Source organism: Stenotrophomonas sp. GL_111, from assembly GCF_057835245.1.
The window spans coordinates 2,516,987-2,747,672 of record NZ_CM174421.1; the positions used below are offsets into that span (position 1 = coordinate 2,516,987).

General features: G+C 65.2%; 191 protein-coding genes, 1 tRNA gene and 2 pseudogenes (2 of these 194 cut by a window edge). 85 read left to right on the forward strand and 109 right to left on the reverse strand.

All coding sequences use genetic code 11. From position 1 onward, the window contains the following. Positions 1–530: the 5' portion of a posphoenolpyruvate synthetase regulatory kinase/phosphorylase PpsR gene (ppsR, locus tag AC3IPM_RS11270; RefSeq protein ID WP_489299930.1), read on the reverse strand. Its footprint begins 292 nt before the window's first position; only the first 530 of its 822 coding nucleotides appear in the window; its start codon is at positions 528–530; its stop codon lies beyond the left edge, outside the window. A gap of 144 nt (positions 531–674) precedes the next feature. Here ppsR and ppsA point away from each other — a divergent pair, with 144 nt between their 5' ends. Both ppsA and AC3IPM_RS11280 read left to right on the forward strand, forming a co-directional pair. Beyond that, positions 675–3,053: a phosphoenolpyruvate synthase gene (gene ppsA, locus AC3IPM_RS11275; protein ID WP_489299931.1), complete on the forward strand. Its 2,379-nt coding sequence runs from the start codon at positions 675–677 to the stop codon at positions 3,051–3,053. Positions 3,054–3,182: 129 nt separating this feature from the next. Beyond that, a complete protein-coding gene (locus AC3IPM_RS11280; protein ID WP_489299932.1) occupies positions 3,183–4,079 on the forward strand; it encodes a mechanosensitive ion channel family protein in 897 nt (298 codons plus the stop codon). Between the two features lie 2 nt (positions 4,080–4,081). On the opposite strand, the gene AC3IPM_RS11285 is transcribed toward AC3IPM_RS11280, so the two are convergent. Continuing rightward, complete coding sequence (locus AC3IPM_RS11285; protein ID WP_489299933.1) at positions 4,082–5,197, reverse strand: alkene reductase; 1,116 nt, start codon at positions 5,195–5,197, stop codon at positions 4,082–4,084. 3 nt (positions 5,198–5,200) lie between these two features. Beyond that, complete coding sequence (locus AC3IPM_RS11290) at positions 5,201–6,502, reverse strand: SGNH/GDSL hydrolase family protein (protein WP_489299934.1); 1,302 nt, start codon at positions 6,500–6,502, stop codon at positions 5,201–5,203. A gap of 110 nt (positions 6,503–6,612) precedes the next feature. On the opposite strand from AC3IPM_RS11290, the gene AC3IPM_RS11295 reads away from it, so the two are divergent. After that, entirely contained in the window at positions 6,613–7,527 is a 915-nt protein-coding gene (locus AC3IPM_RS11295) for a LysR family transcriptional regulator (protein WP_489299935.1), read from the forward strand. Here the strand turns inward: AC3IPM_RS11295 and AC3IPM_RS11300 are convergent. The 4 genes from AC3IPM_RS11300 to mntR all read right to left on the reverse strand — a co-directional run bounded on the left by AC3IPM_RS11300 (position 7,524) and on the right by mntR (position 10,107). After that, complete coding sequence (locus tag AC3IPM_RS11300; protein ID WP_489299936.1) at positions 7,524–8,390, reverse strand: EcsC family protein; 867 nt, start codon at positions 8,388–8,390, stop codon at positions 7,524–7,526. The two genes, AC3IPM_RS11295 and AC3IPM_RS11300, sit on opposite strands and share 4 nt — an antisense overlap. 58 nt (positions 8,391–8,448) lie before the next feature. After that, positions 8,449–9,018 (reverse strand): oligoribonuclease, encoded by a 570-nt coding sequence (gene orn / locus AC3IPM_RS11305; protein WP_489304111.1) that lies wholly within the window; start codon positions 9,016–9,018, stop codon positions 8,449–8,451. A 113-nt stretch (positions 9,019–9,131) separates the two neighbouring features. Continuing rightward, positions 9,132–9,656, reverse strand: a complete 525-nt coding sequence (tadA, locus tag AC3IPM_RS11310) for a tRNA adenosine(34) deaminase TadA (protein WP_489299937.1) — start codon at positions 9,654–9,656, stop codon at positions 9,132–9,134. Further along, a complete protein-coding gene (gene mntR / locus AC3IPM_RS11315) occupies positions 9,649–10,107 on the reverse strand; it encodes a manganese-binding transcriptional regulator MntR (protein WP_489299938.1) in 459 nt (152 codons plus the stop codon). Before mntR ends, tadA begins: the two co-directional genes overlap by 8 nt. 126 nt (positions 10,108–10,233) lie before the next feature. Here mntR and AC3IPM_RS11320 point away from each other — a divergent pair, with 126 nt between their 5' ends. Then, positions 10,234–10,464, forward strand: coding sequence for a DUF1653 domain-containing protein (locus tag AC3IPM_RS11320; RefSeq protein WP_489299939.1), 231 nt, complete (start codon positions 10,234–10,236; stop codon positions 10,462–10,464). On the opposite strand, the gene AC3IPM_RS11325 is transcribed toward AC3IPM_RS11320, so the two are convergent. From AC3IPM_RS11325 to AC3IPM_RS11435, 23 genes are all read right to left on the reverse strand, one after another. Next, positions 10,465–11,454 (reverse strand): GAF domain-containing protein, encoded by a 990-nt coding sequence (locus AC3IPM_RS11325; RefSeq protein WP_489299940.1) that lies wholly within the window; start codon positions 11,452–11,454, stop codon positions 10,465–10,467. 153 nt (positions 11,455–11,607) lie between these two features. Then, on the reverse strand, positions 11,608–13,359 hold the full coding sequence (locus AC3IPM_RS11330) for a hypothetical protein (RefSeq protein ID WP_489299941.1): 1,752 nt from the start codon (positions 13,357–13,359) through the stop codon (positions 11,608–11,610). A gap of 262 nt (positions 13,360–13,621) precedes the next feature. Next, a complete protein-coding gene (locus AC3IPM_RS11335; RefSeq protein ID WP_489299942.1) occupies positions 13,622–14,149 on the reverse strand; it encodes a DUF4189 domain-containing protein in 528 nt (175 codons plus the stop codon). Positions 14,150–14,215: 66 nt separating this feature from the next. Then, positions 14,216–14,890 (reverse strand): hypothetical protein, encoded by a 675-nt coding sequence (locus tag AC3IPM_RS11340; RefSeq protein WP_489299943.1) that lies wholly within the window; start codon positions 14,888–14,890, stop codon positions 14,216–14,218. Between the two features lie 184 nt (positions 14,891–15,074). Then, positions 15,075–15,686, reverse strand: coding sequence for a DUF4189 domain-containing protein (locus AC3IPM_RS11345; protein ID WP_489299944.1), 612 nt, complete (start codon positions 15,684–15,686; stop codon positions 15,075–15,077). A gap of 40 nt (positions 15,687–15,726) precedes the next feature. Further along, positions 15,727–17,049, reverse strand: a complete 1,323-nt coding sequence (locus AC3IPM_RS11350) for an XVIPCD domain-containing protein (RefSeq protein ID WP_489299945.1) — start codon at positions 17,047–17,049, stop codon at positions 15,727–15,729. Continuing rightward, complete coding sequence (locus AC3IPM_RS11355; protein WP_489299946.1) at positions 17,049–17,702, reverse strand: hypothetical protein; 654 nt, start codon at positions 17,700–17,702, stop codon at positions 17,049–17,051. Before AC3IPM_RS11355 ends, AC3IPM_RS11350 begins: the two co-directional genes overlap by 1 nt. Before the next feature lie 308 nt (positions 17,703–18,010). After that, a complete protein-coding gene (locus tag AC3IPM_RS11360) occupies positions 18,011–18,538 on the reverse strand; it encodes a DUF4189 domain-containing protein (RefSeq protein ID WP_489299947.1) in 528 nt (175 codons plus the stop codon). A gap of 14 nt (positions 18,539–18,552) precedes the next feature. After that, entirely contained in the window at positions 18,553–19,686 is a 1,134-nt protein-coding gene (locus tag AC3IPM_RS11365; protein ID WP_489299948.1) for a TrbL/VirB6 family protein, read from the reverse strand. A gap of 59 nt (positions 19,687–19,745) precedes the next feature. Continuing rightward, positions 19,746–20,594 (reverse strand): hypothetical protein, encoded by an 849-nt coding sequence (locus AC3IPM_RS11370; RefSeq protein WP_489299949.1) that lies wholly within the window; start codon positions 20,592–20,594, stop codon positions 19,746–19,748. After that, positions 20,591–23,038: a VirB4 family type IV secretion/conjugal transfer ATPase gene (locus tag AC3IPM_RS11375; protein ID WP_489299950.1), complete on the reverse strand. Its 2,448-nt coding sequence runs from the start codon at positions 23,036–23,038 to the stop codon at positions 20,591–20,593. The genes AC3IPM_RS11370 and AC3IPM_RS11375 overlap by 4 nt, the downstream gene beginning before the upstream one ends. 81 nt (positions 23,039–23,119) lie before the next feature. After that, positions 23,120–23,428 carry a VirB3 family type IV secretion system protein gene (locus AC3IPM_RS11380; RefSeq protein WP_489299951.1) on the reverse strand — a complete coding sequence of 103 codons (309 nt, stop codon included), beginning with the start codon at positions 23,426–23,428 and terminating at the stop codon, positions 23,120–23,122. Beyond that, the gene (locus tag AC3IPM_RS11385) at positions 23,421–23,828 is read right to left on the reverse strand and encodes a TrbC/VirB2 family protein (RefSeq protein ID WP_489299952.1); all 408 of its coding nucleotides are present in this window, start codon (positions 23,826–23,828) and stop codon (positions 23,421–23,423) included. The genes AC3IPM_RS11380 and AC3IPM_RS11385 overlap by 8 nt, the downstream gene beginning before the upstream one ends. 73 nt (positions 23,829–23,901) lie before the next feature. Then, positions 23,902–24,882 (reverse strand): lytic transglycosylase domain-containing protein, encoded by a 981-nt coding sequence (locus AC3IPM_RS11390; protein ID WP_489299953.1) that lies wholly within the window; start codon positions 24,880–24,882, stop codon positions 23,902–23,904. 59 nt (positions 24,883–24,941) lie between these two features. After that, positions 24,942–25,985 (reverse strand): P-type DNA transfer ATPase VirB11, encoded by a 1,044-nt coding sequence (virB11, locus tag AC3IPM_RS11395; protein ID WP_489299954.1) that lies wholly within the window; start codon positions 25,983–25,985, stop codon positions 24,942–24,944. A 16-nt stretch (positions 25,986–26,001) separates the two neighbouring features. After that, the gene (locus AC3IPM_RS11400; protein ID WP_489299955.1) at positions 26,002–27,255 is read right to left on the reverse strand and encodes a TrbI/VirB10 family protein; all 1,254 of its coding nucleotides are present in this window, start codon (positions 27,253–27,255) and stop codon (positions 26,002–26,004) included. After that, positions 27,252–28,031, reverse strand: a complete 780-nt coding sequence (locus tag AC3IPM_RS11405; protein ID WP_489299956.1) for a TrbG/VirB9 family P-type conjugative transfer protein — start codon at positions 28,029–28,031, stop codon at positions 27,252–27,254. Before AC3IPM_RS11405 ends, AC3IPM_RS11400 begins: the two co-directional genes overlap by 4 nt. Beyond that, entirely contained in the window at positions 28,028–29,107 is a 1,080-nt protein-coding gene (locus AC3IPM_RS11410) for a VirB8 family type IV secretion system protein (RefSeq protein WP_489299957.1), read from the reverse strand. Before AC3IPM_RS11410 ends, AC3IPM_RS11405 begins: the two co-directional genes overlap by 4 nt. A gap of 88 nt (positions 29,108–29,195) precedes the next feature. Next, on the reverse strand, positions 29,196–29,636 hold the full coding sequence (locus AC3IPM_RS11415) for a hypothetical protein (RefSeq protein ID WP_489299958.1): 441 nt from the start codon (positions 29,634–29,636) through the stop codon (positions 29,196–29,198). A gap of 441 nt (positions 29,637–30,077) precedes the next feature. Beyond that, the gene (locus tag AC3IPM_RS11420) at positions 30,078–31,751 is read right to left on the reverse strand and encodes a type IV secretory system conjugative DNA transfer family protein (RefSeq protein ID WP_489299959.1); all 1,674 of its coding nucleotides are present in this window, start codon (positions 31,749–31,751) and stop codon (positions 30,078–30,080) included. A 30-nt stretch (positions 31,752–31,781) separates the two neighbouring features. Continuing rightward, on the reverse strand, positions 31,782–32,045 hold the full coding sequence (locus AC3IPM_RS11425) for a hypothetical protein (RefSeq protein ID WP_489299960.1): 264 nt from the start codon (positions 32,043–32,045) through the stop codon (positions 31,782–31,784). 104 nt (positions 32,046–32,149) lie between these two features. Beyond that, positions 32,150–33,643, reverse strand: coding sequence for a phospholipase effector Tle1 domain-containing protein (locus AC3IPM_RS11430; protein ID WP_489299961.1), 1,494 nt, complete (start codon positions 33,641–33,643; stop codon positions 32,150–32,152). Between the two features lie 16 nt (positions 33,644–33,659). Further along, on the reverse strand, positions 33,660–34,187 hold the full coding sequence (locus tag AC3IPM_RS11435; protein WP_489299962.1) for a hypothetical protein: 528 nt from the start codon (positions 34,185–34,187) through the stop codon (positions 33,660–33,662). A 304-nt stretch (positions 34,188–34,491) separates the two neighbouring features. Between AC3IPM_RS11435 and AC3IPM_RS11440 the strand changes: the two genes are divergently transcribed. From AC3IPM_RS11440 to AC3IPM_RS11450, 3 genes are all read left to right on the forward strand, one after another. Then, positions 34,492–35,706, forward strand: a complete 1,215-nt coding sequence (locus AC3IPM_RS11440; RefSeq protein WP_489299963.1) for an MFS transporter — start codon at positions 34,492–34,494, stop codon at positions 35,704–35,706. Between the two features lie 90 nt (positions 35,707–35,796). Continuing rightward, positions 35,797–38,493 (forward strand): UvrD-helicase domain-containing protein, encoded by a 2,697-nt coding sequence (locus AC3IPM_RS11445; RefSeq protein ID WP_489299964.1) that lies wholly within the window; start codon positions 35,797–35,799, stop codon positions 38,491–38,493. Then, positions 38,490–38,954: a GNAT family N-acetyltransferase gene (locus tag AC3IPM_RS11450; RefSeq protein ID WP_489299965.1), complete on the forward strand. Its 465-nt coding sequence runs from the start codon at positions 38,490–38,492 to the stop codon at positions 38,952–38,954. Before AC3IPM_RS11445 ends, AC3IPM_RS11450 begins: the two co-directional genes overlap by 4 nt. On the opposite strand, the gene AC3IPM_RS11455 is transcribed toward AC3IPM_RS11450, so the two are convergent. From AC3IPM_RS11455 to AC3IPM_RS11475, 5 genes are all read right to left on the reverse strand, one after another. Next, entirely contained in the window at positions 38,928–39,527 is a 600-nt protein-coding gene (locus AC3IPM_RS11455; RefSeq protein ID WP_489299966.1) for a DUF4124 domain-containing protein, read from the reverse strand. The two genes, AC3IPM_RS11450 and AC3IPM_RS11455, sit on opposite strands and share 27 nt — an antisense overlap. 130 nt (positions 39,528–39,657) lie before the next feature. After that, complete coding sequence (locus AC3IPM_RS11460) at positions 39,658–40,422, reverse strand: CHAD domain-containing protein (protein ID WP_489299967.1); 765 nt, start codon at positions 40,420–40,422, stop codon at positions 39,658–39,660. Between the two features lie 113 nt (positions 40,423–40,535). Next, positions 40,536–44,222 (reverse strand): hypothetical protein, encoded by a 3,687-nt coding sequence (locus AC3IPM_RS11465; RefSeq protein ID WP_489299968.1) that lies wholly within the window; start codon positions 44,220–44,222, stop codon positions 40,536–40,538. Beyond that, positions 44,219–50,296 carry a CshA/CshB family fibrillar adhesin-related protein gene (locus AC3IPM_RS11470; protein ID WP_489299969.1) on the reverse strand — a complete coding sequence of 2,026 codons (6,078 nt, stop codon included), beginning with the start codon at positions 50,294–50,296 and terminating at the stop codon, positions 44,219–44,221. The genes AC3IPM_RS11465 and AC3IPM_RS11470 overlap by 4 nt, the downstream gene beginning before the upstream one ends. Positions 50,297–50,537: 241 nt before the next feature. After that, entirely contained in the window at positions 50,538–50,945 is a 408-nt protein-coding gene (locus tag AC3IPM_RS11475; RefSeq protein ID WP_489299970.1) for a hypothetical protein, read from the reverse strand. A 199-nt stretch (positions 50,946–51,144) separates the two neighbouring features. On the opposite strand from AC3IPM_RS11475, the gene AC3IPM_RS11480 reads away from it, so the two are divergent. The 4 genes from AC3IPM_RS11480 to AC3IPM_RS11495 all read left to right on the forward strand — a co-directional run bounded on the left by AC3IPM_RS11480 (position 51,145) and on the right by AC3IPM_RS11495 (position 53,959). After that, on the forward strand, positions 51,145–51,561 hold the full coding sequence (locus AC3IPM_RS11480) for an H-NS family nucleoid-associated regulatory protein (RefSeq protein ID WP_489299971.1): 417 nt from the start codon (positions 51,145–51,147) through the stop codon (positions 51,559–51,561). 11 nt (positions 51,562–51,572) lie between these two features. Then, positions 51,573–51,929: a bleomycin resistance protein gene (locus AC3IPM_RS11485; protein WP_489299972.1), complete on the forward strand. Its 357-nt coding sequence runs from the start codon at positions 51,573–51,575 to the stop codon at positions 51,927–51,929. 50 nt (positions 51,930–51,979) lie between these two features. Then, positions 51,980–52,891, forward strand: a complete 912-nt coding sequence (locus AC3IPM_RS11490; protein WP_489299973.1) for a hypothetical protein — start codon at positions 51,980–51,982, stop codon at positions 52,889–52,891. 96 nt (positions 52,892–52,987) lie between these two features. Further along, positions 52,988–53,959 (forward strand): cation diffusion facilitator family transporter, encoded by a 972-nt coding sequence (locus AC3IPM_RS11495; protein ID WP_489304113.1) that lies wholly within the window; start codon positions 52,988–52,990, stop codon positions 53,957–53,959. Positions 53,960–53,983: 24 nt separating this feature from the next. On the opposite strand, the gene AC3IPM_RS11500 is transcribed toward AC3IPM_RS11495, so the two are convergent. Continuing rightward, positions 53,984–54,343, reverse strand: a complete 360-nt coding sequence (locus tag AC3IPM_RS11500; RefSeq protein WP_489299974.1) for a nuclear transport factor 2 family protein — start codon at positions 54,341–54,343, stop codon at positions 53,984–53,986. Between the two features lie 387 nt (positions 54,344–54,730). Between AC3IPM_RS11500 and traD the strand changes: the two genes are divergently transcribed. From traD to AC3IPM_RS11520, 4 genes are all read left to right on the forward strand, one after another. After that, positions 54,731–55,012 carry a conjugal transfer protein TraD gene (traD, locus tag AC3IPM_RS11505; protein WP_489304115.1) on the forward strand — a complete coding sequence of 94 codons (282 nt, stop codon included), beginning with the start codon at positions 54,731–54,733 and terminating at the stop codon, positions 55,010–55,012. Between the two features lie 1,654 nt (positions 55,013–56,666). Continuing rightward, positions 56,667–58,772: a tellurite resistance TerB family protein gene (locus AC3IPM_RS11510; protein ID WP_489299975.1), complete on the forward strand. Its 2,106-nt coding sequence runs from the start codon at positions 56,667–56,669 to the stop codon at positions 58,770–58,772. Further along, positions 58,769–60,067, forward strand: coding sequence for an ATP-binding protein (locus AC3IPM_RS11515; protein ID WP_489299976.1), 1,299 nt, complete (start codon positions 58,769–58,771; stop codon positions 60,065–60,067). The genes AC3IPM_RS11510 and AC3IPM_RS11515 overlap by 4 nt, the downstream gene beginning before the upstream one ends. Before the next feature lie 4 nt (positions 60,068–60,071). Next, a complete protein-coding gene (locus tag AC3IPM_RS11520; RefSeq protein WP_489299977.1) occupies positions 60,072–62,264 on the forward strand; it encodes a DEAD/DEAH box helicase in 2,193 nt (730 codons plus the stop codon). A 198-nt stretch (positions 62,265–62,462) separates the two neighbouring features. Here AC3IPM_RS11520 and AC3IPM_RS11525 read toward each other — a convergent pair whose 3' ends face one another. After that, positions 62,463–63,791: a hypothetical protein gene (locus AC3IPM_RS11525; RefSeq protein WP_489299978.1), complete on the reverse strand. Its 1,329-nt coding sequence runs from the start codon at positions 63,789–63,791 to the stop codon at positions 62,463–62,465. 317 nt (positions 63,792–64,108) lie between these two features. Here AC3IPM_RS11525 and AC3IPM_RS11530 point away from each other — a divergent pair, with 317 nt between their 5' ends. Together AC3IPM_RS11530 and AC3IPM_RS11535 are read left to right on the forward strand one after the other, a co-directional pair. Next, positions 64,109–64,588 (forward strand): hypothetical protein, encoded by a 480-nt coding sequence (locus tag AC3IPM_RS11530; protein ID WP_489299979.1) that lies wholly within the window; start codon positions 64,109–64,111, stop codon positions 64,586–64,588. A gap of 81 nt (positions 64,589–64,669) precedes the next feature. Further along, entirely contained in the window at positions 64,670–65,566 is an 897-nt protein-coding gene (locus AC3IPM_RS11535) for a hypothetical protein (RefSeq protein ID WP_489299980.1), read from the forward strand. A gap of 132 nt (positions 65,567–65,698) precedes the next feature. Here AC3IPM_RS11535 and AC3IPM_RS11540 read toward each other — a convergent pair whose 3' ends face one another. The 4 genes from AC3IPM_RS11540 to AC3IPM_RS11555 form a co-directional block, all read right to left on the reverse strand. After that, entirely contained in the window at positions 65,699–66,394 is a 696-nt protein-coding gene (locus tag AC3IPM_RS11540; protein ID WP_489299981.1) for a uracil-DNA glycosylase family protein, read from the reverse strand. Positions 66,395–66,438: 44 nt separating this feature from the next. Beyond that, positions 66,439–68,088 (reverse strand): protein kinase family protein, encoded by a 1,650-nt coding sequence (locus AC3IPM_RS11545; protein ID WP_489299982.1) that lies wholly within the window; start codon positions 68,086–68,088, stop codon positions 66,439–66,441. Between the two features lie 13 nt (positions 68,089–68,101). Then, positions 68,102–68,656, reverse strand: coding sequence for a hypothetical protein (locus AC3IPM_RS11550; protein ID WP_489299983.1), 555 nt, complete (start codon positions 68,654–68,656; stop codon positions 68,102–68,104). Positions 68,657–68,826: 170 nt separating this feature from the next. Then, positions 68,827–69,660: a VWA domain-containing protein gene (locus AC3IPM_RS11555; RefSeq protein WP_489299984.1), complete on the reverse strand. Its 834-nt coding sequence runs from the start codon at positions 69,658–69,660 to the stop codon at positions 68,827–68,829. A 326-nt stretch (positions 69,661–69,986) separates the two neighbouring features. On the opposite strand from AC3IPM_RS11555, the gene AC3IPM_RS11560 reads away from it, so the two are divergent. Beyond that, positions 69,987–71,107, forward strand: a protein-coding gene (locus AC3IPM_RS11560; RefSeq protein WP_489299985.1) for an IS3 family transposase whose coding sequence is annotated in 2 segments (ribosomal slippage) — positions 69,987–70,239 and positions 70,239–71,107 — 1,122 coding nt in all. Because the reading frame shifts where the segments join, the coding sequence is not laid out codon by codon here. Between the two features lie 446 nt (positions 71,108–71,553). On the opposite strand, the gene AC3IPM_RS11565 is transcribed toward AC3IPM_RS11560, so the two are convergent. From AC3IPM_RS11565 to AC3IPM_RS11575, 3 genes are all read right to left on the reverse strand, one after another. Next, complete coding sequence (locus AC3IPM_RS11565; RefSeq protein WP_489299986.1) at positions 71,554–72,165, reverse strand: hypothetical protein; 612 nt, start codon at positions 72,163–72,165, stop codon at positions 71,554–71,556. 669 nt (positions 72,166–72,834) lie between these two features. Next, positions 72,835–73,083 carry an immunity protein TriTu family protein gene (locus AC3IPM_RS11570; protein WP_489299987.1) on the reverse strand — a complete coding sequence of 83 codons (249 nt, stop codon included), beginning with the start codon at positions 73,081–73,083 and terminating at the stop codon, positions 72,835–72,837. A gap of 26 nt (positions 73,084–73,109) precedes the next feature. Beyond that, positions 73,110–77,513: an RHS repeat domain-containing protein gene (locus AC3IPM_RS11575; RefSeq protein WP_489299988.1), complete on the reverse strand. Its 4,404-nt coding sequence runs from the start codon at positions 77,511–77,513 to the stop codon at positions 73,110–73,112. 414 nt (positions 77,514–77,927) lie between these two features. Between AC3IPM_RS11575 and AC3IPM_RS11580 the strand changes: the two genes are divergently transcribed. Together AC3IPM_RS11580 and AC3IPM_RS11585 are read left to right on the forward strand one after the other, a co-directional pair. After that, entirely contained in the window at positions 77,928–79,070 is a 1,143-nt protein-coding gene (locus tag AC3IPM_RS11580) for a hypothetical protein (RefSeq protein WP_489299989.1), read from the forward strand. Between the two features lie 220 nt (positions 79,071–79,290). Next, complete coding sequence (locus AC3IPM_RS11585; protein ID WP_489299990.1) at positions 79,291–81,051, forward strand: wall associated protein; 1,761 nt, start codon at positions 79,291–79,293, stop codon at positions 81,049–81,051. Between the two features lie 716 nt (positions 81,052–81,767). Here the strand turns inward: AC3IPM_RS11585 and AC3IPM_RS11590 are convergent. Together AC3IPM_RS11590 and AC3IPM_RS11595 are read right to left on the reverse strand one after the other, a co-directional pair. Then, positions 81,768–81,857: transfer RNA gene (locus AC3IPM_RS11590), tRNA-Ser, on the reverse strand. Positions 81,858–82,012: 155 nt separating this feature from the next. Continuing rightward, positions 82,013–83,005: a LysR substrate-binding domain-containing protein gene (locus AC3IPM_RS11595; protein ID WP_489299991.1), complete on the reverse strand. Its 993-nt coding sequence runs from the start codon at positions 83,003–83,005 to the stop codon at positions 82,013–82,015. Positions 83,006–83,126: 121 nt separating this feature from the next. Between AC3IPM_RS11595 and AC3IPM_RS11600 the strand changes: the two genes are divergently transcribed. After that, entirely contained in the window at positions 83,127–83,708 is a 582-nt protein-coding gene (locus AC3IPM_RS11600; protein ID WP_489299992.1) for an FMN-dependent NADH-azoreductase, read from the forward strand. 194 nt (positions 83,709–83,902) lie between these two features. Here AC3IPM_RS11600 and serS read toward each other — a convergent pair whose 3' ends face one another. Then, positions 83,903–85,183 carry a serine--tRNA ligase gene (gene serS, locus AC3IPM_RS11605; protein ID WP_489299993.1) on the reverse strand — a complete coding sequence of 427 codons (1,281 nt, stop codon included), beginning with the start codon at positions 85,181–85,183 and terminating at the stop codon, positions 83,903–83,905. Positions 85,184–85,296: 113 nt separating this feature from the next. On the opposite strand from serS, the gene AC3IPM_RS11610 reads away from it, so the two are divergent. Next, the gene (locus AC3IPM_RS11610) at positions 85,297–85,932 is read left to right on the forward strand and encodes an energy transducer TonB (protein ID WP_489299994.1); all 636 of its coding nucleotides are present in this window, start codon (positions 85,297–85,299) and stop codon (positions 85,930–85,932) included. 163 nt (positions 85,933–86,095) lie between these two features. Next, positions 86,096–86,677, forward strand: a complete 582-nt coding sequence (locus AC3IPM_RS11615) for an energy transducer TonB (protein ID WP_489299995.1) — start codon at positions 86,096–86,098, stop codon at positions 86,675–86,677. A gap of 151 nt (positions 86,678–86,828) precedes the next feature. On the opposite strand, the gene aroA is transcribed toward AC3IPM_RS11615, so the two are convergent. From aroA to AC3IPM_RS11635, 4 genes are all read right to left on the reverse strand, one after another. After that, on the reverse strand, positions 86,829–88,142 hold the full coding sequence (gene aroA, locus AC3IPM_RS11620) for a 3-phosphoshikimate 1-carboxyvinyltransferase (RefSeq protein WP_489299996.1): 1,314 nt from the start codon (positions 88,140–88,142) through the stop codon (positions 86,829–86,831). 89 nt (positions 88,143–88,231) lie between these two features. Further along, the gene (gene pheA / locus AC3IPM_RS11625; RefSeq protein WP_489299997.1) at positions 88,232–89,434 is read right to left on the reverse strand and encodes a prephenate dehydratase; all 1,203 of its coding nucleotides are present in this window, start codon (positions 89,432–89,434) and stop codon (positions 88,232–88,234) included. A 51-nt stretch (positions 89,435–89,485) separates the two neighbouring features. Continuing rightward, positions 89,486–90,571, reverse strand: coding sequence for a 3-phosphoserine/phosphohydroxythreonine transaminase (serC, locus tag AC3IPM_RS11630; protein ID WP_489299998.1), 1,086 nt, complete (start codon positions 90,569–90,571; stop codon positions 89,486–89,488). An 89-nt stretch (positions 90,572–90,660) separates the two neighbouring features. Continuing rightward, complete coding sequence (locus AC3IPM_RS11635; RefSeq protein WP_489299999.1) at positions 90,661–91,461, reverse strand: FHA domain-containing protein; 801 nt, start codon at positions 91,459–91,461, stop codon at positions 90,661–90,663. Positions 91,462–91,582: 121 nt separating this feature from the next. On the opposite strand from AC3IPM_RS11635, the gene AC3IPM_RS11640 reads away from it, so the two are divergent. From AC3IPM_RS11640 to AC3IPM_RS11650, 3 genes are all read left to right on the forward strand, one after another. Continuing rightward, the gene (locus AC3IPM_RS11640) at positions 91,583–91,858 is read left to right on the forward strand and encodes a polyhydroxyalkanoic acid system family protein (protein ID WP_489300000.1); all 276 of its coding nucleotides are present in this window, start codon (positions 91,583–91,585) and stop codon (positions 91,856–91,858) included. Between the two features lie 89 nt (positions 91,859–91,947). Further along, positions 91,948–92,442: a phasin family protein gene (locus tag AC3IPM_RS11645; protein WP_489300001.1), complete on the forward strand. Its 495-nt coding sequence runs from the start codon at positions 91,948–91,950 to the stop codon at positions 92,440–92,442. Positions 92,443–92,739: 297 nt separating this feature from the next. Further along, a complete protein-coding gene (locus AC3IPM_RS11650; protein WP_489300002.1) occupies positions 92,740–93,774 on the forward strand; it encodes a restriction endonuclease in 1,035 nt (344 codons plus the stop codon). 3 nt (positions 93,775–93,777) lie between these two features. Here AC3IPM_RS11650 and hutC read toward each other — a convergent pair whose 3' ends face one another. Next, positions 93,778–94,503: a histidine utilization transcriptional repressor HutC gene (hutC, locus tag AC3IPM_RS11655; RefSeq protein WP_489300003.1), complete on the reverse strand. Its 726-nt coding sequence runs from the start codon at positions 94,501–94,503 to the stop codon at positions 93,778–93,780. Between the two features lie 30 nt (positions 94,504–94,533). After that, positions 94,534–95,922: a formimidoylglutamate deiminase gene (locus tag AC3IPM_RS11660; RefSeq protein ID WP_489300004.1), complete on the reverse strand. Its 1,389-nt coding sequence runs from the start codon at positions 95,920–95,922 to the stop codon at positions 94,534–94,536. A gap of 63 nt (positions 95,923–95,985) precedes the next feature. Between AC3IPM_RS11660 and hutI the strand changes: the two genes are divergently transcribed. The 6 genes from hutI to AC3IPM_RS11690 all read left to right on the forward strand — a co-directional run bounded on the left by hutI (position 95,986) and on the right by AC3IPM_RS11690 (position 104,198). Further along, a complete protein-coding gene (hutI, locus tag AC3IPM_RS11665; protein ID WP_489300005.1) occupies positions 95,986–97,185 on the forward strand; it encodes an imidazolonepropionase in 1,200 nt (399 codons plus the stop codon). Positions 97,186–97,208: 23 nt separating this feature from the next. Further along, positions 97,209–98,750 (forward strand): histidine ammonia-lyase, encoded by a 1,542-nt coding sequence (hutH, locus tag AC3IPM_RS11670; RefSeq protein ID WP_489300006.1) that lies wholly within the window; start codon positions 97,209–97,211, stop codon positions 98,748–98,750. After that, positions 98,747–99,601 (forward strand): N-formylglutamate deformylase, encoded by an 855-nt coding sequence (gene hutG / locus AC3IPM_RS11675; RefSeq protein ID WP_489300007.1) that lies wholly within the window; start codon positions 98,747–98,749, stop codon positions 99,599–99,601. Before hutH ends, hutG begins: the two co-directional genes overlap by 4 nt. After that, positions 99,598–101,265: a urocanate hydratase gene (gene hutU / locus AC3IPM_RS11680; RefSeq protein WP_489300008.1), complete on the forward strand. Its 1,668-nt coding sequence runs from the start codon at positions 99,598–99,600 to the stop codon at positions 101,263–101,265. Before hutG ends, hutU begins: the two co-directional genes overlap by 4 nt. Before the next feature lie 289 nt (positions 101,266–101,554). Continuing rightward, positions 101,555–103,663: a TonB-dependent receptor family protein gene (locus AC3IPM_RS11685; RefSeq protein ID WP_489300009.1), complete on the forward strand. Its 2,109-nt coding sequence runs from the start codon at positions 101,555–101,557 to the stop codon at positions 103,661–103,663. 118 nt (positions 103,664–103,781) lie between these two features. Then, entirely contained in the window at positions 103,782–104,198 is a 417-nt protein-coding gene (locus AC3IPM_RS11690; RefSeq protein ID WP_489300010.1) for an EF-hand domain-containing protein, read from the forward strand. Between the two features lie 44 nt (positions 104,199–104,242). On the opposite strand, the gene AC3IPM_RS11695 is transcribed toward AC3IPM_RS11690, so the two are convergent. Continuing rightward, entirely contained in the window at positions 104,243–104,680 is a 438-nt protein-coding gene (locus AC3IPM_RS11695; RefSeq protein ID WP_489300011.1) for a hypothetical protein, read from the reverse strand. A 61-nt stretch (positions 104,681–104,741) separates the two neighbouring features. Beyond that, entirely contained in the window at positions 104,742–105,866 is a 1,125-nt protein-coding gene (locus AC3IPM_RS11700) for an agmatine deiminase family protein (protein WP_489300012.1), read from the reverse strand. Positions 105,867–106,014: 148 nt separating this feature from the next. Between AC3IPM_RS11700 and AC3IPM_RS11705 the strand changes: the two genes are divergently transcribed. After that, complete coding sequence (locus AC3IPM_RS11705; protein WP_489300013.1) at positions 106,015–106,884, forward strand: LysR family transcriptional regulator; 870 nt, start codon at positions 106,015–106,017, stop codon at positions 106,882–106,884. A gap of 36 nt (positions 106,885–106,920) precedes the next feature. Here the strand turns inward: AC3IPM_RS11705 and AC3IPM_RS11710 are convergent, their stop codons facing one another. After that, entirely contained in the window at positions 106,921–107,880 is a 960-nt protein-coding gene (locus AC3IPM_RS11710) for a DUF2268 domain-containing putative Zn-dependent protease (RefSeq protein WP_489300014.1), read from the reverse strand. A 66-nt stretch (positions 107,881–107,946) separates the two neighbouring features. Further along, positions 107,947–110,190, reverse strand: a complete 2,244-nt coding sequence (locus tag AC3IPM_RS11715) for a patatin-like phospholipase family protein (protein ID WP_489300015.1) — start codon at positions 110,188–110,190, stop codon at positions 107,947–107,949. Between the two features lie 177 nt (positions 110,191–110,367). On the opposite strand from AC3IPM_RS11715, the gene AC3IPM_RS11720 reads away from it, so the two are divergent. Beyond that, entirely contained in the window at positions 110,368–111,351 is a 984-nt protein-coding gene (locus AC3IPM_RS11720) for a hypothetical protein (protein WP_489300016.1), read from the forward strand. 19 nt (positions 111,352–111,370) lie between these two features. Here AC3IPM_RS11720 and AC3IPM_RS11725 read toward each other — a convergent pair whose 3' ends face one another. The 3 genes from AC3IPM_RS11725 to AC3IPM_RS11735 form a co-directional block, all read right to left on the reverse strand. Next, the gene (locus AC3IPM_RS11725; protein WP_489300017.1) at positions 111,371–112,258 is read right to left on the reverse strand and encodes a restriction endonuclease; all 888 of its coding nucleotides are present in this window, start codon (positions 112,256–112,258) and stop codon (positions 111,371–111,373) included. A gap of 99 nt (positions 112,259–112,357) precedes the next feature. Continuing rightward, a complete protein-coding gene (locus AC3IPM_RS11730; protein ID WP_489300018.1) occupies positions 112,358–113,137 on the reverse strand; it encodes an SGNH/GDSL hydrolase family protein in 780 nt (259 codons plus the stop codon). A 132-nt stretch (positions 113,138–113,269) separates the two neighbouring features. Then, a complete protein-coding gene (locus tag AC3IPM_RS11735; protein WP_489300019.1) occupies positions 113,270–115,744 on the reverse strand; it encodes a S9 family peptidase in 2,475 nt (824 codons plus the stop codon). A 299-nt stretch (positions 115,745–116,043) separates the two neighbouring features. Between AC3IPM_RS11735 and AC3IPM_RS11740 the strand changes: the two genes are divergently transcribed. Beyond that, positions 116,044–116,517, forward strand: coding sequence for a hypothetical protein (locus AC3IPM_RS11740; protein WP_489300020.1), 474 nt, complete (start codon positions 116,044–116,046; stop codon positions 116,515–116,517). Positions 116,518–116,613: 96 nt separating this feature from the next. Here the strand turns inward: AC3IPM_RS11740 and AC3IPM_RS11745 are convergent, their stop codons facing one another. Next, a complete protein-coding gene (locus AC3IPM_RS11745; protein WP_489300021.1) occupies positions 116,614–117,849 on the reverse strand; it encodes a cytochrome P450 in 1,236 nt (411 codons plus the stop codon). Between the two features lie 583 nt (positions 117,850–118,432). On the opposite strand from AC3IPM_RS11745, the gene AC3IPM_RS11750 reads away from it, so the two are divergent. Next, a complete protein-coding gene (locus tag AC3IPM_RS11750; RefSeq protein WP_489300022.1) occupies positions 118,433–119,209 on the forward strand; it encodes a HipA family kinase in 777 nt (258 codons plus the stop codon). Further along, positions 119,187–119,583, forward strand: a pseudogene (locus AC3IPM_RS11755) (DUF3037 domain-containing protein). Before AC3IPM_RS11750 ends, AC3IPM_RS11755 begins: the two are co-directional and overlap by 23 nt. A 6-nt stretch (positions 119,584–119,589) precedes the next feature. Here the strand turns inward: AC3IPM_RS11755 and AC3IPM_RS11760 are convergent. The 8 genes from AC3IPM_RS11760 to ligA all read right to left on the reverse strand — a co-directional run bounded on the left by AC3IPM_RS11760 (position 119,590) and on the right by ligA (position 131,603). Beyond that, on the reverse strand, positions 119,590–119,976 hold the full coding sequence (locus AC3IPM_RS11760; RefSeq protein WP_489300023.1) for an energy transducer TonB: 387 nt from the start codon (positions 119,974–119,976) through the stop codon (positions 119,590–119,592). Positions 119,977–120,136: 160 nt separating this feature from the next. Continuing rightward, positions 120,137–122,632, reverse strand: a complete 2,496-nt coding sequence (locus AC3IPM_RS11765; protein WP_489300024.1) for a membrane-bound PQQ-dependent dehydrogenase, glucose/quinate/shikimate family — start codon at positions 122,630–122,632, stop codon at positions 120,137–120,139. Positions 122,633–122,780: 148 nt separating this feature from the next. Continuing rightward, positions 122,781–125,477 carry a DNA gyrase subunit A gene (gene gyrA, locus AC3IPM_RS11770; protein ID WP_489300025.1) on the reverse strand — a complete coding sequence of 899 codons (2,697 nt, stop codon included), beginning with the start codon at positions 125,475–125,477 and terminating at the stop codon, positions 122,781–122,783. 183 nt (positions 125,478–125,660) lie between these two features. Further along, on the reverse strand, positions 125,661–126,722 hold the full coding sequence (gene mtnA / locus AC3IPM_RS11775; protein ID WP_489300026.1) for an S-methyl-5-thioribose-1-phosphate isomerase: 1,062 nt from the start codon (positions 126,720–126,722) through the stop codon (positions 125,661–125,663). A gap of 43 nt (positions 126,723–126,765) precedes the next feature. Next, positions 126,766–127,416 carry a DUF3011 domain-containing protein gene (locus AC3IPM_RS11780; protein WP_489304116.1) on the reverse strand — a complete coding sequence of 217 codons (651 nt, stop codon included), beginning with the start codon at positions 127,414–127,416 and terminating at the stop codon, positions 126,766–126,768. A gap of 247 nt (positions 127,417–127,663) precedes the next feature. Next, the gene (gene epmA / locus AC3IPM_RS11785; RefSeq protein WP_489300027.1) at positions 127,664–128,608 is read right to left on the reverse strand and encodes an EF-P lysine aminoacylase EpmA; all 945 of its coding nucleotides are present in this window, start codon (positions 128,606–128,608) and stop codon (positions 127,664–127,666) included. Further along, positions 128,605–129,090, reverse strand: coding sequence for a GNAT family N-acetyltransferase (locus AC3IPM_RS11790; RefSeq protein WP_489300028.1), 486 nt, complete (start codon positions 129,088–129,090; stop codon positions 128,605–128,607). The genes epmA and AC3IPM_RS11790 overlap by 4 nt, the downstream gene beginning before the upstream one ends. 50 nt (positions 129,091–129,140) lie before the next feature. Further along, a complete protein-coding gene (ligA, locus tag AC3IPM_RS11795; RefSeq protein ID WP_489300029.1) occupies positions 129,141–131,603 on the reverse strand; it encodes an NAD-dependent DNA ligase LigA in 2,463 nt (820 codons plus the stop codon). Between the two features lie 135 nt (positions 131,604–131,738). On the opposite strand from ligA, the gene AC3IPM_RS11800 reads away from it, so the two are divergent. After that, a complete protein-coding gene (locus tag AC3IPM_RS11800) occupies positions 131,739–132,863 on the forward strand; it encodes a pyridoxal phosphate-dependent aminotransferase (protein WP_489300030.1) in 1,125 nt (374 codons plus the stop codon). Positions 132,864–133,023: 160 nt separating this feature from the next. Here the strand turns inward: AC3IPM_RS11800 and zipA are convergent, their stop codons facing one another. From zipA to AC3IPM_RS11830, 6 genes are all read right to left on the reverse strand, one after another. Next, positions 133,024–133,761 (reverse strand): cell division protein ZipA, encoded by a 738-nt coding sequence (gene zipA / locus AC3IPM_RS11805; protein ID WP_489300032.1) that lies wholly within the window; start codon positions 133,759–133,761, stop codon positions 133,024–133,026. Between the two features lie 45 nt (positions 133,762–133,806). Further along, the gene (gene smc, locus AC3IPM_RS11810) at positions 133,807–137,310 is read right to left on the reverse strand and encodes a chromosome segregation protein SMC (protein WP_489300034.1); all 3,504 of its coding nucleotides are present in this window, start codon (positions 137,308–137,310) and stop codon (positions 133,807–133,809) included. A gap of 607 nt (positions 137,311–137,917) precedes the next feature. Beyond that, positions 137,918–138,367, reverse strand: a complete 450-nt coding sequence (gene rplI, locus AC3IPM_RS11815) for a 50S ribosomal protein L9 (protein WP_489300035.1) — start codon at positions 138,365–138,367, stop codon at positions 137,918–137,920. A gap of 150 nt (positions 138,368–138,517) precedes the next feature. After that, positions 138,518–138,748, reverse strand: a complete 231-nt coding sequence (gene rpsR, locus AC3IPM_RS11820; RefSeq protein ID WP_002804494.1) for a 30S ribosomal protein S18 — start codon at positions 138,746–138,748, stop codon at positions 138,518–138,520. Positions 138,749–138,759: 11 nt separating this feature from the next. After that, positions 138,760–139,200: a 30S ribosomal protein S6 gene (gene rpsF, locus AC3IPM_RS11825; protein ID WP_319213497.1), complete on the reverse strand. Its 441-nt coding sequence runs from the start codon at positions 139,198–139,200 to the stop codon at positions 138,760–138,762. A gap of 166 nt (positions 139,201–139,366) precedes the next feature. After that, positions 139,367–139,705: a HesB/IscA family protein gene (locus tag AC3IPM_RS11830; protein WP_489300036.1), complete on the reverse strand. Its 339-nt coding sequence runs from the start codon at positions 139,703–139,705 to the stop codon at positions 139,367–139,369. A gap of 129 nt (positions 139,706–139,834) precedes the next feature. On the opposite strand from AC3IPM_RS11830, the gene asnS reads away from it, so the two are divergent. The 11 genes from asnS (at position 139,835) to AC3IPM_RS11885 (ending at position 149,281) form a co-directional block, all read left to right on the forward strand. After that, positions 139,835–141,229 (forward strand): asparagine--tRNA ligase, encoded by a 1,395-nt coding sequence (gene asnS, locus AC3IPM_RS11835; RefSeq protein ID WP_489300038.1) that lies wholly within the window; start codon positions 139,835–139,837, stop codon positions 141,227–141,229. Between the two features lie 25 nt (positions 141,230–141,254). Beyond that, a complete protein-coding gene (locus tag AC3IPM_RS11840) occupies positions 141,255–141,560 on the forward strand; it encodes a hypothetical protein (RefSeq protein ID WP_489300039.1) in 306 nt (101 codons plus the stop codon). After that, a complete protein-coding gene (locus AC3IPM_RS11845) occupies positions 141,557–141,871 on the forward strand; it encodes a hypothetical protein (RefSeq protein WP_489300040.1) in 315 nt (104 codons plus the stop codon). Before AC3IPM_RS11840 ends, AC3IPM_RS11845 begins: the two co-directional genes overlap by 4 nt. A 6-nt stretch (positions 141,872–141,877) precedes the next feature. Then, positions 141,878–142,555 carry an FMN-binding negative transcriptional regulator gene (locus AC3IPM_RS11850; RefSeq protein ID WP_489300041.1) on the forward strand — a complete coding sequence of 226 codons (678 nt, stop codon included), beginning with the start codon at positions 141,878–141,880 and terminating at the stop codon, positions 142,553–142,555. Beyond that, positions 142,552–143,214, forward strand: coding sequence for a carbonate dehydratase (gene can / locus AC3IPM_RS11855; RefSeq protein WP_489300042.1), 663 nt, complete (start codon positions 142,552–142,554; stop codon positions 143,212–143,214). The genes AC3IPM_RS11850 and can overlap by 4 nt, the downstream gene beginning before the upstream one ends. A gap of 25 nt (positions 143,215–143,239) precedes the next feature. After that, complete coding sequence (locus AC3IPM_RS11860) at positions 143,240–143,767, forward strand: 3-hydroxyanthranilate 3,4-dioxygenase (RefSeq protein ID WP_489300043.1); 528 nt, start codon at positions 143,240–143,242, stop codon at positions 143,765–143,767. 82 nt (positions 143,768–143,849) lie between these two features. Further along, entirely contained in the window at positions 143,850–145,127 is a 1,278-nt protein-coding gene (kynU, locus tag AC3IPM_RS11865) for a kynureninase (RefSeq protein ID WP_489300044.1), read from the forward strand. A gap of 34 nt (positions 145,128–145,161) precedes the next feature. Beyond that, entirely contained in the window at positions 145,162–146,526 is a 1,365-nt protein-coding gene (locus tag AC3IPM_RS11870) for an FAD-dependent oxidoreductase (protein WP_489304118.1), read from the forward strand. Further along, positions 146,526–147,965 (forward strand): exodeoxyribonuclease I, encoded by a 1,440-nt coding sequence (gene sbcB / locus AC3IPM_RS11875; protein ID WP_489300045.1) that lies wholly within the window; start codon positions 146,526–146,528, stop codon positions 147,963–147,965. Before AC3IPM_RS11870 ends, sbcB begins: the two co-directional genes overlap by 1 nt. After that, complete coding sequence (locus AC3IPM_RS11880) at positions 147,962–148,648, forward strand: DUF2461 domain-containing protein (protein ID WP_489300047.1); 687 nt, start codon at positions 147,962–147,964, stop codon at positions 148,646–148,648. Before sbcB ends, AC3IPM_RS11880 begins: the two co-directional genes overlap by 4 nt. Before the next feature lie 87 nt (positions 148,649–148,735). Further along, positions 148,736–149,281, forward strand: coding sequence for a DUF2939 domain-containing protein (locus AC3IPM_RS11885; RefSeq protein ID WP_489300048.1), 546 nt, complete (start codon positions 148,736–148,738; stop codon positions 149,279–149,281). Between the two features lie 8 nt (positions 149,282–149,289). Here the strand turns inward: AC3IPM_RS11885 and AC3IPM_RS11890 are convergent, their stop codons facing one another. The 3 genes and pseudogenes from AC3IPM_RS11890 to AC3IPM_RS11900 form a co-directional block, all read right to left on the reverse strand. Beyond that, positions 149,290–150,237 (reverse strand): 5'-nucleotidase, encoded by a 948-nt coding sequence (locus AC3IPM_RS11890; protein ID WP_489300049.1) that lies wholly within the window; start codon positions 150,235–150,237, stop codon positions 149,290–149,292. 79 nt (positions 150,238–150,316) lie between these two features. Beyond that, positions 150,317–151,087, reverse strand: coding sequence for an NAD kinase (locus AC3IPM_RS11895; protein ID WP_489300050.1), 771 nt, complete (start codon positions 151,085–151,087; stop codon positions 150,317–150,319). A gap of 119 nt (positions 151,088–151,206) precedes the next feature. Beyond that, positions 151,207–156,102: pseudogene (locus tag AC3IPM_RS11900) on the reverse strand (NAD-glutamate dehydrogenase); the annotation flags it as partial. A gap of 344 nt (positions 156,103–156,446) precedes the next feature. Between AC3IPM_RS11900 and AC3IPM_RS11905 the strand changes: the two are divergent. The 4 genes from AC3IPM_RS11905 (at position 156,447) to AC3IPM_RS11920 (ending at position 162,986) form a co-directional block, all read left to right on the forward strand. Then, on the forward strand, positions 156,447–157,106 hold the full coding sequence (locus AC3IPM_RS11905) for a TetR/AcrR family transcriptional regulator (RefSeq protein ID WP_489300052.1): 660 nt from the start codon (positions 156,447–156,449) through the stop codon (positions 157,104–157,106). Beyond that, positions 157,106–158,374 carry an efflux RND transporter periplasmic adaptor subunit gene (locus AC3IPM_RS11910; RefSeq protein ID WP_489300053.1) on the forward strand — a complete coding sequence of 423 codons (1,269 nt, stop codon included), beginning with the start codon at positions 157,106–157,108 and terminating at the stop codon, positions 158,372–158,374. Before AC3IPM_RS11905 ends, AC3IPM_RS11910 begins: the two co-directional genes overlap by 1 nt. 15 nt (positions 158,375–158,389) lie before the next feature. Next, positions 158,390–161,563, forward strand: coding sequence for a multidrug efflux RND transporter permease subunit (locus tag AC3IPM_RS11915; protein ID WP_489300054.1), 3,174 nt, complete (start codon positions 158,390–158,392; stop codon positions 161,561–161,563). A 682-nt stretch (positions 161,564–162,245) separates the two neighbouring features. Next, entirely contained in the window at positions 162,246–162,986 is a 741-nt protein-coding gene (locus AC3IPM_RS11920) for a hypothetical protein (protein WP_489300055.1), read from the forward strand. 59 nt (positions 162,987–163,045) lie between these two features. On the opposite strand, the gene AC3IPM_RS11925 is transcribed toward AC3IPM_RS11920, so the two are convergent. Next, positions 163,046–164,224, reverse strand: coding sequence for an acyl-CoA dehydrogenase family protein (locus tag AC3IPM_RS11925; RefSeq protein WP_489304120.1), 1,179 nt, complete (start codon positions 164,222–164,224; stop codon positions 163,046–163,048). Between the two features lie 88 nt (positions 164,225–164,312). Here AC3IPM_RS11925 and AC3IPM_RS11930 point away from each other — a divergent pair, with 88 nt between their 5' ends. The 3 genes from AC3IPM_RS11930 to metH are packed head-to-tail and all read left to right on the forward strand — an operon-like array spanning position 164,313 to position 169,050. Further along, positions 164,313–165,242: an ArsR/SmtB family transcription factor gene (locus AC3IPM_RS11930; protein WP_489300056.1), complete on the forward strand. Its 930-nt coding sequence runs from the start codon at positions 164,313–164,315 to the stop codon at positions 165,240–165,242. An 8-nt stretch (positions 165,243–165,250) separates the two neighbouring features. After that, on the forward strand, positions 165,251–166,360 hold the full coding sequence (locus tag AC3IPM_RS11935; RefSeq protein WP_489300057.1) for a homocysteine S-methyltransferase family protein: 1,110 nt from the start codon (positions 165,251–165,253) through the stop codon (positions 166,358–166,360). A 5-nt stretch (positions 166,361–166,365) separates the two neighbouring features. After that, a complete protein-coding gene (metH, locus tag AC3IPM_RS11940) occupies positions 166,366–169,050 on the forward strand; it encodes a methionine synthase (RefSeq protein WP_489304122.1) in 2,685 nt (894 codons plus the stop codon). A 95-nt stretch (positions 169,051–169,145) separates the two neighbouring features. Here metH and AC3IPM_RS11945 read toward each other — a convergent pair whose 3' ends face one another. From AC3IPM_RS11945 to AC3IPM_RS11965, 5 genes are all read right to left on the reverse strand, one after another. Beyond that, the gene (locus tag AC3IPM_RS11945) at positions 169,146–169,862 is read right to left on the reverse strand and encodes a DUF2058 domain-containing protein (protein ID WP_489300058.1); all 717 of its coding nucleotides are present in this window, start codon (positions 169,860–169,862) and stop codon (positions 169,146–169,148) included. A 13-nt stretch (positions 169,863–169,875) separates the two neighbouring features. Continuing rightward, positions 169,876–170,115, reverse strand: coding sequence for a SlyX family protein (locus AC3IPM_RS11950; RefSeq protein ID WP_489300060.1), 240 nt, complete (start codon positions 170,113–170,115; stop codon positions 169,876–169,878). Further along, on the reverse strand, positions 170,108–171,457 hold the full coding sequence (locus tag AC3IPM_RS11955; RefSeq protein WP_489300061.1) for a UDP-glucose dehydrogenase family protein: 1,350 nt from the start codon (positions 171,455–171,457) through the stop codon (positions 170,108–170,110). The genes AC3IPM_RS11950 and AC3IPM_RS11955 overlap by 8 nt, the downstream gene beginning before the upstream one ends. A 23-nt stretch (positions 171,458–171,480) precedes the next feature. Next, positions 171,481–172,461 carry an FKBP-type peptidyl-prolyl cis-trans isomerase gene (locus AC3IPM_RS11960; RefSeq protein WP_489300062.1) on the reverse strand — a complete coding sequence of 327 codons (981 nt, stop codon included), beginning with the start codon at positions 172,459–172,461 and terminating at the stop codon, positions 171,481–171,483. A gap of 84 nt (positions 172,462–172,545) precedes the next feature. Next, positions 172,546–173,139, reverse strand: coding sequence for a glutathione peroxidase (locus AC3IPM_RS11965; RefSeq protein WP_489300063.1), 594 nt, complete (start codon positions 173,137–173,139; stop codon positions 172,546–172,548). Between the two features lie 645 nt (positions 173,140–173,784). Between AC3IPM_RS11965 and AC3IPM_RS11970 the strand changes: the two genes are divergently transcribed. From AC3IPM_RS11970 to AC3IPM_RS11995, 6 genes are all read left to right on the forward strand, one after another. Continuing rightward, positions 173,785–174,147: a GntR family transcriptional regulator gene (locus AC3IPM_RS11970; protein WP_489300064.1), complete on the forward strand. Its 363-nt coding sequence runs from the start codon at positions 173,785–173,787 to the stop codon at positions 174,145–174,147. Then, entirely contained in the window at positions 174,144–175,019 is an 876-nt protein-coding gene (locus tag AC3IPM_RS11975) for an ABC transporter ATP-binding protein (protein WP_489300066.1), read from the forward strand. The genes AC3IPM_RS11970 and AC3IPM_RS11975 overlap by 4 nt, the downstream gene beginning before the upstream one ends. Further along, positions 175,016–176,044, forward strand: a complete 1,029-nt coding sequence (locus AC3IPM_RS11980; RefSeq protein WP_489300067.1) for a hypothetical protein — start codon at positions 175,016–175,018, stop codon at positions 176,042–176,044. The genes AC3IPM_RS11975 and AC3IPM_RS11980 overlap by 4 nt, the downstream gene beginning before the upstream one ends. 30 nt (positions 176,045–176,074) lie before the next feature. Beyond that, positions 176,075–176,962 (forward strand): DUF4097 family beta strand repeat-containing protein, encoded by an 888-nt coding sequence (locus AC3IPM_RS11985; protein WP_489300068.1) that lies wholly within the window; start codon positions 176,075–176,077, stop codon positions 176,960–176,962. 27 nt (positions 176,963–176,989) lie between these two features. Continuing rightward, positions 176,990–177,556, forward strand: a complete 567-nt coding sequence (locus AC3IPM_RS11990) for a DUF2884 family protein (protein ID WP_489300069.1) — start codon at positions 176,990–176,992, stop codon at positions 177,554–177,556. A 95-nt stretch (positions 177,557–177,651) separates the two neighbouring features. Next, positions 177,652–178,077 carry a hypothetical protein gene (locus tag AC3IPM_RS11995; protein WP_489300071.1) on the forward strand — a complete coding sequence of 142 codons (426 nt, stop codon included), beginning with the start codon at positions 177,652–177,654 and terminating at the stop codon, positions 178,075–178,077. 601 nt (positions 178,078–178,678) lie between these two features. On the opposite strand, the gene AC3IPM_RS12000 is transcribed toward AC3IPM_RS11995, so the two are convergent. Further along, the gene (locus AC3IPM_RS12000; protein ID WP_489300072.1) at positions 178,679–180,091 is read right to left on the reverse strand and encodes a class II fumarate hydratase; all 1,413 of its coding nucleotides are present in this window, start codon (positions 180,089–180,091) and stop codon (positions 178,679–178,681) included. Positions 180,092–180,381: 290 nt separating this feature from the next. Here AC3IPM_RS12000 and AC3IPM_RS12005 point away from each other — a divergent pair, with 290 nt between their 5' ends. The 7 genes from AC3IPM_RS12005 to lpdA all read left to right on the forward strand — a co-directional run bounded on the left by AC3IPM_RS12005 (position 180,382) and on the right by lpdA (position 191,479). Then, positions 180,382–181,695 carry a hemolysin family protein gene (locus AC3IPM_RS12005; RefSeq protein ID WP_489300074.1) on the forward strand — a complete coding sequence of 438 codons (1,314 nt, stop codon included), beginning with the start codon at positions 180,382–180,384 and terminating at the stop codon, positions 181,693–181,695. A gap of 37 nt (positions 181,696–181,732) precedes the next feature. After that, positions 181,733–183,100, forward strand: a complete 1,368-nt coding sequence (gene purB / locus AC3IPM_RS12010; protein WP_489300076.1) for an adenylosuccinate lyase — start codon at positions 181,733–181,735, stop codon at positions 183,098–183,100. A gap of 308 nt (positions 183,101–183,408) precedes the next feature. Next, positions 183,409–184,809, forward strand: coding sequence for a ribosomal protein uL16 3-hydroxylase (locus tag AC3IPM_RS12015; RefSeq protein ID WP_489300077.1), 1,401 nt, complete (start codon positions 183,409–183,411; stop codon positions 184,807–184,809). Positions 184,810–184,811: 2 nt separating this feature from the next. Next, on the forward strand, positions 184,812–185,720 hold the full coding sequence (locus tag AC3IPM_RS12020; protein WP_489300079.1) for a GNAT family N-acetyltransferase: 909 nt from the start codon (positions 184,812–184,814) through the stop codon (positions 185,718–185,720). Positions 185,721–185,906: 186 nt separating this feature from the next. Then, positions 185,907–188,738, forward strand: a complete 2,832-nt coding sequence (locus AC3IPM_RS12025; protein WP_489300080.1) for a 2-oxoglutarate dehydrogenase E1 component — start codon at positions 185,907–185,909, stop codon at positions 188,736–188,738. A gap of 41 nt (positions 188,739–188,779) precedes the next feature. Next, positions 188,780–189,979 (forward strand): dihydrolipoyllysine-residue succinyltransferase, encoded by a 1,200-nt coding sequence (gene sucB, locus AC3IPM_RS12030; RefSeq protein ID WP_489300081.1) that lies wholly within the window; start codon positions 188,780–188,782, stop codon positions 189,977–189,979. Positions 189,980–190,042: 63 nt separating this feature from the next. After that, positions 190,043–191,479 (forward strand): dihydrolipoyl dehydrogenase, encoded by a 1,437-nt coding sequence (lpdA, locus tag AC3IPM_RS12035; RefSeq protein ID WP_489300082.1) that lies wholly within the window; start codon positions 190,043–190,045, stop codon positions 191,477–191,479. A 108-nt stretch (positions 191,480–191,587) separates the two neighbouring features. Here lpdA and AC3IPM_RS12040 read toward each other — a convergent pair whose 3' ends face one another. The 9 genes from AC3IPM_RS12040 to AC3IPM_RS12080 form a co-directional block, all read right to left on the reverse strand. Then, positions 191,588–191,803 (reverse strand): hypothetical protein, encoded by a 216-nt coding sequence (locus AC3IPM_RS12040; RefSeq protein WP_489300083.1) that lies wholly within the window; start codon positions 191,801–191,803, stop codon positions 191,588–191,590. 136 nt (positions 191,804–191,939) lie between these two features. Next, positions 191,940–193,529 carry an alkaline phosphatase D family protein gene (locus AC3IPM_RS12045; protein ID WP_489300085.1) on the reverse strand — a complete coding sequence of 530 codons (1,590 nt, stop codon included), beginning with the start codon at positions 193,527–193,529 and terminating at the stop codon, positions 191,940–191,942. Continuing rightward, entirely contained in the window at positions 193,529–195,769 is a 2,241-nt protein-coding gene (locus tag AC3IPM_RS12050; protein ID WP_489300087.1) for a TonB-dependent receptor, read from the reverse strand. Before AC3IPM_RS12050 ends, AC3IPM_RS12045 begins: the two co-directional genes overlap by 1 nt. Positions 195,770–195,997: 228 nt before the next feature. Then, positions 195,998–197,422 (reverse strand): replicative DNA helicase, encoded by a 1,425-nt coding sequence (locus AC3IPM_RS12055; RefSeq protein ID WP_489300088.1) that lies wholly within the window; start codon positions 197,420–197,422, stop codon positions 195,998–196,000. A 213-nt stretch (positions 197,423–197,635) separates the two neighbouring features. Then, on the reverse strand, positions 197,636–198,193 hold the full coding sequence (locus AC3IPM_RS12060; protein ID WP_489300090.1) for an NADPH-dependent FMN reductase: 558 nt from the start codon (positions 198,191–198,193) through the stop codon (positions 197,636–197,638). Between the two features lie 107 nt (positions 198,194–198,300). Further along, positions 198,301–200,244 carry an asparagine synthase (glutamine-hydrolyzing) gene (gene asnB / locus AC3IPM_RS12065; RefSeq protein ID WP_489300091.1) on the reverse strand — a complete coding sequence of 648 codons (1,944 nt, stop codon included), beginning with the start codon at positions 200,242–200,244 and terminating at the stop codon, positions 198,301–198,303. A gap of 3 nt (positions 200,245–200,247) precedes the next feature. Then, entirely contained in the window at positions 200,248–202,527 is a 2,280-nt protein-coding gene (locus tag AC3IPM_RS12070) for a thiamine pyrophosphate-dependent enzyme (RefSeq protein ID WP_489300092.1), read from the reverse strand. Positions 202,528–202,646: 119 nt separating this feature from the next. Next, a complete protein-coding gene (locus AC3IPM_RS12075; protein WP_489300094.1) occupies positions 202,647–203,192 on the reverse strand; it encodes a GNAT family N-acetyltransferase in 546 nt (181 codons plus the stop codon). A 200-nt stretch (positions 203,193–203,392) separates the two neighbouring features. Further along, on the reverse strand, positions 203,393–204,220 hold the full coding sequence (locus AC3IPM_RS12080) for a glycine zipper 2TM domain-containing protein (protein WP_489300095.1): 828 nt from the start codon (positions 204,218–204,220) through the stop codon (positions 203,393–203,395). Positions 204,221–204,380: 160 nt separating this feature from the next. Between AC3IPM_RS12080 and AC3IPM_RS12085 the strand changes: the two genes are divergently transcribed. Beyond that, complete coding sequence (locus AC3IPM_RS12085) at positions 204,381–204,605, forward strand: DUF6116 family protein (RefSeq protein WP_489300096.1); 225 nt, start codon at positions 204,381–204,383, stop codon at positions 204,603–204,605. Continuing rightward, entirely contained in the window at positions 204,602–205,375 is a 774-nt protein-coding gene (locus tag AC3IPM_RS12090) for a TatD family hydrolase (protein WP_489300097.1), read from the forward strand. The genes AC3IPM_RS12085 and AC3IPM_RS12090 overlap by 4 nt, the downstream gene beginning before the upstream one ends. On the opposite strand, the gene AC3IPM_RS12095 is transcribed toward AC3IPM_RS12090, so the two are convergent. Then, positions 205,349–206,752 carry an MFS transporter gene (locus AC3IPM_RS12095; protein WP_489300098.1) on the reverse strand — a complete coding sequence of 468 codons (1,404 nt, stop codon included), beginning with the start codon at positions 206,750–206,752 and terminating at the stop codon, positions 205,349–205,351. The genes AC3IPM_RS12090 and AC3IPM_RS12095 overlap by 27 nt on opposite strands. 97 nt (positions 206,753–206,849) lie before the next feature. Here AC3IPM_RS12095 and AC3IPM_RS12100 point away from each other — a divergent pair, with 97 nt between their 5' ends. Continuing rightward, positions 206,850–207,734, forward strand: a complete 885-nt coding sequence (locus AC3IPM_RS12100) for a LysR family transcriptional regulator (protein ID WP_489300099.1) — start codon at positions 206,850–206,852, stop codon at positions 207,732–207,734. Between the two features lie 36 nt (positions 207,735–207,770). Here AC3IPM_RS12100 and AC3IPM_RS12105 read toward each other — a convergent pair whose 3' ends face one another. After that, positions 207,771–208,580: a tRNA threonylcarbamoyladenosine dehydratase gene (locus tag AC3IPM_RS12105; protein ID WP_489300101.1), complete on the reverse strand. Its 810-nt coding sequence runs from the start codon at positions 208,578–208,580 to the stop codon at positions 207,771–207,773. Between the two features lie 94 nt (positions 208,581–208,674). Here AC3IPM_RS12105 and AC3IPM_RS12110 point away from each other — a divergent pair, with 94 nt between their 5' ends. Both AC3IPM_RS12110 and AC3IPM_RS12115 read left to right on the forward strand, forming a co-directional pair. After that, positions 208,675–209,112 carry a hypothetical protein gene (locus tag AC3IPM_RS12110; RefSeq protein WP_489300102.1) on the forward strand — a complete coding sequence of 146 codons (438 nt, stop codon included), beginning with the start codon at positions 208,675–208,677 and terminating at the stop codon, positions 209,110–209,112. A gap of 119 nt (positions 209,113–209,231) precedes the next feature. Continuing rightward, positions 209,232–209,714 (forward strand): glycine zipper 2TM domain-containing protein, encoded by a 483-nt coding sequence (locus tag AC3IPM_RS12115; RefSeq protein WP_489300104.1) that lies wholly within the window; start codon positions 209,232–209,234, stop codon positions 209,712–209,714. A gap of 89 nt (positions 209,715–209,803) precedes the next feature. On the opposite strand, the gene AC3IPM_RS12120 is transcribed toward AC3IPM_RS12115, so the two are convergent. Beyond that, positions 209,804–210,007, reverse strand: a complete 204-nt coding sequence (locus tag AC3IPM_RS12120; protein WP_019185917.1) for a cold-shock protein — start codon at positions 210,005–210,007, stop codon at positions 209,804–209,806. A 233-nt stretch (positions 210,008–210,240) separates the two neighbouring features. On the opposite strand from AC3IPM_RS12120, the gene AC3IPM_RS12125 reads away from it, so the two are divergent. The 3 genes from AC3IPM_RS12125 (at position 210,241) to arsC (ending at position 212,403) form a co-directional block, all read left to right on the forward strand. Next, positions 210,241–210,726, forward strand: a complete 486-nt coding sequence (locus AC3IPM_RS12125; RefSeq protein WP_489300105.1) for a DUF456 domain-containing protein — start codon at positions 210,241–210,243, stop codon at positions 210,724–210,726. A 154-nt stretch (positions 210,727–210,880) separates the two neighbouring features. After that, entirely contained in the window at positions 210,881–212,047 is a 1,167-nt protein-coding gene (locus AC3IPM_RS12130) for a phospholipase A (RefSeq protein WP_489300106.1), read from the forward strand. After that, a complete protein-coding gene (gene arsC, locus AC3IPM_RS12135; RefSeq protein WP_489300107.1) occupies positions 212,047–212,403 on the forward strand; it encodes an arsenate reductase (glutaredoxin) in 357 nt (118 codons plus the stop codon). The genes AC3IPM_RS12130 and arsC overlap by 1 nt, the downstream gene beginning before the upstream one ends. Positions 212,404–212,444: 41 nt before the next feature. Here the strand turns inward: arsC and AC3IPM_RS12140 are convergent, their stop codons facing one another. Next, positions 212,445–212,789 carry a hypothetical protein gene (locus tag AC3IPM_RS12140; RefSeq protein ID WP_489300108.1) on the reverse strand — a complete coding sequence of 115 codons (345 nt, stop codon included), beginning with the start codon at positions 212,787–212,789 and terminating at the stop codon, positions 212,445–212,447. A 181-nt stretch (positions 212,790–212,970) separates the two neighbouring features. On the opposite strand from AC3IPM_RS12140, the gene AC3IPM_RS12145 reads away from it, so the two are divergent. Continuing rightward, a complete protein-coding gene (locus AC3IPM_RS12145) occupies positions 212,971–214,083 on the forward strand; it encodes a sterol desaturase family protein (protein ID WP_489300109.1) in 1,113 nt (370 codons plus the stop codon). A 12-nt stretch (positions 214,084–214,095) separates the two neighbouring features. Here AC3IPM_RS12145 and AC3IPM_RS12150 read toward each other — a convergent pair whose 3' ends face one another. After that, on the reverse strand, positions 214,096–214,734 hold the full coding sequence (locus tag AC3IPM_RS12150) for a glutathione S-transferase family protein (protein WP_489300111.1): 639 nt from the start codon (positions 214,732–214,734) through the stop codon (positions 214,096–214,098). A gap of 157 nt (positions 214,735–214,891) precedes the next feature. Here AC3IPM_RS12150 and AC3IPM_RS12155 point away from each other — a divergent pair, with 157 nt between their 5' ends. Next, a complete protein-coding gene (locus AC3IPM_RS12155; RefSeq protein ID WP_489300113.1) occupies positions 214,892–215,527 on the forward strand; it encodes a LysE family translocator in 636 nt (211 codons plus the stop codon). A 9-nt stretch (positions 215,528–215,536) separates the two neighbouring features. Here AC3IPM_RS12155 and AC3IPM_RS12160 read toward each other — a convergent pair whose 3' ends face one another. Beyond that, positions 215,537–216,112, reverse strand: coding sequence for a TetR/AcrR family transcriptional regulator (locus AC3IPM_RS12160; protein WP_489300115.1), 576 nt, complete (start codon positions 216,110–216,112; stop codon positions 215,537–215,539). A 119-nt stretch (positions 216,113–216,231) separates the two neighbouring features. Here AC3IPM_RS12160 and AC3IPM_RS12165 point away from each other — a divergent pair, with 119 nt between their 5' ends. Continuing rightward, entirely contained in the window at positions 216,232–216,789 is a 558-nt protein-coding gene (locus AC3IPM_RS12165; RefSeq protein WP_489300116.1) for an acyl-CoA thioesterase, read from the forward strand. Between the two features lie 60 nt (positions 216,790–216,849). Here the strand turns inward: AC3IPM_RS12165 and AC3IPM_RS12170 are convergent, their stop codons facing one another. Next, positions 216,850–218,367, reverse strand: a complete 1,518-nt coding sequence (locus tag AC3IPM_RS12170) for a fumarate hydratase (protein ID WP_489300118.1) — start codon at positions 218,365–218,367, stop codon at positions 216,850–216,852. 106 nt (positions 218,368–218,473) lie between these two features. On the opposite strand from AC3IPM_RS12170, the gene AC3IPM_RS12175 reads away from it, so the two are divergent. The 4 genes from AC3IPM_RS12175 to AC3IPM_RS12190 all read left to right on the forward strand — a co-directional run bounded on the left by AC3IPM_RS12175 (position 218,474) and on the right by AC3IPM_RS12190 (position 222,675). Further along, positions 218,474–219,370: an RNA polymerase sigma-70 factor gene (locus AC3IPM_RS12175; protein WP_489300120.1), complete on the forward strand. Its 897-nt coding sequence runs from the start codon at positions 218,474–218,476 to the stop codon at positions 219,368–219,370. 35 nt (positions 219,371–219,405) lie between these two features. Next, positions 219,406–219,849: a carboxymuconolactone decarboxylase family protein gene (locus AC3IPM_RS12180; RefSeq protein WP_489300122.1), complete on the forward strand. Its 444-nt coding sequence runs from the start codon at positions 219,406–219,408 to the stop codon at positions 219,847–219,849. 80 nt (positions 219,850–219,929) lie between these two features. Next, on the forward strand, positions 219,930–221,801 hold the full coding sequence (locus AC3IPM_RS12185; protein ID WP_489300123.1) for an ABC transporter ATP-binding protein: 1,872 nt from the start codon (positions 219,930–219,932) through the stop codon (positions 221,799–221,801). Positions 221,802–221,895: 94 nt separating this feature from the next. After that, positions 221,896–222,675, forward strand: a complete 780-nt coding sequence (locus tag AC3IPM_RS12190) for a ferredoxin--NADP reductase (RefSeq protein ID WP_489300125.1) — start codon at positions 221,896–221,898, stop codon at positions 222,673–222,675. Between the two features lie 48 nt (positions 222,676–222,723). On the opposite strand, the gene AC3IPM_RS12195 is transcribed toward AC3IPM_RS12190, so the two are convergent. Beyond that, on the reverse strand, positions 222,724–223,206 hold the full coding sequence (locus AC3IPM_RS12195) for a glutathione peroxidase (RefSeq protein ID WP_489300127.1): 483 nt from the start codon (positions 223,204–223,206) through the stop codon (positions 222,724–222,726). A 391-nt stretch (positions 223,207–223,597) separates the two neighbouring features. Here AC3IPM_RS12195 and AC3IPM_RS12200 point away from each other — a divergent pair, with 391 nt between their 5' ends. Next, a complete protein-coding gene (locus AC3IPM_RS12200; protein ID WP_489300128.1) occupies positions 223,598–225,769 on the forward strand; it encodes a M3 family metallopeptidase in 2,172 nt (723 codons plus the stop codon). Positions 225,770–225,827: 58 nt separating this feature from the next. On the opposite strand, the gene AC3IPM_RS12205 is transcribed toward AC3IPM_RS12200, so the two are convergent. The 7 genes from AC3IPM_RS12205 to AC3IPM_RS12235 form a co-directional block, all read right to left on the reverse strand. Further along, positions 225,828–226,316, reverse strand: coding sequence for a hypothetical protein (locus AC3IPM_RS12205; RefSeq protein ID WP_489300130.1), 489 nt, complete (start codon positions 226,314–226,316; stop codon positions 225,828–225,830). Positions 226,317–226,465: 149 nt separating this feature from the next. Next, positions 226,466–226,912 (reverse strand): hypothetical protein, encoded by a 447-nt coding sequence (locus tag AC3IPM_RS12210; protein ID WP_489300131.1) that lies wholly within the window; start codon positions 226,910–226,912, stop codon positions 226,466–226,468. Between the two features lie 135 nt (positions 226,913–227,047). Further along, positions 227,048–227,533, reverse strand: a complete 486-nt coding sequence (locus AC3IPM_RS12215) for a tetratricopeptide repeat protein (RefSeq protein WP_489300132.1) — start codon at positions 227,531–227,533, stop codon at positions 227,048–227,050. Positions 227,534–227,711: 178 nt separating this feature from the next. Continuing rightward, the gene (locus AC3IPM_RS12220) at positions 227,712–228,203 is read right to left on the reverse strand and encodes a hypothetical protein (protein WP_489300133.1); all 492 of its coding nucleotides are present in this window, start codon (positions 228,201–228,203) and stop codon (positions 227,712–227,714) included. 65 nt (positions 228,204–228,268) lie between these two features. Further along, the gene (locus AC3IPM_RS12225; protein WP_489300134.1) at positions 228,269–229,003 is read right to left on the reverse strand and encodes a hypothetical protein; all 735 of its coding nucleotides are present in this window, start codon (positions 229,001–229,003) and stop codon (positions 228,269–228,271) included. A gap of 49 nt (positions 229,004–229,052) precedes the next feature. Beyond that, positions 229,053–230,171 (reverse strand): cyclopropane fatty acyl phospholipid synthase, encoded by a 1,119-nt coding sequence (cfa, locus tag AC3IPM_RS12230; RefSeq protein ID WP_489300135.1) that lies wholly within the window; start codon positions 230,169–230,171, stop codon positions 229,053–229,055. 14 nt (positions 230,172–230,185) lie between these two features. Next, positions 230,186–230,686, reverse strand: partial view of a DUF3298 and DUF4163 domain-containing protein gene (locus tag AC3IPM_RS12235; protein WP_489300136.1) — the 3' portion only. 363 nt of this gene lie beyond the right edge of the window; 501 of the gene's 864 nt are visible here — the last part of the coding sequence; the start codon falls outside the window, past its right edge; it ends in the stop codon at positions 230,186–230,188.

A 230,686-nucleotide genomic window follows, 5' to 3' on the forward strand; every position in this document is an offset into this window, starting at 1 on the left:
TAGTTGGCCGCCCGCACCCCGTAATGCAGGGCCAGGTAGATGCAGGTGGGGGTCTTGCCGGCCCGCGACACCGCTACCAGGATCACGTCGGCATCGTCGTAGTTGATGGCGATGCCGTCGTCATGGGTCAGCGCGAAGTTCATCGCGTTGATGCGCCGGTGGTAGGTCTCGAAGTCGACCATGCCGTGCGCCTGGCCCACCCGGGAATGCCGGTCGACCGCCAGTTCGCGCTCCAGCGGCTCGATGAAGGGGGCGAACACGTCCAGCATCAGCCCGCCGCTTTCGGCCAGGATCACGCTCAGCCCGCTGTCCACGCAGGAGCTGACCACGATCGGCCGGACCTGGTAGCGCTCCCCCGCCGCCCGGATCCTTTCACAGGCCTCGCGCGCCTTTTCGGGGTCATCGACGAAGGACATGCGGTCGGTAATGAAGCTGAACCCGGAGAACTGGGTCAACAGGCTATGCCCAATGGTTTCAGCGGTGATACCGGTTCCATCGGACACGTAGAACACCGGACGGATCGTCGACATGCGCCTTTTAACCCCTCTGAAGCTTAAAAAGGCCGTCGATACAAGCTTGTGCCGACGGCGGTCTGCCCGGCATCATATCGGCTTCTTCCTACGGACGTGGCCATCCAAGCCCGCCTCGGGCGATGGCCAAACGGAGCATCGCGCTTGAACGAGAATATCCTGTGGTTGCACGAACTGCGCCTGGCCGACCTGGCCCGCGTAGGCGGCAAGAATTCGTCGCTGGGCGAAATGATCGGCAACCTCGCCGGTCTTGGCGTCTCTGTCCCCGGCGGTTATGCAACCACCTCTGAAGCCTTCAAGGACTTCATCGCGCATAACGACCTGTCCAAGCGCATCTTCGACAAGCTGGCCACGCTGGACGTGGAAGACGTGGCCGCCCTGACCGTTGCCGGCAAGGAGATCCGCGGCTGGGTCATCGATGCCCCGCTGCACGCGCAGCTGGACCAGGACATCCGTAGCGCCTACGCCAAGCTGAGCAGCGAGAACGGCGGCGGCGACGTGGCCGTGGCCGTGCGCTCCTCGGCCACCGCCGAAGACCTGCCCGATGCCTCCTTCGCCGGCCAGCAGGAAACCTTCCTCAACGTCACCGGTGCCGACGATGTCGTGCACAAGGTCAAGGAAGTGTTCGCCTCGCTGTACAACGACCGCGCCATCGCCTACCGCGTCCACCACGGCTTCAAGCACGAGGACGTGTTCCTGTCGGCCGGCGTGCAGCTGATGGTGCGCTCGGGCGTGGGTTCCTCCGGCGTGCTGTTCACCCTGGACACCGAGTCCGGCTTCCGCGACGTGGTGTTCGTCACCTCTTCGTTCGGCCTGGGCGAGATGGTCGTGCAGGGTGCGGTCAACCCGGACGAGTTCTACGTCTACAAGCCCACCCTGAGCGCCGGCAAGCCGGCGATCCTGCGCCGTTCGCTGGGCAGCAAGGCGATCCGCATGGTGTATTCGGATGTGCCCGGTGAGCGTGTGCGCATCGAAGACACCCCGGCCGACCTGCGCAACACCTTCTCCATCAGCGATGAGGACGTGCAGGAACTGTCCAAGCAGGCGCTGGTGATCGAAAAGCATTACGGCCGCCCGATGGATATCGAGTGGGCCAAGGACGGGGTCAGCGGCAAGCTGTTCATCGTGCAGGCGCGCCCGGAAACGGTGAAGTCGCGTGGCCATGCCACCCAGATCGAACGCTTCGCGCTGAATGAAAAGAACGGCAAGGTGCTGGCCGAAGGCCGCGCCGTAGGTGCCAAGATCGGCGCCGGTACCGCACGCGTGGTGCGCACCCTGGAAGACATGGCCCGCGTGCAGCCCGGCGACGTGCTGATTGCCGACATGACCGATCCCGATTGGGAACCCGTGATGAAGCGCGCCTCGGCGATCGTCACCAACCGCGGTGGCCGTACCTGCCACGCGGCGATCATCGCCCGCGAGCTGGGCGTGCCGGCCGTGGTCGGTTCGGGCAATGCCACCCACCTCATCCAGGACGGCCAGCAGGTCACCGTCAGCTGCGCCGAGGGTGACACCGGCTTCATCTACGACGGCATCCTGGCCTTCGAGCGCACCACCACCGATCTGGGCAACATGCCGCCGGCGCCGTTGAAGATCATGATGAACGTGGCCAACCCGGAACGTGCCTTCGACTTCGGCCAGCTGCCGAACGCCGGCATCGGCCTGGCCCGTCTGGAAATGATCATCGCCAGCCACATCGGCATCCATCCCAACGCGCTGCTGGAATACGACCGCCAGGATGCAGCCACCAAGAAGAAGATCGACGAGAAGATCGCCGGTTACGCCGATCCGGTCAGCTTCTATGTGGGCCGCCTGGCTGAAGGCATCGCCACGCTGACCGCCTCGGTCGCGCCGCACCCGGTGATCGTGCGCCTGTCGGACTTCAAGTCCAACGAGTACGCCAACCTGATCGGCGGCAACAACTACGAGCCGCACGAAGAGAACCCGATGATCGGCTTCCGCGGCGCCAGCCGTTACGTCGACCCGAGCTTCTCGGCCGCCTTCGCGCTGGAATGCCAGGCCGTGCTGCGCGTGCGCAATGAAATGGGCCTGGACAACCTGTGGGTCATGATCCCGTTCGTACGCACCCTGGAAGAAGGCCGCAAGGTCGTCGAGGTGCTCGAACAGAATGGCCTCAAGCAGGGCGAGAACGGCCTGAAGATCATCATGATGTGCGAAGTGCCGTCCAACGCACTGCTCGCCGATGAGTTCCTGGAGATCTTCGACGGCTTCTCGATCGGTTCCAACGACCTGACCCAGCTGACCCTGGGCCTGGACCGCGATTCGTCGATCGTGGCGCACCTGTTCGACGAACGGAACCCGGCGGTGAAGAAGCTGCTGTCGATGGCGATCAAGTCCGCACGCGCCAAGGGCAAGTACGTCGGCATCTGCGGTCAGGGCCCGTCGGATCACCCGGATCTGGCCGAATGGCTGATGCAGGAAGGCATCGAGTCGGTGTCGCTGAACCCGGACACCGTGGTCGACACCTGGCTGCGCCTGGCCAAGCTCAAGGCCAACGGGTGATCGGCGCACGCTGACATCGCGTTCATCGCTGCCGGTCTAGACTGGCAGCGTTCGACAGACCCCGCTCATGCGGGGTTTGTCGTTTCTGGCGTTCGCTGCGCCGCATTCTCCGCTCTACAGGATCACCCCATGTCTGCCACCGCCCCCGCCGCTGCTCCCGCCTCTTCCACCTGGCTGCAGTCACTGGACTGGCAACGCCTGCTGGAAACCTACGGCGTGCCGCTGCTGTCGGCGGTGGTGGTGCTGTTGATCGGCATGTGGGTGGCGCGCCGCCTGTCCAACATCCTGCCGCGCGCCACCGCGCGGGTCGGGGTGGACCCGATGCTGGGCAGCTTCCTGCGCAATGTGGTGTACGCCACCGCGCTGGTGATCGTGGTGGTGCTGGCAATCGCCACCCTCGGCGTGCCGGTCTCGCCGCTGCTGGCGGTCTTGGGCACCGCCGGCCTGGCCGTGGGCCTGGCGCTGAAGGATTCGCTGTCCAACATCGCCTCCGGGGTGATGCTGGTGACCCTGCGCCCGTTCCGGGTTGGTGACGTGGTCACCGTGGCCGGCCAGACCGGCACCGTGCGTGAAGTGCGCATTTTCCAGACCGTGCTGACCGGCGCGGACAACCAGCACACCACCATTCCCAACACCCTGATCACCGCCGCCCCGATCATCAACCTCACCGCCGAGCCCACCCGCCGCGTCGAGCTGGTGATCGGCATCGGCTACGAAGACGACATCCAGCTGGCCCGCGATACTGCACTGGGGTTGATGCAGGCCGAGCCGCGCGTGCTGGCCAGCCCCGCCCCGGACGTGGTGGTGTACGAACTGGGCGCACACTCGATCAACCTAGGCATCCGCTGCCACGTCAAGGCGGCCGACTGGTTCGGCACCAAGGTCACCCTGCTCGAGCAGCTCAAGCTCGGCTATGACAAGGCCGGCATCAACATTCCGTATCCGCAGCAGGACATGCACCTGTACCTGCACAACAAGGACGGCAGCACGCTCGGTGCCGACGCCCTGGTGCGCGACAAGGCCTAGCGTTACGCCTCGGCGGCTTCTTCCAGCACGGGGTAGTCGGTGAACCCGGCCGCATCGCCACCGAAGAAGGTTGCCTTGTCCGGCGCATTCAACGCCGCACCGCTGCGCAGCCGCGCCGGCAGGTCCGGGTTGGCGATGAACGGCCGGCCGAACCCGATCAGGTCGGCCCAGCCTTTGGCCAGCGCCTCCTCGGCACGCTCCACGGTGTACTTGCCGGCGTAGATCAGGGTGCCGCGATAGAGTAGGCGCAGCGCCTCCTTGAACGCCACCGGCATCACCGGCGCATCGTCCCAGTCGGCCTCGGCGATGTGCAGGTAGCCCACGCCGATGCTGTCCAGCAGGTGCGCCGCGGCCAGGTAGGTCGCCTGCGGGGTGTCATCCACCGCGCCCTGCAGCGTGGTCAGCGGTGCCAGCCGCACACCGACACGCTCGGCCCCGATGGCCGCGGCCACCGCCTCGGTCACCTCGCGCAGGAAACGCAGCCGGTTCTGCAGCGCGCCACCGTAGCCATCGGTGCGCACGTTGGCCTGCGAATCGATGAACTGGTTGATCAGGTACCCGTTGGCGCCGTGCAGTTCGACGCCATCGAAACCGGCGGCGATCGCGTTGCGCGCGGCCTGCGCGTAGTCCTCGATGATCGCCGGGATTTCGTCCAGCGTGAGCGCACGCGGCATCGAGTGCTGCAGCATTTCGCCCACACCCGCCTGCGGCCCCCTGCCCTGCGCATCGACGAACACCTTCACGCCGTCGGCCTGCAACGCCGAGGACGACACCGGTGCGGCGCCGCCGGGCTGCAGCGCCACGTGGGACACGCGGCCGACATGCCACAGCTGCGCGAAGATGCGCCCACCGGCGGCATGCACCGCATCGGTGACGCCGCGCCAGCCGGCGATCTGCGCGTCATCGTGGATACCCGGGGTCCAGGCATAGCCCTGGCCCTGCGGGCTGATCTGGGTGCCCTCGGCGACGATCAGGCCGGCCGAGGCGCGCTGGGCGTAGTACTGCGCCATCCGTGGCGTGGCGACGTTGCCATCGGCCGCCCGCGAGCGGGTCATCGGCGGCATCACGATACGGTTGGGCAGGCGCAGGGCGCCGAGGCGATACGGGGAAAACAACATGATTCAGTCCTTGCGGGGGAAACGGGCGTCGATCGAAGACGGGGGCGGCAGCAGCGCGTCGAGGTCGACGCCGCTCGCCAGTGCGTGGTTGCCGGCATCGCCGGGGTGCAGGCGGTCGCCGGAGTCGTAGGCGGCCAGCAGGCGCTGCGGATGCGCCGGATCGCGCAGCAGCGCGTCGGCATCGAGCACTGCATCGAAGGCGCCGCCGTGCCGTATCCACTGGTTGAGCTGCAGGCGCAGCACTTCCTTCTCCGGCTGGTAGTAGTTGTCCAGCGGCGTGCCCGGCAGCGCGCCCTCGAACGGGGTCAGGGTCGCGCCGACCACGCGTACGCCGCTGCGGTGGGCCTGGGCGATCAGCTGCTGGTAGCCGGCGACCATCGCCGCCAGCGTCGGGCGCGGCTGCGCGGGTGCGAAGGCGGTGCCCGGCCAGGCGATATCGTTGATGCCCACCAGCACGATCACGCTGCGCACGCCCGGTTGCCCCAGGACATCGCGCTGCAGCCGCGCCAGCGCGCTGTCGCCCATGCCTGCGCTGAGCAGGCGGCCACCGGAAATGCCGGCGTTGATCACCGCCACCCCGCGCGGTGCCAGCCGCTCGGCCAGCAGGTCCGGCCAGCGCTGGTCGCGGTCGAGGCTGGCGGTGGCGCCATCGCTGATCGAATCGCCGATCACCGCCACGGCCTCGGCCGGACCGGTCGCCGCCACCTCGATGCCGCTCAGCAGCGGACGCGCCGTGGTGGTCAGGCTGCCGGGGGCATCGCGGTCCAGCGCCAGCGCGCCGGTCTGGTCGCCCGCGCTGATCCAGCCGGTCTGCCGGCCATCCCAATGGAAGGTGGTCAGTGCGGTTGCCTCAGGCAGATACAGGCTGACGGTGACCTTGGCCAGGGCCGGCACCGCCAGTACCACCGGATCACTGACCAGGCTGGCACCGGCGCCGATCGCCGCCTGCGGCTGATTGGCGAAGCGCAGCTCGCGCAGGCTGCCGGCCACCAGCGTGTCGCCCTCGCCGGTCACTGCCACGGTGGCCCGGCCGATCTGCACCGGCACGTCGCCATAGGCGTTGCTGAGCACGATCCGCAGCTGCCCACCGCCCACGCTCAGCCGCGCCACCTGGCGCACGCTCTGCCCGTGCAGCTGCGCCGGTACGTTGCTGGGGAACAGGAAGGCCGCGTCCCACACCGGCTGCGGGCTGGCCGTCCAGCTCGCGACCCAGGCAACGGGGGCGGCAGCGGCGGACGCCAGCGGCGCGACCAGCAGGGTGGCAGCGACCAGCGCGGCGGCGACAACGGGGTGGCGGACGGTCATGGGCGGAATTCATCGGCAATCGAGGATTGAATGATGAGTTCAAGGACCATCGTGGACTAGACTGCCCTCCGGAAAAACATTTGTGCCCCGAACTCAACAAAGGAGCCCCCATGGCCCGTCTCGACGTCAACCGCGCCGGCGAACTGGAAGTGTTTGCCCGGGTCATCGAGCTCGGCGGCTTCTCTGCCGCTGCCCGCGCCTGCGGAATGACCCCCTCGGCGGTCAGCAAGCTGGTCGCCCGCCTGGAGCAGCGGCTGGGCACGCGGCTGGTCAACCGCTCCACCCGCCAGTTGCAGCTCACCGCCGAAGGCTGCGCGTTCTACGAGCGCGGCGTGCGCATCCTGGCCGACCTGGACGAGGCAGAGCGCTGTGCCAGCGTGCACGACACCCCGCGCGGGCGGGTCCGGATCAACGCCAACGTGCCCTTCGGCCACCACTTCCTGCTTCCGCTGGCACCGGGCTTCCTGGCCCACTATCCGGACGTCAGCCTGGACATCACCCTCAGCGATGAGGTGATCGACCTGCTGGAACAGCGCACCGATGTTGCCGTTCGCGCCGGTCCGCTGAAGGACTCGCGGCTGGTCGCACGCCGGCTCGGCCAGACCCGGCTGGTGGTGGTGGCCTCACCGGTCTACCTGGAGCAGCATGGCCTGCCGACCCATCCCGATGACCTGGCCCGGCACAACCTGCTCAACACCCAGCACCTGCGGGCGCGGCCGGGCTGGCCGCTGCGGCGTGGCGATGACGAGCGCATTGTCATTCCCAATGGCAACGCGCAGGCCAGCGATGGCGAGGCGTTGCATCGGCTGGCGCTGGCCGGGCTGGGCCTGACCCGGCTGGCCGCCTTCCAGGCGCGCGAGGACATCGCTGCCGGGCGGCTGGTTCCGGTGCTGGAGGACTGGAACCCCGGCGATATCGAAGAGATCCATGCCGTGTTCGTCGGCCAGGGCGGCCATCTGCCCCTGCGGGTGCGCGCCCTGCTCGACTACCTGGCCGAACACGTGCGCATCACCCCCGCGGACTAGCGCTCTTCGGCCAGCAGCGCATAGGCCGCACGTACCGTCTCGAAGCCGTAGGTGCGCTCCAGTCGGCGCACGATGAAGTGGCCGCGCGCCATGTCCTGGTAGTAGTCGGTGAACATCGTATTGAGCGTGGCCCCGGTGACCGCGCCGATCACCGGCACGGCCTGCGCGGCGAACTTTTCGGTGATCACCACGCCGAAGCGCGCGGCCACCTTCTCGGCGATCTTGGCCAGCCACTTGCCGGCTTCCTTGGGCGACAACCCGATCATCATCCCGCCACCGCCCGCCGCCCGCCCGGCCAGCTCGGCCGACAGATGGCGCATCACCTCGGCGGTGAACCCGCGGGTGAGGTAGTAGCCGGTTTCGCTGGCGTCGTCCTTGCTGGAATTGCCACCCAGCGCGAACACCTCCAGGCAGGCATGCCGGGTGCTCATCTCGCGCAGGTCGAACCCCTCGCTGCGGGCCACATCGGCCACCGCGCGCATCATGATCGTGGTCGAGAGCGGCAGTTCCACAAACAGCGCGGTGAACCCGAACGCGCCGCCCACCGCACCGGAGGTGGCTGCGGCCAGTTTGTGCCAGCGCGTGGACGCGGCCTTGCCCGGTGCGTTGTCCATGCTCCACAACGCGGCCTGCGCGGCTTTGAACAAGGCCGCCTCGACCGCCCCATGGATGCGTTTGGAGACCACCTGCGGCAGCTTGTTCACCGCAAACTCCAGCGGCGCGCCCACCATCCCGGCCATCTTGGCGGTCAGCGTCGGCGACTCCAGCAACGCCACCGCGCGTTGCAGGTCCTGCCAGTCCTGGGACGTCGGCAGGATATGGGTTTCCAGCGGCGGTGGCGTGCTGCGGGCGATCTCGTTCATGGCCGCGATCATAGCGCCGCCTGGTTGAACGGAATGTGCGTTTCGCGCCCGGCGTGGGTCAGGCCGGCAGGCCCGACAGCGCGCCCATGAACTGGCGGTAATGGCGCAGCTCGGCGATCGAATCATGCACGTCGCTCAGCGCGGTATGGCTGGCGGTCTTGCCGACCGCGGCGGCCACGGCCGGCGCCCAACGCTTGGCCAGTTCCTTGACCGTGGACACGTCCAGGTTGCGGTAGTGGAAGTACTTCTCCAGGCGCGGCATTTCGCGGTGCAGGAAACGGCGGTCCTGGCAGATCGAGTTGCCGCACATCGGGGAAGCGCCGGCCTTGATCCACTGCGCCAGGAAGTTCACCGTCTGCGCCTCGGCCTGGCCGAGCGTGACCTGGCTGTCGACCACACGCTGCCACAGGCCCGAACGGCGATGCTGGGTACGGTTCCATTCGTCCATCGCTTCCAGGCGTTCCACCGGGTGATGGATGGCGAACTCGGGGCCTTCGGCCAGCACATTCAACTGCGCGTCGGTGACCACGGTGGCGATCTCGATGATCGCATCGTTGTCGGTATCCAGACCGGTCATTTCCAGGTCGATCCAGATCAGTCGTTCGCCTTCTGCGCCGTTGTCGGCCATGTCGTCGCCTTGTGCAGGGGTTGCCGCCGCAGCGCCAACCGGGTGTGGAAAGGTCGCCATGATACCGCCATCACGTCATCGTCCTGTCGCGGAACCGTGCAGGACGCGCGCGGCTATTCGAGCAGCAATGGCGGCTTGCCGCGCTTGGCGCGGAAATAGTTGGTCAGGCGCGTGCTCGCCGCCTTGGCCAGCACCCCGGCGTGCACTTCCACGCGGTGGTTGTGGCGCGGGTCACCGACCAGGTCGAACACGCTGCCGCAGGCGCCGGTCTTGGGATCGCTGGCGGCGTACACCAACCGTGCCACGCGTGCGTGCACCAGCGCCATCGCGCACATCGCGCACGGCTCCAAGGTCACGTACAGCGTGCTGCCGAGCAGCCGATGGTTGCTGATCGCGCGGCCGGCCTGGCGCATCGCCACGATCTCGGCATGCGCGCTGGGGTCGTGGTCGGCAATGTTGAGGTTCCAGCCCTCGCCCAGCACCGTGCCCTCGGCGCTGACCAGCACCGCGCCCACCGGGATTTCGTTGAACTCGCGCTCGGCGCGCGCGGCCAGGGCCAGCGCGTGCTGCATCCAGTGCTCATCGTGGTCGTGCACCGGCACGCCCAGCGGCGGCGGCGGTGGCAGCCGTTCAACCATGGCCGTTGGCCTTGCGCACGAACGCCTCGAACGCGGCCAGGGTGGCCTCGCTGACATGGTGCTCGATACCCTCGGCATCACGACGCGCCGAATCCGCGTCCACCCCCAGCGCGAGCAGGAAGCGTTCCACGGTCTGGTGACGCGCGCGCATCTCCACCGCCAGCTGCTCACCGGCCGGGGTCAGGAACACCCCGCGGTAGGGCCGCTGGATCGCCCAGCCTTCCTTGACCAGGCGCTTGAGCGCCTTGGCCACGGTCGGCTGCGCCACCCCCAGCCGGGTCGCGATATCGACCTGGCGGGCCTCGCGGCCATCGGCGATCAGGTCGGCGATCAGCTCCACGTAATCCTCCACCAGCTCCGAACGGCGCGCCTCGCGCACCTGCACGAACCCTTCGACATGCACCTGGGCGTCGATCAACGGGGCGGCGGGTTTACGGGGCGAAACGGTCATGCGGGCTCCAACAGGCGGCCGCTGGCGAAGGCTGCGGCAGGCCTAGAGTTTACCCCAGCGGCCTGAAATCGCGGTGGCGCGGCCACTGCGCGATAATCGCCGGCCCTGTTCACCCACGAACCGCCCATGTCCGACCTGTCCCCGTTGCCCGAGATCGCCCCTGGCCACTACCGCCACTTCAAGGGCGGCAACTACGAAGTCCTGGGCGTGGTCCGCCACAGCGAATCCCTGGAGCCGATGGTGCTGTACCGCCCGCTCGATGCGGATGTGGGCAGCTGGGTGCGCCCGTATGCGATGTTCATCGCCCAGGTCGAGGTCGACGGCCAGCTGCAGCCGCGCTTCGCACGCATCGACTGACTAGTCCGGCAGCACGCTCAGCGCTTCGATGCGCAATGCGCTGTCGCGCAGCGCCGAGGGTGTCGGCGCACTGGCGGCAATCCGGCGCGCCTGTTCGGCCACGGCCTGCAAGGCGGCACGGAGGGTCAGCGCGGCCTGCGGCGCGGTGGCAGCCGGGGTCTCTTCCAGCTCCAGCTGCGCACCGACCCAGGCGGCCATCAGTTCAACGCAGGCGATGGTCACCGCATCCAGCTGCGAGGGGTTCGGGTCCAGCGCGCACAGCGTGCCGAACAGACTGCCATCACGGCGCCGCAGCGGCACCGACAGGTAGCTTTCGAACCCGTACATCGCCGGCACCGGATGGGTCGAGAACACCGGATGGGTACTGGCCTGATCGAACTGCACCGTCTGCCCGTGCTGGCGGATCTCGTCACAGATCGTTTGTTCCAGCACCAGGTCCTGGCCCGGCATCAGCCCGAAACCGAGCAGGTCGTGGACCGCGCAGGCGGTCCAGCGTTCGGCATTGACCCGCGCCACCGCCACGAACCGCATGCCGATCAGGGTGCTGGTCAGTGCCAGCAGCCCGGGCAGTGCGGGCAAGGCCAGCAGCGCGGCGACGTCGGCCACGCGTGGATCGCGCGAGACCTCGATCGGCGCAGGCAGCGGAGCTGGCCCGAGCGCATCATGATCGGGGTCCTGCAAGGCCAGCAGCCGGCGGTCCAGCGCCTTGGCGGTGACCTGGTCGAACAGCGCCCGCACCGAGGCCGACAACTCGCGCGCATCCTGGATGTCGCCGACGAAGTGGATCCCCTCGCCTACCAGCCGTAGCTGCTCTACCCCATGGTCCAAGCGCAACGATGGCCAGGCGAGGCGGTCGAGCATGCGCATCCAGTCCTCGGCCGGTGCCGCATCGAGCAAGGCACTGACGATCACCCGCGCGGGGGTCGGCCCGTCCTGCAGGCCCGGCAGATCAAACCCGATGACGGTGGGAAACCCAGAACCTGTGTGCATCGCATTCCCTGGCAGCACCCCGGCATCCCGGGCCTGCGACGTCGTGCGCACCCCAGTGGCGGCATCGTGGGGAATTGTCGCATGAAGCGTCGAGACCGGGCCGGCGCTCGGTCCATCACCGGCCCTGTCGGCCGGTGATGAAAAACCGCCCGGTCAGGGCGTCGCACCAACACTCTGCACGGCGGCTGCATCGGCGCGCACGTACGGATCGCGCCCGGCATCGGCGAACGCACCGCAGGCGCGGTCGCCCGGCGCCACCGGATCGCACGGCCACAGGTTGCGCGGCACGCTTTCACGCGTGTCGAAACGCTCGCCGTTCCAGACCAGGAACGCCATGTGCGCGCGCGCGCCATCACCGTAGCCGCGCGGTTCGGCACCCTCAGTGGCCTGCTCGAACTGCACGTACCAGCGCATTGCCGGCCCGAACTGCAGCTTGCTGTGATCCAGCTTCACCCGGCCATTGCGGGCGTCATAGCGCTTCTTCTCGGCCTCGCCCAGCGGCGGACGCATCGGCATCACCTCGGCGGTGATGTCCACCGGCGCAGCGCCGGCACGCACGCGATAGACGCGCTCCTGCACCAGCCCCTCGCGGCAACTGCCCGCCGCCAGACGGACCGGCTCGGTCACTTCGCCTTCGCGCAGACGGCCATCCACACACTCGAACGGCGCCGCAACCAGATACACCGTGCTGGACGGGTCGGCACCTTCAAACGAGCGCACCCAGATATCGCCCTGCAGCGCCAGGAAGTCCGGGCGTGCGCCCTGCCCCGGCACCGCCTTGAACCAGGCGCGTTGCGCCACCTGACGCTCCCGCCACGCCCGCGGCAGATGAATCTGCTGTTCGGGAATGGCCACCAGCACTGCCGCCAGATGCGCCGGCATCGTACCTTGGCAGGCACCGATCAGCAGTTCGCCCTGGGTGGCCAGACGCGCGGCCAGATCGTTCGGGCAACGTGCGCCCAGCTGGCGCTCGATCGCGTTGTTGTCGTTGACCAGCGTGGGGGCGATGGGGGCTGCCGGCGCTGCCATTGGAACCGGCGCTGGCATGGCAGGTGTCGACGTCGGCGCTACTGATGCTGCCACCGGCGCTGGATCGGGTGCTGGCGCAGGGACGGGCGAGGTGGGCGCTGGTGCCGGCGCGACGGTCTGCGCCAGCGGAGATTCTGCTTCTGCGACCCTGGTCTCCGCTACTGTCGGCGCTGCGCCTGCTTCGACAGGCGCGGCCGCCGGCAGCACGGACGACGACGCAGCCATCGGAGCGATCTCATCAGCAATGGGCGTGGATGCCGCGATGGTGGCGGGCGCTGCCATGGAGACCGGCACTGCCACATCCGCCACTGTGGAGGTTGCGGCAGGCGCATCATCCGGCACGGGCTGCTGGATACCTGAGGAAGCAGGCTCGGAGGCCGCGTCGACAGGTGCTGCAACCGGCTCCGCGTCTGCGGCGGGCATCGACTCCGGCACCGCCTCCGCCGAAGGTGCTACTGCGGCCGGCGCAGGAAGCGGCGCTGCCATGGGCGGCACCGCTTCAGCAACACCTTCCGCGGCGGCTTCCACTGCCGCAGAGGCTTCGACCAAGGGTGAATCGGCAGCCGCTTCGGCCGGTGCAGCGGCGCTGTCGCGCGGCGTCTGTGCAGAGGATTCATCCGAACCCGCCGTCTCGTCGATGGACACCGCCGGCCCCGGCTGCTCGTCCTGTGCTACCGGCGGGGCTGTCTGCGCAAGCGCAGCAAATGCCGTCAATGCCAATGGCAGCACCAGCAGCAGCGACATCGGCGTTGCCAGCACCTTGCGGGCGGCACGCTGCCGTGGAAACAGCTGAGCATTTCGCATCATCTCGTCCTTGAATTTGAAAGTGGAGTAACCGTACAGACGGATACAGCAACGACCTTGCGACGAAGGCACCCGCCGCGAGCATCGCCGCTGGTCCCCTACCCCCATCGACCGGCCTACCGCCGGATTCCTGACGGCGTCACCCTACACCAGACGTGAATTCCTCGTCATCGAATGGCGCGGATTATTTGAATTCCATCACAACTTTAGGGGCTGCTGCAAATATCTGGCGTCGCGGTGCAGCATGAATGTGTGCAGGCGAATGGAATCGGCGCGGATGCTGCAGTGCCACGTAGTACCTGTCATTACCCACGGAATCAGGCCGCGCACTAGCTCAGAACTTCCTGAAGTGTGGGGTTGTGCAGTCCGCATAGAACTCCTCGCAGGCACCAGCTTCATCATTTCTGCAGGACTTGAGCGCGGCACCCTTGGCTTCATTGAGCGTAGGGCCCGTCCCCAGCCCGGATTGCCCTTTGCCCGAACGCCCACTCGGAATCACCCAAGATGCGCACTGATTGAAATAGGTAAGGTCAACGACACAATCTCGAGCGCCACGTCCCGCACACTTCCCTATCGCCTCTTGCTCCGCTTCCTGTCTGGACAGCTTCGCGGTGGAGACACCCGCATCCGAGGTTCCCGGCGAGACCGCAATGGCGCCCCACGTCTTGATCCACTCACCCGTGGGCACGGGAGCTGCTGGCGTGGAAGCTCCGGTCCCGGATGAAATCGGGGCACATCCCTGAACCCCCTGCCCGCCAATCGGGTGGTAGCCGGGCGGACAATTCCCTTCCGCCCTTGCATGAAAACCTGAGCCAGAAAGCGCAACTGCCAGGAGTAGAACCCACGCTGCTCTTGAGTGCATTTCAGTTTCCCCTACAGCCGGACATCAGCCACCTCTGGATGGCCGCATGGTCCCGGCTGCCGACCGTCACCTCGCCACCTTACTGGCTGTAAGAGATACCGAGAACAACGCTTCCCTGAGGGTTGGATTGAACTCGCTGGGATCTTCATTGCCGCTCGCGGGGTAGTTCGACATCGTCTCCGCGCGCGGGTAGACCATTTCCGCGTAGTAGCGGGTGAGCGTTTCACCCTGGAGGACCTTCTCGGCCTTCATGAAGAGCAGGAACCGCGTGTCGTCCTCGGCGCCGGTCGCCTTGAGCATCGTACTCGCCCCGGTGAACTCCCAATGGCATACGCCGCGGCCGTAGTAGTCCTCATCATGCATCAGGTCCAGATAGACAGTGCCGCGAAACTCAGCGTCGGACACCTTGCTCAGCACTACCTTTTCCTGGCTGGTAATGCGACTGCCAGTGCCCGTGGCGGGCTCGATATGACCACACTGCTCTTCGTTGGTCACGTCGTACTGCGCGCCGCCTTCGACCACCGCAAAGGGGCCGGGCGCATCGTGGATCTTCAGCGTGACCTCAACCGCCTTGCGAGGGCTGGGGTTGAGCTTGGCCAGGCCGCGACCATCCTTGGCGACATCCTGCTCTGCTGAGGAAAGGGCCTGGCTCACGGCATTTTCCGTCGGACTGCAGGCGGAGACCAGCAACAGGAGGGCACTTAGCTTCAAGATCCGCTGAAGATTCGTTTCTTTTGACATTCGTATCCTCAAGGTCATGCAACGGCAATAGATCATTGCCTGACTACACGAGTTACCGCTTGATTGGTTCAAGCCATTGCCAGAACATAATTTCATCGAAGAACTGCTTGTACTGATCAAGCAGAGCACACTTCAACTGGCCACGATCGCGCCAGAACGGCAACACGCCTGCTATAGACCAGCCTTAGTACCTGTGGAACTCTGGATCAGAGCAGGCAGTGTAGATGGCAGAACAACGCGAACCACCCAGACTTTTGCACCGGGCCATTGCAGTAGCCGTAGCGCCGTCAATGGAAGGTCCACCCGCGTACTGAGTCCCTGTGCCAGAAGAAGGCGACACCACGGCTGCAACACATTGGTTGAAGTATGTGAACTCGATTTTGCAGGTCTTGCCGCTACTTGCTTGGCAATTATCTATCGCTTGCCGAGAAGCATCTCGCTCTGATCGCGCTCCAATCGCAGCTCCGCCCTCAGAACCATTGACGGCACCGGCCAACGCACCCCACGTCTTTATCCATTCACCCGTGGGCCTAGGGGGAGGCGTAGGCAAGTCGACAGAGGATCCATCTGCGCCTCCACCGGGTATGGGCGCGCATCCTTGAACCCCCTGACCACCAATCGGGTAGTACCCAGGCGGGCAGTTCCCTTCCGCGAATGCGGAATTGGTCATCAGGGAAAGGAGCAGGATGATTGCTCTACTGATCCACGAATTCATCGAAACTTCCCTATCTACTCGCCCGCATTCGAATTGCCGCGTTGGACTCTCGATGGAGCGGGGATCAATCCTATGCGCCATTGCTGCACTGCTTGGCGGGAGCAGCCCGCGAGCCAATCGACTAGGCCTGCATGCTCCGCGACGACGATTGCACCTGTTCCTGCTCGTTGGTCTGCTGCAACGCCAAGCGCTGTGCGCTGGCCTGCTCCTGCACCCGCTGGCTACTCTGTTCCAATGGCGCATTCATGGCGGTCATGGTATCCACAGACACACGCAGTTGTGCCGGATCGGCCTCCTTGCCCTGCACCGCGAATGTACGCGCCGCATCATTGCTCATCAGCACCGAATCGATGCGCTTGCCGCCGGCGGCGTGCATCTCTGCAGCAAGGCTGCCGGCCAGTTGATCACTGAGATGGTCCGGTGTGCGGCCCGCCTTGGCATCTTGGGCAAGCACCCCCCGCCGTGCATCTTCGAACAGCGGGTTGCCGACGTGATCTGGGTGATCCAGGCTGCTCGTGCGTCGGTCAGCCTTGCGCTCGGCCTCATGCTTGGCCGGTTCACCGGGCTTGAGCGGCCCGCGGATTCCATCGACCACATCTCGCACGCCACCGGATACGCCGCGCGCGCCGGCAGTGATGCCCCAACGGCGTTCGCCGATGTCGTCGCGATACTCGTCGATCATGCGATGGTTCTTGTCGGCAAGCGTGCGTGCCTGCAGCGACTGCAGGGCCGACTTCGCGCCGAGGAAATTGTCCAGACTGTGTGAGCCCAACGATAGCCCTGCGGCAGCGACGGGATAGTCGGGGATCACGAAGTTCCCCTTGCTGTTGCTGAACCCGCAGCCCGACAGCGTGTTGATTTCCTTCTGGGTGGCGTAGATCCGAACCTGGCCGAAGTGAGGCGACGCCGCGCTGACCGGGTCAGCGGCCATCACGTGGTTGATCATGTTGTTGCCACCTTCGGGGATACGGTAGCCGAGACTGGCTGCGCCGTAGGCATTGAACGTCTCGCCCTTGAGGTTGAAGTGATGTGACGAGATCTGGGCCAGCGTACCGCCCAGCGAGTGGCCGGTAACGGTCACGTCCCAATGCTTGCCATCCCTCAACCCTTCAGCCTTGGCGAGATCGACCGCGCGTCGCGTCAGTTCGATGGCATCACGCCCCTGCAGATTCGCACGCGTCGTGACCATTCCGCCATCTGTCACCACGCCATCCAACCCGATCTGCTCGGTCCCTCTGTGCCCGACTACAATTTCGCGGGTACCAACACGCTGGTACACCGTCCCTTGATAGCCCGTAAGCTTGTTGTTGACGTGCTCAAGTATTTTGTACTCATGCCCGTTCAGGGTTACATGTTCCTCTGCACCAGGCGCGCGTCGACCCACCGCACGATCCTTGTAGGCGTCATTGGAAACCGCTGCGTAGTCCTGGCTACCGATGGCCATCACTTCACCTCGCTGGCACCAAGGGTGATATGGAAGAGCGTGTCCCTGAGCTCAGGACGGTACTCGTTGGGGTCTTCCCTGCCGCTTGAGGGGTAATCCGACATCGTCTCCGCGCGCGGGTAGTCCATCTCAGCGTAATAGCGGGTCAGCGCGCCGCCTTCAAGAAGGCTGTCGCTCTTGATGAACGACAGGAACCGCGTCTCACCCTCGGCACCGGTGGCCTTGAGCATTGCGCTTGCACCGGTGAGCTCCCAGTGGCACACGCCGCGGCCGTAGTAGTCCTCATCCTGCATCAGGTCCAGGTAGACGGTGCCGCGATACTCGTCGTCGGAGACCTTGCGCAGAACCACAGCTTCCTGGCTGGTGATACGACTACCAGTACCCGTGGCGGGCTCGATGTGACCGCACTGGTCTTCGTTGGTCACGTCGTACTGCGCGCCACCTTCGACAACCGCAAAGGGGCCCGGCGCATTGTGGATCTTCAGCGTGACCTCAACCGCCTTGCGTGGACTGGGATTGAGCTTGGCCAATCCGCGGCCACCGTTGGCGACATCGTCTTCTGCAGAGGCAAGGGTCTGGCTCATGGTGTTCTCCGTTCGACTACAGGCGGACATCAACAATAGGAGGGCGCATAGTTTCAGTAGGCGACACATGCTTGGTTTCCTTGGCACTTGGCATACAAAGGCGTCTCTGAGATACACGCTGCGCACAGAGGCTGCAGCTCAACAGTACGATGGAGTGGTTCGTTGTGAGCAGGAGTGCAGCCGATCCAAGACCACCAATGTCACCGGTGCGACGTTCATGTCGTCGCCCGCGTTGCTTGACTAAGAACCAAATGGCGGATCTTCTGCGTCGCCACACCAGAACTACAGTCGCAACCCAACATCGATTGCACCGAACTTCAGTTTATGCGCGCACCTTGAATCCCAATCGCACAATTTCATTGTTGCCATAATGACCTTCAGAATGACCTAAAGTATGGCTCCGCGCATGCTGAATATGCGATCGCGCAATGACCACCCTTCGAATCTTGACAATACTTCACCGCCTCATCATGCGCCGCCTGCTTGGTCGGCCCCCGTGACAACATTGCCAGCCCTTTTCCCGAATCAGGCACCGCATAGGCCATACACTGGTTCATGTATGTAAAAGAGACGCTGCAATCCTTCGCACCTTCTGCAGCGCAGCGTCGAACTGCGAGTTTCTCTGCCTCTTTCCGAGAAAGCTCGCCGTTGGACGCGCCAACAAGATCGGAACCTGAAGACTTTGCCAAAGCCCCCCAGGTCTTAATCCATTCGCCGGTTGGGCGTGGAGCGGGAGCAGGCATGCTCTCGGCCGAACTCGCCGATGCCCCACCAATAGGCGCGCAACCTTGAACCCCTTGGCCACCAATCGGGTAGTAGCCAGGAGGGCAGTTCCCTTCGGCGAATGCGGAATTCGCCAACAGAGCAAGGAGCAGGATGATCCATCTATTGACCCACAGATTCATTGGCATCCCTCCATTTACTCGCTCGAATTGGCGTTACCACGTTGACCTCTCGATTCTGGCATTCGTTCACCTGAGTTGATTCGAGGCATCGCATGCGACTCACTCGCATGGCTCACCGGTGCTTCAGCAGTGGGTCTCGGCGGCGTATATGAGCCCGCCGCACCCGGCGGCTGTCCCTGCGGACCCGGCTGGGCACCGGCGGCGCCCCCGATCTGCGAGTAAGCCATGAAGCTGCCCAGCGTGCCCTGGAAGAACATTGCTGCCATCGGCGGCGAGGTCAGGATCAGCGTGGTCAGAATCAGGCCCATGCCGCCCTGCTGCATGGCAATGCTGGACATGCCTTCAGTAAAGTTCTCTCCCATCAGAGTACCCAGCAGAGTGCTCCCCCAGAACGCACCGGCGACGCGGGCAACCATGTCCATGGCAATGGCGGTCATTGCCGCCAAGACGCCCATCGAGAACATTGTGCCTATCCCGTACATCAGCCACTTCTGGAAGAGTTGCTTTGTCTGTTCAAATAGCAGACACAAGATGAACAACGGGCCAAGGCCGATAAACAGCGCGAGAGCGACCTCATAGAGCAGAAGCATGGAACCGGCGGTAACAGCCGGCCCACCGGTGCCCATACCAATGAACCACATGGCGCGGGTCTTCGCACTGTCCAGGGTGACATCGCCCATCACATCCAGCGCATCCACCGACGACAACGCCAACTGCATGTAGCCCAGGTTCTTGTCGATCAGCTCTTCCGGCGACTCCTTCTTGCCTGTGATGACATGGGTGATCTCGTTCTTGACGTCGGTATTGAGGAAGTCGTGCAAGTCACGGCCAAACATCGCCATGCTGGTTGCAACGGACACGATCAACGCTGCTTTCGCCATGTTGGTGACCAGCACCATCAGTGAGTCGCGGCTACGCCCGGTAACGATGCGGAACCCCTGCACGAGAACCCACAGCGTCATCAGGGTCAAGGCGATCGCGCCGACCCACTTCATCATTCTCCCAAGCAGCTCAACGCCAAAGTCCGCGATTTCCTTATGCAGGTAATCGAGGATCAATCGGAAGAACACGAAGTCGCCAACCGACGATTGCACGTGCAGGTTCTGCAAGAAATGCAGCACCCCCTGCCCGAACATGCCGTCCACCATCCCTAGACTCATAACATCACCTGATAATTAAGGGGGATCCGTCCCGATCGGATACCGTGCTAAAGCGACAACGCTGCCTTGAGCGTTGCTGTCTTCACAATCGTACCCAATGGACTCTGCGCCCCTTTGAGGGCACGCTGGGTCAGCATCTGCTGCTGCTTGGTCAGCGCGCCGATCTGCTTGTCGTACATCTCAATCTGCTTGTCCCACGTGGTGAAGTCCGTCTGCATGTAGGCATTGGAGACAGCGGCATTTGACATGGCCTCGGTCATCCCACCCTCCTTGCTCGTCAACAGACGAATGTTCTTGATCTGATCAAGAACCTTCCGCATATCGGGCATTGTCTTCTGAACAACATCGACAGTTTCATTGTACTTGCGGTTCTCGAGCATCTGAATGGCAGCGCAGATGTTGCGCTGCTGTGCAGCGATGTCACCGCCTGGGCTCATGTTCAACGCAGTCAACAAGCCAGACAGGCTCATGATCGACCCGGCGCCGCATCGCGCAGCCACGTTCCAGTCTGCGTCGACCTTTTTCAACGTAACGCCCGTTGGCATGATCGGCGAAGCAATGATCTGATTGAACTGCGCCAGCTTCTGGGCCCAATTCTGAGTCGTATCGATAAAGCGCTGTGCCTGGGCACCATACTCCAGCAACGCCTCACCTTGCGTAGCCAGAGTATTGACCTCCGTCATCGTTCCATTGAAGAGGTTCATACCGATCTCGACTACCGGCAAGGTGTAGGCCTGCACCGGCGCAGCCAGCAGCACTGCGCATGAAAGCGCGAGGGCGGCGGTGCGGAAACGGGAGATGCTGTTGGGAGTGCCCTTGAAGCGGTTGACGGTATCCATGTTCTTCTCCATCAGATTTAACTGGCGATGTGCCGGCGAGTTCACGATGATCTTCATGCCATGGCCTCCTGATTGTTGGATGCAGATTTACCGGAGCCCTTTCGCTTGCGGTAGAAATCACTCAACCATTGTTCCGGAGTCAGCTCGGATTCGACCACTTTCTCGCGCTGGGCAGCATCAGAGAGCACGCGATGCATGATCTCGATATTGTCGGTGGAGGCCGATATCACCGATAGGATGTCATCCATACCGCGCAGATTAAGTTGGCAGACACTCGATGCGTGGCCCTGCTTGACCAGGAAGCAACGCGAACGCTCGTCCAGTGCGGTCACCACGCGGAACTCGGCCTCGGTCAGCTTCAGGCCATCCATGTAGTCGCTCTTGCTGGCATTCGGGTTGGGCAGCAGGATCAGGGTCGCCGTCTGTTCGATCAACGCGGCCGAGATATCGCTCTTCAGCGCATCCTCCGGGCTCTGCGTGGCGAAGATGCCCATGCCGTTCTGCTTTCGAATGGTCTTCTGCTTGTTCTTGGCGAATTCCTTCAGGCCGCCCTCGCCGTCCAGGATCTTCCAGAACTCGTCCATCACGTAGATCAGCGGGCGCCCGTCGATCAGCGACTCGAGCTTGTGCAGCAGATAGTTGATCACCGGCACACGCACTTCGGGGTTGTCGATGATGTCGGTGTAGTCGAATCCGATGATGTTCGCCTTGCTCAGGTCGATGGTATCGACCGGGTTGTCGAACACCCAGCCCAGCGAGTTGCCGGATGTCCAGCGCCGCATGCGCGCATAGAGCCCGTCATCGCCCATGTTGGGCAGACTCTTCTGGAAATTGGTCATGCTGCGCAGGTGCATCGGCGTATCGAGCATGTTCTCCACCCCGCGGAAGATGTCCTCCTCCTCACGGGAACTGTACTCGCGCTTGCCGGCAAGCACCTTGATCAGGTCAGCCAGGAACTGGACGTTGCCTTCATTACGGTCACACTGGAAAGGATTGAAGCCGGTTGCGGCACCATTCTCCAGCGCCAGATAGTTGCCCCCGCAGGCGCGTACGAAGATCTCCGCGCCGCGGTCCTTGTCGAAGAAGAAGATCGTCGGCGACGGCTCATACTTCTGCACCTGGCTGAGCAGGAAGTTGATCAGGGCGGTCTTACCGGTACCGGACTTGCCGATCACCATGGTGTTGGCGATCGCCTTTTCACCCAGGGAGTTCTCGGAGGGGTGAGTGGCATGGAAGTTGAAATAGTAAGGCTGGCCGTTGGTGGTCTGCAGCGTGGTCACGCAGTCGCCCCACGGGTTGTTGTGCTGCTTTCCCGTGGCGAAGTTGTGCAGCGGCGACAAACCAAGAAAGTTCAGCGAACTCAGGTTGGCCAGGCGCGTCCGGTAGCGCCAGTTGCCAGGAATCTGCGCGTAGAACGACGACGTCACCGCCAGATCTTCCTTGACCGAAATGAACCCGGCATTGGAGAGCTCGGCGCGTGTGGCGGCAACGTTCTGCGACAGCTTGGCCTGGCTGTCGCCGTACACGGCGATGGTGTAATGGTACTCACCCAGCACGAAGTTGCCCGAGGACAGCTGGTCCATCGCCTGATCCAGCTCGATGATCTGGCTGACCGCCTTGTCACCGGAGGAGATCATCATGCCCTTGGTACGGTCCAGCACCTTGAGCGCATCCTGCCGCCCCATGGGGCTGAACGAATGGGTCACGACGTACTCGAAATCCAGGTACTTCATCCCATTGAGGATGCCGGGATAGGTGCCCTCGGCATATTCCTTGATGTTGAGGATGGCACCGAAATGATTGACGCCGTTCGGCGTGGCGATCACGAAATCGCCGGTCTTGGCCGAGAACATGTGCCGGCTGACCGGCAGGTAATCCTTGATGGGCGCCGAGAGCACGGGAACCGGCTCATCGATGCGGTTGATCAGGTAACCAAAGAACTCCAGCGTCTCGGAGAACACGATGCCGTTCTTTGCTTCATACATGCCAAGGCGGTACGGCGCGTAGTCGCGGATGACCGCCTCCACGTTGCCAGCCAGCTCCAGCAGCTTGTCGACGGCCTGGTCCTGCTCGGCCTGTAGCTTGGGCACATTGGCCGACTTCTCGACGAAGCGCTTACCAGACACCACCGGCCGGTAGATCATGGTCAGGTACAGCTCGTTCTGCATGATCCGCTGCGAGGAGAGCATGCCCATGTACTGGTCAGACACGTCCTGGTTGAACTTCTGCCGGAAGGTGCTTCTGCCCTTCAGCGTGCGGCGGCGGCGAATGTCGTGCGTCCAGAAGGCGACGTTGACGAAATCCGGCGCGCGCAGGGTCTGCAGCAGACGATTGAACGTATTGTGCTTGTGCTCCAGCTCCCACTCCTCGCGCCCGACAAAGGGCAAGCCCTCGAGGTGCCAGGTCAACAGGTAATCACCGCCCGTAGTCTTCACGACATTCGCGGAGACGTGCGAGGACAGCGGGATGAACTCTGCGATGGAGGTGTCAGGGCTGAACATGAGACTGCTTCCGTAGAGGGTGCTGCGATTCTTCCAGGACAACCCGGGCGGGCAGCTGCCTGCCCGGGATGATCCGGCGCCTCAATCCTTGGGTGCCGGTTTGGTGCGGTAGTGATTGGGGCTGAATACCCACATGCCATCGTGGTCCTGCACGTTGCGCGCCCTGAACTTGAACTGGAGACGCAGGCCGAGCAGCCGGAAGATCATTTCATCGCGCTTGGCCATGTTCCGCATGATGAAGATCGCCACGGGAATCGACAGCAGATACCAGAAATTCGTGTAGACGCTCAGCAGGAACAGCCCGCCAATCACGAAAAAGAACGGCAGGTAGGGCACGCCCAGAAACATCGCTGGGCGTGTGCAACCCCGGAAAACGACGTTCTTATGCACTGTAGTACAGCAGCACCTGTTCCAGCAGCATGCCGGTACCAGTGCCAGTGCTGGAGCAGTTGCTGGTCGAGCTGTCGCCCAGCAGCATCTTGGCGATCTGACCTGCAGCACCGATCAGCAGGCCACCGATCAGGATCGGAGCGACATCGCCGATGCGCTTGTGCGCGAACGCGATCTGGTAACCCGCGAAGATCACCGCAATGGTGACGACGGCGATCGAGGCAATATTGAGCAGGCCGTTGATGTTGGTGAAGAAGCCGCAGACCTTGGTATCGGTGCCGCCGAAGCCGCCAGCCGCAAAGGCTTCCTGTGCGAACACTGCGCCGGCAAACAGGACAGCCATGAGCATGGACTTGAGCATGCGCTGGGCGTGGACGAGATCGAGAGTGGATCGCTTCATGGGTGGATTTCCTTATTGATAGACGTAAATAACCAAACTGACCAGTCGAGGGCCTGGCCACGCCACGACTTCGCTAGAAAACGAAGGCCGCATCCCCTGCGGGAATCTGTTGAACCGGCTGCCTCTGTGCCTGGCCATTCTGGCCCGGCACGGCAACCGGCGTGTTCCGCTCATTCCATGGCCGCAGCATCACCGGCTGGTTCGGCTGATCGACAGCTGGATTTCCCTGCGCCTGCTGTGCCGATGGCGCACCGGCCTGGGCCTGCATCAGCGCATCCTGCACCTCTTGCGGATACTCCGCATAAGGGGACGCGGCCGCGCCCGGCTGTGCTTGCTGACCTGCCCGATCCACAGCGCCCAGAACCACGCGCGAGAGCGCCTGATCGGCGAGATTGACCAGGGCGCCGCGCGCCATGGCACTGGTGGAGGGATAGACCACATAGGCGCGCGCAGGATCTTCCGGCGGTTGAGGCGAATACAGCGGCCCGTTGGCCTGAGCGACGATGCGCGCCTGCGCCGGCGAGGCCGGCCCGGGATGATGTTCCACCTTGACCGCGCGACGGCTGCCACGGCTCACCACATCGATCGGAGCAACCGCGCCGAGCGCCGCAACCTGCTGACCACGTGAGATCGAATCGTAGATTTTCTGCACATAGCCGTGCCGGAAGCCGGTGACGAAGTTGCCCGAGTAGTAGCAACTGAACGACTTACCCCAATCCTTGCCCGACCGCTTGTAGCACTCGGCAAGAATGCGCGAGCCCGCAACCAGGTTCGGACATTGCTGGAAGGCCTTCTCATACGAATCCAGGCCATATTTGGCCAGGTTGTAGCGATTCACCTGGGCAAGCCCGATGGAGAAGTTGTATCCCTTCTCCTCCAGCATGCGCACAGTCGACAACGCCTCGTCCAGCTGCTTGGGCTGACGGACCAGAGCACCTCCGACCACGCCAATGGCGTAGGGGTTGCGCGAGGATTCGACGTTGATGACGTGCTTCATCACGTCCATGGACACCGCCATTTCCGGGCATGCCATCATTTCGATTCCGGGCAGCATCAGCGGCTCCTTGCCTTGGCGTGGACGCAGGTGCGTCCGGTTGCAGTGATGGCGATCATTCAGCCCTCCTGTCCCTGCGCACGGCCGGGATTGAAATCGATACCGGTGATGTAGCGCGAACCGGCGTGTGCCTTGATGTGGACCACGATATCGATGGTCATCATCAACAGGCGCTTGATCACCGCGAACTCCAGTCCCGACCCTTCGGTAGACGCCTTGACCATCAACGCCAGCTGGTCCCAGGTCTGTTCCGGGCTGCCGGCATGGCAGCTGGTGATCGAACCTGGATGGCCAGAGGCGCAGTTGCGGATGAAGTAGAACGCTTCGTCACCGCGAAGCTCTGCCAGGATGATGCGCTCAGGTTTCATGCGCAGGCAGGCCTCCATGCAGGTCTTGGCAGTCACATTGCTGGTGCTCTGCCCGCCCTTGGAATACAGCAGGTGCACCACGTTGGGCTGGGTGATGAACAGCTCCCGCGCATCTTCGATGGTGACGAGTCGCTCCTCATCCGGAATGTGATTGACCAGTGCCTTCATGAACGTCGTTTTGCCGCTGCCGGTGGCACCGGAAACCACGATGTTCTTGCGGTACTTCACCGCGCGCCGGAAGAACTCGGCGTACTCACGTGAACTGCGCAGTTCCAGCAACTCGCGATCCTGTTCGCTGATGCTGCCGTCCTGCTCCAGGATCTGGTTGAAGAAGCCATCCTCGTGATACTGGTGGAGCGTCTTAGTGTGCTTGGACGGCAGGCGGATGGTGATTGACACCTTGCCCGCATCGCAGGCGGGGGGGATCACGAACTGTGCGCGCTGTCCGGTGGGAAATGTCAGCGATACCACCGGGTCCGCATCGGTGATGCGCTGCCCGGTGTTGCTTTCATTTACCACGGCCGTGCAGAACTGCCTGGCCCGCTCGAACGTCAGGCCAGGCACGTCCACCCGCTGCCACCCCGCCCGGGTTTCCAGGTACAGCTCGCCGGGACGGTTGATACAGATTTCCGTCACGTCCGGCGAGGTCATGTATTCATCGATTCCCAGCACTTGATACTGATAGTGCAGGAAATCGCTGGAAACTAGCGCTAGAGGGGCCACTTCGGCGTCCATGATTCAATTCACTCGATCAACGGCGCTGTCCAAGCACATCGGAGAAGTCGACATCCTTGGCGACATAGACATTCAATACGCTGCCCTGGTTGATCGTGACGGTAGGCGGTGAGCGCTCGCTGAGCGCTTCTCCGGCCAGTCGCTCCATGGTGCGTGCGGTGGCGCTTTCATAGGGGGACTGCACAGCCAGGCCGCTCCCCGTCACGGTGGTGGTTTCTGGACCATTTTCGGCGGCGGCATATTTGAAGGCATCTGCGATCAGACTGATCATCAACGCCGATGCGATACGACTGCCCCAGTGCGCGCTGTACTGCCCGGGGTGGCCGGCACTGCCCAAACCGTCGATACCCGGACTGGACATGGCCACATCCAGACCATTGGGCGTGGTGATGCGATCCCAGATCACTTCAATGCGCTTGCCGGTCGGGCGACCACCGTAACTTCCGTAAATCTTGGAGCCCTTCGGCAACAACAGATTGCGACCGTTGATCGAGTACACCGGCTCGGTCAGCAGGCAGGAGGTGTAGCCGGCATAGTCCGTGATGATTCGGGTTTCCAGCACACAGCGCAGATACGTACCGCGAACCAGAAGCGCATCAGGGCTACGAATGAAGGACGCACTCGATACGTCATCGACATCCGGGCCACGCCGGGTCTTGCCTGCACCAGCGGGCTGCATGCCCGGCATGTTGGAGAGCAATGCCTGCCGCGTTGCTTCGTCAAGTGCACTGCGCTGCGGCCCCGCACGGTTACCCGCTGCCGATGCCGCGTCTTCTGAACCGGCGATGCGACGATCCAGCAGGGTCGGACCGCGCGGCATCATCGGCTCCGGTTGGGCTATTGGCACCAACTGAGTGGACTGGTCCTGCGGCAGCGCCGGCAACATCGGAATTGGATCGGGCTGTGCCTGCACCTGGGGCTGTGCGGCCGGGCCAAAGTTCGGCAGGTCCGGGGTCGCCGAACGCGCGGTTTCACGCACGGCCGCGGGGCCTTCCTCGTCACGCGACTTGTGGAAAACCATATAGCCGACGCCAAGCAGCAACAGCAGAATGCCGCCCATGAAGACCAGCGCCTTACGATTCAAGCGCTGCTCCTCCGCCGACCGCAGGGTCGGGGCGCTGGCATCCAGATCGGGAGCCGGTTCAGCCTGGGCTTGTCCGAAATACGGATTGGAAGGCGAATCGGGCGCACCGTTGCCTGCGCCGTAACGGCCCTGGCTCTCGTCGCGTCCGTCGATCGGATCGTTTCCGGGAGTGTTGTTCTGGCTCATTTCTTGACGTTCCTTCGCAGGCCAACGACGAAATCGCCATGGCGGATGACCAGGTACGGGTAGGTCCCGTGGACGATCAGGCTGTTTCCTTCCACGGTCGTATTGACCACGAAGTCCTCACCGTATTCGGTATCCCTTCCGAAAACCGCGGGGAAGATGCCGGTCTTGAACTCCGGTGAAGTGGGCAGACGCAGATAGGTGAATCGACCGTCATCGTATGCATTGACTGGAATCAGCCACCCCATCTTCTTGGCGCGGCTGGTCGAGTAGGAATAGTCGAAATTGTACTGACGGTCCTTGGAAAGCTCGCTGCTCAACAGCGGCTTGGCCTCTTCCTGCACCGCCTCCTGGGCGACACCGAATTCGGTATCGGCCGGGTAGGTGAACGCAACCTTGTACTGCACGCCCGCCCGACGCGCCTGCTCAAGCTGACGCCAATCGGTGGCCACCACCTTCAGCTCGAAGATGTAGGAATGGGTCTCGGTGCGCACCATCATGTTGGTGTCCACATCGACGTTCTTGGGCTTGATGTAGAACACGTTCTCGCGGCGCGTCAATTCCCAGCCACTGCTGAAGCCGGTGCTGTAATCGAGAATTTTCTCGTCCGGACTCAACTCGATCTGGGTGGTCAAGCCCAGCCCCGTACGCACCGGATAGATGCGGTCCTTCTCATATTCATAGTGATCCACCGCCTGCGCGAACGCGGCGGAAGAGACCACCAAAGACAGCATCGACAGCAACGCCAATGCGCTTCCCCTGACTTTTCGACTACTCATCGGTTGCTTGCTCCATCAGCATTTCCGGTGGAATTGTTCTGCGCCGGCCTCATTGCCGGCTGTCCGGGCATGGCTTGCCCCGGCATTGCCTGACCAGGGAGACCCTGGCCTTGAACGGGTTGCCCCGGGACCTGCTGGCCGGGCACTGGTGCGCCGGGCATCTGCTGGCCCGGGTAAGGCTGCGCCGGGACGCCTTCCGCCGGTACGGCAACTGGCTGTCCCGTCACCGGGTCTATCACCATGCTCGCCGCCGCTGGATTGCTCGGATCGTAAACGCCATGCTGGGCGGCCAGCTGGGCTTGGTCGGCCTGCTGCTGAAGCGCCGCCTGGTCCGGTCCCGGCACGCCCCGTGAGTAGTCATTGTCGACGCGATACTCGAACACCTGGAAGCTCAGCGGATTCAGGATGCGCTCCTGCTCGTTCAGGGCCAGGTTCGGTACATAACGGAAGCGCATGGTCACCAACTGGTTGTCCAGATAGTTGGTGGTAGCTTTCGTCTTGTCATAAATGCTGCGCTGGATACGTACCGAGGCGCCGCGGAAGCCGCCGGTGGCTTGTGCTTCCAGCGGAGTGATGCTGAGGATCTTGACCCGAATCGCCCGTTCCTTGCCGTAGAGGATGAATGGACTCTGCGGGTTGTTGTTGGCGTAACGCGCCTTCAGGGAGCTGCTGACCCGGTCATCGGACATGACAAACACCAGCTGCCAATCCCGCAAACCCATCACCGCGAAATCATAAGACTCGCGGGCCATCACGTACTGCGCCACGTTGCTTCTATTGATGGCATCGCTGGCGGTGACCGACTGACCCTCGAAATTCCCGCTCAGGCGCGCCACGGTGGCGGTACCCGTATACGCATCGGCCATCACCAAGAACGGCACCTTCTCCTTCAACGGCAGCATGTAGTAGTAACCGCCGGCCAGCGCCAATGACATCACCAGCGATGCAGTGGCCACCCACCACGCGCGGCGCTCGCTGCGCCGTGCCATGTCGGCCACGGTCAACTCATAGCTCACCGCTTTCGCGACGGCCTGGTCGACCTTCTGGCTGCTGCCTGTTTCCTTTTTTCGGAACATGGATTCATCCGTACTGCTGGAACGTCAATGGGCGCGGCACCCCGGCGCCGCGCGCGAGGGGTGTCACGTTTACTGATCCCGGCCGATCTCAGCTTCCGCTGGACGCACCGGCACCGGTCGCCGAAACGCTCGGCGACGCACTCTGCACCACGATCTGGTTGCCCACGATGGACACTGAAACGCCCTGGCCCGCATAGGCGCTGGTCACGTCGATCATGGCTTGCTGAGGATTGGTGGTTCCGATCGAAGACACCGCGCCATAGAGCGTGTAGTCCGAGCTGAGGCGGTAGTCCAGGGTCATCCCGGAGTCCTTCGCCCAGCGCTCGAGCATGGTCTTGAGGGTGCCGTCCATGGGCGTCGCCTGGTACACGTAGCTGGTGTACAGCGGGATTTCCATGGTGGTACTGGCGAAGCGGTTGACCGGTTTCCAGCGGCCGCCGATGTCCGGAGCCGGTTTGGTGGCGCAGCCGGCCAACATCAATGTGGCGGCAGCGGTGATCAGTGCTTTTGACAGAAACGCTTGCTTCATACGAACTTCCCTATGGCGTACGGAAAAGCGGCTTTACTCGAATTTTCGGCGGCAATTCATCGTGCCGAGCGGAATAACGCCCGACAGGCAGATGTGGTTTGCAGATGCAGCCGTGCAACACCCTGGAGTGATGCGACCGGGCCCCCGCCCCGCCCCTGCAGCCAATGGCTGCCAGTACTTTCGTGAAGGCGTCCCGGACATGCTGTCCGGCCCCGTCGCCTCACGGTTCCAACTCGAGAAAAGCCATCCATGTCCCTCTTGGCAACTACTGCAGTGCCGTGCATCCAGCACCGTACTCAAACAACAATTTCACACCGCATAGAACGGCCATCACAAATACGATGCCACACCTACACGTCAATTCAGTGTCAAAGGATAAACAAAAAGGTTCTTCACATGTCGTTTTTTTGACGCACATCACACGTTTTCACATGGACTTGTTCAAATTTGCAAATTTGGTACGGAAGTTTTCGGCAACAACCGCGAGGTGAAATAGCGGTCCTTGTAGTACTTGATCTTGTCGCACTTCACCGGATGCGGAATGCCCTCGTAGAGGAACACTTCGTGGTCGTTGCCCATCGCCTTGAGCTCCTGCGGGAGCATCAGCGCGCGACGCTCCTCGGTGAAGCTATGGGTCTTTTCACGGGCATGGGTGACGTTCTTCTTGCGGATGGTCGTGTACCCGAGCATCTCCGAATAGTCGTTGGCATCCTGCTGCTCGCGCGGTGCGTAGAGGATCTGCAGCGCGTGATTGGTGATGATGGTGCGCGAGATGTCCCGGCCATAGGTGGCATCGAGCTGGGCCATGCTCTGGATGATCGGCAGCAGGCGCACGTTGTAGCCGGCCATGTAGGACACCGCCGAGGCGATGATGTCGACCCGGCCGATGGCGGTGAATTCGTCCATCAACAGCAGGCACTGGTACTTCAGGTCCGGATTGGACTTGGGCAGTTCCTTGGTGTTGAGGTTGATGATCTGGCTGAAGAACAGGTTGATGATCAGGCGGCTCTCGGCCAGCTTGTTGGGCTGGATGCCGATGTAGATCGTCATCTTCTTCTTGCGCAGGTCGGTGAGCAGGAAGTCGTTGGCGCTGGTGGCCTTGTCCAGCACCGGGTTGATCCAGGCGTTCAGCGGCTCCTTGAAGGTGCCCATGATCGAGGCGAACGTTTCATCGGCCTGGGACAGCATGTTGGCGAACGCCGAGCATGCGTTGCCGCTCAGGAAACGCTTCTCCGACAGGGTCTTGAAGAACTTCTTGAGGTCGCTGCCATCCCCCGAGGACAGCCGGTACAGGGCGCCCAGGGTCGGCGTGCCCTGCCCGCCCGGGAAGCCCAGCTGGCGCTCGTCGTCCCAGTTCTCGAACAGGTACAGGCCGAAGGCCATGAAGGCATTGCGAGCCTGGCTGACCCAGAATTTCTGGTCGTCCGAACCGTCGGGGTACAGCATCGCGGCGATGCTCATCAACTCCGAGACCCGGAAGGCCTGGTCATCGGAGACGTAGCTGAGCGGGTTCCAGCGATGGGTGCGGCGGTCTTCGGCGAAGGGGTTGAACAGGAACACCTCCTGGCCCTGGCTGGCGCGCCAGCCGCTGGTCAGGTCGAAGTTCTCCTGCTTGATATCCAGCACCACCACCGATTCGCCGTACTCCAGCAGGTTCGGGATGACCACGCCCACGCCCTTGCCCGACCGGGTCGGCGCAGCCAGGATCACGAACTGCTGGCCACTCAGGCGCACCAGCTTGCCGTTGAAGCTGCCGACCACGATGCCGTCGTCACTCTTCTTGAACAGACCGTGCTTGGACAGGTCGGCGGCGCCGGCGAAGCGCGCATCACCATGCAGCGACTTCTTCTTCGGCTTTAACACGAAGAACAGCGCCACCAGCCCCACCAGCAGCGGCAGGCCGAAGCCCAGCACGCCTGCGACCTTGATCTTGCCCACGTACGGCGCAACCGCCGGCTGGTCGATCGCCTGCACGTACTGGAGGTAGGTGTTCCACTTGAACAACGCCGTATCCAGGCCCAGCAGCAGCAGGGTGAGGTACCCGGCCAGGCAATAGCCGACAAGCACGGTCAACAGGACAACAACGGCGGCGACAACAACTTTCTGCGTGGACAAACCCAATCCTCCATGATGCGCCCGAAGACGCTACGACTGGCGCCGACGCCTACGTGGCAGCGGACGCTTCTCATCGACTACCTGTTCCATCCCCTGCACCGCGCCGTCCTGCTCAAGCAGTGACGACAGTTGGCGCTGCGCTGCATCCAGCGTCAGCACCTCGGTGACCCTTGCGCCTTCGGCCGTGAGCACAGCATGGCCGAACACATCGGCCGGACTGTACACCGGCGAATATGTCAGAGCCACCAGCTGATACCGGCCCCTGATCTGCAACGCATGCGGATACTCAAGCATGTGAAGGTCCCCTGATCAAGAACACGTGAAGAATGCTAATCCAGTAAAGAGTCGCTGCCAATCGGAAAATTCCTAAGTCAGGATTGTGAAGGTCGATCCACCCCTCACCGCGTGCATCCAGGTGTGGAGGGCTCTGCCGAGGTCGCCAAGGCAGCGCCGGCATCGAGCGCCCGCGACTGGGCGCGTGACACCGCGATGTCCGGTGCCGCCTCGGACAGGTCCATTACGATGCGACACCCGGGCGGGAAGGTCTGTGAAACGAAGGCCGCGCCCTCGCGCACATGCACCTGCAACTGCGCTAAATCGGTGACGCCGCCCTGCTTGGCCAACACCGTGGCATGCATTACCTGGGCATCGTTGATGCTGCCCGGAAACTGCTGCCGAAGCGCGGCGTACAGCGCATGATCCGGATCGCCCGGCAGCGGTACCGTGCCAGGCACCGCGCCGATCACCACCGGATGCCGCTCGAAGCGAGCCTGCAACGCCGCATCGACCGGCTCGGCATTGAAGGGGTCCTCGACCTGGCCGCGCAGGCGGTCCGGCACCAGCTGTTCGATGTAACCCTCGGGGCTGCTGCGGTCAACCTTGCTGCCCAGCCGATACAGCAGCGACCCCTGCTCGGAGCGATGCACCACGTTGCGTCGCGGGTCATCCGGCTCGGCCACCTTCTCCAGCAGCGGCACATCGGTGAGGCCGTTGAGGTAGTCCAGCATCAGGTTGCCGCTGCGCCGCCCGAGCCCGTCACGGTGATAGCTGCCGCCGATATCCGAGTGTGCGCCACCGACCACCACGCCGAGCAGGCGGCCATCGGCGGACAAGCCAGGATCGATGATATGGCTGGCGCGGAACAGGCCGCGCCGCTCGTCTTCGGCAATGATCTGCAGGCCCGACAGCACCGACGGTGGCAGCCGCCGATCGTGGTCACGGACCGGCTCACCGGTGCCGACCGGGTCGAACAACCCGACTGCCTGCGCCACCTGCCCAGGCGCCACCAGCGGCGGCTTGGTGTAGGTGACGGCCGTGATCTGGCCTTGGTCGTTGCTGGTATAGCGCGCGCCGGAGGGGTCCTGGATGCCACGCGCATGCACCAGCCGCGCGAATCCGGCTGCCTGTTCGGCACCCCGGCTGAAGCCCACCCCGGCAAGCGCGATCGCCGCGTCGGGATCGTCGGCGCGCCATTGCTTGGCCTGTTCGATGAACTGCCGGTACATCTGCTCCAGGCGTTCGTCGTAGGTATGCCCGCGCGCACCGTCCCAGGCCCGGTCCAGCCAGTTGTCCTGGGTGCCCGGGCCCGCCACATAGCCCACGCGCAGCTGCAGGTGACCGGCCTCGTTGAGGGCTTCCACCTGGTCGCGGATGCGGGCCACGTTGGTGGCGTGGTCGGGGTCATTGTCGGCATCGCTGCCGGTGCCATCGAAGGCGGCCACGTACAGGCGCTGATGCGGGTCGGCACTGCGCAACAGCAGCGGCACCTGAAAGGTACTCAGTGCGGCACGTGCATCAGTGTAGGACTGCAGGTCGTGCGCGTCCGCCGGGTAGTACCCCACCCCGTCTTCACGAAGACCATCGCGACCGATGCGGTGTTTGTCGTCTGCCATGTCCCTGGCTCCTGGATCAGTAGGTGTGACGCCACGCTTCGATCAGATCGGCGCGGAAGTCGCTGTCCGGATTGCCCGCCACCTGCAGGCTGCGGGTCGGGATGAACATCTTCATGAACACCCGTACGGTGCGGTCATCTACTTCGATGAAGATGCTGGGCTCAGCGGCGGGACCCACAAAGGCGCCGGCGGGAATGTCAGCCTCGGGCACGCGATGCAGCACCTTCTGGTCGGCGAAGATCGCGCCGATATCCACGCTGGCCTCGTGCGTGCTGCCATCGTGGGCGGTCCAGTGCAGCTGCGCCGGTGCCGGGAAGTTGCGTATGCCGATGGTGGCCGCCGCACCCCAGCGCTGGCGGTGGTCTGCCGCGGGAGGCGGTGAAGGCGCATCGGCCTGGCGCCGGGTGAGGTTCTCACCGTTGTAGACGACGCTGCAGGTGCGGGTGTTGTAACAGTGCGCTTCGATGTTGTGCTGGCGGAACTCCAACGGGAACGTGTTGCCCGCGCGAGGCGGCGACGTTGCGGCATTGGCGGGGGGAGTCATGGTGGCCTGGCATCCTGCAATAAGGAAAACAACCGTTGCGATCAGCAGCGACCGCGGCAAGCGTCCCACGTCGGGCACTACACGCATGCAAAGACCCTGTCGTGGAAAGGGTAGGCAACCCGACGCCATCCGCGCGCCGGGTCGACCCCAGCCTAGCTGCGGTGTCGCGTGAAGATCAAACCCCCTCACAGCCGACCGCCACGCTGGCGGACCACAGCATCCCAGCCTGCGGACCGCCCGCCAACGCCCGATGCTGCGCCGCAGCAGTACAATGCCCGACCGCCTTCCGAACCGCCCAGTCCGCATGAGCCCGTTTTCCGTTCCCCTGGCCGCACGCCTGTCCGCGCGCGAGCGCACTTTGATCCTGCTGGCCCTGTCGCTGGGTGGTTTTGCCATTGGCACCAGCGAGTTCGCCAGCATGGGGCTGATGCTGGAAATCAGCCGCGGGCTGGCGATCAGTGAAACCCAGGTGGGCCATCTGATCAGCGCCTATGCGATCGGTGTGGTGGTGGGCGCGCCGATTCTGGCCTTCGCCGGCGCCGGCTTTGCCCGCCGCAACCTGCTGCTGGCGCTGATGGGCTTCTACGCCGTGGGCAACCTGGCCAGCGCGCTGGCCCCGAACTACGCCACGATGCTGCTGGCGCGCTTCGTCGCCGGCTTGCCGCATGGCGCCTACTTCGGTGTGGCGATGCTGGTGGCCGCCGCGATCAGCCCGCCGGCGCAGCGTGGCGCGGCGGTGTCCAAGGTGCTGCTGGGTTTGTCGGTGGCCATTCTGGTCGGTAATCCGTTGACCACCTGGCTGGGCCAGCAGTGGAGCTGGCGTACGGCGTTCGCACTGGTCAGTGTGCTGGCCATCGCCACCGTGGTGATGATCGCGCGCTTCCTGCAGCCCGACCCCGACGAGGTGCGCACCTCGCCGATGCGTGAGCTGCGCGCGTTCAACCGCCCGCAGGTGTGGCTGGCACTGGCCATCGGCTCGATCGGCTTCGCCGGCATGTTCTGCGTGTTCACCTACCTGGCCCCGACCCTGGTGCAGGTGACCGGCCTGGCCGAATCGTGGATGCCGTTGGCGGTAGGCATCTTCGGCATCGGCGCGATCATCGGCAACGTCGCCGGCGGTTGGCTGGTGGACCGCTTCCAGTTCCGTGCCGCAGCGGTGGTGCTGGTCTGGTCGATCCTGGTGCTGCTGATCTACCCGCTGGCCGCCACGTCGGTGTGGAGCGTGTTCCCGGTGATCATCGCGGTGGGCACCATGGGTGCACTGGCGGCGGTGTTGCAGACGCGCCTGATGGATGTGGCCGGTGAGGCACAGACCCTGGCGGCGGCCTCCAACCACGCCGCCTTCAATACCGCCAATGCGCTGGGCCCGTGGTTCGGCGGCATGGCCATCGGTGCCGGCTTCAGCTCGGCGATGACCGGGTACGTGGGTGCTGCCACGGCACTGGGCGGCCTGCTGTTGTGGGGCGTGGCGGTGCTGGTGGACCGGCAGTCGCGTAGTGCGGCCGTCGCCTGCGATTGAGGCAGGCCTCAGGTTTTCCCTATGATGGGGACCTGACCTTCCCGCCCGCCCGGTGCTGCACCGGGCGCTGGCCGCTCGCTGGATGTACCGATGACGCACGACTGGACCCCTTCGGCCTGGGGCCAACGCTTGACCCGAACGCCGCACTGGCGGCTTGCCCTGATCGAACAACGCGCCGAGCTGCGGCTCGACGGCCACCTGCATCACGCCGACCTGACCGCACCCGATGCGCTGACGTTGCAGCGTGGCCTGCTCTGGACGCGCCTGCACCTCACCTGCAGTGACGGCCAGGTGCGGGTCCTGGAGGGCCTGTCGAACGCTGCCGCGCAGACCCTCGCGCAGGCACTGGAACAGCGCCTGGGTTCGCATCAGGACACGCAGCGGATCATCGCCTTCAACGATGGCCTGGTGCAGGTAGGCGACTGGCTGGCCCAGGCCGACGCCGCGATCGCGGGCGCCGATGCACGGCACCACTGGTTTACCCACGAGCAGCAGCGGGATCTGCTGGCACAGCGCCCGTCCCTGCCCCTCGACGCGTCTGCGATGTGGGCGGTGTTCGACGACGACGCGCTGCGTGCCCGGCTGGATGGCGCGCCGTCGGCCATCGAGGACGCACTGATGCGTTGGGAAGCCGATTGGCCCGCCGCCTGGGAGGCCCGCAATGCGGACCATCTGCAGCACGAGCGCCGCCGCTGCAGCGCCCTGCTGGACGGTATCGAGCGCCAGCCGCTGACCGCCGAGCAGGCGCAGGCGGTGATCTGCTTTGACAACCGCGTGCAGCTGGTGGCCGCCGCCGGCTCGGGCAAGACCTCGACCCTGGTGGCCAAGGCGGCCTATGCCATCACCCGTGGGTTGGTGCCGGCCGAGCGCATCCTGATGCTGGCCTTCAACAAGGACGCCGCCGAGGAGCTGCAGCAGCGCGCCGACACCGCATTCGCACGGGTGGGCTTGGACGGGTCCGAGGTGCAGGCACGCACCTTCCATGCGCTGGGGCGGCAGATCATCGGCAAGGCCACCGGCCGTCTTCCCGACGTGCCCGGCTGGGCGGTGGATGCGACCCAGGGGTTCCACAAACTGGCCGAGTTGATCGACCAGCTCAAGGACCGCTCGCACCGCTTCCGCACCCAATGGGACCTGTTCCGGCTGGTGTTTGGCCGCGACCTGCCGGTGATCGGCGGCACCACGCAGGCCGATGGCTGGGAGGCCGATGGCCAGGGCTATGTACGGACGCTGCAGGGCGAACGCGTGCGCGACCTGGAGGACTGCATCATCGCCGATTGGCTGTTCTACAACGGCGTGGCGTATCGCTATGAGCGCCAGGACGCGTTCGATCCCGCCGACGATGCATACCACCGCTTCAGCCCTGCCTTCCACTATCCGGCGGCCGGGCTGAGCCACCAGCATCGGCGCGTCGATCCCACACCCGCGCGCGGCGGCCATCGCGACCAGATCCAGACCACCCCGCAGCAGTTGCGCAGCGGTGAGCTGTTCACCCTGCTGGGCGAGGCGCTGTCACAGCGTGGCGTCGTGCTCGATCCCAACCCGGACCGCGAACTGCCCGACGGCGGCGCGACACCGATGCCGGACACCGAGCTGATCGGGCTGGTGCGCAGCTTCATCAGCCATGCCAAGAGCAACGGGTTGTCGGTGGATGACATGGCCGAGCGGCTGCGCTGCATGCCCGAGGACCGCTTCAAGCACCGCTACCGCCTGTTCCTGGCGCTGGCCACGCCGGTGCTGGAGGCCTGGGACGATGCGCTTGCCGCCGAGCACGCCATCGATTTCGAGGACATGCTCAACCAGGCCGCCGAGCACCTCGAACAGGGCCGCTACCACGCGCCCTACGAACTGGTGATGGCCGATGAATTCCAGGATGCTTCGCGGGCGCGTGCACGCCTGTGCCGCGCGCTGGTCCAGGCGCCCGGCCGGCACCTGTTCGCCGTGGGTGATGACTGGCAGTCGATCAACCGCTTCGCCGGTGCCGACGTGTCGGTGATGACCGGCTTCGTGGACTGGTTCGGCCCTGGCCAGGTGCTCAAGCTGGAGCAGACCTTCCGCTGCCCGCAGGCGCTGTGCGATGCCTCCAGCCGGTTCATCGCGAAGAATCCGGCGCAGATCGCCAAGCAGGTGCGCTCCCACGCCCCCGCGCAGGGGCCGGTGTTGCAGGCCTTCCAGGTCGCTGCGCGCGACCAGCTCGGCGATGCCATCGGCCAGTACCTGCAGCGCCTGCAGCAGCAGGTGATCGCCGCCGGCAAGCAAGGCAGACTGTCGGTGTTCGTGCTGGGCCGCTACAACAACGACCGCAGCGTCATGGCGGCGGACTGGCCGGCGCGCTTCAGCCAGCACTTGGAGATTTCATTCCTGACCGCGCATCGTGCCAAGGGCGCGGAGGCCGATATCGTGATCCTGCCGGCCATGCTCGAGCGCAGCTTCCCCAGCACCCGCGCCGATGACCCGGTGCTGCGCCTGGCCATGCCACAGGACGACACCTATCCGCTGGGCGAGGAGCGCCGCCTGTTCTACGTCGCGCTGACCCGCGCGCGGCGTTCGGTGGCGATGTTCACCGTGCAGGGCAAGCGGTCGAGCTTCCTCAACGAGCTGGTCGCCGATGGCGCCGTGCAGATCAGCGGCGTGACGGGGCAGCCTATCCACGAGCAGGCCTGCCCGGTCTGCGACGGTGGCGTCATCGTGCAGCGTACCGGCCCCTATGGGCCACTCCAGTCCTGCTCCAGCTACCCGCGCTGCCAGTACAAGCCGCGCCAGATGCCCGGGCAGCGCAGCGCATGAACACCCTTCGCCCGTACCGTGCGCAGGATCGTGATGCCTGCCTGGCGCTGTTCGACAGCAATACCCCGGCGTTCTTCGATCCATGCGAACGCGCCGGGTTCGATGCGTTCCTGCACGACCCTGCACAGACCTCGGCCTTCCAGGTCATCGAGCGCGAGGGGCGTATCGTGGCCTGTGGTGGGCTGGGGCTGGATGCCAGCGGCAGCATCGCCTCGTTCGCCTGGGGCATGGTCGAGCACGGCCTGCATGGGCAGGGACTGGGCCGTCAACTCACCAATGCACGGCTGGCCGCCGCGCGCGCCCTGCCCGGCGTGACCCGGATACGGCTGTGTACCAGCCAGCATACCCAAGGGTTCTACGCTGCCTTCGGCTTCCAGGTGCAGAACGTCGTGCCGGATGGCTACGGCGCGGGCCTGGACGAATGGGAAATGGTGCTACAGCTGGGGCACGTCGCGGGTTGAAGCCGGCGCCGCGGCGGCACGCTTGCGCTGCTGTTCCTCGTCGTACTTCTTCTCGATCGCGGCCTCGCGGTCGCGGCGTTCATCGCCGCAGCGCTGGCGGGCGGCGCCCATGCTGGTTTCGGCGGTCTGCCGCTCGGCACTGATCGACTGCTGCAACCCGGTAATCTGCCCGCGGATGCCCGACTCTGCCGTGGCGCCGGCCAGGTTGTCGCGGGCCCGGGAAACCTGCTGGTTCAGCTCGCCGATCTGGCGCTGGTAACCGGCGATCCGTGCATCCACTGGCGCATAAATGCTCGAGCGTGCCGCGCCCACGCAGTTGCGCTCGGCAATGGACGCATCGGACAGATCGGTGGAGCGGAACACCGCGCTGCGCGTAGCCGCCTCGCTGCTGGACGGCGTGGCCGGCCGGGTCTGGCGGACGCTCACTTCCTGCGCACCCGCACCGCAACGGTTCTGCGAGTAGACCGTCTCGCCGTTGCTGCCCTTGCATTTGTAGACCTGGGCCGAGGCGGTCCCGGCCAGGCTCGCCGCCATTGCCACCGCCACCACTGCCAACCATCGCCTTCCGTGCATGGGAGCTCTCCTGCTGTGTGTCGTTGGGTCGCATTGTTGCGCATCCTGGCGAGCTTGGGCAGTGCGGGAGGACCGCAACATACATTGCGCCGCAGCATGGCGCCCTATTGCTTCGGGGCCTGCACGCCCCTCAGCTTGCGCCTTCCTCCAACGCCGCATCCAACTGCATTAGCAACGCCTTCTTGCCGTCCACCGCACGCATGGCTCTAAGCAGGCTGCGCAGCAGGCGCAGGTCCTGCTGGCGGCCGAGATGGTCGCTGAGACGATGCAGGGCCTTGGTGTGCTTGTCGTCCTGTTTATGCCCGTGTGCTTTGGCCAGCGCGGCGTCGAGCTGCGGCATCGCTTCGAGCTGCATCCGCAGCCGCCGCACTTTCCGGCGCCACCGGTGCAGCACCTCCGGATCGACCGAGGCCCGGGCACGCTTTTCGGCCCTGGCGGCACGCTGTGCGCTGCGGCGCAGGCCATCACGAATCTGCAGTGACCGCACGCATGACCAGTCCTGTGATTCCAACAGGAAGGCAATCCGTTGCAGGCTGCGCTGGCGACGGGCAAATCCCGGGTCGCCATTCAACGCACGTTGCAGCACCGCATCGCGTCGCGCCTGCAGTCGCAGCACCACGCCTGCCCATGCCGGCCCGGCCTGGTGTCGGCCCAATCGCGCCGCCGTCTCCACCGCCACATGCGCATCGCGCAATGCGGACAGGCCATCACCGAGGCGGCGCAGCAAACCATCTGCCCTATCGAGGTCGAGTGCGGTCCGCTCGAGCAAGGCGAGCAGCGCACGCAGGCGCCGGATCGCCTTGCGCGCCACATGCACCGACTCGTGGACTTGAGGTCCCGGGACCAGCGCCTGCGTCACTGCCTGGCACTCGCTCAGCGCCAGGGCGCGGACCAACGGACCTGCGGCGTTGGAGGGCATTGCGGCTCCGGCTCCCAAGGCGAATCGCGAGTATTGTCCGGAGATCCCGTCCAGATGTGTGAATGGGGAAGCAGTTCGCGAACCGCCCCTCAATACCGACCCACCAGGTTCAAGTACCAGCCGCGGTGGTCGTAGTCGAAGTCGGTGAGGTCATCGCTGAACTCGGTGAAGTTGTAGCCCGCCCCCACCCGCAGGCTGCGGCTGATGTCGCGGTCCACGCCCAGCATCCAGCCCTGGCGCTGGCCGCCGTCGCGCACGTCCAGCCAGCGGTACTCGGCCAGGCCATGCCACTGGTAGACCAGCTCGTAGCGCAACTGGGCCGCGGCAAACCGGGTGGCCGAATCGAACCAGACCCCCGTGCCCCGGCCCTGGCGCACTTCGCCCTTGCGCGCGGCCAGTTTGCCGGCCACTTCCCAGCGTTGATCGATGCGATACACGCCCTCCAATGACAGCACCTGCGTGCGCTGGTCGTAGTCCACCCCGTTGACCTGCCCCAGCGTCGAGAGGTCGTACAGATAGGTGTAGCGACCAAACAATGCCCAGCGGTCACTGTTCCAGGGCCGGTAGGCGAAGCCCAGGTTGCCCTCGATGAAACGTGCGCCGGCCAGCGGATTGATCGCATCATCGGTGTCGGCATAGTTGAAGCGCCCGGCAATGCGCCAGCTCTCGTTGATCTTGTGGCTCAGGCGGTTGGTGCTCACCCATTGCGTGCGCCGCTCGGCACCGGTGTCGCGACGCCATTCCAGCTTGCTCTGCCAGTCGGTGTCGGCCGAGGTGCGGCCACCGGACAGGCTCACCGATTTACGGTCGACCTGGCCGCCATCGCGGGTGTCCAACTCACCGTCGCCCAGGGTGAACCCCATGTTCCAGCCCACCGCAGGATAGAAATCCATGCCGAAGGTATGCGCCAGACCGGATTCCTGCGCCCCCTTCAGGAACTGGCTTTCATTGAACACGTTGACCTGGTCGGACAGGCGCCAGCGTTGCCCCAGCGTCCAGCCATCCTGCGCGGTCGGGCTGAACAACGGGTCGTACTCGCTGCGGTCGGTCGACTGGGTGAAGCTGCCGTAGAAGCTGTGCTGTGGCGTCAACCGATACTCGGCATTGAGCTGCGCGGCATCGCCGCGATCGCCGCTGCTGAGATCCGCGCCGACACTGGACAGGTTGGCGAAGGTGTACTGGCCGCCCACGTTCACCGCATCGTTGTCGCGGTACTGGCCGCTGTCGTCGTCCACGGTCAGCTGCCCGCCCCCGTACAGGTCCAGCGCGGTGCCGAAGCGGTGGGTGTAGCGCGCCGCGGCCAGCACACCGGCCACATCGGTGCCGTTGCGTTTTTCCTGCACGCGGCGCAGTTCGCCGGCGAGCCGGTCGTTGTCACCGATGCGCCATTCGAGCGTGGTCTGTGCCTGGATCAGCGATTCCTCGCCGCGTTTGGCTTCGCTGTATCGCGCGTACAGATTCAGGTCGGGGGTGAAGTAACCGAGCACCTCCGCACCGTGTTCCTGCACCCGCTGGCCGGTATCGAAACGCCCCACCGAGTAACCCGCATCCACCTGTCGCCACCACGCGCCCGCACTCCAGTCCTGTTCGGTCCAGCCCAGCTCGCGCAGGTTGATGCGCCCCTCCACCGCCGTCGCCTCGCCCTCGCGCGGACCGACCGGATTGAGCTGGGTGAAACTCAGGCCGCCGTTGTCGGAGAAGAACACCGGCGTGCTGGTGGCCTCGGTGCGGCTGTGCTCGACTTTGAGGTAGGTGCCACGCCCGGCCTGCAGGGTCAGATCGGCGCCCTTGAGGGTGTAGTCCTGCCCGGAACGACGCTCGTCCACGTACGTGCCACCAATGGCCACGTGGTCGCCCAGCCATTGCTTGCCACGCACGCCGGCGGTGATGTCATCGGCATCGAAGCCGGTTGGCACCCATTCGTAGTCCACGATCAGGCGCTGCTCGTAGCCGTCCACCGGCAGATCACGGCTGAGCCGTCGCAGGTTCTCGCGGGTGACCTGCTGCAGCGGCCGGGTCAACAGAATCCGCCCCTGCAAGGCATCGATCTCGTAGTCGGCACCGCGCACCAGGGTGACCCGCTGCTCGACGCGGCCAGTGGTGCGATCCCGGATTTCCAGCACCACCTGGTCCGAGCCGCGCAGGATGCTGGCATGGCGCAGGTAGTACAGGCTGCCGCCGGTGCCGATGAACTCGCTGTGGCCCGGGGCGGTTTCCGCCTGCGAGCCGAACAGGCGCAGTTCGCTGCGTGCATCGCCCCAGGGATTGGCATCCCGCGAGCGCCAGCTCACCGCCGCGCCATACAGCGCACGCACGTACTGCGCGTACTCGGTGCCGGTGAAACCGGTGGTGTAGTTGCCCCACAGCGCCTGGTTGCGGTCCCAGTCCAGGCGCAGGTAGAAGCGCCCCATGGTGTCCACGTCCCGGTAGGTCAGCGAATCGTCGCCGTAGGTGGGGTAGTACAGATCCGGGTCCAGGCTGCGGAACAGGTCGGTAGGATCGGCCTGGGTGAAACCCGTGAACAGCTCCTTCAACGGACGGTTCTGGGTGTCGGCCTGTGCGGTGAGCAGGAAACGGCCGCGTGTTTTCGCCTTCAGGTAGAACGCCAGCCGACCGTCGCTGAGTACATCGTCGGCACGGTCGCCGACGGCCAGGTCACGGCCCGCGCCGCTGGCCTTGCTCTGGTAGACGGTGATGTCGGCCAGGCCCACCCCGAACAGGTACTGGCCACTGACATCCACCGACAAGGTCCGCTGCACCACGGCGGCGTCGGCGCGCTCGACCTGGATGTCGAAGTCGTGCTGGCCGATCGGCATCAGGTACTCGGCGGCGAACTTGCGCTCCTGGTCGAGCGGATAGCTTTCCCCGTTGATCTTCAACGTGGCGCCGGTGGGCAGGTCGCGGCCGCGGATGCGCACGCGCGAGCCGTAGATCGGGATGTTCTGCTGGCGCAGGCCGTTGCCGTCGAACACCTGGTCCAGCAGCGACAGCGCGGTGGCCTGGTTGGCATCCACCGCCACCCCACGCCGTTGCTCGGCAGCATCGCGGAGTTGCTGGTTGCCCCGCTCCACCTCGGCTGCTGTTGCCAACTGCAGGCTCTGCGGTGCGGTTTCATCGACATGGCCGTCGCGGTCGTAGGCGCGCAGCACGTACTGCAGCCGGTCGCCGTTGCGCAGCGCCACCGGGCTGGCAAAGTCGCCCGCCCACGGGCTCTGCCCCACCGCCGCCACCTCAATGGGGATGCGTGCCAGTGGTGTCACCTGATCGGTATCGCTGGCGCGGTAGACGCTGACCTCCAACCGATCGATGAAGGCGGTGTAATTGCCGCGCACGAAGAAGGTCACCGGTGCGGTGATCCGCCCGGCATCGAAGGCCACCAGCGCCGGTGCCGAGATCGACAGTTCCGGCGTACCTATTGCCGGGTCTTCGGTCGCCCAGATGGCGCCGCCATCCGGCAGGCGCAGCAGGAAGCGCCCGAGCGCAGTGGCCTTGCCGGGTGCTTCCAGTGCAACGGTCGCGCGCCGGTCCGGTTGCAATGCCTGGGTCGAAGACTGTGCCGAGGTATCCCGGCTCTGCGGCTCGTCGTAGCTGCGCGAGGCCAGCGTGAACACCAAGGCGCCGTCCACGCTGCAACGATCACCTTCGCAGTCCACCGCCGGCACCGCCTGCTGGGCGTGGACCGTGGCCAAAGGCACCAGCAGCCCGTACAGGCCCAGCCACAGGGCGCGCTGCAGGGGGTTCCGGCGCAGCCGGGCGTGCGTGCGGGGCATGTTCATGGGCGTCCCTCCTTGTGCGCAGGTGCGACCCGGGTTCTGCTGCGGACCTCCGGGCTCAACTGTGTTCGCAGCGCATCGAACACCGCGCTGGCGCGGCGCAGCCCGAGTGCCTGGTTGTAGGCGTGCGTGCCACGCACATCGGTGTGCCCGACGATGCTCACCACCCCACCGCCCAGCGCCTCCAGCCGCGCGGCAACCTGCGCGAGCATCGGCCGGTACTCCGCGCGCACCTGGGCGCTGTCGGTCTCGAACAGCACCGTTCCCAGCAACGCACCGGACGCGGTCACGCCAGCCAGCAGCGAATGGGGATCGGCGACGTCCGTGCGCACCGCCACCACCAGTGCCGGTCGCGCCGATTCACTTACGTGCGCGTTCAAGGCATCGCGTACCGCTACCGCGCGGGCGAACGCCAGCGCCTCGCTCTCGCCGTTGGCGGTGATCACCACCTCGCCGCCCTGGTAGCGGTCCACCACCGCGGCCATGGCCTTGATCGCCGGCTCGAAGGCCGGCCGCAGCGTGCTGCTGCCCGGAGCGAACAGCACCTCGCCCAGCACCAGTTCGGTGCGCGTGGGCGCAGCGGCAGGCGCTTCCGGCAGACGCACACCGAAGCTGAAGCGGGTCGGCACGCCTTGAGTGATCCGCCGCAACAACGGGTTCTCGGTGGTCAGGCCCGCGCCGTCCGGCAAGGTGGCCGGATCCAGCTTGAGGATGAAGTTGCGCCCCAGCCGCGCATCACCGCCGTGCACATCCACCAGGTGGTAGCGGCCAAACTGGTCGGTCTCGATCAGCAGCCCTTCCACCGAGGCCAGACGCACGCCGGGAATGCCCTGCTCGTGGATGCCCGCGTTACCGATCACGTAGGCCACCTCGTAGCCCTCGGCAAGCTGCGACACCTGCCGTTCCACCTGCGGTGTTGCCGCGGTCAGCCCCTTGGCCGCCTCGCCCTTGCTCAGCATCGCGGTGTGGCCTTGTGCGTCCATGCGCAGGCCGGCGCCCTGGTCGCTGTCGAGCACGAAATCATCGGTGAAGGCCAACGTCCGCAGCCGCTGGCGCACGATCACCTGGTGCGCCTCGATCGGATCGGCAACCGAGCCACGGCCCTCCACCGTCCCCACGTCCACACCATGCAGCAGCGGCGCGCTGGCATCGGCAAGCGGCTCGGGGCCGTGGCCACGGTCGATGGTGGTGCTGCCCGGCACATAGGCCGACGCGGCGAAACCACCCTGCACACGCACCCCGGTCAGGCGGGCGCTGTCCTGCCAGCCGTCGCCATCGCGGTCATCGAACACGGTGCCGAACACCAGGCTGTCTTCCAGCAAGGGGTCGCTATCGAGCTGCACCTCGGCGGTCGCGATGTTCGACAACGGCTGCCCGCCCTCGTCCACCGCCACCGCCTGATTGATGTGGGAGCCCGTGCGTACACCCGCGCCCACCCGCAACAGGTAACTGATGGTCGCGCTGCGGCCCACCGCGATATCCAGCGCACCGATGCGCAGCGGGGTCTGTGCGCCGGCCAGCACGAAGCTGCCATCGTCATCGGCCACCTGCATCGAGCCGGCCACGAAACTCAGGCCCGGCGGCGGCGTATCCACCACGATGCCGTCGCGCCAGTTGCTGCTGCCGACGTTCTCCACCACCAGCTGGTAGCGCACCAGATCGCCCACCTTCACCCGTCGTGGGGTGGCGGTCTTGGTGATGCGCAACGCGAAGTCGGACACCACCGGGTGGCTGGTCTCGCAACTGGCGCAGTCCGGCGGCGTGTCGCCGCCGGGGTACTCGCCGCGCAGACGGTTCTTCACCGTGAGCCGCGCACTGGCGTTGACCGTGGCGAGGTACTCGAACGCGTGCCGGCCGGGCAAGGTGCCGCTCGGCAAGGTGCAGGCCAGCTCGCTGCCGCGGCGCTCGCAGCCCTGCGGCAGGCTGTCGATGCTGAGGCCACTGTCGGGGCTGTCCACCAGCAGCAACGGCTGGCGCAGCGCGGCGTTCTCGATCGTGGCCGTCAACGTATAGCGCAGCGTGTCGCCCGGGCGCACCTGCGTGCCATCGGCGGGATCGGCGCGCTTGTCCAGCACCACGCGCGGGTCGGCCAGAGGGTGCTCGGTGCTGCAGGTGGTGCAGGTCGGCGTTATCCGGCCCCCGCCACTACCCACCACCACATTGCCCACCGGGCCATCGGCATCGGCGGCCACGTGTGCCGCATAGGTCACGCTGTAGCTGCCCGGCAAGGTGCCGGTGGGCAGCGTGCAGGCCAGGCTGGCCGAACACACGAAGGCCCCGGCGGCGCTGACCGCATCGAACTGCAGCCCGCGCCCCATCGTGTCGTTGAGCACCACCGGCTGGGTGGTGACCGAGTTGGCGATGGTTACGGTGAGCGTGTAGCTGATGCTGTCGCCGGCATTGACCGTGGTCCCGCTCGCCGGCAATGAGCTCTTGCTGATCGACACCGCCGCCTCGGGAATCTCGTGGTTGGTGCTGCAGCTGCTGCAGCCCGGGTCGGGATCGCCGCCGGGCGGATTGGTCGCGGTGACCTGGTTGCCCACCTGCCCGGTCGCCGTGGCCTCCACCAGCGCCGTATAGACCACCGTGTAGGTGCCTGGCACCGTGCCCGGTGGCAGCACACATTCGAGCTGCCCGCTGCAGGCGAACGCGCCGGCATTGGTCACCGCACCGAAGCGCAGGCCCGTGCCGAGCGTGTCGCGCAGGGTCAGCGGCTGGTTGATTGCCGATTGCCCGATCACCGTGGTGAGCGTGTAGGTGAGGGTATCCCCGGGCAGCACCGCGCTGCCCGGCGCCGGCACCGCGCTCTTGCTGACCTGCACCTGCGGCGGGCGCACCACGTGTTCGACGCTGCAGTCGGCATTGCACACCGGCATGTCACCGCCACTGCCCACCACCGCATTGCGCACGGTCCCGGTGGCCTGCGCGTTGACGCTGGCCCGGTAAGCCAGCGGATAGCTGCCCGGCACGCTGCCCGCCGGCAAGGTGCACACCAGCGGGTTGCTGGCGTTGCAGGTGAACGCACCGGCGTTGGTCACGCCCACCAGGGTCAACCCGCTGCCCAGCGTGTCGGTGAGCGTGACCACATCGAGGGTCTGCGAGTTGCTCACCTCCACCGTCACGGCGTAGTCGATGGTATCGCCCACGCTGAGCGGGCCCACCGTGGCGGAGGTCTTGTGGTACCCCACGGCCGTGGCCTGCACCGGCGTGGTGGTGCCGCAGTTCTGCGTGCAGGTGTTGGTGCCGTTGCCGCCGCCCACCACCGCGTTGCTGACGTTGCCCTTGGCCTGCGCATTGACCGTGGCGGTGTAGATCAGCGGGTAGCTGCCCGGCGGCGTGCCCACCGGCAACGTGCACACCAATGGGTTGGCCGCATTGCAGGTGAACGCACCGGCGCTGGTCACGCTGCCGAAATCCAGGCCCGCACCCAGCGTGTCGGTCAGGGTGAACACCGAAGTAGTGGCGGTGCTGGCCACGGTCGCGGTGAGGGTGTAATTCAGGGTGTCGCCTACCTTCACCGGCCCAACGGCGCTGGTGGTCTTGGCGTAGGTGATCTGCGGCAGGATCACCGGCGTGGTGGTGGTGCAGCTGCCCACGCAGCCGGGATTGTCACCACCGCTGCCAAGCACCACATTGGTCACCTGGCCGACGGCCTGCGCGTTGACCGTGGCCGTGTAGCTGAGCGCGTAGCTGCCCGGCACCGTGCCCGCCGGCAACGAACACACCAGCGGATTGGCTGCATTGCAGGTGTAGGCCCCGGCACTGGTGACACTGCCGAAGTCCAGCCCGGTGCCCAGCGTGTCGGTCAGGGTGACCGCGGCGGTGGTGCGCGAGTTGGCCACCACGGTGGTCAGGGTGTAGGTGATGCTCTGGCCCAGCACGACGGGTCCCGCGGTTGCGGTGGCCTTGCTGTAGCTCACCAATGGCGTGGCAACCGGCGTGGTGGTGGTGCAGTTGGCGCTGCAGGTGGGGGTATCGCCACCGCCGCCGACCACCGTATTGACCACCTGGCCACTCGCCTGCGCATTGAGCGTGGCGGTGTAGACCAGCGGATAGCTGCCCGGCGCCGTGTTGGCCGGCAGCGTGCAGACCAGCGGATTGGCTGCGTTGCAGGTGAACGCACCGGCGCTGCTGACGCTGCCGAAATCCAGGCCGGTGCCCAGCGTGTCCGTCAACGTCAACACGTCGCGGGTATTGCCGCCGGCCACGGTGGCCGTCACCGTATAGGTCACGGTCTGGCCCACCGCCAACGGCCCGCCCGGCGCGGCCGTCTTGGCGTAGGTGATGGTGGGGGTGGGAATCGTCACCGGGCTGCTGGCGCAGTGGGTGGCGTCGGTGCAGGTGGTGCCCGGCTCGGGCGCGACGCCGTTGTTGAACGGATCGTGGCCGCCGCCGACGCTGGCATGGTTGATCTTCGCGCCGACCGCGGTTGCGGTCACCGTCACCGGCAGCACCAGGGTTGAAGACGCCGTCGGCGAGCCGCTCGGTCCCAGGATCTGGCTTGTCACGCAGGTCACCCGCTGCCCCACCGCCGTACAGCTCCAGCCGGCCGTGCTGAGCGCGCCGACCCAGTTCGGCACGATGCCATCGGGCAACTGGTCCAGCACCGTGATCGGACCCGGTGACACCGCTGGCGGGCTGCCCGTTGGCGCGGTGCTGGTGTTGTTCACGGTGAGGCTGTACGTGGTGCCGGTTTCGCCGTAGTTCCAGATGCCATCGCCGCTGTTGTTGGTCTTGCTGATGGCCAACGCGGGGGCCACGATCGTGACCCGGTCGTCTTCCACTTCGCCGTCATCGGCGATCCCGGTGGGCAGCAGGATCTGCGTGGCGTTGGTGGCATAGCGCAGGCGCACGTAGGTGGTGCCCGCCACCACATTGGCCGGCACCGACCAGACCAGGTTGGCGCTGCCGCCCGAGCATGGCGCCTGGGTGCGCTCGCTGGCGTCGAACACGCCGTTGCGGTTGAAGTCCAGCCATGCCGCCACCGTGCCGCCGCCTACGCAGGACACGGGCTGGTTGATCGTGGTACCGGCCTGCATCACCGACAGGCTGAAGTTGGCAGGCCAGGCGTTCTCCTCGTTCGCGTTGCCTGCCGGGAAATTGTCATCACCCTTGGCGTCGCTGCTGTAGCTGCTCTGCTGTTCGGTATCCGGGCCCACGCTGCCGAGGAAATCGGTCAGCGGCGGTGCCAGCCCACCGGGGGTGTAGGCGGCGGTATTGATGTCGGTCAGCGTGTTGTTGATCGGCAGGTTGTCGTTGCGGAACTGCAGGTCTTCCACCACGTGCATGGCATCGCCATACGTCGCCGGCGCATCGCCGAAGTCCGCATACGGCACCAGCAGGCCGATCGCGATCGCGGTGGCGCCACCGCCGTTGATCGCAAAATCCATGCTCACGGCCAGATTCGCGCCCTGGTAGGCCGCATCGTCGAAGCTCAGGAAGGTGACCGCGGCAGTGTTGTTGTCGTTGCCCGGGCCGAAGCGGATCACGTTCTGCGCGCCGCTGGTGCTTTTGCGCACGTTGTACGCACCGGCGCCCAGGTTCTTGCGCATTTCCACCACGTTCCATTCGCCGATGGCGCTGGCCTGTACGTACTCGCCGCTGGAGTTGATTGACTCCGCATCGGCCATCACCACGCCGCGCAGCCGATACGGCGCGCCGCCCACGGTGGATGTGCAGTTGACGGTGAAGGTGGAGGTGCCCGCCGTGCGGGCGATGCCGGAGATCAGCTGATTGCTGGTGCCGGTCCCGCCGATGTTGTACAGGTCATCCAGGCTGTCACCGGAAAAATCACCGGGGCGGTAACTCAGCAACGCACCGTTGACGGCGGACAGGCTGCAGTTCACCTGCAGCTGGATGCCACCGGCCACGGCCATGCTGACGCTGGTGGAGGCATTGTTTCCGAGCGCTTGGCCAGACGTGCCATTTATGCCCCCGCCCCAGGTCAGCCACAGCACCGTATTGCGATAGGGGCTGCTGCCACCCGTGGCATAGGCCGCGGCAGATGCCGTGCTGGGCAGCACGAACACCACCAGCGCCAACAGCCATAGTGCCCATCGTGCGGTAATCGTGCGCATGGAAAACGCCGGGCAATAGCGTGCACCGGCCGCGTTTGCACGCGACGTCATGGACTGCGTCATGAGACTCCCCCTGTTGCGGCCCAACCGCACCGCGCGATCAATCAACGCGTGTCACTTTCGGCAGCCCGGATGCGGCTGTTTTTCCAAAAGCATGCCCGGCGTGCCACGTACTGGCATGCTCAAGCGGGTTGACGATGACGCTGGCCCAGCGCCCGTCGCCACGATTCAGTGATGCGCCTTACGCCGCGTGTGCGATCACGCGAGCAGGATCATCCGTAAATGTGTGATGCAGGACTCTTACCTGCAGACTAGTGCGGGCCACGCGGGGGCGAATACACTTTTCCGGCAGTGCTGTGCGCCATTTCCTGCACTTCGGACATTTAATTTCAATATCCGCATCGCAAGCGCCCTGCCCGACCGCTGCGCAATGACGCGACAATTCGCCGCAGCGGCAACGATGCGCATTGATTCTAGAATCGGGGCCGCACTTCAGCGCTGACCCCATGAACGCCATGAACGCCGCCGTTCCGAAGACCCCGTGCCCGCACTGCCCCTCGCGCGGCAACTGCGCCACCGTATTGATGATGTCGGGCAGAACGGCGTGTTCGTCCAAGCGGATACTGAGGCGCTCGCGGCGGAAGGCCAACGGCGAATCCGCGGCGCCGGGTGCAGGGGCGGCGGACACGACCGTGGCGCCTGGCTGATCCCCCGGAACCACGGCGGGAAGCAGCAAGGGCACCGGGCCGAGGGCCCGCCTAGCCAGCCAGGCTCCCCAGGAACATCGCAGGTTTCACGCGGGCATTTGCTATCGTGCGCGCTGTCAGCCCTTCGTTCCCTGGAATCCCATGCCCCGTACGCCGTCCGCCACTGCCCCCGCCTCCAAGATGAACGCCACGCTGGCCGCTGCGCTCGCGCGGTCGGGATTGGATGAGCAGGCGCTGCTGCGGGTAGCCACCAAGGAGGCCTTTGAGCGCGTCAGCGTGCTGCTCAGCACCTCCTTTGCCGATTTCAGCCCCGAACAGCAGCGCAAAATCCGCGCCGCGGTGGCCGGCGAGGCCACGCCCAGCCCGGTCAAACGCGCCAAGCCGGCCAAGCCCGCCGGGGACGACCTGCCCCCGCGCTTCTGGCTGCCGTACAGCAAGGAAACCTGGTCCGGTCGCGGGCGTCCGCCCAAGGCGTTCCTCGCCTGGGAAGGCACCGTGGCCCATACCGAGTGGAAGAAACACCACCCCGACGAGCGCTTCCCGGCGTATCCGGGCTGATCGGAGCCCCCATGCAGCAGACCGTCATTCCGCAGCTGCGCATGACCAATGCCAGCATCAGCGTGCCGTTCTACCTGCAGATGGGCTTTGCCATCGACTGGGAGCACCGGTTCGAGCCGGGCATGCCGCTGTTCGTGCAGATCAGCCGCGAGGGGCAGCTGCTGTTCCTGAGCGAGCATGCCGGGGACTGTGAGCCCGGCGGTGCGGTGTATTTCCACGTGCCTGACGTGGACGCCCTGCACCGCGCCTTCGTGGCGGCCGGGGTACCGGTGTTCCGCGCGCCGGCCGATGTGCCCTGGGGTGGGCGCGAAATGATGGTGGTGGACCCGGACCACAACCGGCTGCGGTTCGCCACGCAGGGGGATTGAGGCGCGAAGATGACTATCATGGTCGCCTTCGAACGTAGGTGTGGTTGCAGATGAGTCGCGGAATCAAGATGCGCACGGCCGTGGGAACCCACGGCACCCGCCATGTCGTCGCGGACCTGCAGAAGCGGCACGACGCGCAGCAGACCCTGCCCACCCTGCTGTGCGACAGCCCCGGCTGCGGGGTGTCGGTCAAGTTCGTGGCCGAGCACAGCCGCAACCGGCCCGACCGCGCCACGCCCGTGCACGTGCCCGCCTACATCGCTTTGAACAAGGACGCCGAGCACCAGCCCGGTTGCCGATACGACGCACCCGAGCGCCTGCAGTCCATTCTCGCCGCCGGTGCCGACCCGGAATTCATGCCTGCGCTGGACGATGGCAAGCACGAGCTGCGGTTGCTGATGCTGCAGCAGGGTTTGAAACAAAGCACCAACCCCCGCTTTGACAGCCAACTGCATACCGTCGTCGAACTGCTCATCCTGCGGGCGCTGTGCGAGAGCGACACCCTGCTCGCTTCGCAGCTGACCCTGCGCCTGGGCAAGAAGCGGGTCGACTGGAGCAACTTCTTCTACGCACAGGACCGCTACGACGAGGCATGGGAGCGCCTTGGCGCCAGCTCCAGCGAGCTGCCGATGGCGCTGGTGGGCACGGTCAGATCCCACCGCGCACCGCAGCCGGGCGATCCCTACGGCCTCACGTATCTCAACTGCACCTCCAAGTACCAGCTGACCGGCGCCACGGATCGCCGCGACTTCTATGAAGTCAGCATCGGGCACAACGATGCCGCCTGGCTGAAGAACTTCCCGGTGGGGGCGGAGATCGTGATGTTCGGGCTGTGGCGCCAGGGCAGAAGCACCACCACCTACCAGAACCATACCAACGACCCCAGTAGGAAGATCACCAACGTCACCCACAAACTGGCGTTATGGCCGGGGTTCAAACGGCAGCTGGCACTGGTGGAGTAATCCACTGCGGCGCCAACCCGCCGCGCGGCGCAGCTTGCACACCACCGCCACAGCGCCGGGCCGATCATGTGCGCACCCCACCTGATCGCCCACGCCATGGCCACGCCGTCCGGCTCCCGTCTCGTCGTCTATGCCGCGCTCGTCGGCAACCTGTGCATCGCCGTGGCAAAGTTCGTTGCCGCCGGCATTTCCGGCAGCTCGGCCATGCTCAGCGAGGGCGTGCATTCGCTGGTGGATACCATCAACGAGCTGCTGCTCCTGTACGGCCTGCACCGGGCCGGCAAGAAGCCCGACACCCTGCACCCGTTCGGCTACGGGCGCGAGCTGTACTTCTGGAGCTTCATCGTCGCCCTGCTGGTGTTCGCCGCCGGCGCCGGCGTATCGGCCTATGAAGGCATCCAGCACATCCGCCACCCCGAGCCGGCCACCCATCACCTGGTGAGCTACGTAGTGCTCGGTATTTCGCTCCTGTTCGAGGGCGCGTCCTGGTGGATCGCACTGCGCGAGTTCCGCGCCACCAAGGGCAGCCTCGGCTACTTCGAAGCGTTCCGCCGCAGCAAGGACCCGTCCACGTTCACCGTGCTGCTGGAAGACAGCGCCGCGCTGCTGGGCCTGGGCTTTGCCCTGATCGGCCTGCTCGCCGCGCAACTGCTGGACATGCCGGTGCTGGATGGCGTGGCGTCGCTGTGCATCGCCGGCGTGCTGGCCGTCACCGCGTTCCTGCTGGCCCGCGAAACCAAGGGCCTGCTGGTGGGCGAGCCGGCCCATCCCAGCGTGGCGCGACGCATCCTGGCCGTGGCCAACACCGACGCCGACCTGCGCAACGCCAACGGCGTGACCACCATGCAGATGGGCCCGGACCAGGTGGTGGCGATGTTGAGTGCCGAATTCGAGGACGACCGCACCACCCCGCAGATTGAAGCGTGCATCACGCGGATTGAAACGGCGGTGAAGCTCGAGTACCCGGAGTTGGTGGCCTTGTTCATCAAGCCGCAGACGCCGGAAGTGTTCCGTGCACGGCGGGCGGCGTTGGATCATGTAGAGGGTGATGGTGCTGCGCCGGTGTAAACCTGGCCCGATCTGCAGCGGCAATCAGGCAGGCTTGGCGCTGCTCACTACGAAGGCCCTGAGGGCGACCATCTTGCCGTCACGGAAGCGCCAGACATCGCTATAGAAGTTGAGAACCTCGCGACCGGCATTGTCCTGGCTGGTGATGCTGCCCAGGGCAACCACCATATCGTTCTCCGCCACCAGATCGCTCACGGAAAAGCGCGGCGGCTCGGCATAGGCCTGCTTCATCCATTGGCGAAGTGCGGGCTTGCCCTTGATCACCGCCTCGCCGACGGTCTCCCATTCAATGTCTTCTGCGCAGAACTGCAGAAACCCTTCGATGTCGCCTTTCTCGACGGCAGCGTTCGCCGACAGCAGGATGGCTTTGTTGTCGTCAGGCATGTGGGACTACCTCGCGGCACGTGAGTGGTATGCCGACGCTAGCACCGCTCCTGTGCGTGAGCGTCAAGAGCATGTGCACCGCGCGTTGAGGCGTGCTGCGCGGCAGCAGGTTCGATGCGGTGATCGCTGCGTGGGCGATCACCACCAAAGCCCGGCCTATGGTCTCAGCCTGTGCCGAACGGGCAGCAATGCCAACCCTGCTGCCTACGTACCAAAGCGTCCAGATCCTGCTCGTTGCCGATGGATTCGCCAGCTGGCGCGGGCGGCGCATGCAGCAACACGTAGTCGCGCATCAACGCTTGCAACACCTGTGCGGCGGGCTGCTGTTGGCACGCTGCCGCGGCCTGGAAGCCGGCGCGCAGGCCAACCAATCAATACCATGAGCGCATCCAGAGGGCCACGGAGCGGCTCGCCCAGCTTCAGGCGCGCGAGCTGTTGGCATCACAACGCCAAGCGAGCAAAGCCAAGCAAGCCCAGCGTCAGGAAGAAGCGCGCCGCCGCCGCCGTGTCGCAGCGCTGGTCTACTTGGCTGCTGCAGAAACACTGGATGACGCAGAACTCTTGGGCGCGCTTTTGATCCACCAGCAGAGCCGCATCGATGATGAGATCCGAAAGGATGCCCGCGTCGTCGGTAAAGCGAAGCTGCAGGATTCCATCTCTCCACATTGAAGCGTTCGATTTGATCCGAGTGCTGGCTGCCAAAAAACTGGACGGCCAGCCTTTCGATCACTTCTCTCTACGTTTCCTATGGACTGACTGAGTCCGGACCCGGCCAGGGATTTCCTATATGGCCCAAGCTAATACGACCTTCCCGAGGCCCACCGCTGATCCCAATCCCCCGAGCAGGAGAAAAGCTGCGGGCACGCAGCAACCCAAGGCCTTCCCCATTTTTCGCTGGCGTGCCGCTCGCGTCAGCGGCACACCGATCTGTCTGGACAACTTGGATTTTGCGGCTGACAAGCCGCTTGCTCGTTTCCAAGAAAAGCCTGGTATTCCTCTCCGCCTTCCCATTGCATCCTCCTTGAGCAGCACTTCGTCGACTTGTGTCCCAGACTACTTTACCGCAACGTCCACGGAGGTACCGGGACGCCAACCAGCGGAAATCCTACATGTTTTCCGCATGAGCCCAAATCGATGGAGCGCGGGATTCGCAAACTAGGTCGGGGGCTTCCCGAGTCAAATCCGTCCCTATAGAGTTTTCGGTCCGGCTCCGTGAAGCGCCTGAGCGCGCATTCAGCGACCTCCCAAGTATCGCCTCTCGGACCTGAGGCGATGGAGATGAGGCTGCCCAGCCGGCTTTACCCTGCAACGTAAGCCGGGCATCGGCCCTGCCTCTGGCGTTACTATGGGCGTCAAGGAAGCGCCGTAGGCAGGGGGCCACGTGGCGAGAAAAAGGAAGCAATCCGCCGCCGGCTGGATCGTCGGTGTATTGGTCATTATTTGGCTGATTCCAAAAGAGATTTGGATCGGTCTCGGCATCGCCACACTTATAGGTTTTGCCCTATGGGTCTGGCTCAGATGGCGGGCTGAGAGGAGGGTCGCCCCAGCCACAGCACCGGTGTCAGAACCCACGCTTGCAGAGCTCATCCAATCCTCAGCACCCAAGGCGATGCCCAAGGAGCCAGTCAGGCGGCCGACGCCCATCCGCGACGAGGCAGCTATTGCTCCTGTCAGGCCATTGAGAGCTTCTGGCCCGCCGACCTCCCACTCTTCAGGCTCGGGTGGATCACCGTACCAAGTGCCCGGACCGGTTTCGCACGGGTCGGCGACCGGGGGGCCAAGCACAATTGAAATGGCCCTTTCGCCTCCAGACGCGGGGACTCCCCCGGTGGTTCTTACCAGTGCCGCCCTTGCCATGACCGATGGGCACGACCTAGGCCCGGACTTCTCGGTCTCACAGCTAGAGCCAAGCAACCTGAGCCTGGAGACCTCCACTGATTCCGCCCCCCGTAAAGCTGGAAATCTTGCAGAGGCAATGAAGGCCGTAGCCGAGCGCTCTGCTGCAGGAAAGGCTGCCCCGACCTTTACGGAACAGGTGCAGGTCCAAATTCCCACAGCATCAGACGTAGCTCAAAGGCTCGCAGCAGCTTTGACGGCCCATGGGGCCCGGGCGACTGGCGCAAGCCGGCCCGGAAACTTGAAGGAAGTGAAAGCACATATTGCCGAGCACGGAGCTTCCTACAGAGACCCCACCCAAGTTGAAACGGAACTGAGGACCAGCGCTCACGATGATCGCGGACCGTCTCAAGGTCAGCAGGCGCCGCCTGCCATCGCCAGCGCTGTCCCTCCACCATTACCGTCAGCAACGGGGCCCGCTACCGGAATGGAAGAACTGCATCGCGTCGTCATCGCTTCTGACACTCCGTCAAAGGAGTTCACCGTCCCTCGCCCGCCCGAAGGCTGGGCGAAGACCCGATGGCTAGGCGTCGATGAGACGGTCGAGATCGGGGGCGTAGCCATTCGAGGCGGCCTCTTCTACACGGGCGTCAAGCTCGACTCCCCCAATGGCGACACCGAGCCCAGCCTTGTCAACAGCGTCTTGGCCGTCGCTCCATATGGCGATTACAGGGGCTCCACCAACTACTGGCTGGCCTACGCTCAGCTGTCGCCCAGCGAGCGGCGGGCCTACCTGACCTGGTTGGCATCGGACCGAAGCGACAGCAATTGCTCAATCAACTATGTCCGCCTCTACTTCTTCGGCCTGGAGCGCCGCGTCCTGCTCGACTCGGTAACCGACCCAGAGTCGAGAAAGGACTGGCCAGCTATCAAGCAGGCCCTCAGAAAGCTAGGCTCCGCCTATGGAGAGATCTACGGTCCTATCCGTGGATACACCAACAGCTTGCTGGACTGGATGGAGCTGGATTCGGTCGAGGAGAAGCTCTACTCAAAACCAATTCCCCCGTTTGATCGCTCCTACGAGCTCCCCTTCTACGTCCGCTTGGCGCTGGGCCAGTGTTCGCTTGACCGGGCGCCCATCCCTGCTCCCCTGGCTCTGGCCTGGATTCGGCTAAATCCGGAGGTTTCGCTGCGAACCGCGGCAGTCCGGTGCGCCGATGAGTTCGAACGCCTGTTTGTAGAGCGGTATCACGAGCTGTTTGGCAGCGGCATGGTGCTTCCTAAGAACCGCACCAAGCTGAAGTTCGCACGGCAACCAGCTTCGCCCGCCCTGTATGGCGCCTCCCTCAAGCCCAAGACGTTCGGAGACGTTCCTGACGTCACGGCCCTTCGTGCCCCACTGAAGGGCCTGCTCGAGGTTGTTCAGCAGTGTACCGACGAGCTCGGCCCCTACAGCCGATTGGTTGGCAGATCTTCCGGTTCAAAGGATGCGCTGGAAGCGCTGCTTTTGCTGCCGCCCAGCATTTGGCCTGAGAGCCAAAGGAGCACCCTCCGTTCAATTGCAGAGGACGTCCAAGCAGGCAACATGACGATCCAGTTGGAAGAGCTGAGCGCTCGGTTCGGCCCAAGCCTCGGCCCTCTCGGCAGGGAAAGGGTTCGCGATCTAGCCCGGGTATTGGAAAGCATGGATGTCGGGATGGAGCCAAATGTCTTGGAGGGAGCACGTGCACCCTCTGAAGCCGATCCGATCGTGATCTTTGCGCTCCTACCGGGTCAGTCGCACAAAACAGATGCCGCGGCGTATCAAACAGCCATCCTTACCTTGCAGCTCGCCTCGGCGGTTGCCCAGTCAGACGGCTCCTTCAGCGCGCAGGAGCTGGCGCATCTCTCCCTAGAGATCGACGGCTGGTCTCACCTTAGCGTGGCAGATCACGGGCGACTGCGTGCTCATCTGGACTTGCTTGCCGCGTCGCCTATTGCCCTGCCATCACTGCGAAAAAAGCTCGATCCGCTGGACAGTGCCACCAAAGAGGCCATTGCAGCTTCCATGGCCACTCTCGCCCAAGTGGACGGAATGGTCTCGCCGGAGGAGGTGCGCTTTCTGGAGAAGGTCTACAAGGCGTTGGGTGTCGAACCCAAGCGGGTCTTCAGCGACATCCATGCGCCGAGGCCGGGCAAAACCCAGTCCCAGTCCACTCAGTCCGCCTCGTTCCAGCTGGATCCCGAGCGCATCGCCGCGCTGCAGCGCGACACGGCCAAGGTGTCCGCCCTCCTTGCGAACATCTTCACGGAGGACGAGCCCAACTCCAGCCACGAAGATGCTCCTTCTGCATCTCTGGAGGAAACGCCTGAGGTCAGCAACGGCCTACTTGGCCTGGATGAGTCTCACAGCGCATTGCTCCGGCTGATGCTTTCTCGCCCGAGCTGGACGCGTGCCGAGCTCGAGGACGGTGCGGCAGACCTTGAGTTGATGCTTGATGGTGCGCTGGAGCAGATCAATGATGCTTCCTTCGACGCCTACGACATTCCCTTCTCCGACGGGGACGATCCGTTGGAGGTCAATCCCGAGTTCATTGAGAAGATCGAGCAATGAGTAACCCTATTCGAACTAAAGACCGCGACGCGGTCGTCCAGTCTCTTCGCGCTGGCGTTGTCCCCCGCTCAGGACAGCACCTGATTCAAGTTGGCCGCGCCCGCGAGGTCGAGACCCTGGTCGGCGACATCGACCGGCTCGCCGATGGTGGGTCTTCCTTCCGCTTGGTGATCGGAGAGTACGGCTCCGGCAAGACGTTCTTCCTCAACCTGGTTCGCGCCATTGCCATGGAGCGAAAGCTCGTCGTAGCCAGCGCGGACCTGAACCCGGATCGCAGGCTTCACGCATCAGGAGGGCAAGCACGTTCGCTGTATGCGGAACTGATGCGGAACCTGGCGACTCGAACCAAGCCCGAAGGCGGTGCGTTGCCCGCAGTGGTTGAGAAGTTCATTGCCACCGCAAAGTCCGAATCCAAGGCAAAAGACGTCCCTACCGAACAAGTCATCCGCGCCAAGCTGGAACAACTGACGGAGCTGGTCAACGGCTACGATTTTGCGGACGTCATCGCGGCTTACTGGCGCGGGTTCGAGGAAGGCAATGAACAGCTGAAATCCGATGCCATCCGGTGGCTTCGTGGTGAGTTCACGACCCGTACGGATGCCAAGGCCGCGCTCGGCGTGCGCACAATCGTTGACGACGCGTCCGTCTATGACCAGCTCAAGCTCATGGGCAGGTTCATCCACCTCGCAGGCTATAGCGGGCTGCTCGTATGCCTGGATGAGCTGGTCAACCTGTACAAGCTGGCCAACGCTCAGGCACGAAACTCCAACTACGAGCAGCTCCTGCGCATGCTCAACGACTCGCTCCAGGGAACGGCGGTTGGTTTGGGCTTCGTTCTTGGCGGGACACCCGATTTCCTTATGGACACCCGCCGCGGCGTCTACAGCTACCAAGCACTGCAAAGCCGACTCGCACAGAACACCTTTGCAACAAACGGCTTGGTCGACTTCAGCGGACCTGTGGTCCGCCTCTCCAGCCTTACTGCAGAAGACTTCTACGTTCTATTGACCAAGATCCGCCATGTCTACGCCGGCGGCGGCCAGGCCAAGTATCTCCTTCCTGACGAGGCCGTTCATCAGTTCATGGAGCATTGCGCCAACCGCATCGGCGATAGCTTCTTCCGCACCCCTCGGACCACCATCACTGCCTTCATCAATCTGCTTGCGGTGCTTGAGCAAAATCCTGGCACCGACTGGCAGTCCTTGATCGGCGCGGTCGAGGTCAAGCCTGACCTTGGCGGCCAGGGCGACCTTGATGTGGTCGAAGATGACGAACTGACCTCTTTCAAGCTGTGAACACATGAGCACCTCCAGCGCGTTCCATTCGCTTCATCCCGGCATCCAACGCTACCTGTGGGCGGAGCAATGGGAGGCGCTGCGGGAGGTGCAGGAAATGGCCATCCCGGTCATCCTACCGGCAGACCACGATGTCGTCATCGCAGCCAGCACAGCATCAGGAAAGACCGAAGCAGCGTTCCTTCCGGCCCTGACCCTCCTTTTGAACGGCGATACAGATGGGCTGATCGTCTACATCAGTCCCCTCAAAGCACTGATCAATGACCAGTTCGGGCGACTGGATCGCCTATGCGAAGATCTGGATATCCCCGTTTGGCCATGGCACGGAGACATCGGCTCAACTACAAAGCAGCGCTTCTTCAGGAAGCCAACGGGCGTCTTGCTGATCACCCCGGAATCCCTGGAAGCGATGCTGTGCAATCGCGGCACGTCTGTGGCAGGAATCTTCAAGGGAGCAGCCTTCGTTATTGTCGATGAGCTCCATGCATTCATCGGAAGTGAGCGAGGAAAACAACTTCAGTCGCTCATGCATCGCATGGAGGTCGTCCTGGGGCGGAGAGTGCCTCGGATTGGGCTATCGGCAACTCTGGGAGACATGCAAGCCGCGGCGACCTTCCTCCGTTCGGACGGCAGGGCCACAATCGTCGATGCCCCGTCGGGCAACAACGAACTCCAGCTGATACTCAAGGGGTTTGAAGAGCCTCCTGCCCCCCAAGATGCCAAGCACGAAGAAGTGGCGCCGCTAGCCGTTGCCAAGCATCTTCATGAGGTGCTTTGCGGCACGAACAATCTGATTTTTCCCAACAGCAGGCGCGAGGTAGAGCGCTACACCCACCTACTGAACGAGATCAGCGAGCAGGCCAATCGCTTGCGGGAGTTCTGGCCGCACCACGGCAATCTTTCCAAGGAGATTCGCTCAGACACGGAAGCCGCGCTGAAGCAGAAGGAGCGCCCAGCAACCGCGATCTGCACGAATACGCTGGAACTGGGGATCGACATAGGCGCCGTAAAGAACGTGGCTCAGATTGGGACGCCCCCTTCCGTCGCCAGCCTCCGGCAGCGCATGGGCCGATCAGGGCGGCGCAAAGGCGAGCCGGTCATCCTCCGCGGATACGTCATCGAAGATGCGATCGACTCCAACTCCGACCTGAAGACCCGCCTAAGGCTGGACACGGTTCAATCCATCGCTTCTGCATTGCTCCTCATCGACAAGTGGTTCGAACCACCCGTCGCCGGCGGCGCTCATCTGTCGACACTGGTGCAGCAGCTTTTGTCTGCAATCGCCCAGTATGGCGGGCTGCACGCTCCCCAAGCGTATCAGCTGCTGTGTGCGTCCGGCGCACCGTTCCAAGGGCTTTCAAGCGAATCCTTCGTAGAACTCCTGCGCCATCTTGGAAAGCAGGATGTGCTCACCCAGGACAGCTCTGGCTTGCTCCTCCACGGGCCGCTCGGCGACAAGCTCGTCAATCACTACTCCTTCTATGCAGCTTTCATGGCTGATGAAGAATTCCGCATTGTGGCGGCGGGAAAAACTCTGGGAACCTTACCAATCACGCAAATGCTCGCGGCCGGCCAGCGCATCCTCTTTGGTGGACGCACCTGGCTAGTGGAGCAAGTCGATGAGGCACAGAAGACGATCTACGTCCTGGCAGCCAAAGGTGGAAGCCCCCCGATCTTTAACGGAAGCGGAGGGCGTGTGCATACCCGTATACGTCAGATGATGCGTTCGCTCTATCGCGGTGAACTACGTCCAACATTTCTGGACGCTACGGCGAGCCGCTTCTTGGAGGAAGGCAAGAGCGCCTATGAGCACCTAGGGCTCGACGAGAACGTCCTACTGGACCAAGGAAGCCATTTCCTCCTCCTCACATGGGCTGGGGACGCTGCCAACGAAGCCATTGCGTGCCTCCTCGGCGCGAGAGACTTCAACGCTCAGGCCGGCAGGCTCGGTGTCGAGGTCACCAAAGGCTCACAGACCCGCAGCCATCTGCTGAAAGCGATGGCAGTAATTGCTTCACAACCCGCCCCAAGGAGTGAGGAGCTTCTCGTCAAGGCTAAGAACCTGGCCAGCCAAAAATGGGATGGCCTGCTGCCCCCGCGCCTTCTCATGCACTCTTACGCTTCGATGCGCTTGGATGTAGCTGAGGGCTTGGACTGGCTGAGGGCATATCAGACTGTCAGTCAGGCCGAACATTGAGGCGCAACCTCAAAGGCCCGTCCAGCCACCTAAAGTGTGGAGGGCTCAGTAGAAGAATGCCCGAAACGGGATTTGCGGGTGGCGCTTTGGGCGCGTGAAAGAACCTACGGAGTTCCCTCCCAGCTCCTCCGCCCCATCGTGGGGCGGACGAGCTCGCCGGCTGAAAAGTCGATATTTCTGACCCTTCAACTTGTCATATCACTGATCATCATCCGTGCCCCGACTCCCGGTAGGCGGATCCTTTGGCCTAAACCTGCCAGGCCTTTCAGTTCGCCTGACAGCCTTGAGGACTACGTCCTTGAGGTCTTCAGACAGGTTCGGAACCTTCCTTAGGGCGTCGCGAAACATTGGCGACGCAAAGAATTCGGCATAGGGGCTCCCGTGGTCAGTCTCCGCCATGAAACGCAACGGCTCTTGATCAAGGTGGCGAAGCGCAGACCCAAATAGGTCTTTTTCAAAGTCTGGGTCGATACGTGAAGCCTCGCGCCGATAGCCCTCGTAGGCTGTCGCCAAGGATGCTTTAAATGAATAGTCCTCGGCTAGACGGAATCGCTGAGCTATCTGACGGGTCGCCAGCCACGCTACCCACAGCGGCGCAGCAAGGGAAAGCGTCCCAAGGGCGACTTGAACCCAAAGCAATGACATGAACTGCTGGGCCGTCGGGTCCTTCGTCAGTTCGGAGATTGCTTGGACTCTCAGGTAGCCAAGATAGGCACCGGCGCCGAGTGCGCCGATCAAAAGCCCAACCCACCATCTGACCGATACCCGGAGGGCGTTTGCCCGGCTATTGAAAGCCTCAGCGAGCGCATGGCTGGTCGTGGCGCGATACACGGCCTCGATCCCGTCCAGCACCTTTTTGGCCTCGACCTCCAATGCCTCCATCCGAGTGAAAGACGACGCAGCATCATCTGCTGCAACCTTAGACTTCGACGCAGCTTCAACTGCAGACTGATGTGCTGCGGCAACGTCCTTGCGTGCATTTGCAATCATTTCAGCATCGACCGGAAGGTCGCCGATCAGCTGTGCGCCCTGCTTGATTTCGGCCAACTGGGCTTCGAGGGCCTCTCGATCCACAACAATGGCATCCAATGCCTTCCTGGTTAGCTTCAGTTGACGCCGCAACCTACCCGGCAGCGTCTCTGGGTCCGGCTCGGCCCAAGCCCCATTTGGGAACAGAGTGCGCTCCCACTGATTGAACGTCTCAAAATACGCCCAACCTCCCTGACCTATGTTACCGCTCGTTAGATTGCCCAAATTCCCAGTAAGCATGCTGAGCTGGGCCGGAAGGCTGGCGATCAAGTCCGCTTGATCTTGCTCGTCACCATCACTGGAATCGAAGCTAAGATCGGCATCCCTAATCCGCTGAGCCATACGTGCCGGAACAGCGGCAACTTCTTGGGGCGTCAGCGCAGGCGCCATCCAACCAATCTGCTGTTGAAGGGGGTTGGTCACCCCACTAAACGTCCGCTCCACCGCGGATGCAAATTCATCTAACGCACTACACGCCGCTTCGACCTGCTCATCCATAGATAGCCCCCCGTCTTCAGCGCATTGTAGGGGCAGATGCCGCCTCAGGCGCAAGCCGGCGTCATGATGCCAACTCGAAAGGAGATACTGGCCAGAAGCCACTCGGCCAGGTGCCCGTAGCTTGGTTAGGCAGGCGCATTCAGCTTCTATCACTATGACGATTGAACCTGGCTCGAAGAATCAATTGGCTCAAAGTGGCCAACCTCTGCCCAGCACACGGTCCACCCAGGATCAAACCCCCTTGCCACCAAAAGGGCGCCGGCAAACGGCTTGACATCCTCTGATATCGCCATATGGTCTGCCGGCCGGAGATCACTATGCGCGCCCCATCCATTCGATACACCGTCCGCTACTTCACCTATTTGGGCTACACCATCGAGCAAACAGACCCCAAGTTTGGCCTAGGGGATTGGAAGATCAGTGGCGATGGAATGCCACTGGATGGCCGCACCTTCAGAACCAGGCTCCTGCTCTGGGCTGAGTGGATGGATTACGCAGCCGAACGGATCTACGAAGATTTCGTAAGTAAGGAGATTCAGAGCCTTTGGAGGAACTCCAATCACGCAGATAAGGTGGCGCTTGCCGCAGAACTTGGACAATGGGGCCAAGGAGTGCTTTCACCCAGATTGGAGCCCATTGTTAGTAGGGCGCCAGGGTGGAACACTGACAAGCTGCCTCCAGACTGGAAGATACAGATTAGAGAACTGCTCGCCAGCGACCAGAGCTATAGGCCCCTCTGGCTCGTGCTTTGGGAGCTAGACAGACAGGTTGGCGGGAGCCGCTCAGCAGAAGGATAATGGCGGCATCCTTCCTGGGAGACGGCTGTGCCAAATATTCTCCATGCTTCACTTGAGCTAGCCACAGCGCTCATTTCGTCAATGAGCAAGTCCCAGCGCGAGCATGAGGAAACGCTCACCGGCACGCTGCTTGGATCCCTGCTGAGCTCCAACACCCTGCTCAGTCTTGTCTCTGCTCATTTAGACGTCATGCCCACGAAGTGCTGGTGGGGCTCTTACAGCAAGTACCAATCAAAGGAGCAGGATGAAACCGAAGCAGGCAGTGGCGCCGATTTCGCACTTCTGACCCTGCTCGAAAGCGGCGGAGCGCGCCTCGCGATATTTCAGGCTAAGCGTGGCGAACTCAAAGATGGAGGCTGGGTGTTCGACGCAAATCGAGTACCCCAGAAGCGAAAAACGCCTGGCGCCAAGGACCGCCGGTCGCAGATGATCGTTCTGACTGAAACAGCAAAGCGTTTGGCGACTCTTGCCCCACTCACAATAGACGAGGCTTCTCAGCTTTTACCAGCGCCGCCGAGTGGGCCTACTCCGCAACAATTGGCTCAAACAGATCTGAGCGAATTTGACTGGATCCATTACCTCATCTACACATCCGGCGGCGCCGAGTCCATTGCGTTGCGTCACCTCAGCGAAGCCTACCTGAAGGAGATTGGAGACAAGAGGTCACCAACCACAGTGCACCTAGATGGGAGGACCGTTCCGTTTGTGAGGGTTGTTAGTAATGGTTGCGGGATCGATGGAACCCATTGGTTGACTTTTAAGGATGCTGAGACCGCAGTCATGGCACTGCCCGCCCTATTGCCACTTGTCCCTGTGGTGGTAGGAGATTCGACCGGTTCGCATGGTCCCAAGCTAGAGGCGGCGCTTGGCCTAGCCCCGCTTTCCCTCGATCTCAGCGGCGGCGAAGTCGAAGCGCTGATAGCGGCACTGAACGCTACGCCAGGGGAACCCGAGTGGATACCTCGAACGCCAAACTGACCTGACCAGCAGGCACCACCACAGCATTCGAAAGGCCTCGTAATGCCGTCCGCAACCATTGGAGCCATATGCTGCGCTGGCAAGGCTGACCCGAGTCTCAATCGGGGCGAAGAGCTTGCCGACTCTCTCCTCCTACGCCTGGACAGATAATTCGAGCAAGTGCCGCAACGCGCCTGCTCGATCTTCCCAGTGGTCGACGTTCCAGGACGGGTGGTAAACCCAAGTCATCCACGCCGCCCCGCCTTCGTACTTCAATCTCCATACTTCGCGTTCTTCTACGTAGCGGCGCTTGCGAGCGCCTTGATTGACACGCGCGGCATGAAAAACAGGAATACGCTGTGCGACCTCACCATGGCGGAACTGGCGCCATGCAGTCCGGCCGAGCACAAGAATGACGTTAGGACGCAAGATGGGAAGTACCGTCTTCACCAACACGTCTCCACCTACGCGCAACTGCTCGTTGCGAGGCCTGTGACCCGCATGCGACCCGGCGAAGACCTGTGAGAGATTCAAAAAGCTTACGTGTCTCCAGGCATCAGCCGCCATCTCAGCAGGAGGCAACTCCTGGCAAGCGACGATGCGATCCAACTCATCGAAGAACTTTCCGCCGCCTTTCCGCTGACATGTTGCCATGTCATTGAAGGTGTTGCGGGTGAATCCACGAGTGACCGTAGGGTCATCAGTCGAGCCGTCGCAACGGTAGTGCGACTCCCCCAAAAGAAGCACACGGCGTCCTCGAAGACCAGCCATGTAGTGCTTTCCTACGTACGGCAGAAAGGCAACAGATTCAGGCCAGGCCTCTTCTTGCAGCGCGAATGGATCGATCATTTAGCTATCTCCAGCAGTGGCCATGACTCATCGAGGCGGTGTAGCTAGCCCGCGCAAGCCCTGAGTAACAACAGGAAGACCACCGCACAGATGACCAGCGGAACGCAACCTGCCTTGGATGCCGCTGGCTTAGAATGCGTGGTTGGTTTCGGCGGTGAAGATGGTGTCTGGCCAGGCTTGACGCGCGGCGCCGCGCGCTGCATCGACGAAAGCAACTGTTGATTCGCAGTCTTCACTGGTGCTGGGGACGGACGGGCGGGCGGCGCGTTCGTTGTTGCGGCTGGAGCTTTTCCACCCATCCCGACAAGAATGCCGGCGTTGCGAGAGCTGGGCGTTGTAACCGAAGACCCAGCCGGCTTCCCAGAGCCTGCCAAACGGAACTTTGCATCCCCCTCTGGCAACTGCTGGATCTGTCCAGGACCATTGATGGTGATGGAGAGATGTGTGTAGCTCACATTGCCAACCGTATTGCTATACGGCGGGTCCATGAGTCCAACGACGGACAACCACCTCCCCTTCCATGTCTCATCAGGCAGGTTCGTCTTGATCAGATCCATGCAATCTGACCAAATTGATAGCTTGACAGCCCGCCCCCTCCAATCCGAGAAATTGACGAAGATGTGAGGCTTGCGTGTCTTCTTAGACCACCCCTTACGAACCGAATGCACCTGTCCAACCAGCTCCACGCGGCTTCCTACCAGCCTCAGTGCTTGCGCGTAGTCGGATGCATCGCAGACCACGTATGGCCCCTGGTAGGCGACGGTCGCAGGTGATTGGCGAATGGAAATAGCACCCGTTGGCACACCCTTCCCCAGCCTAAAGTCCATAAGCGAAGGGATTGCCGGGAACGGGCCAGCCGCGACCTTGGCCAAGTTCTCAACCTGCGCCTTCAGGCCCGCTATGGCGACCGCCTCCTGAAACACCGATGAGCTCGTCGGATCAAGGAAGTCGTTGCGACGAAACACCACCGCACTGGGCTCTGAGCGCGATGAGCTCCAGATTCCAGGCGAGGCAATCAGTGCCTGAAGCGCTACGTCCAAAGTAAGAAAGGAAAAGCGATCGAGAGAAGGACCGAAGTGATCAGCGGAACGGCTCGGATGCTGAAAGTTCAGCTGACCAAGCTCCGTCGCCTTCCTACCCTTGAGCGCGTCGACATAGAGCCCGTCATAGTCGATAAGCTGAACCGAAGCCCCATCGGCGCTAACCATAACGTTCTCTGGCTGTATGTCGCCGTGTGAGAGGCCACTGCGCTCCAAGAAGTCCGCAAGTGAAGCGAGCGCCGCACGAACCTTCTGTAAAGCTGAAGGATCTCGATGGTGGGCTTCTAGGAACTCAGCCAATGTCCGGCCACTGGCCCACGCCATTTTAACGGTGGGGTAGTCCTTCCGATCGATCCGAATGCCAGCGGGGTTGAATTCGAACGGCAAGAAGTATGAGCTGTTGAGCTGCTTCAGTTGAGCCGAGATCGCCCGATACCTGTACTCCAGCTCTTGGGACTCTTTGTGAAAGCAACGAAGAGCGAACTTTCGCACGCCCACCGTTACTTCGTAAGTGAGAGCAAAGCCCCCACACAGAGCCAAAGGCAGACCAAGACCGGATGCCTTAACGTTGCCCCGCTTCAGCTCGGGATCAAGAAGAACGAACTGAGGGGACTGAAGAGCATTGTTGTACTGCTCAAGGGAGGGATAAGCCATCGTCCTCAATCGCCTAAGACTGGGTCAGCAACGCAATCACGAGCGTGGTATCGTCGCGCCGCATGCGACCTGCGGCCCGCTCGCGCTCCACCAGTGCCGCCAGCTCATCGACCTCGCGGATGCCGGAAATGGCTTCCAAGGCCGAGCCGTCACCTTGCTCCTGGTGTGTTAAAAGCCAAGCCCCGAGCGCGTCCGTCATGAAGAGCAGTAGTCGATAGCCTTGGGACTCGTACCCCCACTCCTCGACACTCCAGCCCCCAGCGTCGGCAGAGTTAAGGGCCAGCCGTGTAGCCAACAACGTAGGCTTGGCCTGGAACTGCTCGGCGCGGGTGTAAGGCGCAGAGCGAACCCATTCTCCGCCATCTACCAACACCGCCAGGCTGTCGCCTACCGCAGTGATGCGTACGGTGTTTCGCTCGGGATCATCCTGGGCAAGCAAAATTGTTGCAAAGCTACCCCGTTCGTAGGCAGCCGCCTTCGACCACGAGAGCTTCGATGGATCGTGCAGGGCCTCATAGTCATACGAGCAGGCCGTAACGGCTTGCAACGAGAGCTCTTCATCGCTCATTCGGGATACCAGCAACCGAGCCCAGTTGCGAGCATCGAATGACTCGGATGCACCGTCGGACACCGCCACCCTCCCCCTCTCGCAGGAAAAGTGGTGAGCGTCCTCATTGTCGTCCGAGGACTCGACGTGCTTGGGTACTGTTCCCTCGAAGAGGAGGCGCAGTGCCATAGTCAGCGCAACTGCGCGGCGCGAGTTCCGATGTCGAAGAAGTCTACAATCTCCGAGATCTCGCCGTTGAAAACGAAACCCTTGGACTCCATAGTCGCCTTGATCCCCTTCTCCTCAGCAACCTTCTGAAGATGCGGCGGCAGGGAACTGGACATCCGGAACAGAAGCTTGGCGTATGAGTCGCCGAGCGCCGCGTCCGATACGGGGAACTTCACCGGGTCGCCACCGCTCGCACTCACATGAAGATTGAAGAAGAGCACATTACCGTCGCTTGTGCTGATCTGCTTGAGCTGGCCAGCCAGAGTTTCCGGATCCCCGTCTGTCGACTCACCATCGGTAACGTGAAGCACCGTCGGTGGATAACTATCCGGATGCGCATCGCACCAAGCCACCAACTGCTCGGCTGCGGCAGTGATAGCAGTACACATCGGCGTTCCGCCCGATGCTTGCGCCTCAAACCACACCGGGAATTTGATCGACTGATCAACCAGTCCGCCCGCGCCGTCATCGATCCGCTTGGTGCGATCTTCGACGCGCAAAGGGTTCGCTTCGATCTGGGAGATCGGATGCAGAACAGCCGATGAGAGCGAGCCGGTCAATCCGTTCCCGGCAGAGTTGCCTGAGTAGCCAAGCACCCCCACCTCGAAGTAGTCCCGGGTTCCTTCAGACTTGGTGCAGCGGGTGATCAATGTTGCCAAGGTACGATTGAGGACATCTGCGACGAACTGCGCCTTCGACTTGCCGTTTTGCATTGGCTCTTGCATCGAACCGGACTGATCGACCAAGAAAAGAAACGCGGTCGGACTGGTACGACTGATTTCGGCGGTGTAACTCATCCTGTGAACCCCTGTTTTAGCAATTTATAGATAAGATACTTGAAGCAGCCGAGCGTTAGATAGCGCCCAGACCGAAGAACACGGACGCTTCACTCTTGGAGAGCGCCAGGTGGCAACCTGAATGGGGCGATGGCCGCATCAACATCGCCGAAGTAGATGGTGAACTTGTCATCATCCAGCCCTTCCATCTCGTTTACCTCCATTCCCACGATCAGCCGCCCCTGCAAATAGGCACTTTCAAACGGTGACCCACCCCCGGGAAACTGGTGCAGCGTAAAGTAGAGACTTCGCCGATATGGGCCCCCGTGGCAACGAGGATTCAAGCGATGAAGAAGTCACGATTTACCGAAGCGCAGATCGCCTACGCGCTCAAGCAAGCCGAGCTGGGGACGGCGGTCGGTGAGATATGCCGGAAGATGGGCATTGCCGAGGCGACGTTCTACGTGTGGCGCAAGAAATATGGCGGGCTGGGCCCGTCAGAGCTGAAGCGTCTGCGGCTGTTGGAGGAAGAAAACCGCAAGCTCAAGCAGCTGGTGGCGGACCTGAGCCTGGACAAGGCGATGCTGCACGAGGTGGTCACAAAAAAGCTCTGAGGCCTGCCCAGCGACGTTCTTGGGTAGGCCAGCTGCGTGAGCGATTTGGTGTCAGCCTTCGCCGCGCATTGCAGATGATGTCAATGTCCCATTCCAGCTACGCGTACAAGCCCAGGGCACGTGACTGCAGTGCGGTACGCATGCGGATGCGGGAGATCGCCTTGAGCCGCGTGCATTACGGGTGCGAGCGGGTGTTTGTTGTCTTGCGACGGGAGGGCTGGTGTGACAACCACAAGCGGATCCATCGCATTTACAAGGAAGAAGGCCTGTCTTTAAGGCATTGCCGGCCCCGCCGCAGGCGTCAGCCGATCAAAGTGGCCACTGCACCCAATGCGCTGTGGGGCATGGACTTCGTGAGCGATGCACTGTTTGACGGTCGTCGCTTCCGCTCCCTGACGGTCGTGGATCACTTTACCCACCAGTGTTTGGACATCGTGGTCGACCGGTTCCTGAAAGGCCAGGACGTGGCCGATGCGATGACGCGGCTGGTGGCCAAGCGTGGCAGGCCAGCGGCGATCAAGGTCGACAACGGCAGCGAGTTTTCCGGCAAGGTCATGGATCGCTGGGCCTACGAGAACGGCGTGGAGCTCGACTTTTCTCGCCGCGGCACACCGACGGATAACGCTCTGGTCGAAAGCTTCAACGGACGCCTGCGGCAAGAATGCCTGAACGAGCATTGGTTCTTGTCACTGGCCGATGCCCGGAGCAAAATCGAGACGTGGCGGCGGTTCTATAACGAGGAGCGACCCCACAGCGCACTGGCATGGAAAACTCCTGAAGAATTCGCCCGAAATCACGGGTCCCAAGCGAATTCGCAGGTGCCGAAGAAGGACGAACTCTCTACTGTCGGATGACCTGGGAATCGGGAGTGGGTCACCAACTTTCACTCATTCCGCCACACACTGATCAACAGCCTGATCAGCAAGGGATACACAACGTCGCAGATCGCAGTGATCACCGGTCACTCAACCACAGGGCGAGTTAAGGAGGAACAAGCCCCCGTTATTAGACAGGCTTACGAGGGCATGCTGCCGGAACAATCTCGCCCGCTGGCCGTGAGGATGCTGGAAGACTTCACGCCTCCCGTCGTTCTACCCAAGTATGTGCGAGGCCAGTTCAAGGGGCGACTGCGGGACAGGAGGGGCTTCTATCCGTAAGTCGACAGAGTGCGCCCATGCGCTGCGAACGGAAAATACCCGCCTTTGCCAACAGATCCTTCAAAGATAAAAGGGGCTCCAAGAGCCTCCTCAAGGATCGGCCACCACCAGAGCGACCATCTCGCAGGAGTGGCCGTCAACGACTACAGCTTGTCAGCAGCATCGCTGGAATAACTCCGCCGCACAAGCGCCGCGAAGCAGCCAGGATCTTCGGTGATACGGACAAACAGGACCTCATCGATCATGCTCAGCGGCAGAGGACCTGGGTAGCCAGCTTCGACATACGGAACAATGTTCTGTGAGAGGTCGCCAGAGCTCGACCACTCCGTCCAAGGCAGCAACTCTTGGTAGCTCTCCGGCTTGAGCATGAGGATCGCGATTCCGGCACCACCAGGCCGAGCAGCTTGAAATGGATAGCAGCGTCCGCGGTACTCAGCGATGTCAGGCACCTCCTGCTTCCTGTAGTCGAACACGCTGACGCAGCCGATCAGCCTAAAGAAGGACTTAGCCGACGAGCCAAAGGTCGTCTCTAACCTTCCATCAGTGTTCGGCAACAGTGCACCCGAGCTGAGAATTGCCTCTATGTTCTCGCGTTTAGTTACATGAAAAACACGCCCCTCGAGCTTCTTTCTCACGTCATCGACGGATTCCGTCTCCGACCTGACGAACTCTTGACCGCGCTTCAACGCCCACCCCATGCCGCTTTTAGCCACCCTTGGCGATCTCGTTGGGTAGCTCGCTGCAGAACTCTGCATCTGCGCGTTGGCCTCGCCATATCCAAGCGCCGATGCAAGCAGGCTGCGCAGCTCACTTAACAGACTTCCGACCAGCCCGTCTCGCTCTTATGTCGAGCTCCGTTGCCACAAGTAGCAGCATCACCGAAACGCAGATCCAGCCAACGAAGCCAACGTCCACCGAGGCATACTCTGCCCTCCGTAGCAGCGGCGGAAACAGGAGAAGCATTGAGCCTACCAACGCAACGAATAGCCGGGATGGATACGCGACCCAGCTGGCAATCATCAAACCAGTGCAGATAATTGATCCCATTCGAAGGAACATGAATTGATCGGCATCTACATACCACATGTATCGCAACTCAAATGCAAACCAAGATACGCCCAGGGCAAGCGCCGCCAATAGAAAGAAGCCACTCCATGGAAGGGTGGAGCGTTTGCTATTCACTATTATCCCTCCGAAACCGCATCGCTAATTTTCCCAATGATCTTTCTCCCCCGCTTCACCCAATGCCGGCACCTCTGCGCGTTCAACTCTGCATCACCCCGTGCCCGCCACTTGGTAAGGCACGCTGACGCCGCCGCCCATCAAAGCGGAAGTACGATGCACACTTAACCGCGTGGACAACAAGTGCGCAGCAGCGTCTGCGCTGACGAAGCACGATCGTCAGGTTGAGCCTGGAGTAAAACCTAGATGATTCCACCCTCAACCAAGACGCGAGTCAGTTCAGCCTCGTGACTACTCGTGAGAGTCTCGATAAGCACTGTTCTTCCACTCTCGGCTGATCCAATTAGAACTTCAAGAGTGCCGTTCGGCCAGTAGCTGACTGTGCCAACAAAATCGCGGCCGTCTAGATCGAGCGTAGCGCGGCCTTGGTCATCTTCCGAGTATCTAAGCGCGTACCCCTTCCCTTCTAGCATCTCTGCGTTATTGGCCATCCAACTTTTGAGAGGTGAACTATTCACTATCGCGGCTCCCTGATGCTTCCATCGAACTTAGGCATTTCGTAATCCTTCGGATCTCTCCCTCGCACACGGGCATCAAAGCTATTGGGGCCAGGAATTCGGCCGGTTCCCTCTGAATGTGGTAGAACCCTATGAGAAGGGACATCAAATTCCACATACATGTCGCCGGCTGGTGCTGCGCGATACGTATCAGCACTGGGCGGATCCGAAACACGCGCCTGACCACCTAGCCCCTCTTGCACACGTCCTGTTCTTCTCATCGAAGCGAGTTCGGCTGGGCTCATCCATCGGCCGACAGTTTTCGTTTGAGCGGGTAGCCTTATTCCTGCCCCGGCCATCCTAGCAGGGGCTGCTATTCCCTCAGAGACGAGCAGAGCGCTACCAAATTTGTATCCGCCCTGACCAACTTGACTGCTAGGAGCACCAAACAACGGCGTCGTGTCCGTCGAGCGATACTGCGACATGTCGACTGTGCCGTAGACAGTCGGACCGGCATTTCTGCCAATACTGAAGACCCCATCGCCTGCAGCTCGAAGAACGCCTCCCCAGAACTGACAGAACGAGGTGTCACATCTTCCGTCCGGGTCAGAGTATGTATAGGGATTGTTAGCGGCGTACCTGTAGCGATTGAACATCCCAACATTGTTCTGGAGGGGGGTAACCGGATCTACAGATAGGAACCGACCAATCTGTGGGTCATAGTAGCGCTGCTGCATGTACACCAACCCAGACGAGGCGTCTGAGACGTGCCCAGTGTAGCCAATGCCGTCTACCGCCTTGCCAATCGCCTGACCGTAGGGCTCGTACTGGGTGCGATCAGCAACCTGCCCAATGGCGTCAGTAGTCGCCACAGGACTCCCCAGCGAGTCCACGTGCTGGTAGCTGATGACACCGCCCTCCTGCTTAGCAAGCAGTCGAGAGGCGAGGTAGATGTACTCAATAGGACCGCTCAGTCGACGCCGCTCGAAGAGCAACCTCCCGCCTTGGCTATAGAATGAGCGCAACCTGTCGCCGCTTGAATCCGAGGTAACGACCCGTCGGCCTGCGCCATCGTATTGATAGCCTTCGAGACCCGGGATGGCGCGCAGACGGTTGCCCATGTCAAATTGGTGGACTCGACCGTTCTTGTTGAGCAGGTTCCCCTGTGAGTCGTAGCTCAACCCCATGACAGTCGCGCCATCTTGAGCGAGGATGTTTGTCAGGCGGTTGCGCGAGTCATACCAGTAGCGATGATCTTTTACCCCACCGAGTGAAGACGACAGAAGATTATCTCGCGCGTCGTATGTGTAGCGATGCCAATGATCACCTCCAAAGCTGGCCGATCCGGCAGCCAGGAGACGGTTACTTGAGTCGTACTGCATGACGCGGTCGTACGGGGCTCCCTGCTGGAGATCCGCGATGCTAGTAACATTTGCGTTGGCATCGTAACCGTAACGATAAGCCATGATGCCTGTGTCGACCTGCTCGGACGGTAGCTGGCGAGCGTTAAGCACAGTGCTATGAGTAATTCCATTGCCGTAGGTGAAGGACTGAACACTGCCGTTAGGGTGGTAGCGCACTCCAGAGGCCAATGACGTACCTGCGGCCGAAACGCTCAATGACCGCCCCTGCGCACTGTTGCTGTAGGTTACCGTCAAGCCACTGGGGTAGATCACCGTTGCCAGCGCACCCATCGGGTCGTAGCCATAGCCTACGGACCAGGTAGGCCGTCCAGAGCTACTCGCGCCTTCACCAATCAGCAAATTGCGCTTGTTGTACTGGAACGTATTGACAGTGGTTTCGCTGCCATCCGCATTCCAAGTGGTTACTTCTCGCAACTGGCCACTGTTGCGGTACAGAAGGTCCTGGTCTCCATTGCGGTCCGGGAAGCGGACGCTGACCACGCGGTTGCGGGCATCGTAGCTGCGATCAACGCGACGACCGGATGCAGCGGCTTCGGCCCTGCTACAAGTGCCAGTATCGTAAAGGTCAAGGCCGGATGCGGTCCAAGCCACGTTACCAGCGATGTCATATTCGACTACGGTCGCCCCGGTTTCCGGTTCAATAGTCTTGCACAACCTCTGGAACTCGTCATAGACATAGCTACGGGTCACACCTGAAGGTGACTGTGCCTGCACTACCGTCACTGTGGCCGTACCGGACGTTGCAGTCGCGCCTCGTCGATCTGTGGCGACAGCATAGAGTTGATAAATGCCTGGTGCCAAGCCGGTAATATTGAACTCGTACGGGGCAGCGGTAATCGTGGCGACCTGTTGGCTATCGCGATAGAAAGCCACCTGAGCCACCGAATCATCAGGATCACTCGCGCTTGCTACTAGGCGCACTTGGCCCGGGCTCTCCAGTTCAACATTACCAGGAGATGTCAGCGAGACGGACGGCCCTGCGTTAACCGGAACTGAAAAGGCGCCTGAATTGGATAGGAGATTGTTGCCCCCACCCACCGGCGAGATGCCGTGAAGATAGATCTTCTTGCCGCCGTGATCGCGAACCATGGCGTCGGTGACTGGGATGCTGAAGCGGTATGCTGTTCCCTGCGTTTTGCACTGACTATTGACTCCAGCTTCGCTGGCAAGATTGGCATCGAACGAACCGTAGGCGGTACCGGTCCCCGCCGCGCCGCCTAGGTACAGATGGACAGCAATAGAGCTTGAAACATAAGTGGAGCATGCCCACCCAAAGATCGCACCGTTGGACAAGCCGATGTCACCGACTACCCGCGAGCCGTAGATCGTCTTGGCCGGAGCATATGTCGTCGCTCCGCTAGTGTCCGTGGCGTAGACCTGCACAGCATGCACGCCCTCGGGGATGGGCCCATAGTTCCGCTGGTATGGCTCCCCACTGCTACCAAGCACATTGCCATCCGCCAGATAGGTCACCGAAGCTACGCCGTAGTCTGGATCTGATGCGTCGGCGCTCAGCAGAGTAGATGTTCCCTCACCAAATACCGAACCAGCCGCTGGAGCGGTAAAGGTGATTGATGGCGGCAAGTTGGCTGGAATGCGGAAGTTACCCGAGCCAGCAATTGTCTTGTTCGGCTGACCAACTGGCGAGATCCCGTGAATATATATTGCCTTGCCGACATTTTGCTGGCGAAGGGGCTTGCTCATTTGGAGTGAGAAACGGTGATTTCCGCCTGCAGCGCATTGGGCATTTACGCCAGGCTCGCTCGCTTCATTTGCGGCTCCGGATAGACCGAATGTCCCGGTGCCGGCCGCGCCCCCGAGGTAGACATGTACATCAATGGATGCGTCGATACGGGTCGAACACGCCCAGCCTCGGATCACCCCGTCGGTAGTCACTTCGTCGATGTTCCCGACCACCTCCGAAGGCGGACCTGTTACCACCACTTGAACGTTGGCAGTGGGTTCACCGAACCACTCAAAGCCCTCTTCCACCATGCGCCACTGGAAGCTATATGTTCCGGGAATTGATGGTGCAACCACGTTGAACTCAAAGAGTGACCCGATTCCGCCCGAAACCATGTCCTTCACTGGCACACGGGTCACTCCCCATGTCGTGTTGTTTGCGGGATTCCAAGATCCAAGGTAGTAGCCACTCGGCGCATACCAGGTCGTGTTCCCGCCGTTGCGGAACCGGAACTTCACCGTGTAGGAACGACCGGCCACCATCGTGGTGGGTACGCTCTGCTCATAGGACGTCGCATGATTGAACTTCCCGGCGACAACGATGGTGTGTTGACCACTGCTGGCACCGAAACGCGCACCGTTGCGGTTCATCTGCCACGAGAGCGTGTAGTCACCAACAGCCATGGGTGCGGTGGCCGAGAAAGAGAACTGCGCAGTCCCACCCGGAGAAACGTCATGCGGCACCACCAGGTCGCCAAAGCCAAAATGGCCAGTGGAGTAGCCCTCCGCCTGGCCCAACCGATAGCCGTCGCCTGCACGCCAAGTGGTGGTGCCCACATTTCTGAAGGTGACGCTGCCGGTGTAAGGCAACCCGCGATCCATGCTCCGAGGGTAGTCCAGGGAGACGTACTCTGCTCCATCGAAAGGAACTGGAGGCGCGTTGACCGTGATGCGTATCACCGGTGAGGTGAGGAAACGCGTGTACTCATCGCCATTGATGTATTTGACCGCCGTCGCAGTCAACACATAGTCGTAAACTCCCGCAGAGATTCCGTTCTCGGTGTAGGTCGCCACCGGCCGGAAGTCCACCGCTGCGTTGTTGCGCTTCAAGCGTATGTCGGAGAGGAACTCGGCCTTGGGCCCTGTGCCAACGACGCCGCTATTGATTTGGAACTGATACGTTCCTGGCGCGTCGTAAGTGGTCTGTGCAGGCCCCTTTAGGTCGATCCAGCCCTGAGCTTTGGCGTCAGGCAATAAGTAGCCCGATAGCAACACGAAGAACAACAAGAGCCGGGTAGTGAGTGTTCTGACAGTCACATTCGTCTTCCTTGAACGTCGAATCAGTTGAAAAGCTATGGATGGATTGTCACTACCGAGACAATTGAAGCAATTCCGCTCCAGGACACCATGCTGTTGCTAGTAATCTTGCTCGTGCCGAATAACAGAGGTGCCGCGCTTCAAAGTCAGCGGATCTATGACCCATTCCCAGCCACGCCGTCCAACGGGCGCCATCCGGCCTACCCCCGCCCTACTGATTCTGGACAAGCCTCTGATCCCCCCTTTCCCGGGCAAGGCTTCCATCGCTGCCGCTCTCGGCGTTGCCCAATGAGTCCCCTTGGACGGCTGTATATCACACAGCACCCGACCAGTGCACCCACCACAGGGGTCCGTTGGTGGGCCTTCCGCACAACCTTTGCCTGTTGTAGGCTTCGGCAAAGTTCGAGGGGACTCTTGTCAGATATCGCCGGTACATATCCCGGCGGCGACCAGAGGCCGGGAGCATTCGAAGCACACGGGGACGAGGAGCGCGGCTACGGCGCGCGGATGCTATTTCACGAGGAAGTGGATATGCGTAAACGATCTATCCGGTGGGTACTCATCGCACTGGCGTCGGCCAGCGCTATCGCGCCCGCAATGGCCCAGCAGTATTCTCGAAGCACGCGGATCACATACTACGATCACGCAGGTCAATGGGTGCTAGGTCAGATCTCTGACCGCACTGTCAATGGCGTCAGCGTGGAGTCTACAACCTTCGACCCTGTCACCGCCCTGCCACTGACTCAATCATCATACGGAAAGCTGCAAAGTACGCTCACCTACAACCCCGACGGCACACTATCCGCCAGTCGCGATGCCGCCGGCAACGTTACCCACTACGGCAACTGGAAGCGCGGCGTACCTCAAACAATCACGAATGCTGACGGCACCACGCAATCAGCAGTGGTCAACGACCGGGGCTGGATTACCCAGGTGACAGACGAGAACGGTAGCGTTATGCAGTACGGCTACGACAGCATGGGCCGCATTAGCAGCATCACCCCACCAACTGGCGATACCGTGAGCTGGACTCCGACTACGCAAGTGTTCGAATCGGTCGGAAATGTGGAGCATGGAATGGCAGCGGGTCACTGGCGACAGACAATCACTACTGGCAATGCGGTAAAGGTGACCTACTTCGATGCTCTCTGGCGACCGTTGATCGTGTGGGAGTACGACGCAGCTCGGGTTTCGGAGACTCAGAGCTTCCTGCGCTTTGCCTATGACAGCGCGGGAAGAGCGGTTTTCGCTTCCTATCCGTCCACATCCTCTAATCCCACATCGGGAATTTGGACTGAATTTGACGCGCTGGGCCGCACGATCGCGAGCAGTCAAGATAGTGAGCAAGGATTGCTGATCACGATGACCACCTACGGTGCGGATGCGACAGGGCCGTACACTGTAGTGACTGAGCCGAGTGGGGCTCAGACCCGTAGTTGGTACCAAGTATTCTCGACGCCGTCCTACGATGTTCCCATCAGGGTTCAACGACCCAACGGGGCAGTGACGACCATCGCACGCGATATTTTCGGGAAGCCGCAGTCAATCATTCGTTAGGCCGGCTGCGTCAATGCCTGGCCTATCGCACAGCCATTGCTTCCATCAATCTTGCTGTTTGAGGTCCGAAGCTGGAGCAATTAGCGAACGCACTTTTCAATCTTCTCGCCCGCCTTGCTACGTGCGCAGCTAGGAGGCAGGTCTGCTGGGCGATCAGCACCAGGGTCGCCACTTGCGTTTCCAGTTTTTTAACTAACGCACAAAGCTAAAGGAGTAGCCCGTGGGACGTGTGAAAGATGCAATAGCAACTGGGAAGTTCATGCTGCTTCTGGGTTGCTGCTTTGACGCCAGCGCTGCCTCGTCCGTCACTGTGGCCGAGGACTACCCGGCTAGGCTTCGTGCAAGTTCCACGGTGCAGGGCTTATCGGCGGAGGACGTGTTCGGCGATAAGGTGGGCTTGTATACCGGCGCGCTGGAGTTCCTTCAAACAGATCTTGTCTTGCCCGGTGTCGGGGACCTCGATATCGTGGTGAGTCGCAAAATGACAGCAGGCGCCCAGGGCGGGACAAGATTGTTCTCCGACTGGGACCTTGCCTTGCCTTCAGTCCATGGCGTCTTTTCCGAGGCCAATGGATGGAACTCTGGACTGGGGGGCAAGAACTTCAATCGTTGCTCAAAGTATGCATGGCCAGCGGACGAAATGGTTGAAGGAGCCCATCCCAGCCCAGTGAAGCCCGTGTACTACGTTCCTTCTGAGGAGTTTTGGCATGGCACTTTTCTCTACCTTCCCGGGGTTGGAGAGGAAGAGCTATTGAAAGTCACTGCGGACGGCCGCGCGCGACCCAACAATGGCCTAGACTACCCTCTCACAACAAAGTCTGGCGCTGCGATTCGATGCATTTCGATGAATGGCGGAGCGGAGGAGGGTTTTGAGGTATTGACGCCTCAAGGGATCACCTACCAGCTTGCATTCATGGTACGCCGCTTTGAGCTGCCGATTATCAATTATGGCCCGGTACCATCGCCAAGCGGCCCTATTCTTACCCCAACGCCTTTCTTGCTCCGCAGGCTAGATCACCGTCTCTATCCCATAAGTGCTAAGGATAGATTTGGGAACACCTTAAGCTACGACTGGGACGCATCGACCGGACATCTAAATCGCATATCCGCCAACGATGGGAGACTCGTTGAGTTCTCCTACAATGGTCATCGCATTTCCCAAGTACGAGCCGCGGGGCAGGTGTGGAATTACGACTATTCAACAGGCGTACTAACAACCGTTACGTTGCCAGACCAGTCCTACTGGTCCTTCACGCCCGGATTGAACCTTTCGTTCGAAGCAGCAGGCAACGTCCCAGCAGTGCGCGCGCGCTGCAAATTCCCTGGAACTCCTACTTTCGAGACGACCGGCTCAATGCGGCATCCAAGTGGCGCAGTAGCCTCATTTACCATTAGTCCAACGCTTCATGGCCGCTCTTACGAGCATTACAGTTGCAGTGCTCAGCCCAACACAGCATGGGTCGATAAGACGGTGGAGACTTTTCCTTCAAGGTTTTACGCATGGTCACTCACCAAAAAAGTTCTGAGCGGACCTGGCTTGAGCGAAGCATACAGTTGGACATACAACTACGGCCCTGATTACGCCTGTTACATTAGCGGCCTCCCTGCCAACGACCCTCTCACCTGCACCGCCTCATCACCCGCCGAGAAGCGCGTAGAAGTTACTGATCCGTCCGGCATAAAGACTTCATATGTGTTCAGCAATAGGGCCGACCACTCGGAGGGTTACCTTCTGCGAACAGAGCGCCCTGGACGCGTGGAGACGAATGTCTACGAGTTCGGCAACCCTAGCCAATTCTCTCTTTATGCTGGAACAAGCATTATGCCCGCTGCTGGCAGAGGCTGGTATCTGTCACGACTGGTGCCATTGCGCGAGCGTTCCATCCTGCAAGATGGCTACAGATTCACTTGGCGGGTCAACGCATATGATGCCATGGCGCGCCCAATCAGCATTACTGAATCCAACGCCCCGGCCCCCTAATTACCGGCGAATGAGGCAGAGCGCAAGTTCGCTTGGAAGTGCGGCAGCCGACAATTGAGGAACACACTTCCCAACATGCATCTTATGGATCTGCAGCGCAGGGCCGCACCCTTTCTGGGTTTTCGCGCGCCATCCGATGGGGCAGAACCCAGCACGCGCGCCGCAGACTTGCTGACGAAGCGATGCGCTTCGTTCCGCCGATCACCTCGCACCACGGGCAGCCCACCACCATCGAATACAGAGAGTCAGCAAGGCCAAAGACAACGCTCGTTACTGACGTGAGCGCGCTGCTCCTGAGCTGTGGCGAGGGAGCAGCGACCCACTTGATGAATGGCCATCCGCCCCCGTCGGGGCTGGTCGCAGGTGCGACAAACCGTCGCAATCACGCTGAAACCGGGCACTTTCGCCACGGGGATTCCACAATATGGCCTAGAACCCCAAACAGGTGTCCTGCGCCGCTGCCAGTAGCCGCGACACCGCGGGGAATGCCACTGGGTTCGAGAACTGGAAGCGAGGAATCCCCCAAAAGATAGTCCACGCCGACAGTACCTCGATCAATGCAGCGGTCAATGACCAAGGCCTGGTCACTCAGGTCACTGACGAGAATGGAAGCACTACGAGCTACGGCTACGACAGCATGGGTCGGGTGAGCAGCATCACTCCCCCTAGCGCAGATACCGTCGCGTGGACGCCCACAAGCCAGGCATTCGAACGATTGGCGGAGAGAGTGGGATTCGAACCCACGGAAGGTTTGACCCTTCGCCGGTTTTCAAGACCGGTGCCTTAAACCGCTCGGCCATCTCTCCGTATCGGTGACGCTTCCGCGCCCCGCGTGCCCAGGTCATTGCAACCCGGGCATCCGGTCGGGGCATCGCCCCGTCCGGCATGGCTCCCCAGCACTTGGCCGGGGGTCGCATTCTCGCATTTCAGCGGGGCTTTGCCCACCCGGCAGCCGTTGGGCTCAGCCCGCGTCCACCGCCAACGCGCCCAGCGCGCTGGCCTTGATCTTCTCCTTGGCGCGCTCGCACGCACCACCGCAATCCAGGCGCGAGGCCTCCAGCTGCGGCGGCAGGTGCTCGGCCAGGAAGTCGATGAACACGCGCACGGCCGGCAGCAGGCCGCGGCGGGAGGCGAACACGGCGTGGCAGATGCCCTGCGGCAGCGACCAGTCCGGCAGCACCACTTCCAGCTCGCCACTGCGCACGGCATCGGCGCAGACGGTTTCGGGCAGCATGGTGATGCCGAAACCATCCTTGACCATGCTCTGCAGCAGCGGGAAATCGAAGCCGGCCACGCGCGGCTGCAGGTCCACGCGGCGTACCGCGCCTTCCGGGCCGTGCAGTTCCCAGCGCTGGCGCGCTTCGTCTTCGCTGATGCTCAGGGTGACGTGGCTGGTGAGCTCGTCGGGGTCTTTCGGGCGGCCGGCGCGGTCGAGGTACTTCGGGCTGGCCACCAGCAGTTCCTGCACCTGGCCGAAGCTGCGCATGACCAGGCTGCCGTCATCGTCCAGCCGCGAGCGCACGCGCAGGGCGACGTCGTAGCCTTCATTGATGATGTCCACGCGGCGGTTGCTGATGTTCAGCTGCAGGCGCACCTTGGGGTACTGGGCTAGGAACTTGGGCAGCAGCTTGGGCAGCTGCATCTGCGCCAGCGACACCGGCACGCTGGCACGCACCAGGCCACGCGGCTCGGCGCTGAGGCGGTCCACCACTTCGCGCGCGGCCTGGGCCTCGGCGAGCATGGTCTGGGCGTGGCGGTGCACGCTGGTACCCACGTCGGTGACCGCGAAGCGGCGCGTGGAGCGCTGCAGCAGGCGCACGCCGAGATCGGTTTCCAGCTGGCTGATGCGGCGGCTCAGGCGCGATTTGGGGATGCCCAGCGCACGTTCGGCCGCGGCGAAGCCACCGTGGTCCACCACCATGGCGAAGTAGTAGAGATCATTGAGGTCTTGCATGCTGAAGTTCCAGATATAGAACAATACGTGGCATTCAACCACCTTTATTCCAAATTGGCAACAACCTATCGTTATCCCTGTCGGCGGCATCCACCGCCCCTCCCCAGAACAGGTGATTGCCATGAAGCTTCTTCACATCGACGCCAGCGTGCTTGGCGACAACTCGGTTTCCCGCCAGCTTTCCGCCGCCGTGGTCCAGCAGTGGCGCGACCAGGTGCCGGAGCTGGAGGTAGCCTACCGCGACCTCGACGCCCAGCCCATTGCCCACCTGCGCAGCAGCTCGCTGGCCCAGTCCGACCCGGCTGAAGTGGCCGATGCCGCACAGGTGCTGGAACAGTTCCTGGCCGCTGACGTGGTGGTCATCGGTTCGCCAATGTACAACTTCAGCGTGGCCTCCACCCTCAAGGCGTGGATCGACCGCCTGGCCGTGGCCGGGCGCACCTTCAAGTACACCGAGAACGGCCCGGTGGGCCTGGCCGGCGGCAAGCGCGTGATCGTGGCCAGCAGCCGCGGCGGCCTGCATACCGGCGCCCCCACCGACTTCCAGGACCCGTACCTGCGCCAGGTGTTCGCGTTCTTCGGGATCGACAACGTGGAGTTCGTGCGCGCCGAGGGCATTGCCTATTCGCCGCAGCACCGCACCGATGCCATTGCCAATGCGCTGGCCGCACTGCCGCAGCCGCAGGAACTGGCCGCGGCCTGAGTCGAGGAGGGGCACCGGTTCTCTCTCCCCCGCCGGTGTTCCTTCTGATGGCCCCTTTTGGGGCCATCTTTTTTTGTGTGCGCGCCAAGAGCAGCCGAGCATGGCTCGGCTCTACCTGGATGATAGACACGCCATGCGTGGCAACGCGCGAACACTACATACAAAAAACCCGCCTTTCGGCGGGTTTTTCATACTCAGGCGATGGTGTCCAGTCCACCCATATAGGGCTTGAGCGCGTCGGGCACGGTGATGCTGCCGTCGGCGTTCTGATAGTTCTCCATCACCGCGATCATTGCCCGGCCTACCGCAACGCCGGAGCCGTTGAGGGTGTGCAGCAGCTCGGGCTTGCCGCTTTCCGGGTTGCGCCAGCGCGACTGCATGCGGCGCGCCTGGAAATCACCGCAGTTGGAGCACGAGGAGATTTCGCGGTAGGTGTCCTGCGAGGGCAGCCACACTTCCAGGTCGTAGGTCTTGATCGCAGCAAAGCCCATGTCGCCGGTGCACAGCAGCACCTTGCGGTACGGCAGGCCCAGCTTTTCCAGCACTACTTCGGCACAGCGGGTCATGCGCTGGTGCTCGTCGTCGCTCTGCGCCGGAGTGCAGGCCGCCACCAGTTCCACCTTCTCGAACTGGTGCTGGCGGATCATGCCGCGCACGTCGCGGCCACCGCTGCCGGCTTCGGCGCGGAAGCACAGCGAATGGGCGGTCATGCGCAGCGGCAGCTGGTCGGCGTCGATGATTTCGTCGCGGACGATATTGGTCAGCGGCACTTCCGAGGTCGGGATCAGGTAGCGGGTGGACTCGCCCACCGCGGTCTTGAACAGATCGTCCTCGAACTTGGGCAGCTGGCTGGTGCCGCGCAACGACTCGGCATTGACCAGCAGCGGCACGTTGGTTTCTTCATAGCCATGCTCGCCGGTGTGCAGGTCGAGCATGAACTGGGCCAGCGCACGGTGCAGGCGCGCCAGCGGGCCGCGCAGCACGGTGAAGCGCGAGCCGGACAGCTTGGCGGCGGTTTCCGCATCCAGCCAGCGGTTGCGCGCGCCCAGCTCCACGTGGTCCAGCACCGGGAAATCGAAGCTGCGCGGGGTGCCCCAGCGCTTCTGCTCGACGTTGTCGGCTTCGTCCTTGCCGGCCGGCACATCCTCGGCCGGCAGGTTCGGGATGCCCAGCGCGATGGCTTCGATCTTGTCGCGCAGTTCGTCCAGGGTGACTTCCGAGGCCTTGAGCTCATCGGCGAAGGCGGCCACTTCGGCCATGATCGCCGAGACGTCCTCGCCCTTGGCCTTGGCCTGGCCGATGGCCTTGGAACGGCTATTGCGCAGGCTCTGCAGTTCCTGGGTACGCACCTGGATGCGCTTGCGGTCGGCTTCCAGCGATTCCAGCCCGGACACATCCAGCTCGAAGCCACGCGCGGTGCGCAGGCGTTCGGCGAGGTCGGCGGGGTTTTGGCGCAGCAGGGCTGGATCAAGCATGGTGTGAGGTGTGTTTGCGGGTCTGGAGGGGGATTATCGCCTGTTATGCGGATTTCTGCCGCCCGGTTCATTCCGGCCGTGGCAGAATCGGGGGGTTCACAACGGTATGGCTCATGTCCGCTTCCCGCTCATCGTCTGGCAAGAACATCACCTTCCACCTGCCCCGCCGCAGCCTGCTCATTGCCGGGATCGCCTTCGGCGTCGGCATCGCGTTGTTCCTGGTGGTGTGGCTGAGCAGCCGCAACGACGACTTCTACAAGGCCGGTCCGGCGCAGACGCCGCAGCAGGTGGCCCAGATCGAGCCGCTGCCCGAGCCGTTGGCCGCCGCGGCCGGCTCCAGCGACATGCCCGATGCCAAGGCACCGCCGGCCGATGAAGACAAGCCGCAGCTGGTGGAAACCGCACCGCCGCCGCCCCCGGCCGCCGCTCCCGCCGCACCCGCGCCTGAAGCCGCGCCGCAGGCCTTGGCCGCCGGCGACCGCCCGCAGCCGATTGCCGGCCAGTCGCCACCGCCCAGCTACCCGCCTGCCGCACTGCGCCGTGGCGACAGTGGCAGCGTGGTGGTGCGCGTGGACGTGAACGCCGCAGGCGAACCGGCGGGGGTGACCATCATCCAGCGCAGCGGTTCACGCGAGCTTGACCGCGCCGCCGCCGAGGCGGTGCGCCGCTGGCGCTTCATTCCCGCGCACAGCAACGGCCAGCCGGTGCCGGGCAGTATTGAAGTGCCGTTCGACTTCAAGCCGCAGTGAGCGCGCTGCGGTAACGAGAATGCACGCGACGTGCAGGTTCGGTAACGGCTCAGCAAGCTGAACCCAACCGGGAATGCAGTCGCCGCGTTGACGTTGCGCTGACACACCGGCAACCGCGCCCGGGCAAGACTGCAGGTGTCAACTCAGACACCAGGAGTCAGCCATGAGTGTTACCCATGCCCCGGACATGCACGCCGCGCCGCAGGAACCGCGCGATATCACCGACGAACCGACCCGCACCGGCAGCTCGCCGTGGTTGTGGATGGCGTTGATCGTGGCGATGTTCGCCGCCGCACTGGTGTGGCTGCGCTACGCCAACCCGGAGGACACCGCCAGCGCCCCGGTGGGCCAGCGCATGCTGCCGGCGACGGAAACCGCACCGATGGCCGCCACCCCCGCCCCGCAGGCACGCCAGACCGCCACCGCCACGACCCCGCGCAAGAGCGCGCCGGTGGCCGTGCGCAACCGCGAGGCGCGCCCGCTGGCCAGCAATGCCAAGCCGGCCTATCCGGCTGCGGCGCTGCGTAGCGGTGTGCAGGGCGGCGTGGTGGCCAGCCTCAACGTGGACCCGCGTGGCCAGGTGACCGATGCCAATATCGTGCAGCGCAGCGGCTCGCGTGACCGCGACCTGGATCGTGCGGTGTTGAGCACGGTGCGTACGTGGGAGTTCGAGCCGGCCATGCATGACGGCCGTGCGGTGGCGAGTGTGGTGCGCGTGCCGGTGGATTTCCGTACCGGGCGTTGAGTTTTCGCGTGGATTGAGTAACGAAAAACGGAGGCCAGTGGCCTCCGTTTTTTTTGTGCGATTAGCGGTTCAGGAGTAGCCGAGCATGGCTCGGCTCTACCTTTTTGGCCGGTGCACACGCCGATTTTTCGGCCGGTGCGCAGGCGGATTTTCAGCCGGCGCGCAGGCCGAAGCCGGCGCCGGTGGACAGGCCGTCGAAATCCGGGAACGAGGTGGCGACGTTGGCGATGTCGTTGACCCGTACTTCGCCGCTGCTGAGCTGGCCGGCAATGGCGAAGGCCATCGCGATGCGGTGGTCGCCGTGGCTTTCGATGGTGCCGCTGCCGAGCACGCTGCCGCCGTGGATGGTGGCGCCGTCGTCGGTTTCATCCACCTGCACGCCCAGCGTGCGCAGGCCGGTGGCCATCGCGGCCAGGCGGTCGGATTCCTTGACCCGCAGCTCGGCCGCGCCACGCACCACGGTGTTGCCCTGGGCAGCAGCGGCGGCAACGAACAGGGCCGGGAACTCGTCGATCATGTCCGGCACCAGCGCTTCGGGAATCTCCGCGCCGTGCAGCGGTGCGTAGCGCACCACCAGGTCGGCGACGGCTTCGCCGCCCTGCTCGGCATGGTTCTCTTCGCCGATGTCCGCGCCCATCAGGCGCAGCGCAGCCAGCAGGCCGGTGCGGCGCGGGTTGAGGCCGACCGCGCGCAGGCGCAGTGCGGAGCCGGGAATGATGCTGGCGGCGACCAGGAAGAACGCGGCCGAGGAGAAATCGGCCGGTACCGCGATGTCGGTGGCGCGCAGGCGCTGGCCGCCGCGCAGGCGGGCCTTGCCGGGCGAGAAGCTGATGTCCACGCCGAACGCGTGCAGCATGCGTTCGCTGTAATCGCGGGTGGGGTGCGGCTCGGTCACGCTGGTTTCGCCGTCGGCATACAGGCCGGCCAGCAGCACTGCGGATTTGACCTGGGCACTGGCCACCGGCGAGGCGAAGTCGATGCCGTGCAGTGTTTGCCCACCGTGCACGCGCAACGGCGGGGTGCCGTCGGCCTCGGTGTCGATCTTCGCGCCCATCAGCGCCAGCGGGCCGGTGACGCGGCGCATCGGCCGGCCCGACAAGGATGCATCGCCGACCATCACGCTATCAAACGGCTGCGCGGCGAGCAGGCCGGCGAGCAGGCGCATGCCGGTGCCGGCGTTGCCGCAATCCAGCGGGGCCGACGGTGCCTGCAGGCCATCCACGCCGACGCCATGGACCACGCGCTGCGACGGCGACGGGGTGTCGATACGCACGCCGAGCTGGGCGAAGATCGCTGCGGTGGCGCGGGTGTCCTCGCCTTCCAGGAAGCCATCGATGTGCGAGACGCCGTCGGCCAGCGCGGCAAACATCACCGAGCGGTGCGAGATGGATTTGTCGCCGGGAATGCTCAACGTGCCCTGCAGGGGCTGGCCCTTGTGGGCGATCCAGTACGGCGTAGCGGTCATCGGTAGTCCTGTGGCAGCCGCAGCGGCGGCGCTGAAACGGTAGGGAGGAGTGGCGCGGCCTGCACCGTGCAGGCCGCGCGGGCGCTCAGTCAGGGCACGGCGACCGGGTAGGAGCCAAGCACCTTGATCTGCGCCGAGTGCGCTTCCAGCTCGGCCAGCGCCGACTGCATGGCGGGGTCATCGATGTGGCCGGCCAGGTCGATGAAGAAGCCGTATTCCCACTTGGCGTTGTGCGAGGGCCGCGATTCGATGCGGTTCATGCTGATGCCATGCCGTGCGAACGGGCTGAGCACGTCGAACAGCGCGCCGGGCTTGTCGTGGATGAACACCAGCACCGAGGTGCGGTCGTGCCCGGAGGTGGGGAAGAAGCTGCGGCCCACCACCAGGAAACGGGTGGTGTTGTCGGCATCGTTCTGGATCGGCTTGGTGACCACCTTCTTCAGGCCGTACACGTGCCCTGCACTCTCGCCACCGATCGCAGCAGCGTCATCGGCGTTGCGCGCGCGGCGTGCGCCTTCGGCGTTGGAGGAGACCGGGATCTTCTCGGCCTTGGGCAGGTTGGCGCGCAGCCACGAGGAGGTCTGCATGAACGACTGCGGGTGGCCGTAGACGCGTTCGACATCGTCCAGCCGGCCACTGCGCGACATCAGGAACTGCTGCACGCGCAGCTCCACTTCACCGCAGATCTTCAGGTTGGAAGTGAGGAACATGTCCAGGGTGATCTGGATGGTGCCCTGCCCGGAGTTCTCCACCGGCACCACGCCGAAATCGGCGTTGCCCGCTTCCACTTCCTGGAACACTTCTTCGATGCTGGCCAGCGGCAGGCCCAACGCCGAGCGACCGAAGTGCTTGAGCACGGCCTGCTGGCTGAAGGTGCCTTCCGGGCCGAGGTAGCCGATCTTCAACGGCTCCTGCTGGGCCAGGCAGGCCGACATGATTTCGCGGTACACGTGCACCAGCACTTCATCGCTGAGCGGGCCTTCGTTGCGGTCCACCACCATGCGCAGCACCTGCGCTTCGCGCTCGGGGCGGTAGTAGTCCACGGCGGCGGCTAGCTTGCCCTTGGCCTTGCCGACCTGGTGGGCGAAGTTGGCGCGCTCGGCGATCAGCGCCTGGATGCTGCGGTCGATGTGGTCGATCTTGGCGCGCACGTCCGACAGCACCGGGGCGGCGGTGGCCGGCACGGCCTCACGCTTGGCCGGCACGGCCTTGGTGGACGCGGCCTTGGCAGGTTTTGCAGCCTTGACGGGCTTGGCGGCGCTGGCCTTGGGCTTGGCAGGTTTGGTGGCCATCTGGGGTTCCAATTGCAGTGGGGCACCGGGCCCCAGTAAAAACGAGAAAACTCAGCCGTGGCGCTGCTGGAAGTCGGCCATGAAGGCGGCCAGCGCCTGCGCGCCCTCCACCGGCATGGCGTTGTACAGCGAGGCACGGATGCCGCCGACCGCCGCGTGGCCCTTCAGCGCCAGCAGGCCGGCCGCCTTGGATTCACTGACGAAGCGCGCGTTGAGCGTGTCGTCGGGCAGGAAGAACGGAATGTTCATGCGCGAGCGTGCCGCGGCCACCACGTCGTTGCGGTAGAAGCCGCACGACTGGTCGATGGCCTGGTAGACCAGGGCCGACTTGGCTGCGTTGCGCCGCGCGAATTCGGCCACACCGCCTTCGGCCAGCATCCACTGGAACACCAGCCCGGCCAGGTACCAGTTCCAGGTGGGCGGGGTGTTGAGCATGGAGTCGCGGGCCACATGCGAGCGGTAATTGAAGATGTCCGCGCGCGGCTGGCCGCTGCGCTCAAGCAGCTCGCGGCGCACGATGACCACCGAGACGCCGACCGGGCCGAGGTTTTTCTGCGCACCGGCGTAGATCAGGCCGAACTTGCTGACATCCAGCGGTTCACTGGCGATGGACGAGCTGAAATCGGCGAACAGCGGCACGCTGCCGACGTCCGGGGTGTCGCGGAATTCGACGCCGTGGATGGTCTCGTTGGCGGTGATGTGCACGTAGGCGGCATCGTCGGACAACCGCCAACTGTCGCGCGCCGGGATGTCATGGAAGCCGTTGGCTTCACTGCTGGCGGCGATATTGACGTTGACGTAGGGGCTGACCTGCTTGATCGCGGTCTTGCCCCAGTGGCCGGTGAGCACGTAGTCCACGGTCTGCCCGGGCTGGGCGAAATTGAGCGCCAGCAGCGCCTGCTGGGTGGTGGCACCGCCGGCCAGGAACAGCACGGCGTAGTCGTCGGGAATGCCGATCAGGCGGCGCAGGTCGGCATCGGCCTGGGCGGCCACGGACATGAATTCCGGGCCACGGTGGCTCATTTCGACAATGGAGGCGCCTGCGCCGTTCCACTCCAACATTTCTTCCTGCGCCTGGCGCAGGACCGATTCCGGCAGGGTTGCAGGGCCGGCACTGAAATTGAACGCGCGCGTCATGTCACACCTATGGGGCAAGACCCCTAGTATGCCGCAGCGCACCAGGCTTTAGGCCTTGCAGGACAAGGCCAATTTGGTTGCATTCGAATCTATCGCGCGCCGAACCAGAGCAGCCCGCTGATCGCAGCGGCCAGCAGCAGCGCGCTGGCCAGCAGCCACGGCCACCGGCTGACGCGGCGCGGCTTCGGCGCGGTGTCGGCAGGTGTGGGCAGGTCGAGCAGGTCGTCCTCGTCTTCGCTGACGATGCGCTGGCGGCCATCGTGCGGCACTTCCAGCACGAAGCGGTGCTGGGCGTCGAACACGAGTTGGTCGCCGGGCTGCAGCCAGCAATGGCGTACCACCACCCCGTTGACCCGGGTTGACTCGCCCGCGCCGAGGTCGCGCAGCAGCACGCGCTCGCCATGCAGTTCCAGCCGCGCATGCTGTTCGGCGAAGGCCGGATCGTCGATGACGATATCGGCCTCGGCGCTGCGCCCGATGATGCGCGGGCGGTCCAGGGTGAAGCTGCGGCCGTGGTGCTGGCCGCCGACCCCGCGCAGCAGGCGCGGCTCTTCGCCGCGATCATCGCTGCGCGACGGCGCCTGGATGAGGGCCTCGCAGTCGCCCTGGATCAGCATCTCCATGCCATCGGCGTAGACCGCATCGCCGGCGCGCAGCAGCGCCATGCGCCGCACCGGGCGGCCGTTGACGTGGATGCCGCGGATGCCGTTGGCAACCTGCAGCCACAGGCCGCGGTCGTCCAGGCAGAACTGCGCCAGCAACAGGTTGCCGACATTGTCGTCGCTGAGCCGGACCGTGCCCGAGGCGTGGCGCACGATCCGTTGCACCCCGTGCCGCAGGGGCTGGTCGGGGTGTTGGCGCTGGGTGAAGTGAACTAGCAGGTTCTGCACGCGGCGAAAGCCTATCAGGTTGCATGTCATCGAAGAAGAACTGTGACGCAGTCCTTGGAGTTGTGGCCGATGATGCGCACAATGCACGCCCTTTCCCCGCCGCCGCCCGCCAGGAGCGCACATGTCCAGCATTGATATCCGCCACGCCCATGCCCTGCCCGCTGAAGGGGCCCGCCAGGCCATCGAAGAAGTGGCCGCCAAGTTGGCCGACCGCTTCGGCCTGCAGAGCAGCTGGGCCGGCGAGGTGCTGAACTTCAACGGCTCCGGCGTGGATGGCGCGATCGCACTGGAGCCGGGCCAGGTCCACGTGACCGCCAAGCTGGGCTTCCTGCTGTCGGCCATGAAGGGCATGGTCGAGAGCGAGATCCAGCGCGTGCTGCAGGAAAAGCTGGGCTGAACCCTGCCCCCACCACGGTACCGGCCATCACGCCGTGCAACGATGTGGCTGATTAGGATCGGGGGCGTGTCCATCCACAGGATCGCCCCATGACTTCACAAGACGACTTTGATGAGCGCAGCCCTGGCGACAAGCCCTCGCTGCAGGACCAGGCCGAGCGTTTCTCGCGCAAGCTGACCGATTCGGCGCAGCAGGTATGGCTCGCCGGGCTCGGCGCGTTTGGTCGCGCCCAGGCCGAAGGTAGCCGCGTGTTCGACAACCTGGTCAAGGAAGGCGAAACCATCGAGGCGCGTAACCGCGAACAGGCCGGCGATGCCCCACGCTGGCGTGACAATGTCGAAGAGCACCTTGGCGAGGCCCGCGACAAGGCCTCCGGCACCTGGGACAAGGTGGAGAAGGCCTTCGATGACCGGGTCCAAGGCGTGCTCAAGCGCCTGCACATCCCCACCGCCGAAGACGTAGCCGCGCTGAATGCCCGTATTGATGCGCTGACCACCCGCCTCAACCGCGCCGAGGCCCGCAACGCCTCGCCCAATGCCGACCCCAGCCCGGGCACGCATCAGTCGCCGGGATCGGCACCCTGACCCGGCGGGCCTGATCGGCCGCCTCGATTGTTGCAAAGCAACACAACTTTGTTGACAATCGGAATCGACCCGCCAATCCGTTCATCGCCGTTTGTTCCCTCCCCTCACGGCTCTGGATTGGCGGGTTTTTTGTGGGCGCGATCCGGGCTCGGCGAAGCCGCCTGCACGACACGAAATGAGAACTGCGTCACCGACAGCGCGACCCGCACCGGCGCCGTGCGAAAACGACACCCCGCAGAGGCTCGCGGGCGCATATAAACTGTCTGTCGCACTCCCTGTTCACCATCTAGCATCTCAATGTTCTCCTGGATTCTGGCTCTTCTGCTGGCCCTCGTTGTGTGGTCCTTGGCCGCCGCCTACTTCTGGCTGGTGAAACGCCGTCGCAAGGAGACCCGACTGGGGCTCAATGCCTTGGCCGGCATGCACTGGCGCGATTTCTCCGAGATCGTGCGCCGCGCCATGCGCGAGCAGCGCGGGCTGCAGGATGTGCCCGGCGAGGCGGACGACAGCCGCGAGCCGCGTAGCGATTTCCTGATGAGCACTCCCCAGCAGCAACGCTGGCTGGTGTCGTGCAAGCACGGCCGTGCCTACCGGATCGGCACGGCGGCGGTGAACGAACTGGGCGCGGCCGCGCGCTTGGCCGGGGCCCGCGGCGGCATCCTGATCACCGAAGGCCGGGTTGAGCGCGATGGCCGCGTGGCCGCCGAGAAGCAAACGGTGGAAGTGCTGGACGGCCACCTGCTATGGCCGCTGCTGCAGCCCTACCTGCCCGGCGACCTGGAAGCGCGGGTAAAGAACGAAGCGCGCCGTGAGGCGATCCGGCGCATCTCGATTGCAGCGTTGGGGTCGCTGACCCTGGGCCTGCTCGTGGGCATGGGCTACCTCACCTCGCGATTGGACGACACCTCGTCGGCACCCCCCCTGGCCGCGCCGGTGACGGCATCTGCGGCGCCGGTCGCTGTAGCAATCGAGGCCCCGCCGGCCCCCGTTGCCGAGGTGGCGGCGCCCGCCGAAGCGCCTGCCGCCAAGCCCCCGGTTACCGCGAACGCGCCCACCATCGCTGGCAGCGAGGCCGACCCGGACCCGGCGACGCTGGCGCGTTACCAGAAAGAACTCACCCGCAACCTGGCCACCCAGCCCGGCGTGCTCAGCGCGTTCTGGCTGACCCGGCAGACGTTGTCGGTGAACCGTAGTGACGAGATCGAAACGGTGTGGCCGAAGATCTGCGCCGAGGTGAAGCGCTACCCGGCCCTGCGCACGGTGCGCATCCAGCTCAACCCACGCCCGGGCACCGACGAACCGGTGCGCTGGCGCCAGTGCGCCACGCTCTGAGGTTCAGCGCGCGCCGGGCGCGAAGCGGGCCACCAGGTCCCAGGCATCGCCCAGGAACATCTGCCGCACGCAGGTGATGGGCTGTTCGCCGCGCCAGGTGAGGCGGTCGATCACCAGGCAGGCGGTGCCCGGCTTGACCTCCAGCAGGGTGGCGGCGGCCTCGTCGGCGCCCCACGCGCTGATGCGGTGCTGGGCGCGCGTCCAGGACACGTTCTGCAGCAACCAGCTGCCCGGCGCGGTGGTTTCGAAATCCACCTCCAGCACCTCCGGCACCCCTACCGGGCTGATCAGGCGATGCTCCAGCGCGAACGGACGGCCATCGGCACGGTGCAGGCAGCGGATGGCCAGCAGTTTCTCGCCGGCCGACAGCGCCATTTCCTCGGCGGCCTGCGCACGCGGCGCCCGGTACGCGCGTTCCAGCAGCTGGTAGCCGTACACATGGCCACGCGCCGCCACGGCCATGGCGATATCGGGAATCTCCAGTGCCACCTGCTCCAGGTGCGGCGGTTGCCGCGCCACGAAGGAGCCGGCGCGGCGACGGCGCTCGATCATGCCGCTCTCGGCCAGCGCGGTGAGCACCTTGTTCACCGTCATCCGCGAGCAACTGTACTGCCCCATCAACTCGTGTTCGTAGGGAATACGAAACCCCGGCGGCCATTCCCCACTGAGGATGCGGCTTTCCAGGTCGGCGCGGATGCGCTGGTTGAGGGTGACGGATTTACTGCCCACGGGGGGTTCCTGGCTGGGGGGTGTGGGCACTCAGGCGGCCAGCAGCTGGCGCAGGGCGGCGGCGAACCGCGCCGCCACCGCATCACGCTGCAGGTGGCGGCCGTCGCGGACCAGCGCGCGCGCATTGCGCCACACCGATCGCACCGCACCATTACGTGCAGCGAACAGCCAGCTGTCAAGCAAGGCGTCGCCATCGCGGGCGATCAGCGCCGGGTGGTTGGGGTCCAGTTCGACCACGTCGGCCGGCGCGCCCACCTGCAGGCCACTGCCCACGCCCAGCGCCTGCGCGCCGCCGAGCAGGGCCTGCTCGTACAACCAGCGCCCGCTGGATTGGCTGTCATCATTGGCCAGCACGTTGCGCCCGCGCAACTGCAGGCGCTGGCCGTACTCGAGCAGGCGCAGTTCTTCGGCCGCGTCGATCAGCACGTTGGAATCCGAGCCCACCCCGAAACGGCCACCCGCGCGGGCGAACGCCTGCATCGGGAACAGCCCGTCGCCGAGGTTGGCTTCGGTGATCGGGCACAACCCGGCCACCGCGCCACTGGCCACCATCTGCTGCATTTCCGCAGGGGTGATGTGGGTGGCATGCACCAGACACCAGCGCGCATCCACCGCGGCATGCTCGTACAGCCATTGCACCGGGCGCAAGCCGCTCCAGGCCACGCAGGCATCGACCTCGCGGGTCTGCTCGGCGATGTGGATGTGCACCGGGCCGGCGTTGAGCGGCAGCAACGCGGCCAGTTCCTCACCGGTCACCGCGCGCAGGCTGTGCGGGGCCATGCCGAGTACGGCGTCGTCCATGCCCTGCAGCGCGCGGGTGCAGCCCTGCAGCAGCGCGGCGAAACCGTCCACGTCGTGGATAAGCCGGCGCTGCGCCGGGTTGGGCGCGGCACCGCCGAAATCGGCATGCGCGTAGAACACCGGCAGCAGGGTCAGGCCGATGCCACTGCCCTGGGCGGCGGCGGCGATACGCTCGGCCATCTCGGCACGATTGGCATACGGCGCACCATCGGCGGCGTGGTGCAGGTAGTGGAACTCGCCAACCCGGGTGAAGCCCGATTCCAACATCTCCACATAGGCCTGCTCGGCGATGGCCTGCACCGCCTCGGGCTGCAGGTGGGCCAGGAAGCGGTACATCAGCTCGCGCCAGCTCCAGAAGCTGTCGCCGCTACGCCCACCCACCTCGGTCAGCCCGGCCATGCCGCGCTGGAAGGCGTGGCTGTGCAGGTTGCCCAGGCCCGGCACGGCGATCGCCAGCGCGGTGTCGCCCGGCTGCGCAGGCACCCCGGCGCTGACCTCGGCCAACTGGCCGCCGGCGCAGACAATGCGCACATCGCGGGCCCAGCCCTGTGGCAGCAGCGCATGGGCGGCGTGGAAAACGAGCGGTGGGTTCACCGCAGCGGCAGGGTTGGCTGGCATCACTGGACATCCCGGAAGTGGCGCCTATATTGTATAGACATATAAGCCGATGTGGTTGCTGCCATGCACGTTGACACCCTCTGGTACCACGCCCACCTGATCACCGTCGATGGCCCCGGCCTGGGCGTGATCCGCGATGGCGTGATTGCCGCTACCGATGGCCGCATCGTCCACGTTGGCGCCGCCGGCTCGGACGCGCACCTGCAACCGGCGCAGCGCATCGACTGCGCCGGGCGCTGGATCAGCCCCGGCCTGATCGACTGCCATACCCATCTGGTCTATGCCGGCAACCGCGCCGGGGAATTCGAGCAACGCCTGCAGGGCGTGAGCTATGCCGATATCGCCCGCGCCGGCGGTGGCATCGTCTCCACCGTGCGTGCCACCCGCGCCGCCAGCGAAGCGGAACTGATCGCCACCAGCCTGCCGCGCCTGGATGCGATGCTGGCCGAAGGCATCACCACCGTCGAGATCAAATCCGGTTACGGGCTGAGCCTGGACGATGAGAGCAAGCAACTGCGCGTGGCACGTGAACTGGGCCGGCTGCGCGCGGTGGAGATCGTGCCGACCTTCCTTGGCGCGCATGCGATTCCGCCCGGGCGCGAGGCGCAGGAGTACATCGACGAAGTCTGCAACGTGATGATTCCGGCGGTGGCCGCGCAGGGCCTGGCCGAAGCGGTGGATGTGTTCTGCGAGAACATCGCCTTCAGCACCGCACAGGCCGAGCAGGTCTTTGTGGCGGCCCAGCAGCACGGGCTGGCCATCAAGATCCATGCCGAGCAGCTGAGCAACCAGCACGGTGCGGCGCTGGCCGCGCGCCACGGCGCGCTCTCCGCCGACCATATCGAACACCTGGACGCCGACGGCATCGCCGCGATGCGCGCGGCCGGCACCGTGGCCGTGCTGCTGCCCGGCGCGTTCTATTTCACCCGCGACACCACCCTGCCCCCGATCGCGGCACTACGCGCGGCCGGCGTGCCGCTGGCGTTGGCCACCGACAGCAATCCGGGAACGTCGCCGCTGACCAGCCCGCTGCTGGCGATGAACATGGCCGCCACCCTGTTCCGCCTGACCGTGGAGGAGTGCATCGCCGGCTTCACCGTGGAAGCGGCGCGTGCGCTGGGCCGGCATGACCGGATCGGCCGGCTGGCGGTTGGACTGGACTGCAATCTGGCCCTGTGGGAGATCGAGGCACCCGCCGACCTGGTCTACCGCATGGGCTTCAACCCGCTGCACGCGCGCGTGATGCGCGGCCTTCCCGCCTGAACCCTGAGATGTCTGGAGATTCCATGAGCACGACCCTGACCCTGCGCCCCGGCGCAGTGACGCTGGCGCAATGGCGCGCGATCCACGACGGTGCCCGCGTGCGCCTGGACCCGGCTTCGGCCGACGCGGTGCTGCGCAGCGCGCAGACCGTGGCGGCGATCGTCGCCAAGGGGGAGCCGGTGTACGGCATCAATACCGGCTTCGGCAAGCTGGCCAGCGTGCGCATCGAGCGCGAGGACCTGGAAACCCTGCAGCGCAATATCGTGCTCTCGCACGCGGCCGGCGTGGGCGAGCCGATGCCGGCGCCGGTGGTGCGGCTGATGATGGCGCTCAAGCTGGCCAGCCTGGCCCAGGGCGCCTCGGGCATCCGCCCGGAAACGCTGGCCCTGCTGGAAGCCTTCCTGCAACACGACATCGTGCCGGTGATTCCGTGCCAGGGCTCGGTGGGCGCGTCGGGCGATCTGGCCCCGCTGTCGCACCTGGCCAGCGTGATGATCGGTGTCGGCGAAGCCTTCGTCGGCGGCGAACGCCTGCCGGCCGCGCAGGCATTGCAGCAGCTCGGCCTGGCCCCGCTGGTGCTGGGCGCCAAGGAGGGCCTGGCCCTGCTCAATGGCACCCAGTACTCCACCGCGTATGCGCTGGCGGGCCTGTTTGCGATCACCACCGTGTTCCAGGCCGCGCTGGTCACCGGCGCGCTGTCGGTGGAAGCCGCCAAGGGCTCGGATACCCCGTTCGACCCGCGCATCCACAGCATCCGCGGCCAGCGCGGGCAGATCGCCACCGCCGCCACCCTGCGCACGCTGATGCAGGGTTCGGCCATCCGCGAATCGCATCGCGACAACGACGTGCGCGTGCAGGACCCGTACTGCCTGCGCTGCCAGCCGCAGGTGATGGGCGCCGCGTACGACGTGATGCGCCAGGCCGCCACCACGCTGGCGATCGAAGCCAACGGCGTGTCCGACAATCCACTGGTGTTCACCGACACCAACGAAGCGCTGAGCGGCGGCAACTTCCACGCCGAGCCGGTGGCCTTCGCCGCCGACATGCTGGCCATGGCCATCTGCGAAATCGGCTCGATCAGCGAGCGCCGCACCGCGATGCTGGTCGACCCGGCGCTGTCCGGCCTGCCCGCCTTCCTCACCCCCAAGCCGGGCTTGAATTCGGGCTTCATGATTCCGCAGGTGACCGCTGCCGCGCTGGTCTCGGAGAACAAGCAGCGCGCCTACCCGGCCAGCGTCGATTCGATCCCGACCTCGGCCAACCAGGAAGACCATGTGTCGATGGCCGCGCACGGTGCACGCCGCCTGCTGGCGATGGCCGAGAATGCCGCCAACGTGGTCGGCATCGAACTGCTGGCCGCCGCCCAGGGCTGCGACTTCCACAGCGGCCTGCGCTCCAGCGACGCGCTGGAAGCGGTGCGCCAGCGCCTGCGCGCGCAGGTGCCGACCCTGCAGGACGACCGTTACTTCCACCCGGACATGCTGGCCGCCACCGCGCTGGTGCGCAGCGGTGCGCTGGCCGAGGGCCTGGCCGACGTGCTGCCGCAGGTGGAGCCGCTGGCATGAACACCGCCCCGGAATGGCTGCAGGTACACGAAGGCGACGCGCCGTTGATCGTCAGCTTCCCGCATACCGGCAGTGAGCTTCCCGACGAACTGGCCGAGCACTTCGTGTCGCCGTGGCTGGCCCGCCGCGACGCCGACTGGTGGGTGCACGAACTGTACGAGTTCGCCCGCGGCATGGGCGCCACCACGGTGCGCACGGCGGTCTCGCGTTCGGTGATCGACGTCAATCGCGACCCCAGCGGCGTGTCGCTGTACCCGGGCCAGAACACCACCGGCCTGTGCCCGCTGACCACCTTCGACAACCAGCCGCTGTACCGCGCCGGCCACGAACCGGATGCGGCGGAGATCGCGCGCCGTCGCGACACGTATTTCGCGCCCTACCACGACGCCCTCACCGCGCAGATCGCCCGCCTGCGCGCGCGCCACGGCACCGTGGTGGTATACGACGCGCATTCGATCCGTTCGCATATCCCGCACCTGTTCGATGGCGAGCTGCCGCAGTTCAATCTGGGCACGGCTGGCCCCTCCGGCGCGGTCGATACGTCCTGCGACAACACGCTCAGCGACGTGGTGGAGAACCTGCTGAAGATCAGCAGCCTGTCCCACGTACGCAACGGCCGCTTCAAGGGCGGCTGGATCACCCGCCACTACAGCGACATTCCCGCCGGCGTGCACAGCCTGCAGATGGAGCTGGCCTGCCGTGGCTACCTGCACGAACCCGCACCGGACCAGGTGGACGAACACAGCTGGCCCACCCCGCTCGACCCCGACCACGCCGCACCGTTGCGCCACACCCTGGCGCAGGTGCTCAACGCCTGCCTTGCATTCGCTACGAACCGGAGCGCCGCATGACCCGCAATGACCCGTCCCGCACCATCATCGCGCCGACCGGCACCACGCTCACCGCCAAGAGCTGGCTGACCGAAGCGCCGCTGCGCATGCTGATGAACAACCTGCACCCGGACGTCGCCGAGCGCCCGCAGGAACTGGTGGTATACGGCGGCATCGGCCGCGCCGCACGCGACTGGGAGAGCTTCGATGCCATCGTGGAGACGCTCACGCGGCTGGACGATGACCAGACCCTGCTGGTGCAGTCGGGCAAGCCGGTGGGTGTGTTCCGCACCCACGTGGACGCACCGCGCGTACTGATCGCCAACTCCAACCTGGTGCCGCGCTGGGCCAACTGGGACCACTTCAACGAGCTGGACAAGAAGGGCCTGGCGATGTACGGCCAGATGACCGCCGGCAGCTGGATCTACATCGGCGCGCAGGGCATCGTGCAGGGCACCTACGAAACCTTCGTGGAAATGGGCCGCCAGCACTACAACGGCAGCCTGGCCGGCAAGTGGCTGTTCACCGGTGGCCTGGGCGGCATGGGCGGCGCGCAGCCGCTGGCCGCGGTGATGGCCGGCGCCTCGTGCCTGGCAGTGGAATGCCGCAAGAGCAGCATCGAGATGCGCCTGCGCACCGGCTACCTGGACACCTGGACCGACAACCTGGATGAAGCACTGCGCCTGATCGAGGAATCGTGCACGGCCAAGAAGCCGCTGTCGGTAGGCCTGCTGGGCAATGTCGCCGACGTGCTGGACGAGCTGCTGCTGCGCGGGGTCAAGCCGGACCTGCTGACCGACCAGACCTCCGCGCACGACCCGGTCAACGGCTATCTGCCGCAGGACTGGACGGTGGAACAGTGGGACGACAAGCGCGTGTCCGCCCCGAAGGAAGTGGAAGCCGCCGCGCGCGCGTCGATGGCCAACCACATCCGCGCCATGCTCGCCTTCCATGCCCTGGGCGTGCCGACCGTGGACTACGGCAACAACCTGCGCCAGATGGCGTTGGAAGAAGGCGTTGAAGATGCCTTCGACTTCCCCGGCTTCGTGCCCGCCTACATCCGCCCGCTGTTCTGCCGCGGCATCGGCCCGTTCCGCTGGGCCGCACTCAGTGGCGACCCGGAAGACATCGCCAAGACCGATGCCAAGGTCAAGGAACTGATTCCGGACAACCCGCACCTGCACCGCTGGCTGGACATGGCCGCCGAGAAGATCAAGTTCCAGGGCCTGCCCGCACGCATCTGCTGGGTCGGCCTGGGCGACCGTGACCGGCTGGGCATGGCCTTCAACGAAATGGTCGCCAACGGCGAACTGAAGGCGCCGGTGGTGATTGGCCGCGATCACCTGGACAGCGGCAGCGTCGCCTCGCCCAACCGCGAAACCGAAGCCATGCGCGACGGCTCCGACGCGGTCTCGGACTGGCCGCTGCTCAACGCCCTGCTCAACACCGCCAGCGGCGCCACCTGGGTGTCGCTGCACCACGGCGGCGGCGTCGGCATGGGCTTCTCGCAGCACAGCGGCATGGTGATCGTCTGCGACGGCACCGAAGCGGCGGCCAAGCGCATCGCGCGCGTGTTGTGGAACGACCCGGCGACGGGCGTGATGCGACATGCCGATGCCGGGTATGAGATCGCGCTGGACTGCGCGAAGGAGAAGGGCTTGGATCTGCCGGGGATTCTCGGCTGATGCAACAGCGTCCCGGCCAACGGCCGGGACCTACCAGGACGGGTAGAGCCACGCCATGCGTGGCTGCTTTTCGTTCCGCTGCCATGAACATCTGCCGCGTGTCTTCAATCCGGCATTCCGCGCGGTGAGGGATCTGCGCGGCTGACGCCGCGATAGCCACGCATGGCGTGGCTCTACCCTATGGGCTTCGGAGGCGTTGCGTGGGCGTGGCGGACGCGGATTGCCGGGTGACGTTTGGGCTGCCACCTGTTAACTTGCGCGCCACGTAAATAGTTTACAGGCCTCTCCCATGCCTTTGCTGTCGTTCCGCGCTACCCCGTGCCCGCTGTTCCTCGCTCTCGCCGTCATTCTCAGCTCGCCCGCCCACGCCGCCCCCCAGGCCACCACCCTGGACGCGGTCAACGTCACCGCCGCCAGCGAGATCGAGCAGGCCCGCGCCGCGCTCAAGCGCGTGCCCGGCGCCGGCAACGTGATCGACCTGGCCAGCAGCGATCGCCGCCTGTCCACCAGCGCCGATGTGCTGGCCTACCAGCCCGGCATCAGCGCGCAGTCGCCCGGCAACGAGGGCGCCAAGGTCTCCATCCGCGGCTCGGGCATCAACCGTGGCCCGGGCGCGCATGCCTCGGGGATTGCGGTGTCGCTGGATGGCCTGCCGCTGAGCGGCCCCGGCGGCACACCCTACGAGCTGCTGGAACCGCTGTGGCTGAGCCGCGTGGACGTACTGCGCGGTGCCAACGGCTTCGAGCGCGGCGCGCTGGCCCTGGGCGGCGCGATCAACTACGTCAGCCGCAGCGGTCGCGATTCGGCCGGGTTGGAACTGCAGTATGAAGCGGGCAGCCGCGGCTATCAGAAGCGCAGCTTCGGCTATGGCGGGGTGAGCGGCGATCTCGACTACTACCTGGCCTACACCGAGAGCGAAACCGACGGTTACCAGTACCACGCCCGTGGCGAGGGCAAGGGCGCGATGGCCAACGTGGGCTGGCAGATCACCCCGCAGCTGGAAACCCGCTTCTTCGTGCGCTATCGCGAGACCGATCACGAAACACCCGGGCGGCTGACCCGTGACCAGATCCGCAACGATCCGCGCGCGGCCAATCCGGCCAACCTGGCCATCGATGCGCGCCGCCCGCAGCCGGGCAGCACGTTCATCGGCAACATGACCACCTGGCAGATCGATGACGCGTCTTCGCTGCAGGCCGGGCTGGTGTACCACGCCTACCCGATGGACTTGAACGAGAGCCTGTACCGGCAGCAGCTGGACTACAGCAACCTCAACGCCACGCTGGACTACCGCCACCGCCACATCCTGTTCGGTCGCGACAGCGTGACCACGCTCGGCCTGCGTGTCACCCACGATCTGGATGCCGACGTGCGCGAGACGCTGCGCTTTGCCAGCAATGGTTACGCCGCCGGCACGCATACGCGCGATTTCTCACACCATGGCACCGACAGCACGCTGCACCTGGGCAACGACCTGGCACTGAGCGATGCGCTGCACTTGCAGACCGGCGTGGCCCTGATCAACACCCGCCGCGATGTGCAGGTGACCTGGCCGGCCACGCCCGAGCGCCTGAAAAAGACCGACTGGGACTACGCCCCGCGCCTGGGCTTCACCTGGCAGCAGAGCGCGCAGCTACAGTGGTTCGGCAACATCAGCCGCTCGGTGGAACCGGCACATCCGTGGTCGATGATCTGGGGCTCCAACCAGTATTTCCCCGCCGGCAACGGCGCCTCCAGCGGCCGCCAGCGCGCGCCGGTGAACCTGGTCAACCAGACCGCCACCACGCTGGAGCTCGGCGCGCGCGGTGACAGCGCACTGGGTCGCTGGGAACTGACCGGCTACTACGCACACGTGCTGCACGAACTGCTCACCGTGGAAGTGCTGCCGGTACCAAACCTGTTCGTGGCCGAGAACAACGCCAGCCCCACCGTGCACCGCGGTATCGAAGCCGGCCTGGACAGCACGCTGTGGGAGGGCCGCGATGGACGCCTGTCACTCCGCCAGGCCTACACCTTCAGCGATTTCCGCTATCGCCACGACGCGCGCTTCGGCAGCAATCGTCTGCCCGGCCTGCCGCGCCACTACTACCAGGGCGAGCTGCGCTACGACCATCCGGCCGGCTTCTACGCGGCGCTGAACACCGAGTACGCCTCGGCGATGTTCGTGGACTACGCCAACAGTTTCCGCGCCGACAATCACCTGATCTTCGGCAGCCGCGTCGGCTATGACGCGCCCGGCGGCCGTTGGCAGGCCTGGGCCGAGCTGCGCAATATCGGCGACCGCCACTACGCGGCCACGGTGACGCCGGGCTACAACGACGGTGGCAAGGATGTCGCACGTTCCACCCCGGGCGAAGGGCGCGGGGTCTACGCCGGGTTGCGCTGGCGCTTCAACTGACCCACCGCTCCGGCGTGTGCCACCGTAGAAATACCGGTGGCGCCGGCGTGGATTACCGTGGCGGGTGGACCGGCAGCGGCGGACACTGACGGCTCCCGCCGGTTCCGCCGAGTGCCCCGTGACCGCCATCGCCTCTTCCTTCTTTGCCGCCCTGGTGCTGGGCCTGTCCGCCACTGCCGCCGCGCACGCCCAGGATATTCCGACCACCGCGGCCGCCCGTTTCGCGCAGCTGGACCGCAATCAGGATGGCCGGATCAGCCTTGAGGAATACGGCGGCGGCGCCTTCTTCCGCGCGCTCGACACCGACCACAACTACCGGCTCAGTGCCGCCGAACTGCAGGCGGTGCTCGGCCGGCAACGTGACGGCCAGCCCTCGGTTGCCGACCGCATCCGCGTGGCCGATCTCAACGGCGATGGCGAGCTCAGCGCCGAGGAAGTAGCGCGGTCTGCGCAGATGCGGTTCCAGTGGCTGGACGGCAACCACGACGGCTCACTGGATCTGGCCGAACTGCAGGCGGGCTTCGGGCGCGGCTAGTGGGCCGGCCGCGCCGTGGAAGCTGCCAAGGGCAGCATCCCGGCTCAGGCGTGCGGATCGTCCGGCGCATGATCGAGCAGGAACTGGCTGACCCGGCGGCGCAGCTCCAGGTCGGCGGTATGCCGTGCCACCTCGTTGGCACGCAGCGCGAAGTCATACGCGGTGGCGGCTTCGTCCAGTTCGAGGTGGCGCTGCGCCAGTTCCATGCAGATCGAGGCTTCGGCCTCGGCAGTGCCCAGCTGCCGCACCTGCAGCAGCGCACGCTGGTACAGCCCGATCGCCACGGTGTCATCGCGGGTGAAGTCGGCCAGCGTTTCCCACAGGAACGGATGGTCGCGGCCGGCCTCGGCCATCGCATGGCAGAACTCACGCAGCTCGCCATGCAGCCGCCACTGCGCGCGGGTATCGCCCACGCTGGACGCATCGGCAATGGCCCGGGCAATGCCGAGTACGTGCTGGTGGATGTCGTCGGGGATGTCCATGGCTGAATCCTAACGCACCACAACGGTTACGCCGCCCGCCGACCCGCACACCTGGAAGGCACTACACCTGCGGCATGTTCTTGCTCACGCAATGGATACCGCCACCGCCGGCCGCGATCGGGTCGATGTTGATCTGCTCGATCACCCGGTCCGGGTACAGCTTGGCCAGCAATGCACGGCAATAGGCATCGGCGCGCGCATCGCCGAACTGCGGGGCGATCACCGCACCGTTCACCGGCAGGTAGTTGATGTAGCCCAGCGCCAGGTCCGGGTTGTCGCGGGTGTAGATGTTGCTGCGCCCATTGCGCGGCGGCGGCAGGGTGTGCACCTGCAGGCGGCGGCCATCGGCGTCGGTGGCTTCGTTGAGGATCTCCAGATGCTCGCGGGTGACGTCGTAGTCGTAGGACTCCGGGTCGTTGTCCAGGTTGGCGATCACCACGCCCGGGCGCACGAAGCGGGCGTAGAAATCCACGTGTGCATCGGTGATGTCCTGGCCTTTGATGCCGGGCAGCCAGATCACCTTGCGCAGGCCCAGGCGTGCCTTCAGCTCGGCCTCGATCAGCGCGCGGCTGGCACCGGGATTGCGGTTGCGGTTGACCCAGCAGCTTTCGGTGAGAATCGCCGTGCCATGCCCGTCCACCTCGATGCCACCGCCCTCGCCCACCAGCGTGCTGCGCACCAGGGTGGCTTCCATTTCCTCGGCCAGCACCGCCGCCACGCGGGTATCGTTGCCGGCGCGCTGCTTGTTGCCCCAGCCGTTGAAGTTGAAATCGACCAGGCCCAGCCCGCCATTGCCGTCGGTGAGGAAGCAGCCGCCGTAGTCGCGCACCCAGACATCGTCGAGTGGCAGGTCGATGAAATCGATGTTGCTGCTGCCACAGCGGCTGCGCGCCAGCGCCAGCTGTTCGGGGCGGCACAGCACCGTCACCGGCTGATGGCGGGCGATGGTGCGCGCCATCAGTGCGATGGTGTCGTTGACCGCCGCGGCGCTGTCTTCCCAGACCCGCGGTGAGGCCGCGAAGGCCACGATCATGCGTTCCTGCGGGCCGTGCTCATCGGGCATGTACCAGCGCCCGGCGGTGGCGGCCTGCGCCGACCCCACCACCCCGCCCAGCCCACACGCGGCCAGCCCGCCAAGGCCGGCGGCAGCGCCCAGTTGTTGGATGAAATGGCGACGGGTGTACATGGCATGCTCCAGCGGCAGAGGATGTGAAGAAAGGATGACTTATGGGTCCGGCCGATGGCCTCACCCGTTGAAATCCATCCTAGGCCTGTACCCCGGCCGCCACAAACGATAGATTCAGCGCATTACTGATCAGTCCGGCTTATCGATCATGCTCAAGCACTGGCCACCCCTGAACGCCCTGCGCGGCTTTGAAGCCGCCGCGCGGCTGGGCAGTTTCCACAAGGCCGCCGAGGAACTGCACCTCACCCAGTCGGCGATCAGCCAGCAGATCCGCGGGCTGGAAAGCTATCTGGAGCAGCCGTTGTTCTTCCGTCAGGGGCGCAGCGTGAGCCTGACCGATGCCGGGCTGGACCTGCTGGGTACCACCCAGGCGATGCTGCGCCAGCTGTCGGCCGGCATCCGCCGGCTCGATCAGTACCGCAAGCCCAACCAGCTGATCGTCAACACGACCCCGGCGTTCGCGCGGCACTGGCTGGTACCGCGCCTGGCCGATTTCCAGCGCCGCGAGCCGCAGGCCGACCTGTGGCTGCTGACCAGCGAAGAGATCCCGGACATGGCCAGCCAGACCATCGATGTGGCCGTGCGCGATGACCTCGATGCGCAGGCCGAATGCAGCCTGCGCGTACTGCTGGAAGACCGCCTGTATCCGGCCTGCCATCCGCAGGTGCTGGCCCTGCCACCGGCGCAGCGCACCACGTTGCATGGCGAGCGCGAGATGGACTGGAGCCACTGGCAGGTGCAGGGCGGCGCCGATGTCGGCCAGCGCAGCGAAGGCCTCAACTTCTCCGAGCCCGGGCAACTGCTGGACGCCGCCAGCCAGGGCCTGGGCATCGCGCTGGTCAGCGAACTTCTCTCCACCGCGGCGCGTGCGCAGGGGCTGCTGCAGCCTATGGACGCGACGTCTGTAGGTGGCCCGCGCTGGAGTTGGCTGCTGCACCAGGACAGCGCGCGCGACCCGTTGGTGATGAGCTTCTGCCATTGGTTGCTGGAGGCGCTGCACCACCCCGCTTCAACCTGAGACGCCATGCGCGGATGCCGTTGCCGGCGCGCGCGATCACCGCGCCGCCGTCCTCGCCGCTACACCGGTCACCTTGGCCGGCATCCACATCCCCGGCGTCCAGCCGCTTTGGACCAGGATCGCCTTCGGATCGTCCTGCCGGATCAGCGCACGGATGGCCTCGCGCTTGTCGCTGGCCTGCAGGTAGTACGCCTTGGCGATGCGGTAACCCACCCAATAGCCCAGGTCGTACGGCTCGCGCGACCCGGCTTTGTGGTTGTACAGCCACGGCGACAGGTCGGTGCTGTCCATGTCCAGGGCGAACGCACTTTCGATGTGCACTTCCTTGCCACGCGTCCACTCGGCATGGCGCCCATTGCCCACATTGCCGGAGGTCAGCTCGGTGATGAATTCCGCAATGCCCTCGCCCAGCGACTCCCGCAGCACCGTCGCCCGCGGATCGCCCGGCTCGAACTCGCGCGCGTCCTGCTGGATATGCACGTACTCGTGGGCAATCACATGCACGAAACGGTCCTGCACATTGGCGTGCATGAAGTCCGCCGCGCACAGTGCCTCCAGGCCGATGATCACGCCCTTGGAATGGGTCATGCCCACCGGTTTGCCGCGCCCCACCACGATGGCCACGGGCGGGAACCGCGTCTGCGGATAGATGGCCTGCAGATTGGCGAACACCTTCACCAGCCGCTGGCGAACGGCCGGTAGTTCGGCCAGACACGCGCGGCCATTGGCATACATCGCCGGATCGCGCGCGATCGCCTCGGCCATGCGCTCAGGCGTGACCCGGCGCAGCTTCGTGAACGCGGCCAGGCTCGGTGTGCCCTGCGCCAGATACTGCGTCAGCTGGGCCACGCTGGGCTTGCCGGCGCTGGCCTCGTACAACGCGTAGAAGCGGCTGGCGTCGCCGGTAAGAATATCCGGCCCCGGTGGTGCGGCCCCGGCCATACCTGCGGCACCGGCCATGGCCAGGGCAAGCAGGCAACGCAACGTCACGAACATGGTTCCATCCTTGGGGGTGCACACGTCAAGCGCGCAATCTATCACCTGGATATGGCGGCGCCCCGCTCAGAACCCATCCAACGTGCGCAGCAGTGAGCCGAAAGTCAGGTAGAACGCATCCCGCCCGCCCTGCGCGCGCCCATAGCCGAGGAACACCGGCCCCAGGAACGTATCGGCGCCGACGAAAATGCTGCCGGCGGTCTGCATGTCCTGGATGTCCACGTCGTCGCGGCGCTGCCAGAAACCGCCCCATTCCAGGCTGCCGCCCACATACAGCGGAATGGTCAGCAGCGAATCGGCGTGGGCGAAGCGCCGGTAGTAGAGCACCCGGGTCAAGGCCGTCTGCGGGGCGAAGATCGCCTGCTCGGGATAGCCGGACAGGTTGCCCAGACCGCCGAGGAAACCGTAGGTGGCCAGCAGGTCGTCGCCGCCATGCGCGGAGGACGCGCGTACGCCGGCCAGCCAGCGGTTGTGCCCGTGCGACCACGCACCATCCCACTGCAGGCGGGTGACCGCGGCGGGGTCATCGGTACCCAGCGCCGAAAGATAGTGCTGGCGGGTCAGCGACAGGCGCTGGCCGCGGCTGGGGAAGGCCGAACTGTCGATGGAGTCATGCCGCAGCTGCCAGCCGACACTGCCCATGTCGGCCCGGTAGTTACCCAGCTCGACGGGATTGCCGACATCCAGCCGCAGTCGCTCGCGGCCACGTTCGACAAAACCGGCCAGCTCCCAGTCCGGATGCGGCGAGTACGCCCAGCGCAATCCGCCCAGCCACTGGCTGTAACGGAACTCGGCCAACGCCCCGCCCGTGACCAGGGCCAGGTCCAGATCGGTGGCGCGGTACTTGGCATAGCTGGACAGCGCATGCCGGCCGCGGTTGCCGAACGGGCGGTAGTACTCCACGAAGGCCTCTTCCACCTCGCCCAGGCCCAGCCGCAACTTCAACTCCGCGCCTTGATCACTCAACCCGGTGCGGGTCATCTCGGTGATCAGCTGGTAGTTGCTGCTGCCGTCGAAATCATCGGACAGGCGCAACGCGAAATGCAGGAAATCCGGCCCCCAGCGTTTGTCCTGCGGCGCCACCACCAGCCCCTGCTGGCCATCGCGCTGGCCCAGCTGCCATTGCACCTGTTCGTAGCGGCCCTCGCCGTACACAGTGGCCACTTTCTGCTCCACCCGGTCCGGCACCAGCGGCGTTCCCACCTCCGGCTGCAGGCGCTGGTCGATGTAGCGCGCGGTGCGGGTGCCGCCCTGCAGCACCTCGACGAACGCCACGATCGGGGCGTCATAGGCAGGGGGACGATGCTGTGCCTGGAACGCGGCATAGTGCCCGGCATCCACCTGGAAACGCTGCACCGCCACCAACTCGGCCTGCGCGGCCTGCTCGCCGACACCCACCGCCTGCGGCGACCGGTTGAAATCCTGGCTGCCCATGTCACCCAGCGGCGGGGTGATCAACAGATCCTGCGGACCCAGCGTGGCGATCTGCGCCTCCACTTCGCGGCGCATCAGTACGCTGGCCATCTGGTGGCTGATCGCCAGCGGCGAATCCAGCTGTTCCTCGGTGAGCAATGGCGAGCCCACCCGCGACACGATCAGCCGCTGCGCGCCCAGCTTGCGCGCCTCTTCGATGGGCACGTTGTCGACCACGCCGCCATCCACCAACAGCCGTCCTTCGTAGCGTACCGGTGCGAACACCCCCGGCACCGACATGCTGGCGCGGATCGCCAGAGCCAGGTCACCACGCGCGAACACCACCTTGTCGCCACTGACGATATCGGTGGCGATGGCCCGGAACGGAATCGGCAGCTGGTCGAAGTCCTCCACCTGCCAGGTTGGTAGCAGCAGGCGGCGCAGCAGCATCTGCAGTTTCTGGCCCTGGATCAGCCCACGCGGGAAGGCGATCTTGCCATTGCTCAGGCCCACCTCCACCCCGCCGAGCAGGCGCAGGTCATCCTCCTTGCGGCGCATGCTGCGCTCCTCGCGCGGCGGCTTGTCACGCAGCACCTGCGCCCAGTCGATACGGTCCAGCACCGCCTCGATCTCATCGGCACTGTAGCCGGAGGCATACAGCCCGCCGACCACCGCGCCCATCGAGGTGCCCACGATGCAATCGATCGGCACGCGCTCGCGCTCAAGCACCTTGAGTACCCCGATATGCGCCGCCCCGCGCGCGCCGCCACCGCCGAGCACCAGACAGGTACGCGGGCGCTCGGGTGAAACGGGTGCGCCCGGATCGGCCGCCACGACCCCGGGCGAGATCAGCAGCAGTGCCGCCATCGCCACAGCAAGATTGATTCCGATATGCATCACGCTCCCCGTGCGGCAGTGTCGACAGGCCGATCCCCGGCCCAGGCACTTTGCCTGCGCCAGGGCACAGCGTCCATCCTCAGGTGTGCAAGAACCGCAGCCTGCCTGTGCGCTTCTCCAGTGCCTGTGCCAGACTCACAGCGGCAGGATGCCAGGGCAAGGCTAAGGAGTGTGCAGATGATGATCGTTCCAGCGTACTGGGCCGAAGCGCGGCTGGAAGACCGGTATAGGGGGCGCCCCGTGATCGTGCGCCGCTTTGGCTGGTCCGATGACGGCCCGGAGGAGGCTCAGACGCATGCCGACACACGTGCCCGCGAAGCACTTGATGCCCTGCTGCGCGGACAGCCCGTTCCGCGCCGGGAACGTCGCACGCGCTACGGCGTGGAGGGCGTGCCGATCCGCGAGCAGATCGTGCAGCGTACCGATGACGCCATCGTCACCCGCAACAGCTACGGCGCGCTGTGCCTGAACAGCCCGGACGTGCTGTTCGCCGATATCGACCACCCCATCACCCGCACCGGTTGCGCGCTGCCCCTGCTCGGTGCCCTGGCCTTGTTGGTGACCGGCGCGTTGGTCGGCGGCGCACTGGGCAATTTCAACGTCGGCCTGGGCGTTGGCGGTGCGCTGATGGTGCTGGTCAATGAAGCGATGGCGTGGCGACGCAAGCGCCGGCTGGCACTGGCCGGCGGCGTGGAGGGCCTCGCACTGCAACGCGTGCAGACATTCTGCGACCACCATCCGGGTTGGCACCTGCGCGCCTACCGCACGCCTGCCGGTCTGCGTGTGTTGGCCATGCACGCCACGTTCGCACCGCACGACGCCGCCGTGCACGACTTCTTCAATGCGCTTGGCACCGACGCGCTGTACGTACGGATGTGCAAATTGCAGCACTGCTTCCGCGCACGCCTGACCGCCAAGCCGTGGCGGATCGGCATTCGGCAGCGCATCCGCCCGCCGGTGGCGGCGTGGTCGGCCGAACAGGCCGACGATCCGCAGCGGCTGGCGTGGATCGCCCGCTACGAAAAGCGCGCGGCCCGTTCTGCTGCCTGTGCCTATGTGCGCAGCTTCGGTGATGAGCATCGCGTGGATGCCCGCGCCGAGCGCGTGCGCGAACTGCACGACCGGCTGTCGCGTGCGTTGGAGGCGCTGCCGCTGGGGTGAGTGCCGATGGTAACTGCGCTTAGTCGTTGCCGGCGAGGAACCAGACCGGCTTCAACGGCAGCATTCGGCGCGCTTCGTCGTCCAGCTGCTGGTAGTGCTTGGTCCACAATTCGACCAGCTCATTTCCACCGATCAGTGTCACCCGTCGGTGACTCTGTCGCGCCTCGAAATCCGCGTCCTTGGTGAAACCCGACAAGGCGACGAACAAACCAACATCACCCTCGCCCAGAACCGCCATGAAGCTGCGCAGCCCCATCACATCGATGCGGGGTGAATTGGCATTGCGCTTGACCTGCACCTTGATGCGCGGCGGGCGCGTACCGAGCGGATCGTTGAAGGCAATAATATCCACGCCCCCATCCTTGCCCGGCGGCGCCACCCACCCAACGTGGTAGCCCATCGCGCGCAGCAGGCACGCCACCAGATCCTGGAACTCATAGGGCGGCATGGCGGCAAGATGCAGGGCAATCTCGCTCCATGCCTGCTCTTCGGCATACTCCAGCGTCAAGCCAGCCGCGTTCTCCACCGCCGTATCGTCCAGGGTGTCCGCTTCGACTGCAGGCTGGGTATGCTTCCATTGCTGGTACAGGCGCACTGCCTGTCCGTAGAAAGCCCCCGGATCGGGGTACATCTGCACGGCAGCCGCGCCTTCGACAGTGACGGTCCAGATACCCTTTTCCTTCACCAGCCAACCGGCTTTGACCGTATCGACCGTGGCGAAACGGACAATCTTTTCGAAACGCCGCCCCCCGGACGCATACTCCCCAGCTTCGTATTCACTCAACTGGAAATGTCCTGCCAGCTGATGCAGCGCTTCCGCTGCGCGCATGCCCTCGGGTCGCTGCATCAGAAGCACGAAAAGCTGGCGCATGAACTGTCCGGTTCGCGCTTTAGTGATCTCCGCCATGCCTTGGTACCCGACTGTTCTTGAATGGCCGAAGTATAGGTGTGATCGCTACGCAGCTTCCACACGATGGCGGTCGCCAGCGATGCCGGGCGGGACGACTCAGTTCCCCGGCTGCGCCAGCGCCGCAGCGATGGCCTTCTCCGCCAACGGTGCCATCCGTGCATAGCCTGCGCCGGTTGGATGCACGCCATCTTCGGCCAGCGCCTTGTCCAGCCCACCATCACGATTGCGCATGGCCGCGTGGTAATCCAGATAGATCACCTTGTGCATCCCCGCCCAACGCTGCAGTGCAGCGTTGAGCGCACGCACCTTTGGCGCTGGCCGGATGCCCGGTTGCCACGGGTATTCGCTGACCGGCAGTACCGAGGCGAGCACCACGTGGATGCCGTGCGCCTGCGCCAGCTCCACCATCGAGTGCAGGTTGTCTTCGATCATCGCCTGCGTGGCCGGCCCGGTGTTGCCGGCGATGTCATTGGTACCGGCCAGGATCACCACCACCGCCGGCTTCAGCGCGATCACATCCTGGCGGAAGCGCAGCAGCATCTGTGCGGTGGTCTGCCCGGAGATGCCGCGGTTGATATAGCCCTTGCCGGGAAAGAACGTCGCACTGCCGGTCTTGCCCCAGCCTTCGGTGATGGAGTCGCCGAAGAACACCACCCGTGGCGTACCGGCCACCGGCGGCGGCAATGTCGCGTTCTCGGCGGCGTAGCGCTGCAGTTGCGGCCAGTCGGTGAGTTGGCGCTGCAGATAGCGCACCTGGTCGGGCGTGAGCGACTCGACAGGCGTCACGTAGAGCGGATTGACGGCCGGCGCATCGGCTGGCGCGGCGTTGCCTGCCTGCACGGCAAGAACAATGCCGAGGACAGGGGCAACAAGCATGCGGGTCCGCTTGGACATGGTCGCACTCACGATGAGGACTGAACGCCAGTCTATCCCCATCGCGCCGGCCCGCCTGAAACAGCAACGGCCGCATCGCGAACGATGCGGCCGTCGATGGAGGCCCTGGCGGAATTACTTGCTTGCCGCCGGTGCGCTCTTCACGTAGGTATCAAACCAGTTGAGCATTTCGTAGACCAGCTGCTGGTTCGACTCCAGCGCGGTATACCAATGCGGCTCGTTGGGCAGCATCACCAGGCGGGTGGTGCCGCCGTTGCCGCGGATCGCCTGGTACAGCTTGCGCGACTGGAACGGCTCGGTGCCCGGGTTGGCATCATCCTCGCCGTGGACCAGCAGCAGCGGCAGCTTGATCTTGTCGGCGTAGAAGAACGGCGAGGCCTTCAGGTACACATCCTGCGCCTGCCACACCGAGCGTCGCTCGTTCTGGAAACCGAACGGGGTGAAAGTCTTGTTGTACGAACCGCTGGTCGCCACGCCGGCCTTGAACAGGTTCGTGTGCGCGATCAGGTTGGCGGTCATCAACCCACCGTGGCTGTGCCCGGTGATGCCGATGCGGTTGCGATCCACCACGCCCAGGTCCACCGCCTTGTCCACGGCGGCCTTGGCATCGGCTTCGAGCTGCTCCAGATAGGTGTCATAGGCGGTCTTGGGATCGCCGACGATCGGGAAGGAGGCGTTGTCGATGATCGCGTAGCCGGCCAGCAGCATCAGCCGGTACGGCTGCAGACGGGTGAAGGTCTGCTGCGAGCCCGACACCTGCCCGGCCTGCGCGGCGTTGGCGAAGTCGGCCGGATAGGCGTACAGGATCGCCGGCACACGCTGGCCTTCCTTGTAGCCCGGCGGGGTGTACAGGGTGAAGGAGAGATCCACGCCATCGGCACGCTTGTAGGTGACCAGGCGCTTCTGGATCTGACGCACTTCCGGAGTCGGGTCGGTCAGGCGGGTCAGCACATCCGGCTTGGAGACGAACTGCGCTTCGCCCTGCTTGGCCGCTTCCACGCGTTCGCCCAACAGCCGCACGAAGGCGTTCGGCGGGTCCATCACCGACTGGTGCCAGGTGACCAGGTGGCCCGGCGTGGCACCGAAACCGATGAACTGCTCATAGGCGTCGGCGTCGCTGCGGAACAGACGCTCGGCCTGCAACGACCCCAGGTTGAGTGCGTCCAGGAACGGGCGATCGCCCTGCGGCGAGGCACCCTGCCCGCGCAGGAACACCGTATTGCCCTCGCGGCGTACCACCGCGGCCCCGTTGGGCAGGCGGGTGAACACGAAGTTGCCCGGGTCGGCATACTGCTCATCGCTGGACAGATCCCAGAGCAGGCGGCCTTCCTTCTTGGGCTGGTCCACATCGACGATGCGGGTCTGCCGCCAATGGCGGTTCTCATCGTTCTCGTACAGGAAGGACACGGCCGGATCGGCACTCCAGGCAATGCCCTGGAAACGCTGCGCGGTCAGTGCGATCTGCTGCGGCTTGCCGGTGAACGGTGCCTTCAGCAGCAGCACGCGGTCGCGGTGTGGCACGTTGACTTTCCAGTCGCCCTTGTCCAGCGCCTCTGCGTACACCAGGGTGGCCGGATCGGTGGCGCGCCAGTCGAACTCACGCGGGCCTTCCGGCACGCCGTGCACCGGCACACGGTCGGCCAGCGGCAGGCTGGCAATCGGCGTGCTGCGGCCACTGGCCAGGTCCAGCACGGCCAGGTCATTGGCAAAGCGCTGATAGGTGACTGCATGCGAGAACGGCGCCTTCAAGGTATCCGTCAGCACATGCACGCCATCGGGCGCGGCATTGATCTCGTTGTACAGCGCCGGTGCACCCACCGGGCGCACGCTGCCGGCGTTGGCATCCACCACCGCCAGCTGCGACAACCCGTAATAGGCGAACAGCTGCTCGTCATGCACGCTGGTGAGCGTATCGCGGGCCTCGTAGGTGCTGCTCTCGCCAGTGCTGCCCAGCGACTCCTGCGCATCGGGACCGGTCGGTACGCCGCCATCGGACGGTGCCGGGCCCTGCTTGGCCGGCACCAGCTTGACCAGCAACTGCTGCCCGCCGCCCAGCCATTGCACGGTGTAGCCGAAGATCGGATTCAACGCCACGTCGGGAATCTGCTTGACCGCACCGGTGGTCGCATCGCCCACCCACAGCTGCACCGAGGTCGCCACCGCGTTCTGGAACACGAAGCGCTTGCCATCGGCCGACCATTGCGCGGCGCTGGCGCAGCCCTGCGGGAGGGCTACCTTGGTGCCCTTGCCGCTGGTGACATCGACCAGGGTGAAATCGCCCACACAGGCCGGGATACCGTAGCCGCCCTGGGTGTCATGGCGGCTGCGGTTCTTCGGCTCCAGGCGCACGCCGGCCAGCTTCAGATACGGCTGGGCCACGCGTGCGATCGAAGGGTAAGTCTGGCTGGTGGTCAGCAGCAGGCGCCGGCCGCTGGGGTCCAGGCTGGGCACGGGCGGCGGCGGCGCCTTGAGCACCTTGAGCAGGTGCTCCGGCGGCTTGGCGTAGTCGGCCAGGGCCGGGCCGGCCGCGAACAGGCCGAAGGTGGCAGCGGCAACGGCCGCGGCCAACGAGGTACGACGAATGCGCATTACGATCCCCTTGCGTAGGTGGGCACCCGGCGGCAGGGCCGTCGCCGGGCAGGTGCCGAATCTAGCACCGTCGGTTGTGTCGTGAATGGGCCGGAAGTGCTGGGTGCTCGGCTCGCCCTACACTATGGTCAGAACTCGTCACGCTGGGAACGCTCATGCCTGGGTACGCACTCATGCGGCCATGGACCATCGCCCTCTGTACCGCCTCTCTCTTGGGGTGTACGCACGCGACCGATCGAGCCCCAGCTGCGCAAGGACCCTCTTTCGTGACATCGACCGCTCACGATGCAGGCGTGCCGATGAACTTCACCGCCGAACAGCTGTTGCTGCACGTGCTTAAACTGATCAAAAGCACGCGATCAGCAAGTGCGTTGACGATGGAACGTGTATCGACCGTCATGCAGCGTCCGGCACAATCATTCGGTCCCGGGCACTTCGGCTATGGTGGGAAGGTGACACCCGAATGGGGCTATGGCCTTGATATAAAGAAGGCGGGCAGCCCGGGGGCGCGCCTTGACCTCGACTTCATTGATACAACGCCAGATCAGTCTGCTCCGACGACGGAGATCTGCCAGATTGATTTCGATAGGTTTTCAGCTGAGCTCACCGGCGTGGGATTCGCACGGGAAACCGTTCGCGGCGAGCATGGTCGTGCGGTCTACGAGCAATTCCAGGGCCATGGCCTGAGTGTCATCGTCGACCGGATCGGGGACGCATCGACACCCCCAGAGAACGCCACCCCTGCCTGCGTGCTTCACGTCACGGTCCAATAGGTCCCCTTACCTCGCCGTCCATCGATCTATCGATCACCAGCCAACGCCAAAAGGGCCTGGAGTCGCAGGAGCAGACACAGCAGCGTACCTCCACCGTTACGCCTCCTGCCGCCGCCGCGTCACCACCCCCTTGAAATCGATGGGAATGGCGAAACCCTCCAGCTGCATCCACGGCGCCGGATCGGTCTGCACCTGGATGTCGAAATCCCGCGTGACCAGTGCGCAGAACAGCACCAACTGTGCATGCCCCACCGCACTGCCGATGCAGGCACGCGAGGCAAAACCGAAGGGAACGTAGGCGCCCTTGTTGGGCTGGCGGCGCGACGGCAGCCAGCGGTCCGGATCGAACACATCCGGCGCCTCCCAGAACTCCGGGGAATGGTGCTGGTAATAGGAGGACAGCTCGTAGGCGGCGCCCTTCTTGATGGTTACGCCTTCGGCCTCGATGTCGTGCCATGCCGGGCGGCGCAGCGCGAATAGCCCGGGCCAGACCCGGATGGTTTCCTTGACGAACCGCGAGGTGCACGGCAGTTCGCGCATCGGCAACGTGTACAGGTCTTCCAGGCTGAGCGCCGTCGTCTCCGCGCGGATGCGCTCCTGCCATTCCGGATAACGGTGCATGGCATACAGCAGGCTGGCGGCGGTGATCCCGGGCAGGCCGGACATGCCGGCCAGCACGGTGGAAATCAGATAGGCCACGCGATCCACGCCGATCCGGCCCACCAGCGGCAGCACCGACTGCAGAAAATCATCGCGCGGGGTGGCTTCCCGGGTGCGCTGCCGGATGTGCCGCGATACCGTGCGCGCCGCTTTGCGTGACAAGTGGAAGTTGAGGACCCGGCGCAGGAAGGAGAAGTCCTGCAGCACGATTCCGTTGTAGCGGGTCTTCTGCTCGCCAATCAACGCATCGGTGTCGCGTTGGTTCATGCCTTCGATCAGCAGCGGCAGCAGGGGCTCGGAGATGGCCCACCAGCTCAGTTCGCTCAGGTCATGGACGCTGCTGCCGCAGCGCTGCGACAGAAAGTCGTGCATGCGCGCATACAGGGTGCGCATATGCTCAGGCGCCGCGAGCCGGCCGCCCTGCTCGCTCAGCAGCGCGCGCACCTCGCGCCAGGCCACCGGTGCCGCCGATCCGCGCAACCCGAGAAAATCAATCAGCGAATCAGGAACGGTGTGCTTGTCCGTGTTCGCCTTGTCGACCTTGACCGCCAGGGTCGGATCAAAAATACCCACGACATCATTCTGGAAGGTGAGTACCGGCCCTTCCTGGCGAACCCGCTCCAGCAGGTCGTCGATTGAAACGACTTCCGTTTCCGCGCGCTGATCCGGCATACCACCCCCTGAAATACCAGGGGTGGCCATCGACCACCCCTGGAATACACATGGAAAAAGCGGAGCAACTACGCTTAGAAGATAATCCAGTAGATGTATTTGGAACGGATGCTCTGGGTCGGACTGACCGAACGCAGGTTCAAGGAAACCTGCAACGCGCGAACAAGATTAGCCATGGTATGACTCCTGTTTGTTTCGTCGTATTCCCACTATCGGATACCAGATGCTGAATGTCTGGCGCCTCCTTTTAGCACGCAATCTTCGTCATCACGGACATTATTTTCGTCATTCACATGGCCTGAATGAAAATCGCCGGATCTTCACTTGCGCCGCCCCATAACCAACGAGACGCGCATCACAATTTATGGCGACGCCAGAAACACTCCGGCCATTGCGGATGGAACTACCCGCCTACTCCAGTGAGCGCGGGCTACTGGTGAACGTGTGCAGGTGATCGCCCTGGAGCATGAAGAACCGCTGCAGCGTCATCGGATGCATGGCGGCGCCCCCCTTCGCTTCGGGATCATCGGCCACGCTGCGCGCCACGGTAAGATGGCGCCGTATCTCCGTCCATGGACCCTCCGTGCGTACTCTGCAGGCGCTGCGCTACATCACCCCGTTACGCGAGGGCGGCTCACTGCCCGCCGTGGTCGAGACCGACGACGACGGCATGGTCGTGCTCAAGTTCCGCGGCGCCGGCCAGGGGCCCAAGGCGCTGATTGCCGAACTGATTGCCGGTGAACTGGCACGCACGCTGGGCCTGCCGATTCCGGAAATCATGTTTGTGGCGCTGGACCGCGAGTTCGCGCGCACCGAGCCGGACCCGGAAATCCAGGACCTGATCCGTGCCAGCGAGGGCCTCAACCTGGGCAGCGATTACCTGCCCGGGGCGATCAACTACGATCCGGCCGCCATGCCGGTGGACGCGGACCTGGCTTCGCGCATCGTGTGGTTCGATGCGTTCACCAGCAACGTGGACCGCACCGCGCGCAACCCGAACCTGATGGTGTGGCACCGCAAGCTCTACCTGATCGACCACGGCGCAGCGATGTACTTCCACCACGACTGGGCCAACGCCGGCGAAGCCTGCGAGAAGCCCTTCGTGCTGATCCGCGACCATGTGCTGCTGCCATTCGCCACCCAGATCGCCGACGTCGATGCCGAATTGGCCGCCCTGCTGCCCGACGCCGAGATCAAGCGCATCGTGGCGCTGGTACCGGACAGCTGGCTGGTGGATGAGCCCGCGTTCGACAGCCCGGCGGCCTACCGCCAGGCCTACGTGGATTACCTCAAGCGTCGCCTGCAGGTACGCGCCACTTTCGTCCAGGAGGCCGTCCGTGCCCACGCTGCATACGTATGACTATGCGGTCATCCGCGTGGTACCGCGGGTGGAGCGCGAAGAGTTCATCAACGTCGGGGTGATCGTGTCCTGCCCCGGTGCCAAGCACCTGGAAGCGGCCATCGAGATCGATCCGGCACGCATGCAGGCGTTCGCCCCGGCACTGGATCTGGCGGCGTTGCAGCCGTGGCTGGATGCGATCGTGGCGATCTGCCGCGGCGATGCCGGTGCCGGCCCGATCGCGCAGTTGCCTGCGCGCGCACGCTTCCATTTCCTCACTGCCAAGCGCAGCTCGGTGGTGCAGATGTTCGAGCACGCATGTCGGGCGCACCGCCGATCCGGCCGGCGTGGTGGAACACCTGCTGACCCGGATGGTGCGGGTGCCCGCCACCTGAGGCGGCTCAACGCCGCGGCGAGCCCTGGAAGCTCACGGTGGTCTCCGTGCGGATCGGCATGGCGTCGGGATTGCCTTCGGCCGGGGTGTAGCGCAGCGCCTTGATCGCATCCACCGCCCACTGCGGCTTGGTGTCGGCAGGGCTGAAGGACAGCACCTGCACATCGCGCGCGCGCCCGCGCTTGTCGATCGTGTAAGCCAGTTCAACCACCTCGGCCATTTTCTTCAGATTCGTGGTCGGGCGGAATGTCGGCGAGAACGGCTTGCGGGACGGCGTCCAGTAGCGGATCAACTCGCTGTTGGGTACAAGCGGAACATCGGCTGCGGCGGCCGCCATCGCAGTAGTGGACATACTGGAAAGCAGCAGCACGGAACAAAGCAGGAAACGGCGCATGGACATCCTTGTTGTGAGCACGATCCATCAAGGATACACGCAGCGCGCACCGCGCTCCTGAGCCCATCAACGGACCGCGGTTTTCATGCCGCGCGCTGTCGATCATCGCAATCGTAGGCGCCCGCCTCGGGCAAGTGCACGTAACCCCACTCCATCCACGTCATGTCTTCGGCAACGCGTAGGCAATCACGTAATCCCCGGGTGGCGTCTCCATGAAGTGATGCCCACCGGCCATGATCACCACGTACTCCCGGCCGCCCACCTCGTAGATCATCGGATTGGCCTGGCCGCCCGCAGGCAGCTTGGCATGCCATAGCTCCTTGCCGGTCTTCAGGTCGATCGCACGCAGCAGATCGTCGGTGGCGGCGGCGATGAAGATCAGGCCACTGGCCGTCACCACCGCGCCGCCATTGTTGGGGGTGCCGATCTCGATCGGCAGGCCCGAGCGGATACCGAACGGGCCGTTGCCGCGCGCGCTGCCGAACGGGCGGTCCCACAGGGTGTTGCCGGTGCGCAGGTCCACCGCGCGGATGCCGCCATAGGGCGGTTGCTTGCACAGCAGCCCGGTGAACGGCAGCCGCCAGCCGGCGTTGACGTCGATGGCATACGGCGTGCCCACCTGCGGGTCGCCCGCACCTTCGGCCCCGCCCTTGTCGGCGCGCACCTGCTCGCGCGGCAGCCAGCCAAGCCGGTCGGCGGTCGCCCGCGGCACCAGCAGGTTGTAGTTGGGCATGTCGTTGTAGTTGGCCACGATCACGCCACGGCGCGGGTCCACCGCCACGCTGCCCCAGTCCGAGCCGCCGTTGTAGCCGGGGTACTCGATGGAATGACGGTCGGCGGTGGGCGGAGTGTAGAAGCCTTCGTAGCTGGCCTTGCGGAACTGGATGCGGCAGACCAGCTGGTCGATCGGGGTGATACCCCACATGTCGCGCTCGGTGAGGTCCGGCTTGCGCAGCGTGTGATACAGCGAGAACAGCTGGGTCGGCGCGCGCTGCTCAGGCTCCACGCCGCCGCCGGGCACCTTGCGTTCTTCGGCCGGGGTCAGCAGCTGGCCGGTGCGGCGATCCAGCACGTACATGTCGCCCTGCTTGGTCGGCAGCAGGATCGCCGGCACCTTGCCGGCGGCGGTCGGGTAGTCGATCAGCGTGGCCTGCGAGCCCATGTCGTAGTCCCACACATCCTTGCGCACCGCCTGGAAATGCCAGACCGGCTTGCCGGTGTTGACGTCGATGGCGACCAGCGAAGTGGCGTACTTGTTCTGGTTCTCGGTGCGCGAGCCGCTCCAGTAGTCGCCCGCCGAGTTGCCCATCGGCAGGTAGACCAGGCCCAGCTGGTCATCGCCGGTGGCGGTGGTCCACATGTTCGGGGTGCCGCGGGTGTAGGTCTGGCCCGGCGGCGGTGCGCCGCTGCGCCCGGGCTGGTCCATGTCCCAGGCCCAGCGCAGCTTGCCGGTGACCGCGTCATAGGCCTGGATCACCCCGGACGGGGCATCCCGGCGCTGGCCGTCGAGGACCTGGTGGCCGGTGACGATCACACCCTGCACGATCGCCGGCGGCGAGGTGATCGAAACATAGCCGGGCGGGCTGTCGCCCATGCCGACGGTGATGTCGATCTGGCCGTTGTTGCCGAACCCGGTGCAGGGCTTGCCGGTGGCCGCATCCACCGCGATCAGGCGTCCATCCAGGGTGCCTTCGATGATCCGTGCCGCGCAGGCGCCGCGCGGCAGTTGGGTCAGTATCGGCACGCTGACGCCCTGCACCGCCAGGTCGGCGGCGGCATCGGCCAGCGTGGTGTCCTCCGCCGCGGCCGGCATCTCGTAGTACGCCACCCCACGGCAGGCCGCCGTGTACGGAATCGAGGCGTCCTTGACCTTGGGGTCGAAGCGCCAACGCTGCGTGCCCGTGGTCGCGTCGAGCGCGATCAGCTGGTTGCGCGCGGTGCACAGGTACAGGCTGTTGCCGATCTTCAGCGGCGTAGTCTCCGCCCCCCAGCGCTTGGCCGGCAGGTCGCCGGTGCGGAACTGCCAGGCTGGGGTCAGGCTGGCGACGTTGTCGCGGGTGATCTGCTGCAACGGCGAGAACCGGGTGGCGGCGTTGTTGCGACCGTACGCGGCCCAGTCGCCATCGGCCGGCCGGTCGGCCGGTTGCAGCGGTGCCTCGGCGGTGGGCGCGAGCCCGGCCGACACCTCCGGCTCGGGGAAAGCCGCCTGCGCGGCGGTAACACCGTGCGGCACGAAGGCCAGGCCGAAGGCGGCCACGAACACCAGTGCCAGCACGCTGGCGATGCTGCGCGACAGCCTGCGCGATACCGGGCGATCCAGCGTGGGCAGCACCAGCGCCAGCAGCAGGCCGATGCCGACGATCAAGCCCAGCCGCGGCACCCAGCGCCAGTAGTCGCTGCCGGACTCCCAGGCAGTCCACAGCAGCGTGCCCAGCAGCACCGCGCCGAACCACAGCGCGCCACTGCGTCGCCCGCGCCAGAGCAGCACGGCGGACAGCAGCAGCCCGACACCGGCCAGCACGTAGTACCAGGAGCCACCCAGCCGGGCCAGCCAGGCGCCACCGGCAGCGAGCAGCAGACCGAGAATCAGGATGACGATCGCCAGCACGGCCACCAGCCAATGGCGGGGGCGGCGGGTCGGGGTGGGGGTGGACATCGAGCTCTCCTGCAACGGACGCATCGCCGACGGCGTGACCGCCGGTCCCGTGGGCCCTTATCCCACCGACGTCGTGAACGCGATGCGTTCTTTGCAAACGAAAAACGCCGGCATGCGCCGGCGTTTTCCAGGGGTCCCGCACGCAGGCTTACGCCTCCGGCGGTGCCACCACCGTGTCGGCATCGATCACCGTCACGTCTTCTTCCACGCCTTCGTCGAGCGAGGCATCCAGGCGTTCAACCGCCTGCAGCTTCTCGTCCTTGGACAGGCGGATCAGGGTCACGCCCTGGGTGTTGCGGCCGACCCGCGAGATTTCCGAACCACGGGTACGCACCAAGGTGCCACCATCGGAAATCAACAGCACTTCGTCGCGCGGCCCCATCAGCACCGCGCACACCAGCTTGCCGTTGCGCTCGGTGGTCTGGATGCCGATCACACCTTGGGTGCCACGGCCCTTGCGCGGGTAATCCGGCAGCGGCGTGCGCTTGCCGTAACCGTTCTCGGTCGCGGTGAGGATGTACAGCGCGTTGTCGTCATCGGCACCGTTCTCGATCACGGCATCGCCGTTCTCGATCACGGTCTCGTCGACACCGCTGTCGTCCTCGTTCTCGTCCTCGCTGCCGCCGGCGCTTTCGGCCACGATCAGGCTGACCACTTCCTCGCCCTTGGCCATGCGGATACCGCGCACACCGGTGGCGGTGCGGCCCATCGAGCGGACCTTGTCCTCGCCGAAGCGCACGGTCTTGCCGTTGGAGGCGAACAGCAGGATGTCGCGGTCGCCATCGGTCATGCCGACGCCGACCAGCGCATCGCCTTCATCGAGGTTGATCGCGATCTTGCCACGTGCCAGACGGAAGGCGAACTCGCTGAGCGGGGTCTTCTTGACCGTGCCGTTGCGGGTGGCGAAGAACACGAACTGGCGTTCGGCGTACTCGCGCACCGGCAGCACCGCCTGCACCCGCTCACCGGCTTCCAGCGGAATCCAGTTGATGATCGGGCGGCCACGGGCGTTGGGACCGGCTTCGGGCAGCTGGTGCACCGGCAGCCAGAACACCTTGCCGGCACTGGTGAAGGTCAGCAGCGTATCGTGCGTGTTGACCAGCCACAGCTGTTCGATGAAATCCTCTTCCTTGGTCGACGCCGCGCTGCGGCCACGACCACCGCGGCGCTGGGCCCGGTAGGCGCTGACCGGCTGGCGCTTGACGTAGCCGGCGTGCGACAAGGTGACCACCACGTCTTCCGGGGCGATCAGGTCGAGGATGTCCAGGTCTTCTTCGCTGTGGCGGATCTCGGTGCGACGTTCGTCGCCGAACTCGGTCCGCACGTTGATCAGCTCTTCGCGGATCACCTGCAGCAGGCGGTCCGGATTCTCCAGGATGTGGATCAACCCGGCGATGATTTCCAGCAGCTGCTTGTACTCTTCGGTCAGGCGGTCCTGCTCCAGCCCGGTCAGGCGGTGCAGGCGCATTTCCAGGATCTGGGTGGCCTGGATCTCGGTCAGCTGGTAGCCGCCGGTGATCAGGCCCACACCCTTGGGCAGGTCTTCCGGACGCGAGGTTTCGGCACCGGCAGCGCCGAGCATCGAACCCACCAGGCCCGGCTCCCACAGGCGCGCGAGCATGCGCTCACGGGCTTCGCTGGGGTTCGGCGAGGTCTTGATCAGTTCGATCATCTCGTCGATGTTGGCCAGCGCCACGGTCAAGCCTTCCAGCACGTGGGCACGGGCGCGCGCCTTGCGCAGCTCGAACACGGTGCGGCGGGTGACCACTTCGCGGCGGTGGCGCACGAAGGCCTCGAGCATCTGCTTGAGGTTCAACAACTGCGGGCGGCCATCGACCAGCGCCACCATGTTGATACCGAACACCGACTCCATCTGGGTCTGCTGGTAGAGGTTGTTCAACACAACTTCCGCCGACTCGCCGCGCTTGATTTCGATGTAGATGCGCATGCCGTCCTTGTCGGACTCATCGCGCAGCTCGCTGATGCCTTCGAGCTTCTTTTCCTTGACCAGCTCGGCGATCTTCTCGATCAACCGGGCCTTGTTCACCTGGTACGGGATCTCGGTGACGATGATCGATTCGCGGCCGTTGTCGGCCACTTCGATATCGGCCTTGGCGCGGATGCGCACCCGGCCCCGCCCGGTCCGGTAGCCGGCAACGATGCCGGCCGTACCGTTGATGATGCCCGCGGTCGGGAAGTCCGGGCCCGGGATGTACTCCATCAGGCCGTCGACGTCGATGCCGGGGTTGTCGATCAGCGCGATGCAGGCGTTGATCGATTCGGTCAGGTTGTGCGGCGGGATGTTGGTGGCCATGCCCACCGCGATACCGGCCGAACCATTGACCAGCAGGTTCGGGAACCGGGTCGGCATGACCGTCGGTTCCAGTTCCTTTTCGTCGTAGTTGGGCTGGAAATCAACGGTTTCCTTGTCCAGGTCGGCCATCAGCTCGTGCGTCAGGCGCGACATGCGCGCCTCGGTGTAACGCATCGCCGCGGCGGAGTCGCCATCGACCGAGCCGAAGTTACCCTGGCCATCGACCAGCATGTAACGCAGCGAGAACGGCTGCGCCAGGCGCACCAGGGTGTCATACACCGACTGGTCACCATGCGGGTGGTACTTACCGATCACGTCACCGACGATACGCGCCGACTTGAAGTAAGGCTTGTTGGCGTGTGCGTTCAGTTCGCTCATTGCGAACAGCACGCGGCGATGCACGGGCTTGAGGCCATCGCGCGCATCCGGGAGGGCGCGCCCCACGATCACGCTCATCGCGTAATCGAGGTAGCTCTTGCGCATCTCGTCTTCCAGGTTGACCTGGATGATTTCCTTGGCGGTTTCTGCCATTCGGGTTCCGTTGTCTGGGAGCGGTCCAGTCCGTCGCGCCCGCCCTTTCGGGCTGGCCTCGTCGGAATCTCGATTAACCCTTGGAGTCTACCACAACAGGCCGTCCCCCGCCCGCTTTTACAGGGGTTTTACCGGCAAGAATCAGGAACTTACGGGGGCGTTGCGGCCCCCGGCGGAAACCCGTCAACCGAACGCGGCCGTCATGTTCGCCGTGGTCGGATTCAGGATCACCCCACGCTCGGTCACGATGGCGTCGATCAGGCTGCCCGGGGTCACATCGAACACCGGATTCCAGGCGGCAATACCCTCGGCCACGGTGCGGGTACCGCCCACCCCGTACAGCTCGCCCGGGTCGCGCTGCTCGATCTCGATCTGCTCGCCGTCGGCGGTGTCCATGTCCACCGTGGAGGACGGCGCCACCACCATGAACTTGACCCCGTGGTGGCGGGCCGCGATGGCCAGCTGGTAGGTGCCGATCTTGTTGGCGGTGTCCCCGTTGGCGCAGATCCGGTCGGCACCGACAATCACCCACTGCACCGCGCCGGTCTTCATCAGATGCGAGGCGGCCGAATCGGCGATCAGGGTGGCGTCGATGCCATCCTGCTGCAGCTCCCACACGGTCAGGCGAGCACCCTGCAGCCACGGCCGGGTCTCACCGGCGAACACGCGGGCGATGCGGTGCTGGGCCATGCCGGCCCGGATCACGCCCAGCGCGGTACCGAACCCGGCGGTGGCCAGCGAGCCGGTATTGCAGTGGGTCAGCACGCCGCTGCCGCTTTCGATCAGGCCGGCCCCCAGCGCGCCCATGTGGCGGTTGGCGGCCAGGTCTTCTTCGGCGATCGCCTGGGCCTCGGCGGCCAGCACCTGCTTCCAGTCGGCACCGGCCGGGGCCAATGCGCGGCGCATGCGGGCCAGCGCCCAGGCCAGGTTGACCGCGGTCGGGCGCGATGCGTTGAGGCGCTGCAGGGCCGGCTCCAGCTTGGCCAGCGCCTGCGCGCCGTCGTCGGCCTGCACCATCGCTGCCGCCAGCACCACGCCCCAGGCCGCGGCAATGCCGATCGCCGGGGCGCCGCGCACGGTCAAGGCATGGATGGCCTCGGCCACCGCGTCGCTGTCGCGGCATTCCACGTGTTCGACCACGAACGGCAGCTTGCGCTGGTCGAGCAGTTGCAGGGTATCGCCGGTCCACAGGATCGGGCGGATATGGTCGTAGCGGGCGTAGTCGATATCGGTGGATGCGTTCATCGCATCATTGTAGCGGCGCGCTGGCGCGCCGCCATCTCCGCGCTCAGTTGACCTGGAATTCGGCCCGGCAGCCGTTGTCCACCCACACCCCGCGCGCATCCCAGCCCCAGCCGCGGCCTTCCTCGCACGGGCTGCCGGACAGCTGCTTGCTGAGCGTGGCGCCCTTGCTGATGCTGGCGCCGCAGAAGCGCCGCTGGCGCGATTTGGATTCGCAGACCAGGGTGCGCGGCACGTCGAGGAAGCCGGAGCCATCGCTGGCGCCCACTTCAAAATCGCCCTGGCAGCCGCGGGTCACCCAGACTTCGTTGCGGCGCACGCCCCAGCTGTGCCCTTCCCGGCACGGCATCGCCGAGAGCTGGCGCAGCAGGCGCACCGGCGCGCCCTGCAACACCACCGGGCAGTTCTGCGGGCGGCCGCTGGATTCGCAGCGCAGCACGCGCCGCACCTTGCGTTCGCGGTCGGTCGCGTCGGCCACCACGCGGCTGCGGAATTCGGCGCGGCAGCCCAGCGTCACCCACACGCCGGAACGGTCGGTGCCCCATTCCGACCCACGGATACAGCTGTTGTCCGACAACTGGCGCACCAGGTCCACCCCGTTGCCCACCGGCATGTCGCAGTGCACCCATTCCATGTCGCGCGATTCGCAGCGCACCACCTGGCCGGCATAGCCGCTTTCAGCGGCAGCGGCGGGCAGCGCGCCGAAGCAAAGTGCCAGGCTCCAGATCGGCAGGCTCCGCAACGAGGCCGTCCACGCAGACGCGCTCGACGACGGCGCGCCCGACCACAGCGCGTCCAATGATGGCAGGCCTGCAACATCCAACAACTTCATCAACACGGTCCCCGCCAGAACTGAACGATCACATGACCACCTTCGTGCATCCGGTGTGATCAGAGCATCATCGTGCAGGCCGCGCAAGACACCCATGCGTCAAGGCGACGCTTCAGGCCTCGGCGAACGCGATGGCCAGCACGTCGGCGATGCGCCCGGTACGGTTCATCGCCATCAGCAGCCGGTCCACGCCGACCGCCACGCCGGCGCAATCGGGCAATGCCGGCAAGGCCTGCAGCAGGCGTTCATCCAGCGGCGGCAGCAGCGCGCCACGGCTGCGTCGCACCGCGAGATCACGCTCGAAGCGCGCACGTTGTTCAGCTGCGTCGTTCAGCTCGTGATAGCCGTTGGCCAGCTCGACGGCACCCAGGTACAACTCGAACCGTTCAGCCAGCGGCGGCGATCCCGCGCGCACGCGTGCCAGCGCGGCCTGGCTGGCCGGCCAGTCGTGCACCACGGTCATGCTGTCGTCATCGAAGTGCGGCTGGATGCAATGGGTCATCAGTAGGTCCAGCCAATCGTCGCGGTTGAGCCCATCGGCGGCGATGCGGATATCCGCCAGCGGCGCCTGCAGTTGTTCCAGCGTGGCCTCGAACGGGTCCAGGCCGAGCTGCTGCTGGTACAGGCTGCGGTAGTCGATCACACGTACGTGGGCATCACGCTGCACCAGCGCCAGCGCCGCGCGCACCAGCGCCACGGTTTCTTCGATCAGGCGGTGATGGTCCCAGCCCACCCGATACCACTCCAGCATGCTGAACTCGGGATTGTGGCGGCCACCGGCCTCGCCATTGCGGAACACCCGGCCCAGTTCATAGCAATCGCCCACGCCGGCGGCGAGCAGGCGCTTGAGCGGGTACTCCGGCGAGGTCCGCAGCCAGCGCAGCGCGGTGCCCGCATCGACATGCCCGCTGAAGCGGGTGTGGAAACTGTCGATGTTCGGTTCGGTGTTGCCGGCTTCGGAGAGGATCGGCGTCTCCACTTCGAGCACGTCGCGTTCGGCGAAGAACGCGCGGATCAGCGCATTGAGCGCAGCACGCTGGCGCAACGCGGCGATCATGCGCGCGCGTCCCGCAGGCGCTCGGCCAGCGGCAGGGTCAGCAGGTCACGGGTGTCATCCACATAGCCGGTGGCCAGGTACAGGCGGCGCGCCAGTTCATTGTGATGGTTCACTTCCAGCCGCATGCGCTGCACGCCACGCGCATTGGCGCGCTGTTCGAGAATCGCCAATGCCTGCTTGCCACGGCCACGACCGCGTGCGGCGTGGCTGAGGTAGAGCTCGTCGAGCAAGGCGAAATGGCCGCCCTGCTCCAGGCTGAAGCCCATCGCCAGCGCCGCATAGCCGACCACATGCGCGGCCTCGTCCAGCCACAGCAGCACCTCGCCATTGCGCGGCTCCTGCAGCAATGCCGCGAGCGCGCCACGCACGCGTGCGTCGTCGAAGTCCAGTTTGTCCTCGGCGTAGAAATCGCGCATCAGGCCGATCAGCAGTTCGGTATCGGCGACGGTGGCCACGCGGAAATCAAGGGGAGCGGTCTGCATGCGGGGTTTCCTGGAAGACGGGGGCGGGACGCGGGCGTCCCGCCGTGGAATCAGTGCGCGGCGAGGAAGGCAACCAGCTGGTCTTCGTCCCAGACCGCCACGCCGAGTTCGGTGGCCTTGGTCAACTTGGAACCGGCCTCGCTGCCAGCGACCACGAAGGCGGTCTTCTTCGACACGCTCCCTGCCACCTTGGCACCCAACGCCTCCAGGCGCGCCTTGGCTTCATCACGGGTCATCTGCGCCAGCGTGCCGGTGAGCACCACGGTCTGGCCGTCGAGCGGGCCGGCAGCCTGCTCGGCCAGCGCCGGTGCACGCGCCAGCAGCTGCGCGCGGTAGTGGTCGGCCTTGAGCAGCATCGGGCCATTGCCGTCGCGGTCCAGCCAGTCGGCCAGTCCCAGCGCCACCTCGTTGGGCAGGCCGGCGGCGACCATGCGCACCGGCTCGGCATCCAGCAGCGTGGTGGCGTCGGGCAGCATCGCCACCAGCTTCTCGGCCCGCAGGCGGGTAATCCCGGGGATCTCCGCCTCGACCAGCAGCTGGGCGAAATCCAGGCCGTCGCGCAGTTTCGCGTGGGGCGCGTGCACGTCACGAATGCGCACCTGGCCGACCTGCAGCAGCGCGTCGATCGCCTCCTGGTTGCCCGGTTGTTCGAAGAAATGGCCGAGCGAGCGCGCCACTTCGCCGCCGATATCCGGCACGCGCTTGAACAGCGGCCACGGCAGGTGGCGGATCAGTTCCAGATCACCAAACCAGGTGGCCAGCGCCTTGGCGGTGCTTTCGCCCACATGCTCGATGCCCAGTGCGAACAGCAGGCGCTCCAGCGTGGTATCGCGGCTGGCATCGATCGCGGCAATCAGGTTGTCGGCCCACTTGGTGGCGATCTTCTTCGTGTTCCAGTTGAACGCGGCCGGCATCGCCAGCGCCTGTGCGCGCCAGCGCTCGTCGCTGCCGTCCAACTGCAGGATCGCGCGCAGGTACTCACCGCTGCCTTCCGGCGGCAGGTGCAGGCCGATCTGCGCGGCCAGGGCTTCGGGGGTTTCCGCATCGAGCACCAGCTTGAGCTGCAGCAGCTGGTCGCGGGTGAGCCGGTACAGATCGGCCACGCCGCGCACGATGCCGGCGTCGACCAGGGTTTCGATGTACTTGCCGCCCAGGCCGTCGATATCCATCGCACGCCGCGAGGCGAAGTGCGCAATGGCCTCCTTGCGCTGCGCCGGGCAGCTCAACTCACCCGAACACCGCCAGGCCGCCGCGCCTTCTTCGCGCACGATCTCCGAACCGCACACCGGGCACTGCGTGGGCATCTGCCACGGCGTGGTACCGGCCGGGCGACGATCGGCGATCACGCTCACCACTTCCGGGATCACATCACCGGCGCGGCGCACGATCACCGTATCGCCCACGCGCACATCCAGCCGCGCGATCTGGTCGGCATTGTGCAGGGTCGCATTCGACACGATCACCCCGGCCACGGCGACCGGATTCAAGCGCGCCACCGGGGTGGCGGCGCCGGTACGGCCGATCTGGATCTCGATGGCCTCCACCGTGGTGGTCTGTTCCTGCGCGGGGAATTTGTGCGCGATGGCCCAGCGCGGTGCACGCGCCACGAAGCCCATCTGTTCCTGGCCGGCACGATCGTCCAGCTTGTAGACCACGCCATCGATATCGAAGGCCAGACCATCGCGGCGTGCGCCGATGTCACGGTAGTACGCCAACAGACCCGCGCTGCCCTCCACCACCGTGGTCAGGTCGCTGACCGGCAGGCCCCAGGCCGCCAGCTGCGCGAGCGTGGCCGAGTGCGTCGGCGGCAATTCGCCGCCCTGCACCAGGCCGGTGCCATAGGCATAGAAACTGAGCTTGCGCCTGGCGCTGGCCTTGGGATCGAGCTGGCGCAGCGAACCGGCCGCGGCATTGCGCGGGTTGGCCAGCACCTTGCCATCATGCAGGCGCGCTTCGGCGTTGTAGGCCTCGAAATCGGCGCGTGCCATGTAGACCTCGCCGCGCACTTCCAGCACCTCGGGCCAACCTTCGCCCTGGAGCTGCTGCGGAATCACCCGGATCTGGCGCAGGTTGTGGCTGACGTCCTCGCCGGTGGCGCCATCGCCACGGGTCGCGCCCTGTACGAACCGGCCCTGCTCGTAGCGCAGGCTGATCGCCAGCCCATCGAGTTTGGGCTCGGCGGAAAAGTACAGCGCATCGCGGCGCAGGCGCTCGCGGATGCGACGCACGAAGTCTTCCACCTCTTCATCGCTGAAGGCATTGCCCAGCGACAGCATCGGCACCGCATGGCGCACCTCGGGAAAACGCGAGGAAGCCTTGCCGCCCACGGCCTGGGTCGGCGAGTCGGCGCTGGCCAGTTCCGGGTGGGCCTGCTCGATCGCTTCCAGTTCGCGCACCAGGCGGTCGTACTCGACGTCCGGGATCACCTGCTCATCGCGCTCGTGGTAGGCCTCGCTGGCGGCCTGGATCTGGCGTCGCAGCTGGTCGGCGCGCTGGGCGGGGCTGGGGCTCATTCGGGCGGCAATCCTGGAGGGGCGGCCAATTTTATCCCGCCCGGCACCGTTCCAACACCGCCGCTGGCACCGTGCCGCTTGCCGCGTTCGACCTGCGGCGCTAGCGTGCGGACTTTCTCCCTGTTCGGGTGTCCTGTGACGCATCCCTCTACGCCCTCCCGCCGATCCTTCCTGCAGCTGGCCGGCGTCGGCCTGGCCGTCTCCGGGCTGGGCCTGGAGCGCGCCAGCGCGGCGGTTGCCGCGCCCTCGCCCGCGGCCCCGTCCGGGCCGGTGCTGCTCAACTTCAACGAGTGTCCGTATGGCCCCTCCGCGGCGGCGCAGGCCGCTGCCCGCGACATCGTGGCGGGCAGCGGGCGCTATCATTTCGCCTTGGCTGGCGAACTGCGCGACCTGTTCGCCCGCCAGGAGGGCGTCGCTGCCGACCACGTGCGCCTGTACCCCGGCTCCAGCGAGCCGCTCAACCGTGCCGCGGTGGTGTGGACGTCGGCAAGCGCCGGGCTGGTGGTTGCCGACCCCACGTTCGAGGCGCTGGGCGATCTGGCGGCCGCGCGCGGGGCCACGGTGGCCAAGGTGCCACTGCGCGAGGACGGCGCGCATGACGTGCGCGCGATGGCCGCGGCCGCTGCCCGGGTCAACGCGGGCCTGCTCTACCTGTGCAACCCCAACAACCCCACCGGCTCGATCACCCCGGCGGCGGACATCGCCTGGCTGCTGGCCAACAAACCCAAACAAACCCGGGTGCTGGTCGACGAGGCCTACCTGCAGTACAGCGCGCAGCGCTCGGTGATCGGCCAGGTCGCGCAGCGCGACGATGTGATCGTGCTGCGGACGTTCTCCAAGCTGTACGGCATGGCCGGGCTGCGCCTGGGCGTGGCCGCCGCACACCCGGACCGGCTGCGCGAGCTGGCCGGCCTGGGCGACAACCCGCTCCCGATCACCGCCCTGGCCGCCGGCCTGGCCAGCCTGCGCGAGCCCGGGCTGGTGGCGCGGCGCAACGCCGAAAACGCACAGGCGCGGCAAGCCACCGTGGCCTGGCTGGGCAAGCGCGGCTTTACCTGCGTGCCATCCGAAGCCAACTGCTTCGTGGTGGATGTGCAGCGCGATGGCGCCGCCTTCGCCGCGGCCATGGCCGCACGCGGCGTGATCATTGGCCGCAGCTGGCCGATCTGGCCGCAGCGGGTACGGGTGACGGTGGGTACCGCGGCGGAGATGGCGCAGTTCCGCGAGGCATTCGCGGCCGTGGTGGGCGCAGCGCCCTAACCGGGGTCGATGTCGTGGGTTGCCGTGCAGGCCACGGCCGACGGAACGCGGATTGATTGACGGTCGTTACCTACCGGCCCAACGACCAGGGACCGCAAGAGGTTGCGCAACCGTGTCCGCGCAGGAGCCCCCTTGAGTCAAGGGGGCGCGCCGAGTCGCCTTACCAGCGCGGAGCCTTGGTCAGCGGCGGGGCCTGGTGCTGGCGGTCGTAGGCGCGCAGTTCGTCACGGATGTGCGCGACGCGCTGGCGGCCCAGGGTATTGCGGCTGTCATCGAGTACCACGCCACCGAGCAGCTCGCCCATGCGCTCTACGGTGGGCAGCATCTTTTCCCAGGCATCCAGCGCGGTCAGTGGCGCCGGCAGGGTCAGGAAGAAGGCGATGGCCGGGGTTTCCATCTCGCGGATGTTGGCCATGTCGAAACTGCCCGGCTTCATGATGCTGGCCATCGAGAAGATCGGGCCGCGCTCGGCGTGGCCTTCCACCAGGCGGTGGAACACGTTCATGTGGCCGAACACCAGGCCGGTCTTTTCGGCGGCCACCACGATGTCCTCGCCGCGCAGCTGCTCGCCGGCACGCGCGGCCACGAACAGCGAGACGATCTTGTCGAAATCCTGATTGGCGCGTTTGCCCAGGTCGCTGGCCGGGGCGCCATCAACGTCAGGCAGGCCGAGTTCGGGCTGGGTGACCCCGTCCTCGCCCGGTTCGCCGGACGTGCCGGCCGGGTCATTGCCGGGCTCACCCAGCATGGGCTCGCGACGCGCGCCGTTGGCGCTGTCGGCGCCTTCAACACGGCGGCCCTGCGACTTTTTCTTGGGGCGGCCAAACAGGAAGATCGCAGCGACCAGAAGCAGGCCGGCGGCCAGGATGCCGATGCGGAGCAGTGCCATGTCGGACATTCGGTGGGGGTCTCCGGCTAAATACGTTCAGATAAGCATGGCACGTCAGGCGGCGCCCGCCAATCGTGCCGCCTCTTCCAGGTCCACGCTGACCAGTCGGCTCACGCCTGGCTCACGCATGGTGACGCCCGACAGCTGGTGCGCTGCCTCCATCGTGGCCTTGTTGTGGCTGACGAACAGGAACTGCACTTTCTCGCTCATTTCCTTGACCATATTGGCCAGGCGGCCGACGTTGGCTTCGTCCAGCGGCGCGTCCACCTCGTCCAGCAGGCAGAACGGCGCCGGGTTGAGCTGGAAGATCGCAAACACCAGCGCCACCGCGGTCATCGCCTTCTCACCACCGGACAGCAGCGAGATGCTGGACACGCGTTTGCCCGGCGGACGCGCCATGATCGTCACACCCGTGTCGAGAAGGTCTTCACCGGTCAGTTCCAGGTAGGCGTGACCGCCGCCGAACAGGCGCGGGTACAACTGCTGCACGCCGGCATTGACCCGGTCGAAGGTGTCCTTGAAGCGGCCGCGGGTCTCGCGGTCGATCTTGCGGATGGCCTCTTCCAGGGTGTCCAGCGCGGTGGTCAGGTCGGTGTTCTGCGCGTCCAGGTACTCCGAACGCTGCGAGGCCTCGCCGTACTCCTGGATCGCGGCCAGGTTGACCGGCTCGAGCCGGCGCATGCGCCCGTCGATCTGGTGCACGGCCTGTTCCCAGTCGGTGGTGCGGGCCTCGTCGGGCAGGCTGTTGATCACGTCCTGCAACACGAAACCGGCCTTCTCCACCGAGGCTGAAAGCTGTTCGGCGCTGAGCACCAGCGCCTGCTGGTCGAGCTTGCGCTGGGAAATGCGCTCGCGCTGCGCCAGCGCCTGCTCATCGCGGTGGTGGCGGGTCTGTTCGAAGGTGCGCAGTTCGGCATCGATGCCATCAAGCATCGTGCGCGCTTCACCGAGCACGCGGTCGGCGCGAACCCGCTCGCCCAAGGCGTTCTGGTGTTCGGCTTCCAGCGTCTGCACCGGGGAGTCGCCGTCGTCGAGCTGGGTATGCAGTTCGCCCAGGCGCGAATCGAGCTGGCCGCGCTGGGTGCTCATGCGTTCCAGGGCCTGGCTCAGCGAGCTGACCTGGGTGCGCTGCGATTCCAGCGTCAGCGCCAGCGAATGCGCACTCTCGCGCACATTGCGCGCGGCGTCGCGGGCCTGGTCGCGGGCATCGGTGAACTGGCGGCGCTCGCCTTCCAGTGCATGACGCACCGATTCCAGATCGCCCATGCTGTTGACCGCATCATCCAACCGCGAGCGCGCCTCGCGCACCTGCTCACGGCCGGCGTCGAGGGTTTCCAGCAGCTGCGACAACTCGCCTTCGATGCGATCGATACGGGTACGCGCCGCCTCCACCTTGCCCTGCTGGCTCTGCAGCTGGCCACCGAGTTCAGACACACTACGGTGGGCCTGATAAAGCTGGCGCTGCGCCTCTTCGCGCTGCTGTTCGCCGGCCAGCAGCTGGTCACGGAAGGCGGCCAGGCGCTCTTCGAGTTCGGCTTCACGCTCCTGCAGGCTGTCGATCTGCTCGCGCAGGGTGACGATCTCGCGCTCGCGCAGCAATGCGCCCTGCTTGGCGGCACCGGAGCGCGACACGCGCACCCAGCCTTCGCCCAGCCGCTCGCCACTGCGGGTAATCACCGAATCGCCCTCGCCCAGCGTGGCCTGCAGCGCACGCGCCTGCGGCAGATCCTCGGCGGCATGCAGGCGGGCCAGCAGGCGACGGATCGCGGTGGGACCCTGCACCTTGGCGGCCAGCGAGGTCGGCGCAACCTGCAGCGCGTCCTGTTCGGCCGAGACCAGCGCGATGCGGCCATCACCGAGATCGGCCAGGGCGTTGACCAGATTCTCCGGGGCATCGACCAGCACGCCTTCGATCAACTGGCCCAGCGCGCTTTCAACGGCGTTTTCCCAACCACTTTCCACACTCAGGCGCTCACCCACGCGCGCACCGGAATCCAGCCCCTGCGCCTTCAGCCAGGCCACGGCAGCGCCCTGCTCCTGGCCAAGCGCGGCCTGCTGCAGGGTTTCCAATGAAGACAGGCGACCACGTGCGGCCTGCGCCTGCTTGCGGATATCGGCCAGTTCGGACTGGCCGCTGCGCTGGCGGTCCTGCAGGCCGGCCACGGCATGCTTGCGTTCTTCGACCTGCTCGTTGAGGCCGTCCAGCGCGGTCTTCTGGGTTTCGTGCTGCAGCTGCAGCTCTTCAAACACCTGCGCCAGCGCCTCCAGGTCGAGCCCGGCGCGTTCGGCGCTGAGCGCTTCGCGGCGGCGGTCGGCTTCGAGCACCTGGCGGTCGAGGTAGTCCACGCGGGTGCGTTCGACTTCGCCGGCACGCGAGGCTTCGGAGGTACTGCGGGTGTGGGTTTCCCAGCGCTGCTGCCAGTCGGCCAGTTTGGCCTCGGCATCGCGCAGGGCTTCCTGCTTGATCTCGTTTTCTTCCTGCAACTGTTCCAGCTGCGGCTCGGCCATGTCCACCGCTTCGCGCAGCACCATCAGCTTGGCTTCGTCGCCACTGATGTGCTGGCCCAGTTCGGCCAGGGCCTGCTGCGTTTCATCGCGCGCCTTGTGCAGGCGCTGCGACATTTCGCGCTGGTGCTGGATCTGCTGTTCGAGCCGCGCCAGGGTGCTGCCTACCTGATAGACCGCAGCCTGTGCCGTGCTCAAGGCATCGGCGGATTCTTCGCGACGCACGCGGCTGGTTTCGATGCGCGCTTCAGCATCCCGCTGGTCGGCGATCAGCTGCTGCAGCTTGGTTTCTTCCCGCGACAGGGCTTCACGCAGGCCACCCAAACGGGTATCGAGGCCGCGGAATTCCAGCGCCTTCCATTCCGCATCCTTGACCTTGCGCTCTTCCTGCAGGGCTTGATACTGCTCTGCCTGGCGGGCCTGGCGCTTGAGGTGTTCAAGCTGCTTGCCGATCTCGTCGCGCAGGTCGCTGAGGCGATCAAGATTTTCGCGAGTGTGGCGGATGCGGGTTTCGGTTTCCTTGCGGCGCTCTTTGTACTTGGAGATGCCGGCGGCTTCTTCCAGGTACACGCGCAGGTCTTCGGGGCGGGCTTCGATGATCTGGCTGATCATGCCCTGTTCGATGATGGAGTAGCTGCGCGGGCCCAGCCCGGTACCGAGGAACAGGTCGGTGATGTCGCGGCGGCGGCACTTGGTGCCGTTGAGGTAGTAGTTGCTGGTGCCGTCGCGGCTGACCAGACGCTTGACCGAAATCTCGTTGAAGGCGGCATATTCGCCGGAGATGGTGTGGTCGGTATTGTCGAAGATCAGTTCAACGGTGGCCTGCGAGACGGGCTTGCGCGCCGAGGAGCCGGAGAAGATGACGTCGGTGAGCGAGTCGCCACGCAGGCGGCTGGCCGAGCTTTCGCCCATGACCCAGCGCACGGCATCGATGATGTTGGACTTGCCACAGCCATTGGGCCCCACCACGCCGGTCATGTTGGTCGGCAGGTGCAGGGTGGTCGGATCGACGAAGGATTTGAAGCCGGACAGCTTGATCGTAGACAGACGCATGGCGTGGTTTGGTTTCCGGGCCGAGGCTTCGAGAAGCCCCCGCCATGGTGGATGTCGGGGCGTTTTAGCCCCTCAAGCCATTGATGTTGCTCGATTTCAATGGCCCGGAGGGCGGCGCGATAGCCCGAGTATAACGGGGCCGGTGTTCCACGGGCGCCAAGCCCTCGGGTAGAGCCACGCCACGCGTGGCTGCCCTTCGTTCCGGAGCCGGATCAAAGGCCAATGCGCCGGTTGCCTGGGTTGCGCCTGGGCAGGGCTGGTATGCAGGAGCCAGCACAGAGCAGCAGCGGCGAAAGACCGCTTTCGCCGTCGCTCCCAGCAACCGCCCACACCTGCTCACCTCCGGGGAGGGTGCCGGGTAGCCTTGGGCGGGACCGTTGGGCGCCATGGATGGCGCTCACGAGCCCCCATGGACGGGTTTACGGCGTGTCCCGGCCAAGGCTACCCGGCGCCCTCCCACCCCGGAACACGGAGGCGCCGGCTGTTGCCGTTGCCGTTGCCGTTGCTGTTGCCGTTGCCGTGGACCCGGATCAAATCCAATCACCCAAAACAAAAACGGGCGCCCTTGCGGGCACCCGTTTCAGCGATTCCAGCCTTGCGGCAGGGATCAGGCTTCGGCTTCCACCACCACCTTGACGGTGGTTTCGACGTCGGCGTGCAGGTGAACGATCACCTCGTACTCGCCCACGTTGCGGAAGGCGCCTTCGCCCAGGATCACTTCGCTCTTTTCCAGCGGCAGGCCGATCTTGGTGAAAGCTTCGGCGATATCGCGCGGGCCAACCGAACCGTACAGCTTGCCTTCGGTCGACGCATTCGCGGCGATCAGCACGCTCTTGCCTTCCAGCTTCGCCTTGCGGGCTTCGGCATCAGCGTGGATCGACTGGGCCTTGGCTTCGTATTCGGCGCGCTTGGCTTCGAACTCAGCAACGTTCGTGGTGGTGGCCGGAACGGCCTTGCCGGTCGGAACGAGGAAGTTGCGGCCGTAGCCCGGCTTCACGTCGACCAGGTCGCCCAGGCCGCCGAGGTTGGTGACCTTCTGAAGAAGAATCAGCTTCATGGTGTAGCTCCAAATATGTATTCGTTAGCGAGGCGTGGCCCCGCAGCGATGGCTGTCCGAATATCCGAACGGTGGATCCGGCACCGCCCGCAGCTTTGCAGCGCGGGCGGCCGGGTCCACGAAAGCGGCGACCGAAGCCGCCGGCTTTCATCAGACGTCGTGGTTGTCGGTGTACGGAATCAGGGCCAGGAAACGGGCGCGCTTGACGGCCGTTGCCAGCTGGCGCTGGTACTTCGACTTGGTACCGGTGACGCGGCTCGGCACGATCTTGCCGTTCTCGGTCAGGTACTGGCGCAGGGTGTTGAGATCCTTGTAATCGATCTCCTTGACACCTTCGGCCGTGAACTTGCAGAACTTGCGACGACGGAAGAACTTGGACATGTCAGTGCTCCTTAAGCGGCCGAAGCGGCGTCTTCGCCGGCATCGGTGTCAGCGGCGGCGGGGGTGGTTTCACCTTCTTCGTCATCACGACGACGACGCTCGCCACGCTCGGGCTTGTCACCCTTCTCGTCCTTGCTCTTCATGATCAGCGACTGCTCGGTGTCAGCTTCGTCACGCTTGATGACGAGGTTGCGCAGCACGGCGTCGTTGAAGCGGAAGCTCTCCACCAGCTCGCTCAGCACGGCCTGGTCGCACTCGATGTTGAGCATGACGTAGTGGGCCTTCACCAGGTTCTGGATCGGGTAAGCCAGCTGACGACGGCCCCAATCTTCCAGACGGTGGATGGTGCCGCTGCCGTTCTCGACCAGCGCCTTGTAGCGCTCGATCATGGCCGGGACCTGTTCGCTCTGGTCCGGATGGACCAGGAACACGACTTCGTAATGACGACTCATGTGTTTTTACCTTTCGGATGTGGCCCTTGAGGGCCGGACAGCCCCCCGCAGATGAACGCGGTGGGGCAAGGGTCCTGCCCGGAATCAGGCAGGAAGCCGCAAATTATGGCAGCAACCGGGCTTCACAGCAAGCCAGCGCAGGCGTTGCCGCTGCCGGGGGCCGGATTCAGGCCTTGTCGGCCTCGGTGGTGAAGCTCTCGCCGCAGCCGCACTCGGCGGTGGCGTTCGGGTTCCTGAACGTGAACGTCTCGCTCAGCCCGTGCTTGCCGAAGTCGATTTCAGTGCCATCCACCAGGGCCAGGCTGTCGGCATCCACGAAGATGCGCACCCCGTCCTGCTCGAACACGGTGTCGCCCTGGCGCTCATCGCGGGCCAGATCGGTGATGTGGCCCCAGCCCGAACAGCCGGTACGGGTCACGCCGAAACGCAGGCCCAGCGCGCCCGGGGTCTGGGCAACGAACTTCTGCACGCGGGCAAAGGCAATGGGGGTAAGGCTTACAGCCATGACAGGCAACTCCAGCGGATCGTGATCATTATAGGCGTCCTGCCGGCGAGAAATGCCTCGCAAGCGGAACACTGCAACCGGTAAACTCCCGTGTTCAGAGATCGAGTCGATCAACAGAGGATTCAAGTCATGACGGTGGTCAGCGTTGAACATGCGCTTGCCGGGAAGATCCCGGAAGGCGGCGAGGCAACAGTGCGCGGGTGGGTTCGTACGGTACGCGGCTCTGCGGCGCTGGCCTTCGTCAATGTCACCGATGGCTCCTGTTTCGCCCCCATCCAGGTGGTGGTCAATGACACGCTGGCCAATTTCGATGCGATCAAGGCGCTGACCCCGGGCTGCTCGCTGATTGCCCGCGGCACCCTGGTCAAGTCCCAGGGCAAGGGCCAGTCGTTCGAGATCCAGGCCAGCGACATCGAGATCGTCGGCCTGGTCGAAGACCCGCTGACCTACCCGATCCAGCCCAAGCCGATGAGCGCGGAGTTCCTGCGTGAAGTGGCCCACCTGCGCCCGCGCACCAACCTGTTCGGCGCGGTCACCCGCATCCGCAACTGCCTGTCCCAGGCCGTGCACCGGTTCTTCCACCAGAACGGGTTCAACTGGATCAGCACCCCGATCGTCACCACGTCCGATGCCGAAGGCGCCGGCCAGATGTTCCGGGTCTCGACCCTGGACATGGCCAACCTGCCGCGCAACGACAAGGGCGAGGTCGATTTCAGCCGTGACTTCTTCGGCAAGGAAACCTTCCTGACCGTGTCCGGCCAGCTCAATGTCGAGGCGTATTGCCTGGCCCTGAGCAAGGTCTACACGTTCGGCCCGACCTTCCGCGCCGAAAACTCCAACACCACCCGCCACCTGGCGGAGTTCTGGATGATCGAGCCGGAAATCGCCTTCGCCGACCTGGCCGAAGACGCGCGCCTGGCCGAGCAGTTCCTGAAGTACCTGTTCCGCGCGGTGCTCGATGAGCGCGGCGACGACCTGGCCTTCCTGGCCGAGCGCGTGGACAAGAACGCGATCACCAAGCTGGAAGCCTTCATCAACGCGCCGTTCGAGCAGATCGACTACACCGAGGCGGTGAAGCTGCTGCAGAACTCGGGCAAGAAGTTCGACTTCCCGGTCGAGTGGGGCCTGGACCTGCAGACCGAGCACGAGCGCTGGCTGACCGAGGAACACATCGGCCGCCCGGTGGTGGTGACCAACTACCCCGAGCACATCAAGGCGTTTTACATGCGCCTGAACGACGACGGCAAGACCGTCGCGGCGATGGATGTGCTGGCCCCGGGCATCGGCGAGATCATCGGCGGCAGCCAGCGCGAGGAGCGCCTGGACGTGCTGGATGCGCGCATGGCGCAGTTCGGCCTGGACCCGGCGCACTACGGCTGGTACCGCGATTTCCGCCGCTACGGTTCGGTGCCGCACGCCGGTTTCGGCCTGGGCTTCGAGCGCCTGGTGGTGTACGTGTGCGGGCTGAGCAACATCCGCGACGCCATCCCCTACCCGCGCGCCCCGGGCAGCGCCGAATTCTGATCCCGACCACGGAGGCACCGAGCCCATGACCCTGTTCTTCGCGCTGTGTTTCGTCGGCGTGGCGATCGCCGGGTTCAGTGCCTTCGTGATCTTCTGGCCGCTGACCCTGGTCCACATCCGCGACCGCCACCCGGCGCTGGCCGAACGCTTCGGCAGCGGCGCGTTCCTGCGCCCGGATGCGCTGCGCTGGCTGCTGATCCGCGACTACCGGCAAACCCCCGACCGCAGCCTCTCCGGGCTGGCCGCGCCGGCCTGGGTTTCGCTGCTGACCCTGTTGGCTGGACTGGGCATGGCTGCCCTGCTCTGGCTGCTTTCGATGGTGATTTCATGAACGACAACACTTCCCACCGCGACGAGTGGTTCCTTGCCAGCCTGGGCAACACCCTGATCTGGGCACGCCTGCGGATCCGCCCGGCCGGCACGGCTGAAGTCCTCGACAGCGATGGCAACACGCTGAGCTATGACAGCGAAGACACCGCCCGCTCGCAGCTGTTCGACGCCGAGTTCGTCGCCTACGACGGCCTGGACGAAGAGGACGCGCTGATCCGCGGTTTCTCGCTGCATGAAGTACAGCCGCCGCACGGCGACAGCGACGATGCCCTGCACGGCCGCATGGTGCAGAGTCTGGGCGCGCGCGCGTAAGCGGCGATGTTCATCCCCTCCACCTTCGCTGAAACCGACCTGGCCTGGCTGGACCGGCTGCTGGCACGCGACGCGTTCGTCACCCTGGTCACCACCGGCGAAGACGGCCTGCCGCGCGTCACCCTGATGCCGGTGCTGTACCGGCGCGATGCCGGCGGCATCCTGATCGAAGGCCACTGGGCCAAGCCCAATCCGCAGGCCGGCCATGCCGGCCCGGCGCTGGTGCTGGTGCATGGCCCGCATGGGTATGTGTCACCCAGCTGGTACCCGGACAAGGACGCCGCCGCGCGCGTGCCGACCTGGAACTACGCCACGGCCGAACTGCGCGGCGTGCTGGAGCCCTACAGCGACCCAGAGGCATTGATCGCCATGCTGGACGGGCTTAGCGAACACAACGAGGCGCAGGTCGGTGGCGACTGGGATTTCAAGACGGTCGAGCCCCGCCAGCGGCGCATGCTCAACGGCATCATCGGCTTCCGCTTCCGCCCGGACCAGGTGCAGATCCAGCTCAAGCTCAGCCAGAACCATCCCGACGCCAACCAGCGCAGCGTGATCGACGCGCTGTCGGCACTGGCATCACCCGCCTCCGGTGAACTGGCGCAGTGGATGCGCTGGCGCCGCGATGGCGCGACCACGCCCGCCGCGCCCTGCCCCCACCTTCCGCCAGGAACACCGTCACGATGAAAGACATCCACAAGCTGCTGCAGAACAACCGCGACTGGGCCGACCGCATCGAGAAGGAAGACCCGTCCTTCTTCCATCAGCTGGCCACGCAGCAGAATCCGGAATACCTGTGGATCGGCTGTTCGGACTCGCGCGTGCCGGCCAACCAGATCATCGGCATGGCCCCGGGCGAGGTATTCGTACACCGCAACGTGGCCAACGTGGTGGTGCACACCGACCTCAATTGCCTGAGCGTGATCCAGTACGCGGTGGACCAGTTGAAGGTGAAGCACATCCTGATCGTGGGCCACTACGGCTGCGGTGGCGTCCACGCCAGCCTGCACAACATCCGCGTCGGCCTGGCCGACAACTGGCTGCGCCACGTCGGCGATGTGGCACAGAAGCATGCCGGGATCATGGACGCCATCGAGGATCCGGAACTCAAGCACGCGCGCCTGTGCGAGCTCAACGTGATCGAGCAGGTGGTCAATGCCTGCCGCTCCACCATCGTGCAGGACGCCTGGGCCCGCGGCCAGAAGCTGATGGTGCACGGCTGGGTGTACAGCCTGCGCGATGGCCGGGTGCGCGAGATGGGCATCGATGTCGGCGCCCCGGAAGACCTGCAGCCGGCCTACGAAAAGGCGCTGTCCTACGTGCCGCGCAGCGGCCGCCGCGACTGACCGTTCCCTCTACGGACTGACTCCCATGCTCGCCTCCCCCATCAATCTGCTGGCCTGGATCGAGGAACACCGGCACCTGCTGAAGCCGCCGGTGGGCAACAAGATGATCGAGAACGGCGACTTCATCGTGATGGTGGTGGGCGGGCCGAACAGCCGCACCGACTACCACTACGATGAGGGCCCGGAGTGGTTCTACCAGCTTGAAGGCGAGATGGTCCTGAAGGTGCAGGAGGATGGCGCGGTCCGCGACATTCCGATCCGTGCCGGTGAGATCTTCCTGCTGCCGGGCAAGGTCCCGCACTCGCCGCGCCGCCCGCCCGGCGGCGTGGGGCTGGTGGTGGAGCGCAAGCGCCTGGCGCATGAGCGCGACGGCCTGATGTGGTTCTGTGAGCGCTGCAACCACAAGCTGTACGAAGAGTATTTCGCGCTGGAGAACATCGAAACGGACCTGCCCAAGGTGTTCGACCGTTACCACGCCGCCATCGAACTGCGCACCTGCACGTCCTGCGGACACGTGGACCCGATTCCGGGCACGGTGGCGCTGGAAGGCTGAGGGCCTGCGCGCCACGCCAGATTCAGCCCACACCCCCGGCACCCGGATAAACTGTCCGTTCACAGACAAGCCCGGTTGCACCATGTCCGAGATCCTCAGCCGCACCCATGCCGTTGCCCTGGACGCTGCCGATCCGCTGCGCGCCCTGCGCAGTGAGTTCGTATTTCCGCAGCACAACCACCGTGACCAGACCTACTTCGTCGGCAACTCGCTGGGCCTGCAGCCGCGTGGCGCACGCGCCGCCGTCCAGGAGGTCATGGACAAATGGGCGTCGCTCGCCGTCGAAGGCCACTTCACCGGCGACACCCAGTGGCTGCGCTACCACCGCCTGGTCAGCGAACAGCTCGCCCGCGTCGTCGGCGCCCTGCCCAGCGAAGTGGTCGCCATGAACACCCTGAGCGTCAACCTGCACCTGATGATGGTCAGCTTCTACCGGCCCAGTGCAGAGCGCCCGGTGATCCTCATGGAGGCCGGCGCCTTCCCCACCGACCGCCATGCCGTCGAATCGCAGATCCGTTTCCATGGGTTCGACCCGGACACCTGCCTCGTCGAAGTACAGCCCGACGAAGCCAACGGCACGATCTCCCTGCAGGCCATCGAACAGGCCATCATGACCCATGGCCCGCGCCTGGCCCTGGTGCTGTGGCCCGGCGTGCAGTACCGCAGCGGCCAGGTCTTCGACCTCGACGCCATCACCCGCATGGCGCGCCTGCAGGGTGCCCGCGTCGGCTTCGACCTGGCCCACTCGGTCGGCAACGTGCCGCTGCAGCTGCACGACATCGCCCCCGACTTCGCCGTGTGGTGCCACTACAAGTACCTCAACGCGGGCCCCGGCGCCGTCGCCGGCTGCTTCGTGCACGAACGCCACCACCGCGACAGCACGCTGCCGCGCTTTGCCGGCTGGTGGGGTCATGAGGAAGCCACCCGCTTCAAGATGGCCCCGCAGTTCGTGCCCGCCGCCGGCGCCGAAGGCTGGCAGCTGAGCAATCCGCCGGTGCTCGGCCTGGCCCCGCTGCGCGCCGCGCTCGACGTGGTCGACAAGGCCGGTGGCATCGCCGCCCTGCGCAGCAAGTCGCTGCGACTGACCGGCATGCTCGATGCGCTTGTCCGCGCGCGCCTGCCCAGCGTGCTCACCGTGCTGACCCCCAGCGAGCCCGAACGCCGCGGCTGCCAGCTTTCGCTGCGCGTGGCCGGCGGACGCGAACGCGGCCGCAGCCTGTTCGAGTACCTGCAGACCGTGGGCGTGCTCGGCGACTGGCGCGAACCGGACGTCATCCGCATCTCGCCCACCCCGCTCTACAACCGCTACCTGGACCTGCACCACTTCGTCGAAGAAGTGGAAGCCTGGGCCGGCCTCTAAGCCTGCCCTCCCCGCCCCCACGGACACCGTCTTGATCGCACCCTCTTCCCGCTCCCTGAGCATCATCGGCGCTGGCCTGGCCGGTTCATTGCTGGCCATCCTGCTGTCGCGCCAGGGCTGGCGCATCACCCTGTACGAACGCCGCGGCGATCCGCGCATCAGCGACTACGAGTCCGGCCGCTCGATCAACCTGGCATTGGCCGAACGCGGCCGCAACGCGCTGCGTCAGGCCGGTGTGGAAGACGCGGTGATGGCCAAGGCGGTGATGATGCGCGGGCGCATGGTGCATCCGCGCCAGGGCGAACCGCAGCTGCAGCGCTATGGGCGCGATGACAGCGAAGTGATCTGGTCGATCCACCGCAAGGACCTCAACACCACCCTGCTGCAACTGGCCGAGGATGCCGGCGCGCAGGTGCACTTCCACCGCCGCCTGCACACCGTGGACTTCGATGCCGGCTACGCGCGCTTCATCGATGACCGCGACGACCAGCCGCACGACATCCGCTTCGATACCCTGATCGGGGCCGACGGCGCCGGCTCGGCGCTGCGCGCGGCGATGAACCGCAAGCAGCCGCTGGAGGAGCGCATCGACTTCCTCGACCACTCCTACAAGGAGCTGGAGATCCCACCGACCGCCGACGGCGGCTTCCGCATCGAAGCCAATGCCCTGCACATCTGGCCGCGCGGCCACTACATGTGCATTGCGCTGCCCAACGACGAAGGCACCTTCACCGTCACCCTGTTCCTGCCCAACGAAGGCGACCCCAGCTTCGCCACCACCTCCAGCGGTGCCGAAGCCGAAGCGCTGTTCGCACGCGATTTCCCCGATGCGCTGGCGCTGATCCCGAACCTGCGCCGCGACTGGGAAGAGCATCCGCCGGGCCTGCTCGGCACGCTGCACCTCAAGCACTGGCACCTGCAGGGCCGCGCGGTGCTGCTCGGCGATGCCGCCCACGCGATGGTGCCGTTCCACGGCCAGGGCATGAACTGCGCCTTCGAGGACTGCGTGGCACTGGCCGCACACCTGGGCGAACAGGACACGCTGGCCAACGCCTTCGCTGCCTTCGAGCACGACCGCAAGCCCAATGCCGAAGCGATCCAGCAGATGGCGCTGGAGAACTACCAGGAGATGCGCGACCGCGTCGCCGACCCGGCCTTCCTGCTGCAGCGTGAGCTGGAACAGGCGCTGCAGGCACGCTGGCCGACCCGCTTCGTACCGCACTACACCATGGTGACCTTCCTGCACACGCCCTACGCGGTGGCCCTGCAGCGCACCGAACTGCAACGGCGCATCCTCGAAGACGCCACCGCCGGCCACGACAGCCTGGCCCATATCGACTGGAACGCACTGGAGCGCATCGTGCATGCGCAACTGCCGGTGCTGGAGGGTGCGCACTGATGGCCGACAGCTTCCTGTTCTACGACCTGGAGACCTTCGGCCAGGACCCGCGCCGCACCCGCGTGGCGCAGTTCGCCGCGATCCGCACCGATGCCGACCTGAACATCGTCGACGCGCCGGTCAGCTTCTACGTCAAGCCCGCCGACGACCTGCTGCCCTCGCCGATCGCCACCCTGATCACCGGCATCACCCCGCAGCATGCGCTCACCGAGGGCGTCAACGAGGCCGAGGCATTCGCGCGCATCAACGACCTGATGGCGCAGCCCGGCACCTGCGCGCTGGGCTACAACACGCTGCGTTTCGATGACGAATTCGTGCGCCACGGGTTGTTCCGCAACTTCTACGATCCCTACGAGCGCGAATGGCGCAACGGCAACTCGCGCTGGGACCTGCTGGACATGATGCGGCTGCTGCATGCACTACGCCCGGACGGCGTGATCTGGCCGCAGCGTGAGGACGGCGCCACGTCGTTCAAGCTCGAGCATCTGGCCACGGCCAACCACGTCCGCCAGGGCGACGCCCACGAAGCGCTGTCCGACGTGCATGCCACCATCGGCATCGCGCGCCTGTTCAAGCAGGCCCAGCCGCGGCTGTGGGACTACGCGCTGAAGCTGCGCGACAAGCGCTTCGTCGGCAGCCTGCTCGACGTGGAGGCGATGCAGCCGGTGCTGCACATTTCGATGCGCTACCCGGCCCAGCGCCTGTGCGCGGCCCCGGTGCTGCCGCTGGCCCGGCATCCGTACATCAACAACCGCATCATCGTGCTCGACCTGGACGGCGACATCGATGCGCTGCTGGCCCTGCCCGCCGAGACCATCGCCGCGCGCCTGTACACCCGTGCCGCCGACCTGGCCGAGGGTGAACAACGCGTGCCGCTGAAGGAAGTGCATCTGAACAAGGTGCCGGCACTAGTGGCCTGGAACCATCTGCGCGCAGACGACCACGCGCGCCTGGGGCTGGACGTGGCCGCGATCGAAGCCAAGGCCGCGCGCCTGCGTGAACTTGGCCCCGCCCTGGCCGAGAAGGTCCGCCAGGTGTTCGGCGGTGAACGCACGCCCAGCGTCAACGATGTCGATGCATCGCTGTACGACGGCTTCCTGGCCGACGGCGACAAGGCGCTGATGACCCGCATCCGCACCAGCCCGCCGCAGGACCTGGCCGGTTTCGCCGAGCGCCTGCGCGATCCGCGCATGCCCGAACTGCTGTTCCGCTACCGTGCGCGCAATTATCTGGACACGCTGGACGCGAGCGAACGCCAGCGCTGGAACGACTACCGCCGCGAGCGCCTGCTGGGCGCGTCCAGACTCGGCGAGCAGACCCTGCCCGAGTACCGCGCCCAGCTCGACGCGCTGAGCACCGAACACGCCGAAGACCCCGACCGACTGGCCCTGCTGCAGCGGCTGCGCGACTGGGGCACCCACCTGGAGCAGAGCCTGTGAGCAGTTACTTCAGCCCGAAGAGCTTCACCTTCCTGCGCGGCCTGGCCCGCAACAACGACAAGACCTGGTTCAACGAACACAAGCCGCAGTACGAAGAACATGTGCGGCAGCCGTTCCTGCGCCTGCTCACCGACCTGCAGCCGGACCTGGCCACGGTCAGCACGCAGTTCCGTGCCGACCCGCGCAGCGTCGGCGGCTCGCTGTTCCGCATCTACCGCGACGCACGCTTCTCCAACGACAAGTCGCCCTACAAGAACTGGCAGGGCGCGCGGTTGTTCCATGAGCGCCGCAAACAGGTGCCGGCGCCGTCGTTCTACATCCACCTGCAACCCGGTGCCAGTTTCGTCGGGGCCGGCCTGTGGCACCCCGAACCGGCCACGCAGCGCAAGGTGCGCCACTTCATCGTGGACAATCCGGGCAGCTGGAAGGCCGCCGCGCACTCGCCGGTGCTGCGCAAGAAATTCGACGCCGAGGAAAGCGAGAAGCTGGTGCGCGCACCGCGCGGTTTCGAGCCGGACTTCGAGTTCATCGACGACCTCAAGCACCGCAACTGGGTGTTCTCGCGCCCGCTGGACGACGCCACCATGACCGGCCCGCGCCTGCGCCAGACGCTGGCGGCGGACCTGACCACCTTGGGGCCGTTCGTGGACTACCTGTGCGCGGCGCTGGACCTGGAATTCTGAGCGTGTGCTGAGCCGGGGCATACCGACCTTCACGCGGCATGACCCCCGCTGCGGCAAGCTGGATCACACCGCTGGATGATGGCCCGAATGAAAAAACTGCCCTGGTTGCTGCTTGGCGTGCTGCTGTTGCTGGTCGCGGCCTGGGCCAGCGGCCCGTATCTGACCGTGCGCGGCCTGGCACAGGCGATCGAGACGCGTGACACCGCCAAGCTCGACCGCTACGTGGACTTCCCGATGCTGCGCGCCAACCTGCGCGCGCAACTGGACGACTATGTGGTGCGTCGCGCGGGGCCGGACGTGCAATCCAACCTGATCGGCGCCCTGCTGCTGTCGGCCAGCCAGCGCCTGAGCGGTACCGCCGTGGACGCGCTGGTGACCCCGACCGGCATCGACGCCGTGCTCGAAGGCCACACGCTGTGGAAGCGGGCCAGCAATGATCTGGAGAGCCCGGACACCTACGCCGGGCCACGCAAACCGCGGCCGCTGCAGGGGGCCGAGCACCACTTCGAGTCCTTGTCGCGGTTCACCGCCACCACCCACACCCCGCAGGGTGAACCGGTGGTGTTCGTGCTGCAGCGCTCCGGCCTGCGCTGGAAACTGGTGGACATCCGCCTGCCGCTGGGCACGCAGTAGCCCCCGCTTCAGCCGTCGTTGGCCACGCCGTGTGGAACATGCCCGGCCGCCACGCTCTGGTGCTGGCGGGCGCTGTCGATGTTGTGCTGCGAATCATCGAAGAAGATGTCCGCGCGGAACGCCTCCAGGAACGGCCCCTTGTGGCGCCCACCGAGGAACAGTGCCTCGTCCAGCCGCACGCCCCATTCGCGCAGGGTGCGGATCACCCGCTCGTGCGCAGGGGCCGAGCGTGCGGTGACCAGCGCGGTGCGGATCGGGGCATCGTCGCCGGACGGGAACACCGCCTGCAGGGTGTGCAGCGCCGACAGGAAGTTGCGGAAGGGGCCCCCGCTGAGCGGCTCGCGTGCGTTCTCGCGTTCGTGGCGGCCAAAGGCTTCCACGCCCTGCTCGCGCGAAATGCGCTCACTCTCATCGCCGAAGATCACCGCATCACCATCGAAGGCGATGCGCAGCTGCCCGGCCGGGTGCCCCAGGTCAACCTGCTCGGCCGCGGCAATGGTCTCGCCCGGCGGCTTGGGCAGGATGGTGGCCGCCGCGATGCCATGGGCCAACGCGCGCCGCACCGACTCCGGATTGGCCGACAGGAACAGGTCGGTGCCGAACGGCTTCACGTAGGGCCAGGTCGGCTCACCGGCAGTGAACGTAGCGCGGATGATGCCCAGCCCGTAGTGCTGGATCGAATTGAAGATGCGCAGGCCGGTATCGGCCGAGTTGCGCGACAGCAGGATCACCTCCACCCGAGGCGACTCCGGCGACTGGCCCTGGTTGAGCGCGAGCAGCTTGCGCACCACCGGGAAGGCCACGCCAGGCCGCAGCACATCGTCTTCGTGCTTGCGCTGGTACTCGGCATAGGCGTCCACGCCTTCGGCCTCGAACAGGGCATGGCCCTCTTCCAGGTCGAACAGGGCTCGTGAGGTCACCGCAACGGTGAGCAAGCGGGGGGTGTTGTCGCCCATGGCGGTCTGGCATCCAGTGCGGCCGCAGCGGCCGGCCACGCATTGTCCCACAGCGCGCGGCCCAAGCCGCGATGCCGCCTCAGAACATGAACTGCTCGCTGAGGATGCGGTCTTCCAGGTTGTGCTCCGGATCGAACAGCATCGTCACCCGGCGCTCGCGTGATTCGCGGATGGTCACCTCGACCACGTCGCGGGTTTCGTGCGAATCGGCGGTCACGCTGACCGGGCGCTTGTACGGGTCCAGCACGCGGAAGCGCACTTCGGTATCGGCCTTGAGGATCGCCCCGCGCCAGCGCCGTGGCCGGTACGGGGCCAGCGGGGTCAGGGCGATGGTGTGCGAGCCCAGCGGCAGGATCGGGCCGTGCGCGGAATAGTTGTAAGCGGTGCTGCCGGCCGGGGTGGCGACCAGCACGCCATCGCCGATCAGCTCGGCCACGCGCTCCTGGCCGTTCAGATCGATGCCGATGTGCGCGGCCTGGCGGGTCTGGCGCAGCAGCGAGACGTCGTTGTAGGCCAGCGAGCCGGTGGTGGTGCCCGATTCGGTCAGCGCCAGCATCTCCAGCGGCCGCAGGTGGGCCGGCTCGGCCGCGGCCAGCCGCGCGGGCAGGTCGTCGTCACGGAACTGGTTCATCAGAAAGCCGACCGTCCCCAGCTTCATGCCGAACACCGGTTTGCCCAGCGCGCCGTAGCGGTGCAGGGTCTGCAGCAGGAAACCATCGCCGCCCAGCGGGCACAGCACCTCGGCCTGCTCGGGCGTGCAGGCGCCATAGCGGGCCACCATCTGGGCCAGCGCCGCCTGCGCGGCTTCGGTGGTGCTGGCCAGGAAGGCGATACGGGGAGTGTCGCTCATCGATGCATCCGGGTGGGGTCTACCGGCAAGAGCATACCCGGTCGTGCCGGAAACAAAACGGCCCCGCCGAGGCGGGGCCGTTCTGGATGGATCAACCGGGCGGTGCCCGGTGTTACCGCTTACGCACCGTGCGCGGCCAGCTGGCCCAGACGCTGCACTGCCACCGATACCGTCGGGTAGTCGAGCGTCTTCTGCTCGGCCAGCTCCTGCAGCATCGACAGGGTGAAGCGCAGGCTGCTGTCATCGCGACCGATCCAGGCAGCGACCTTGGCTTCGGCCGTCGCGCCCTTCATCGACAGCACCTGCGCGGCCAGGTTGCGCTGGTGCGCAGCCAGCTCGTCGCGCAGCACGCCACGTGCCACCGCGTGCCAGCGGCCATTGACCTCCAGCGCGTCGATCTGCTCGAACAGCCACGGCAGCTGCAGGGCATCGCCCAGGCGGAAGTGGACCTTGGACACGTCCACCGGCTTGAGCTTGCGGGTACGCGCCAGTTCGATGATGTCGAACGCCGGCTCCAGGAACTGCAGTTCCGAGAGCTGCTGCGACAACGCCGGCGGCAGGCCCTTGTCCTTCCACTCCTGCACGCTGGCCTCGTAGGCCGGGCGCTGCAGGTCCGACAGCACACCCGAAGCGACACGGATGTCGTTGAAGGCGGCCTGGTAGCGGTTGACCGCTTCGGTGATGCCCGGCATCACGCCCGGGCGCGACAGCAGCCAACGCACGAACGAGCGCTGCAGCTTCCAGATCACTTCCAGCGCATCGATCTGCACCGACTCCGGCAGGGTGCCGTCGAGCGCATCGATCTGCGCCCACAGGGCACGCGCGTCCAGCGTTTCACGGCTGATCGTGTAGGCCTTGGCAACCTCGGCCACGGTGCGGCCGGTGTCTTCCTGCATGCGCATCAGGAAGGTGGCGCCCATGCGGTTGATGGTCTGGTTGGTCACGGCCGTGGCGATGATTTCGCGCTTCAGGCGGTGACGCTCCATCGCATCGGCGTACTTCTTCTGCAACGGCGTCGGGAAGTAGCGCTGCAGTTCCTTGGACAGGTACGGATCTTCCGGGATGTCCGATTCCAGCAGCTGCTGGAAGGCCACCAGCTTGGAATAGGACAACAGCACCGACAGTTCCGGACGGGTCAGGCCCTGGCCACGCGCCTTGCGTGCGGACAGCTCCGCATCGGAGGGCAGGAACTCGATCTGGCGATCGAGCAGGCCCTGCTGCTCCAGCGTGCGGATGAAGTGCTGCTTGGACCCCAGGCGCTTGACCGCCATCCGCTCCATCAGGCTCAGCGCCTGGTTCTGGCGGTAGTTGTCGTTGAGCACCAGCTCGGCGACCTCATCGGTCATCGAAGCCAGCAGCTTGTTGCGCTGCTCGACGGTCAGCTTCTTGGCCCGCACCACATCGTTGAGCAGGATCTTGATGTTGACTTCGTGGTCGGAGGTGTCCACACCGGCCGAGTTGTCGATGAAGTCGGTGTTGAGCAGCACGCCGGCCTGGGCGGCTTCGATGCGGCCCAGCTGGGTCATGCCCAGGTTGCCGCCCTCGCCCACCACCTTGCAGCGCAGCTCACCACCGTTGACGCGCAGCGCGTTGTTGGCGCGGTCGCCGACATCGCTGTGCTGTTCGGTGGACGCCTTGACGTAGGTACCGATGCCGCCGTTCCACAGCAGGTCCACCGGGGCCTTGAGGATGGCGCTCATCAGGTCGTTCGGCGACAGCGCCTTGACGCTCTCGTCCAGGCCCAGCACCTCACGCACCTGCGGCGTCAGCTCGATGGACTTCAGCGAGCGCGGGAAGATCCCGCCGCCCTTGCTGATCAGCTTGGCATCGTAGTCGGCCCAGCTCGAACGCGGCACGGTGAACAGACGCTCACGTTCGACGAACGTGGTGGCCGCATCCGGGTTCGGGTCCAGGAAGATGTGGCGGTGGTCGAACGCAGCGACCAGGCGGATGTGGCGCGACAGCAGCATGCCGTTGCCGAACACGTCGCCGGACATGTCGCCGACACCCACCGTGGTGAAGTCCTGGCTCTGGCTGTCACGGCCCAGGGCGCGGAAGTGGCGCTTGACCGACTCCCACGCGCCGCGTGCGGTGATGCCCATGCCCTTGTGGTCGTAACCCACCGAACCACCGGAGGCGAAGGCATCGCCCATCCAGAAGCCGTGCGCGATGGCCAGGCCGTTGGCGATGTCGGAGAAGGTCGCGGTGCCCTTGTCGGCCGCCACCACCAGGTACGGGTCGTCCATGTCGTGGCGGACCACGTCCACCGGGTGCACGATCTTGTTGTTGACGATGTTGTCGGTGATGTCCAGCAGGCCCTGGATGAACAGCTTGTAGCAGGCCACGCCGTTGGCGAACACCGCATCACGGTCGCCGTTCACCGGCGGGGTCTTGGCGAAGAAGCCGCCCTTCGCACCGACCGGCACGATGACGGTGTTCTTGACCATCTGTGCCTTGACCAGGCCCAGTACTTCGGTACGGAAGTCTTCGCGACGGTCCGACCAGCGCAGGCCACCACGGGCCACCGCACCGAAGCGCAGGTGGGTACCTTCCACGCGCGGGCCGTACACGAAGATTTCGCGGTACGGGCGCGGCTTGGGCAGGTCCGGCACCAACGCCGAATCGAACTTGAAGCTGATGACATGGCCGTGCTGGCCCTGCGCATCGGTCTGGTAGTAGCTGGTCCGCAGGGTCGCGTCGATCACGCCCATGAAGGAGCGCAGGATGCGGTCCTCGTCCAGGCTGGACACGCGGTCCATCAGCTTGAGCAACGCATCGCGCGCGGCATCCATCTGCACCGAGCGGTCGCCCTTGCGGGCGTCGACCACGGTCTTGAGCACCTTCAAGGTGGCCTCGTCGCCGCCGGCAAGCACGGTCAGGTGCGTGCGCAGCTGGGCCTGGCCCTCGGCGATGGCGTCCTTGCTTTCATGCCCGGTGGCCGGGTCGAAGCGGGCTTCGAACAGTTCCACCAGCAGGCGGGCCAGCAGCGGGTAACGAGTGAAAGTGCCTTCCACGTAGGCCTGCGAGAACGGCACGCCGGTCTGCAGCAGGTACTTGCAGTAGCCACGCAACATGGCGACCTGGCGCCAATGCAGGCCAGCGGCCAGCACCAGGCGGTTGAAGCCATCGTTCTCGGCATCGCCGTGCCACACGCGGGCGAAGGTTTCGCCAAAGGCGGCATCCACGCTCGGCGCATCGATCGCACCGGCCACCGATTCCACTTCGAAGTCCTGCACGTACACCGGCGCGTTGTCCACCGTGAGGCGGTACGGACGCTCGGCGATCACGCGCAGGCCCATGTTTTCCATCATCGGCAGCGCGTCCGACAACGGGATGTCATCGAGCTGGCGGTACAGCTTCAGGCGCAGGCCATCACCGCCTTCGCGCTGCACGGCCTGCAGGCTCAAGCGCAGATCGTCCGGGCCGGTCAGCGCATCGAGCTGGCTGACGTCGTTGGCGGCGATCTCGGTGCTGGAGTCTTCGATGTAACCGGCCGGCAATGCCTTGCCGATACGGGCGGCGATGCGCAGGCCTTCGCTTTCACCGTGGCGGGCAACCAGCGCTTCGCGCAGGTCATCCTGCCAGTTGCGCAGCACCTGGGCCAGCTTCTGTTCCAGCGCGCTGGTGTCCACTTCCAGGGTCTGCCCGGCCTTCGGACGCACGATCAGGTGCACCTGGGCCAGCGGCGACTCACCGAGCACCACCGAGCTGTCCACGTACTCGCCCTGCAGGGCGTCCTTGAGCATGGCTTCGATGCGCAGGCGCACATCGGTGTTGAAGCGTTCGCGCGGCAGGTAGACAAGCGCGGAGATGAAGCGGCTGTACTTGTCGCGGCGCAGGAACAGGCGGCTGCGCACGCGCTCCTGCAGGCCAAGCACGCCCATGGCGGTGCGGAACAGTTCGTCCTCGCTGGACTGGAACAGCTCTTCGCGCGGCAGGGTTTCCAGGATGTGGCGGAGGGCCTTGCCGCTGTGGCTGCTCGGTGCCAGGCCAGACTGCGCCATCACGTATTCGTGGCGCTGGCGCACCAGCGGGATCTCCCACGGGCGGCGGTTGTAGGCGCTGGAGGTGAACAGGCCCAGGAAGCGCTGCTCGCCGATGATCTTGCCCTTGGCGTCGAATTCCAGCACGCCGATGTAGTCCATGTAACCGGAGCGATGCACGCGCGAACGGGCATTGGTCTTGGTCAGGATCAGTGCGTCCTTCAACCCGGTGGTGGCGTTGAGGCCCTGCGCGGCCAGCGTCTTGACCGGGCGCGCAGCCGACTTGTCCTTGCCGGCCATCAGGCCCAGGCCGGTGTCGTTGAGCGGGGCCAGCACGTCTTCCTTGCCCTGCTTCTCGACGCGGTACTCGCGGTAACCGAAGAACGTGAAGTGGTTTTCAGCGGCCCAACGCAGGAATTCCTGCGCTTCGCTGCGCGAGGCGGCATCCACCGGCAGCTGCCGGGTGCCGAGGTCGTCGGCCAGGGCCAGCGCCTTGCTGCGCATGGCGTCCCAGTCGCGCACGATCGCACGCACCTCGTCCAGCGCCTTGCCGATGGCCTTTTCGATGTCGGCCATGGATTCGGCCGGCTGGCGGTCGATCTCCATCAGCATCACCGATTCGGCGGTGCCTTCGCTGACCTTGCCGAGCTTGCCGGCCTTGTCGCGGGTGAAGCGGATCACCGGGTGACCCAGCACATGCACGCCAATGCCATGCTCGGCCAGCGCCATGGTCACCGTATCGACCAGGAACGGCATGTCGTCGTTGACGATCTGCAGCACGGTGTGCGGCGATTCCCAACCGTTGCTCTTCAGCGTCGGGTTGAACACGCGCACATTGGCCTTGCCGGACTTGCGTACACGCGCGAATTCAAGCGTGTCCGCCGCCAGTGCGGCCCACTCCTCAGCGGTGTGGTGCGGGAACTCGTCCGCCTCCATGCGCTTGTAGAAGTCGGCGGCAAAAGCCACTGCCTCGGCCTGCCCGGCCGCCGGGTAGCGCTTGCGCAAGGCCGTGTACACCGGCTCCAGCGAGAAGCCCACTGGCGAAACAGTCTGCGTATCGGCTGGTTTGGATTTGTTTTTCACGGTCTTGGCTGCTGGTTTTTGCGGTTTCATGGCAGAGCGGTGCGTGTTGCCCAGTTGGGAAAATGAAATTGTAGGCCTACCGCACAAAAATACCTTGCTGCAGGACGGAATAAGCGCAATCGGGTTGGGTGCCGTTTACATCGGCCCGGTCAATTCGGTGATGTATGGAGCGTGATGTCGGACATGCCCGCAGCGAAGCATCGGCCAATGCTGTGGCAACTTGATGTTGGCGATCAAAAACCAACAGAACACAAGACTTCTCCAATTCTGAACTGGACGGTATAGTCCACCGCGTGACTCCCCCACACCCCGCCGCCAGCACACTGGATGCGCGCGATCACCGCGTGTTCGATGCCGTGCGTGACCTGCTCGCCACCCAGGGCATGCAGATGAGCATGGAATCGGTGGCCCAGCAGGCCGGCTGTTCCAAGCAGACCCTCTACAGCCGCTACGGCAGCAAGCAGGAACTGCTGCGCCGGGTGATGCAGCGGCACGTATGCCGCGCCACCGCCGGGCTGCGCGCGTTGGACGGTGAAGACCTGCGCGGCAGCCTGCTGCAGTTCGCCACCGACTACCTGGACCATTTCAGCCAGCCGCATGTCGGCCAGGCCTGCCGGCTGATCGCCGCCGAATCCGGCCAGTTCCCGCAGGAGGCCCGCACCCTGTACCGCGACGGCGCCGGGGCACTGGCCGTTCACCTCGCTGAATGGCTTGCAACCCGGGTCGAGCGCGGCCTGTTGAGGCATGACGACCCGCACTTCATGGCTGAACTGCTATTAAGCATGATCGCCGGGCTGGATTTCGAGAAACAACGCTTCCACACCCCCCACCGCGATGACGCGACACTGCGCCATCGCTGGGCCGAATTCTCCGTTGACAGCTTCCTGCGCGCGTTCGCCACGCCGGAAGCTGCCACGGCACCGCATTCAAACCAACACCGGAGTTTTTCCTGATGATCGCCCCACTCCGCACCCTCGCCCTGACGTGCGCAGTCGCCGTTGCGTTGACCGCCTGCAAGAAGCCAGAGCAGCAGATGCCCCCGCCGCCGGAAGTGGGCGTGATCGAAGCCAAGCCGCAGACCCTGCCGCTCCAGCGTGAGCTGGTCGGCCGGCTGTCGCCGTACCGCAGCGCCGATGTCCGCGCCCGCGTGCCCGGCGTGCTGCTCAAGCGGGTTTACCAGGAAGGCAGCGAGGTCAAGCAGGGCCAGGTCCTGTTCCTGATCGACCCGGCTCCCCTGCGCGCCTCGCTCAATGCCTCGCAGGCTTCACTGGCCTCGGCCCAGGCGACCTATGCCAACGCCAAGGCCGCCGCCAACCGGGCGCGCTCGCTGGCCCCGCAGAAGTACGTCTCCAAGTCCGACCTGGACGCGGCCGAAGCGGCCGAGCGCACCGCCGCGGCCGCCGTGCAGCAGGCCCAGGCCAGCGTGACCAGCGCCAAGATCAACCTCGGCTATGCCGAAGTGACCTCGCCGATCAGCGGCCGTGCCGGCAAGCAGCAGGTCACCGAAGGCGCACTGGTCGGCCAGGGCGATGTGACCCTGCTCACCACCGTGGACCAGCTCGACCCGCTGTACGTGAACTTCTCGATGAGCGTGGACGAACTGACCCAGCTGCGCGCCGCGCAGGCCAAGGGCCAGCTCGCCCTGAGCGGCGACGGCAAGTCGACCGTGCAGGTCAAGCTGTCCGATGGCACGGTCTACGACCAGCCGGGCACGCTGGACTTCTCCTCGACCACGGTCGACCCGGCCACCGGCGCGGTTTCGCTGCGCGCGGTGCTGCCCAACCCGCAGCAGATCCTGCTGCCGGGTGCCTTCGTGAGCTTCCAGGCCACCCTGGGTGAGCGCAACAACGCCTTCCTGGTGCCGCTGCAGGCGCTGCAGCGCGACACCACCGGCGGCTACGTGCTGGTGGTGGGCAAGGATGGCAAGGTCGCCCGCAAGAACGTCAAGACCGAAGGCCAGCAGGGCAGCAACTGGCTGGTCAGCGGTGGGCTGGATGCTGGCGACCAGGTGATCGTGGCCGGCGTGCAGAAGGTCAAGGAAGGCACCCCGGCCAAGCCCGCCCCGTGGAACCCGGCCGCCGCCAATGGCAACGGCCAGGCGCCAGCGGGCGCTGCACCGGCAGGGGCTGCCCCGGCCGCCAAGCCCGCCGCCGCCGCGCCGACCGACGCCGCTGCCGACAAGGCAGACGCCGCGCCGGCCGCCGAACCGACCAAGCAGTAACGGGAATCCTCCGTCATGCCTAAATTTTTCATTGAACACCCGGTATTCGCCTGGGTGGTCGCGATCCTGATCTCGCTTTCGGGCGTGATCTCGATCCTGGGTCTGGGCGTGGAGTCCTACCCGAGCATCGCACCGCCCCAGGTGACGGTGAGCGCCACCTATCCCGGCGCCAGCGCCGACACCACCGAAAAATCGGTCACCCAGGTGATCGAGCAGCAGCTGACCGGTATCGATCACCTGCTGTATTTCAGCTCGTCCTCGGCCTCCAACGGCCGCGCCTCGATCACCCTGACCTTTGAAACCGGTACCGATCCGGACATCGCCCAGGTCCAGGTGCAGAACAAGGTGTCGCTGGCCACCCCGCGCCTGCCCACCGAAGTGACCCAGCAGGGCGTGGTGGTGGCCAAGGCCAACGCCGGCTTCCTGATGGTGGTGGCCCTGCAGTCGGACAGTGCTTCGATCGACCGTGACGCGCTCAACGACATCGTCGGTTCGCGCGTGCTCGACCAGATCTCGCGTATCCCCGGCGTCGGCAGCACCCAGCAGTTCGGTTCCGAGTACGCCATGAACATCTGGCTCAACCCGGAAAAGATGCAGGGCTATGGCCTGTCGGCAACCCAGGTGCTGGCGGCGATCAAGGACCAGAACGTGCAGTTCGCGGCCGGCTCGCTCGGCTCGGACCCGTCCCCGGCCGGCCACTACTTCACCGCCACGGTCTCGGCCGAAGGCCGCTTCAGCTCGCCCGACGAGTTCGAGAACATCATCCTGCGCGCCAATACCGACGGCTCGCGGGTGATGCTCAAGGACATCGCGCGGATTGCCTTTGGCGCCAACAACTACGGGTTTGATACCCAGTACAACGGCAAGCCGACCGGCGCCTTCGCGATCCAGCTGCTGCCGGGCGCCAACGCCCTGAACGTGGCCGGCGCGGTCAAGGCCAAGATGGACGAGCTGGCGCCGAGCTTTCCGGCCGGCGTGAGCTGGTTCTCGCCGTACGACAGCACCACCTTCGTGAAGATCTCGATCGAGGAAGTGGTCAAGACCCTGATCGAAGCAGTAGCACTGGTGTTCCTGGTGATGCTGATCTTCCTGCAGAACTTCCGCGCCACCCTGATCCCCACCCTGGTCATCCCGGTCGCCCTGCTCGGCACGTTCCTGGGCATGAGCATGATCGGCTTCACCATCAACCAGCTCACCCTGTTTGCGATGGTGCTGGCGATCGGCATCGTGGTCGATGACGCGATCGTGGTGATCGAGAACGTCGAACGCATCATGACCGAGGAGAAGCTGCCGCCCAAGGCGGCCACCCAGAAGGCCATGACCCAGATCACCGGTGCGGTGGTGGCCATCACCGTGGTGCTGGCGGCGGTGTTCATCCCGTCGGCCCTGCAGGGCGGTGCGGCCGGTGAGATCTACAAGCAGTTCGCGCTGACCATCGCCATCGCGATGGCGTTCTCCGCGTTCCTGGCGCTGGGCTTCACCCCGGCCCTGTGCGCGACGTTCCTCAAGCCGACCCACACCGACAAGCCGAACATCGTCTACCGTACCTTCAACAAGTACTACGACAAGATCAGCCACACCTACGTGGGCCACATCACCTCGGCGGTGCGTCACGCGCCGCGCTGGATGATCCTGTTCGTGGTGCTCACCGTGCTGTGTGGTTTCCTGTTCACGCGCATGCCGGGCAGCTTCCTGCCCGAGGAAGACCAGGGCTATGCGCTGGCGATCGTGCAGTTGCCGCCGGGTTCGACCAAGTCTCAGACCAATGAAGCCTTCGCGCAGATGCGCGGCGTCCTGAAGGACCAGGAAGGCTTTGAAGGCATGCTGCAGGTGGCCGGTTTCAGCTTCGTGGGCTCCGGTGAAAACGTCGGCATGGGCTTCATCCGGCTCAAGCCGTGGGACGAGCGCAAGGTCACCGTGCCCGAATTCATCCAGAAGATGAATGGTGCTTTCTACGGCATCAAGGAAGCGCAGATCTTCGTGGTCAACCTGCCCACCGTGCAGGGCCTGGGCCAGTTCGGCGGCTTCGACATGTGGCTGCAGGACCGCGGCGGCGCCGGCTATGAACAGCTGACGCAGGCGCGCAACATCCTGCTGGGCAAGGCAGGCGAAGAGACCGAGCTGCTCACCGGCGTGCGTCCGAACGGCCTGGAAAACGCCCCGCAGCTGCAGTTGCACGTGGACCGTGTGCAGGCGCAGACCATGGGCCTGTCGGTGTCGGATGTGTACAGCACGATCCAGCTGATGCTGGCCCCGGTGTACGTCAACGACTTCTTCTACGAAGGCCGCATCAAGCGCGTGACCATGCAGGCCGATGGCCCGTACCGGACCGGCGCGGAGTCGCTCAACAGCTTCTACACGCCGAGCAGCCTGCAGAAGAACGCCGACGGCACCCAGACGATGATCCCGCTGAGCAGCGTGGTGAAGTCCGAGTGGGTGTCCGCACCGCCGTCGCTGAGCCGCTACAACGGCTACTCGGCGATCAACATCGTTGGTTCGCAGGCACCGGGGCGCAGCTCGGGTGAGGCGATGCAGGCGATGGAACGGATTGTCAGCGACGACCTGCCGGCCGGCTTCGGCTACGACTGGTCGGGCATGTCCTACCAGGAAATCCTGGCTGGCAACGCGGCGACGCTGCTGCTGGTGCTGTCCATCGTGGTGGTGTTCCTGTGCCTGGCCGCGCTGTATGAAAGCTGGTCGATCCCGGTGGCGGTGCTGCTGGTGGTGCCGCTGGGTGTGCTCGGTGCGCTGGCGTTCTCGCTGGCCCGCGGCCTGCCCAACGATCTGTACTTCAAGATCGGCCTGATCACGGTGATCGGCCTGGCGGCCAAGAACGCGATCCTGATCGTGGAGTTCGCGGTGGAGCAGCGTGCGGCGGGCAAGACCCTGCGCGAAGCCACCATCGAGGCCTCGCGCCTGCGCTTCCGCCCGATCCTGATGACCTCGTTCGCCTTCATCCTGGGTGTGGTGCCGATGGCCATCTCCACCGGTGCAGGTGCCAACGCCCGCCACGCGATCGGTACGGGCGTGATCGGCGGCATGGTGTTCGCCACGTTCCTGGGCCTGTTGATGATCCCGGTGTTCTTCATCGTGGTGCGACGCATGCTCGGCGACAAGCTGGATGAACCGTCCAAGGAGTTCGTCGAACGGCAGAGCGAAGGCAGCGCCGCGCACCGTCCGGATCGTTGATCCGCACGTGCGGCAGGTGAGGACCGTTGGTCCTCACGCCCTGCAAAGCAAAAGCCCCGGAGCGATCCGGGGCTTTTTTGTGGCTCTTCTTCCATGGAAGGGGCGTCTCACTCCCAGATCAACAGCAGCGAGGGCCACTGCTGTCTTCGTTATGGGCCTGAGGCGAGCGCTGGGGCCCCAGCGATCTGCACCTCGGCGCCCTGGAGGGAAAAACGCGCCGTGCACTTCTTCCACAGATGGCAGAAGAAACTCTTCTTATCCGGACCCGGGCTCGCCAACGGCGGGGAAGATTCAATGTTCGTTTGCCGCCGTTGGTCAGGTGTTGCCGCTCCACACGAGCCCCTGCCTATGCGGAGAGAAAAACTTACTGTTGTGCGGAGGGGGCTGAGGTACAGGCCGTTGTCGCATTCAACACCTCTTGTCACGAGTGGTGAACTGAGCACATTTCAGCAGCAATTCCGCAAGTACAAAGGACGCGCCCCCAACGCCTTCATGAATCTGCGTTCCGCGCTCAGGAGAAACCATGATGCTCCATAGATACGCTTCAGCGTGCACATTGACATGCTTGCTGTTTCTGCAACTGCTTCTTCCTTCCCAGGCGCACTCAGCAGGTGTGGTTGTCTGCGACTCCTGTTTGAACCCGCGGCAGTCAGCGCTCGAGTCCGGCTCAGGAACCACCATCGTGGTCGACTTCGCCAATCTACGGCTGTATGGCTACGAAGTGGAGTACGACCGTGAGTTCAAACGCCACCGCGCGGTTACCACCGCCATCCCGGCACCGGTCACGGATGCTTTCAATCGCATCATGGCGTTGGCCCAAGCGCCGATCCAGGGGCATGGAAGTGCGGTGGAACGAGCAGGCGGAAAAGGCGCTGTTGTACCGGTCCACCCAGATGACCCCGGCGCGGCGAACGGCCTCACATTCCCGGATGACCTGAAAGGAATCAACGCATACGACGTCCTCCAGTCCGCAACAACCCGTGGAAAACTGGAGACCAGCTTCGGCGCCGCTTTTTCCGGGGCCAACACACACAGTCCGGTGTGGAACTCACTGGCCACTACGCTATCTTCAGTTGGATTGAGCTTTGTCAGCAGGCTCTTCGGTGTCGAGTCGGTGACCTACGTCATTACCTGGCGGGATGGTTCGCAGACACGGTTGGTCATAACACCCAGTTCCGTAGATACTGCCCGCTATGTCGAGGGTCATAGCAGGGACGCTCAGGGACAACCAATTCCGGATGCGGCAGCCACAGGTAGTGGGGCGGGGAGCATGTTCAGCGGCTCCTATGAGTTCCAGGACCGGCACGCACTGGAGCGTTGGATCCAAACCGCCCGGCTCTACGGTGTTTCCGTCATCGACGGGGGCGGTAGCCGGATGCAGTGCCGCTGGGATGGCCAAACGCTTACCTGCGAGACCGGCTGAAAGCCCCGGCAACCCCGCATCGTTGACGACGACACCGCATGGTGCCGTCGTCATGTGGATCAGCGCAGCCCGGTCTCGTTGCGCGCGATCACCAACCGCTGGATCTCCGAAGTACCTTCGTAGATCTCGGTGATCTTGGCATCACGGAAGTAACGCTCCAGCGGCATTTCCTTGGAGTAGCCCATGCCGCCGTGGATCTGCACGGCCTGGTGGGTGATCCACATCGCCGCTTCCGAGGCGGTCAGCTTGGCGATGGCCGCTTCATTGCTGAAGCGCTTGCCCTGGCCCTTCACCCATGCCGCGCGCAGGGTCAGCAGCAGGGCTGCATCCAGCTTGCACTTCATGTCGGCGATCTTGGCCTGGGTCATCTGGAAGGTGCCAATCGCCGCGCCGAAGGCCTTGCGGTCCTTGACGTATTCCAGGGTCGCCTCATAGGCGGCACGGGCGATGCCGATGGCCTGCGAGGCGATGCCGATACGACCGGCGTCGAGCACGCCCATGGCGATCTTGAAGCCCTCCCCTTCCTTGCCCAGCACGTCGTCGGCGCTGGCCACGTAGTCCTGGAACTCGATTTCACAGGTGGCCGAGGCGCGGATGCCCAGCTTCGGCTCGGTCTTGCCGCGGTGGAAACCGGGCTTGTCGGTGTCGATCATGAAGGCGGTGATGCCACGCGCGCCCAGATCCGGATCGGTCATCGCAAACAGCACGATGTACTTGGCGACCGGGCCGGAGGTGATCCAGCTTTTCTTGCCGTTGATGACATAGGTGCCATCGGCCTGCTTGAGCGCGCGGCAGCGCATCGCGGTGGCGTCCGAACCGGACTGCGGTTCGGTCAGCGCGAACGCACCGATGGCCTCGCCTTCGGCGATGGCGCGCACGTACAGCTGCTTCTGCGCTTCGCTGCCGTGGGTGAGAATGCCGTTGCAGAACAGCGAGTTGTTGACCGACATGATGGTCGAATGCGCGGCGTCGCCGGCGGCGACCTCCACCATCGCCAGCACGTAGGCAATCGGGTCCATCCCGGCGCCGCCGTACTCGGCCGGCACCTCGATGCCCATCAGGCCGTTTTCGCCCAGCAGGCGGATGTTGTCCAGCGGGAATTCGCCGGTGCGGTCATGGTGCTCGGCGCTGGGCGCGATCTTTTCCTGCGCGATACGCCGTGCGACGTCCTGCAGCATCAGCTGCTCTTCGGTGAAACTGAAATCCACAACACCCTCCCGGGAAAATGGTGAGGCGATTGTACCGGGGGCCAGCGAATCCCGGCTGACTTGACCGCGGGGTAGACAAAAGACGAAAATATCTCTATATCGCGATAGGTAGATATTTATGGATCTCGAGGACTGGTCGGTCCGGCTGAAAGTGTTCGCCGACGCCACCCGGGTGCGTCTGCTGACGCTGCTGGAACAGGAAGAACTCACCGTGGCCGAGCTTTCGGCCATCACCACGCTGGCGCAGCCGCGCGTGTCCACCCACCTGGCCCGGCTCAAGGAAGCCGGCCTGGTCCGGGACCGTCGGGCCGGGGTGTCGGCCTACTACCGCTTCGACGACGCCGCGCTGGACCCGGCGCAGCGCGCATTGTGGCATGCCCTCAGCACCGGCAGCGACGACCCGTTGTTGCGCCAGGATGCTGAACGGGTGGCTGCGGTGATGGCCAGCCGCGCCGCCGACCAGAACTGGGCCGACAGCGTGGCCGGCGACATGGAACGCCACTACTCCCCCGGCCGGACCTGGGAAGCCCTGGCACGCACCGCGCTGCCGCTGCTGGAAACCGGTGACGTGCTCGACATCGCCTCCGGTGACGGCGTGCTGGCCGAGCTGGTGGCCCCGCATGCCAAGCGCTATGTGTGCATCGATACCAGTGCGCGCGTGGTCGCCGCGGCCAGCGAGCGGCTGCGCAGGCTGGCCAACGTGGAGGTGCGCGAAGGTGACATGCACGCGCTGCCGTTCAAGGACCGCAGCTTCGACCTGGTGGTGTTGATGCATGCGCTGACCTACGCGGCCAAACCGGCCCAGGCCGTGGCCGAAGGCGCGCGCGTACTGCGCTCGGGTGGTCGCCTGCTGCTGTGCAGCCTGGCCCGCCACGAGCACAAGGCCGCCGTGGACGCCTATGGCCACGTCAACCTGGGCTTCACGGACAAGGAACTGCGCAGGTTCGCCGAGAAGGCCGGGCTGGTCGTGTCCAACCTGGAAACCGTGACCCGCGAGAAGCGCCCGCCGCATTTCGAAGTCATCTCGCTGATCGCCACCAAGCCCTGAGGTCTGTCATGTCGTCCCTGCCCTGGCTGCATCCCGACCGCGTCAGCGCCCTGCAGGACGCGTTGGCCCAGCGCATCCTGATCATCGACGGTGCGATGGGCACGATGATCCAGCGCCACGACCTGCAGGAAGCGGACTACCGCGGCGAGCGCTTCGCCGGTGGTTTTGACACCACCCACACCGCGCATGCACATGGCCCGGGCTGCGACCACGCCAGCCCGGAAGGCCACGACCTGAAGGGCAACAACGACCTGCTGCTGCTGAGCAAGCCGGAGGTGATCGCGGACATCCATACCGCCTACCTCCAGGCCGGCGCGGACCTGGTGGAAACCAACACCTTCAATGCCACCTCGGTCAGCCAGGCCGATTACCACCTGGAACACCTGGTCTACGAGCTCAACAAGGCCGGTGCCGCCGTCGCCCGCGCCTGCTGTGACGCCGTGGCCGCGACCACGCCGGGCAAGCCGCGCTTCGTGATCGGCGTGTTGGGCCCAACCAGCCGCACCGCCTCGATCAGCCCTGACGTCAACGACCCCGGCTTCCGCAACACCAGCTTCGATGCGCTGCGCGAGACCTACCGTGAAGCCATCGATGGGCTCATCGACGGCGGCGCGGACACGATCATGGTCGAGACCATCTTCGACACGCTCAATGCCAAGGCCGCATTGTTCGCGATCGAGGAGGCGTTCGACGACCGTGGCGCGCGGCTGCCGATCATGATTTCCGGCACCATCACCGATGCCTCCGGGCGCACCCTGTCCGGGCAGACCGCCGAAGCCTTCTACGCCTCGGTCGCGCACAGCCGGCCTTTGTCGGTTGGCCTGAACTGCGCGCTGGGCGCCACCGACATGCGTCCGCATGTGGAAACCCTGTCCACCGTGGCCGACTGCCTGGTCAGTGCACACCCCAACGCCGGGCTGCCCAACGCGTTCGGCGAGTACGACGAAACTCCGGAAGAGATGGCCACCACGCTGCGTGAGTTCGCCAGCGCCGGCCTGCTCAACCTGGTCGGCGGCTGCTGCGGCACCACCCCGGCGCATATCCGCGCCATCGCCGAAGCGGTGGCCGATCTGGCGCCCCGCGCCCTGCCCGGCCCCGCACTGGAAGACGCTGCGTGAGTGAGATGACGCCTGCCCGCTACACCCGCCTGTCCGGCCTTGAGCCGCTGGTGATCACCCCGGACCTGCTGTTCGTCAACATCGGCGAGCGCACCAATGTCACCGGCAGCGCGCAGTTCCGCAAGCTGGTCAAGGAAGAGCGCTACGAGGAAGCGGTCGAGGTCGCACGCCAGCAGGTCGCCAGCGGCGCGCAGATCCTCGATGTGAACATGGACGAGGGCCTGATCGATTCCGAGAAGGCGATGACGCGCTATCTCAACCTGATCATGTCCGAGCCGGATATCGCCCGTATCCCGGTGATGGTCGACTCCTCCAAATGGAGCGTGATCGAGGCGGGCCTGAAGTGTCTGCAGGGCAAGAGCGTGGTCAATTCGATCTCGCTCAAGGAAGGCGAAGCGCAGTTCATCGAGCACGCCCGCAAGGTGCTGCGCTACGGCGCCGCCGCGGTGGTGATGGCCTTCGACGAGGACGGCCAGGCCGATACCTGCGCGCGCAAGGTCGAGATCTGCACCCGCGCCTACCGGATCCTGACCGAGCAGGTCGGGTTCCCGCCGCAGGACATCATCTTCGACCCGAACATCTTCGCCGTCGCCACCGGCATCGAGGAACACGACAACTACGCGGTCGACTTCATCGAAGCCACCCGCATCATCAAGCGCACCCTGCCGCACTGCCATATCTCCGGCGGCGTCTCCAACGTGTCGTTCTCCTTCCGCGGCAATGAAACCGTGCGCCAGGCGATCCACTCGGTGTTCCTGTTCCATGCCATCGCCGCCGGCATGGACATGGGAATCGTCAACGCCGGCGCGATGCCGATCTACGACGAGCTGGACCCGGACCTGCGCGAGCGCGTGGAGGACGTGATCCTCAACCGCCGCCGCGACGGTACCGAACGCCTGCTGGAAATCGCCGAGCGTTACAAGGGCAAGAAAGGCGAGGTCAAGGGCGAAGACCTGGCCTGGCGCGAAAAGCCGGTCGATGCACGCCTGGCGCATGCGCTGGTGCATGGCCTGGATGCCTGGGTGGAGGCCGATACCGAAGAAGCGCGCGCGCGTTCCACGCGTCCGCTGGACGTGATCGAAGGCCCGCTGATGAGCGGCATGAACGTGGTCGGTGACCTGTTCGGCGCCGGCAAGATGTTCCTGCCCCAGGTGGTCAAATCCGCACGGGTGATGAAGAAAGCGGTGGCCTACCTGCTGCCCTACATCGAAGCGGAAAAGGCGCGCAGTGGCGACACCGCGAAGAGCAACGGCAAGATCATCATGGCCACGGTCAAGGGTGACGTGCACGACATCGGCAAGAACATCGTCGGTGTGGTCCTGGCCTGCAACAACTTCGAGGTGATCGACCTGGGCGTGATGGTGCCGGCGCAGAAGATCCTTGATGCCGCGCGCGCCGAGAATGCCGACATCATCGGCCTGTCCGGACTGATCACACCGTCACTGGAAGAGATGAGCCACGTCGCCCGCGAGATGGAGCGACAGGGCTTCACCCTGCCGCTGATGATCGGCGGCGCCACCACCTCACGCGCGCACACCGCGCTGAAGATCGACCCGCACTACAAGGCGCCCACGGTGTGGGTGAAGGATGCCTCGCGCGCGGTCGGCGTGGCCCAGTCGCTGATTTCCAATGAACTGCGCGAGGCCTTCGTCGCCGCCAACGAAGCCGACTACGCCGATATCCGCCAGCGCCACCGCAACCGCGGCGACGCCAAGCGGCTGGTGCCGCTGGCCAAGGCCCGCGCCCAGCGCTTCGACGGCAAGTGGTCCGACTACACCCCGCCGACCCCGCGCAAACCCGGCCTGCACGTGCTGGACGACTACCCGCTGGCCGACCTGGTCGGGGTGATCGACTGGACCCCGTTCTTCCAGGCCTGGGAGCTGGCCGGCAAGTACCCGGCCATCCTCACCGATGAGATCGTCGGTACCCAGGCCACCGAGCTGTACCGCGATGCACGGGCGATGCTTGATCGCATCGTCAACGAGAAATGGCTGGCCGCCAAGGCCGTGTTCGGGCTGTGGCCGGCCAACAGTGTCGGCGACGACGTGCACCTGACCACCGATGCCGGCCCGGCCGTGCTGCACTTCCTGCGCCAGCAGGTGGACAAGCCGGTGGAGCGCCCCGACTTCTGCCTGGCCGACTTCATCGCCCCGGCCGACAGCGGCAAACAGGACTGGATCGGCGCATTCGCGGTCACCGCCGGCATCGGCATCGACCCGCACGTGGCGCGTTTCGAGGCCGACCACGACGACTACAACGCGATCCTGCTCAAGGCCCTGGCCGACCGCCTGGCCGAAGCCTTGGCCGAACGCCTGCACCAACACGTGCGCACCGACTACTGGGGCTACGTGCAGAACGAAACGCTGGACAACGAAGCGCTGATCGCCGAGCAGTACAGCGGCATCCGCCCTGCCCCCGGCTACCCGGCCTGCCCGGAGCACAGCGAGAAAGGCACGCTGTTCCAGCTGCTGGATGCAGAGCGCAATGCGGACATGCAGCTCACCGAGAGCTTCGCGATGCTGCCCACCGCGGCGGTATCGGGCTATTACTTCAGCCACCCGCAGAGCCAGTATTTCGTGGTCGGCCGGGTCAGCCGCGAGCAGGTCAGCGACTATGCCAAGCGCAAAGGCGTGGACCGCGCCCAGGCCGAACGCTGGCTGGCCTCGAACCTGGACTACGATCCGGAGTAACGCTACCCATCACGCGAACCGGTGGATTCGCGCGGCGGACCAAAACCAGCAAGGGCGCCTTTCGGCGCCCTTGCTGTTTCTGCCAACTTGACCGTTTACCAGACCAGGTCGTCAGGGACCTGGTAGGCCGGATCGGCATACGGATCGGCCTCGGCGCTCGCGTTGGGGTCCACCCGCAGCGCTACCGACGGGGCAAAGATGGCTTCGGCCTCATCCAGCACCGCGGCCGTTACCAGCATGTAGCGCCCGTTCTGCTGCAGCACGCCCAGCTCACCGGCGTTGAGCGCCTTGAGCTGTTCGGCGGTGACGTACACGCGCTTGATCTTGCCGCCGTAGTTGAAGTGACGGGCGATCTCGGCACCGGCATCGTTCAACGACTTGCCTTCCAGCAGCACGTCCAGCTTGGCCTTGGCTTCGCGGCGCAGTCGCGCCTCTTCCTGCTTCAGACGCTCGGCTTCGATGCGGTCGTCTTTTTCCTTCTGCGCGCGGATCGCATAGGCCTTGGCCAGATCGATGTCCTCGCGCGAGCGCGGCTTGCCCTGGCCGGGGTTCTGGCCCTGGCCGGGACGGCCGCCACCGGGGCGGCCACGGCCCTGCGGACCACGCCGGGCGGCATCGCCTTCGCGCGGCGGGCGCGCGCCGTCAGCAGGCCTGGCGGCAGGACGCGCGCCCTCACCGGCCTTGGCCGGCGGACGTGCACCGTGGGGTTTGTTGCCCGGCCGGCCATCGCGGCGGGCATCGGGTTTGCGTTCGGGCTTGGGCGCGGATTTGAAACCAAGGCCCAGCAGCTGGTCGCGGAGTGTATCGCTCATGACGTGGAATCGATCAGTAGTGCGGGGGCGGCGGTTCGTCGCCCGAATCGGAATACAGCGCGGTGCGGACCTTGCCCAGGTCCTCCAGCAACAGACGGGTCAGGTCGGCGTTGCGGGTGCCTTCCATGCGTGCATCGGCCAGTGCTTCACTGAGCTCGGCCAACGCCTGTTCCTGGAAGGACACGCGCATTTCCAGCTCGATCAGGCGCGCTTCCAGCGCCTGCTCACGCGGTGTGGGGGTGGAATCATGCATGCAGCGAACGTCCCCGGCCAATGCCGTAGTAGGCCAGGCCCGCGGCTTCGATTTCCTGCGGGTCGTACAGATTGCGGCCGTCGAACACGACGGCATCCTTCAGCATCTCGCGCAACCGGGTGAAATCCGGGCTGCGGAACTGCTTCCATTCGGTGACCACGACCAGTGCATCGGCGCCCTCGAGCGCATCGTAGGCGTTGTCGCAGAACACCAGGTCGTCGCGCTCGCCGTAGATGCGGCGCGCTTCCTCGGTGGCTTCCGGGTCGTAGGCGCGCACCTGCGCACCGCCCTCCCACAGCTGCGCCAGCAGGCGTCGGCTGGAGGCTTCGCGCATGTCATCGGTATTCGGCTTGAAGGCCAACCCCCAGACCGCGAAGGTCTTGCCCCGCACGCCCTCGTCCTCACCGCGGTCGTAATGACGCTGGATCAACGCGTACAGATGGCCCTTCTGAGCCTCGTTGACCGCTTCGACCGCGTTCAACAGCTTCGGCTCGTGGCCATGCTGCTGAGCGGTGCGGGCCAGCGCCTGCACATCCTTGGGGAAGCACGAGCCGCCGTAGCCGGCGCCGGGATAGATGAAATGCCAGCCGATGCGCGGGTCCGAACCGATGCCTTGGCGGACCTGTTCGATGTCGGCACCGACTTTCTCGGCGATGTTGGCGATTTCGTTCATGAACGAAATCTTGGTTGCCAGCATCGCATTGGCGGCGTACTTGGTGAGCTCGGCCGAGCGCACGTCCATTTCCACCACGCGATCGTGGTTGCGGTTGAACGGCGCGTACAGGCGGCGCATCAACGCCACCGAATCGGGGTTGGAGGCGCCCACCACGATGCGGTCCGGCCGCATGCAGTCGGCAACCGCGTCGCCCTCCTTCAGGAATTCCGGGTTGGAGACCACGTCGAACGCGATCTCCACCCCACGTGCCGCCAGCACCTCGGCAATAGCGGCACGGACGCGGTCGGCCGTGCCTACCGGCACGGTCGACTTGTTGACCACCACGGTGGGCACGGACATGTGCTCACCGATGGTGCGGGCCACGGCCAGCACGTACTGCAGGTCGGCGCTGCCGTCCTCGTCCGGGGGCGTACCCACGGCGATGAAGACCACCTGGCCATGCGTGATCGCGCTGGCCGCATCGCTGGTGAAGGCCAGCCGCGACGCGGCGTGGTTGGCCTTGACCATCGGCTCCAGGCCCGGTTCGTAGATCGGGATGACACCACGGTTCAAGCCGTCGACCTTGGCCTGGTCGATGTCGACACAGACCACCTGGTGGCCGACATCGGCCAGGCAGGTACCCGTGACCAGACCGACATAGCCGGTTCCAAAAATCGCAACACGCATGTCCGTGGTGACTCCAGAGTCCGTTACGGGAGAACGTTGAGCAGTTCGACGTCGAAGGTCAGCGCGGCGTTCGGACCGATCGGGCCGCCCGGCGTGCCCTGCTCGCCATAAGCCAGCTCACCCGGGATCCAGAAGCGGTACTTGGCGCCGGTCGGCATCAGGGCCACGCCCTCGGTCCAGCCCTTGATGACCTGGTCCAGACCGAACTCGACCGGCTGGCCGCGCTGGTAGCTGCTGTCGAACACGGTGCCGTCGAGCAGCTTGCCTTCGTAGTTGACGCGGACCTTGCTGGTCGGCAGCGGGCGCTCGCCCGAACCCGGACGCAGCACCTGGTACTGCAGGCCCGAAGCCGTGGTGACCACGCCCGGTGCCGTCTTGTTCTTGGCCATGAAGGCATTGCCTTCGGTGCGGTTGGTGCCGGCCTGGGCGGCGGCCTTGGCCTGCATTTCAGCCTGCTTGCTGGCCATGAAGCCTTCCAGCGTGGCCTTGGCCTGCTCGGCGGTCATCTTCGGGGTGCCCTTGTTGAACGTGGTGCTCACCGCGTCGAACAGCGCATCCAGGTCCAGGTCCGCCTTCATCGGGGCCAGCGACGGGCCCACCGCGAAGGTGCCCAGCATCAGGCCGACCTTTTCACGGTCCACCTTCGGTGCCGGGGTACCCGGCGCCATGCCCGGAACCGGCTGGCCACTCTTGACCATCATGGCCTGGCGCAGGGCGGCGTCGGTCTTCTGCGCCTCTTCCTGGCTGATCAGCGGCGGCTTGCCGTCAAAGGCATTGGTCACGCCGCGACGCAGCGCCGCCAGATCGATCTCGCTGGAGATCGGGGCGAACGAATTGGCCACATCGATGCCGATGGCGTAGCCGAGCTTTTCCCGTTGGGAGTTCAAAGCAGAGGTCTCCTTGGCAGCCGCAGGTGCGGCCGGTTGTTGCGACATCACGGTACCGGTGGCACCCATCGCCAGAATCAGAACCGACGCCGCGGCGCCGCGCATTCCCATCTTCATTCGCTGCATTCCTGGAAGTAACTGGACGCCGACGTCGGCGCGAAAGCACGCATTGTCGCACGCACGTACGAGATGTCGAGGTTGTCAGTGCTTGGCGGGCGTGACAGACAGCTCACGTTCGATCGCCGCCACCAGCGCCTTGTCGTCCGGCTTGACCTTGCTGGGGAACTGCGCGACCACCCGCCCGTCGCGGCTGATCAGGTATTTGTGGAAATTCCAACCCGGCGCCACCCCGGTGGCGGCGGTCAGGCGCTGGTACAGCGGCGTGGCCTCGGCACCGGTGACCTGCACCTTCTGGAACATCGGGAACTTCACACCATAGGTAAGCGTGCAGAACTCCTGGATCTGCGCCTCGCTGCCCGGCTCCTGGCCCTTGAAGTCATTGGACGGGAAGCCCAGCACCGAGAAGCCGCGCGCGGCGAACTTCTGCTGCAGCGCTTCCAGGCCGTCGTACTGCGGGGTGAAGCCGCATTTGCTGGCGGTATTGACCACCAGCAGCACCTTGCCGCCGTAACGCTGCTCCAGGTTGACCTCGGCCTTGCCAGCCAACGGCCGGTAACTCACATCCAGCAGATCAGCAGCCTGCGCACCGGCGCTGGCCACCAGACCGGTGAGCAGCAGCACGGCGCCCCAGCGGCGGGCTCGCGACAGGGACGGCACGGGACGGATCGAGGGCATTGCGGAACTCCGGTGAGTGGGGGTACGAGGCGGCAAACGCAGGCAAAAACGCGCGTGACCGCACTATATCACCGGGCCTTTTACCGTCTGGAAACAGACGTTCACCGCTCCACCGTGCCGATAGTGGCGGTAATGCCGATGGGAGACAGCCCGCAGCTCCATCAGCTGAATACGGGTGTTTCTTGCCATACCATTGACATGACTGAACAGAGAGGCCCGCTCTCCGGCCCTGAATGCGCGCTTGAAATCACTACAAATCAATAACTTGGGAGATTCACTCCAGGTCTGTCATGCCCCTGCCATCAGTTGGGGTAGACGACGTATTGCACTTCGGCGTGCCGGTGTTATAGTTGCATACAACACCAGTCACCTGATGCAGGGGAAGCCCATGAACCGCATGCGCCGCCGCCATTCCGCCAAAGCTGTTACTGCCGCCTCCGCGCTGCTCCTGCTCGGCTGGCTTGGCACCCCCGCCGGTGACGTTGGCAGCCCCACCGCCACCGGTGCGTTTGAAGGCCCGCAGGATGCAGGCGTCATCGAGGCAGGGACAGCCGACGGCGCCCCTACGCCTCCCCGCCGGCTGCACAGCTCCCTGTCCATGCCTTACTTCTCATTCGCACAGTCGCTGAACCCACGGAGCTGACCATGAGCGATATCCAATGGAGCGATGGTGCTCCGATCTACCGTCAGTTGAAGGAACGCGTGATCGCCATGATGCTTGACGGCATCATCAAGCCCGGCGACGCCCTGCCTTCGGTCCGACAGGTGGCCGCCGAGTACCAGCTCAACCCCATCACCGTTTCGCGCGCCTACCAGGAACTGGCTGACGAAGGCCTGGTCGAAAAGCGCCGCGGGCTGGGCATGTTCATGACCGAAGAAGCGGCCACGCAGCTGCGCAGCAGCGAGCGCGACCGGTTCCTCAACGAAGAATGGCCATTGGTCCTGGAGCGCATCCAGCGCCTGGGCCTGCACATTGACGATCTGCTGCCCCAGGGGAAATCCTCATGAATGCCGTTGCAAGTGATGTCGTCATTTCCGCCCGCGGCCTGCGCAAGGCCTACAAGCAGACCCTGGCGCTGGACAGCACCAGTTTCAGCATCGCGCCCGGCCGCATCACCGGCCTGATCGGCCCCAACGGCGCCGGCAAGACCACCCTGCTCAAGGCCCTGCTGGGCCTGACCACGGTCGAAGGTGAGCTGCGCGTGCTGGGCCTGGACCCGGCGGTGCAACGCAACGCGCTGATGAGCGATGTCTGCTTCATCGCCGACGTGGCGGTGCTGCCGCGCTGGATGAAGGTGCGCGAGGCGATCGACTTCGTCGCCGGGGTCCACCCGCGCTTCGACCGCGCCCGCTGCGAGCGCTTCCTGGCCTCCACCAAGCTGCAGCCCAAGCAGCGCGTGCGTGAACTGTCCAAGGGCATGATCGTGCAGCTGCACCTGGCGCTGGTGATGGCCATCGACGCCAAGGTGCTGGTGCTGGACGAGCCGACCCTGGGCCTGGACATCCTGTACCGCAAGGAGTTCTACCAGCGCCTGCTGGAAGACTACTTCGACGAGCAGAAGACGATCATCGTGACCACCCACCAGGTCGAGGAGATCGAACACATCCTCACCGACGTGATGTTCATCCGCGATGGCCGCATCGTGCTGACCACGGACATGGAAGACATCGGCGACCGCTACAGCGAAGTGCTGGTGTCGGCCGAGAACCTGGACGCCGCGCGCGCCCTGCAGCCGATCGACGAGCGCGCCCTGCCGTTCGGCAAGACCGTGCTGCTGTATGACGGGGTGCCACGTGCCCAGCTCACGCCCCTGGGCGAAATCCGCAGCCCGGGGCTGGCGGATCTGTTCGTGGCCATCATGAAGGGAACCTACGCATGAACACCGTCCACCACCCCATCAGCAAGGCCAGCACCTTCAAGTGGCTGCTCAAGCGCGAGTACTGGGAAAACCGCGGCGGGTTCCTGTACGCCCCGCTGATCGCCGGCGCGATTTCACTGTTCATGAGCCTGATCGGCATCGTGCTGGGCCTGTGGGCGATGCGCCGTGCGGCCCAGAACGGCAACTTCGTCATCGACAATGAAAACGTCAACATCAACGGGCTCGACCTGAAACTGTTGACCAGCAACCTCGATGCCAAGGACATGGCCGACCTCGGCAACGGCCTGGACCTGACCCTGCTGCTGAGCGGCCTGTGGCCCTTCATCGTGCTGGCCTTCGTGGTGTTCTTCTACTGCCTGGGTGCGCTGTACGACGACCGCCGCGACCGCAGCATCCTGTTCTGGAAGTCGATGCCGCTGTCGGACACGCAGACCGTGCTGTCCAAGGCGTTCAGCGCGCTGCTGGTGGCGCCGGTGATCGCGGTGATCGCCTCGATACTGACCATGTTCGGCTTCCTGCTGATCATCAGCGTGGTCGCCCTGGTCCACGGCGGTGATCCGCTGGCACTGATCTGGGGACCGGCCAGCCCGCTGCAGATCGTGCTCAGCCATCTGTCCTGGATTCCGGTGTACCTGCTGTGGTCGCTGCCGACCGTGGGCTGGCTGCTGCTGTGCTCGGCCTGGGCCAAGTCCAAGCCGTTCCTGTGGGCGGTGATGCTGCCGCTGTTCGCCGGCATCATCGTCAGCACCACCCACCTGATGAACGCCTTCGGCTCCACCAGTGGCTGGTTCTGGAAGCACATCGTCGGCCGCCTGCTGCTGGGCACCCTGCCGGGCAGCGACGTGTTCTACCGCACCGAACAGCTCAAGGCGCTGATCGGCGACCGCGACAACCTGGTGGCCGCGCTGTCGCCGGTCAACCAGCTGGCCGCGTTGACCCTGCCCGACATCTGGATCGGTGCCGGTGTTGGTGTCGCCTTCATCATCATCGCCATCCGTCTGCGCCGCCGCGCCGGCGAAATCTGACTCCTGCCCTGCCTGCCCGAGGAACGCCACATGATCCGCACGCTCGCTGTTGCCTCCCTGCTGTTGCTGCCGCTGTCTGCATTGGCCAATGAACCGCAATGCAAGTTCAACGCGCCGCGCGATCTCAAGCTCGACCTCGCCGGCGCCAAGTCGGTGGTGTTCGAAGTCAACCAGCACGACCTGGTGCTGAAGGCCGGCCCGGGCCCGGCCCAGCTCGGCGGCCGTGCCTGCGCCTCCAATGCCGACTGGTTGCGTGACCTGACCCTGACCCAGCAGAAGGTAGGCGACAAGCTGGTGGTGAGCCTGCGCCGCGAAAACCAGGACCGCGGGATCAACTGGGGCAGCGGCAACTACGCCTACCTGGACATCCGCGGCAGCGTGCCGGACAACATCCTGGTACAGATGAAGGTCGGCTCCGGCGATGCCAGCGTCACCGGCGTGCAGGCACTTAGTGCCGATGTCGGCTCGGGCGACATCACCCTGAAGGACATCAAGGGCAGCGTGCATGCCTCGGTCGGTTCGGGCGATGTGATCCTCGACGGTGCCGGTTCGTTGAACCTGCTGGCGGTGGGCTCGGGCGACTTCAAGGCCAGCGACGTGCGCGGCGATGCCAAGGTGGGCTCGCTGGGTTCGGGCGACCTGAAACTGACCGACGTGCAGGGCAACGTGGAAATCGGCACGGTCGGCTCGGGCGACGGCGATGTGGTCAAGGTCAAGGGCAACGTGAGTGTGGGTACGGTCGGCTCGGGCGATCTGGAGATCCGCGATGTCGGTGGCAACGTCAGCGTGGAGCGCCACGGCTCGGGCGACATCACCGCCTCGGCGGTGACCGGCAACCTGACCGTTTCGCACAGTGGCAGCGGTGAAGTGCGCCACAGCGGCATCGGCGGCCGTGTCCAGCTGCCGCGCGCCAAGTAAGCCCTGCCCTTTCCAGGAGATCACCGCATGACCATCCGACTGCTGCTGCCTGCACTGCTGTTGACCCTGCCGCTGGCCGCCTGCGGCAATCACGACGGCGGCAAGGCCGACGCGGAAACCACCTCCATCGGCAAGACGGTGCAGGAGGCCACCGACAAGGCGCGCAAGGAAATCGCCGAGGGCAACCTGAGCATTTCCGACGGCAACAACGTCAAGGCCGAGATCACCCCGCAGGGCGATCTGCTGATCAACGGCGAGAAGATCACCATCGATGCCAAGCAGCGCGCCTTGCTGGTGGACTACCGCAAGCAGATCGAGGCGGTGGCCGGCGCGGGCATGGAGATCGGCGTCGCCGGTGCCAGCCTGGGCGTGAAGGCCGCGGGCGAGGCGGTGAAGGGCATCTTCTCCGGTGACACCAAGGGCATCGAAGAGCGGGTCAACGCCGAAGCGAGCAAAATCGAGTCCCAGGCCAAGCAGCTGTGCGCGCTGATGCCGGCGATGATGGCCAAGCAGCAGGCGCTGGCCGCCGCGCTGCCGGCCTTCCAGCCCTACGCGTCGATGACCCAGGCCGACATCGACGACTGCGGCAAGTAAGCCCGGCGGTGCTGCGACGTTCGGTCGCAGGACGGCCCGGCCACGCGGGGGGAGGTCTACACTAGTGGCCTCCCCTTTGCGTGCGTTGCCTGCTCATGAAGAAGCTGTGTCTGCTGCTGTTCGCCCTGTTCTGTCTGGCCGCCACCGGCTGCGACCAGGAATACCGCAACCACCGCGCCGAGCGCAGCAAGCCGAAAATCACGGTCAGTGACGGCATGCTGACGGTGCGCCGCGCCCCGGCCCCGAACATCATCGTGATGCCGGATGGGCGGATGAAGATCGATGAGATCGAGATTCCGCTCAAGCCGGACCAGCAGGCAATGCTGCAGACGATGTTCGGCCAGCTGCAGGTGCTGCGCCAGAACACCCTGACCGACGCCCCGCCGGACCCGGCCAAGCGGTCGGTGAAGATCCAGGTGCCTGCAGGCATGCAGCCGATTCCGCCGAACATCACCACGATGATTCCGGAGTTCAAGGACTACACCGAGACCTTCAACAACCTGCAGGCCGACCGGCACTGAGATCGCGCGCCAACGGCAGCGTCTCACTGATCCTGGCGTGGAGGGCACCAGACAGCCCTGCCCAGGACACGCCGTAAACCCATCCCTGGGGGCTCGTCCACAACATCCATGTTGTGGACGGTCCTGGGCAGGGCTGTCTGGCACCCTCCTCATGGAGAATCGCTGGCGGCTGGCAAGAGCAGCGCTCGTTGCTGGTTTCGTGTGCGGGAGCATGACCACAGCATCCGCGCGCCAGGCCGCTCTCCCCACCGCCATCAACTATCTCTCTGGAGGGTAGCGGGATAGCCCTGCCCAGGACCGTAGGCAACATGGATGTTGCCTACGAGCCCCCATGGATGGGTTCACGGCGTGTCCTGGGCAGGGCTATCCCGCTACCCTCCTCGCCAGAGACAGTGAGACGCCGGCTGTGGCTTTTGGCTTTTGGCTTTTGGCTTTGGGTTTTGGTGACAGCAGCCACGCATGGCGTGGCTCTACCCCCCCCTCGGCCGGGGCGTTGGGTTTTGTGGGTTCCACACAACTCATGGGCTGATGCATGCGCCTGGATCGCAACACAAAAAACGGGCCTTTCGGCCCGTTTTTCGGTGTCAGCACTGCGTGCGGATCAACCGCCGCCACCGCTGCCCGCATGGATGCCGCCGGCCGTCAGCGCTGCCGGGTCCAGCAGCTTGCGCAACTCCGCCTCGGACAGCCCGCTGTCTTCCTTGGCCACCTCCAGCACCGGCCGCTGCTCCTTGTAGGCCCGCTTGGCAATCGCTGCCGCCTTCTCGTACCCGATGATCGGATTCAACGCCGTCACCAGAATCGGATTGCGATCCAGCGCCTCGCGCACCCGATCTTCGCGCACCTTCAGCCCCGCGATCGCCGTATCGGCCAGCAGACGCGAAATGTTCGCCAGCAGACCGATCCCATCCAGCAGGTTCGCCGCGATCAACGGCAGCGTCACGTTCAACTGGAAATTACCCGTCTGCCCCGCCACCGTGATCGCCGTGTGGTGCCCGATCACCTGCGCGCACACCATCACCGTCGCCTCGGGAATCACCGGATTCACCTTGCCCGGCATGATCGAACTGCCCGGCTGCAACGCCGGCAACTCGATCTCGCCCAGGCCGGCCAGCGGACCGGCATTCATCCAGCGCAGATCGTTGGCGATCTTGATCAACGCCACCGCCAGCGCATTGAGCTGCCCCGACAGTTCCACTGCATCGTCCTGTGCCGCCAGCCCCTCGAACTTGTTCAGCGCACTGTCGAACTTCGCCCCGGTCTGCTGCTTGAGCAGCTTGGCCACCCGCTCGCCGAACCGCGGATCGGCATTGATTCCCGTGCCGATCGCCGTGCCGCCCAGCGGCAGCCGACGCAGCCGCTTCAGACTGTCTTCGATCCGCTCCTGCGCCGAAGACAACTGCGCCGACCACGCCCCGAATTCCTGCTCGAACGTCAGTGGCATCGCATCCATCAAGTGGGTGCGGCCCGTCTTCACCACCTTGCGCAGCGCGCGACCGCGCTTGTCGATGGTCTTGCGCAGGTGCACCAGCGCCGGCAGCAACTGCTCCTGCACGCCCAGCAAGGCCGATACCCGCAGCGCCGTGGGAATCACGTCGTTGGAGCTCTGCCCCTGGTTGACGTGATCGTTGGGGTGCACAACGGTCTTGCCCGCCTTGCCAGCGCGGTTGGCCAGCGTGGCGATCACCTCGTTGGCATTCATGTTCGAGGAAGTGCCCGAACCGGTCTGGTACACATCGATCGGGAAGTGCGCATCATGCTGGCCTTCGGCCACTTCCGAGGCAGCCGCTTCAATGGCCTTGCCGATGTTTTTCGGCAGATGGCCCAGCTCCACGTTGACCGTTGCCGCCGCGCCCTTGACCAGCCCCAGCGCGCGGATGAAGCCGCGCGGCATGCGCTGCCCCGACACCGGGAAATTGTTCACCGCACGCTGCGTCTGTGCACCCCACAACGCATCGGCAGGCACCTGCAGCTCACCCATGCTGTCGTGTTCGATCCTGAAACCCTTGCTCATTGCATCACTCCGCGATTCTTTCGGTTTGGAAAGGGAACCTGCGGCTGGCATTGGGCCTGATTCCCTGGCTGGCGGCTCTGCGCACGATACTCCCAAGCCTGCTTGAAACCCAAGCGCGCATCCGATCGGCTAGACTCGGGAGCCACCTTCATTCAGACACCACTGCGCCCCATGGGTGACGACCCCGACAGTAGTACCTGGCGCGCCGCCGCGCGCGCATCGCTGAGCCGGCCCGCGCAACGCGCCGCCGTATCCCCCGCCCCGATCACGGCGCTGCCGGGGGGCTGCCGATGATCGGCAACCTGCTGCTCCTGCTGCTGGCCTTCGGTCTGGTGCTGCTCAATGGCTTCTTCGTCGCCGCCGAGTTCGCCCTGGTCAAGCTGCGCCATACCCAGGCCGTGGGCCTGGCCGAACGCCACGGGTGGCGCGGCCGCCTGCTGCTGAATGTGCACTCGCACCTGGACGCCTATCTGTCGGCCTGCCAGCTCGGCATCACCCTGTCCTCGTTGGGTCTGGGCTGGGTCGGTGAACCGGCCTTCGCACATTTGTTGCAGCCCGCGTTCGATGCCTTCGGCATGAGCGCCGACGCCTCGCGCCTGACTGCTTTCATCATCGCCTTCAGCGTCATCTCGTTCCTGCACATCGTGCTGGGCGAACTGGCGCCCAAGTCGATGGCGATCCGCCGCCCCGACCGCATGTCGCTGTGGACCGCCGCCCCGCTGTACCTGTTCTACTGGGCCATGTACCCGGCGATCTGGTTGCTCAACAACAGCGCCAACGCGCTGCTGCGGCTGGCCGGCTGGGGCGATGTGGAACACACCTCGCACCGCTATTCGCGCGAGGAACTCAAGCTGATCGTCGGCCGCCAGCAGCCCACCGGCAGCGCGCCCGACCACAGCCTGACCCTGATGAGCCACGCGCTGGAACTGCCGGAGCTGGTCGCCGGCGACCTGATGCGCTCGCGCGACCACATGCGGTCCTTCCGCGATGGCATGGGCATGGCCGAGGTGATGGCCGAATTCGCCGAGAGCCGCTACAGCCGCTACCCCTGGTTCGACCGCGACGGCGAGGAAGTGCTGGGCATCCTGCACATGAAGGACCTGCTGGTGGAGATCGCCCGCGGCCACACGCCCCACGACCTGCGCCCACTGCTGCGCCCGGCCAACCTGATCGCGCTGGAAACCCCGGTACCGAGCGTGCTCGAACGCTTCCGCACCGGCACCACGCACTTGGCCCTGTGCGTGGAGGAACACGGCCGCATCCTGGGCTACTTCACCCTGGAGGACCTGCTGGAGGTGGTGGTCGGGGATATCGAGGACGAACACCCGCACATCGTCAAGGACGCCCCCACCCGGGGCGCCGACGGCACCTTGCTGGTGGCCGGCTCGACCTCGATCTTCCGCCTGGAGCGCCTGCTGGGCCATGACCTGAGCGCGCCGGATCACCTCAATTCGGTTGGCGGGCTGATCGTCCACCAGCTCCAGCGCCTGCCCGAAGAGGGCGAGGCCCTGGAGATCGACGGCCACCTGTTCACCATCAAGCGCATGGCCGGGCACCGCATCCAGGCCGTCACGGTACGCATGGCACAGGCCGGGGCAGCGTAGAATGACGGCCCCCGCCGTCACTGACCTGCGCCCTGCCATGTCCGAATTCGCCCTGCTCGCCCTGTCCCCGCTCGATGGCCGCTATGCCGGCAAGGTCGATGCGCTGCGCCCGATCTTCTCCGAATACGGCCTGATCAAGGCCCGCGTGAAGGTCGAAGTGGAGTGGCTGCTGGCCCTGGCCAATGAGCCGGGCATTGTCGAGCTGGCGCCGTTCTCGGCCGCCGCCACCGCCCGCCTGCGTGCCCTGGCCGATGATTTCGCCCCGGCCCACGCCGCCCGGGTCAAGGAGATCGAGCGCACCACCAACCACGACGTCAAGGCCGTGGAGTACTTCATCAAGGAACAGCTCAAGGCCGACGCCGAGCTGGGCCCGGCGCTGGAGTTCGTGCATTTCGCCTGCACCAGCGAGGACATCAACAACCTCAGCTACGGCCTGATCCTGGAGCAGGCCCGCCGCGAAGTGCTGCTGCCCAGCCTGGACCACATCGCCAGCACCCTGCGCACCCTGGCCCACGCCCAGGCCGAACAGCCGATGCTCTCGCGCACCCACGGCCAGACCGCCTCGCCCACCACCCTGGGCAAGGAAGTGGCCAACGTGGTGGCCCGCCTGGAGCGCCAGCGCCGCCAGATCGCCGCGGTCGAACTGACCGGCAAGATCAACGGCGCGGTGGGCAACTACAACGCCCACGTCATTTCCTACCCGGACGTGGACTGGCCGGCCTTCGCCAAGCGCTTCGTGGAAAGCCTGGGCCTGGTGTTCAACTCGTACACCACCCAGATCGAGCCGCACGACAACGTCGCCGAAATCGGCGATGCCGCACGCCGCGCCAACATCATCCTGATCGACCTGGCCCGTGACGTCTGGGGCTACATCTCGCTGGGCTACTTCAAGCAGAAGCTCAAGGAAGGCGAAGTGGGCTCCTCGACCATGCCGCACAAGGTCAACCCGATCGACTTCGAGAACGCCGAAGGCAACTTCGGCATCGCCAACGCCCTGTTCGAGCACTTCAGCGCCAAGCTGCCGATCAGCCGCTGGCAGCGCGACCTCACCGACTCCACCGTCCTGCGCGCCGTCGGCACCGCCTTCGGCCACAGCCAGGTCGCCCTGGACTCGCTGGCCAAGGGCCTGGGCAAGCTGACCGTGAACCCGGAACGCCTGAACGCCGATCTCGACGCCTCCTGGGAAGTCCTGGCCGAAGCCGTACAGACGGTGATGCGCCGCCACGGCCTGCCCAACCCCTACGAACAGCTCAAGGCCCTCACCCGCGGCCACGGCATCACCGCCGAATCGATGCAGGCCTTCGTCGAATCGCTGGACCTGCCTGAAGACGCCAAGCAGAGCCTGCGCGCCCTCACCCCGGGCGGCTACATCGGCCTGGCCGCCGACCTGGCCAAGGCCATCTGAGCCTGGCGCCAGCGGCGGTGACACGAAAAGGACGCGGCATTGCCCGCGTCCTTTTTTGTTGCCGGTGGGTCGGGAGCCGGCCAGCGGCCGGCACTACCTGGATCCCTTCGTAGCCGGCCAGCGGCCGGCACTACCTGGATCCCTTCGTAGCCGGCCGGCTCGCCACACGAAACAACCAAGGCGCTGCATTTGACCTGCGCGACACCCCACCGCAGGTGCACATCCGGTCCAACCAGCGGACAATACCCGGGTCAGCGCCGGCCCCGCCGCGCACCCGCATTCCGTCTAGACGCTGCAAGGATTCCCCCATGGCTGCCCGCAAAACCAAGACCCCCGTCATCGAAATCCAGGCCCGCCCCGGCCTCCCGCTGGGCATGCCCGCGGCCACCTTCCTGCGCGACTACTGGCAGAAGCGCCCCCTGCTCATCCGCGGCGCCTTCCCCGACTTCCAGAGCCCGCTCCAGCCTGAAGACCTCGCCGGCCTGGCCTGTGAAGAAGGCGCCCTCTCGCGCCTGATCAGCCACGACCGCAGCACCGACGGCTGGACTGTGCGCAGCGGCCCGTTCGCAGAAGAAGTCTTCCCCGCCATGCCCCACCACGACTGGACCCTGCTGGTCCAGGACGTCGACAAGTGGGACCCGGACGTACGCGCCCTGATCGCCCAGTTCGACTTCCTACCGCGCTGGCGCATGGACGATGTCATGATCAGCTTCGCCGCCACCGGCGGCTCCGTCGGCGCCCACGTCGACCAGTACGACGTCTTCCTGCTGCAGGGCCAGGGCCACCGCCGCTGGCAGATCGACGCCAGCGAATCCATCAAGGGCAAGCGCCCGCCGCTGGACTTCCGCGACGACGTCGAACTCAAACTCCTGCGCCGCTTCAAGCCCACCCACGACTGGGTCCTCGCCCCCGGCGACATGCTGTACCTGCCGCCCAACGTGCCCCACAACGGCGTCGCCGAAGACCCCTGCCTGACCTTCTCCTTCGGCATGCGCGCACCGGCCTCGGCCGAACTGATCAGCGACTACCTCGACACCCTGATCATGGATGCCGACGAATCGATCCGTTACCAGGACCCGGACCTCAAGGTTCCGGAAGACCCGAACGAAATCGACGTCGTCGCCATGAACCGCGTGGTCACCGCCCTCAACGCCATCCGCATGAACGACCCGGACAAGCTGGGCGACTGGTTCGGCCGCTTCATCACCACCTACCGCGCCGCCGGCGACATCATGCCCAGCCATGAACCGCTGCCGCGCCAGGACATCGAAGCCGCGCTCGCCGCCGGTGCCGAACTCGAGCGCCACCCGTGGGCCCGGCTGGCCTGGCGTCGCGCCAAACGCGGTGCCAGCCTGTACTGCAGCGGCCTGGAATTCGCCCTGCCGGTCAAGGATGCCCAGGCGCTGGCGGCCGCCGAGCACCTCGGTGCCGCCCAGTACCAGAAGCTCTCGGCCAAGGGCCGCGACGCCCTGCACGCGCTGATCGCCGGCGGCCACTTCCAGCTGCTTGATGGCGAAGCCCTCGACGACAGCGACGAGGACATCGCCGAGTACGACATCATCGAAGCCGACGACATCGTGGAAACAGTCGAGGTCGAAGACCTGCAGGCCGACGTCCACGAAGTGACCATCCATGAAGACGGCATCGAAGTGATCGTCGATTTCGACGACAGTGACGAGCAGGACGAGGCCGACAAGCCCCGCCACTGAGCATGCAAGGCCCCCGCTTCCACGTCGATACCGCCAACTACCCGGTGCAGCACGCGCTGCTGCACCAGGTGCGGCATGCGGTGTTCGTGGAGGAACAAGGGATTGCGGCCGAGCTCGACCGCGATGCGCTCGACCCGCTCAGCGTGCACGTGCTGGCGCTGGATGGGGCGGGCGTACCGATCGGTACCGCCCGCCTCACGCCCGATGGCCGCATCGGCCGCATGGCGGTGCTCGCCGCGTGGCGTGGCCACGGCGTCGGTGAAGCCCTGCTGCTGGCGCTCATCGAGGCCGCCCGCGCCCGCGGCTGGGCCGAGATCGGCCTGCACGCCCAGCTGCCGGCCCGGGTGTTCTACAGCCGCCAGGGCTTCCTGCCGCACGGCGCGGTGTTCGAGGAAGCCGGCATCGCCCATCAGCACATGCGCCGGGTGCTCAGCGGTGCGGTCAACATCGACCATGCCGACGAGGCGGTGGCGATCACCACCGCCCTGGTCCACCGCGCCCGCCGCCAGCTCTGGATCCACAGCCGCCTGCTCGACCCCGGCCTGCTCGACGCCCCGCCCGTGCTGGAGGCCCTGCGCCGCTTCGGCACTGCCCGCCACGCCAAGCAGGCCTGGCTGATCGTGCACGACGCCAACGCCATCCAGCAGGCCGGCTCGCCGCTGCTGGGCCTGCTGCAGCGCCTGCCCAGCGTGTTCCGGGTCCGCGAGGTCAGTGACCCGATCGACCGTGCCCTGGCCTCGGCCTGCCTGCTCAACGATGCCGGCGACTACTACTTTCGTCTCAGCGGGCACCGTTCCGACGGCGAAGCCGCGCTCGCGCTACCGGCACGTTCGCGACCGTTGCAGGACGGTTTGCAGCGTGTATGGGAACGTTCGCGTGATTGCAGCACGCTGCGCGCGATCGGTCTGTAGCTCACACCACCGGCTCAAACCTGTCTGGGAATGACACCGCAGGTCCCGTGCAGGGCCGTACGGTGCCCCTTCCTGTCCCGATGGGGGTACAATTTGGACCGTTATAGACCGCCCGCGCATGGCTATTCACTTTTCCCTGCGTGGATCTTCGAAGCCTTACCCCACAAGCGAATCCGACCCTCCATCGTGGACAATCTACTGAAGCAGTTTGCGCAGTCTTCGCAGCTCGCCGGCGGCAACGCCTCCTATATCGAGGATCTGTACGAGCAGTACCTCGTTTCTCCGGACAGTGTCGATCCCAAATGGAAGACCTACTTCGACGGCTTCAAGGGCCGCGAAGCCGGTGACATTCCGCACTCGGCCGTCATCGCCCACATTGCCGACGCTGCCAAAAACGCTGTCAACAGCGGTGCGGCCGCCGGTGCCGGCGACGAGCGCGAGCGCAATGTCGGCCGTCTGATCACCGCCTACCGTTCGCGTGGCCACCTCGGTGCCCGCCTGGACCCGCTGGGCCTGACCCCGCCGACCAACACGCCGGACCTGGGGCTGCCGTTCCACAGCCTGTCCGACAGTGACCTGGGCAGCGAGTTCAGCACCGGCGGCGTTGCCGGCCAGCCGCGCATGAAACTGCGCGACCTGCTGGCACGCCTCAAGGCGACCTACACCGGCTCGATCGGTGCGGAGTTCATGCACATCTCCGAGGTCGAGCAGCGCCAGTGGCTGTACCAGCGCCTGGAACTGGCCGGTGGCAACTACAACCTCGATGCCGACACCCAGCGCCGCACGCTTGAGCGCCTGACCGCGGCCGAAGGCCTGGAACGCTACCTGCACACCAAGTACGTGGGCCAGAAACGCTTCTCGCTGGAAGGCGGCGATGCGCTGATCCCGATGATGGATACCATCATCCGTGACGCCGGCAAGGATGGCGTCAAGGACGTGGTGATCGGCATGGCCCACCGTGGCCGCCTGAACGTGCTGGTCAATACGCTGGGCAAGAGCCCGCGCAAGCTGTTTGACGAGTTCGAAGGCAAGTTCGAGCACGACGAGCACGCCTCCGCCGGTGACGTGAAGTACCACATGGGCTTCTCGGCCGACGTCGCCACCGACGGCGGCCCGGTCCACCTGGCGCTGGCCTTCAACCCCTCGCACCTTGAAATCGCCGACCCGGTGGTTGCCGGTTCCGTGCGTTCGCGCCAGGAGCGCCGCAAGGACACCGCGCGCAAGCAGGTGATGCCGATCCTGATCCACGGCGACGCGGCCTTCTCCGGCCAGGGCGTGGTGATGGAGCTGTTCCAGATGTCCCAGGCCCGCGGCTTCGCCGTCGGTGGCACGGTGCACATCGTGGTCAACAACCAGGTTGGTTTCACCACCTCCAACCCGCTGGATACGCGTTCCACGCGCTATGCCACCGACGTGGCGAAGATGATCGCCGCCCCGGTGCTGCACGTGAACGGCGATGATCCCGAAGCGGTGGTGTTCGCCGCCAGGCTGGCCTTCGAGTTCCGCCAGGCCTTCGCCAAGGACGTGGTCATCGATCTGATGTGCTACCGCCGTTGGGGCCACAACGAGGCCGACGAGCCGGCGATCACCCAGCCGCTGATGTACCAGGTGATCCGCAAGCACCAGACCCCGCGCGAGCTGTATGCCGCGCAGCTGGAACAGGCGGGCGTGATCGCCGCCGGTGCCGGCAAGGCGATGGTCGATGCCTACCGCGAAAAGCTCGACGCCGGCGAAGTCACCACCGAACTGGCCAAGGTCGAAAAGACCCCGCCGAGCAGCCCGCTGTTCGTCGATTGGCCCAAGCTGCTGGAAGGCAAGCTGTCCGATCCCATCTCCACGGCCGTGGGCATGGACAAGGTCAAGCAGCTGGCCACGATGATCAACACCGTGCCCGAAGGCGTGGAGCTGCACTCGCGTGTGGCCAAGGTGTATGACGACCGCCGCAAGATGGCGGCCGGCGAGATCCCGGGTGACTGGGGCTTTGCCGAGAACCTGGCCTACGCCACCGTGCTGGACGAAGGCAACAGCCTGCGCCTGGTCGGCCAGGACGTCGGCCGCGGTACCTTCACCCACCGCCACGCGATCCTGCACGACCAGAAGACCGACAACTACTACCTGCCGCTGCGCCAGCTGGTGGAGTCCCCGGAACAGGCCACCATCATCGATTCGCTGCTCAGCGAAGAAGCCGTGATGGCCTATGAGTACGGCTTCTCCACCACCGATCCGAACACGCTGTGCATCTGGGAAGGCCAGTTCGGCGATTTCGCCAACGGTGCCCAGGTCGTGATCGATCAGTTCATCGCCGCCGGCGAAGCCAAGTGGGGCCGCATCACCGGCCTGACCCTGCTGCTGCCGCACGGTTACGAAGGCCAAGGCCCGGAGCACAGCTCCGCGCGCCTGGAGCGCTTCCTGCAGCTGTGCGCGCTGGAGAACATGCTGGTCTGCGTGCCGTCGACCCCGGCGCAGGCGTACCACATGCTGCGTCGCCAGATGCGCATGACCACGCGCAAGCCGCTGATCGTGATGTCGCCCAAGTCGCTGCTGCGCCACAAGCTGGCCGTGTCGACCCTGGACGAACTGGCCAACGGTGAGTTCCAGCACCTGATCCCGGATGCCAAGGCCGAGACCAAGAAGGTCAAGCGTGTGGTGCTGTGCTCGGGCAAGGTCTACTACGACCTGCTGGAAGACCAGACCAAGCGTGGCCAGGACGATGTCGCCATCATCCGCGTTGAACAGCTGTATCCGTTCCCGCGCGTGGCACTGGCAGCGGAACTGAAGAAGTACGGCAAGGCGGCCGATGTGGTGTGGACGCAGGAAGAACCGCAGAACCAGGGGGCGTGGTACCAGATCCGCCACCACCTGCAGTTCTGCCTGGCCGATGGCCAGAACCTGCACTACGCCGGTCGCGCCCGTTCGGCATCGCCGGCCGCTGGACACATGGCTGACCACATCATCGAACAGCAGAAGCTGATCGCCGATGCGCTGGTCAACCCGTTCAACGACACGTTCGCCGAATAACTCCCCCTCATTCTAGAAAAGACAAATCAGGAAGCTCCCGCATGGCCACCGAAGTCAAAGCCCCGGTACTGCCCGAATCCGTCGCCGACGGCACCATCGCCACCTGGCACAAGAAGATTGGCGAAGCCGTCAAGCGCGATGAAAACCTGCTTGACCTGGAAACCGACAAGGTCGTTCTGGAAGTGCCGTCGCCGGTTGATGGCGTGCTGAAGGAAATCAAGTTCGAGGTGGGCGCCACGGTGACCTCCAGCCAGGTCGTGGCCATCATCGAGGAAGGTGCCGTGGCTGCTGCCCCGGCCCCGGCCGCTGAAGAGAAGAAGGCCGCTGCTGCTCCGGCGGCTGCCGCGCCGGCCGCCGCCGCTGCGCCGGCTCCGGCCGCCAAGTCCGCTGCCGATGCCCTGCCCCCGGGCGCACGTTTCTCGGCCATCACCGAAGGCGTCAACCCGGCCGACGTGGACGGCACCGGCCGCCACGGCGCGGTGACCAAGGAAGACATCGTCAACTTCGCCCGCAACGGCGGTGCCGGCAAGGCCGGTGGCGCACGTCCGGAAGAACGCGTGCCGATGACCCGCATCCGCAAGCGCATCGCCGAGCGCCTGATGCAGTCCAAGAACAGCACCGCGATGCTGACCACCTTCAACGAGGTCGACCTGTCCAAGGTCTCGGCCGCGCGCAAGGATCTGCAGGACGAGTTCGTCAAGGCCCACGGCATCAAGCTGGGTTTCATGAGCTTCTTCGTGAAGGCCGCCGCCAATGCGCTGCAGCGCTTCCCGCTGGTCAATGCCTCGATCGACGGCGAAGACGTCATCTATCACGGCTACTCGGACATCTCCATCGCCGTGTCGACCGAGAAGGGCCTGGTCACGCCGGTCCTGCGCAACGTCGAGCGCATGTCGTTCGCCGACATCGAAAAGACCATCGCCGACTACGCCAAGAAGGCCCGTGACGGCAAGCTCAGCCTGGAAGAACTGCAGGGCGGCACCTTCACCGTGACCAACGGCGGCACCTTCGGTTCGCTGCTGTCCACGCCGATCATCAACCCGCCGCAGAGCGCCATCCTGGGCATGCACGCCATCAAGGAACGTCCGATCGCCCAGAACGGCCAGGTCGTGATCGCGCCGATGATGTACCTGGCGCTGTCCTACGACCACCGCATCATCGATGGCAAGGACTCGGTGCAGTTCCTGGTGGACATCAAGAACCAGCTGGAAAACCCGGGCCGCATGCTGTTCGGCCTGTAAGACCTCCCGCCCCTTCCGCGCCTGCGCGGAGGGGGTTCTGGTAATGCAACAAGGACTATTTCAATGGCTGAACAATTCGACGTCGTCGTCATCGGTGCCGGCCCGGCCGGTTACCACGCGGCCATCCGTGCCGCACAGCTGGGCCTGAAGACCGCCTGCATCGATGCAGCGCTGGGCAAGGACGGCAAGCCGGCCCTGGGCGGCACCTGCCTGCGCGTGGGCTGCATTCCGTCCAAGGCGCTGCTGGATTCCTCGCGCCAGTTCTGGAACATGGGCCACATCTTTGGCGACCACGGCATCAGCTTCAAGGACGCCAAGATGGACGTCGAGGCGATGGTTGGCCGCAAGGACAAGATCGTCAAGCAGTTCACCGGCGGCATCGGCATGCTGTTCAAGGCCAACAAGGTCGCCGCCTATTACGGCTTCGGTGAGCTGCAGCCGGGCAACGTGGTCAAGGTCACCCAGCACGACGGTTCCATCGTCGAGCTCAAGGGCACCAACGTGATCATCGCCGCCGGTTCGGACTCCATCGAACTGCCGTTCGCCAAGTTCGACGGCGACACCATCGTCGACAACGTCGGCGGCCTGGACTTCACCGAAGTGCCGGCCCGCCTGGCGGTGATCGGCGCCGGCGTGATCGGCCTGGAGCTGGGCAGCGTGTGGAAGCGCCTGGGTTCGGACGTCACCATTCTTGAAGCGCTGCCGGAGTTCCTGGCCGCCGCCGACGCGGAAGTGGCCAAGGCCGCTGCGAAGGAATTCAAGAAGCAGGGCCTGGACATTCGTCTGAATGCCAAGGTTTCCAAGGCTGAAGTGACCGGCAAGGGCAAGAAGAAGGAAGTCGCCCTGACCTACACCGACGCCGAAGGCGAGAAGAGCCTGGTCGTGGACAAGCTGCTGGTGGCCGTTGGCCGTCGCGCCGCCACCAAGGGCCTGCTGGCCGAAGGCACCGGCGTCAAGATCAACGAACGCGGCCAGATCGAAGTCGACGCGCATTGCCACACCGGCGTCAACGGCGTGTGGGCGGTGGGTGACTGCGTGCGCGGCCCGATGCTGGCACACAAGGGCTTCGAGGAAGGCATCGCGGTTGCCGAGCTGATTGCCGGCCTGCCGGGCCACGTCAACCTCGACACCATCCCGTGGGTCATCTACACCGAGCCGGAGCTGGCCTGGGTCGGCAAGACCGAGCAGCAGCTCAAGGCCGAGGGCATTCCGTACAAGGCCGGCAGCTTCCCGTTCGCCGCCAACGGCCGTGCCGTGGCCATGATCGAGCCGGCTGGCTTCGTCAAGGTGCTGGCCCACGCGGAAACCGACCGCGTGCTCGGCATGCACCTGGTCGGCGCCAACGTCTCCGAGCTGGTCCACGAAGGCGTGCTGACCATGGAGTTCAACGGCTCGTCCGACGACCTGGCCCGCATCTGCCACGCGCACCCCTCGCTGTCCGAAGCGGTGCACGACGCGGCCATGGCCGTGAACAAGCGTGCGATCCACAAGGCGAACTAAGCCCTCGCCTTTTCGGTGGTGCCGGCCGCTGGCCGGCATTCCCGGAACACGAAAAACCCCGCCTCGGCGGGGTTTTTTGTTGGGCGGCCCCGGTAGAGCCGAGCCATGCTATGCCGTGACCGGCCGTCCGCCACCGAGTACCCGCGCCGGCAGCATGAACAGCGCGCGCAGGAACGCGAACAGGGCCGAGAAGGTGATGCCGACCAGGCGGAACGGCAGGCTCAGCAGCCACACGAACGGCCAGGCCACCAGGGCGAGGATCGCCAGCGGCCAGCACAGTACGAACAGCAGGCACCACACGCCCAGCGCGAACAGCGTCTTCATGGTCGGTCTCCTTGGGCGGCACCCTGCCGCCTGCGACCACCTTGGCGCCCTGCCCCGGCCGCCGCAAACGATTTGCGACGAAACCCGGCTGGCGCCGACGAATCCGGTATGTGGGGTTGCCGGCCGGCGGCCGGCACTACCGTTGCACGGCGCCTGGGCGGCCGTGGGTGACCTGGAACCGGGCGGCCGTCTGCACCGGGGCGTCCGGGCGCAGCACGCTGTCTGCGAAACGCAGTTCGGCCTCCACGGTCTGCCGGCCCAACTGCAGGCTCCACCAGCCACGGCGGTCACCGTCGAAATAGCGGATGTGCGGATTCTGTGGAATCGACGGGCCGTAGTACGGGCCATACGGGGTGTCATCGCCGCCGCTACTGATCGCCGGGGCGATGAACTCGGTGGCAATCACTGGCGCACCGGGTGTGTCGAAATCCAGCGTGAGATCGTTGACGAAACTGGAGTGCCAGTCACCGCCGAGCACGATGGCGTTGCCCTGCCCGCCCGCCTGGAGGGCCTGCAGCAGGCGGTTGCGGGCGGCCGGGTAGCCGTCCCACGCATCGTTCCAGAAGCGCTCGCGCGGGGTATCGCGATCCAGACGCAACTGCGCCATCAGCAGCTGCTGCACCACCACGTTCCAGCGCGTGCCGGCCGCAGCCTCCATCGATTGCGCGAACCAGGCTTCCTGGCCCGGGCCGAGCATGCTCGCGCGCGGGTCCAGCGCGGCATCGCAGCGCGGCGATTCGCCCACGCCGCACGGGTTGGCCGGGCGGAACTGGCGGCAGTCCAGCAGCGTCAGTTGGGCCAGGTCGCCGTAGCGCAGGCGCCGGTGCACACGCAGGCCGCCGTTGCCGGCGGGCGTGCTGCGCATCGGCAGGTGTTCGTAAAAGGCGCGGTAGGCGGCGGCGCGGCGGACGATGAAGTCCTCCACCGGCACGTCGTTCTTTTCCGGGTGGATGCCTGAGTAGTCGTTCTGTACTTCGTGGTCGTCCCAGATCACCGCGAACGCATGCGCGGCATGTGCAGCCTGCAGGTCCGGGTCGAGTTTGTACAACGCGTACTGGTCGCGGTAACGCGCCAGGCTGACCGTTTCGCCGCTGAAACGCTGCGCATCCAGCGTCACGCCGCGGGCGTTCTGCAGCGGGCTGTATTCGTACAGGTAGTCGCCGGCGTGCAGCACGAGGTCGACATCGCTGCGCGCGATGTCGCGCAGCACCGGGTAGTAGCCGCTGTTCCAGGCCTGGCAGGTGCACAGGGCCAGCCGCAGTTGCTGCAGCTGGGCATCGGGCAGCGGTGCGGTGCGGAAGTGGCCAACCGGGCTTTCTTCATCGCCGTCGCAGGCAAAACGGTAGTAGTAGTCGCGGCCCGGACGCAGGCCAGTAACTTCCACGTGGACCGAATGCGCCAGCTCCGGCACCGCTGCCGCTACGCCGCGCTGCACGCCCCGGCGCATGCCCGGGTCTTCGGCCACGAACCAGCGCACCGGCACCGCACGCGATGGCATGCCGCCGCCGTTGAGCGGGTCCGGCGCCAGCCGCGTCCACAGCACCGCGCCCTGCGGGTCCGGGTCGCCGGATGCAACGCCGAGGGTGAATGGATCGCGCCCGAACCGCGGCCGCGGGCCGGCCGTGGCCAACCCCGGCATGGCCGCCAGCGCGATTGCCGCGCCGGTGCCGTGCCAGGCCAGCCGCAGCAGGCGACGGCGTGCCTCGACGTCGACCACGCCGGCCATCAGAAGCGGACGGTGGCGGTGGCCATCACCTGCCGCGGTGCGCCCACCTGCATGGTGGCCAGGCTGCGGGTCGGGTCGGCGGCGTAGGTGCCGTTGGTATTGATGGTGGCCAGGTACTGCTTGTCGGCCAGGTTGGTCAGGTTCAAGGCCAAGGTCAGGTTCTGCGCCGGGCCGATCCTGCCCATGTCGTAGGCCACCGAAGCGTTGAGCAGCCAGTAGCTCGGCACCGACAGATCGTTGGTATAGGTCACGTAGCGCTTGCCGACATGGTTGGCCAACAGGCGCACGTCCCACGCGCCCGGCGTCCACGCCAAGGTGGTGGCGAACATCCGTTCAGGCGTATCGACGGTCTTCTTGCCGCGCGTGGGCACCACGCCGTTGTTGGTGTAGTCGCTGTCGTAGGTGCTGTCGTTCCAGGACACCGAGTTGGACCAGGTAACGTCACGCAGCGGCTTGAGCTGCAGGGTCGCCTCGGCGCCGCGGCTGCTGACCGAGCCGACGTTGGAGTACAGCGCCGGGCAGCCGAGGATGCCCACGCACTGGGCGATGGCCAGCAGGCGGTTGTCGAACTTCACGTCATACACCGCCACCGAGGCTTCATAACCCTGCCCGAAACCACGCCAGCCCAGCTCAATGGTGCGCGACTGTTCCGGCTTGAGGTCCTTGGCGCTGGCGTCGAAGGCCACCTGCGGCACGTTGAACGGGCTGCCCACGCCGAGGGCGAACGCGGCGATGTTCTTGGCGTAGGCGCCGAAGATTTCATTGCCTTCGTTGAGCTTGAAGTTGAAGCCGGCCTGCGGCAACAGGCCCTTCTTCGCGGTCAGGCTGCTGTTGTTGGCATACGTGCCCAGCGGCGTGCGCACCGTGGTGCGGGTGTTGGGCGACTTGGCGCCGATGTCCACGGTGAGGCGGTCGTCGAACAGGTGGAAACGGTCCTGCACGTAGAACTGCCGGGTGATGGTGGTGTAGTTCTGCCGCCATACGCGCTGGTCGGGGTTGCGCAGGAAATAGTCGTCCTTGATCGGGCCATCGATGTAATAGAAATTGCGCTGCACGCTGTGGCCGTTGTCCTCGTACCACAGGCCGGCTTCGAGCTGATGGCCGCCCACTTCCCAGGTGAACGCCGAGGTCACGCCGGTGCGGTCGATGGCGTATTCGGTGGTGCGGATGGAGATCGGAATCTCGCGGCTGGTACCCGGGTTGGACGGATTGGACGGGCTGAACCAATGCCCCTGGCCACGGTTGCTGTGGTTGTAGACGTTGACCTTCAGGCGCATCGTCTCGTTGAGGCCGAAGTCACCGGCCAGGCTGCCGATGTCATCGTTGCGTACGCCGTGGCCGGAGTAATACGCGTCCCACGGGCTGTTGACGCCACCGCTGTACTGGCCACGCGCGGCAGCCAGGGCGCGGTTCCAGTCCGGGGCGTAGTTGTCCCACTTCCAGCCCAGGCGGTCGATCATTTCCAGCGACAGATCCTGGTAGTCGGCCTCCACGCGGCGCGAGGCATTGACCAGTGCGGTCAGCTTGCTGTCCGCGCCGAAGCTGTAGGTGGCCTTGCCGTTGACCTGTTTGAGCTCATGCGAGCCGGCGCCCTTCCACTTGTCGCTGCTGGAGTACACGCCGGACAGGTAGGCCGCGAAGCCCTGGTGGTCGCCGGTGTCCAGACGCGCGTAGCTGCGGCGGGCGCTGTCGCTGCCGAAGCCCTGCGCCAAAGTGACGCCGAATTCGGTGGACGGGTCGATCGAATAGAACTGGAACACGCCGCCCAGGTTGCTGGTGGACGGTGTGCCCAGCGCGCCGATGCCGGTGGAGACCTCGGCGCCGCCAAGGTTCTCGCTGATCACCGCGCGGCTGATGTGCAGGCCGTTGCTGTTGCCGTAAGCCATGTTGCCGAGCGGAATGCCGTCCAGCGTGTAGCCCAGGCGGTTCTGGTTGAAGCCACGCAGGCTGATGCTGGTGGACCACTCGTAGGCGCCGGTGGCGTCAGCCGATTCGAAGTGCACGCCCGGCTTGCTGGCCAGCAGCTTGAGCGGGTTGGCACCCGGTGGCAGCACCTTCATGTCTTCAGCAGTCACGCGCTGCACCTGGCGGGCCTCGCCCCGGCCGATCACCGACACCGCGTCCAGGGTGGTGGCCGCGCTGTCCTCGACGGGGGACGCCTCGGCCCAGGCCAGCGACGGCAGCGCGGTACAGACCAGCAGGGCAAGCAGGTTACGGCGGAGCGGAGCGTGGGAAGGCATGTGGAGCGGATTCCTTGTGCGCGCTGGACGCCGGTGGGGGCGTCGGGAGAGGAGTTGCAGCGGCGGAATCGTAGAGGCGGCGCATGACATCGTATTTACAACTGGGACAGCCTGGGCGCAGGGAGGCTGTCGCGGCGGGCATGGCGTTGCAGGCCAGCGACTTAGGCGCTGGCGTTCCGGGGTACATGAGGTTGCCGGCCAGCGGCCGGCACTACCGCGCCTGTGGGCTTATTCGAACGACCCTACGGAATCGTGCGAGAGGTTGTCGAAGCGGGTGTATTCACCGAAGAACTTGAGCTTGCACGAGCCGGTCGGGCCGCCTCGGTGCTTGCCGATGATGATCTCGGCCAGGCCCTTGTCCGGTGAAGTTTCCTTGTTGTAATAGTCGTCGCGGTAGATGAACACGATCATGTCCGCATCCTGCTCGATAGCGCCGGATTCGCGAAGGTCGGCCATCACCGGGCGCTTGTCGGTACGCGTTTCCAGCGAGCGGTTGAGCTGGGACAGGGCGATCACCGGCACGTTGAGTTCCTTGGCCAGGCCCTTCAACGAACGCGAGATTTCCGAGATTTCGGTCGCGCGGTTTTCGCTGTTGCCCGGCACGCTCATCAGCTGCAGGTAGTCGATCACGATCAGGCCCAGGTCGTGCTCGCGCTTGAGGCGGCGGCACTTGGAGCGCAGGATCTCCGGCGACACGCCCGGGGTGTCGTCGATGAAGATCTTGGTTTCCTTCAGCATCCGGATCGCGCCGGTGACGCGGCTCCAGTCCTCGTCTTCCAGCTGGCCGGTACGCAGGCGCTGGGCGTTGATGCGGCCGTTGGAGGAGATCAGGCGCATTGCCAGCTGCGAGGCCGACATTTCCATCGAGAACACCGCCACGCCCTTCTTGGACTTGATCGCAGCGTACTCGGCTATGTTCAGCGCCAGGGTGGTCTTGCCCATGGCCGGACGCGCGGCCAGGATGATCAGATCGGTCGGCTGCAGGCCGGCGGTCATCGCATCGAAATCGGTGTAGCCGGTGGGCAGGCCGGTGATGTTGCCGCCGTTCTCGAAGCGGTTGCGCAGCTCTTCGAAGGCATCCTTCAACGCGCCGGGCATCGCCACGAAATCGGTACGCCCGCGGGCGCCCTGCTCGGCGATGGCGAACACGGATTTTTCCGCCGCCGACAGCAGCTCGCTGCTCTCGCGCCCTTCGGGCTGGAAACCATCGTTGACGATGTCGGTACCGACCTGGATCAGCTGGCGCAGCACCGCCTTGTCGCGCACGATCTCGGCATAGGCGGAGATGTTCGCGGCCGACGGCGTGGTGCTGGCCAGTTCGATCAGGTACGCACCATCGCCGACCAGTTCCATCTTGCCCTGCGACTCGAACCACTCGCCCAGCGTGACCGCATCAAACGGGCGGTCGCGTTCGGACAGCTCGCGGATCGCGCGGTAGATCATCTGGTGGTCGCGGCGATAGAAGTCGGTTTCGGTCAGCTGGTCGTTGATCCGGTCGTAGCTTTCCGGGGCCAGCATCAGGCCACCCAGCACCGCCTGCTCGGCTTCGATCGAATGCGGCGGCACGCGCAGGGCGTCGATGCGCATTTCATCGCGATCAAAACGGTCACCGCGCTCTTTGCGGTCGGAACGGAAGCCAGAACGGGCGGACATGGGGCGTACTTCCTGCGGGGGCTGAGGCGTGGGACATGGTAGGCACGCGGCGAGGCCCGCAGCCATGCACAACTCTGTGGATAAGCAGTGGATGAGCTGGGCATACCGGCCATGGCCGGTACGATCGGCCAAGGCCGTCGCATCGCGCGCGACAGACGCCATTGCGGCGTCTGTCGGCGGCCATTATCGCAGAAGCGCCCGCCCCCCGCCGGCTCAGCGCGGCGTGTGGGTGGCGATCCAGGCCAGGAACCGGTCCACGAAGCCCTGCAGGAATGCCTGTGTGCCTTCATTGCCGATGGTGCCGTGCGCGTCGATCAGGCCTTCCTTGAAGTGCAGGAACACCTCCGGCTGGGCCAGCACCGGCATGTCCAGGTAGGCCAACACGTTGCGCAGGTGCTGCTGGGCCAGCGCGGTGCCGATCACCCCGATCGAGGCACCGGCCACTGCGGCCGGCTTGCCAGCGAAGGCGCTGTCGCCGTACGGGCGCGAGCCCAGGTCGATCGCATTCTTGAGCACCCCGGGAATGGAACGGTTGTACTCGGGGGTGATGAACAGCACCGCGTCGGCGTCACGGATCTGCTGCTTCAGGCGCACGCCCTGGGCCGGGTAGGCCTTGTCGTCATCCTGGTTGTACAGCGGCAGGTCGCCGATCTCCACGTACTCGAAGCGTGCCCTGCCCGCCGCCAGCTTCTCCAGCGCGTGGGCAAGGGCCTTGTTGTGCGAGCCCTTGCGCAGGCTGCCGACCAGTACCGCGATCTTCACTTCGGCCATGGGATGTCTCCGTTGAGGGAAACCCCGAGCCTAGGCGGGACCGCCTTCGCCAACGGTGAAGGTGCAGGCGCCACCCCATGGGTGGCTGCGGCCCCTCAACCGCGCCCTCAACCGCGCGCGACGCCGGCGCGCACCTGGCGCCAATGCGCCTGCCAGGCCTGGAACATCAACACGTTCCACAGGTGGGTATGCCACTTGCGCTCGCCCTGCTGGAACTGCTGCCACAGCGGCACCACCGCTTCCACGTTGAACACACCCTCCTCAGCCAGCCGTGCCGGATCCAGCAGCGCATCGGCCCACTGGCGCAGGTCGCCCTTGAGCCAGGCACTGACCGGGGCCCCGAAGCCGCGCTTGGGCCGGTGCACCATGTTCTGTGGCACGTAGCGCCCCAGTACGCGCTTGAGCATGTATTTGCTGACGCCGTCGCGGTGCTTCATCGACAGCGGCAGCGACCAGGCGAACTCGGCCACCCGCCAGTCCAGCAGCGGCGCACGCGCCTCCAGGCTGACCGCCATGCTGGTGCGGTCGACCTTGCACAGCAGGTCGTCGGGCAGATAGGTGTTGAAGTCGGCCAGCATCATCGCGTCGGCCGGCGAACCGGCCCCGTGCAGCGGGTCGGCCAGGTCGTAGAAGCTGCCGGCGCCGGTGGCGCCCTTCACCGCCGCCACCGGGTCGCGCCAGCGCGAGATGCGATTGCGGTACACATCGCCAATGCCGCGCGCGCCGGTCTCGGCCAGCAGCGCGGCGAGCCCGCCGGTACGCGAGGCCTCGCCCTGGGTATGCGCATGCGCGCCCATCCAGCGCCGCAGCGGGGCCGGCACCTTGCCCAGCAGGGTCCAGTTGCGCAGGGCACGCTGGTAGCGGCTGTAGCCGAAGAACAGCTCATCACCGCCGTCACCGGACAGCGCCACGGTCACCGCGCTGCGCGCCAGTTTCGCCACCAGCGCGGTGGGCACCTGGGAGGCGTCGGCAAAGGGCTCATCGAACATCGCCGGCAGCTGCGGCACCACCGCCAGGGCGTCGGCGCCGCTGACGTACAACTCGGTGTGGTCGGTGCCCAGGTGCTGCGCCAGCGCCTTGGCCAGCGGTGCCTCGTCGTGGTCGGAGCCCTCGAAGCCGATGCTGAAGCTGTGGATCGGCGAGGACGACTGCGACTGCATCAGCGCGGCCACCACCGACGAATCGGTGCCGCCGGACAGGAACACCCCCACCGGCACGTCGGCCACCATGCGCAGCCCGACCGCATCGCGCAGCAGGCCATCCAGCTGCGCCTCGGCGTCATCATCGCTGCCCGCGAACGGGGCCGAGAGCGCCTGCTGCATGCGCTCGCGCGCGTTCCAGAACGGCACCTGCTGCTGGTCCGGGCGGTGCGCGGCCGCACCGGCCACCACGCTCGCCGCATCCAGCCGCAGCAAACGGCCCGGCATCAACTTGAAGCAGCGCTGGTGGATGCAGTGCGGGGCCGGGATGTAATCCAGCCGCAGCAGCAGCGTCAGCGCATCGCGGTCCACCTCGTTGTCGAAGTCCGGATGCTCCCACAAGGCCTTCAGTTCCGAGCCGAACACCAGGCTGTCGCCGGCCCAGCCGTAGTACAGCGGCTTCTTGCCAACGCGGTCGCGGGCCAGCCACAGGCACTGCTCGGCGTGGTCCCACAGCGCGATGGCGAACATGCCGTTGGCGCGCTGCAGGGTCTCATCCAGGCCCCAGGCCACGAACGCGGCCAGCAGCACTTCGGTGTCCGAATGGCCACGGAAGACGTGCCCGAGCGTTTCCAGGTCGGCGCGCAGCGCGGCGAAGTTGTAGACCTCGCCGTTGTAGGCCAGCACATAGCGACCGTCGTCCGAGCGCATCGGCTGGTGGCCCAGCGGCGACAGGTCCAGGATGCTCAGCCGCCGATGCGCCAGCGCGATGCCCTTGCCGGCGTCGGCCCACACCCCGCTGTCGTCCGGGCCACGGTGCACCAGTGCATCGCCCATGCGGCGCGCGAGTCGTTCCAGTGCTGCCTGCTCCGGGGCCGGAGCGGGCAACAACATTCCTGCCAATCCACACATGCGTCAGAGATCCTGCGCCAGTACCCGGGCGGCGCCTACCAGCGCATTGTCGCTTGGAAGCACGCACATTGCTGCCCCCGCCAGCGGGGTATAGGTATCGGCACCGCAGACCCGCTGCAGCGGCAGGTGGCCCAGCCCGGCCTCGACCAGCGCGGTGATGATGCCCTCGCCCACCCCGCCGCTGTGCCGCCCTTCGTCCACCACTAGCACGCGCTGGGCATCGGCGGCCTGCGCGGCGATGAAGCCGGCATTGAGCGGCACCAGCCAGCGCAGGTCGACCACCCGCACCTGCCAGCCCAGCTCGGCCTGGATCGTACGCGCCGCGCGCAGGCTCATTGGGATGCCGTTGCCGTAGCTGAAGATCACCAGGTCATTGGCCTCCGGCGCATACACCCGGCCCTCGCCGAGCAGCATCGCCTCCCCGGGGGGCGGATAGTCGAACAGCCACTGGCCGTCGCCGGGTGCATGCAGGTCTTTGGTCATGTAGAGCGCGATCGGCTCCAGGAACACCGATACCCGCCCATCCACCTGCGACAGCGCCGCCAGTGTGCGCAGCATCAACGCCGCATCGTCGCCGCGCGAGGGGCAGCCGACCACCAGTCCGGGAATGTCGCGTAGCGCGGTGATCGAGTTGTCGTTGTGGAAATGGCCGCCGAACCCCTTCTGGTAGCCCAGACCGGCCACACGGACCAGCATCGGGTTGCGGTACTGGTCGTTGGAGAAGAACTGCAGCGAACAGGCCTCGCCGCGCAGCTGGTCGGCAGCGTTGTGCAGGTAAGCCAGGTACTGGATCTCCGGAATCGGCAGCATGCCCAGGTTGGCCAGGCCCTGGGCCATGCCCAGGATCATGGTTTCATCCAGCAGGGTATTGAACACACGGCGCGGCCCGAACGCCTTGAGCAGGCCCTTGCTGACCGTGTAGACGCCGCCCTTCTGCGCCACATCCTCACCGAACAGCAAGGTGGACGGGTACTTGCCCATCACCTCGTGCAGGGCTTGGTTGATCTGGATCGCCAGGTGCCGCGGCGGCTGCCGCTCCGGCACCTGCGCCTCACCGCCGAACAGCGCGGCGCGCGCCTGCGGGTCGGGGATGCGGGTCGCCTCGGCGTGCACCGCGGCCGGCGAATACGGCGCGAGCGGCGCGACGATCTCGGCCAGCCCGGTCAGTTTCGGCCGGCGATCGGCTTCTTCGGCGGCAGCGAAACAGCGCGCGCGGATCGTCTCGTAGCGCTCCAGCACCTGTGCGGGCGTCATCCAGCCGGACGCCATCGCAATCTGCGCCGAACGCAGCAGCGGGTCGGCTGCCTCGGCCGCGCACAGCTCGGGAAGCGGCCGCCATTCAATCTCGAAATCGGTGCCCGCATGCCCCATCAGCCGCGTGGTGCGCAGGTGCAGGAAGGTCGGCCGCCGGGTGTGCCGGCAATGCGCCAGTGCACGCTGCACCTGCGCGTGGCCTTCGGCCAGGTCCAGGCCGTCGGCGAAGAAATAATCCAGGCCCGGGCGATGGCTGAAACTCTCGGCGATCCAGCCTGCGGGGGTCTTCACCGAAATGCCGATGCCATTGTCCTCGCAGACGAACAGCACCGGTGCCGGCAGGCGCTGGTACGCGGCCCACGCAGCGGTATTGAATGCGGTCTGCGCGGTGGCGTGGTTGGCCGAGGCATCGCCGAAGGAGCAGATCACGATGCTGTCGTCGGGAATCGGCAATGGATGCCCGATCCGCCGCCCGCTCTCGATCGCCATGGCGGTGCCCAGCGCCTTGGGCAGGTGCGAGGCGATCGTGGAGGTCTGCGGCAGCACCCACAACGGCTTGCTGCCCCACACCTTGTGCCGCCCGCCACTGGCCGGGTCGTCGCGGCTGGCCGCGAACGACAGCGCCGCGTCCATCACCGGGTCCATGCCCGGCAACTGGCGGAAACGTTCGGCCATGAAGGCGCCGGAACGGTAGTGCAGGAACGCCGGATCGGTGTGCCGGGCCAGCCGTGCCACCAGCGCATTGCCCTCGTGGCCGGACGAACCGATGGTGTAGAAGACCTTGTTCTGCACGCGCAGCACGCGCGCCATCAAGTCAAGGTGACGGCTGATCAACTGCGAGTCGAACAGCGCCTCGAAGGCGTGCGCCGTCAGCGTACTGCCCGGCAGGATTGGGGCATCCGGCGCAGGCCGTGGCGCGACATCGCCACGCCACTGCTGGACGAATTCAATGAAGTTGGTGTCGCAGATCTCGGCCCGGTTCAGGGCTTTCATGCGTGCGGGAATCGGATCGGGAACCACGGCAAACATCCATCACCCTCCGTGACGTCGTGCTGATGCGGCCAACCTGCGGATTCAATCGAACAACGCGAATGCCGAGTCTGGCCGCAACCCGCGCCGCTTGCCAAGCGCGGGTGCAGCATGGCCGCTCAACCGGTGCGACGGGCACGCCATTGCGCGCGCGATTGTCCCCACACTTCGATCGGCTTGCCGTCATGCGGCGGCGGCAGCTCGCCCATCCGCAGCAGGCGGCTGCCCAACTTCTGTGCCACCACCTTGGAGTTCGTGTTGGCCGGGTCGATGGTGTGGATCACCTCTTCCCAGCCCAGGGTATCGAAGGCCCAGTCGATGCTGGCGATCGCCGCTTCCGGCGCATAGCCCCGGCCCCAGCTTTCGCGACGGATGCTCCAACCCACTTCCGTACCCGGCCAGTCCAGAGGCTGCCACGGCCCCATCCGGCCCACCCAGTCACCGCTGGCTTTTTCGATCACCGAGAACATCGAGAAGCCATACAGGTGCCAGCTGCCCGCCAGGCAGCTGAAGCTGCGCCAGGCCTGCGAAGGTGCCTGTACGCCGCCGAGGTGCTGCATGGTTTCCGGATCGCTGCAGAAGCGCAGGAAGGCCTCGAAATCTTCCGCGCGCGGCGGGCGCAGGAGCAGGCGGTCGGTTTCCAGTTGCAGATCGAAGATGCTCATGGCGGTGTCTTGGCGTGGCAGTGAGCGGGATCTTGCCACGCATGGCCGGGTGGGTGCCACGCATCACCGAAGGCTTGCCACGCCACCGAAAGCTTGCCACGCATGGCGTGGCACTACCCGGGGCTCGCGTGGCAGTAACGGTGCCAACGCAACAGGCCGGCGAATGCCGGCCTGTTGTTTCGCGTTGGAACGGGCTGCGCTTACTGCTTGTTGGAATCCAACGCCGCGGTCTGCGTGACCAGCTGGCCATCGATCACCGGCAGGCGATCGCTGCTCGGCTTGTTGTCCATCTTCACGGTCTTTTCCACACCGTCGTAGCGGTAGGTCACGTTGTAGCCGGTGACCGCATTGCTGGTGCCCATCGGAATGCGCGTGCCCGGCTTGCTGGCCATGCGCATGGTGCCGGTGGTGCCATCTTCATTGCGGTAGGTCACGTTGTAGCCGGTGACCTTGGTCGACTCCGACGTCGCCGTTTCGGTGTGGCACTGACGCTCGGTGCGGTTGACCACACGGCCACCGACATGGCGCTTGTCCACCTGGTTGCCGATCAGGCCACCCGCAACCGCACCGGCCGCCGTCGCTGCCTTCTTGCCGTTGCCGCCGCCGACCTGGTTACCCAGCAGGCCACCGATCACCGCACCGGCCACCGTGCCGCCGACGTTGCCATCGCGCTCGGGCAAGCGCTCCTGCACCACCACGTCCTGGCAGACTTCATGCGGCGTCTGCGTGGTCGAGGTCTCGCGCACCGGCTCGGTGCCGATCACGGTGGCATAGGCCTTTTCCTTCTTGGTCAGCGGATCGACCTTGACCACATCGGCGTATTCCAGCTTGGCAGCCTTGTCTTCCGTCGCGACCGCGTCGGTGCGCGCACCGTCATCGGTCAGCGGCGTGGTGTCCAGGGTCGGCCGGGTCTGTGCGGTCACCGCGTCGGGCGACGAAGTGCCGCTCTTCATGAAGGCCGCCGTGGCGATGCCGCCAACCAGCAGCGCGCCTGCAGCAACCAAAGCAGTGGTAGTAGTACTTTTCATAACCGGCTCCCTGCGGACGATCCGCAACGTTCTTGAGCGGATTCCAGCACGCGGACCCTGAACGGAATCTCCACATTCCCCACACACGGCCTTTACCCATTCAGGTTCTGTCACGCCCGGGCTCGTGATAGCGTTTACAGCATCTGTCGAGGAGTGCGTCATGGCCAACCCCCTGCTGCTGCCAATGCTGGAATGGGCGCGCCGGCTGCGCTACCCCACCTTGTTCAAGATCACCGCCGCGCTGTTCGCCCTGACCCTGGTGATTCCCGATCCGGTCCCGTTCGTCGATGAAATCCTGTTCGGCCTCGGCACCTTGCTGCTGGCCAACTGGAAAGGCCGCAGCGACAAACTGCCGCCCGCGCTCCCGGCCAAGCGCCGCGCGTGAACCTGGTTGACAGCCATTGCCACTTGGACGCCAGTGCATTCGATACCGACCGCGACCAGGTGATTGAACGCGCGCGCGCCGCCGGCGTGCGCCGACAGGTCGTACCCGCGGTCACCGCCGCCAGCTGGCCCAAGCTCCGCGACACCTGCCGCCTGGCCGATGGCCTTTACCCGGCCTACGGCCTGCACCCCATGTTCCTGGACCAGCACCGCCCCGAGCACCTGGACCAGCTGCGCGACTGGATCACCCGCGAGCGCCCCTGCGCCGTGGGCGAATGCGGCCTGGACTTCTTCGTCGACGGGCTGGATGCCGAACGGCAGCAGCAGTACTTCGTGGGGCAACTGCGGCTGGCCCGGGAGTTCAACCTGCCGGTGATCGTGCATGCCCGCCGCGCGGTGGATGCGGTCATCGCGGCGATCCGCCAGGTCGGCGGGCTGCGCGGGGTGGTGCACAGCTTCCCGGGAAGTCCGGAACAGGCAGCGCAGCTGCACACGCTCGGGTTCCTGTTGGGCCTGGGCGGGCCGTTGACCTACCACCGCGCGCAACGCCTGCAGCGGCTGGTCACGCAGATGCCGCTGGAGCAACTGCTGCTGGAAACCGACGCACCGGACCAGCCGGACGCGGGCATCCGCGGCGAGCGCAACGAGCCCGCGCGATTGCCGGTGATCCTGGACACCGTGGCACGCCTGCGCGGGCAGCCGGCGGACGAAATCGCCGCGCAGACCACCGCCAACGCGCGCACGCTATTCGGCCTTGCCGACCGCCCCTGAATCCTGCTGATGCGGCAGGTGTCCCGGTCGGATTCCAAACCAGCACAACACACTTCCCAACAGCAGCAATGCCGCTGAAATGCCGATCGACACGTGCATTCCGTGCATGAAGGCAGCAGGGGCGCCATCCCCGATGAGGGTGCCAAAGAGGGCAACCCCCAGCATGCCGCCGACCTGTCGCGCGCAGTTCAGCACACCGGATGCGATCCCTGCCCGCGAGCCATCAACCGATGCGAGCGTGGCGGTGGTCATGGTCGGTACCACCAGCGCAACCCCGCTGGCGGCCAGCAGCATCGGCACCACCAGAAGCCAATAGTGGCCGTCGATCCTGACCGGCATCAACAGCAGGTAGCCCAACGCCGCCAGCCCAAGCCCGATGACCATCATCCCCCGTGGGCCCACGCGCGTGATCAGGCGACCGGCCAACACGTTGACCGCGATGAGGACACCGGTCATGGGCAGGAAGGCCAGCCCCGTCTGCTGCGGCGAGAGATGCTGCTGCATCTGGAAGAACAGGCTGAAAACAAAGATCAGACCGTAGTACGCAAAATTCACCACCACCCCTGCCACCGAGACAACGGAGAACGTCGGCGTCCGGAACAACATCAAGGGCAGCATGGGCGAGGCACTGCGGGCTTGGATCCAGAAGAACGCCAGACTCGACATCACGGCCACCAGCACGCCGCCTTGCACCAGCCGATGCTCCCAGCCAAGCGGACCGACTTCAATCAGCACCATGGTCATCGCGGCCAGCGCAAGGATGGCCGTCGCCTGTCCGCCCCAGTCGAGGCGGCGCTGATGACGGCCGCCGGTTGCGGCCGCATGGCGCAGCGTCAGGTAGATTCCGATCACGCCGATGGGCAGGTTGATCAGAAAGACACTGCGCCAGCCCACATGCGTCACCAGTATCCCGCCCAGTACAGGGCCCGCGGCCAGGGACATGCCGCCCAGCGCACCCCACCACCCGACCGCACGGCTGCGCGCGCGGCTGTCCGGAAAGGCCTGCTGCAGCATGACCAGCGAGTTGGGCACCAACAGCGCCGCGCCCAGGCCCTGCACCATTCTGGCCGCGACCAGTACCGACAGGCTCCCGGCCAGGCCACAGGCAACCGATGCCAGGGTGAACACCACAATGCCGGACAAGAACATCCGGCGTGCACCGAAGCGGTCACCCAGCGTCCCGCTGGTCAACAGCAGTGCGGCAAAGGCCAGGGTGTAGGCGTTGACCACCCATTGCAGCCCTGCCATGCCGGTTGAAAAATCATGGCCCAACGCGGCCAGCGCCACATTGACCACGCTGACGTCCAGCAGCACAACCACGAAGCCCAACGCGGCAGCCACCAGCGTGCCGCGCGCGGAAGCAGAAGGAACAGACATGGAATACGTCCCGGGGAAAGAGGACGCCCATGCTAGGCTGGCGCACAAGGCGCGAAAATTCCCCGAAACCTCACTCCAGACTTGCGAAAACGCACCGATGTTCGATTGGGAGAATATCCGTCATTTCCTGGCCGTTGCACGTGCAGGCACCCTGTCCGGCGCCGCCCGGGTATTGCATGTGGACCATGCCACCGTCAGCCGTCGCGTGGCAGCGCTGGAGGCCGAACTCCAGGTGGCGCTGGTGGAGCGCCTGCCCCGTTCGTGCCGGCTCACCGCGATGGGCGAGCAGATCTACGCGCAAGCCAACACCATGGAGGCGTCGGCCTTTACCGTGGCCCGCCTGGCGCGTGCCAGCCAGGGCGCGTTGAACGGCAGGGTCACACTCAGCGCACCGCCGGTGCTGGTGGCCCACCTGCTGGCAGCACGGATCGTCGATTTCCGCGCCGGACAGCCCGGCATTCAACTCGCGGTGTCCGCACAGGCCCAGCAGGTGTCGCTCAGCCGCCGCGAGGCCGATGTGGCGCTGCGACTGGTACGCCCCAAGGAATCGAGCAGCGTCGTGCGCAAGATCGGGCGAATGTCGTTCGGCCTGTATGCAAGCCACGACTATGCGTCCACGCACCGTGCCGAAGACTGGAGCTTTATTGCCTATGACGCCCAATTCGCCGACATGCCCCAGCAGCAGTGGCTGCTGGGTGTCGCCGGCAACCGGGCCGTGGGCTGTGAGCTCAGCGACATCAGCAGCCACCATGCCGCAGCGCTGGCCGGGGCCGGCGTGGCCGGCCTGCCGTGTTTCCTGGGTGACACCGCGCCCGGGCTGATCCGCCTGGACCATCACCTGGCCGCGTTCTCGCGCGACATCTGGCTGGTCGTGCACCGTGACCTGAAGCGCTCCCCGTCGGTACGCGCCGTCATGGATTTCGTGGCCAGTACCGTCGCCGATACCCCCGGGCTTGCGCTGGACATCCCGGGACGGAGCTGACGCGGTCCCGTGTTGTCTGCGAACGGCAGTGCGAGCTCAGTCTGCGGTAGCCGGCGCAGCAGCCTTCTTCATCAGCATCTCCAACGCCTTGCCCACCGCCGCGAACGCGAACGCACCGGTGATGTGGGTCGCCGCCCCCAATCCTGCACCGCAATCCAGCTTCAGCGCCGCATCCGGGCCCAGCGACGGTCGCACCCCGCACACCGATCCATCGGCCTGCGGATACTTCACGTTCTCCAGCGAATACACCGCCGGCACCCCGAAGTAGCGCGAGGCGTTCTTCGGAAAATTGAAATCGCTGCGCAGCTTCTTGCGGATCAACGCCATCATCGCGTCGTGCTCCGTGCGCGACACATCCCGGATCCGCACCAGCGTCGGATCCGTCCGCCCACCGGCCGCCCCCACCGTCAGAATCGGCAGCTTGCGCCGACGGCACCACGCAATCGTCTCCACCTTCACCCGGAAACTGTCGCAGGCATCGATCACCAGATCGAAATCGCGATCCAGCAGCTCCACCATGTTCGACACCGTCAGGAACGAGGCAATGGCAGCAACATCGATGTCCGGGTTGATCGCGCGGCAGCGCTCGGCCATCGCCTCGGCCTTGTTGCGCCCGTACTGGCCGGCCAGCGCCGGCAACTGACGATTCGTGTTCGACACGCAGATGTCATCGGCGTCGATCAGGGTCAAATGCCCCACCGCCGTGCGCGCCAGCGCCTCCACCACCCACGAGCCCACCCCGCCCATCCCGACCACTGCCACCCGGCGGGTCGACAGCAGGTCCACGGTGCCTACCCCATACAACCGGTCGATGCCGGCAAATCGTTCGCGCAGTACGTCGTTCATCCGCCCATTTTAGCCCTGCACGCTCCCCCCACGTACGCCGCGTGGACAGCGCGCCCCGTAAGATCGGTGCCAGCCACCCACAAGGACGCCAGCCATGAACCCACCTGTCACCCCGCGCCGCCCCTCCGCCGCCTACCGCTACCTGTTCGTCGGCGTGCTCGGGCTGGTCATCGGCCTGATCGCCACGGTGATGGTGTCGCGCGCCATCCAGGCCCGCCAGGACCCCTTCCCGGATTCGCTCATGCACGTGATGAACCGCCAGGTGCAGCTGCTGCGGGACGCCCAGGCGCAGAACCGCTGCAACCTCGCCGACACCGTGCCGCGCCTGCAGACCCTGCGCTCGCTGTCCAATGATCTCGATCTGGCCTTCCCCGGCCTCAAGGACAGCCAAGGTTTCCAGCAGCATGCCAGCGCACTGCGGGCCACCTTGAACCAGGCCCTGGCCGCGCCCCCGGCCGACTGCACCGCCATGGGCCAGCTGGTCGAAAAGATCAACACCGACTGCAAGGCCTGCCACCAGGACTTCCGCTGATTCATCTGCCAGCTACCCTGCCGCCCCGGGATTGGCGCGCTGTTCACGTACGACAGGACAGGATCTGCGCCATGCGCACCAGACGCATTCGACCACCCCTTCTGGCCAGGAGATACACCATGAAGATCCAACTCATCGCCGCCGCTGCCGTCGCCACCGTTGCCCTGGCCGGTTGCGCCACCACCTCGCCGGGCTATGGCAGCAGTGGTTACAACAACGGCTACGGCAACAACAACGGCTACAACAGCGGCCGTTGCGCCGACTGCGGCATCGTCACCCGCATCAACACCGTGGCCTCCGGGCGTACCGCCCCGAGCGCGACCGGTGCGATCTTGGGTGGCATCGTCGGCGCCGTCGCCGGCCATGAAATCTCCGATCACACCGGTGGCAGCCGCGGCAACAAGAACATCGCCGCCGCCGCAGGCGCCGTCGGTGGCGCGCTGGCCGGCAACCAGATCCAGAAGAACGTCACCAGCGACACCTATGACATCAGCGTGCGCATGGACGATGGCCGCACCGTGGTGGTCAACCAGCGCGACCTCGGCGGCATCCGCGAAAACACCTACGTCCGCGTGGTCAACGGCAAGGTGATCCTGCGCTGATCCGCGCTGCGATCCACCTCACGTAAAAAGAAAGGGCCCGCTTGCGCGGGCCCTTTCCGTGTCTCACGCCGGCGCAGGCCGGTGTGCGCTTAGAGCGGCTTCACCTTGTCGGCCTGCAGGCCCTTCTGGCCCGTCACCACTTCGAACTCCACCGCTTGACCTTCCTTCAGGCTCTTGAAGCCCTGGGACTCGATCGCGCGGAAGTGCACGAACACATCTTCGCCGCTTTCACGGCTGATGAAACCAAAACCCTTCGCGTCATTGAACCACTTGACGGTGCCCTTCTCTGCCATCTTAGCTACTCCCTAGAACTGTCTTGTTGTTGGATACGCCTGGTTGGGCGGCTGACAGCAAGGGGGAAGCGAGGTGCAACGATGCAGCGGATCCGGAAGATCTACCATCATCAGGCCACGATCCACGGTGACCTTGCCAAGCTCAGCGTCTGCAACTTAACCCGGGCAAAACGAAAAATCAACTGGCAAAACTTTCGTATGTCAACCCCATTTCCAGAACCATACCGGACAGCATGGACCCTTCATTCATCTACTATCTGCTAGCGGCCCTGCTGGTCCTGGTCGGTATCGCCGGGATCATCCTCCCGGCCCTGCCGGGCATTCCGCTGGTCTTCGCCGGCCTGCTGCTGGCTGCCTGGGCCGATGGCTTCGCCCATGTGGGCTGGATACCCCTCACCGCGCTGGGGCTGCTGACCCTGGTCTCATTCGGGGTGGACATCCTGGCCACCGTGGTCGGTGCCCAGCGGGTCGGGGCCAGCCGCAAGGCGCTGTGGGGTACTTTCATCGGCAGCATCGTCGGGCTGTTCTTCATGCCGATCGGGCTGTTCCTGGGCCCGCTCGGCGGCGCCCTGATTGGCGAGTACTGGCACACCCGCGAACTGGGCCGCTCGACCAAGGTCGGCCTGGCCACCTGGCTGGGCATCCTGCTCGGGGTGGCGCTGAAGCTGGCGCTGGTGGTGGCGATGCTTGGCCTGTTCGCCTTCGCCTGGTTCCTCTGAGCCGCGGCACGCCGGGGGCTTCACGCCCTCGGCACAGGGTGCACGGGCATAAACCGGCATCGGGCTGATCGCGTCGGCGGCTGGCCGTAACCCCGCCCAGCGGCGACACTGTCGCGATCGATCCTTCCATTTTCTGCTACGTGGCCCTGTTTTCATGATGATCCCGCGCCCCCGCACCGCCCTGTTCACCGCCCTGGCCCTGGCCAGCCCCTGCCTGCCGCTGGCCGCGCAGGAAGCCGCGCCCACCCCGGCCTCGCCGGAAGCCTGCGCCCTGGTCGATTCGGACGCACCGCGGCTGGCCTGCTACGACAAGCTGTTCGGGCATACCCGCGGCGTCACCGTGGCCGCCGATGCCGCCGCCGCGGCCGCCGCCCAGGCAAGGCGTGAAGAGCGCCAGGCCGCGCGCAGCAGCGAGGGGGATGTGCCCGCCACGCAGCGCGCCAAGCAGCGCATCGGCGAGCTGTTCAAGAACGATGGGCATGAAGATGCGCTGGCCAACGCCGGCAAGGGCTCCCTGCTCGACAGCCGCTGGGAACTGGCGCAGGACTCCAAGCTGGGCGCCTTCCAGCTGCGTGCCTACAAGCCGGTGTACCTGCTGCCGGCGTTCTGGACCAGCGACAAGAACCAGATGCCGCAGTCGCCGAACCCGGCCAACTCGGTCACCACCCCGCAGCTGCTCGACAGCGCCGAGCTGAAGTTCCAGCTCAGCTTCAAGACCAAGATCGTGGAGAACCTGTTCGGCGACAACGGCGACATCTGGGCCGGCTATACCCAGAGCTCGCGCTGGCAGGCGTACAACGCGGAGAATTCACGCCCGTTCCGCGAAACCAACTACGAGCCGGAAGTGATGATGGTGTTCCGCAACGGCTACTCCATCGGTGGCTGGCGCGGGCGCATGACCGGCATCAGCCTCAACCACATGTCCAACGGCCGCCCCGATCCGCTGTCGCGCAGCTGGAACCGGGTGATCCTCAACGTCGGCCTGGACCGCGAGAACTGGGCACTGGTGCTGCGCCCCTGGTACCGCCTGCCGGAAGACCGCAAAGACGACAACAACCCGGACATCGAAGACTACATGGGCCGCGGCGACGCGACCCTGACCTGGAACCGCAACGGCCACGAAGTCTCGCTGATGGCGCGGCATTCGCTGCGCGGCGGTGACCGTTCGCACGGCGCGCTACAGCTCGACTACGGCTTCCCGATCAGCAACCTGCTGCGTGGCCACGTGCAGGTGTTCGACGGCTACGGCGAGAGCATGATCGACTACAACCACAAGGCCACCTACGTGGGCCTGGGCGTGTCGCTGCTGGAGTGGTACTGATGGCGGTGACGATCTGGCACAACCCGCGCTGCAGCAACTCGCGCGGGGCACTGGAGATCCTGCACCAGCACGGCATCGAACCCACCGTCATCGAATACCTGAAAACCCCGCCGGACCGCGACACGCTGCACGCGCTGGTCACCGCGATGGGGACCGGCGCGCGCAGGCTGCTGCGCGACAAGGAGGCGGCCTACACCGCGCTGGGGCTGGCCGACCCGATGCTCGACGATGCGTCGTTGATCGAGGCCATGCTGCAGCATCCGGAACTGATCAATCGGCCGATCGTGCGCACCCCGCTCGGCGTGCGCCTGTGCCGGCCACCGGAAACGCTGCTGGAAATCCTGCCGGCCAGATAAGTGCCTCGCGCTGCGGAGCCTCCCGCTGCGGCGCTGTTCGCTCAGCCGCCGCAGCGGCTCATGCAGCGGTCACGATCCTCGCCACAGCCGAGCGCGGGCAACCGGTTGCGGCAGTAATCGGTGCTGGCTTGGCATGATCGCCGCAGTTCCGGGTTGTCGATCTTGTCGCAGTGACCGTCACGCTGCGTGGCCACGCCGGCCCCGCAGCTGTCGCTGCCGCTGCTGCCGAGCCCCGCACCGCTGGCCATACAGCTTTGATGGCGGCTCTGGCACTGCGCCATGCACTGGTTGGCGGCGGTGACCTCGCGCAGGCTCGGTGGCGCGTAATAGCCGCCGTCGCTGCTGCAGGCGACCATCAACAACATCAGCGCAGTGATGAAGAGCATCCTTGGCACAGTGGCGTTCCAGCTCGGCGAGGTAGGCAGGCAGGGCCGACACAAGCCGACCGCCCACATGGGCCCGACTGTAGCAGCGGACAACAGCCGATCGCCACCACACACCGTACGCACGTTCGCGCAGGCGGCACGTTGGCGGCACAATGGCCGGGTCCCGCACGGAAGCACCCGCTTGAACCCACGCCCCCGACGCTCCTTCTTTGCCTATGGCTCGGCGCTGCTGGGCCTGCTCAGCCTGCTGGGCGTGGCCTGCTTCCATTTTCCCGATCTGCTGACCAGTCGCGAGTTCCGCGCCGTTTACAACGAGCATTTCGCACGCCACCTGCTGCTGGCGGGACTGGCAGCCGCCTTCATCCTGGGCACGCTGGCGATTGTGCGCGACCGCAACAAGCGCATCGCCCTGATCGGTGTCGGCAGCGCCACCCTGGCGGTGCTGCTGGGCGGCACCAACGTGCAGTTCGATGACATCGGCCAGACACCCTACTCGCTGGGGCTGGACTGGTTCGTCCTGTCGCTGTTCTTCTCGGCCCTGGTGTTCGTGCCGCTGGAGCGCTACTTCGGCAAGCGTGTGCTTTCGCCCCTGCGGCCGGGCTGGCGCACCGACGTCAGCTATTTCTTCATGAGCCACGTGCTGGTGCAGTTCATCCTGATCCTGGTCACCGCCTCCACCTCCACCGTAGCCGGGCTGGCGGCATTCCCTGCGCTGAAACAACTGATCCAGTCGATGCCGGTGTGGCTGCAGTTCCTGCTGGCGGTGTTCGTGGCGGACATGGCCCAGGCGCTGCTGCACCGCGCGTATCACAACATTCCCTGGCTCTGGCGCTTCCACGCCGTGCATCACTCCAGCCGGCACATGGACTGGCTGGCCGGCTCGCGCATCCATTTCCTTGAAATCGTGATGACCCGCAGTTGCGTGCTGCTGCCGCTGCTGGTGCTGGGTTTCTCCACTCCCGCCGTGAACGCCTACGTGATTCTGGTCGGGCTGCAGGCGGTACTGGCCCACGCCAATCTCGGCATCCGCTTCGGCTGGCTGGAGTACCTGCTGGTACTACCGCGCTACCACCACTGGCACCATGCGCGTCAGCAAGACTACGTGGATGTCAACTACGCCATCCACCTGCCGCTGGTGGACATGCTCATGGGCACCTTCAAACTGCCACGCGACCCGACGCAATGGCCGCACGAATACGGCGTGATGAAGCTGGAAACGGTGCCCAAGGGCCTGCTCCAGCAACACATGATGCCGTTCCGTGCACGCCGGACCTTCGACGAATACGTCGACTGACCGGCGATTGCCTCAGCGCCAGTCGGTGATGCCTTCGCGGCGGTACACCTCGACGAATGCCGGTCGCGCCTTGAGCCGGTCGGCGTAGGCCTTGAGCACTGGCCAGTGATCGCTCGGGGTGGGCATGTTGCGCGACCAGCGCATCAGCATCACCAGCATGAAATCGACCACGCTGACCTGCTCGCCCAGCACGTAGGGGCCGTTCGACTGCAGATGCGCGGCCAGGTGTTCCCAACCCGCTTCCAGGCGTGCACGCGCCATCTGCCGGGTGGCGTCGACGTTGTCCGGGCCGGCTGCTTCATGCGCATAGAACCAGGCCCGGTAGGCCGGCTGCAGCGTATTGGCGCACCAGAACATCCAGCGGTAGGCCTCTGCGCGCGCGGCGGTGCCCGGCGCCGGCAACAGACCGGCCTGCGGATGGCGATCGGCCAGGTGCAGCGCGATGCCGGCGGCCTCGGTGAGCACCTGCCCGTCCAGTACCAGGGTGGGCACCAGCCCAGCCGGATTCAACGCGAGATAGTCGGCGGCCTTGTGTTCGCGCTTGTCGAAATCCAGCAACACCAGTTCGTGCGGCAGCTGCAGTTCCAGCAACAGCCAATGCACCACCAGCGCGGCCGTGCTGGGGGAGCCATACAGGGTCGTCACGGACATGCGCGGCACTCACGGTAGGAAGCGCTCGATTATGCGCCTGGCCGCGCACGCGTGACGGGTACAGTCGGTGCCGCGCCGCGTGTGCGGCTGTCGCTGTTGGCCGGCCGCGCCACTGCCTAGCATGGGCACCGCACCGCCCCCACCGCTGGATACCTGCATGCCCGCCCCCTCCGACCTGCTTGCCTTCGGCCTGATCTCGCTGGGCATGGTGCTCACCCCCGGCCCGAACATGATCTACCTGATCTCGCGTTCGATCAGCCAGGGCCGCATGGCCGGGCTGATCTCGCTCGGCGGCGTGGCGGTCGGTTTTTTGATCTACATGCTGTGCGCCGCGGGGGGCATCACCGCCCTGGTACTGGCGGTGCCGTATGCCTACGACGCGTTGCGGATCGGCGGCGCGCTGTACCTGCTGTACCTCGCCTGGCAGGCGCTGCGCCCGGGGGGACGTTCGCCGTTCCAGCTGCGCAACCTGAGTGTGGATCGTCCACGCCGCCTGTTCGCCATGGGTCTGCTCACCAGCCTGCTCAATCCCAAGATCGCGGTGATGTACCTGTCGCTGCTGCCGCAGTTCCTGCATACCGGTGGCCATGGCAGCGTGCTGGCGCAGTCGGTGGCGCTGGGGTCGATCCAGATCGTGGTCAGCGTCAGCGTCAACGCGCTGATCGTGCTGATGGCCGGCAGCATCGCCGGCTTCCTGGCCACGCGGCCGACCTGGCAGCGGCTGCAGCGCGCGCTGATGGGCACGGTGCTCGGTGGGCTGGCGATCCGCATGGCGCTCGACGCGCGCCGCTGACGCGCGCGCCTACACTGCGGCAACCAAGGCCTGCAGCTGTGCAGCCACCGCATCGAACGGCGCGATGCTGCGCTGTGCACGGCACAACACGATGGCGCCCTCGACACTGGCGATGATCAGCGTGGCCAACTGCGCGGCGCTGGCGGCATCGCGTCCCTGCGCCTGCAGGGCCATCGCCAGCTGTGCCTGCCAATCACGGAACGCCACCGACGCCGCCTGCAGGGCCGCGTCGGCGATCTCATCGATCGGCTCTTCAACCGCCACCCCCATCACCGGGCAACCGAGGCGGAACTCGGTATCGAGCAGGGTCTGCCGCCATTTGCCCAGATAGCCCTGCAGCCCCGCTTCGATTCCCCCTTGCAGGTGCCGTTCCAGGCGCGCACCGACGTGGGCGGCGGCGAGCTGCACGGCCTCCACCACCACCTGCTGCTTGCCGCCGGGGAAGTGGTGATACGTGGAACCCAGCGGCGCATCGGCGCGCTTGGTCATCTCGCGGATGCTGGTGGCGTTTAGGCCGTGCCGCGCCAGCATCTCCAGTGCAGCCACAACCACGCGCTCGCGCGGCGGGGGAAGATCGGAACGCATCGGGATGCCCTTGTCATGACAGTCGTCATAGACTACCGTAAATGGCTATTACACTCGTCATAGTCGATCATGATCCCTTTCCCGATCCTCACTCGCCCCACGGCCATGCAGGCCGCCGCATGAACCTCTGGTTCCGCCTGCTGTGGCTGCTGTTGCGCTCGCCCTGGCGCCCCCGCCTGTCCGCGCCCGATGGCGTGTCGAGGATCCGCTCGCGGGTCTGGTTCAACGATCTGGACGTCAACGGCCATATGAACAACGGCCGCTACTGGACGCTGTTCGACCTGGGCCGGATCGACCTGATCCTGCGCAACGGCATCGGCCGCGCGGCGCTGAAGCGCAAGTGGGCGCCGATCGTGGGGGCCGGTGCGGTGCGCTTCCGTCGCGAGCTGCGGCTGTTCCAGCGCTTCACCCTGGAAACCCGGGTGCTGGGCTGGCAGGACGCGCGGATGGTGATGCAGCAGCGCGTGCTGATCGGCGAGGACGAAGTGGTGGCGACCCGCGCCCTGCTGCTGGCCGGGTTCTACGACCGCCGTGCGCGCCGTTTCGTCACCGCCGAAGACCTGCTCGGTGCCGTCGGCGTGCGCGACGCGGTGTCGCCGGCGTTGAACGAACCGTCCCGGGCGCTGTTCGAACTGGATGCCGCGCTCAAGGACGATGCCGCGCAGGACCGCGACTGAGGCCGATGGGGCCGCAACCAAAAACGGCGCCCGAGGGCGCCGTTTTCATCGGGGTGCCGGTCAGGCCACCACCACCGGAATCCTGCCGATCCGGGCCTGCCATTCGCGCGGGCCGGTGATGTGCACCGACTCACCGGTGGAATCCACCGCCACGGTCACCGGCATGTCCTGCACGGTGAATTCGTAGATGGCTTCCATGCCCAGATCGGCAAAGCCCACCACCTTGGCGGCCTTGATCGCCTTGGACACCAGGTAGGCCGAACCACCGACCGCCATCAGGTAGGCCGACTTGTTGTCGCGGATCGCCTCGATCGCGGCCGGGCCGCGCTCGGCCTTGCCGACCATGCCCAGCAGCCCGGTCTGTTCCAGCACCTGGCGGGTGAACTTGTCCATGCGCGTGGCCGTGGTCGGGCCGGCCGGGCCCACCACTTCGTCACGCACCGGATCGACCGGGCCGACGTAGTAGATGAAGCGACCCTTCAGATCAACCGGCAGCGGCTCACCCTTGTCCAGCATTTCGACGATGCGCTTGTGCGCGGCATCGCGGCCGGTCAGCAGCTTGCCGTTGAGCAGCAGGGTCTGGCCGGGCGTCCAGCTGGCCACGTCTTCCGGGGTGATCGTGTCCAAGTCCACGCGGGTGCCCTTGGAGGCGTCGTAGGTGATCTGCGGCCAGTCTTCCAGCGACGGCGGGTCCAGCATCACCGGGCCGCTGCCGTCCAGGGTGAAGTGCGCATGGCGGGTGGCCGCGCAGTTGGGAATCATCGCCACCGGCAGGTTGGCCGCGTGGGTCGGGAAGTCCTTGACCTTGATGTCCAGCACCGTGGTCAGGCCGCCCAGGCCCTGCGCACCGATGCCCAGCGCGTTGACCTTGTCGAACAGCTCCAGTCGCAGTTCTTCGGCGCGGTTGGAGGCGCCACGGGCCTTGAGCTCGTTGATGTCGATCGGCTCCATCAGCGATTCCTTGGCCAGCAGCATCGCCTTCTCGGCGGTGCCGCCGATGCCGATGCCGAGCATGCCCGGCGGGCACCAGCCGGCGCCCATGGTCGGCACGGTCTTGAGCACCCAGTCCACGATCGAGTCGGACGGGTTGAGCATGGCGAACTTGGACTTGGCTTCCGAACCGCCGCCCTTGGCCGCCACGATCACCTCGACGTGGTCGCCCGGCACCACCTTGACGTTGACCACGCCCGGGGTGTTGTCCTTGGTGTTGACGCGCTTGCCGGCCGGATCGGCCAGCACCGAGGCGCGCAGCTTGTTGTCCGGGTGGTTGTAGGCGCGACGGACGCCTTCATTGGCCATGTCCTCCACGCCCATGGTGGCGTCGTCCCAGCGCACGTTCATGCCGATTTCCAGGAACACGGTGACGATGCCGGTGTCCTGGCAGATCGGCCGGTGGCCTTCGGCGCACATGCGCGAGTTGATCAGGATCTGGGCCATCGCCTCCTTGGCGGCCGGCGACTCTTCGCGCTCATAGGCGGCGGCGAGGCTCTTGATGTAGTCGACCGGGTGGTAGTACGAGATGTACTGCAGCGCGTCGGCGATGGACTGGATGAGGTCTTCCTGCTTGATCGATGTCACGACTTGCTCGCTTGCTGGAGGCTGGCGGGGGTGAAGCCCGCCATTTTACGTCAAAGTAGGACCCCACCCGCTGTCACGGCGACACACGCTGTTGCGTCCCACTCGCATGGACAACCTCGCTACCTTCCAGACGCACCGCCCTCGCCTGTTCGCCCTGGCCTACCGGCTGCTCGGCAGCCGCAGCGATGCCGAAGACGTGGTCCAGGACGCCTGGCTGCGCTGGCAGGGCGCCGACATCGCCAGCATCCGCGACCCGGAAGGCTGGCTGGTCACCGCCACCACCCGGCTGGGGCTGGACCGTCTGCGCGCCATACGCAATGCGCGCATCGAGTACGTGGGCCCCTGGCTGCCCGAACCGCTGGAGATCCGCCTGGACCCGGACCCGCTGCAGGACCCGGCCCAGCGCCACGCGCTGGCCGATGAGGTCTCGGTGGCCTTCCTGAGCCTGCTCGAACAGCTCGGCCCGGATGAGCGTGCCGCATTCCTGCTCAAGGAGGTATTCGACTACGACTACCCGCAGATCGCCGCGCTGCTCGATCACAGCCCGGCCAACTGCCGCCAGCTGGTGCACCGCGCGCGCCAGCGCCTGCAGGCCGGCACGCCGCGCTTCGAGGTCAGCCCCGCGCAGCACCGCGACCTGCTGACCCGTTTCATGGCCGCCTCCCAACTGGGCGACCAGGCCGCGATCCTGTCGCTGCTGCATGCCAATGCCGAGATGATCTCCGATGGCGGTGGCCGCGTGACGGCCGCGATCCGCCCGCTGCTTGGCGCCGAGCGCATCGCCCAGCTGTTCTGGGCCATCGCTCGCCGCAACGGCGCGCATCCGGCGCAGATCGGCTATGTCAACGGCGAACCGGCGATCCTGCGTTTCGACGGCGGCCAGCTGCACTCGGCCACCCTGATCAGTATCGACGAGGGCCGCATCGTGCGCGTGCTCAGCGTGCTCAATCCGGAAAAATTGCGGGCCTTTGTCACAGCCGGGGATGCTGGCGCGTCCTCCTGATGAAGACGGCCACTGTGGCCGTCACGGAGTTGCCCATGTCCGCTTCACCCCGCGTCCCTTACGTCCGCCTGGCCGCCGAGGCCTTCAAGGGCCTGCTGGCCACCAGCAAGGCCGTGCATGAGAGCTCGATCGATCCGACGCTGATGGAACTGGTGTTCCTGCGCGTGTCCCAGATCAATGGCTGCGGCTACTGCATGGACATGCACGGCACCGCCCTGCGCAAGGGCGGCATCGAGCCGCGCAAGCTGGACACCCTGCCGGCCTGGCATGAAAGCCGCTTCTTCGATGCCCGCGAGCGCGCCGCGCTGGGCTGGGCCGAAGCGCTCACGCGCCTGCCCGACGGTGCGCCGTCCGATGCCGCGTTCGACGCACTGGCACCGCATTTCGATGAGAAAGGCATCAGCGACCTGAGCATGGGCGTGGCCGTGATCAACGCCTGGAACCGGCTGGGCGCCGGGTTGCTGCCGCCGCTGCCGTAAGCACCATCGCGATAGCCACCCCATGGGTGGCTGCGCTCCGTTCCAACGCCATCACCACTGGGCGGTGCACAATGTGCGCCATGCCCGCCTCCCCCGCTGCCGGCGCGCCCGGCCAGAAACACCCCAGCCTGCGCGAACGCTTCAACGCGATGCGCAACCTGCCGCCGTTCCTGCGCCAGGTCTGGCAGACCAGCCCCGGGCTGACCCTGGCCAGCCTGGGCCTGCGCATCATCCGCGCGCTGTTGCCGGTGGCGATGCTCTACGTCGGCAAGCTGATCATCGATGCGGCGTTGCACCTGAGCCAGCACGATGCCGGCTTCCCGCCTTTCCGCGAGGCACTGGCCAGCGGCCTGCTCAATCCCCTGCTATGGCTGTTGGCGCTGGAGCTGGGTCTGGCAATTGTCTCCGACCTGCTCGGCCGCCTGGTCAACTACGCCGACACCCTGCTCTCGGAACTGTTCACCAACGTCACCAGCGTGCGCCTGATGGAACACGCCGCCGAGCTGGACCTGGAGGACTTCGAAGACCCCGACCTGCAGGACAAACTCGATCGCGCGCGCCGCCAGACCATGGGCCGGATGAACCTGATGAGCCAGCTGTTCGGCCAGGTCCAGGACAGCATCACCGTGGCCAGCCTGGCGGTCGGCCTGCTCGTGTACGCCCCATGGTTGATCCTGCTGCTGGCGGTGGCGCTGGTGCCGGCCTTCATCGGCGAATCGCACTTCAACGCGGCCGGCTACTCGCTCAATTTCCAGTGGACCCCCGAGCGCCGCCAGCTGGAATACCTGCGCCAGATCGGCGCCAGCGTGGAAACGGCCAAGGAGGTGAAGATCTTCAACCTCCACCGCTTCCTGATCGACCGTTACAAATTCCTTGCCGACAAATTCTTCCAGGCCAATCGCGCCCTCGCGCGCAAGCGTGCGTTCTGGGGCACGCTGCTGGCCGCGCTCGGCACGCTGGGCTACTACGCCGCGTATGCATATATCGCGTGGCGCACGGTGCGCGGCGATTTCTCGATCGGCGACCTCACCTTCCTCGCCGGCAGCTTCCTGCGCCTGCGCCAGTTGCTGGAAGGTCTGTTGATCGGCTTCTCCCAGGTCGCCGGGCAGGCGCTGTACCTGGACGACCTGTTCTCGTTCTTCCAGATCCAGCCGGAGATCCACTCGCGCACCGACGCGGTGGCGATACCGCAGCCGATCACGCAGGGCTTCGTGTTCGAGAACGTCGGCTTCCGCTACCCCGACGCGGAACGCTGGGCGGTGCGCCACCTCGATTTCGAACTGCGTGCCGGTGAAGTCCTCGCGCTGGTCGGCGAGAACGGTGCCGGCAAGACCACGCTGGTGAAACTGCTGGCACGCCTGTACGACCCCGACGAAGGCCGCATCCTGCTCGACGGCCGCGACCTGCGCGACTACGACCTCGATGACCTGCGCGCCAACATGGGCGTGATCTTCCAGGACTTCGTGCGCTACAACCTCAGCGCCGGCGAGAACATCGGCGTGGGCCTGGTCGAGGCAATGACCGACGACGCACGCATCCGCGATGCGGCCCGTCGCGGCATGGCCGATGAAGTGATCGCGGCATTGCCCAATGGCTATGACCAGCTGATCGGGCGCCGCTTCAAGCTCGGCGTGGACCTGTCCGGCGGCCAGTGGCAGAAGATCGCCATCGCCCGCGCCTACATGCGCGATGCGCAGGTGATGATCCTCGACGAACCTACCGCCGCGCTGGATGCGCGCAGCGAGTTCGAAGTGTTCCAGCGCTTCAAGGAACTGTCCGACAACCGCACCGCCGTGCTGATCTCACACCGCTTCTCGTCCGTGCGCATGGCCGACCGCATCCTGGTGCTGGCCGGTGGCCGGATCGAGGCCAGCGGCACCCACGCCCAGCTGATGGCCGAAGGCGGCCGTTATGCCGAACTGTTCGAGTTGCAGGCCGCCGGATACCGTTGAAACCCCCATTCCACAAGGCTTCCCACCCAGTCAATGAGAATTTATCTCATTTGAGATAAACTGGGCAGGACAAAACAGATCAGACCCCACCCCCATGTCTTCCGCTTTCGGCGCCGAAACGGTGCTTGAGGTCCGCCACTGGACCGACGCCTACTTCAGCTTCACCACGACCCGCGACAGCGGCTTCCGCTTCGAGAACGGTCAGTTCGTGATGATCGGGCTGGAAACCGACACGCGGCCGCTGCTGCGTGCGTACTCCATCGCCAGCGCGAACTGGGAAGAGAACCTGGAGTTCTTCAGCATCAAGGTCCAGGACGGCCCGCTGACCTCACGCCTGCAGCACATCAAGCCGGGCGACAAGGTGCTGGTCGGCAAGAAGCCCACCGGCACCCTGCTGATCAGCGACCTGCACCCGGGCAAGCACCTGTACCTGCTGGGCACCGGCACCGGCCTGGCGCCGTGGCTGTCGGTGATCAAGGACCCGGAAACCTACGAGCGCTTCGACAAGGTGATCCTCACCCACGGCGTGCGTTACGAAAAGGACCTGGCCTACCGCGATCTGTTCGAGAAGGAACTGCGCGAGCACGAATTCCTCGGCGAGATGATCGGCGACAAGCTGCTGTACTACCCCGCCGTCACCCGCGAAGCGTTCCCCAACCAGGGCCGCCTGACTTCGCTGATGGAAAGCGGCGAGATGCAGAAGACCCTCGGCCTGCCGCCGCTGGATCCGGAAAACGATCGCGCCATGATCTGCGGCAGCCCGCAGATGCTCGCCGACCTGCGCAGCGTGCTGGACAGCCGCGGCTTCCAGACGTCGCCGCGCATCGGCACGCCGGGCCACTACGTGTTCGAACGCGCCTTCGTCGAGAAGTAAGCGCAGCGCTGCCTCGGTAGCGCCGGCCGCTGGCCGGCGCCCGACAGCTCACCCCAGCGCCGCCTCGATATCCCCGCGCAACGATTCGGGCTTGTCCGTCGGCGCATAGCGTTCCAGCACCTGCCCATCGCGGCCGACCAGGAACTTGCTGAAGTTCCACTTGATCCCGCGCGTGCCCAGCACCCCGGACTTCTCCGCCTTCAGCCACTGCCACAGCGGGTGCGCACCCTCGCCGTTGACCTCCACCTTGCCCGACAACGGGAAATCCACGTCGTAGGTCAACGAACAGAAGCTGCGGATCTCCTCCGCATTGCCCGGCTCCTGGTGCCCGAACTGATCGCAGGGAAACCCGATCACCACCAGCCCACGCGCCGCGAACTCCCGCCACAACGCCTCCAGCCCCTCGTACTGCGGGGTGAAGCCACATTTGCTGGCCACGTTCACCAGCAGCAACACCTTGCCGCGGTACTGCTCCAGCGCCTGTGGCTGACCGGTCAGGTCAACGAAGGAAAAGTCGAAGGCAGTGCTCATGGCGGCGGTTCCAAGGTGAAAGCGCAATGTTAGCGCCTGGGCCACGCGTATCCCGTGAGAGCGCAGCCACCCATGGGGTGGCTCTACCGCGCCGGCCAGATGGCGAGGCAGCCTGTGCTCGCAAGGAGGCGCCGTGCGTCCATCCAGCGCGGGGCGGTTGGGGATTGGCGGGGATGTAAGCGCCATGGATGGCGCGCCCAAGCCTACAAGGACGTATTCACGGCGTGCCCCGCCAATCCCCAACCGTCCCGCGCCACTCCAGATGCCTACCGCCGCTTTTGCTCCATAGGTATCGGCCTCTCCAGATTCCATGCCTTTCGACACAAGCCCACCGCCCTCACCCCGGGTTAACCTCGTGCACTTGTCTGACCGTCTGACCGGAGAATTTCCCTTGACCACCCGTCTAGCCCTCGCCGTCGCCGTGACCCTCGGCCTGGCCCTGCCCGCCTATTCCGCCGTCGCCGCCACCCCGGCCGCCTCGACCGCCCAGCAGGCCAACCCGTTCTTCGCCGACAGCCCGCTGCCGCTGCACTACCCGCAGTTCGACAAGATCAAGGACAGCGACTTCGCCCCCGCCTTCGACGCTGGCATGGCCCAGCAGCTCAAGGAAGTGGAGGCCATCGCCAACAACAAGGCCAAGCCGACCTTCGACAACACCCTCATCGCCCTGGAAAAGAGCGGTGACACCCTGGATCGCGCCACCACCGTCTTCTTCAGCCTCGTCGGCGCCGACACCAACGACACCCGCAAGAAGCTCCAGGCCGACTACTCCGCCAAGTTCGCCGCGCACAGCGACGCCATCAGCCTCAACGGCAAGCTGTTCGCCCGCATCCAGGCGCTGTACGACACCCGCGCCCAGCTCGGCCTCGACGCCGAAGGCGTCCGCCTCGTCGAGAAGTACTACGACAGCTACGTGCGCGCCGGTGCCAAACTCAACGAAGCCGACAAGACCAAGCTCAAGGCCATGAACGCCGAGCTGGCCAACCTGGGCACCAAGTTCAGCCAGAACGTCCAGGCCGAAGTGAATGCCTCGGCCGTCACCGTTGACGACGTCAAGCAGCTCGACGGCCTGTCCGCCGAACAGATCGCCGCTGCCGCCGAAGCCGCCAAGGCCCGCAAGCTCGACGGCAAGTACGTCATCGCCCTGCTCAACACCACCGGCCAGCCGCCGCTGACCAACCTGCGCAACCGCGACCTGCGCCAGAAGATCTACGAAGCGTCCATCACCCGCGGCAGCCGCGGCGGCGAGTTCGACAACACCGCCCTGGTCTCGCGCATCATGCAGCTGCGTGCCGACAAGGCCAAGCTGATGGGCTTCGCCAACTTCGCCGCCTACAACCTCACCAACCAGACCGCCAAGACCCCCGAAGCGGTCAACGCCATGCTCGGCCAGCTCGCCCCGGCCGCCGTCGCCAACGCCAAGCGCGAAGCCGCCGACCTGCAGGCCATGATCGATGCCGAGCAGAAGGCCGCCGGCAAGCCGACCTTCAAGCTCGAAGCCTGGGACTGGGCGTTCTACAGCGAGAAGGTGCGCCAGGCCAAGTACAAGTTCGACGAATCCCAGCTCAAGCCGTACTTCGAACTGAAGAACGTGCTGGAAAACGGCGTGTTCTTCGCCGCCAACCAGGAATACGGCCTGAGCTTCAAGCAGCGCACCGACCTGCCGGTCTACCACGACGACGTCACCGTCTATGACGTGTTCGACGCCGACGGCAGCCAGCTGGCGATCTTCATCTTCGACCCCTACGCACGCGCCTCCAAGCGCGGTGGCGCCTGGATGAATTCGTACGTCTCGCAGTCCGCGCTGACCGGCTTCAAGCCGGTGGTCGCCAACCACCTCAACATCCCGAAGCCGCCGGCCGGCCAGCCCAGCCTGCTGACCTGGGATGAAGTGACCACCACCTTCCACGAGTTCGGCCACGCCCTGCACGGCATGTTCTCCAACGTGAAGTACCCGTACTTCTCCGGCACCGCCGTGCCGCGCGACTTCGTCGAGTTCCCCTCGCAGGTCAACGAGATGTGGTCCGACAACCCGGCCATCCTCAAGAACTACGCCAAGCACTACCAGAACGGCACCGCGATGCCGCAGGCACTGCTGGACAAGGTGATTGCCGCGGCAAAGTTCAACCAGGGCTTCGCCACCACCGAGTACCTGGGTGCGGCCATGCTTGATCAGCGCTGGCACCAGATCGGCCCGGACCAGGTGCCGGCCGCCAAGGACGTGATGGCCTTCGAGCGCGCCGCGCTGGAGAAGGACGGCATCTACTACGCGCCGGTCCCGCCGCGCTACAAGACCCCGTACTTCAGCCACATCATGGGCGGCTACTCGGCCGGCTACTACGCCTACATCTGGTCGGAAGTGCTCGACGCCAACACCCAGAAGTGGTTCCGCGAGAACGGCGGCCTGAGCCGCAAGAACGGCGACCACTTCCGCGAAACCCTGCTGTCCAAGGGCGGCAGCGTGGATGCGATGGAACTGTTCCGCAACTTCGCCGGGCATGAGCCGCAGATCGAACCGCTGCTGGAGAAGCGTGGTTTGAGCAGTGGTGATGGGAAGAAGTAACGCACGCTTCGGCGACGCGGATTGAAACCCGACCGCCCGGCAATGCCGGGCGGTTTTTTTATTGCGACTCAGGCACCTTGACGGGAAGAACAACGAAAGGTTCCGACATCACCTCGCATCGAAACAGCCGGTCCTTGAACAGCATCGCGTACTCCACCCCAGGGCCATCTTCACCACGGAAGACCCCAGCATCGGCCACTTTCACCACGACCTGCTCGCCAGGGTCCACCACGAGCTCGTAGGGCGAAACAGTCCAGGAATCGAGAAAAAGCGTGCGGGGTGTCCACCCAACGCCGCTTCGTGGACGGATCTGTGTCTCTGCATACATGTAGTGCAGCACGTGAGATCGGTTGTCGTTTATCGGAAATCGCAGAGGCACATCACCTGTGTTTCGCATTGAGAACAGGCCAAATACGATATCTCCCCGACGCTTTTCCGTTCCAAGATAATGGATGTCTGCCGTTGAGCAGCCTTTACTTGGTTTCTCAACGGCAGCCCAACCACCCGCGGGAAGTGCCAAGGCAAACAGAAAGATCAGATATCTCACTATCAACTCCCCATGCTGGGCCGTGCCCCTGGATACGTCCGGGTCATCGTTCCACCTCTACTGACCATCCGCAGGATCGCTGGTTCTGCCAGCCGCAGCCTTCACTCGGCGCATTGGGCGGCCATCCTGCCTTCCTCGAGATCGGTGCGCTACTGTTCCCGCCTCCGTCGGCGCCTCTTTGCGGGCGCTGACAGAAATCCTCTGGTGATTGCAATGACGATGAACAGTGCAGCCATGCAGAAGTAGCCTGCAACAGTGAACCGGAAGTAGGCTTGCACACCTGCGTGCCGAAGGATCATGTCCTCCATAAAGCAGAACGCTCCCCTGCATATACTCGGTTCGAGAGTGCCGTTCTGAAGCGTCAGCACCCCCATCAGCAGCCACCAGGCGGCGATCACCAGTGAGAACCCGATGATGTAGGGGCGCCACTTCTGCCGGGGACGAGCCTTGATTTTCGCTCTCTTCTTCATCTCACGAACTACCGGCACCTGTGCGATCGCTCCTGCATAAAAGTTCTCGGACTCAACATGTATCGCATCCTTCGAATCTTGAACAGCATCGCCCACTCCACACCCGGCCCCGCTGCGTGCAATCACCTGGGTCTCGGCGTGATGGAGAACAACCCAAACGCCACCTACCCCCGACCTTCGCTACCCCAAGGTAGTGCACCTCCGCGGTAACGCAGGCCTCATTGAATTTCGCGGCTGTCGCCCACCCGGTGAATGCGAATTTCATGGCTCGGAAAGAACGCCCGGGTTCAGCCGAAGAAAATCCTGCGCCACTTCATCGCCACCGTCAGCGGCTGCACGAATCAGTCGGGCAGCTTCGCTGTGATCCTGTCGAGCACCTATACCGTGCAGCAGAGCAAGCCCGTACTCATACTGCGCCGCGGGATATCCGGCCTCGGCGCCGACTTGAAACAGGCTGGCCGCCAGCGCCACGTCCCGGGCCACCCCATCCCCAAACCGATGGTACAAGCCCAATGTGTAGATCGCAGGGATGTATCCCATTGCAGCAGCGTCTCGAATCTGCGCCACATGCCTGACCTCAAATTCATCATCAGCTTCATTGGCGGGGCTTAACATCGACCAAAGGAAAATTGCCTCCGGGTCCCTGATTTCCACCAAGGGAGCAAGCAGAATCTTCGCAGCACGCCAATGGCCTTCATCGACAAGCCGGTCATACTCTGTCGTGAGTGAGCTCGGCAGACTAGCCATCAGATGTCACCTCGTCGCCCTTGGGATGCCCGTAACGACACTGAACATGATGGGCCGCGCGCGCGCCCAGACTCACCATCGCATTCCTCTCCGCCATACCCATTGCCTCACGATGATGGGTACCACACCCGCACCTGAAGGCATGCCCCTGATCATCAGCAGCGCAGTCACCTGAACTTCAACCGTCTTCATTGCCCAGCAAGAGATCTTCACGGGTGAACGGTGTCGATCGCAACGGACATCGGAAATGTTCATCGCGGAACTGTACCGAGAACTGAGTCCCTGGTACGTAGGACGTACCAAAGGCGACCTCGATACCAGCCCGCACCTCCGTAGTGTCGCCGCGGCCCACTTTGAGAATTTCGGTTGGCTGGATCCACGACCCAATCCAGACGGGATACGCCCAGGCCTGCTCACCCGGCGTGAGGTAGTAGGTATCGTAGTAAGCCCCATGCAGGCTATGCGAACCTGCATCATCCAAGGGGAAATAGAGGGCGACACCGCCCGTGTTACGCACGCCGAAAACCCCCACATGACCGTAGCGTCCTTGCTCAACGCGCACCAGGTCTATGTCTGCGGTAGAGCAGCTTGCCAGACGGGATGTAGTGGAACAGCCCGCCAAAGCCAGCATGATCATCAGTACCGCGCCCTTCTTCACTGCATCCTGCATCGGCCACTCCAGTCGGTTCAGCGGCCAGCGACTGTAGTTGGCGCTCTACACAATCGCATACCGATCTACTTCCGTGTATCACTGGAAGATACATTCCAAAGTGCGCTGGCAACAGTCTCTTCGTTCAATCGAAGACCAAGGTTCAATGCACCACGGCAAATCCATCTTCCGATGTCCCCAACGGCTTCCCTATTGTAGTTCAGCCTCGCCACCTCACCGGCAAAGAATTCAACGAAGACGCTTGGAACAAAGCCGGTTCCCGCAGAGTCAATCAGATACTCCGGCAGCCCGTCAAATCGTTCCTTCAACGAGACATCCCAGCTGCTTTGCGGTGGAAACTCGACGGAAGCAGAATCCAGTTCACGAAAATTCTGCGTGATTGCTTCTCGCAACGCGGCATTGAGAAGCCGGTCATGGTCACCTTTAAAGCCAGCAGTGGACTCAGCCTGCAGAAATGTCCTGAAAGACCAGCACTCCTCGCGGGAAAGCCATTGCCCACCTTGGACATGGCAGATCACCCTACCCAATGATCCGACTGATCTCCGCCCCACCGTAGACCTCACGATTGACATGAACGCATCGAAAGACGCCCCCCGCCTTTCGCGCGAAAGATCCGCATGGAAGTAGTTGCTCTCGCCCGCGAACACCACATCTGAGACCTTCCTTGCCGCGTCGCGAATCCGCCCCAAGGAGCGCTCGTCATCCGCCGGCCAGGCCCCCAACAGCGTCAGCCACGCCGAAAACCAATCGGTTGACAGCAGAAATATCGAACTATCTGAATCTTCATGCGGAAATTGCATAACACCAACCTTTCGGCATATTTGGCAATCCTCGATCGTCGGCCCCACCCTACCGAGCCGCCACATACCCCCCCACCACCCCACCCGGCGACAACACCAGCTGCCACAACTGCGCATGCCGGCAGCGGAAGCTCGCCATTGATCCGGCCAGGTAGAACCGCCACATCCGCTTGAAGCGCGCGTCATACCGCTGCGGATCCAGATGGCTCCAGGCCGCTTCCACATTCGCGCGCCACGCCTGCAACGTCCGGTCGTAGTCCGGCCCAAAACTGTGCCAGTCTTCCAGCACGAACAGGCCCTCATACGCCGTAGCAATCTGCGCTGCCGAAGGCAGCATCGAGTTCGGGAAGATGTAGCGTGCGATCCACGGATCGGTGCGATGCCGCGACACATTGCTGCCGATGCTGTGCAGCAGGAACAGCCCCTGCGGATGCAGGCAGCGCCGCGCCATCTCGAAGTAGCCGCGGTAGTTCTTGTCACCCACATGCTCGAACATGCCCACCGAGAAGATCGCATCGAAGCGCTCCTCGACGTCGTGGTAGTCCTGCAGGCGGATCTCGATCGGCAAGCCCGCACACAGCTGCCGCGCGTAATCGGCCTGCTCCTGGGAGATGGTGACGCCCACGCCGGACACGCCATAACGCTCGGCGGCGAACTTCAGTGCTTCGCCCCAGCCGCAACCGATGTCCAGCACGCGTTGTCCCGGGCGCAGCCCGAGCTTGCGGCAGATCAGGTTGAGCTTGGCTTCCTGCGCGGCATCGAGCGTATCGGCATCGCGCCAGTAGCCACAGCTGTAGACCAGGCGCTCGCCGAGCATGGCCTGGTAAAGATCGTTGCCGAGATCGTAGTGGCGCTTGCCCACTTCGAAGCTGCCGGCTCCGGCCTGCAGGTTGAACAGGCGCGCCTTGATCGCATCGGCCACTTCGCGCCAGCCGTGCACGCGATCGTCCACGTGCGCCTGCATGAGATGGAACAGGAAATCATCCAGCGCGGGTGCATCCCACTGGCCATCCATGTAGCTCTCGCCCAGCCCGAGCGAGCCGTGCGCCATCACGCGCGTATAGAAATGCGGGTCGTGCACCACAATGTCGTGCGGGCGGTCACCGCCTACGGTGACCCCCGCTTCCTGCAGCAACTCGATCACCCGCCGTTGCAGTCCCGCGTCCACGTCGCCTCCGTCGATCAGCCCCGGGCAAACAATCCCGCGTACGCCGCACCGACATGCGGTGCCAGCACGCTGGCCGGGACATCCACGGTCTGCGTGCCATCGGAGTACGGCCCCACCTGGTAGGGCGGGAACACGAAGCGTACCGCGGTGACCTTGCCATCGGTACCGGTCAGCGGCTGGAACTGGCTGAAATTGTCGGCACTGGGCTCGGTGCCGTCGGCGATCATGCGGCTGGCGCTGCGCAGCGACTCCTGCAGCTGGCCCGGCTCCATGTCCTCGCTGCTCAGGCGGGTGGCCACGCGCTCGCGCAGCTGGTCGGCGATGTAGTCGCTGACCGCCTTCCAGCCCTTGGCATCGGCCACCAGCTTGTCGGCGGTGAGCATCTGCTGCTGCTCGGGCAGCCACACGAAACGGGCCACCAGCGGCTCGCCATGGGCGCCGCCGGTGTAGCGGCTGCCATCGGCACTGACCACCACCAGCTGCGGGGTTTCCAGTACCTTCTCAAAGCTCAGCGA

Coding starts and splice junctions, on each gene's coding strand:
- AC3IPM_RS11280 (WP_489299932.1), top strand. CDS start 3,183: ATGTCTGCCACCGCCCCCGCCGCTGCTCCCGCCTCTTCCACCTGGCTG.
- AC3IPM_RS11285 (WP_489299933.1), bottom strand. CDS start 5,197: ATGTTGTTTTCCCCGTATCGCCTCGGCGCCCTGCGCCTGCCCAACCGT.
- AC3IPM_RS11290 (WP_489299934.1), bottom strand. CDS start 6,502: ATGACCGTCCGCCACCCCGTTGTCGCCGCCGCGCTGGTCGCTGCCACC.
- AC3IPM_RS11295 (WP_489299935.1), top strand. CDS start 6,613: ATGGCCCGTCTCGACGTCAACCGCGCCGGCGAACTGGAAGTGTTTGCC.
- AC3IPM_RS11300 (WP_489299936.1), bottom strand. CDS start 8,390: ATGAACGAGATCGCCCGCAGCACGCCACCGCCGCTGGAAACCCATATC.
- orn (WP_489304111.1), bottom strand. CDS start 9,018: ATGGCCGACAACGGCGCAGAAGGCGAACGACTGATCTGGATCGACCTG.
- tadA (WP_489299937.1), bottom strand. CDS start 9,656: ATGGTTGAACGGCTGCCACCGCCGCCGCCGCTGGGCGTGCCGGTGCAC.
- mntR (WP_489299938.1), bottom strand. CDS start 10,107: ATGACCGTTTCGCCCCGTAAACCCGCCGCCCCGTTGATCGACGCCCAG.
- AC3IPM_RS11320 (WP_489299939.1), top strand. CDS start 10,234: ATGTCCGACCTGTCCCCGTTGCCCGAGATCGCCCCTGGCCACTACCGC.
- AC3IPM_RS11325 (WP_489299940.1), bottom strand. CDS start 11,454: ATGCACACAGGTTCTGGGTTTCCCACCGTCATCGGGTTTGATCTGCCG.
- AC3IPM_RS11335 (WP_489299942.1), bottom strand. CDS start 14,149: ATGCACTCAAGAGCAGCGTGGGTTCTACTCCTGGCAGTTGCGCTTTCT.
- AC3IPM_RS11340 (WP_489299943.1), bottom strand. CDS start 14,890: ATGTCAAAAGAAACGAATCTTCAGCGGATCTTGAAGCTAAGTGCCCTC.
- AC3IPM_RS11345 (WP_489299944.1), bottom strand. CDS start 15,686: ATGGCGCATAGGATTGATCCCCGCTCCATCGAGAGTCCAACGCGGCAA.
- AC3IPM_RS11350 (WP_489299945.1), bottom strand. CDS start 17,049: ATGGCCATCGGTAGCCAGGACTACGCAGCGGTTTCCAATGACGCCTAC.
- AC3IPM_RS11355 (WP_489299946.1), bottom strand. CDS start 17,702: ATGTGTCGCCTACTGAAACTATGCGCCCTCCTATTGTTGATGTCCGCC.
- AC3IPM_RS11360 (WP_489299947.1), bottom strand. CDS start 18,538: ATGAATCTGTGGGTCAATAGATGGATCATCCTGCTCCTTGCTCTGTTG.
- AC3IPM_RS11365 (WP_489299948.1), bottom strand. CDS start 19,686: ATGGTGGACGGCATGTTCGGGCAGGGGGTGCTGCATTTCTTGCAGAAC.
- AC3IPM_RS11370 (WP_489299949.1), bottom strand. CDS start 20,594: ATGAAGATCATCGTGAACTCGCCGGCACATCGCCAGTTAAATCTGATG.
- AC3IPM_RS11375 (WP_489299950.1), bottom strand. CDS start 23,038: ATGTTCAGCCCTGACACCTCCATCGCAGAGTTCATCCCGCTGTCCTCG.
- AC3IPM_RS11385 (WP_489299952.1), bottom strand. CDS start 23,828: ATGAAGCGATCCACTCTCGATCTCGTCCACGCCCAGCGCATGCTCAAG.
- AC3IPM_RS11390 (WP_489299953.1), bottom strand. CDS start 24,882: ATGCTGCCCGGAATCGAAATGATGGCATGCCCGGAAATGGCGGTGTCC.
- virB11 (WP_489299954.1), bottom strand. CDS start 25,985: ATGGACGCCGAAGTGGCCCCTCTAGCGCTAGTTTCCAGCGATTTCCTG.
- AC3IPM_RS11400 (WP_489299955.1), bottom strand. CDS start 27,255: ATGAGCCAGAACAACACTCCCGGAAACGATCCGATCGACGGACGCGAC.
- AC3IPM_RS11405 (WP_489299956.1), bottom strand. CDS start 28,031: ATGAGTAGTCGAAAAGTCAGGGGAAGCGCATTGGCGTTGCTGTCGATG.
- AC3IPM_RS11410 (WP_489299957.1), bottom strand. CDS start 29,107: ATGTTCCGAAAAAAGGAAACAGGCAGCAGCCAGAAGGTCGACCAGGCC.
- AC3IPM_RS11415 (WP_489299958.1), bottom strand. CDS start 29,636: ATGAAGCAAGCGTTTCTGTCAAAAGCACTGATCACCGCTGCCGCCACA.
- AC3IPM_RS11425 (WP_489299960.1), bottom strand. CDS start 32,045: ATGCTTGAGTATCCGCATGCGTTGCAGATCAGGGGCCGGTATCAGCTG.
- AC3IPM_RS11430 (WP_489299961.1), bottom strand. CDS start 33,643: ATGGCAGACGACAAACACCGCATCGGTCGCGATGGTCTTCGTGAAGAC.
- AC3IPM_RS11435 (WP_489299962.1), bottom strand. CDS start 34,187: ATGACTCCCCCCGCCAATGCCGCAACGTCGCCGCCTCGCGCGGGCAAC.
- AC3IPM_RS11440 (WP_489299963.1), top strand. CDS start 34,492: ATGAGCCCGTTTTCCGTTCCCCTGGCCGCACGCCTGTCCGCGCGCGAG.
- AC3IPM_RS11445 (WP_489299964.1), top strand. CDS start 35,797: ATGACGCACGACTGGACCCCTTCGGCCTGGGGCCAACGCTTGACCCGA.
- AC3IPM_RS11450 (WP_489299965.1), top strand. CDS start 38,490: ATGAACACCCTTCGCCCGTACCGTGCGCAGGATCGTGATGCCTGCCTG.
- AC3IPM_RS11455 (WP_489299966.1), bottom strand. CDS start 39,527: ATGCACGGAAGGCGATGGTTGGCAGTGGTGGCGGTGGCAATGGCGGCG.
- AC3IPM_RS11465 (WP_489299968.1), bottom strand. CDS start 44,222: ATGAACATGCCCCGCACGCACGCCCGGCTGCGCCGGAACCCCCTGCAG.
- AC3IPM_RS11470 (WP_489299969.1), bottom strand. CDS start 50,296: ATGCGCACGATTACCGCACGATGGGCACTATGGCTGTTGGCGCTGGTG.
- AC3IPM_RS11480 (WP_489299971.1), top strand. CDS start 51,145: ATGCCCCGTACGCCGTCCGCCACTGCCCCCGCCTCCAAGATGAACGCC.
- AC3IPM_RS11485 (WP_489299972.1), top strand. CDS start 51,573: ATGCAGCAGACCGTCATTCCGCAGCTGCGCATGACCAATGCCAGCATC.
- AC3IPM_RS11490 (WP_489299973.1), top strand. CDS start 51,980: ATGAGTCGCGGAATCAAGATGCGCACGGCCGTGGGAACCCACGGCACC.
- AC3IPM_RS11495 (WP_489304113.1), top strand. CDS start 52,988: ATGGCCACGCCGTCCGGCTCCCGTCTCGTCGTCTATGCCGCGCTCGTC.
- AC3IPM_RS11500 (WP_489299974.1), bottom strand. CDS start 54,343: ATGCCTGACGACAACAAAGCCATCCTGCTGTCGGCGAACGCTGCCGTC.
- AC3IPM_RS11510 (WP_489299975.1), top strand. CDS start 56,667: ATGGAAGAACTGCATCGCGTCGTCATCGCTTCTGACACTCCGTCAAAG.
- AC3IPM_RS11515 (WP_489299976.1), top strand. CDS start 58,769: ATGAGTAACCCTATTCGAACTAAAGACCGCGACGCGGTCGTCCAGTCT.
- AC3IPM_RS11520 (WP_489299977.1), top strand. CDS start 60,072: ATGAGCACCTCCAGCGCGTTCCATTCGCTTCATCCCGGCATCCAACGC.
- AC3IPM_RS11525 (WP_489299978.1), bottom strand. CDS start 63,791: ATGGATGAGCAGGTCGAAGCGGCGTGTAGTGCGTTAGATGAATTTGCA.
- AC3IPM_RS11530 (WP_489299979.1), top strand. CDS start 64,109: ATGCGCGCCCCATCCATTCGATACACCGTCCGCTACTTCACCTATTTG.
- AC3IPM_RS11535 (WP_489299980.1), top strand. CDS start 64,670: ATGAGCAAGTCCCAGCGCGAGCATGAGGAAACGCTCACCGGCACGCTG.
- AC3IPM_RS11540 (WP_489299981.1), bottom strand. CDS start 66,394: ATGATCGATCCATTCGCGCTGCAAGAAGAGGCCTGGCCTGAATCTGTT.
- AC3IPM_RS11545 (WP_489299982.1), bottom strand. CDS start 68,088: ATGGCTTATCCCTCCCTTGAGCAGTACAACAATGCTCTTCAGTCCCCT.
- AC3IPM_RS11550 (WP_489299983.1), bottom strand. CDS start 68,656: ATGAGCGATGAAGAGCTCTCGTTGCAAGCCGTTACGGCCTGCTCGTAT.
- AC3IPM_RS11555 (WP_489299984.1), bottom strand. CDS start 69,660: ATGAGTTACACCGCCGAAATCAGTCGTACCAGTCCGACCGCGTTTCTT.
- AC3IPM_RS11565 (WP_489299986.1), bottom strand. CDS start 72,165: ATGCAGAGTTCTGCAGCGAGCTACCCAACGAGATCGCCAAGGGTGGCT.
- AC3IPM_RS11570 (WP_489299987.1), bottom strand. CDS start 73,083: ATGGCCAATAACGCAGAGATGCTAGAAGGGAAGGGGTACGCGCTTAGA.
- AC3IPM_RS11595 (WP_489299991.1), bottom strand. CDS start 83,005: ATGCAAGACCTCAATGATCTCTACTACTTCGCCATGGTGGTGGACCAC.
- AC3IPM_RS11600 (WP_489299992.1), top strand. CDS start 83,127: ATGAAGCTTCTTCACATCGACGCCAGCGTGCTTGGCGACAACTCGGTT.
- serS (WP_489299993.1), bottom strand. CDS start 85,183: ATGCTTGATCCAGCCCTGCTGCGCCAAAACCCCGCCGACCTCGCCGAA.
- AC3IPM_RS11610 (WP_489299994.1), top strand. CDS start 85,297: ATGTCCGCTTCCCGCTCATCGTCTGGCAAGAACATCACCTTCCACCTG.
- AC3IPM_RS11615 (WP_489299995.1), top strand. CDS start 86,096: ATGAGTGTTACCCATGCCCCGGACATGCACGCCGCGCCGCAGGAACCG.
- aroA (WP_489299996.1), bottom strand. CDS start 88,142: ATGACCGCTACGCCGTACTGGATCGCCCACAAGGGCCAGCCCCTGCAG.
- pheA (WP_489299997.1), bottom strand. CDS start 89,434: ATGGCCACCAAACCTGCCAAGCCCAAGGCCAGCGCCGCCAAGCCCGTC.
- serC (WP_489299998.1), bottom strand. CDS start 90,571: ATGACGCGCGCGTTCAATTTCAGTGCCGGCCCTGCAACCCTGCCGGAA.
- AC3IPM_RS11640 (WP_489300000.1), top strand. CDS start 91,583: ATGTCCAGCATTGATATCCGCCACGCCCATGCCCTGCCCGCTGAAGGG.
- AC3IPM_RS11645 (WP_489300001.1), top strand. CDS start 91,948: ATGACTTCACAAGACGACTTTGATGAGCGCAGCCCTGGCGACAAGCCC.
- AC3IPM_RS11650 (WP_489300002.1), top strand. CDS start 92,740: ATGTTCTCCTGGATTCTGGCTCTTCTGCTGGCCCTCGTTGTGTGGTCC.
- AC3IPM_RS11660 (WP_489300004.1), bottom strand. CDS start 95,922: ATGCCAGCCAACCCTGCCGCTGCGGTGAACCCACCGCTCGTTTTCCAC.
- hutI (WP_489300005.1), top strand. CDS start 95,986: ATGCACGTTGACACCCTCTGGTACCACGCCCACCTGATCACCGTCGAT.
- hutH (WP_489300006.1), top strand. CDS start 97,209: ATGAGCACGACCCTGACCCTGCGCCCCGGCGCAGTGACGCTGGCGCAA.
- hutG (WP_489300007.1), top strand. CDS start 98,747: ATGAACACCGCCCCGGAATGGCTGCAGGTACACGAAGGCGACGCGCCG.
- hutU (WP_489300008.1), top strand. CDS start 99,598: ATGACCCGCAATGACCCGTCCCGCACCATCATCGCGCCGACCGGCACC.
- AC3IPM_RS11685 (WP_489300009.1), top strand. CDS start 101,555: ATGCCTTTGCTGTCGTTCCGCGCTACCCCGTGCCCGCTGTTCCTCGCT.
- AC3IPM_RS11695 (WP_489300011.1), bottom strand. CDS start 104,680: ATGGACATCCCCGACGACATCCACCAGCACGTACTCGGCATTGCCCGG.
- AC3IPM_RS11700 (WP_489300012.1), bottom strand. CDS start 105,866: ATGTACACCCGTCGCCATTTCATCCAACAACTGGGCGCTGCCGCCGGC.
- AC3IPM_RS11705 (WP_489300013.1), top strand. CDS start 106,015: ATGCTCAAGCACTGGCCACCCCTGAACGCCCTGCGCGGCTTTGAAGCC.
- AC3IPM_RS11710 (WP_489300014.1), bottom strand. CDS start 107,880: ATGTTCGTGACGTTGCGTTGCCTGCTTGCCCTGGCCATGGCCGGTGCC.
- AC3IPM_RS11715 (WP_489300015.1), bottom strand. CDS start 110,190: ATGCATATCGGAATCAATCTTGCTGTGGCGATGGCGGCACTGCTGCTG.
- AC3IPM_RS11720 (WP_489300016.1), top strand. CDS start 110,368: ATGATGATCGTTCCAGCGTACTGGGCCGAAGCGCGGCTGGAAGACCGG.
- AC3IPM_RS11725 (WP_489300017.1), bottom strand. CDS start 112,258: ATGGCGGAGATCACTAAAGCGCGAACCGGACAGTTCATGCGCCAGCTT.
- AC3IPM_RS11730 (WP_489300018.1), bottom strand. CDS start 113,137: ATGCTTGTTGCCCCTGTCCTCGGCATTGTTCTTGCCGTGCAGGCAGGC.
- AC3IPM_RS11735 (WP_489300019.1), bottom strand. CDS start 115,744: ATGCGCATTCGTCGTACCTCGTTGGCCGCGGCCGTTGCCGCTGCCACC.
- AC3IPM_RS11740 (WP_489300020.1), top strand. CDS start 116,044: ATGAACTTCACCGCCGAACAGCTGTTGCTGCACGTGCTTAAACTGATC.
- AC3IPM_RS11745 (WP_489300021.1), bottom strand. CDS start 117,849: ATGCCGGATCAGCGCGCGGAAACGGAAGTCGTTTCAATCGACGACCTG.
- AC3IPM_RS11760 (WP_489300023.1), bottom strand. CDS start 119,976: ATGCGCCGTTTCCTGCTTTGTTCCGTGCTGCTGCTTTCCAGTATGTCC.
- AC3IPM_RS11765 (WP_489300024.1), bottom strand. CDS start 122,632: ATGTCCACCCCCACCCCGACCCGCCGCCCCCGCCATTGGCTGGTGGCC.
- gyrA (WP_489300025.1), bottom strand. CDS start 125,477: ATGGCAGAAACCGCCAAGGAAATCATCCAGGTCAACCTGGAAGACGAG.
- mtnA (WP_489300026.1), bottom strand. CDS start 126,722: ATGAACGCATCCACCGATATCGACTACGCCCGCTACGACCATATCCGC.
- epmA (WP_489300027.1), bottom strand. CDS start 128,608: ATGATCGCCGCGTTGCGCCAGCGTGCTGCGCTCAATGCGCTGATCCGC.
- AC3IPM_RS11790 (WP_489300028.1), bottom strand. CDS start 129,090: ATGCAGACCGCTCCCCTTGATTTCCGCGTGGCCACCGTCGCCGATACC.
- ligA (WP_489300029.1), bottom strand. CDS start 131,603: ATGAGCCCCAGCCCCGCCCAGCGCGCCGACCAGCTGCGACGCCAGATC.
- zipA (WP_489300032.1), bottom strand. CDS start 133,761: ATGTCCGACATGGCACTGCTCCGCATCGGCATCCTGGCCGCCGGCCTG.
- smc (WP_489300034.1), bottom strand. CDS start 137,310: ATGCGTCTGTCTACGATCAAGCTGTCCGGCTTCAAATCCTTCGTCGAT.
- rplI (WP_489300035.1), bottom strand. CDS start 138,367: ATGAAGCTGATTCTTCTTCAGAAGGTCACCAACCTCGGCGGCCTGGGC.
- rpsR (WP_002804494.1), bottom strand. CDS start 138,748: ATGTCCAAGTTCTTCCGTCGTCGCAAGTTCTGCAAGTTCACGGCCGAA.
- rpsF (WP_319213497.1), bottom strand. CDS start 139,200: ATGAGTCGTCATTACGAAGTCGTGTTCCTGGTCCATCCGGACCAGAGC.
- AC3IPM_RS11830 (WP_489300036.1), bottom strand. CDS start 139,705: ATGGCTGTAAGCCTTACCCCCATTGCCTTTGCCCGCGTGCAGAAGTTC.
- asnS (WP_489300038.1), top strand. CDS start 139,835: ATGACGGTGGTCAGCGTTGAACATGCGCTTGCCGGGAAGATCCCGGAA.
- AC3IPM_RS11840 (WP_489300039.1), top strand. CDS start 141,255: ATGACCCTGTTCTTCGCGCTGTGTTTCGTCGGCGTGGCGATCGCCGGG.
- AC3IPM_RS11845 (WP_489300040.1), top strand. CDS start 141,557: ATGAACGACAACACTTCCCACCGCGACGAGTGGTTCCTTGCCAGCCTG.
- AC3IPM_RS11850 (WP_489300041.1), top strand. CDS start 141,878: ATGTTCATCCCCTCCACCTTCGCTGAAACCGACCTGGCCTGGCTGGAC.
- can (WP_489300042.1), top strand. CDS start 142,552: ATGAAAGACATCCACAAGCTGCTGCAGAACAACCGCGACTGGGCCGAC.
- AC3IPM_RS11860 (WP_489300043.1), top strand. CDS start 143,240: ATGCTCGCCTCCCCCATCAATCTGCTGGCCTGGATCGAGGAACACCGG.
- kynU (WP_489300044.1), top strand. CDS start 143,850: ATGTCCGAGATCCTCAGCCGCACCCATGCCGTTGCCCTGGACGCTGCC.
- sbcB (WP_489300045.1), top strand. CDS start 146,526: ATGGCCGACAGCTTCCTGTTCTACGACCTGGAGACCTTCGGCCAGGAC.
- AC3IPM_RS11885 (WP_489300048.1), top strand. CDS start 148,736: ATGAAAAAACTGCCCTGGTTGCTGCTTGGCGTGCTGCTGTTGCTGGTC.
- AC3IPM_RS11890 (WP_489300049.1), bottom strand. CDS start 150,237: ATGGGCGACAACACCCCCCGCTTGCTCACCGTTGCGGTGACCTCACGA.
- AC3IPM_RS11895 (WP_489300050.1), bottom strand. CDS start 151,087: ATGAGCGACACTCCCCGTATCGCCTTCCTGGCCAGCACCACCGAAGCC.
- AC3IPM_RS11910 (WP_489300053.1), top strand. CDS start 157,106: ATGATCGCCCCACTCCGCACCCTCGCCCTGACGTGCGCAGTCGCCGTT.
- AC3IPM_RS11915 (WP_489300054.1), top strand. CDS start 158,390: ATGCCTAAATTTTTCATTGAACACCCGGTATTCGCCTGGGTGGTCGCG.
- AC3IPM_RS11930 (WP_489300056.1), top strand. CDS start 164,313: ATGGATCTCGAGGACTGGTCGGTCCGGCTGAAAGTGTTCGCCGACGCC.
- AC3IPM_RS11935 (WP_489300057.1), top strand. CDS start 165,251: ATGTCGTCCCTGCCCTGGCTGCATCCCGACCGCGTCAGCGCCCTGCAG.
- metH (WP_489304122.1), top strand. CDS start 166,366: ATGACGCCTGCCCGCTACACCCGCCTGTCCGGCCTTGAGCCGCTGGTG.
- AC3IPM_RS11945 (WP_489300058.1), bottom strand. CDS start 169,862: ATGAGCGATACACTCCGCGACCAGCTGCTGGGCCTTGGTTTCAAATCC.
- AC3IPM_RS11950 (WP_489300060.1), bottom strand. CDS start 170,115: ATGCATGATTCCACCCCCACACCGCGTGAGCAGGCGCTGGAAGCGCGC.
- AC3IPM_RS11955 (WP_489300061.1), bottom strand. CDS start 171,457: ATGCGTGTTGCGATTTTTGGAACCGGCTATGTCGGTCTGGTCACGGGT.
- AC3IPM_RS11960 (WP_489300062.1), bottom strand. CDS start 172,461: ATGAAGATGGGAATGCGCGGCGCCGCGGCGTCGGTTCTGATTCTGGCG.
- AC3IPM_RS11965 (WP_489300063.1), bottom strand. CDS start 173,139: ATGCCCTCGATCCGTCCCGTGCCGTCCCTGTCGCGAGCCCGCCGCTGG.
- AC3IPM_RS11970 (WP_489300064.1), top strand. CDS start 173,785: ATGAGCGATATCCAATGGAGCGATGGTGCTCCGATCTACCGTCAGTTG.
- AC3IPM_RS11975 (WP_489300066.1), top strand. CDS start 174,144: ATGAATGCCGTTGCAAGTGATGTCGTCATTTCCGCCCGCGGCCTGCGC.
- AC3IPM_RS11980 (WP_489300067.1), top strand. CDS start 175,016: ATGAACACCGTCCACCACCCCATCAGCAAGGCCAGCACCTTCAAGTGG.
- AC3IPM_RS11985 (WP_489300068.1), top strand. CDS start 176,075: ATGATCCGCACGCTCGCTGTTGCCTCCCTGCTGTTGCTGCCGCTGTCT.
- AC3IPM_RS11990 (WP_489300069.1), top strand. CDS start 176,990: ATGACCATCCGACTGCTGCTGCCTGCACTGCTGTTGACCCTGCCGCTG.
- AC3IPM_RS11995 (WP_489300071.1), top strand. CDS start 177,652: ATGAAGAAGCTGTGTCTGCTGCTGTTCGCCCTGTTCTGTCTGGCCGCC.
- AC3IPM_RS12000 (WP_489300072.1), bottom strand. CDS start 180,091: ATGAGCAAGGGTTTCAGGATCGAACACGACAGCATGGGTGAGCTGCAG.
- AC3IPM_RS12005 (WP_489300074.1), top strand. CDS start 180,382: ATGATCGGCAACCTGCTGCTCCTGCTGCTGGCCTTCGGTCTGGTGCTG.
- purB (WP_489300076.1), top strand. CDS start 181,733: ATGTCCGAATTCGCCCTGCTCGCCCTGTCCCCGCTCGATGGCCGCTAT.
- AC3IPM_RS12015 (WP_489300077.1), top strand. CDS start 183,409: ATGGCTGCCCGCAAAACCAAGACCCCCGTCATCGAAATCCAGGCCCGC.
- AC3IPM_RS12020 (WP_489300079.1), top strand. CDS start 184,812: ATGCAAGGCCCCCGCTTCCACGTCGATACCGCCAACTACCCGGTGCAG.
- sucB (WP_489300081.1), top strand. CDS start 188,780: ATGGCCACCGAAGTCAAAGCCCCGGTACTGCCCGAATCCGTCGCCGAC.
- lpdA (WP_489300082.1), top strand. CDS start 190,043: ATGGCTGAACAATTCGACGTCGTCGTCATCGGTGCCGGCCCGGCCGGT.
- AC3IPM_RS12040 (WP_489300083.1), bottom strand. CDS start 191,803: ATGAAGACGCTGTTCGCGCTGGGCGTGTGGTGCCTGCTGTTCGTACTG.
- AC3IPM_RS12045 (WP_489300085.1), bottom strand. CDS start 193,529: ATGGCCGGCGTGGTCGACGTCGAGGCACGCCGTCGCCTGCTGCGGCTG.
- AC3IPM_RS12050 (WP_489300087.1), bottom strand. CDS start 195,769: ATGCCTTCCCACGCTCCGCTCCGCCGTAACCTGCTTGCCCTGCTGGTC.
- AC3IPM_RS12055 (WP_489300088.1), bottom strand. CDS start 197,422: ATGTCCGCCCGTTCTGGCTTCCGTTCCGACCGCAAAGAGCGCGGTGAC.
- AC3IPM_RS12060 (WP_489300090.1), bottom strand. CDS start 198,193: ATGGCCGAAGTGAAGATCGCGGTACTGGTCGGCAGCCTGCGCAAGGGC.
- asnB (WP_489300091.1), bottom strand. CDS start 200,244: ATGTGTGGATTGGCAGGAATGTTGTTGCCCGCTCCGGCCCCGGAGCAG.
- AC3IPM_RS12070 (WP_489300092.1), bottom strand. CDS start 202,527: ATGTTTGCCGTGGTTCCCGATCCGATTCCCGCACGCATGAAAGCCCTG.
- AC3IPM_RS12075 (WP_489300094.1), bottom strand. CDS start 203,192: ATGAGCATCTTCGATCTGCAACTGGAAACCGACCGCCTGCTCCTGCGC.
- AC3IPM_RS12080 (WP_489300095.1), bottom strand. CDS start 204,220: ATGAAAAGTACTACTACCACTGCTTTGGTTGCTGCAGGCGCGCTGCTG.
- AC3IPM_RS12085 (WP_489300096.1), top strand. CDS start 204,381: ATGGCCAACCCCCTGCTGCTGCCAATGCTGGAATGGGCGCGCCGGCTG.
- AC3IPM_RS12095 (WP_489300098.1), bottom strand. CDS start 206,752: ATGTCTGTTCCTTCTGCTTCCGCGCGCGGCACGCTGGTGGCTGCCGCG.
- AC3IPM_RS12100 (WP_489300099.1), top strand. CDS start 206,850: ATGTTCGATTGGGAGAATATCCGTCATTTCCTGGCCGTTGCACGTGCA.
- AC3IPM_RS12105 (WP_489300101.1), bottom strand. CDS start 208,580: ATGAACGACGTACTGCGCGAACGATTTGCCGGCATCGACCGGTTGTAT.
- AC3IPM_RS12110 (WP_489300102.1), top strand. CDS start 208,675: ATGAACCCACCTGTCACCCCGCGCCGCCCCTCCGCCGCCTACCGCTAC.
- AC3IPM_RS12115 (WP_489300104.1), top strand. CDS start 209,232: ATGAAGATCCAACTCATCGCCGCCGCTGCCGTCGCCACCGTTGCCCTG.
- AC3IPM_RS12120 (WP_019185917.1), bottom strand. CDS start 210,007: ATGGCAGAGAAGGGCACCGTCAAGTGGTTCAATGACGCGAAGGGTTTT.
- AC3IPM_RS12125 (WP_489300105.1), top strand. CDS start 210,241: ATGGACCCTTCATTCATCTACTATCTGCTAGCGGCCCTGCTGGTCCTG.
- AC3IPM_RS12130 (WP_489300106.1), top strand. CDS start 210,881: ATGATGATCCCGCGCCCCCGCACCGCCCTGTTCACCGCCCTGGCCCTG.
- arsC (WP_489300107.1), top strand. CDS start 212,047: ATGGCGGTGACGATCTGGCACAACCCGCGCTGCAGCAACTCGCGCGGG.
- AC3IPM_RS12140 (WP_489300108.1), bottom strand. CDS start 212,789: ATGCTCTTCATCACTGCGCTGATGTTGTTGATGGTCGCCTGCAGCAGC.
- AC3IPM_RS12150 (WP_489300111.1), bottom strand. CDS start 214,734: ATGTCCGTGACGACCCTGTATGGCTCCCCCAGCACGGCCGCGCTGGTG.
- AC3IPM_RS12155 (WP_489300113.1), top strand. CDS start 214,892: ATGCCCGCCCCCTCCGACCTGCTTGCCTTCGGCCTGATCTCGCTGGGC.
- AC3IPM_RS12160 (WP_489300115.1), bottom strand. CDS start 216,112: ATGCGTTCCGATCTTCCCCCGCCGCGCGAGCGCGTGGTTGTGGCTGCA.
- AC3IPM_RS12165 (WP_489300116.1), top strand. CDS start 216,232: ATGAACCTCTGGTTCCGCCTGCTGTGGCTGCTGTTGCGCTCGCCCTGG.
- AC3IPM_RS12175 (WP_489300120.1), top strand. CDS start 218,474: ATGGACAACCTCGCTACCTTCCAGACGCACCGCCCTCGCCTGTTCGCC.
- AC3IPM_RS12180 (WP_489300122.1), top strand. CDS start 219,406: ATGTCCGCTTCACCCCGCGTCCCTTACGTCCGCCTGGCCGCCGAGGCC.
- AC3IPM_RS12185 (WP_489300123.1), top strand. CDS start 219,930: ATGCCCGCCTCCCCCGCTGCCGGCGCGCCCGGCCAGAAACACCCCAGC.
- AC3IPM_RS12190 (WP_489300125.1), top strand. CDS start 221,896: ATGTCTTCCGCTTTCGGCGCCGAAACGGTGCTTGAGGTCCGCCACTGG.
- AC3IPM_RS12195 (WP_489300127.1), bottom strand. CDS start 223,206: ATGAGCACTGCCTTCGACTTTTCCTTCGTTGACCTGACCGGTCAGCCA.
- AC3IPM_RS12215 (WP_489300132.1), bottom strand. CDS start 227,533: ATGGCTAGTCTGCCGAGCTCACTCACGACAGAGTATGACCGGCTTGTC.
- AC3IPM_RS12220 (WP_489300133.1), bottom strand. CDS start 228,203: ATGCAGGATGCAGTGAAGAAGGGCGCGGTACTGATGATCATGCTGGCT.
- AC3IPM_RS12225 (WP_489300134.1), bottom strand. CDS start 229,003: ATGCAATTTCCGCATGAAGATTCAGATAGTTCGATATTTCTGCTGTCA.